172 protein-coding genes and 4 tRNA genes (1 of these 176 running past the window's edge) are annotated in these 203,899 nt (G+C 44.9%); 84 read left to right on the top strand and 92 right to left on the bottom strand.

Annotated features, from left to right (window positions below; translation table 11 throughout):
* Positions 1 to 72 precede the first annotated feature (72 nt).
* From CLV93_RS13305 to CLV93_RS13245, 13 genes are all read right to left on the bottom strand, one after another.
* Positions 73 to 579 (bottom strand): efflux RND transporter permease subunit, encoded by a 507-nt coding sequence (locus CLV93_RS13305; RefSeq protein WP_106542688.1) that lies wholly within the window; start codon positions 577 to 579, stop codon positions 73 to 75.
* A 299-nt stretch (positions 580 to 878) separates the two neighbouring features.
* Positions 879 to 1,271, bottom strand: coding sequence for a four helix bundle protein (locus CLV93_RS13300; protein ID WP_106542687.1), 393 nt, complete (start codon positions 1,269 to 1,271; stop codon positions 879 to 881).
* A 78-nt stretch (positions 1,272 to 1,349) separates the two neighbouring features.
* A complete protein-coding gene (locus tag CLV93_RS13295; RefSeq protein ID WP_106542686.1) occupies positions 1,350 to 2,432 on the bottom strand; it encodes an efflux RND transporter periplasmic adaptor subunit in 1,083 nt (360 codons plus the stop codon).
* Positions 2,433 to 2,532: 100 nt separating this feature from the next.
* Positions 2,533 to 4,047: a 6-bladed beta-propeller gene (locus tag CLV93_RS13290; protein WP_106542685.1), complete on the bottom strand. Its 1,515-nt coding sequence runs from the start codon at positions 4,045 to 4,047 to the stop codon at positions 2,533 to 2,535.
* Positions 3,992 to 5,155, bottom strand: coding sequence for a DUF4221 family protein (locus CLV93_RS13285; protein ID WP_106542684.1), 1,164 nt, complete (start codon positions 5,153 to 5,155; stop codon positions 3,992 to 3,994). The genes CLV93_RS13290 and CLV93_RS13285 overlap by 56 nt, the downstream gene beginning before the upstream one ends.
* A 79-nt stretch (positions 5,156 to 5,234) precedes the next feature.
* Entirely contained in the window at positions 5,235 to 6,353 is a 1,119-nt protein-coding gene (locus CLV93_RS13280) for a 6-bladed beta-propeller (protein WP_106542683.1), read from the bottom strand.
* 29 nt (positions 6,354 to 6,382) lie between these two features.
* Entirely contained in the window at positions 6,383 to 7,630 is a 1,248-nt protein-coding gene (locus CLV93_RS13275; protein WP_106542682.1) for a 6-bladed beta-propeller, read from the bottom strand.
* Between the two features lie 633 nt (positions 7,631 to 8,263).
* Complete coding sequence (locus tag CLV93_RS13270; RefSeq protein WP_106542681.1) at positions 8,264 to 9,454, bottom strand: 6-bladed beta-propeller; 1,191 nt, start codon at positions 9,452 to 9,454, stop codon at positions 8,264 to 8,266.
* Between the two features lie 23 nt (positions 9,455 to 9,477).
* The gene (locus CLV93_RS13265) at positions 9,478 to 10,632 is read right to left on the bottom strand and encodes a 6-bladed beta-propeller (protein ID WP_170108946.1); all 1,155 of its coding nucleotides are present in this window, start codon (positions 10,630 to 10,632) and stop codon (positions 9,478 to 9,480) included.
* Positions 10,633 to 10,725: 93 nt separating this feature from the next.
* The gene (locus tag CLV93_RS13260) at positions 10,726 to 11,880 is read right to left on the bottom strand and encodes a 6-bladed beta-propeller (RefSeq protein WP_170108945.1); all 1,155 of its coding nucleotides are present in this window, start codon (positions 11,878 to 11,880) and stop codon (positions 10,726 to 10,728) included.
* Between the two features lie 93 nt (positions 11,881 to 11,973).
* The gene (locus CLV93_RS13255; protein ID WP_106542678.1) at positions 11,974 to 13,128 is read right to left on the bottom strand and encodes a 6-bladed beta-propeller; all 1,155 of its coding nucleotides are present in this window, start codon (positions 13,126 to 13,128) and stop codon (positions 11,974 to 11,976) included.
* A gap of 80 nt (positions 13,129 to 13,208) precedes the next feature.
* Positions 13,209 to 14,423 (bottom strand): 6-bladed beta-propeller, encoded by a 1,215-nt coding sequence (locus CLV93_RS13250; protein WP_170108944.1) that lies wholly within the window; start codon positions 14,421 to 14,423, stop codon positions 13,209 to 13,211.
* Between the two features lie 301 nt (positions 14,424 to 14,724).
* Positions 14,725 to 15,204 (bottom strand): META domain-containing protein, encoded by a 480-nt coding sequence (locus CLV93_RS13245; RefSeq protein ID WP_106542676.1) that lies wholly within the window; start codon positions 15,202 to 15,204, stop codon positions 14,725 to 14,727.
* A 252-nt stretch (positions 15,205 to 15,456) separates the two neighbouring features.
* On the opposite strand from CLV93_RS13245, the gene CLV93_RS13240 reads away from it, so the two are divergent.
* Positions 15,457 to 16,305 (top strand): mechanosensitive ion channel family protein, encoded by an 849-nt coding sequence (locus CLV93_RS13240; protein WP_106542708.1) that lies wholly within the window; start codon positions 15,457 to 15,459, stop codon positions 16,303 to 16,305.
* Positions 16,306 to 16,771: 466 nt separating this feature from the next.
* On the opposite strand, the gene CLV93_RS13235 is transcribed toward CLV93_RS13240, so the two are convergent.
* Together CLV93_RS13235 and CLV93_RS13230 are read right to left on the bottom strand one after the other, a co-directional pair.
* Positions 16,772 to 18,070 (bottom strand): cysteate synthase, encoded by a 1,299-nt coding sequence (locus CLV93_RS13235; protein WP_106542675.1) that lies wholly within the window; start codon positions 18,068 to 18,070, stop codon positions 16,772 to 16,774.
* A gap of 185 nt (positions 18,071 to 18,255) precedes the next feature.
* Complete coding sequence (locus CLV93_RS13230) at positions 18,256 to 19,470, bottom strand: cation:proton antiporter (RefSeq protein WP_170108943.1); 1,215 nt, start codon at positions 19,468 to 19,470, stop codon at positions 18,256 to 18,258.
* Between the two features lie 449 nt (positions 19,471 to 19,919).
* Between CLV93_RS13230 and CLV93_RS13225 the strand changes: the two genes are divergently transcribed.
* Together CLV93_RS13225 and CLV93_RS13220 are read left to right on the top strand one after the other, a co-directional pair.
* Positions 19,920 to 20,969, top strand: a complete 1,050-nt coding sequence (locus CLV93_RS13225) for a porin family protein (RefSeq protein ID WP_146142024.1) — start codon at positions 19,920 to 19,922, stop codon at positions 20,967 to 20,969.
* Positions 20,970 to 21,070: 101 nt separating this feature from the next.
* Positions 21,071 to 21,616, top strand: coding sequence for a VOC family protein (locus tag CLV93_RS13220; RefSeq protein ID WP_106542672.1), 546 nt, complete (start codon positions 21,071 to 21,073; stop codon positions 21,614 to 21,616).
* 56 nt (positions 21,617 to 21,672) lie between these two features.
* Here CLV93_RS13220 and CLV93_RS20490 read toward each other — a convergent pair whose 3' ends face one another.
* From CLV93_RS20490 to CLV93_RS13195, 5 genes are all read right to left on the bottom strand, one after another.
* Positions 21,673 to 22,275, bottom strand: coding sequence for a 3-keto-disaccharide hydrolase (locus tag CLV93_RS20490; protein ID WP_106542671.1), 603 nt, complete (start codon positions 22,273 to 22,275; stop codon positions 21,673 to 21,675).
* A gap of 24 nt (positions 22,276 to 22,299) precedes the next feature.
* Positions 22,300 to 23,124 carry a 3-keto-disaccharide hydrolase gene (locus CLV93_RS20485; protein ID WP_106542670.1) on the bottom strand — a complete coding sequence of 275 codons (825 nt, stop codon included), beginning with the start codon at positions 23,122 to 23,124 and terminating at the stop codon, positions 22,300 to 22,302.
* Between the two features lie 145 nt (positions 23,125 to 23,269).
* The gene (locus CLV93_RS13205; protein ID WP_106542669.1) at positions 23,270 to 24,520 is read right to left on the bottom strand and encodes a tetratricopeptide repeat protein; all 1,251 of its coding nucleotides are present in this window, start codon (positions 24,518 to 24,520) and stop codon (positions 23,270 to 23,272) included.
* A gap of 141 nt (positions 24,521 to 24,661) precedes the next feature.
* The gene (locus CLV93_RS13200) at positions 24,662 to 26,173 is read right to left on the bottom strand and encodes a M56 family metallopeptidase (RefSeq protein WP_106542668.1); all 1,512 of its coding nucleotides are present in this window, start codon (positions 26,171 to 26,173) and stop codon (positions 24,662 to 24,664) included.
* 33 nt (positions 26,174 to 26,206) lie between these two features.
* On the bottom strand, positions 26,207 to 26,590 hold the full coding sequence (locus tag CLV93_RS13195) for a BlaI/MecI/CopY family transcriptional regulator (RefSeq protein ID WP_106542667.1): 384 nt from the start codon (positions 26,588 to 26,590) through the stop codon (positions 26,207 to 26,209).
* A 554-nt stretch (positions 26,591 to 27,144) separates the two neighbouring features.
* Here CLV93_RS13195 and CLV93_RS13190 point away from each other — a divergent pair.
* Complete coding sequence (locus CLV93_RS13190) at positions 27,145 to 27,570, top strand: hypothetical protein (protein ID WP_106542666.1); 426 nt, start codon at positions 27,145 to 27,147, stop codon at positions 27,568 to 27,570.
* A 1-nt stretch (position 27,571) separates the two neighbouring features.
* Here CLV93_RS13190 and CLV93_RS13185 read toward each other — a convergent pair whose 3' ends face one another.
* From CLV93_RS13185 to CLV93_RS13175, 3 genes are all read right to left on the bottom strand, one after another.
* The gene (locus tag CLV93_RS13185) at positions 27,572 to 28,354 is read right to left on the bottom strand and encodes an amidohydrolase (RefSeq protein WP_106542665.1); all 783 of its coding nucleotides are present in this window, start codon (positions 28,352 to 28,354) and stop codon (positions 27,572 to 27,574) included.
* Positions 28,355 to 28,366: 12 nt separating this feature from the next.
* Positions 28,367 to 28,927 carry a 1-acyl-sn-glycerol-3-phosphate acyltransferase gene (locus CLV93_RS13180; protein WP_106542664.1) on the bottom strand — a complete coding sequence of 187 codons (561 nt, stop codon included), beginning with the start codon at positions 28,925 to 28,927 and terminating at the stop codon, positions 28,367 to 28,369.
* Positions 28,928 to 28,995: 68 nt separating this feature from the next.
* A complete protein-coding gene (locus CLV93_RS13175; RefSeq protein WP_106542663.1) occupies positions 28,996 to 29,658 on the bottom strand; it encodes a B3/B4 domain-containing protein in 663 nt (220 codons plus the stop codon).
* Between the two features lie 66 nt (positions 29,659 to 29,724).
* Here CLV93_RS13175 and CLV93_RS13170 point away from each other — a divergent pair, with 66 nt between their 5' ends.
* From CLV93_RS13170 to CLV93_RS13155, 4 genes are all read left to right on the top strand, one after another.
* Positions 29,725 to 30,396: a TatD family hydrolase gene (locus CLV93_RS13170; RefSeq protein WP_170108942.1), complete on the top strand. Its 672-nt coding sequence runs from the start codon at positions 29,725 to 29,727 to the stop codon at positions 30,394 to 30,396.
* Between the two features lie 12 nt (positions 30,397 to 30,408).
* Positions 30,409 to 31,122 carry a tRNA threonylcarbamoyladenosine dehydratase gene (locus CLV93_RS13165; RefSeq protein WP_106542661.1) on the top strand — a complete coding sequence of 238 codons (714 nt, stop codon included), beginning with the start codon at positions 30,409 to 30,411 and terminating at the stop codon, positions 31,120 to 31,122.
* A 183-nt stretch (positions 31,123 to 31,305) separates the two neighbouring features.
* Positions 31,306 to 32,403 (top strand): aminotransferase class I/II-fold pyridoxal phosphate-dependent enzyme, encoded by a 1,098-nt coding sequence (locus CLV93_RS13160; protein WP_106542660.1) that lies wholly within the window; start codon positions 31,306 to 31,308, stop codon positions 32,401 to 32,403.
* Complete coding sequence (locus CLV93_RS13155; RefSeq protein WP_106542659.1) at positions 32,385 to 33,473, top strand: dipeptide epimerase; 1,089 nt, start codon at positions 32,385 to 32,387, stop codon at positions 33,471 to 33,473. The genes CLV93_RS13160 and CLV93_RS13155 overlap by 19 nt, the downstream gene beginning before the upstream one ends.
* A 78-nt stretch (positions 33,474 to 33,551) precedes the next feature.
* On the opposite strand, the gene tpx is transcribed toward CLV93_RS13155, so the two are convergent.
* Positions 33,552 to 34,064, bottom strand: coding sequence for a thiol peroxidase (gene tpx, locus CLV93_RS13150; protein ID WP_106542658.1), 513 nt, complete (start codon positions 34,062 to 34,064; stop codon positions 33,552 to 33,554).
* Between the two features lie 289 nt (positions 34,065 to 34,353).
* Between tpx and elbB the strand changes: the two genes are divergently transcribed.
* Positions 34,354 to 35,016 (top strand): isoprenoid biosynthesis glyoxalase ElbB, encoded by a 663-nt coding sequence (elbB, locus tag CLV93_RS13145; protein ID WP_106542657.1) that lies wholly within the window; start codon positions 34,354 to 34,356, stop codon positions 35,014 to 35,016.
* 82 nt (positions 35,017 to 35,098) lie between these two features.
* Here the strand turns inward: elbB and CLV93_RS13140 are convergent, their stop codons facing one another.
* Positions 35,099 to 35,587, bottom strand: a complete 489-nt coding sequence (locus tag CLV93_RS13140) for a hypothetical protein (RefSeq protein ID WP_106542656.1) — start codon at positions 35,585 to 35,587, stop codon at positions 35,099 to 35,101.
* Positions 35,588 to 35,753: 166 nt separating this feature from the next.
* Here CLV93_RS13140 and CLV93_RS13135 point away from each other — a divergent pair, with 166 nt between their 5' ends.
* A complete protein-coding gene (locus CLV93_RS13135; protein WP_106542655.1) occupies positions 35,754 to 36,359 on the top strand; it encodes a hypothetical protein in 606 nt (201 codons plus the stop codon).
* Between the two features lie 11 nt (positions 36,360 to 36,370).
* On the opposite strand, the gene CLV93_RS13130 is transcribed toward CLV93_RS13135, so the two are convergent.
* Both CLV93_RS13130 and CLV93_RS13125 read right to left on the bottom strand, forming a co-directional pair.
* Positions 36,371 to 38,767, bottom strand: coding sequence for an alpha-L-rhamnosidase-related protein (locus tag CLV93_RS13130; protein ID WP_106542654.1), 2,397 nt, complete (start codon positions 38,765 to 38,767; stop codon positions 36,371 to 36,373).
* Between the two features lie 44 nt (positions 38,768 to 38,811).
* A complete protein-coding gene (locus CLV93_RS13125) occupies positions 38,812 to 39,312 on the bottom strand; it encodes a leucine-rich repeat domain-containing protein (RefSeq protein ID WP_170108941.1) in 501 nt (166 codons plus the stop codon).
* A gap of 422 nt (positions 39,313 to 39,734) precedes the next feature.
* Between CLV93_RS13125 and CLV93_RS13120 the strand changes: the two genes are divergently transcribed.
* Both CLV93_RS13120 and CLV93_RS13115 read left to right on the top strand, forming a co-directional pair.
* The gene (locus CLV93_RS13120) at positions 39,735 to 40,043 is read left to right on the top strand and encodes a LysO family transporter (protein WP_170108940.1); all 309 of its coding nucleotides are present in this window, start codon (positions 39,735 to 39,737) and stop codon (positions 40,041 to 40,043) included.
* Positions 40,044 to 40,046: 3 nt separating this feature from the next.
* Positions 40,047 to 40,655, top strand: coding sequence for a LysO family transporter (locus CLV93_RS13115; RefSeq protein ID WP_106542651.1), 609 nt, complete (start codon positions 40,047 to 40,049; stop codon positions 40,653 to 40,655).
* 11 nt (positions 40,656 to 40,666) lie between these two features.
* Here CLV93_RS13115 and CLV93_RS13110 read toward each other — a convergent pair whose 3' ends face one another.
* From CLV93_RS13110 to CLV93_RS13090, 5 genes are all read right to left on the bottom strand, one after another.
* Entirely contained in the window at positions 40,667 to 42,745 is a 2,079-nt protein-coding gene (locus CLV93_RS13110) for a tetratricopeptide repeat-containing sensor histidine kinase (protein WP_106542650.1), read from the bottom strand.
* Between the two features lie 191 nt (positions 42,746 to 42,936).
* Positions 42,937 to 43,812: an alpha/beta hydrolase gene (locus CLV93_RS13105; RefSeq protein ID WP_106542649.1), complete on the bottom strand. Its 876-nt coding sequence runs from the start codon at positions 43,810 to 43,812 to the stop codon at positions 42,937 to 42,939.
* A gap of 48 nt (positions 43,813 to 43,860) precedes the next feature.
* On the bottom strand, positions 43,861 to 46,536 hold the full coding sequence (locus CLV93_RS13100; protein ID WP_211297839.1) for an alpha-L-rhamnosidase-related protein: 2,676 nt from the start codon (positions 46,534 to 46,536) through the stop codon (positions 43,861 to 43,863).
* A gap of 288 nt (positions 46,537 to 46,824) precedes the next feature.
* A complete protein-coding gene (locus CLV93_RS13095; RefSeq protein WP_146142022.1) occupies positions 46,825 to 47,319 on the bottom strand; it encodes a PaaI family thioesterase in 495 nt (164 codons plus the stop codon).
* A 46-nt stretch (positions 47,320 to 47,365) separates the two neighbouring features.
* Positions 47,366 to 50,713 carry a UvrD-helicase domain-containing protein gene (locus tag CLV93_RS13090; RefSeq protein WP_106542646.1) on the bottom strand — a complete coding sequence of 1,116 codons (3,348 nt, stop codon included), beginning with the start codon at positions 50,711 to 50,713 and terminating at the stop codon, positions 47,366 to 47,368.
* 404 nt (positions 50,714 to 51,117) lie between these two features.
* Between CLV93_RS13090 and CLV93_RS13085 the strand changes: the two genes are divergently transcribed.
* Positions 51,118 to 53,133, top strand: coding sequence for a hypothetical protein (locus tag CLV93_RS13085; RefSeq protein ID WP_146142021.1), 2,016 nt, complete (start codon positions 51,118 to 51,120; stop codon positions 53,131 to 53,133).
* A complete protein-coding gene (locus CLV93_RS13080) occupies positions 53,133 to 54,305 on the top strand; it encodes a T9SS type A sorting domain-containing protein (RefSeq protein WP_106542644.1) in 1,173 nt (390 codons plus the stop codon). Before CLV93_RS13085 ends, CLV93_RS13080 begins: the two co-directional genes overlap by 1 nt.
* Positions 54,306 to 54,486: 181 nt before the next feature.
* On the opposite strand, the gene CLV93_RS13075 is transcribed toward CLV93_RS13080, so the two are convergent.
* The gene (locus CLV93_RS13075; protein WP_146142020.1) at positions 54,487 to 55,851 is read right to left on the bottom strand and encodes an SPOR domain-containing protein; all 1,365 of its coding nucleotides are present in this window, start codon (positions 55,849 to 55,851) and stop codon (positions 54,487 to 54,489) included.
* A gap of 179 nt (positions 55,852 to 56,030) precedes the next feature.
* Positions 56,031 to 56,468 (bottom strand): alanyl-tRNA editing protein, encoded by a 438-nt coding sequence (locus tag CLV93_RS13070; protein WP_106542642.1) that lies wholly within the window; start codon positions 56,466 to 56,468, stop codon positions 56,031 to 56,033.
* 149 nt (positions 56,469 to 56,617) lie between these two features.
* On the opposite strand from CLV93_RS13070, the gene CLV93_RS13065 reads away from it, so the two are divergent.
* From CLV93_RS13065 to CLV93_RS13055, 3 genes are read left to right on the top strand one after another with little or no spacing between them, the layout of a single operon-like run.
* Positions 56,618 to 57,190, top strand: a complete 573-nt coding sequence (locus CLV93_RS13065) for an RNA polymerase sigma factor (protein ID WP_211297838.1) — start codon at positions 56,618 to 56,620, stop codon at positions 57,188 to 57,190.
* A gap of 2 nt (positions 57,191 to 57,192) precedes the next feature.
* Positions 57,193 to 57,765 carry a hypothetical protein gene (locus tag CLV93_RS13060; RefSeq protein WP_106542641.1) on the top strand — a complete coding sequence of 191 codons (573 nt, stop codon included), beginning with the start codon at positions 57,193 to 57,195 and terminating at the stop codon, positions 57,763 to 57,765.
* Positions 57,746 to 58,780 (top strand): hypothetical protein, encoded by a 1,035-nt coding sequence (locus tag CLV93_RS13055; RefSeq protein ID WP_106542640.1) that lies wholly within the window; start codon positions 57,746 to 57,748, stop codon positions 58,778 to 58,780. The genes CLV93_RS13060 and CLV93_RS13055 overlap by 20 nt, the downstream gene beginning before the upstream one ends.
* A gap of 17 nt (positions 58,781 to 58,797) precedes the next feature.
* Here the strand turns inward: CLV93_RS13055 and CLV93_RS13050 are convergent, their stop codons facing one another.
* Entirely contained in the window at positions 58,798 to 59,697 is a 900-nt protein-coding gene (locus tag CLV93_RS13050; RefSeq protein ID WP_106542639.1) for a glycosyltransferase family 2 protein, read from the bottom strand.
* Positions 59,698 to 59,768: 71 nt separating this feature from the next.
* Between CLV93_RS13050 and CLV93_RS13045 the strand changes: the two genes are divergently transcribed.
* Positions 59,769 to 61,199, top strand: coding sequence for a TlpA family protein disulfide reductase (locus tag CLV93_RS13045; RefSeq protein ID WP_170108939.1), 1,431 nt, complete (start codon positions 59,769 to 59,771; stop codon positions 61,197 to 61,199).
* A gap of 30 nt (positions 61,200 to 61,229) precedes the next feature.
* Here the strand turns inward: CLV93_RS13045 and CLV93_RS13040 are convergent, their stop codons facing one another.
* Entirely contained in the window at positions 61,230 to 62,123 is an 894-nt protein-coding gene (locus CLV93_RS13040; protein ID WP_106542637.1) for a carboxypeptidase-like regulatory domain-containing protein, read from the bottom strand.
* Positions 62,124 to 62,383: 260 nt separating this feature from the next.
* Positions 62,384 to 63,214, bottom strand: a complete 831-nt coding sequence (locus CLV93_RS13035) for an XRE family transcriptional regulator (RefSeq protein ID WP_106542636.1) — start codon at positions 63,212 to 63,214, stop codon at positions 62,384 to 62,386.
* A 63-nt stretch (positions 63,215 to 63,277) separates the two neighbouring features.
* On the opposite strand from CLV93_RS13035, the gene CLV93_RS13030 reads away from it, so the two are divergent.
* From CLV93_RS13030 to CLV93_RS13005, 6 genes are all read left to right on the top strand, one after another.
* Positions 63,278 to 64,030: an ImuA family protein gene (locus tag CLV93_RS13030; RefSeq protein ID WP_106542635.1), complete on the top strand. Its 753-nt coding sequence runs from the start codon at positions 63,278 to 63,280 to the stop codon at positions 64,028 to 64,030.
* Positions 64,023 to 65,519, top strand: a complete 1,497-nt coding sequence (locus CLV93_RS13025) for a Y-family DNA polymerase (RefSeq protein ID WP_106542634.1) — start codon at positions 64,023 to 64,025, stop codon at positions 65,517 to 65,519. The genes CLV93_RS13030 and CLV93_RS13025 overlap by 8 nt, the downstream gene beginning before the upstream one ends.
* Before the next feature lie 12 nt (positions 65,520 to 65,531).
* The gene (locus CLV93_RS13020) at positions 65,532 to 68,723 is read left to right on the top strand and encodes an error-prone DNA polymerase (RefSeq protein WP_211297837.1); all 3,192 of its coding nucleotides are present in this window, start codon (positions 65,532 to 65,534) and stop codon (positions 68,721 to 68,723) included.
* A 183-nt stretch (positions 68,724 to 68,906) separates the two neighbouring features.
* Positions 68,907 to 71,897, top strand: coding sequence for an AsmA family protein (locus CLV93_RS13015; RefSeq protein WP_106542633.1), 2,991 nt, complete (start codon positions 68,907 to 68,909; stop codon positions 71,895 to 71,897).
* A gap of 16 nt (positions 71,898 to 71,913) precedes the next feature.
* Positions 71,914 to 72,525, top strand: coding sequence for a thioredoxin domain-containing protein (locus CLV93_RS13010; RefSeq protein WP_211297836.1), 612 nt, complete (start codon positions 71,914 to 71,916; stop codon positions 72,523 to 72,525).
* Between the two features lie 18 nt (positions 72,526 to 72,543).
* Positions 72,544 to 72,906: a hypothetical protein gene (locus CLV93_RS13005; RefSeq protein ID WP_106542631.1), complete on the top strand. Its 363-nt coding sequence runs from the start codon at positions 72,544 to 72,546 to the stop codon at positions 72,904 to 72,906.
* 113 nt (positions 72,907 to 73,019) lie between these two features.
* Here CLV93_RS13005 and CLV93_RS13000 read toward each other — a convergent pair whose 3' ends face one another.
* The 7 genes from CLV93_RS13000 to CLV93_RS12970 all read right to left on the bottom strand — a co-directional run bounded on the left by CLV93_RS13000 (position 73,020) and on the right by CLV93_RS12970 (position 79,595).
* Positions 73,020 to 73,835, bottom strand: a complete 816-nt coding sequence (locus CLV93_RS13000; RefSeq protein ID WP_246187252.1) for a phosphate ABC transporter ATP-binding protein — start codon at positions 73,833 to 73,835, stop codon at positions 73,020 to 73,022.
* Positions 73,836 to 73,842: 7 nt separating this feature from the next.
* The gene (gene pstA / locus CLV93_RS12995; protein WP_106542630.1) at positions 73,843 to 74,697 is read right to left on the bottom strand and encodes a phosphate ABC transporter permease PstA; all 855 of its coding nucleotides are present in this window, start codon (positions 74,695 to 74,697) and stop codon (positions 73,843 to 73,845) included.
* Positions 74,694 to 75,581 (bottom strand): phosphate ABC transporter permease subunit PstC, encoded by an 888-nt coding sequence (gene pstC / locus CLV93_RS12990; RefSeq protein WP_246187253.1) that lies wholly within the window; start codon positions 75,579 to 75,581, stop codon positions 74,694 to 74,696. The genes pstA and pstC overlap by 4 nt, the downstream gene beginning before the upstream one ends.
* A 57-nt stretch (positions 75,582 to 75,638) precedes the next feature.
* Entirely contained in the window at positions 75,639 to 76,583 is a 945-nt protein-coding gene (locus CLV93_RS12985; RefSeq protein ID WP_106542628.1) for a PstS family phosphate ABC transporter substrate-binding protein, read from the bottom strand.
* 2 nt (positions 76,584 to 76,585) lie between these two features.
* Positions 76,586 to 77,905: an alginate export family protein gene (locus tag CLV93_RS12980; protein WP_106542627.1), complete on the bottom strand. Its 1,320-nt coding sequence runs from the start codon at positions 77,903 to 77,905 to the stop codon at positions 76,586 to 76,588.
* A 98-nt stretch (positions 77,906 to 78,003) separates the two neighbouring features.
* The gene (locus CLV93_RS12975) at positions 78,004 to 78,645 is read right to left on the bottom strand and encodes a response regulator (RefSeq protein ID WP_174821592.1); all 642 of its coding nucleotides are present in this window, start codon (positions 78,643 to 78,645) and stop codon (positions 78,004 to 78,006) included.
* Positions 78,642 to 79,595 (bottom strand): sensor histidine kinase, encoded by a 954-nt coding sequence (locus tag CLV93_RS12970; RefSeq protein WP_106542626.1) that lies wholly within the window; start codon positions 79,593 to 79,595, stop codon positions 78,642 to 78,644. The genes CLV93_RS12975 and CLV93_RS12970 overlap by 4 nt, the downstream gene beginning before the upstream one ends.
* A gap of 83 nt (positions 79,596 to 79,678) precedes the next feature.
* Here CLV93_RS12970 and CLV93_RS20270 point away from each other — a divergent pair, with 83 nt between their 5' ends.
* Positions 79,679 to 79,855 carry a hypothetical protein gene (locus CLV93_RS20270; RefSeq protein WP_153637054.1) on the top strand — a complete coding sequence of 59 codons (177 nt, stop codon included), beginning with the start codon at positions 79,679 to 79,681 and terminating at the stop codon, positions 79,853 to 79,855.
* A gap of 66 nt (positions 79,856 to 79,921) precedes the next feature.
* Here CLV93_RS20270 and CLV93_RS20265 read toward each other — a convergent pair whose 3' ends face one another.
* The 12 genes from CLV93_RS20265 to CLV93_RS12910 all read right to left on the bottom strand — a co-directional run bounded on the left by CLV93_RS20265 (position 79,922) and on the right by CLV93_RS12910 (position 89,835).
* Positions 79,922 to 80,059, bottom strand: a complete 138-nt coding sequence (locus tag CLV93_RS20265) for a hypothetical protein (RefSeq protein ID WP_153637055.1) — start codon at positions 80,057 to 80,059, stop codon at positions 79,922 to 79,924.
* Positions 80,060 to 80,182: 123 nt separating this feature from the next.
* On the bottom strand, positions 80,183 to 80,662 hold the full coding sequence (locus CLV93_RS12965; RefSeq protein WP_106542625.1) for a hypothetical protein: 480 nt from the start codon (positions 80,660 to 80,662) through the stop codon (positions 80,183 to 80,185).
* Positions 80,663 to 81,025: 363 nt separating this feature from the next.
* The gene (locus CLV93_RS12955; protein WP_246187254.1) at positions 81,026 to 82,111 is read right to left on the bottom strand and encodes a 5-aminoimidazole-4-carboxamide ribonucleotide transformylase; all 1,086 of its coding nucleotides are present in this window, start codon (positions 82,109 to 82,111) and stop codon (positions 81,026 to 81,028) included.
* Between the two features lie 237 nt (positions 82,112 to 82,348).
* Positions 82,349 to 82,987, bottom strand: coding sequence for a DUF459 domain-containing protein (locus CLV93_RS12950; protein WP_170108937.1), 639 nt, complete (start codon positions 82,985 to 82,987; stop codon positions 82,349 to 82,351).
* A 78-nt stretch (positions 82,988 to 83,065) separates the two neighbouring features.
* Entirely contained in the window at positions 83,066 to 85,930 is a 2,865-nt protein-coding gene (locus tag CLV93_RS12945) for a TIM-barrel domain-containing protein (protein WP_106542621.1), read from the bottom strand.
* Between the two features lie 336 nt (positions 85,931 to 86,266).
* On the bottom strand, positions 86,267 to 86,680 hold the full coding sequence (locus CLV93_RS12940) for an OsmC family protein (RefSeq protein WP_106542620.1): 414 nt from the start codon (positions 86,678 to 86,680) through the stop codon (positions 86,267 to 86,269).
* Positions 86,681 to 87,089: 409 nt separating this feature from the next.
* A complete protein-coding gene (locus CLV93_RS12935; protein WP_106542619.1) occupies positions 87,090 to 88,646 on the bottom strand; it encodes a S41 family peptidase in 1,557 nt (518 codons plus the stop codon).
* A 225-nt stretch (positions 88,647 to 88,871) separates the two neighbouring features.
* Positions 88,872 to 88,956 (bottom strand) — tRNA-Leu (locus CLV93_RS12930).
* Positions 88,957 to 89,026: 70 nt separating this feature from the next.
* Positions 89,027 to 89,111: transfer RNA gene (locus tag CLV93_RS12925), tRNA-Leu, on the bottom strand.
* An 84-nt stretch (positions 89,112 to 89,195) separates the two neighbouring features.
* Complete coding sequence (locus tag CLV93_RS12920) at positions 89,196 to 89,531, bottom strand: hypothetical protein (protein ID WP_106542618.1); 336 nt, start codon at positions 89,529 to 89,531, stop codon at positions 89,196 to 89,198.
* Positions 89,532 to 89,640: 109 nt separating this feature from the next.
* Positions 89,641 to 89,724, bottom strand: a tRNA-Leu gene (locus CLV93_RS12915).
* A 27-nt stretch (positions 89,725 to 89,751) separates the two neighbouring features.
* A tRNA-Leu gene (locus tag CLV93_RS12910) sits at positions 89,752 to 89,835 on the bottom strand.
* Between the two features lie 305 nt (positions 89,836 to 90,140).
* On the opposite strand from CLV93_RS12910, the gene CLV93_RS12905 reads away from it, so the two are divergent.
* Positions 90,141 to 90,575, top strand: coding sequence for a NifB/NifX family molybdenum-iron cluster-binding protein (locus CLV93_RS12905; protein WP_106542617.1), 435 nt, complete (start codon positions 90,141 to 90,143; stop codon positions 90,573 to 90,575).
* Positions 90,576 to 90,611: 36 nt separating this feature from the next.
* On the opposite strand, the gene CLV93_RS12900 is transcribed toward CLV93_RS12905, so the two are convergent.
* Complete coding sequence (locus CLV93_RS12900) at positions 90,612 to 92,816, bottom strand: S9 family peptidase (protein ID WP_106542616.1); 2,205 nt, start codon at positions 92,814 to 92,816, stop codon at positions 90,612 to 90,614.
* Between the two features lie 237 nt (positions 92,817 to 93,053).
* Here CLV93_RS12900 and thrS point away from each other — a divergent pair, with 237 nt between their 5' ends.
* From thrS to CLV93_RS12845, 10 genes are all read left to right on the top strand, one after another.
* Entirely contained in the window at positions 93,054 to 95,003 is a 1,950-nt protein-coding gene (gene thrS / locus CLV93_RS12895) for a threonine--tRNA ligase (RefSeq protein ID WP_106542615.1), read from the top strand.
* Positions 95,004 to 95,037: 34 nt separating this feature from the next.
* Positions 95,038 to 95,595, top strand: coding sequence for a translation initiation factor IF-3 (gene infC, locus CLV93_RS12890; protein ID WP_170108948.1), 558 nt, complete (start codon positions 95,038 to 95,040; stop codon positions 95,593 to 95,595).
* A gap of 24 nt (positions 95,596 to 95,619) precedes the next feature.
* Positions 95,620 to 95,817, top strand: coding sequence for a 50S ribosomal protein L35 (gene rpmI, locus CLV93_RS12885; RefSeq protein WP_106542613.1), 198 nt, complete (start codon positions 95,620 to 95,622; stop codon positions 95,815 to 95,817).
* Positions 95,818 to 95,929: 112 nt separating this feature from the next.
* Entirely contained in the window at positions 95,930 to 96,274 is a 345-nt protein-coding gene (gene rplT, locus CLV93_RS12880; RefSeq protein ID WP_106542612.1) for a 50S ribosomal protein L20, read from the top strand.
* Positions 96,275 to 96,496: 222 nt separating this feature from the next.
* Positions 96,497 to 97,219 (top strand): 4-hydroxy-tetrahydrodipicolinate reductase, encoded by a 723-nt coding sequence (dapB, locus tag CLV93_RS12875; protein ID WP_106542611.1) that lies wholly within the window; start codon positions 96,497 to 96,499, stop codon positions 97,217 to 97,219.
* A gap of 49 nt (positions 97,220 to 97,268) precedes the next feature.
* Entirely contained in the window at positions 97,269 to 98,609 is a 1,341-nt protein-coding gene (gene lepB / locus CLV93_RS12870) for a signal peptidase I (protein WP_106542610.1), read from the top strand.
* 276 nt (positions 98,610 to 98,885) lie between these two features.
* Positions 98,886 to 100,229: a signal peptidase I gene (gene lepB, locus CLV93_RS12860; RefSeq protein WP_106542608.1), complete on the top strand. Its 1,344-nt coding sequence runs from the start codon at positions 98,886 to 98,888 to the stop codon at positions 100,227 to 100,229.
* Positions 100,230 to 100,306: 77 nt separating this feature from the next.
* The gene (locus tag CLV93_RS12855) at positions 100,307 to 100,804 is read left to right on the top strand and encodes a hypothetical protein (RefSeq protein ID WP_146142019.1); all 498 of its coding nucleotides are present in this window, start codon (positions 100,307 to 100,309) and stop codon (positions 100,802 to 100,804) included.
* 74 nt (positions 100,805 to 100,878) lie between these two features.
* Positions 100,879 to 101,238 (top strand): LapA family protein, encoded by a 360-nt coding sequence (locus CLV93_RS12850; protein ID WP_106542606.1) that lies wholly within the window; start codon positions 100,879 to 100,881, stop codon positions 101,236 to 101,238.
* Positions 101,239 to 101,251: 13 nt separating this feature from the next.
* Positions 101,252 to 101,902, top strand: a complete 651-nt coding sequence (locus tag CLV93_RS12845) for a WbqC family protein (RefSeq protein WP_106542605.1) — start codon at positions 101,252 to 101,254, stop codon at positions 101,900 to 101,902.
* 14 nt (positions 101,903 to 101,916) lie between these two features.
* Here the strand turns inward: CLV93_RS12845 and CLV93_RS12840 are convergent, their stop codons facing one another.
* The gene (locus CLV93_RS12840) at positions 101,917 to 102,345 is read right to left on the bottom strand and encodes an NUDIX domain-containing protein (RefSeq protein WP_106542703.1); all 429 of its coding nucleotides are present in this window, start codon (positions 102,343 to 102,345) and stop codon (positions 101,917 to 101,919) included.
* 228 nt (positions 102,346 to 102,573) lie between these two features.
* Positions 102,574 to 103,365 carry a C40 family peptidase gene (locus tag CLV93_RS12835; RefSeq protein WP_106542604.1) on the bottom strand — a complete coding sequence of 264 codons (792 nt, stop codon included), beginning with the start codon at positions 103,363 to 103,365 and terminating at the stop codon, positions 102,574 to 102,576.
* Positions 103,366 to 103,453: 88 nt separating this feature from the next.
* On the opposite strand from CLV93_RS12835, the gene CLV93_RS12830 reads away from it, so the two are divergent.
* Together CLV93_RS12830 and CLV93_RS12825 are read left to right on the top strand one after the other, a co-directional pair.
* On the top strand, positions 103,454 to 105,598 hold the full coding sequence (locus CLV93_RS12830; RefSeq protein WP_106542603.1) for an HD family phosphohydrolase: 2,145 nt from the start codon (positions 103,454 to 103,456) through the stop codon (positions 105,596 to 105,598).
* A 22-nt stretch (positions 105,599 to 105,620) separates the two neighbouring features.
* Positions 105,621 to 106,940, top strand: a complete 1,320-nt coding sequence (locus CLV93_RS12825) for a S41 family peptidase (protein WP_106542602.1) — start codon at positions 105,621 to 105,623, stop codon at positions 106,938 to 106,940.
* A 124-nt stretch (positions 106,941 to 107,064) separates the two neighbouring features.
* Here the strand turns inward: CLV93_RS12825 and CLV93_RS12820 are convergent, their stop codons facing one another.
* The 9 genes from CLV93_RS12820 to hutI all read right to left on the bottom strand — a co-directional run bounded on the left by CLV93_RS12820 (position 107,065) and on the right by hutI (position 122,369).
* Positions 107,065 to 107,787, bottom strand: coding sequence for a hypothetical protein (locus CLV93_RS12820; protein WP_106542601.1), 723 nt, complete (start codon positions 107,785 to 107,787; stop codon positions 107,065 to 107,067).
* Positions 107,788 to 107,944: 157 nt separating this feature from the next.
* Positions 107,945 to 109,444, bottom strand: a complete 1,500-nt coding sequence (locus CLV93_RS12815; protein ID WP_106542600.1) for a RagB/SusD family nutrient uptake outer membrane protein — start codon at positions 109,442 to 109,444, stop codon at positions 107,945 to 107,947.
* Between the two features lie 26 nt (positions 109,445 to 109,470).
* Positions 109,471 to 112,677, bottom strand: coding sequence for a SusC/RagA family TonB-linked outer membrane protein (locus tag CLV93_RS12810; protein ID WP_106542599.1), 3,207 nt, complete (start codon positions 112,675 to 112,677; stop codon positions 109,471 to 109,473).
* A 308-nt stretch (positions 112,678 to 112,985) separates the two neighbouring features.
* Positions 112,986 to 113,471, bottom strand: a complete 486-nt coding sequence (locus CLV93_RS12800; RefSeq protein ID WP_106542597.1) for a lipid-binding protein — start codon at positions 113,469 to 113,471, stop codon at positions 112,986 to 112,988.
* 5 nt (positions 113,472 to 113,476) lie between these two features.
* The gene (locus tag CLV93_RS12795; protein ID WP_106542596.1) at positions 113,477 to 114,178 is read right to left on the bottom strand and encodes a BT_2262 family domain-containing protein; all 702 of its coding nucleotides are present in this window, start codon (positions 114,176 to 114,178) and stop codon (positions 113,477 to 113,479) included.
* An 18-nt stretch (positions 114,179 to 114,196) separates the two neighbouring features.
* The gene (locus CLV93_RS12790; protein WP_106542595.1) at positions 114,197 to 115,669 is read right to left on the bottom strand and encodes a SusD/RagB family nutrient-binding outer membrane lipoprotein; all 1,473 of its coding nucleotides are present in this window, start codon (positions 115,667 to 115,669) and stop codon (positions 114,197 to 114,199) included.
* A 10-nt stretch (positions 115,670 to 115,679) separates the two neighbouring features.
* On the bottom strand, positions 115,680 to 118,859 hold the full coding sequence (locus tag CLV93_RS12785) for a SusC/RagA family TonB-linked outer membrane protein (protein ID WP_106542594.1): 3,180 nt from the start codon (positions 118,857 to 118,859) through the stop codon (positions 115,680 to 115,682).
* A gap of 490 nt (positions 118,860 to 119,349) precedes the next feature.
* Positions 119,350 to 121,038: a glutamate formimidoyltransferase gene (ftcD, locus tag CLV93_RS12780; RefSeq protein WP_106542593.1), complete on the bottom strand. Its 1,689-nt coding sequence runs from the start codon at positions 121,036 to 121,038 to the stop codon at positions 119,350 to 119,352.
* A gap of 80 nt (positions 121,039 to 121,118) precedes the next feature.
* Positions 121,119 to 122,369 carry an imidazolonepropionase gene (gene hutI, locus CLV93_RS12775; RefSeq protein WP_106542592.1) on the bottom strand — a complete coding sequence of 417 codons (1,251 nt, stop codon included), beginning with the start codon at positions 122,367 to 122,369 and terminating at the stop codon, positions 121,119 to 121,121.
* 511 nt (positions 122,370 to 122,880) lie between these two features.
* Between hutI and CLV93_RS12770 the strand changes: the two genes are divergently transcribed.
* Positions 122,881 to 124,476, top strand: coding sequence for a YfcC family protein (locus tag CLV93_RS12770; RefSeq protein WP_106542591.1), 1,596 nt, complete (start codon positions 122,881 to 122,883; stop codon positions 124,474 to 124,476).
* 72 nt (positions 124,477 to 124,548) lie between these two features.
* Here CLV93_RS12770 and CLV93_RS12765 read toward each other — a convergent pair whose 3' ends face one another.
* Positions 124,549 to 124,719 carry a DUF362 domain-containing protein gene (locus tag CLV93_RS12765; protein ID WP_106542590.1) on the bottom strand — a complete coding sequence of 57 codons (171 nt, stop codon included), beginning with the start codon at positions 124,717 to 124,719 and terminating at the stop codon, positions 124,549 to 124,551.
* 215 nt (positions 124,720 to 124,934) lie between these two features.
* Between CLV93_RS12765 and zupT the strand changes: the two genes are divergently transcribed.
* A complete protein-coding gene (gene zupT / locus CLV93_RS12760) occupies positions 124,935 to 125,762 on the top strand; it encodes a zinc transporter ZupT (RefSeq protein ID WP_211297834.1) in 828 nt (275 codons plus the stop codon).
* 9 nt (positions 125,763 to 125,771) lie between these two features.
* On the opposite strand, the gene nth is transcribed toward zupT, so the two are convergent.
* Positions 125,772 to 126,425 (bottom strand): endonuclease III, encoded by a 654-nt coding sequence (gene nth / locus CLV93_RS12755; protein WP_106542589.1) that lies wholly within the window; start codon positions 126,423 to 126,425, stop codon positions 125,772 to 125,774.
* A gap of 175 nt (positions 126,426 to 126,600) precedes the next feature.
* Here nth and CLV93_RS12750 point away from each other — a divergent pair, with 175 nt between their 5' ends.
* The gene (locus CLV93_RS12750) at positions 126,601 to 128,472 is read left to right on the top strand and encodes an ABC-F family ATP-binding cassette domain-containing protein (RefSeq protein ID WP_106542588.1); all 1,872 of its coding nucleotides are present in this window, start codon (positions 126,601 to 126,603) and stop codon (positions 128,470 to 128,472) included.
* A 50-nt stretch (positions 128,473 to 128,522) separates the two neighbouring features.
* Here the strand turns inward: CLV93_RS12750 and CLV93_RS12745 are convergent, their stop codons facing one another.
* The 9 genes from CLV93_RS12745 to CLV93_RS12705 form a co-directional block, all read right to left on the bottom strand.
* Positions 128,523 to 128,762, bottom strand: coding sequence for an SHOCT domain-containing protein (locus tag CLV93_RS12745; RefSeq protein ID WP_106542701.1), 240 nt, complete (start codon positions 128,760 to 128,762; stop codon positions 128,523 to 128,525).
* Positions 128,763 to 128,848: 86 nt separating this feature from the next.
* Entirely contained in the window at positions 128,849 to 129,211 is a 363-nt protein-coding gene (locus tag CLV93_RS12740; protein WP_106542587.1) for a heavy-metal-associated domain-containing protein, read from the bottom strand.
* Between the two features lie 30 nt (positions 129,212 to 129,241).
* A complete protein-coding gene (locus CLV93_RS12735; RefSeq protein ID WP_106542586.1) occupies positions 129,242 to 129,502 on the bottom strand; it encodes an SHOCT domain-containing protein in 261 nt (86 codons plus the stop codon).
* A 64-nt stretch (positions 129,503 to 129,566) separates the two neighbouring features.
* Positions 129,567 to 129,953, bottom strand: coding sequence for a DUF302 domain-containing protein (locus tag CLV93_RS12730; protein ID WP_106542585.1), 387 nt, complete (start codon positions 129,951 to 129,953; stop codon positions 129,567 to 129,569).
* 146 nt (positions 129,954 to 130,099) lie between these two features.
* Positions 130,100 to 130,441, bottom strand: a complete 342-nt coding sequence (locus CLV93_RS12725) for a P-II family nitrogen regulator (RefSeq protein WP_106542584.1) — start codon at positions 130,439 to 130,441, stop codon at positions 130,100 to 130,102.
* A 38-nt stretch (positions 130,442 to 130,479) separates the two neighbouring features.
* Positions 130,480 to 132,318 (bottom strand): efflux RND transporter periplasmic adaptor subunit, encoded by a 1,839-nt coding sequence (locus CLV93_RS12720; protein ID WP_246187256.1) that lies wholly within the window; start codon positions 132,316 to 132,318, stop codon positions 130,480 to 130,482.
* Between the two features lie 7 nt (positions 132,319 to 132,325).
* Positions 132,326 to 133,570 (bottom strand): TolC family protein, encoded by a 1,245-nt coding sequence (locus tag CLV93_RS12715; RefSeq protein WP_106542583.1) that lies wholly within the window; start codon positions 133,568 to 133,570, stop codon positions 132,326 to 132,328.
* The gene (locus tag CLV93_RS12710; protein WP_106542582.1) at positions 133,567 to 137,400 is read right to left on the bottom strand and encodes an efflux RND transporter permease subunit; all 3,834 of its coding nucleotides are present in this window, start codon (positions 137,398 to 137,400) and stop codon (positions 133,567 to 133,569) included. The genes CLV93_RS12715 and CLV93_RS12710 overlap by 4 nt, the downstream gene beginning before the upstream one ends.
* Positions 137,401 to 137,522: 122 nt before the next feature.
* Positions 137,523 to 137,912 carry an HYC_CC_PP family protein gene (locus tag CLV93_RS12705; protein WP_106542581.1) on the bottom strand — a complete coding sequence of 130 codons (390 nt, stop codon included), beginning with the start codon at positions 137,910 to 137,912 and terminating at the stop codon, positions 137,523 to 137,525.
* A gap of 283 nt (positions 137,913 to 138,195) precedes the next feature.
* Here CLV93_RS12705 and CLV93_RS12700 point away from each other — a divergent pair, with 283 nt between their 5' ends.
* Both CLV93_RS12700 and CLV93_RS12695 read left to right on the top strand, forming a co-directional pair.
* The gene (locus CLV93_RS12700) at positions 138,196 to 138,627 is read left to right on the top strand and encodes a hypothetical protein (protein ID WP_106542580.1); all 432 of its coding nucleotides are present in this window, start codon (positions 138,196 to 138,198) and stop codon (positions 138,625 to 138,627) included.
* 186 nt (positions 138,628 to 138,813) lie between these two features.
* Positions 138,814 to 140,343, top strand: coding sequence for a carbon-nitrogen hydrolase family protein (locus CLV93_RS12695; RefSeq protein WP_106542579.1), 1,530 nt, complete (start codon positions 138,814 to 138,816; stop codon positions 140,341 to 140,343).
* Between the two features lie 73 nt (positions 140,344 to 140,416).
* Here the strand turns inward: CLV93_RS12695 and CLV93_RS12690 are convergent, their stop codons facing one another.
* Both CLV93_RS12690 and CLV93_RS12685 read right to left on the bottom strand, forming a co-directional pair.
* Complete coding sequence (locus CLV93_RS12690; RefSeq protein ID WP_106542578.1) at positions 140,417 to 141,232, bottom strand: DUF4382 domain-containing protein; 816 nt, start codon at positions 141,230 to 141,232, stop codon at positions 140,417 to 140,419.
* Between the two features lie 317 nt (positions 141,233 to 141,549).
* Positions 141,550 to 142,497, bottom strand: coding sequence for a hypothetical protein (locus CLV93_RS12685; RefSeq protein ID WP_106542577.1), 948 nt, complete (start codon positions 142,495 to 142,497; stop codon positions 141,550 to 141,552).
* A gap of 489 nt (positions 142,498 to 142,986) precedes the next feature.
* On the opposite strand from CLV93_RS12685, the gene CLV93_RS12680 reads away from it, so the two are divergent.
* From CLV93_RS12680 to CLV93_RS12665, 5 genes are all read left to right on the top strand, one after another.
* A complete protein-coding gene (locus CLV93_RS12680; RefSeq protein ID WP_106542576.1) occupies positions 142,987 to 143,661 on the top strand; it encodes a YkgJ family cysteine cluster protein in 675 nt (224 codons plus the stop codon).
* A 267-nt stretch (positions 143,662 to 143,928) separates the two neighbouring features.
* Positions 143,929 to 144,132 carry a hypothetical protein gene (locus tag CLV93_RS20125; RefSeq protein WP_146142018.1) on the top strand — a complete coding sequence of 68 codons (204 nt, stop codon included), beginning with the start codon at positions 143,929 to 143,931 and terminating at the stop codon, positions 144,130 to 144,132.
* 117 nt (positions 144,133 to 144,249) lie between these two features.
* On the top strand, positions 144,250 to 145,761 hold the full coding sequence (locus tag CLV93_RS12675; RefSeq protein WP_106542575.1) for an efflux RND transporter periplasmic adaptor subunit: 1,512 nt from the start codon (positions 144,250 to 144,252) through the stop codon (positions 145,759 to 145,761).
* Positions 145,762 to 145,779: 18 nt separating this feature from the next.
* Positions 145,780 to 148,881 (top strand): efflux RND transporter permease subunit, encoded by a 3,102-nt coding sequence (locus CLV93_RS12670; protein WP_106542574.1) that lies wholly within the window; start codon positions 145,780 to 145,782, stop codon positions 148,879 to 148,881.
* A complete protein-coding gene (locus tag CLV93_RS12665) occupies positions 148,878 to 150,083 on the top strand; it encodes a TolC family protein (protein WP_106542573.1) in 1,206 nt (401 codons plus the stop codon). Before CLV93_RS12670 ends, CLV93_RS12665 begins: the two co-directional genes overlap by 4 nt.
* A gap of 96 nt (positions 150,084 to 150,179) precedes the next feature.
* Here CLV93_RS12665 and CLV93_RS12660 read toward each other — a convergent pair whose 3' ends face one another.
* Positions 150,180 to 150,599, bottom strand: a complete 420-nt coding sequence (locus CLV93_RS12660) for a MarR family winged helix-turn-helix transcriptional regulator (protein ID WP_106542572.1) — start codon at positions 150,597 to 150,599, stop codon at positions 150,180 to 150,182.
* A gap of 200 nt (positions 150,600 to 150,799) precedes the next feature.
* Here CLV93_RS12660 and trxA point away from each other — a divergent pair, with 200 nt between their 5' ends.
* From trxA to CLV93_RS12620, 7 genes are all read left to right on the top strand, one after another.
* Complete coding sequence (trxA, locus tag CLV93_RS12655) at positions 150,800 to 151,168, top strand: thioredoxin (RefSeq protein ID WP_106542571.1); 369 nt, start codon at positions 150,800 to 150,802, stop codon at positions 151,166 to 151,168.
* A 17-nt stretch (positions 151,169 to 151,185) separates the two neighbouring features.
* Positions 151,186 to 151,611 (top strand): OsmC family protein, encoded by a 426-nt coding sequence (locus CLV93_RS12650; RefSeq protein ID WP_106542570.1) that lies wholly within the window; start codon positions 151,186 to 151,188, stop codon positions 151,609 to 151,611.
* 63 nt (positions 151,612 to 151,674) lie between these two features.
* Positions 151,675 to 152,856: a MalY/PatB family protein gene (locus tag CLV93_RS12645; RefSeq protein WP_106542569.1), complete on the top strand. Its 1,182-nt coding sequence runs from the start codon at positions 151,675 to 151,677 to the stop codon at positions 152,854 to 152,856.
* A gap of 264 nt (positions 152,857 to 153,120) precedes the next feature.
* Positions 153,121 to 154,482, top strand: coding sequence for a TrpB-like pyridoxal phosphate-dependent enzyme (locus tag CLV93_RS12640; protein WP_106542568.1), 1,362 nt, complete (start codon positions 153,121 to 153,123; stop codon positions 154,480 to 154,482).
* Positions 154,483 to 154,702: 220 nt separating this feature from the next.
* Entirely contained in the window at positions 154,703 to 156,373 is a 1,671-nt protein-coding gene (locus CLV93_RS12635; protein ID WP_106542567.1) for a formate--tetrahydrofolate ligase, read from the top strand.
* Between the two features lie 205 nt (positions 156,374 to 156,578).
* Entirely contained in the window at positions 156,579 to 157,448 is an 870-nt protein-coding gene (locus CLV93_RS12630; protein WP_106542566.1) for an NAD(P)-dependent oxidoreductase, read from the top strand.
* Positions 157,449 to 158,135: 687 nt separating this feature from the next.
* Positions 158,136 to 159,146: a CAP domain-containing protein gene (locus CLV93_RS12620; protein WP_106542564.1), complete on the top strand. Its 1,011-nt coding sequence runs from the start codon at positions 158,136 to 158,138 to the stop codon at positions 159,144 to 159,146.
* Positions 159,147 to 159,234: 88 nt separating this feature from the next.
* Here the strand turns inward: CLV93_RS12620 and CLV93_RS12615 are convergent, their stop codons facing one another.
* From CLV93_RS12615 to CLV93_RS12600, 4 genes are all read right to left on the bottom strand, one after another.
* Positions 159,235 to 159,861: a rubrerythrin family protein gene (locus CLV93_RS12615; protein WP_211297832.1), complete on the bottom strand. Its 627-nt coding sequence runs from the start codon at positions 159,859 to 159,861 to the stop codon at positions 159,235 to 159,237.
* Between the two features lie 102 nt (positions 159,862 to 159,963).
* On the bottom strand, positions 159,964 to 161,370 hold the full coding sequence (locus CLV93_RS12610) for a sensor histidine kinase (protein WP_106542563.1): 1,407 nt from the start codon (positions 161,368 to 161,370) through the stop codon (positions 159,964 to 159,966).
* Between the two features lie 24 nt (positions 161,371 to 161,394).
* Positions 161,395 to 162,069: a response regulator transcription factor gene (locus tag CLV93_RS12605; protein WP_106542562.1), complete on the bottom strand. Its 675-nt coding sequence runs from the start codon at positions 162,067 to 162,069 to the stop codon at positions 161,395 to 161,397.
* A gap of 30 nt (positions 162,070 to 162,099) precedes the next feature.
* Positions 162,100 to 162,549, bottom strand: a complete 450-nt coding sequence (locus CLV93_RS12600) for a DUF2231 domain-containing protein (protein WP_106542561.1) — start codon at positions 162,547 to 162,549, stop codon at positions 162,100 to 162,102.
* Between the two features lie 297 nt (positions 162,550 to 162,846).
* Here CLV93_RS12600 and CLV93_RS12595 point away from each other — a divergent pair, with 297 nt between their 5' ends.
* The 5 genes from CLV93_RS12595 (at position 162,847) to CLV93_RS12575 (ending at position 167,995) form a co-directional block, all read left to right on the top strand.
* Complete coding sequence (locus CLV93_RS12595) at positions 162,847 to 164,589, top strand: GNAT family N-acetyltransferase (RefSeq protein WP_106542560.1); 1,743 nt, start codon at positions 162,847 to 162,849, stop codon at positions 164,587 to 164,589.
* Positions 164,590 to 164,728: 139 nt separating this feature from the next.
* A complete protein-coding gene (locus CLV93_RS12590; protein ID WP_106542559.1) occupies positions 164,729 to 165,676 on the top strand; it encodes a 1-phosphofructokinase family hexose kinase in 948 nt (315 codons plus the stop codon).
* Positions 165,673 to 166,125, top strand: a complete 453-nt coding sequence (locus tag CLV93_RS12585; RefSeq protein WP_106542558.1) for a CBS domain-containing protein — start codon at positions 165,673 to 165,675, stop codon at positions 166,123 to 166,125. The genes CLV93_RS12590 and CLV93_RS12585 overlap by 4 nt, the downstream gene beginning before the upstream one ends.
* Before the next feature lie 11 nt (positions 166,126 to 166,136).
* Positions 166,137 to 167,435 carry an ArsB/NhaD family transporter gene (locus tag CLV93_RS12580; protein WP_106542557.1) on the top strand — a complete coding sequence of 433 codons (1,299 nt, stop codon included), beginning with the start codon at positions 166,137 to 166,139 and terminating at the stop codon, positions 167,433 to 167,435.
* Positions 167,436 to 167,527: 92 nt separating this feature from the next.
* The gene (locus tag CLV93_RS12575; protein WP_106542556.1) at positions 167,528 to 167,995 is read left to right on the top strand and encodes a heme-binding domain-containing protein; all 468 of its coding nucleotides are present in this window, start codon (positions 167,528 to 167,530) and stop codon (positions 167,993 to 167,995) included.
* Positions 167,996 to 168,098: 103 nt separating this feature from the next.
* Here CLV93_RS12575 and CLV93_RS12570 read toward each other — a convergent pair whose 3' ends face one another.
* The gene (locus CLV93_RS12570) at positions 168,099 to 168,737 is read right to left on the bottom strand and encodes a hypothetical protein (protein ID WP_146142017.1); all 639 of its coding nucleotides are present in this window, start codon (positions 168,735 to 168,737) and stop codon (positions 168,099 to 168,101) included.
* A gap of 374 nt (positions 168,738 to 169,111) precedes the next feature.
* Between CLV93_RS12570 and CLV93_RS12565 the strand changes: the two genes are divergently transcribed.
* From CLV93_RS12565 to CLV93_RS12525, 9 genes are all read left to right on the top strand, one after another.
* Positions 169,112 to 169,948: a CvfB family protein gene (locus CLV93_RS12565; RefSeq protein WP_106542698.1), complete on the top strand. Its 837-nt coding sequence runs from the start codon at positions 169,112 to 169,114 to the stop codon at positions 169,946 to 169,948.
* An 88-nt stretch (positions 169,949 to 170,036) separates the two neighbouring features.
* Positions 170,037 to 170,735 carry a potassium channel family protein gene (locus tag CLV93_RS12560; protein WP_106542554.1) on the top strand — a complete coding sequence of 233 codons (699 nt, stop codon included), beginning with the start codon at positions 170,037 to 170,039 and terminating at the stop codon, positions 170,733 to 170,735.
* 41 nt (positions 170,736 to 170,776) lie between these two features.
* Entirely contained in the window at positions 170,777 to 172,594 is a 1,818-nt protein-coding gene (locus tag CLV93_RS12555) for a TrkH family potassium uptake protein (protein ID WP_106542553.1), read from the top strand.
* Positions 172,595 to 173,160: 566 nt separating this feature from the next.
* On the top strand, positions 173,161 to 173,610 hold the full coding sequence (locus CLV93_RS12550; protein WP_106542552.1) for a GNAT family N-acetyltransferase: 450 nt from the start codon (positions 173,161 to 173,163) through the stop codon (positions 173,608 to 173,610).
* Between the two features lie 2 nt (positions 173,611 to 173,612).
* Positions 173,613 to 174,683, top strand: coding sequence for an alanine racemase (locus tag CLV93_RS12545; protein ID WP_106542551.1), 1,071 nt, complete (start codon positions 173,613 to 173,615; stop codon positions 174,681 to 174,683).
* Between the two features lie 173 nt (positions 174,684 to 174,856).
* Positions 174,857 to 176,104 (top strand): MFS transporter, encoded by a 1,248-nt coding sequence (locus tag CLV93_RS12540; protein ID WP_106542550.1) that lies wholly within the window; start codon positions 174,857 to 174,859, stop codon positions 176,102 to 176,104.
* A 25-nt stretch (positions 176,105 to 176,129) separates the two neighbouring features.
* Positions 176,130 to 176,777, top strand: coding sequence for a Crp/Fnr family transcriptional regulator (locus CLV93_RS12535; protein WP_211297831.1), 648 nt, complete (start codon positions 176,130 to 176,132; stop codon positions 176,775 to 176,777).
* A 147-nt stretch (positions 176,778 to 176,924) separates the two neighbouring features.
* Positions 176,925 to 177,737 carry an MBL fold metallo-hydrolase gene (locus tag CLV93_RS12530; protein WP_106542549.1) on the top strand — a complete coding sequence of 271 codons (813 nt, stop codon included), beginning with the start codon at positions 176,925 to 176,927 and terminating at the stop codon, positions 177,735 to 177,737.
* Between the two features lie 109 nt (positions 177,738 to 177,846).
* The gene (locus tag CLV93_RS12525) at positions 177,847 to 178,329 is read left to right on the top strand and encodes an SRPBCC family protein (RefSeq protein ID WP_106542548.1); all 483 of its coding nucleotides are present in this window, start codon (positions 177,847 to 177,849) and stop codon (positions 178,327 to 178,329) included.
* Positions 178,330 to 178,383: 54 nt separating this feature from the next.
* On the opposite strand, the gene CLV93_RS12520 is transcribed toward CLV93_RS12525, so the two are convergent.
* On the bottom strand, positions 178,384 to 179,709 hold the full coding sequence (locus CLV93_RS12520; protein WP_106542547.1) for an ammonium transporter: 1,326 nt from the start codon (positions 179,707 to 179,709) through the stop codon (positions 178,384 to 178,386).
* 483 nt (positions 179,710 to 180,192) lie between these two features.
* Here CLV93_RS12520 and CLV93_RS12515 point away from each other — a divergent pair, with 483 nt between their 5' ends.
* The 6 genes from CLV93_RS12515 to pip all read left to right on the top strand — a co-directional run bounded on the left by CLV93_RS12515 (position 180,193) and on the right by pip (position 187,292).
* The gene (locus CLV93_RS12515) at positions 180,193 to 181,428 is read left to right on the top strand and encodes an ammonium transporter (protein ID WP_106542546.1); all 1,236 of its coding nucleotides are present in this window, start codon (positions 180,193 to 180,195) and stop codon (positions 181,426 to 181,428) included.
* 341 nt (positions 181,429 to 181,769) lie between these two features.
* Entirely contained in the window at positions 181,770 to 182,591 is an 822-nt protein-coding gene (locus CLV93_RS12510; RefSeq protein ID WP_106542545.1) for a helix-turn-helix domain-containing protein, read from the top strand.
* Positions 182,592 to 182,696: 105 nt separating this feature from the next.
* Positions 182,697 to 184,691, top strand: coding sequence for a right-handed parallel beta-helix repeat-containing protein (locus CLV93_RS20560; RefSeq protein ID WP_106542544.1), 1,995 nt, complete (start codon positions 182,697 to 182,699; stop codon positions 184,689 to 184,691).
* Between the two features lie 367 nt (positions 184,692 to 185,058).
* On the top strand, positions 185,059 to 185,691 hold the full coding sequence (locus tag CLV93_RS12500; protein ID WP_106542543.1) for a DUF4386 domain-containing protein: 633 nt from the start codon (positions 185,059 to 185,061) through the stop codon (positions 185,689 to 185,691).
* 106 nt (positions 185,692 to 185,797) lie between these two features.
* On the top strand, positions 185,798 to 186,247 hold the full coding sequence (locus CLV93_RS12495; protein WP_106542542.1) for a hypothetical protein: 450 nt from the start codon (positions 185,798 to 185,800) through the stop codon (positions 186,245 to 186,247).
* 109 nt (positions 186,248 to 186,356) lie between these two features.
* Positions 186,357 to 187,292, top strand: coding sequence for a prolyl aminopeptidase (gene pip, locus CLV93_RS12490; RefSeq protein WP_106542541.1), 936 nt, complete (start codon positions 186,357 to 186,359; stop codon positions 187,290 to 187,292).
* A 27-nt stretch (positions 187,293 to 187,319) separates the two neighbouring features.
* Here pip and CLV93_RS12485 read toward each other — a convergent pair whose 3' ends face one another.
* Complete coding sequence (locus CLV93_RS12485; protein WP_211297830.1) at positions 187,320 to 187,808, bottom strand: threonine/serine exporter family protein; 489 nt, start codon at positions 187,806 to 187,808, stop codon at positions 187,320 to 187,322.
* A 3-nt stretch (positions 187,809 to 187,811) separates the two neighbouring features.
* Positions 187,812 to 188,579: a threonine/serine exporter family protein gene (locus CLV93_RS12480; protein ID WP_106542540.1), complete on the bottom strand. Its 768-nt coding sequence runs from the start codon at positions 188,577 to 188,579 to the stop codon at positions 187,812 to 187,814.
* 597 nt (positions 188,580 to 189,176) lie between these two features.
* On the opposite strand from CLV93_RS12480, the gene CLV93_RS12475 reads away from it, so the two are divergent.
* A complete protein-coding gene (locus CLV93_RS12475; RefSeq protein WP_106542539.1) occupies positions 189,177 to 190,037 on the top strand; it encodes a 3-keto-disaccharide hydrolase in 861 nt (286 codons plus the stop codon).
* A gap of 596 nt (positions 190,038 to 190,633) precedes the next feature.
* Here CLV93_RS12475 and CLV93_RS12470 read toward each other — a convergent pair.
* Positions 190,634 to 194,092 carry a two-component regulator propeller domain-containing protein gene (locus tag CLV93_RS12470; RefSeq protein WP_106542538.1) on the bottom strand — a complete coding sequence of 1,153 codons (3,459 nt, stop codon included), beginning with the start codon at positions 194,090 to 194,092 and terminating at the stop codon, positions 190,634 to 190,636.
* Between the two features lie 185 nt (positions 194,093 to 194,277).
* Between CLV93_RS12470 and CLV93_RS12465 the strand changes: the two genes are divergently transcribed.
* From CLV93_RS12465 to CLV93_RS12430, 8 genes are all read left to right on the top strand, one after another.
* A complete protein-coding gene (locus CLV93_RS12465) occupies positions 194,278 to 195,132 on the top strand; it encodes a damage-control phosphatase ARMT1 family protein (protein WP_106542537.1) in 855 nt (284 codons plus the stop codon).
* 50 nt (positions 195,133 to 195,182) lie between these two features.
* On the top strand, positions 195,183 to 195,827 hold the full coding sequence (locus CLV93_RS12460) for a hypothetical protein (protein WP_106542536.1): 645 nt from the start codon (positions 195,183 to 195,185) through the stop codon (positions 195,825 to 195,827).
* Positions 195,828 to 195,932: 105 nt separating this feature from the next.
* Positions 195,933 to 196,436, top strand: a complete 504-nt coding sequence (locus tag CLV93_RS12455; protein WP_106542535.1) for a hypothetical protein — start codon at positions 195,933 to 195,935, stop codon at positions 196,434 to 196,436.
* Between the two features lie 99 nt (positions 196,437 to 196,535).
* Entirely contained in the window at positions 196,536 to 196,871 is a 336-nt protein-coding gene (locus CLV93_RS12450) for a hypothetical protein (protein WP_106542534.1), read from the top strand.
* Between the two features lie 199 nt (positions 196,872 to 197,070).
* Positions 197,071 to 199,506, top strand: a complete 2,436-nt coding sequence (locus CLV93_RS12445) for a TonB-dependent receptor (protein ID WP_211297829.1) — start codon at positions 197,071 to 197,073, stop codon at positions 199,504 to 199,506.
* 434 nt (positions 199,507 to 199,940) lie between these two features.
* Complete coding sequence (locus tag CLV93_RS20670) at positions 199,941 to 202,217, top strand: NADP-dependent malic enzyme (protein ID WP_106542533.1); 2,277 nt, start codon at positions 199,941 to 199,943, stop codon at positions 202,215 to 202,217.
* A gap of 222 nt (positions 202,218 to 202,439) precedes the next feature.
* The gene (locus CLV93_RS12435; protein WP_106542532.1) at positions 202,440 to 202,916 is read left to right on the top strand and encodes a flavodoxin domain-containing protein; all 477 of its coding nucleotides are present in this window, start codon (positions 202,440 to 202,442) and stop codon (positions 202,914 to 202,916) included.
* Positions 202,917 to 203,039: 123 nt separating this feature from the next.
* Complete coding sequence (locus CLV93_RS12430) at positions 203,040 to 203,543, top strand: DUF4199 domain-containing protein (RefSeq protein WP_106542531.1); 504 nt, start codon at positions 203,040 to 203,042, stop codon at positions 203,541 to 203,543.
* Between the two features lie 64 nt (positions 203,544 to 203,607).
* Here CLV93_RS12430 and CLV93_RS12425 read toward each other — a convergent pair whose 3' ends face one another.
* Positions 203,608 to 203,899, bottom strand: partial view of a hypothetical protein gene (locus tag CLV93_RS12425; protein ID WP_146142016.1) — the 3' portion only. Its footprint extends 116 nt past the window's final position; 292 of the gene's 408 nt are visible here — the last part of the coding sequence; its start codon lies beyond the right edge, outside the window; its stop codon occupies positions 203,608 to 203,610.

Raw genomic sequence — 203,899 nt, 5'->3', positions numbered from 1 at the left:
CAACACACATTTCTGTCCAACAACAAGTATGAAAATATTGAATTAAACTAAGTCAATAATTAACAAAACCGGTCAACCATATTCAGGGAGCCACATTCCGGAACCCGTAACCTGTAACCTGAAACCTGAAACCCTCTTACTGGAGTCGCGTGTTGTGAGGTTGAGATAGAAAACCGGGATATCAGTGGCGTTCGCTTTGATCACCCGCGGGCGGTCAATGTTGCGGGGCAGGTAGTTCATCGCCCGGTCAATCTTTTCGTTCACCTCGATGAAGGCAAAGTCGATATCGGTACCGTAGTCAAACTTCAGGTGAATGATACCACTCTCGTTGCGGGTCTCGCTTTTGATGTCGGCCAAATGCGAAACCTGCATCAACTGCCGGCGGATGGGTTGAACGACGGTGTTCTCCAGTTCCCGCGCCGGTGTGTTGGGCACACTCACCTGTACGGTAATCTCCGGTATATCGACATCCGGCATCAGTGACACCGGGATATAATTCATTGCCAAAACCCCCAGCACCAAAATGGCGATGAAAGTCATGCTAACAGCTATCGGACGTTGGATGAGGAAGCGGACCATGCGAACTAGAGGTTACAGGTTTCAGGTTTCAGGTTACAAGTTGTGCCTTGAATAGAGTTGGCTGGTTTTATCAGTTTTTGATTACTCATTGATTTAAGGGTTTCAGGTTACAAGTTTCAGGTTTCAGGTTGTGCGATGGCAACCTTTGAGCTTCAAGTTTTGATGTTTTTCACTATCTGTGTCATCTGTGAATATTATCTGCGTCCATCTGTGGACATTCTTTGCGGCCTTTGCGTGGAATGAAAAGGTTTCAGGTTTCAGGTTGTGCGACTTTTGACTTTCGACATTTGACTTGTTTTTTAAGTTTGGAACTTGCGGCCTTTGATGGGTGATTTTCTCAGATAATCGGAGAACTTTTGCAGTTGGCGACTTAACCGCAGGCATTTTTCATTCATCGATTCAAATTCTTCTTTTTGTATATATCCAAAGTCTAAAGCGCGGTATAACTGTGAGCGGGTTTCTCCTATCGATGCTTTGGAAATAGTCAGGAACTGAATAAATTCCTTGTTTCCGTCACGTTCGTATCCTTCCGCGATGTTATCCATTGCCGAACCTGATGATCGTTTGATCTGATCAACCAAAGCATAGTCCTTTTTGAATTTATCAGTTTGCGTCAAGGAATAGATAGCCTGACAAATCTCTCTCGAAACCTGCCAAACCTCCAAATCCTCAAACCGATGTATTGTCACCATAACCTGAAATATTTTTTACCTAACCTGAAACCTCAACCTGTAACCTGAAACTTGAAACCTGAAACCTGAAACCTGAAACTACTTTATCTCAACTTCACTCTCATGCGCCAAATTCAGGTTGCCGGAGATGATGATGGTGTCGCCGGCGGCGAGGGTTCCGCCCTTATCGGGATGGGCGATGACGGAGTACGAGTTACTGTTTTCAGCCACGGTTTTCACGTAGGTCCAGAAAGCTTTTCCTTTGGTGTACTTGAACAGCACTTCCTGGTTTTGTCGTAACACAACGGCCGACTTGGGCACGACCAGCTGATTGGGAATTTCCTTTTCGACCAGGACTTTCACATTCATCCCTTCCATCAGGCCGCCGGGATTCTTTACCCGTGCCTTCACCTGGATTAAGCCATCCTCGTCGATCACCGGGTTGATTTCGGAGATACGCCCGTGATAGGTCTGACTACTGTTGGCAAAGGGGACAATCTGTACGTCCTCTCCTATCTCGATATCGTTGATTTCATTCTCGACCACACTAAACTCCACCTCGAATTCCGAGTTATCGATGAGAGTACAGAACGTATCTCCTGCATTCACCTGGTCGTACTGATTCTTGTTGATATTAGCCACAATGCCATTGAACGGAGCCACCAAACGGGTAGATTGCAGGTTGAAATCAGCAATCTTCAAATCCCGCAAAGCACTCTCATAGCCCGATTGAATCGCCTGGGTATGATAAATCACGGAGGGAATCTGCGTCGTGTCCAGGGTCTTGTATCCCCGCCCCATCAACCGGCTCGACAGAGCCATTCTCGCCTTATCCAATTCTATCCGGGCATTTTCTAACTTCTGCTGGTATGAGAAAGGTTTTAAGGAAGCAATCAGCTGCCCGGCTTTGACATGGTCACCGTTTTTAACTGCCAGCTTGATTAACTGCTCACTCACCTGGAACTGGAGATCGCTTTTGCGAACGGCGACTAACTTTCCGTTATTCACCAGCTCTTTCTCGAACGGTTCCTTCTTTAGCACCAATACCTGAACGGGATTTTCCTGTTTCAGATACGCTCGCTTATCTGCTGAATCGGTCTCTTTGGTTTGTGCGCCGGAACAGGCCACCAGGCCCAATAGGAGTGCTCCCGCTAAAAACCGGGCTAGTCGATTTGAGGTCATTTGTTGGATCTGTTTAGTGTGTTCTAAAATTAGCAAAATATCTTATTGTTCATAGAATAAAAACCGGTTTCATACAACACTATTGAATCTATGCATTCTATTAATTGATGGTTTCAGCAGCTATCAACCAGGTAGTATCCTCCTGGTAGTCTATACTGTAAAGTTTGTTCCCGGATGAAAATGCCGGCCAGAAATCCGGGTTACCGTCTACTCCTTTTATTTGGGGCTGACGCTTACCCTTGCTTGCCTCATAGAAGAGCTCTTTCTTTTTATCGTATACCAACCCATAGTTATTCATCTGATAAAAGAAATTGATAAACAGAAACCGGTTACTCTGCCTCGCATACAGCTGGAAAATATATTTATTCATATTCGCCTCCATCAATTTTACATTCTCAGCGATGTATCCGGGCACCTGCAAATTTCCCTCCTCAAACCGGCAGTAACTTAATTTCTGACCATCGGGGGTAATGATATATTCTTCATTGGTTTGCAAAGGCCAATACAGCAGTCGACCGTCCCCGATATTTTTCATGAGTGGCATATTAAAAAAATCAGGACTTGAACGTCGTTCTTTGGGGGCTGATACGGGAAGATACCGGTTGATAATGTTTCCTTTTTCATCAACTTTCATCAATGCAAACTTTTCCCCGTCGGGTTGATTGTAGTCGGGAACAGAGAGCATGAAACTCATATTTTCCATATAAGAAAAAGCTGCCGGAATATAGGGCAAATCAATGGTCTTCAGATATTCGCCATCAAAATGGTGAACGATGATTTTCTTACTGAAAGCATCCAGTAAAAATACCCGCGAGTGAACCGTATCGATGTCAAACTGATACAAGTTGGAATACTCTCGGGGGCCCTTCCCTTTCGTACCTATTTTCCGAAGAAGATTTCCCTCCTTATCAAACCGGAAAATATTCATCTGGTTATCCAGTAGGAAATAGTAGCGGGAACACACTTTCATATCCATTAACGTTCCGATAGCATAACCGCCGGTTGTTTTCAACTGAATACGCTTGATCTGGCTGAACAGGGAATCGGACTGAACCTCAACCTTCTGATACTTTCCATCCAGATATCCCTTCAGGTCCACTTTGATAAAAGGCTCTTCAGCGAGTTCCCGTAAAACTTCATCTATTTTGGACGGGTTCTCGTTTCCCTGTAATCTGACCTGACTAACCTGGTTATCATCCAATGAAAACAATACCGGTCCTGATATGCCGTCAGCCCTGCCGTCAGGACCCAGTTGATTGGCTGAATCGATGTATATATTCGGGGAATGTGTCGCCCACGCTCCCAACTCCGAATCCAAATCAGCAGTCGAGTCAACCGCTGTCAGAATAAAACGGATATTCCTGCGAAAGTAGTTTTGCTGGATGAACGATTTGACTTTGTTCAGCTCCTGACCTTCACCCGACAAGGGGATAATAAAATATTGGCTGTAGGTTCCCTGCGGGTTAGGTAATTCGTGTATGGCCATTTGGGCATACTTTGTCGAACTATCCTCATGGCAGGAAACAACCGCCAGAGATATCAGCCATACAACCAGCAGTCTAAAGCCGGTACTTCGGGTTAAGTTGAAAAACGGTAAATGTGGCAACGTTTTCATCGTTCGTTAGTTTTAGTACGTGTAATCCTTCGGGAGTAACAAATGTCACCGGCACGTAATAGCCAGAATAGACCGGTGTTTCTCCCAGTATGTTAAAATCTTCATCGGCTACCAAAATCGACATCTTCTTATCGAAATAGGCTTTTGCTCTTTTCGTTAAGTCAGGCTTTTCAACTCCATGCAAAATGAAGCGATAGTAAACATGACGGTATTTGTCGTAAAAGATACCTTCGTAGCTGGGATATTTCAGATAGTGATAGTACGATTCCTGTTGTGATTCATAGTCCCGGTCCTTTCCCTTGAATGGCAACGGAATGGTATCGAAATAATGACTTTTTAAGGACACCCATCTTTCTTCCTGATTATCCAGGTTCAAAACATTCACCTGATTGCTGGCCTTAAATGAAGTCACTAATTCTCCGCGGGAAGGATTAAATGTTCCTGACGGACGCCAATACTGATAGGTACCCATGTTATTGTGAATGTAAAACTCAGGAAAACCAGATAAAAAAGACACCTTTTTATTGGCCGGATGGTAGCACATCCAGGTCGGACGCTCTTCCCGTTTGGTGACAATATCAGGATACTCTCCCAAGCCACTGCACATGAAATACCAGTTCTGCTTATAGTATATCACCGGTCGCATAGTAGACAAGTAAGGCATCAACGTAAATGTTTTCAGATAATCTCCCATATCAATCGGAAACTTCCAGACCGTACTTCCATCCTTCCTTTCCAGAAAAATCGTTGTTTGAGCAAATGAGTAGATGAAAATGGAATCCAGGTTATAGGCAAAAACTTCATGCACATTTTTCACCCTATCCCCGACATCGACTTTGTCCGTTAAATGCCCGGTACGGTAATCAAAAACATTAACGGTTTTATTGTAATCGGTATAGAAAGCCAACGCGGAATCCTTCTCCAGGTAATGCAGTGAAAGTGACCAATTGGAGGTCTCATCATCGAGGTAAAAATTCTTTTCTCCTTTCATCAGCAGAATATCCTGATGGAAATCGTCTGGTTGCTTTTGCTTGGCTTTCGACTTCCACTGACAGGAACTCGCAGCGAAAACAAGCAACATCAAGGTTAGCGATAGGAGGTCTTTCATGTTTGTTGTTTTTTTGGTTTGTTTCGTAATAGCCTTCGGTCGGTTCACTCTTTCATGTACAACAATTGCAACTCCGGATTCAGTTTGCCATCTTCCAAACCACTACCAATGGGTTGCTCTCCTCGTTGATGTGGTGCTCTTCGAGGTAATCTGACAGCTGCTTTTCAACGCCATTTTTCTGCCCATCACTGAGAATCTGTACGGGGGAAACGAGGGAAATAAACGCTTCCTTATCCGTAATGTCACGCACCGGGAAAAGCCCCTGGCTCTGCTGTAAGTTCATCACGCTCTTTTTCTTCTTGTCATACATGACAAACTGCGTACTGACATTCCGCAGATCATTCTTATGGAACATCAGGTAAGAAAACAACAGGAAATTGGGTGTGTTATTTAAATCATCCAGTTTGGTGGCTACATCTTTCTGTTGGTACATTTTCATGACAGCTCCCGGATTCGCCTGATAGAGTTTGGGATCAATCCGGTTCGCCCCAAAGTCGACATAGTAACGCGCCTTTACGTTGTAGACCGCTGAAATTTCGTAAATGGAATCATTGGTCCCGTGACAAAACAAGGCCGAACTTTCGCCGACTGCAAAGGCCTTATTCGAGAAACTCATGTCACGACTCTCGATAAAGGGAATAAAATAGTGGCTCTCACCCGTACGTTGATTTCTGACATACAGATTGTCTTTCGGGCCCAATCCGTAACAGGCTGTTAATTCACTCGTTAGTTGTGCTGCGTTCATCACCATCTTAAAACCAGCGCTATCGGTCTGCACACCCACCGGCATTCCTTCAGGAGTATATTTCAGCACTTTGCCACCCACCGAGATGATGTTCAACCAGTGATGAAACGGATCGACGTAGAAGCTCTGAATCGCAATATATTCGCTGGGTCCCTTTCCCTTATCTGCTATCTTGAATTTGAAATGGCCACTCCCGTCGTAGCAAAGGATTTCATCCGAACTTTTATCCAGCAGATAATAATGGCCATCGTAGAACGACAATTTCCTGACTTTACCAATCGGCAACATGCTATCCAGCGGAACAATTTTTTGAATGGTCACCTGCTTATCCAGGTTCGTGTTCTGATTGACATTGACCAGGATGTTCACCAACGGATTGCCTTTTTCACTTTGATTCATACAGGAAGTAAAAACCACTCCCAACACTACCATAAAAAGAATGCTAATTTTCATTTTGAATACTTAGAATGATTTATCTGTTTTCATTTCACCTTCGCCACTACCAAAATCGTGTTATCATCTTCTTTGATGGTCTTGCTGAGTTCCTCCAGTTTTTTCTTCCTTTCAGGGAATTTGACTTCCTGGTTTTTGAATGCATCCGATTCGAGGTACTGCTTCATATCCAGTGCCGAAACCAACATCACTGCTGTCGAATCATTTGTGTAGGTAGGCCGGAAATCAGGGCCGCCGGTGATGTCGTTGATAAAGCCACCTTGTTTGGTCTCCTTTATCGCTACTCCTTTCTGGGTTTGCTTGTCATACAGGACATAGGCCAAGTTTTCATTTTTCGTTTTCGGTTTATTTGGGTCGAAATGATATCCGTAGGGAATAAAAACATAACGGTTCGTTTCGTGCACACCAACCCAACACAGATCTCCTGGCATTGGCCGGGTCCATTTTCGCTCGTATATCAAATCAGCGGGAAGTTTATGTTTTCCTAAATCGATAAAGAATTTTGGGACAATGTGATTGTTCTCATCATATGAATACACCGTATCGTTATAATTACCTTTCATATGAAGTTTGTTTTCAAATCGGTAGGTGAAATTCTGTTCTTTATAGGGGAGCGTACGAAAAGGATCGGCTTGCTCATTCGCACTCCTAAAATTGTGATTGGGAACTCCCTGAAGGGTATCGCCCTTTTCGTTGTGCTCGATAAATACAAAGCGTTCATTTCCAATAACCGGCTCGAAATAACTCACCTGCATGCTATCTCTGCTCCAGGTCCAAAAATTTATGAAAGATTCCATGGCCGGATTGGCGATGGTCCTAACATATTTCCCATCGAAATTAAGAACCATCATCTTTCCCTGGTCAGCAATCTGCAGATATATTCTTTTGTTCTTTTCGTCGACAGACATCTTCATACACGCTGTATACTCATCTGGTCCTTTTCCTATTCTTCCAATGTCTTTGATGAATTTACCAGAACGAGAGAATTGCAGGATAGGCTGTTTCCAGCACATCACGAAAATATAGTTTTTGGTCAGTTCAATGTTTTCAAAATGTCCAAGCAATGCATCCTTCGCGTTTTCGAGCTGAACGAACTGCACATCACTGGCCAATTCCGACAGCTTCACTTCCTGCTGGTGCCCGATAATATCGGCAAACGGTATGGTGTAAAATGAACCGGAATTCTCCTTCTTCGTGTTTTCCTGGCAGGAAAATGTGGTTATCACCAGAAGGGCTAGTAGCAAACTGAATTGGATTGGAAAGTGACGTTTCTTCATCTTTTTTGTTTTATGGGTTGAGATTAGATTGTTAGATGTTTTCTATCCTAATTTGATCTGTCTAAATACATGCCACATGATACAACCGATTCCGTCAATCGAGTTATCATCTCAATTATTTTCCGACTAGACAGCTTCTGTCTTGCAGCAACGATACGATCATTGCTAACTATGTAGGTAAAAACAAGGAGGTAAAATCTGCCACTAAACTTAATAAATAAGTTAAATACAACCAACTATTTGTCATAACAAAAACTCCCCACGGCCAATTAAAGCAATGAGGAGTTTTGAATTCACCTTTCGGGATGTATTAAGGAACGGCCTTTATGTTTTCCATGTTACTCAGGGACTTCCTTCGTTGTTCTTCTGTGCGGTGTGCTAACCTGATGACACAAAAAAAGTCGGGCTGGGAACCCGACTTTTATAAACTAACCTAACCTAACTAAACCAAACTAACCTAACTTAAAGATTCCTATGAAATAAACTTGCTTTTCCTGTCATCAAAGATGGCCGTTTTTTCTGTTAACTGATTTGAACAGCTATTAAAGAAAGTTAAACTTTACCGTTAGCCGGGAAGAAACAGCCAAACGTGTCGGATGAGAAACAGCAGTTTACTTAGCGCTCTATGTGGTATCATTTCAACTTCACCCACAACAAAACCGGGTTATCATTTTCATTAACGGAATCGTAGAAGCCGTTGAAATCTTTTACTCCCAATCGTTTGAGAGTAGCCAAAGAGGTCGAATCACCGGCCATCTGTTTAAAGAAGGTTTTGAACCCGACAGCCGACCAGCTGCGCATCCATTCATTCCCATTGATGACCCGGTTCGGCCAGTAAAAGGACGATGCACTCAACGGTCCGGTAAATGCTTTATCCATCGGCGAATTGTCAACTTCATACAATTTTCCCTCCCGTTTATCGTAGACCAGCTTCCGGTAGGTATCCTTATCTTTCTCATACAGGAAAAGATAACGACCGGTCTCCCTCACCGCCTCCAGCCAGGAATAACTTTTCTCCTGTTTTTCAAAAGCTTCCTGATCGCCCAGGAGATTTAGGGGAAGTGTATTGAAACCATGAAAGATGAACCGGGGCCGTAGCGCTTGCTCAGCCGGGTGATACGCGTACAAAGTATCGGACAAAAACTGACGATACTGCAACGTGTGATCAAAATGGTAAAAGGCATCAAAATACTGAATCAAAAACAGCGACTTGAATGGATAGGATTGAGGATTGGGAAAAGTCTTCAATGTATCCCCTTTTTCATTGAGCAGAAGCAGTTTATTGGGCTCATTTCCCATCAGATTAAACGGATACGCCAAATACCGGGATGAATCGGTTACCTCAGCCGCATATACGTAACCCAACGGAATGCTTTTGATATACGAACCATCTAACCGGTATACCTGCAGCTTATTTTGCAAGTAATCGTACAACGAAAGCCGCCTGTTTTTCCCATCGATGGTAAAATCCATTAGCGACAGATATTCACCCGGGCCCTTCCCTTGTTTGGCGAATCGTTTCAAAAACTTCCCCTGCATCGAAAACAAGTATAAATCATTCAGCGAAGAAACATAGAGCGTATCATCAAAAACCACCAACTTCGAAACCTTTGTAATGGCACACTCCTTTTGGAACTCAAGCGGGATAAATTGGATAGTATCAATCTGGTTGATAAATGAAAATCCATCCGTTGGTGACTGAATATCTGAAAAGTTGATTTGCGCGGCCTTCACCTCTTCAGGCTTCTGATTAGATGTTTTAGTAGCACATCCAAACAAAGTAACAGAAGCTACAAGGACAAAGAATTTGAGATATGGATACATATTCGTTCGGTTAAGTGTTTTATTTACTCCGCCACAATCAAAAACGGGTTCTCATTCATGTCAATTTGAACCTGTTTATCGCCAATCGTGATGGTCTTGGTGGTTTCCGTATCATCTGCATCAAAGAAGTCCGCCGGACTGCAGGCGAAAACCATGTAGTCTTTAGTGACTTCCTTCGGATATCGCAGCGGTTCTATATCCGGCAGGCCAAAATAGGCCGAAACAGGGCCGTCCATATACACCTTCCGGTAATTGTTCTCATCGATGGCATAGCAGCTCTTTTTCTCATCGAAGATAATGGCCCAATAATATCCCTTGAAGTTAAAGCTCTCGAAAAGCCACGGAACATATCCTCTTTTTAAAGCGTCATCCCGGAAGTAAACACGCTTTTCCACGGGTAGATACTTGTCCACAAAGCTTGAAGGTGCCATTCTCTTCCCGATATCAAACGAAAGTATTCTTTTGAACTGATTATTCTTCCACTCGAATAATCCCCAAATGTTGTTGCTCGCAAAAAACAATCGGGAACCGTTAACGCTAAATGAATTGTTCATAATTGCTACTTGACTCGGATAAGAACTTTCGTCCTCCGGAATAAATTCCCGGATAATTTTACTGTCTTTTAGGTCATAAAGTCCGACAATATGTTGTTGTTCTTCTTTCTTTTCCCCGGTAAAGTGATGCAAAAGGACCTGATCACTATCCATGCTTTGAACATTCATTATAGGATAATCTTTCAGTTGGTAATCCTGAATGAATTTGCCATTGTAGTCGAAGACACAAAGACGTCTAAAACCATCAACAGCATAAAACAGCTGTTTAGCCGGGTTTATTGAAAATGAAAAAGTTCTTAATATCTCTCCCGGACCTTTTCCCTTACGTAGCTTATTGATAAATTTCCCTTTCCCGTCAAAGATGAAAACATTCCGATCGCTTAAGATAAAAATCCGGTTGTTTTGCTTATCGATGGCCGTTTTAGAGACATACCTGAGTTGTGACTCTTTCGTTGTTTCCAACTTAATTATCTGCGTGGGTTCACCTATTTTCAAAGGTTGGCTTTGTGTAGGTTCCAACACCACTACGTTAGACGGTTCTTCCTTCTTCTGGCATCCATTCAATAATAAAGCAGCCAAAGGTATCAATAGCAAGGATAAACGGATTTTGAAATTCGTCTTCATGGACATTTTTGTTCGTGTTAGTTATTTGGTTGGTTAAATCTGTATCATAGAAATTTATGGAAGCAAATTAATAACGATTAAAAAATCCCGCGTCTACTCTGCCACAATCAAAAACGGATTCTCATTCATGTCAATTTGCACCTGTTTATCGCCAATCGTGATGGTCTTGGTGGTTTCCGTATCATCTGCATCAAAGAAGTCCGCCGGACTGCAGGCGAAAACCATATAATTTTTGGTCATTTCCCTCGGATACTGCAACGATTTCACTTCCGGCAAACCGAAATAAGCTGAAACAGGGCCGTCCATATACACCTTCCGGTAATTGTTCTCATCGATGGCATAGCAGCTCTTTTTCTCATCGAAGATAATGGCCCAATAATATCCCTTGAAGTTAAAGCTCTCGAGAAGCCACGGAACATATCCTCTTTTCAAAGCGTCATCCCGGAAGTAAACACGCTTTTCCACGGGTAGATACTTGTCCACAAAGCTTGAAGGTGCCATTCTCTTCCCGATATCAAACGAAAGTATTCTTTTGAACTGATTATTCTTCCACTCGAATAATCCCCAAATGTTGTTGCTCGCAAAAAACAATCGGGAACCGTTAACGCTAAATGAATTGTTCATAATTGCTACTTGACTCGGATAAGAACTTTCGTCCTCCGGAATAAATTCCCGGATAATTTTACTGTCTTTTAGGCCATAAAGTCCGACAATATGTTGTTGTTCTTCTTTCTTTTCCCCGGTAAAGTGATGCAAAAGGACCTGATCACTATCCATGCTTTGAACATTCATTATAGGATAATCTTTCAGGTGGTAATCCTGAATGAATTTGCCATTGTAGTCGAAGACACAAAGACGTCTAAAACCATCAACAGCATAAAACAGCTGTTTAGCCGGGTTTATTGAAAATGAAAAAGTTCTTAATATCTCTCCCGGACCTTTTCCCTTACGTAGCTTATTGATAAATCTCCCTTTCCCGTCAAAGATGAAAACATTCCGATCGCTTAAGATAAAAATCCGGTTGTTTTGCTTATCGATGGCCGTTTTTGAGACATACCTGAGTTGTGACTCTTTCGTTGTTTCCAACTTAATTATCTGCTTGGGTTCACCTATTTTTAATGGTTGGCTTTGCGTAGCCTCCAGTACGACTACGTTAGACGGTTCTTCCTTCTTCTGGCATCCATTCAATAACAAAGCAGCCAGAGGTATCAATAGAAAGGATAACCGGATTTTGAAATGCGTCTTCATGGACATTTTTGTTCGTGTTCGTTATTGGTTTGGTCAAATGTGTTTCGTCGGAATTCCTGTAAATAGGTTAATAACAAGTAATAAATCAAACAGTTATTCTGCCACAATCAAAAACGGATTCTCATTCATATCAATTTGAACCTGCTTCTTGCCAATCGTGATTGTCTTGGTCGTTTCCGTATCATCGGCATCAAAGAAGTCCGCCGGGTTACAGGCAAAAACCAGGTAGTCTTTGGTGATTTCCTTCGGATATCGCCAACGTTTCAGGTCCTGCAGGCCGAAATAAGCGGAAACAGGGCCATCCATGTACACCTTCCGGTAATTGTTCTCATCGATGGCATAGCAGCTTTTATTTTCATCATAGAGAATGGCCCAGTAATATCCCTTGAAATAGAAACTCTCCAAAAGCCATGGGACATATCCTCTTTTGAAAGCGTCATCCCTGAAATAGACACGCTTTTCTATAGGTAAATACTTGTCCGAAAAGCTGGTGGGCGCTAACCTCTTCCCGATATCGAACGAAAGAATTCTTTCGAACTGATTGTTCCTCCACTCAAACAAACCCCAAATGTTAGCGCTGGCAAAAAACAATCGGGAACCATTCACTTGGAATGAGTAATTCATAAACATAACTTGCCTGGGATAGGGACTTTCGTCTTCCGGAATAAATTTCCGGATATTTTTTCCGTCCTTCAAATCATAAAGTCCGACAATATGTTGTTCATCTGCAGTCGCTTCTGCTGTAAAATGGTGCAACAAAACCTGAGCATCACCTATGCTTTGGACATTCATGCTACGAAAATCTTTTAGCTGATAATCCTGAATGAATTTCCCGTCATAGTCAAAGACACAAAGCCGATAGAGATTATCAACCGCATAAAAAAGCTGTTTGGCCCGATTCAAGGAAAACGAAAAAATACTTAATATTTCTCCCGGACCTTTTCCCTTACGCAGCTTATTGATAAACTTACCCTTCCCATCAAAGATGTACATAGTACTGCTGCTCAAAACAAAAATCCGGTTGTTTTGCTTATCGATGGCCGTTTTAGAAATATACCTAAGCTGCGACTCCTTCGTTGCTTCCAATTTAATTATCTGCGTGGGTTCACCGATTTTCAACGGCTCGCTTTGTGTGGCTTCCAGCACCACTAGGTTAGACGGTTCTTTCTTCTTCTGACATCCATTCAGTAAAACAACAGCGAAGAGAGCCAGCAGAGAAAACAGAGCGATTCTCCGGTTCCTTTTCATGAGCAATTGGGTTAGTGTTAGTTATTGGTTAGTTAAACGACCTTACGGTATTAATCCATAGAAATACCGAAAAGGATAAATCAGTCTTTCAGCCTTGCCAGCACCAGTACGGGGTTATCATTCTCATTAAGTCGATCGGCCAATGCTTCCAATTGCCGTTTTTTTTCCGGAAGTAGAGCCTTAGCGTGGGAAAAATCATCCGACGACACATACGTTTTCAGTTCCAGCGGTGTAATCCATCCCAGCAGGTATTCCTGTCCGTCAATCGTCAGTTCCCTTTTGGGGATAAAATTCGGACCGCCGTCCAAATCATCCGTCAGGCCGGTTTTCGCATCAAATGAGAACTGCTTATCCGAATCCTTGCCCACGACAAAAAAATGGCCCTCTTGATGCAATCCATACGCAGTCCATAAATAGTTTGACGTTTCGAAAAGCTGTCCAATGAAGATGTAGTCGCCGCTGTTATTCATATAACTTTTACCACTTCCTCTCACCTCCGGAGTAAACTTCTCCTGCCCCTGCTCGAATACAAACCGGGGGGTAAAACCACCATCGTGGAATGTCTGCACCGTATCGGAATGAATGCCTTTGATCTCAAGTTTCCCATCATATGGGTAAAACAGGAACTCATTCATAAACACCAATACGGCAGAATCTTCCTTTTTGAAGGTATAGTCGTTTTTGAACGCCTTGATTACGTTACCTGCGCTGTTGAGCCATAGCAGTTCATAAGGATTGTCACCACTTGAATTATCCAGACTACACAAAAGGTTCCCCTTCCAGCATTGAATTGCCATGATGAAACCGTAACTCTTATCGATTTTGATAGTTTTTACCCACTCCCCTTTTTTACCATATACCTGGATGATATTCTTGCTTCCCAGGACATTAATCAATCCGGTTGATTGATCGACACTAAAATCGTTCGCATAGATGAACTCCCGGGGACCTTTTCCCTTGTGTCCAATTTCTCCCTGGAACTGTCCATCCGGTGAGAACTGAAAAAGATGTTGGAAATCAGAAATGATATAAGAATCCTGAGTCCTTACAACGTTAAAAATAGAATTTAGTAGGTTCGTTTTGGAGGTCGACAATGGAATATAGGATATACCGGATGCAAATTGTGATAAATTCACTTTTTGCGCTTTGCCGGCATGAACCAGATCAATGGTTCGCAATGAATTCTTTTGCTCCTTCTTGCAGGAAGTAAATCCAATAAATACAACGAGACTAAAAAACAGAAGAGCCTTGCTACTTACTGAAAGTAAGTATTGATTTGAGGTACACAATTTCATATTTGTCAATGTTAGTGGTCTAAACATTATCGAAAATCGACAGGAATCCCACCGCTATCTTTTACCCCACGTTATTCCTAAAGTATCCGATATTTATCCGCCGTAGCTTTCCGAAGTTAACTTTTCCTAGCCGTCTTTACAAATTTTTACCCTATCAGGCGGTTTAAAAATGTGTTATCACACTATCCCAATTCTCCGTTTAACGAAAAATTCGATGCGTTCACCACACAAAACTGACCGTTCACCACTAATTTTGGACAAAATGGATTTGTTGATAAAAAAATCTACCCGCCGGTGAAAATCAGTCTGCTTTTTTAAATTTGAGCAATAACTGGCCGTTGCTCCAGAGCGATAACTCCTTTTCTGAAAGTTGATATTGATCTACTTCCTGAAGAATCGCCAGGAATTCCTCCTCTTCGTCCAATAAAGGACAGGCCTTTTTGGTCGCAACAACTCCCACAATCTTGATATATGACTCATCGAGCACCAGTTGTCCGCGGAATTGATTGCAGCCGGCAAATCCAGCCACCTGATTTTCCTTCACTTTGAATTCGATGGTCGGATGATTGTGCGGGAAAATCTCCTCAACCGCTTCTCCATCCATTTCGGTTAATTCCCACTTCTCCTCCAAAGCATTTTCCTTCTGTCCGGCCTGCGTCGTCTCTTTTAACGACTTTCTGTCGTTCTTTTGTTGGGCTTTCGCCTGATTCATTTCTCCCACACCGAAAGTAAGAACACCGAGAAAAATTATCAGCGAAAGCGATTTCATCATTCTTTTCATACGGGATGTTTTTTGTTAGCGTTTGTTGTGTCTATCACGATTCAATTTACGAAATAAAGCGTGCTTTTTTCTCTGTTCTTGAGCAAGAAACATACTAAAAGAGAGGAAAGAGGTCAGACAAGAGACGAGAGACATTTCAGGTTGCGTTACTGAGGATAACTTTACTCCTGGAGCTTTTTTCTCCGTTAGTATATCGCCGTATTGCAGAATCGGGATATTTTCCGGATTTTTAGCGACCATTATAAGAATGATATGAAACCCATTGAGTACTTCCTGATCTCTGCGGCCATCCTGGTGGGGGCTGTATTGTTTTCGAAGATTGTCCGGATGCTGATCACCCGTTCGTTTAAGCGGGCTGCCAAACGCATCCAACTCGATCCGACCAACTATAACTTCCTGAAGAACGGAATTAGCTTCCTCATCTTTCTGCTGGCGGTTATCGGTATCTTCTTCATCATTCCCGGTTTACGCACATTGGGAAGTACCATGCTGGCCGGTGCCGGTATTTTTGCGGCGGCCATGGGTTTTGCATCGCAGCAGGCATTCTCCAATATCGTGAGTGGCGTTTTCATTGTTATTTTCAGACCGTTTGGTGTTGGCGATTTTATCAAACTCAGCGACACTTACTACGGCACTGTCGAAGACATCACGTTGCGGCATACCGTTATCCGGAATCCGGAGAACCGGCGCGTTATTATTCCCAATTCCGTGATTAGCTCGGAAACCATCCTCAACTCGAGCATTGCCGACGCCAAAATCTGCTCACAGGTGGAATTCGACATTGCTTACCATTCGAATATTGATGAAGCCATTGCCCTAATTCAGGAAGAGGCAATGAGACACGATAATCTTTTCGACAACCGGACAGATGAGGAAAAAGAAGCCGGCGAACCGGTCGTACGAGTCAGAGTAATCGAGTTGGGAAACTGGTACGTGCGATTGCGTGCTTATCTGTGGGCCGAAGACAACGGAAAAGCCTTTGTGATGAAATGCGATATGCTGAAAAGTGTCAAAGAGCGTTTCGACCAGGAAGGCATCGAAATTCCGTACCCGTACCAAAACCTGATTCACCACAACTCACAGCAGGAACTGAACGCGTGACACGTGGTTTCAGGTTGGACTTGAGGTTACTGTGGTTACTATCGTTCCTGTTGTTCCTGTTGTTTCTGTTGTTCGGCTTCGATGGACGTATTTTGGTCGTGATGGAGGGATTCCCGCTAGGGATAAATGTTCATCACCTCCGGCGAAACCGGAGGATTTAAGCCCAAAAAATAAAGCAACTCTGAAAGGAGTTGAATATAGGAGAATAACACACTCAGAGGGGGCTAACAGGAAGATTTCGATTCGTGAAATGTGATTTCTAAGCATTAATGAATTCAACCTGCTTCGGGGTTGTTCGAAAGGGGGGAGCTCCCCGCCCCCAAATTGATTGGGGGTGAAGAATATCTATCCGGCGTTGCCGGAAAAACTCTTTGATGCTACCGGTCGTACATGGGTAGGTTTCAATTTCCATAAAAAAAGCCGCTGCGATGGCAACGGCTCTATATCGATATTAAGTATGTTTTCTTCAAACCTGCAAAAACAGTTCCTGAAGTTGTTCCTTCACCATTCTTGGGTCCGGGTCAACCGGGAAAACCAAATCCGGTTTCATAAACTGAATTTTATTCTCCTTTTGGAATTTCTGGATACCACCACCGGTAACATTCAGCATAATAACAGCATCTTTCTCCACCTTTCCGGCTTCGACAGCCTGCTTCAGCGAAGCAGCAGCCACAGCAGCGGCAGGTTCCAGATCGATCCCTTCATTCAGTTCGAATAACGTACTGGCTAAATCAGCTTCTTCATTCGTCACCGCCAATACTTCGCCTCCGGCGTCAGTCATAGCGTCATACAAGCCACCTGAAATTCCGTACGGGGGTTTCCGGTTCGACAACACTTTCGCATCAATCTCTTCTACCTGTTTCCGGGCAACGGCATCGTCCATCGGCAGCATTTTCCGCGAACCTGCTTCCCACGCATCTTTTATCGGGGTAAACGGTGCATTCTGCGAAACCATCAGCTTCATCTTGTTCGAACCAAAACGTCCGTCTTCGATAAAACGCAAGTTGGCTTCCCACGCAGCAATCGCTCCGGTTCCACTACCCACTGCCTGGAAATAGTAATCCGGTATTTGCCCGATAGTGGTAACGGCCGAAAGAACTGTTGTTCCCATTCCATCACGACGGGCCACATTCTTGGCACCTCCTTCCGGGAAGAATATATCCATTTCGCAGGCGATGTTCGACAGATGAATCGCATCGAAATAATCGCCTCCCGATTCGGTAGCAATCAGCTTCACACACGGGTCAATCGGTTCGTTGAACCAAAGCGCCTTCAGGTTGTCTGAAGGAACACACAGTAGCAACGGGATTTTATTTTCCGAACAAACACGGGCAAACGCACGGGCTGTATTTCCAGCGGAAGCGACAACCATGGTCTTCTCTTCGTTGTAATTGGTCCGGGCGCACACTGAGTACGCCTCACACTCCTTGAAGCTGCCGGTATTCATCACTGCACCTTTCTCCGGCCAGTAACCGTTGAAGGTGATATAGAGGTTCTCCAATCCGAGCTCACGTGCAAATCCTTCGCTTTTGTACGTCACAGGTGCCCCGGAGCCATCCAGTACCCGGTTAATGGGCAACCAGTCGGCATATTTATACAAGCCCGGAAGCTCTTCACGTACACGTAATTGTTTTTGCGCATATATTGCCCTAATCAGGGATGGAGTTTCGTTCTCAGGACAGCTCAATTCCCAGTTACCATCATTGAACCGGGTGCCGCAACACAACGATTCAAGATAATACTCTGTTTTGGTAAAGTTGGCCATAGGAATATCTCATTTATGGGGCAAAAATAAGTTTTTTTTCCAAAGGGCGTCCCCTTTTCCGGTCGGCGTTTACAATCCGGAATGCTTCCAACCAAGTTGCCAGCCCATTATATATTCTTTTTCCACTCTTTTTATTACGCAACATACAAAAGATTACCAAACGGTCAGAAAACGCTTTATACTTATTAGACAAGTCTTGTTTCACCTGCCTTTCTTAACGAGAAGCGGGAAATCAACGGTCCGACAATCTCATGGATAATGGTTGCGCCCATAATCGTCCCCAACAGAGCTTTCGCAAAAGGTTCAAATTCTGGGGTAGCGTGAACTGCCAACGCTAATCCGATTACGATTCCTCCTTGCGGAATCAGACCTCCGATGGTGAAACGGCGCACATTTGCCGACCGGTGCGTCAGGCGTGATGCCACGTATACGCCGGTAAATTTCCCAACACCCCGGCTGACAACAAACAACAAAATCAGTGACAAAACCCCGGATACAACCGAAAATTCGAGATACATTCCACTAACGGTGAAGAAGAAAAGAAAGATGAGCTCTTCGGTGTATCGTTGCATTACTTTCTTGATAATATGCCGATGCGGATTGAAATTGGCAACCATCAGTCCCAGTGCCATGGCCGAAAGCAATCCGTCTATTTCCAGCGTACGGGCAGTTCCAAAACAAAATGCCAGGCCACCAATGATGAGAATGATGTAGGCCCCTTCGGAGACAATCTTTAGCCTATACGCCAGGAAATTGAAGATCCAGCCAAATACAACACCTACTCCTACACTAAAAATAATTTCTTTCACCGATGTCAGTAATCCGGTTCCCAAATTGGCCGAAGTGTCTCCCAACATGGAAGAAGTCATATTAATGGCAACCGAATAGATGATGATACAAATGGCATCATCCAGCGCCGCAACGCCCATAATGGTATCGGTCACCTTTCCCCGGGCCTTGTATTCGTGCATTACAGCCAACGTTGCGGTTGGATCGGTAGGTGCCGCCAGTGAAGCAACCAGCATACTAAACGGTAATAAATACGCTGCTCCCATATCGAAACCGGTGAGATAGAGGAAAAGATACAGCACCGTCCCAACCAACAAAAAAGCCATAATCGATTCGGAAAAAGCGATGGTAATAATGGAACGTCCCAATTGCCGCAGTTTGGGCATGGTCAATGAGGTTCCCACTTCCATCGTAATGAAAGCGAGACAGAGGTCGGTTATCGGGCGGACATGCAGCGGGAAAACATCTGGTACGATGAAAAATATTCTTGGATTCAGCACAATGCCGGCAACAATGTATCCGGTTACCCGGGGAAGGCCAATGCGGTGAAACACCTGGCCGAAAACATAACCACTTAATAAAATGATTCCGGTAATCAGAAGGGTATCCATAGGTTCAGATTTCATTCGGCTACCATCAAAATTAAGATGATTATGCCGATTTGAAAATTTATACGCACGAAAACCAACGACTAAAATTTGACATAAATCATTTTTATTTTAGTCAATAAACCAGAATTTAACCGTTACGCATATCACGAATTATTTGCTTTAAGACAGTATACTTATCGACCTAACAGAAACCTGCGTATTTTCCGCATTAAACCAGTCGAGCTCCGTGCGTCATCGAATGACAATTTTTAACTCATTCATCAATAAAAACTAACTCACACCCTGTAAAACTACGACCTATGAAAACTATCATCTTCCTTTTGCTTACCACAATTTCAATAACCAGTTTCAGCCAAACAAAATTCGAAAAGGGATATCTCATTAATAACAATGGACAAAGGATTAACTGCTATATTAAAGACAATGATTGGAAGAATAACCCTACAGAAGTGAAGTTTAGAGTCGGTGAAAGTGGCGAAACAAAAATCGCAGATTTAAAGAATACCAAAGCTTTTGGAATTGAGAATAAGGTAGCCTATACAAGAGCTGTCGTCGATATCGATTACTCCTCCAGCGATGTTTCGACATTATCCAGAAAACGAGAACCTGAATTAAAGACCGATACCGTGTTCTTAAAAATCCTGGTCAAGGGGAAAGCATCACTTTTCTACTATGAGAACAGCAATCTCATTCGTTATTTCTACAGTACATCAGACAGCCCCATAGAGCAATTAATCTATAAGGAATACATCAAAGGCGACAAGGGAATCTTAAAGAACAGAGATTTTACAGCACAGCTTTGGAAAAATGTCAGGTGCCCTTCAACCTCCATCAATATCATCAAAACCATCCGGTATAACGCGAAAGATCTCGTTGAATATTTCCGGAACTACAATGAATGTGTCAACAAGGCATACACCGACTATACCAAATCGAAAAAGAAAAAACTTTTCTCCCTGACGATTACACCTGGCATTGAGATGGCAACCATGTCAATTGACAGCCGCGAGACGAACCTGATTGATGTGGACTTTGGAAGCAAATTCAATTACCGGATTGGACTGGAATTGAATATGCTCCTCCCATTTAATCATAATAAGTGGAGTATTTTCATGGAACCAACCTATCAACATTATTCAGGTCACGAAGTAATTGAAAGAACCTACTACCTGCCTAGAGATGTAGATGCTGAATACAAATCGCTGGAAATACCGATGGGTTTAAAATACAGCTTCCAACTAAACAAAAAGTCGTTTCTTTTCCTCCGGGGAGGCATGGTTGTCGATATTCCGTTCAATTCCACCATTACGTATACCAACAAAGACCGTCTTTACAAGATCCTCTCGGGAAATAGCTTTATCGTCGGCATAGGCTTGCGACACAACCGATTCAGCTCTGAATTTCGGTATTATGGGAACCGCGATATTTTAAGTAGCTCTATGTCCTGGGATACCAAATACAGCAAACTGTCTTTTATTCTTGGGTACCGGATTCTTTGAGAGGTTTTATTTCGGATAAAAAAATCCACTATACCTGACAAATCCCCTGTTATGCGGGTTGGAGATTTTGTATCTTCCTTGCAAACAAAAAGAGCATTATCATGAGAATTGATCACATTGCTTATCGCGTTCGCGACCGCTTTGAGACAGCACGATTCTTTACGGAAGGATTCGGTTACACAATCGATCCGGAATTACCGGACGGTTTCGAAATTAAGTTTGACGATGGCTCGACTGCCAAGTGCCTGGTGCTGCTGCCACCCGAAAAATTGAAAAGTGGCATCCCCTGGGATATTCCCGGAGGTGATGGGTTGGAATACCATATGGCACCCGAAATCTTCATTTCCGACGGCCAAAACCATTCGGTGGTTGAAGAGTGGGTAGCCTCGAAGAATGGTGGAATTGGCGGCGTTCACCACATCGCCTACCAGGTGGAATCGGTGGAAGCTAAGATGAAAGAGTTCAAGGAGAAGGGGCTGATGGAATTTACAACCGATGAGCCCATCCGCTGCGAAGGCCTGACACAGGTTTTCACCAAACCCACGCCCTTTACCGGCATCATTTATGAATTCATCGAACGGGAAAAACACGGCTTCTGCCAGGACAGTGTTAAATTCCTGATGGAAAGTACCCGCGATTTGAAATAAGTTTTCCTTCCGGGAAACCAGAAAATAAGAAAGGGGCCTCAACAGCCCCTTTTCTTTTATGGTAGTTCTTTTAATTCGATATTTTTCCAACGCACTTTGATTCCGCCACCGGCGTGAATCTGCAACGCAATGGAACCGTTGGCTTTCCCGATTTTTTCATCTGTCAGTTTCACCATTTTCTTTCCGTTGAGCCAGGTTTCCACTGTTGGGCCAACCACGCGCAAACGCAACGTGTTCCACTCTCCCATTTTCAGAATATCTTCCTTTTCATCCGGAATTTTCTCCAGCCATCCACGTCCGTAGGATTCGTATATTCCACCTGTATCGTGTCCCGGAGGAGCCACTTCGCACTGCCAGCCGGTTATCTTGGTTCCTTCAATGGTCGACCGGAAAAAAACGCCGCTGTTGCCGTTGCTCTCCTGCAAAAACTGAAGCGTCAAATCGAAATTCTTGTAATGCTTATCCGTGGCCAGGTAACCGTATTCCTTATCGGGACCGCTTTCGCAAACCAGCTCGCCGCTATCGACATACCATTTTTCGGTTCCGTAAACCGTCCATCCGGTCAGGTCTTTCCCGTTGAAAAGAGAAATGCTTTTGGAAGGCAGCATAAATCCGCTGAACAGCGCTACCGCTGCCAATAGTATTCCTATTTTTTTCATCTTACGTTTAGTTTGATTAGCAGATTAAAGTTCGCGGATTTTAATATTCCGGAACCAGATGTAACTACCGTGATCCTGCAAAGAAATATGGCCGACTTTCGCCATTCCGTAATCCGGATAATCTTTCCATTTCCCTTCGTTCTTGCGTTTGTTCCAATCATCGGTCCAACGCTCAAACTCGACCACCTTCTCACCATTCAGCCACTGCTCCACATGATTGCCGTTCACGATAATACGGGCCGTATTGAAAGCAGGACACCCAACCATCTGCAGTTTCTTTTTCGATTTATCAGCCGTGTACATTCCGTAATTAGCGCCGGTCAGCTGCCACTCTTCCACTTTTTCCGGGAAACCGACATCATCGAGCAGTTGGTATTCGGGACCGGTATAATACACGGCGCCATACTTTGGATCGTCAATCACACCATACAAAATACCGCTATTGCCACCGTGAGAAATTCGCCATTCAAGCTTGAGTTCGAAGTTTTCGTATTGCTTATCGGTAATGATGTCACCGCCAATATCGCCGCCTTTTCCAAGCGACATCAGGCTACCATCACGAACCACCCATCCCTGGGAAATATCGTTGCCGGCGAAACCTTTCCATCCATTCAGCGTCTTTCCGTCGAAGAGCAATTGCCAACCGTCTGCCTTTTCCTGTTCGGTTAGTGTATTCAAGGCTTCGGTTTCGTGTTTCGAAAGGCAATCAGACGCACATCCGGCTTGACCGGCACAGGTAGTTTCCTCAACCTCGACGTTTTCGGTCTTTGTTTGCTTCTTTTGAGTTGACTGGCATCCGGCGAAGATCAGGCCGATACCAAAGGCGATCAGAACAAGTGATTTTTTCATAGAAATAAAAGGTTTGATTAGTTTGTGCATTCGCTGTGTACTAAAACGGGGGGAAAGAAAGAGTCTGTCCAATCCTTCACCCCGCCAGCTGTTCGAAAGCTACTAATTTTTTATCAGCTGAAAAATACTTTTCAAAAGCCCTTTCTTACTGATCCATGAAAAGATCTTCTTTGATTCTCCGGATACGCTTCAAAGCATAATCGACATTGGGATTGTCGGAGTCGCCCATGCGTTTGAGGTATGCCTGGTAATATCCTAACGCAATGGTTTTGTTGTTATTGAATTCCTCGTAAGTAGTGGCCATGTCGAACAATACCCGGGTGCGCGTTGAGTCGTATTCGAGTGCCTTCTTATAACCATCAATAGCATCCTGAAAACGCCGGTCGCGGTCGTACACATCGGCCAGATGATGATAAAAATCAGCCAGGTAGTTAGGCGTAGCCAGTTGAATAGCTGTTTCCAGGAAATGGGCGCTCTGCTTGTATTCGGCCTTGCGTTTCATACACAAACCGATGTAAAATGCAACCATGTCGTCGGTCTGAACTTTTTTGTAGCACGACTGAAGAAGCTTTAGCGCCAGCTCCTCTTTTCGTTCAAAAAACAAACTGATCCCGTAATATTTCTTCACGATATAGGAAGAATCAGCAGGCAGAACATCCTGGTAGTAGTCTGCCGCTTTTTCGTAATTCTTTGCCAAAAAATTCACCTCTCCTGCTTTCTTCTTCAAAAGAAGATTATCCGGGAAATGTTCCAGCGCACTCTCAATGTAATCAATGGCAGGCCCATAAAACTTATGCTGTTGCAGAATATTGACTAAATTCAACAAGGAAGCCAGGTCATCGGGATTTTTCTCAATAACCCACTTATAGTTGTCAACGGCATCCGTAATCCGGTCAGTCCGGTAACAGCTTAATGCATACAGCCGGCGAAAAAGAAAGTTTGTCGAATCGCGGGTCGCTAAATCTTTGAATATGTATAATGCATCCAAATCACGATCGAGTTGCAGGTAGAGTTTTCCTAAATCCACCTGAGCTTCGCTGTTGTCAGGATCGGTCGTGAGCATTTTTGTGTAAACGGTAACCGCTGCCGGAAGATTTCCGAGCATACTATAGGCTTCGGCCTGCAACGATAAAGATTGAGCAGTTTCCGGTCCCTTCTTCAAAACGTCTAAAACGTCGCTATATCGCTTTTCTTTCTGGTAGGCTTGCGCCAACAAAAGCAATGACTCCGGAGCCAACTTTCCCGCCTCAAGCTTTGGCTGTAAGCGGTTAATCACCTGTTCTGTTTTTCCCTGATAAAGGAGATAAGCCAGGTCGTCATTTTGTCCTGTAGCCGGTAGGTAAAAAGCAAGGAGAAAAATAAGACACAAAGCTGCTTGTTTCAGTTTCTCATTCATATCGGGGGATTTAAAGAAAAAAGAGATGCCGTTGATCAACTAATCGCTCCGGCATCTCCTCTTATCTTATTCAACTGTTTTTCAACGCAAGTGAAATTGCGATACGACCACCCTAAATTCGGGTATGGGATGTCCGGCTATTCACTGCAACACAAAATTGATTGGCACAGTGAACTGGACGTTCACTGGTTCTCCTCTTTGCGTTCCGGGAGTCCATTTGGGCAAATTGTTTACAACCCGCAATGCTTCAGCATCCAACGAAGGAGAAATGCCACGAGCGATCTTTGCTCCTCCCACAGCTCCTGTTTTGGTAACGATGAAGTTAACGTAAACCTTGCCTTGAACTCCATTCTCCTGGGCATCTTTGGGATAATGAATATTTGCCGCAATATATTTTCTAAGTGCCAAATCACCACCTGGAAACTCAGGCATTTTCTCTACGATGAAGAATACAGGAGAGCCCTCGTATTCCGCGTTATCACCTGTATTCTGCCCGGTCATGCTGGCATTTTTCTCCACCGTATTCTCCTGTAGTTTATCAAGAAACTTCTGGGTAAAAATCTGCATTACTCCGTTCTTCACATTATCTTCTCCGTAATGCACGGCGAATCCCTCTAAACTCTTTTTGTCTTTGAAAACGTTAATTTTGGCAATGGATTTCGGATCTAAAGTATCCATCACTGCCTTGCTGGCCACGACCTCATCAATTAAAATTAATGGTTGCTTATCGACTGATGCCGATTTAACAGCAACCTGATCAGTTGCTGGCTCCGACGTTTTTTCGCAAGCAAAAACAACTACCAGCAACAGCATGGTCATTAATCCAATCAGGTATTTATATCCAGCCCACCGAGGGGATTTTATTTTTGAAATCATTTTCATTCTGCTTTTTAGTAAGGAATAATTGAAGTTGTTGGCGACCTGAAGCTGAATGCCGGTCACCTGTTCAATCAGCATGGCTTTGTAACGTACAGGCGAAATGCCCTTGTTAACCACCAGCGCATCGGCCAGAAATTCGTGATTTTCCCTTACAGCTCGGCGCAAATACCAGATGAATGGATTGAACCATTGTACCAGAACGACCAATTCGAGTAATAAAACATCGACGGAATGCCGTTGCCGGATGTGCACCATCTCGTGTTTCAGGATATGATTGCTTTCCTCCGTCCCGAATTGGAAATCGCGGCCAACAAAAAGCCAGCGAAAAAAGGAAAAAGCGGATGTTTCAAATCCCAGACGGACAATGGTCAGGCCCTTGTATTTGCGTTTTTCACCACTGCGAACCAACAAGACCATCTGGCCCAGTTTCCAGGTAAAACGCAGCGCGAAAAAGAGAATGCCACTAAAATATATCAGACCAATGAGAGGCAATGAAAGAAATAATCCTGATGCATTGGCTCCGGCTCCACCGTACACATCTACCGCTTCTAGAACCCGAGGTCCGCTGGCAATTAGCGCCAGATTGGACGATGCCGAATTCAGAAACACCGGAATATGAAGCAACGGAAGTATACCAGAAAAAACAGCTGATACGATAAGATACACACGGTTTAACCGGAAAAACGTCTCTTTGCGAAGAAAGAAGAAATAGACCAGGGTGAGTAAGCCGAGGCTTATTCCCGATTCTGTTATGAAGTTGATATAAGTGCTCATAATAGTTAAAGTCAGTTGTCAATCATTATTACTTCATGATTTCTTTTCATCATCTGTATCTATCTCGCGCCGGACTTCTTCCAGCAAGTCATTCAGATCATGAATATCCAGTTTGTCCTCCCGGGCAAAAAAGGAAACCATTTCCTTAAATGAACCGTCGAAATAGTTCCGCATAAAACGCTTCCCAAACGAACGGGTGTACTCCTTTTTACTGACGATAGGAAAATACTGATGCGATTTACCGTATGCCTTGTGATCGACAAAACCCTTTTTCTCCAGTATCCTGACGATGGTGGAAACGGTATTGTAGGCTGGTTTCGGCTCCGGCATCTCGTCGATGATATCGCGTACGAACGCCTTGTCCATATCCCACAGTAGTTGCATCACCTGTTCTTCTGCTCTTGTCAGTTCTTTCATTGTAAGTTGACTATTATTCAATAACATTTATTCCTTCGGCTAAAGGTACCGAAGTAGTTATTTATTTCAAACTATTTTTTTAGTTAATCGAGATAAAAAAATCAGGGCGGTATGCCCCATCTCTTTTCCTTTTTCATATTATCCAGTTTTTCGATTTTTTCTATAACCTGTTTCCTGCGCATGGAAATCTATTCACAATAGTAAAACTAATTTTTTAGTTTTCCAACTAAACGATTAGTTTTTGTAAGTAGAAGTAGACTGTGAGGAAAAAGTAGCCATCTCGAAAATATTTTGGGTAACGATTCGTTTTAAGTGCATACTCTCCTACTTCAACCTCAAATCACTCAGAATATTTCGAAAAACAAAAGGAAGTAATTTGTCTGAAAATTCAGCGAAGATCACCGCGTGGTGTTCGTCAGCGATCGTTCGTTGAAATCTCGTTAGAAACTTGTTAACAAACTGTTGATAACGTACGTTTTTTGAGCAAGCGATATTGACTATTACTCTGCGTTTCTGTAAGTTTAGATTAATTCCTCTAAACCAAATTATTTCTCATGGAAATTCAGGATTATCAACAGTCGGATTATGTTTTGCGCGATTTGCATGCGACGGCAAAATGGGGTGTATTTCTGTCAATAATTGGCTTTGCTTTTACAGGTATTTATATGGCAGTAGCCATTTATTCGAGCCGCTTTATTCAATTGCCTGCCGGTTTTCCGGCTTTCGCACATCATTATGCAGCTGAATTTAAAGCTATATTCCTGCTGGTTCCCGGCTTGGTCTATTTCATTCCGAATTTCTTCTTCTACAAACTATCCCGGGCAACGTTAAATGCCTTAACGGGAGAAGAAGTGACTTTACTTCCCAACGAAATCATGCTTCACCGCCGCACCATTGAGCAGCTGGGAACACTGATGATTGTTGCCCTGGCGTTTATTTCAGTCGTCATTATCCGGTTGTTGCTAACCAGCTCCATCTAAATCAGAGCAACCGAAAATCGTCGGCATCATTTCCTACCGGGAATTTTATACGGAAGCTTTCAAGGCTCTCCATCGAAAGTGTGTCTGTAATGACTTCTTCCCGGTTCTCCAGTCGATGCATCACTTCTCCCCGAGGATTTACCAGCAGCGAATCGCCACAGTAATCTATGTCATTTCCGTCAGAGCCAACCCGGTTCACACCCGCTACATAAATCTGGTTTTCGATAGCGCGGGCTTTTAGCAACGTTTGCCACACCTGCGTACGAGAAGCCGGCCAATTGGCTACGTAAAGGGCTAAATCGGTGTCTTTCTGGTTACGTGACCAAACGGGAAACCTTACATCATAACATATGTAAAGAGCGATTCTCCATCCCCTGAAATTGACTATCACCCGCTCTTTCCCCGGTTCGAAAACACCTATTTCACCCTCAATGAGGAACAAATGCCTTTTATCGTAGGTGGCATAACTTCCATCGGGTTGAACAAACAGTAAACGGTTGTAACGACCTCCGGCATCTTCCGTAATAACACTTCCACATACAGCTGCATCCAATTCGGCAGCTTTCTTCTTCATCCATTGCATAGTGTCACCATCCATCGGTTCAGCCAAAGCCAGGGCATTCATTGAAAAACCGGTAGTGAACATCTCCGGAAGGACGATCAGGTCGGTCGGTCCTCCAATGGAATCGATCATTTCCTCTAAATGGTTCCGGTTTTTCTGTGGAGATTCCCAATAAAGATCCGGTTGTATGAGTGTAATGCGAAGATCGTTTCCGTTTTTCATAAGCTGCTTTTTTTAATCCAAATCGTTTCCGGTATTAAACATCTCCGGATGTTTTCCCTGTACGCCTTTGTCCTTGTACCACTGACGCACCCGCTTCAGATCGGCGTTCAGGTCATCGGATAGTTCAAATTTTTCATTGAAGCCTATTTCTTTTTTGCCCCAATCAAAATAGCCCAAATAAACCGGAACACCAGCCAAACGGGCCATCGTATGAAAACCGCCTTTCCAGCGTGCTGTGGGTTTACGGGTTCCCTCCGGTGCAATGGCCAGATGCATGTAATCGCGTTTTTTAAATTCATCAACGACTTGCTTCAAGACATTCGCCCCTTTTTTCCGGTCGACCGGAATACCCCCCATGGCACGAACGATGTATCCCAGGGGCCAGAAGAAAAACTCCTTTTTTATCATCACGTAAGCTTTCCCACCTACGCTGGTATAATAAATCCATGAAATGACAAAATCGAGAGCTGAGGTATGCGGTGCGCCCAGAATAATACATTTCGATTCAGGAGCAACACCGCTCATCGCTTTCCATCCCAGGAGACGTAATATAAATCCGGTAAGTTTCTTCATTAGTGTTTGCTTAAATGTGTCTGCATTATTTCACGCAAAAATAGTCCTTTTATCTTCTTTGCACACGCTTATTCAACAATCCATTGTTCCAATTTTTTGGCCTTGCCATAACGAGTCAATAGCTCAACAGCAAGTTCCATTGCTTTTTCGGTTTCTTCCTGACCAGAGAAGCCAATTATCACCATCAGAAAACGTTTGGTTGCATTGGTAACTGAGGTTCGTTCTGAATCACTTGTCGGACTTCCAAACGCCGATTCCTCATCACGGAAAACCGGTAAAAATTCGATGTTAAGTTCTCCCCGGCCAATCGCCTGGTAAGGCTCGTTGTTTTTACCAATTCCCATTTGGACATCGCCTACGATTTTTTCCACATCATAACCCCCGATGGAAATTCCGGTTTCCAGCGAAATCAGATTAACCAGATCGACAATATTGTTGATGTGATAAAGTCCTAATCCACGAACAACACGTCGCGTCAAGGCTTCCGCCGAAAGGCGGTACCGTGCCGGGTCTTTTCCGCATGCTTTATAAGCTTTACGCGATGCCTGAATCGCACTTTTCTGGCTTATTTTATTCAATGGAAGATGCTCTTTAATTCTATTTTCCGTTTCCTTCATCCGGTTCAATAACTCCTCTCCCGACAGTCCGATTTGTACATCACACTCGATGCACCCCAGAACCATTTCAGGTACATGCGATTTCAAATCAACGGAAATTTCAATTTTAGTCATCCCTAATCTACTTTTCTAGTTAATTCTATCCGAAAATAATCATTACATTTGATAAAAAGCATAGTTGTGCCTGTTCCCTATATCGACATCCATACACACGACGCGGTTGAACAGGAAGACCTATTTCAGCTGCAAAGCTTGTTTTTACAGGATTTTGAGCAGAATCCTTCGCTGAATTATCCTGTAACTGCAGGCATACATCCGTGGCATGCCCATCTGTTCACGCCGGACGAAGCGCGCGAAATGCTGGAGCGCAACATCGGAAATCCATATATTGTCGGTATCGGTGAAACTGGCCTCGACCGTTCCATTCACACTTCGCTTGCTATTCAGGAAGAGATTTTCCAACTTCATATTGAAGCAGCAGAAAAAATCGGAAAACCAATTATCATCCATTGTGTAAGATGTTGGCAGGATGTGAGCCGATTGAAAAAAGACACCTCCATTCCCTGGATATTACATGGCTATACCGGCAATCTGCAAACCACGCAACAACTACTCAAAAAGAATTTTATCTTTTCCATTGGTTCTCACCTACTCGACCGCCGTGCTAAACTTCGCGAATCCATCGAAATCATTCCGATAGAGAATCTATTCATCGAAACCGATGATACCAACGTAGATATCAGAGAGATTTACCACGAAGTTGCTCTTCTCAACAATATGCCTCCCGAAGATCTGAAAATGCATATCTTTGGCAACCTAAAAAAAATCTTCGGACCCATTGTCCGGGCATAATTTTTTCCTAAAATGAAATGGTACAAACGGACGGAGCTTCTGGTTGGGAGCACCGGAATTGAAAAGTTACAGAACGCGCATGTATTAGTTGTTGGATTAGGCGGTGTTGGCGCTTATGCAGCTGAAACCATTTGCCGCGCAGGCGTGGGAAGAATGACCATCGTAGACGGAGATTCTGTAGAAATGACCAACCGGAACCGTCAGTTACCGGCGCTTGTCTCCAACGAAGGAAAGCCCAAAGCCGAAGTCATGGGTGCCCGGTTCCGGGATATCAATCCGGAGATTGAACTGGAAATTATCAACGAGTACCTGAAAGATGAGCGAATGGAAGAGGTACTCGATGCCTATCCGTATGATTATGTCGTTGATTGTATCGATACCTTGTCGCCGAAGGTTTACCTGCTGCAGCAGGCAAAAGAACGACAGCTTCCGGTTGTGAGTTCTATGGGAGCCGGCGGCAAACTCGACCCAACTCAAATTCGGGTCGCCGATATCTCAAAATCGTATAACTGTGCCTTGGCCAAAATGATTCGCAAAAGACTACGAAAACTAAACATCAACAAAGGAATCAAAGTCGTGTTTTCGCCCGAGGACGTCGACAAATCAAAGCTCATCATCGAGGAATCGCAGAACAAGAAATCGACTGTCGGAACCATCTCTTACATGCCACCCGCATTTGGTTGTTTTATTGGTTCGATCGTTATCCGCGATTTACTGGAAAAGTAATCTTACTTCTTTTGTTCCTGCTCAGGAAAAGAGCTGCTTCCTGGTAAGAAAACCTGCATTCCACTAAGATGTTGGCTTCTTTTTACTATATTTGACTCCATCATATTGGTATGATAACTTACATTAATACCAATATAGACAAAGCGGGTTTCTGCTTGTCCTACTACTTCTAAAATTCTTCTTATGAATATTTTAAACGGCGGAGTTGGTCAAACTATCAGGTTAAATGACAGGACGTTGTCATATTTTGCCGGAAACAACTACCTGGGACTTGCCAATGACCCGACGCTGGTAAACAACGCTGTCGATGCTCTCAAAAAATATGGGGTAAACTTCGCCGCTTCCCGGCAAACGACCGGCACTGCCGACATTCACCTGGAACTGGAAAAAACGCTGGCTGAATTCAAAGCTAAACAGGATGCGGTGGTATTTGCTTCCGGGTATATGGGAAATAAAATTCTGCTTCATGTGCTAAGGGAGAAATACGATTCCATCTTCGTCGATTCGATGGCACATTCGAGCATTACAGACGGTATTCCGCGCGACGTTTCGACTGTGGAATATTATAAGCATACCAATCCCAACCACTTGGAACAATTGCTAAAATCTTCTTCGAAAAAGAGGCCCTTAATTATAACCGATGGTGTATTTGCCCTTACGGGAGAAATCACTCCAGTCGACCAGCTCTATTTGTTGGCGCAAAAGTACGGAGCACTGCTGATTGTAGATGATGCTCATGCGACCGGCGTTCTGGGAGAAAATGGCCGGGGTACGCCAGAGCACTTCCACCTGGACCAAGCACCGGGCCTGTTTCAAAGTGAAACCATGAGTAAAGCCATCGGCTCTTATGGCGGCTTTATTTCCGGTAGTCACGAACTGACAGACACTATCCGGAAGAAATCAACGTTCTACGGTGCTTCTACTGCCTTGCCTCCGCCGGTTGTAGCAGCGGGTTTATCTTCCGTGAAACAAATCATGAGTCGCCCGGAACTGCGAACCCGTTTGATGGAAAACACCAGAATTCTCCGGAAGGGAGTTGAAGAACTGGCGTTTTCGACAACAAAAGGAACTACTCCTATTATTCCTCTTTGTTTTAAAGAAAAGCAGACTGCCAACGCTTTATCCCAATACCTCGAAGAAAATGGAATTGTGGCGCCGGCAGTTGACTACCCGGTAAAAACAAGTCAGTTCATTGTGCGAATCACCGTATCGAGCACGCATACCGAAGAACAAATTCATCATCTTTTACACACATTAAAAGAATGGAGAGAAAAAATATGACACCCACGACGATTAAAGAGGTTTTCATCGAAACCATCAACATCCCGCTGGACGCACCTTTTACAATAGCCACTGGAGTGAAATACGAGATGGAGAATGTGCTCATCATCGTCCGGCTCGAAAACGGCTTGGAAGGTTATGGTGAAGCTGCTCCGCTGGAACCGGTAAACGGAGAAAACCAGGCTACAGCGTTAGCCACGCTCAATAGCTGCCGAGATTTCCTCGTCGGGAAAGATGTGGCCGATTTCCGGCAAATATCGAAACACCTGAAAAGTGTGTATGGCGTTCAGGTAACAGCTCGCAGCGCTATCGAAATGGCATTGATCGACGCCTTTACCAAATCGCTGAATACGCCGCTGTATACTTTTCTGGGCAAAGCCGAGAACAAAATCGAAACCGACTATACTATCGACATCGTTTCGCCGGAAACAGCCCGGAAAAATGCGGCTAAACTCGCCGGCAAAGGATACAATACGCTAAAAACAAAAGTTGGCAAGAACCTGGTGGAAGATATTGACCGGTTACTGGCGATTAAAGACGGCGCCCCGAATTGCTACCTCATGCTGGATGCCAACCAGGGATATTCTCCCGCCGATGCAGTTCATTTTCTAGGAGAACTGAAAAAGAACAATATACGGCCCGAACTATTTGAACAACCGGTGAGGAAGGATGATTTGCGTGGGATGAAGTTCGTCAAGGACCACACATCGGTACCCATTGCTGCAGACGAATCGGTCTTTACGGCAACTGATGCTATCAAAGTGGTACAGGCCGGCTGCGCTGACCTGATTAATATAAAACTCATGAAATCAGGAATCGTAGAGGCGTTGGATATTGCAGCCATTGCCCGTAGTGCTAACATGGAACTGATGATTGGCTGTATGATTGAATCAAGGCTGGGACTCGGATGTGCCGTACATCTGGCAGCCGGATTAGGCGGCTTTCGATTTGTTGACCTGGACCCGCATTTGGAACCGGCACAGGACCCATTTACCGGTGGTCCCGAATTTTCCGAACCGGTGTATTCTCTTTCCGATGAAATACCAGGAATAGGTGTAGCAAAGAAGTAACAACAGGTATAAAAAAGCTGGTTGGCTGAAGTTTTTTCTTCATGTCCAACCAGCTTTTATCTCTTATCAATTCGAGAATTAAAGCAGCTCTTTTACCACTTTCAATGCCGAATCGTAATCAGGTTCATTCGTAATTTCAGAAACGAATTCCACGTATTTTATGGTTCCGTCTTTGTCAATGATAACTGTTCCACGAGCCAACAGGCGTAGCTCTTTAATCAGATATCCGTATTTGAGACCAAAGTCTGTATCGCGGTGATCCGACAGGGTTACGATATTGTCCAATCCTTCTGCTCCGCAAAAGCGCTTCTGAGCAAACGGTAAATCGCAGGATACCGACAGAACAACGGCATCGCCCAACTTGTCAGCTTCGGCATTAAAACGACGGTTTTGTGCAGCACAAACACCGGTATCGATGGAAGGATAAACGGCGATTACCACCACTTTCCCTGCATAATCACTTAATTTAACCGGACTTAAATCGGCTCCTACAACGGTAAATTCAGGAGCTTTCTGTCCAACTTTTATTTCATCTCCAACAAGTGTCACCGGATTTCCGGCAAACGTAACTTTTTCAGCGTTTTCTTTCATGTGTATTGATTATTTTGATTTTCACACGATCCCGATTAAACCGGGAACATTCTTTAATTCATTATTTTTTATGATACTTCAAAGTACCACTAGATAAACCGAAATTAATTCAAAATGTTCGACGTGAAAAATGCATCCGGGTTAAATTTGTTTGTTTATACCCGCAAATCCACATAATTATACAAATAAGAAGAAAAGATGAAACGAGAAATCGCCGTTTATCAGCCTTATTCCTTTCATACTTAGCCCTGATAGACTAACTTTACTGAGAAACCAGAATCTATATTCAATGAAGACAAAAAAGTTTGCGGTAGTTCTAGCCGGTTCCGGTGTTTTTGACGGTGCCGAAATCCATGAATCCACGTTAACGATGCTTTCGATTGCCAAAGCCGGCGGAACCTATCAATGTTTTGCTCCGGACAAGGAACAAGCCCAGGTTGTTAATCACCTTACCGGTGAAGAAATGCCCGAAAAACGCAATGTGTTGGTGGAAGCTGCACGAATTGCCCGTGGCGACATCAAACCACTAACGGAGTTCTCTCCAGACGATTTTGACGCGATTGTTTTTCCCGGAGGATTTGGAGTAGCCAAAAACCTTTGCACTTTTGCATTCGATGGTCCGGAGTGTAGTGTGGATCCGGAAGTTGAAAAAGTCATCAAAGCTTCTGTCGACGAAGGCCTCGCGATCGGAGCAATCTGTATCTCTCCGGTTTTGATGGCACGTGTCCTACCCGAGGTTGACGTTACGATTGGCGAAGACCAGGAAACGGCTGAAGCTATCAGTAAAATGGGAGGTGCCCACCACATCACCGATCACGGGGAAATCATTATCGACGAAAAGTACAAACTGGTCACAACTCCCTGCTACATGCTCGATGCGACGATTACACAAATAGCCGAAGGAACCGATAATATTGTGAAGGAGTTGATTTATATGATTGAAAACTCCTGAATAAGAATTGTATGAAATAAAAAAAGAGAGATGCAATTTGAAACGGCATCTCTCTTTTGTAATGCTATTATTTTCTACAACGTCAGAACTGGTAACGGACTCCAAGTCCCAGGTTAAAATCAAAATTATCGCCATGATTTACCAATCCCAGCTCTGGTCTCATATCCAAGCCAAGTTGCAAGCCAAAAGGCCATGCATATTCAATTCCGACATTTCCGGCTGCAGCCAGATAAAATCCACTGCTACCGCTTCCGGTATAACTGTTTTTGTAATCCCACGAGCCAACTTTAACACCCGGACCAACATACCAGTTGAAACCATCGCCCAAAGGCCATACCCACTGATAAATTCCGGTGAGTCCCCAGGCTGTGTAATCGCTGTGCGAAATCAAACCCAAATCAAATTCCAGTCGATTCAAATTAGATAAACCGTGCTGGTAGGACACTTCAGTGCCAAAACCATTTCCGCCTCCAAAACGCAAACCAATTGCATGGTCCTTTACAACCTGCGCATTAGCCGACATGGTTAGTCCTGCAATGAATAATGCAGATAAAAGAAATAACTTTTTCATGTGTTTACAGTTTAATTTCAATTGATTTGTGAAGACACTATCTTACTCTTTTCTCTATCGATCTATAACGGTTTAGGCCTTGTTTTGTTTGCTTAGCAGGTAATTTCAACGATTTCGTTATTTTTAATCCGGATTACCTTTTGATCAATTGGCTTAATTGTAGCTTATGAATCGCTCGAAACTAACCATTTATCTGACAACCATTATCTTAATCATATTTTCGGCAAGGTTGAGTGCTCAAACAACTCCAGAGGGAAGAAATAGGTTCAGGATAGGTGCCGGTGTATTGTTCGAGGGGAGTATCGACCGCCGCGGCCCTTACCTGATGGCCGATTACACGCGGGAGATCAGTACAGTGATCGGAATATCACCCGGTATCTGGTTTTCTTACCGACATTCGGCTTGGAAAAATGTAACGACATACTGGCGTTCAACCTTTGATAGCAAAGACCTTCGGGTGGTGCCACGCGTCAATCTGGTTGTTACTCCCCTACCGGGAAAATTCTCCCGCTTGCATTTGCAGACAGGTATTCTGGCCGAAATACTCTTCTCCAAATTCCATTCGACTAACGAAAATGATTTGATGCAACGAACCAGTGACTATCTCGAAGAATCTACCAAATTGCGCCCCGGCTTCAGTGGCGGATTTCACCTCGACCTCGTTCAGATAAAGCAACGTTGGCTCGGCATCGATGCAGAAATAATCTACGAATACTCCGGCTACAATCCCCGAATTGATGCCGTGAACCTTGCTGTCTACTACTCTTTCTGATCTGCTAATTCTTACAGATTGATCTCCTGACTTCCTGAATGCAACCGAACTTCTTTTCCGTTCCAACGGAAAACACCGGTGAGGTTTGCCGGCAAAACAATCTGCCCGGTAATTCCGACTTTCCCCTTCCGATGCAAATCAAATTCAATCATTCCGTCCGGATGAGGGAATTTACCCTTGACAAACTGCAATGGGCCCAACGCCGGCTCTATTTTCACTGTTTGAAAGCCGGGTGAAGCCGGCTCGATACCAGCGACCGTTGCAAGCAAATCATAGTCAGGACTGGCACTCCAGGCGTGACAGTCGGAGCGCGTCGGATCGGGCTTCTCTGCAAAGGTGGTTAGTCCTTTTGCTAACATGTCACGCCAAAGACCAAGGGTATTCAGGTATTTATCAGCCAAACCGGCTTTCTTCATCGCCTGCGTCAGATAAAACCGGAAATACATGGTCGGTTGAATCAGCGAAGTGTCGTTCGTCATTTTTCGAATAAAACCATTCGCATCGCCTTTTTCAATCGCCCCCGTCAACACAGCAAAGATGTTGGTATGCATACTGAACTCCTTCTTCTCCGGCGTGTCCGCAAAATATCCCCGCGATTCGTCCCAGCAGTTTTGGCGAACTGCTTTCACAAGGTTATCTGCTAATTTCTGATATTTCTGAGAAAGGCAAGTGTCATTGAATTGCTTGAAGATTTCGGCGGCGTGCTGTGCGCTGTAGGCAAACTGCAATGTCAACATGGCACTTTGACCATGAAAACCACCGGCTGGCATTCCTCCCATCTGCGACTCTCTACTCCAGCCCCATTCTTCGGCCCAGTCGACAAAGTTCCAATATTCAACTTTTCCCAATAAACCGGTTTTCGGATCGATGCGTTGCTCAAACCAATGCATAACGTTCTCAATTCCCCAAAGATTGCTCTTTACAAAAGTTGAATCATCACGAAGCATTCGGTAATCATTCACCATATCCACCCAAAACAATGAGTATGGCGGAATAATTTGCGGTAAATAAGAAGGGTAGCGGCTTCTTGTCAGACCTTCGGAAAAACGGGAATCGTTAAACAATTGAATCGCTTTGCGCATTAGCCGATCATCACCCGACACGTACAACGAAATCAGAGCCTGTATTCTCGTGTCGCCCACATACTGCAATTGTTCGTAATACGGACAATCGAAATAGGTTTCGTTGGCGCATAAACGCGCTGTTCGCCAACCAACGTTCCAGATTTGCTTCAGTGTCGAATCGCTGGAGGCAAATGCTGCTTTTTCGACCAACGGGTAGGCAGTAAACATCCCGTAATAATCATCGATGGTCAGCGGTTCATCGCCTGTTTGAATATCCATCCGGATATAGCGGTAGGTCCTAAACCACAACGACCGGAACATGCGATTCGTTCCGCCATCGGGAAGAAAAACATCGGTATATCCCAGCAGCTTTTTTCCTTTAATATCATCGCGGTTACCCTTTTGTCCATTTTCGTCGACGAGTGCTTCCGCATAGCTGACTTTGATAGTCGCTCCTTTTCCCTTTGTTACAAATAACTGAGGATAAGCCGTCGTCAAAACACCGTTGTCAATCAAAATCGAAACTTTGTGATTAGCCGGAATGGTTAAAGGTGCCTTTCCCTGAAGCCAATTATCAGGAACACTAATCCCCTCACTTCTCCTCACCGATTTCATGCGCTCCTGTTTCTTTTCCATGAATGGAATTTCCCGTGGAGTCAAAGTCCAGGAAGTTTCCGTTCCGATTCCTTTGGGTTGACCGTTGTTCATTTGGCTGACCTGCTTCCACGCGGAATCGTCATAATCGATGTTCTCCCAACCCCATGGATATTTGGAGCCGTCAACCACATCGGGCGGACCAACGACAATATACGCGTGGAGCAACCTTCCCGGATCTTCTCCCGGACTATATGCCTTATCCTTCATCACTTTCCACGACGAATTAGTATTCACCATCTCTTCTTTCGAAGAATTTCCCTGTACAATGAATCCTGTCATCAACGAAAACTGCGCTACCGGTCTTCTTAGTGCAAAGTTCCAGACTTCGGCAGCCAAAACGTTTTTTCCTTTTCTGAGATAAGGAGCTATATCGACCGACTCAAAACGCCAGTGCTCGATGTCTCCTCTCGCTGGCCCTTCGCAAACAGGGGTTCCGTTAACAAAAAAGCGATACCGGTTATCGCCGGAAATATTTACAATAAACTTACCGGGAACATCTGCTAAATCGAAACTCTTCCGGAAGTGATAGACGCCATATTCCACTGGCGAAGCTGTCGGATGACTTATCCAACGTGCACTCCATGGCCGATTTAATAAGGAAGGATTAATCTCATTCGAAGGCACTTCCTGTCCAAAGACAGTCAGACATAAACTGCTCCAAACCAGGAACGTCAGAATCCATTTCATAGGTTATGATATTTTGGTGTTTAATAGTTTACGGTATCAAACAGCTACTTCTTTTTGTCCCCACTCACTATTTTGGTGTATTTGAAATAGTAAAGCTGTTTCATTCCCCTCAGCCAGGCTGGCGGTTGATGAATGCCTGTATTGCTGACATCGATTAGTTTCAGTTTTTTACAATTGGAAAGTGTATAGGGTAATTCCGTCAAGTTCGGATTATCATTCAGATAGAGTTCTTCCAGGTTTTCACATAATTCAAGCACTTTATTCACCGATCGCAAATCATTATCCCGCAACGACAACGTCCGGAGATTCTTCATTGCAGTAATGTTATTGGGAATTTCCGTTAGATTATTGTGATCGAGAATCAGTACCCGAATGCTCGGTGAAAGTGCCTGAACAGGAAAACTGTGCAATCCCTCCCAACTCAAATCCAGAATATATTGATTGGTACCATATTGCGCGTCACCATAAAAAACACCGGGACGTTTCTCCTGTCCAAAAGCAACCAAGGTTGCCAGACTTAATATCACCGTAAAAAATAATTTCATCCTCTTCATCATTGATAGATTTTAGCTGAATCATTTAAGATTACTGAGAACTAATCCAATGGCAAAAGGTACAAAAAAGGATTGAAAAAGGCCGTAAATAAAGGGATTTTACTAATTGGGAATAATGACAGAAGCAAATAAAAAAACCATGGTTTCCATTCTGGTTGAAGGCGGAATACCATGGTTAGATCGTACACATCATTTTAATGACTTCTTGTACTTTCAATCATCAAAAAATAAATCAACAACGCTTAATTAATCGTGGATAACAGGATAAACAAAGGCTATTTTAAAAGGTTCACCTTCCGGTAGAAAACAAAACAATATTTTTGTCGCCCGGCTTATTTCATTTGCCTAAACGTTTATCTGTGACGATCCCCCCGAAGATGCTCTTTTCCCGGAAGGCTTTAATTGTGTTATCTTTGCTTCGATTCGAAATTGAAAAAGAGCAAATGATTACTGTTTTACTCTTGATGGTAGCCGGCATTTTAGCCGGGCTGTGGCTGGGAAAATTTCCATCGATAATGAAAGTCAACGACAGGCTGATATCATGGGCGATATACTTGTTATTGTTCTTACTGGGAGTTGGGGTAGGAACCAATAAAGCGGTCATACAAAGCCTGGATTCTATTGGCCTGCAAGCCCTTCTTCTAACCATTGGTGCCCTGATTGGAAGTATCGGCATGGGATGGGTAATCTACCGTGCATTTTTTCACCTGAATAACCATTAAACTATGAAAGGCAGCCTCATTATTCTCTCTTTCTTCGCACTAGGGCTTATTCTGGGTGTCACCAATTCGCTCCCCGAGTTTCTGCTAAAAACCGATTTCAGCATGTATGCATTATACATACTGATGTTCCTGGTGGGAATTGGCATCGGGGCCGACCGAAAATCATGGAAGGTTATCCAGACCATCAATGTGAAAATATTTCTGGTGCCGCTGGGAGTCATGGTAGGAACAGCCATCGGGGTTACGATTGTTTCCCTATTTCTTCCCAACTTAACTATCAGAGAAGCCATGGCCGTAGGTGCCGGCTACGGATATTACAGCCTTTCCAGTATTTTCATTACACAAATGCATGGCGAAACGCTTGGCGTGATGGCCTTGCTTTCGAATATCATCCGCGAAGTAGCTACGTTATTATTGACGCCTCTTTTTGTCAAGTATTTTGGAAAACTGGCCGGCATTATGAGTGGTGGCGCTACTGCGATGGATACAACCTTGCCGATTATTACCCGCTATTCAGGAAAAGATTATGCAATCATATCGCTTTTCAGCGGAATTGTTTTGACGATATTGGTGCCGGTAATCATCACATTTATTCTGCACACGAGCCTGTAAGCTTCGGAGAATTATACGTCGGAGAACTGTTTGTCGGCCAACTGACGTGAACCGGCCAATGGCAAGGTAAAGTAGAATACCGAGCCTTTTCCCTGCTGACTGTCGACAGCAATGTTTCCGCTATTGGCTTCCACAAATTCACGGCAAAGATTCAGGCCCAGACCAGAGCCTTTCTCCTTGTTCGTTCCATAGGTTGTGAAATAGGTTTCTTTATCGAATAACTTGGGAATATTCTCTTTCGGAATACCAACGCCGGTATCTCTTACAGCCACCTTAATATTCTGGTCATTCTGTTCTATTTCCAGAATAATGCGGCCTCCTGACGGCGTAAATTTGATGGCGTTGCTAAGCAGGTTTCGCAGTACCAGATTTATCATATCCGCGTCGCAATACGAGAGCACTGCGCCTTCCATCTTAATTTCCATGTCGATGCCTTTTACTTTTGCATCCGCTTTAATCAGGTCGAGTGAGTCCTCAACCAATTCGCTCAGATCAACCACTCCTTGATTGGGTGTAATTCGTCCTTGCTGCGAACGAGACCAATAGAGGAGATTCTCCAGCAAATTGTGCGTGTCGCAGGTTTTGTCGCGCAACACCTTCATCACATCGAAGAGTTCTTTCCGGTCGGTGAATTCGTCCTCCAGAACCATATCGAAAATCGAGCGCATATTAGCGATCGGTCCCCGAAGGTCGTGACCAATAACAGAGAAAAGCTTGTCTTTAGTTTGGTTCAGTTCCTCTAGTGTATTTTTTTGCATCGCCAGCTTTTCATTTTGCCGGGCAATCTCTGTATTCTGTTGCGTAATTTTCTCGTTATCCAAACGCTTCTGAACGTACGCGTAAATAATCAATCCGGCAACGAGAAGGATAGAAATAGTTAGTCCCAGCAACGTATTTCCCAACAGTTTTTGCCTTTCCAATTTGGCTTGCTGAAGTTCAATCAGCTGCTCTTTCTTCTGAGTCTCGTATTTGGTCTGCAACTCGGCAATTTGCTGCGACTTCGCAAGACTGATAACCGAGTCACTGTACGACTTATACTTTTCATGATAATAAAGCGCTTCTTTATAGTTCTCCAAACCGGCATATGCCTTCGACAGATTCTTGTATATCCGGGCTACTTCATTACTCACGCCCATGTCACCAACAATCTTGAGAGCAGCCGAATAATAATTAATTGCTTTTTCGTAGGAACCTACTTTTTCAAGAATAACTCCAATATTATTGATACACTGAGAAATCCGGCTGTGATCGTTCATCTCTTTGAATAAGGACATTGCCTGAAGAGTATGTTCAAATGCTTTCGGCATTTCGCCCTGCTTTTGAAGAATAACTCCAATATTTAACAAGCAGTTGGCAACACCTCGTTGATTATCCAATTCATCATACACGCTGAGGGCGCGGGTATAATACTGTTTTGCATTTACCAGTTTGTGTCGTTTCGACGAGATAACTCCCATGTTAACCAAACTGGTTGCCAGCTTGTCTTTGAATCCATTTTTTTCAGCTAAATCCAGGGCGCGCTTATTATAGTCTTCAGCTTCGTTTATCAATCCAATGGTGATGTAAGCACTGGCAATGTTGGTTAAAGTCGTTATCAGCGGATGGATAATGTGATGTGTATCGTAGTAATTCAGTGCTGCCTGGTAATTCTGCAGTGCTTTTACATATTGTCCTTTTCGGTGAAAAATAAGTCCGATGTTATTGTGTGCATGTGCCGCACCACGCTCATCACCAATTTTTTCGTAAATCGCTAAAGCCGCTTCATATGAGGACATTGCCTGACTTAATTCGCCGTCCTGCTGATACAGAATACCGTAGTACTGCCTGGCATCGGCAATTCCTTTTTCGTAACCTACACGCGTGGCATAACTCAAAATTCCGGGAAGCTGCAACCTAACTGTCTGCGGATCGGAATAAAGATTTTCATCACACGAATTCAATAACATGTCAATCTTATCCCGGTCGGTCAGTGCTGATTTATCCGTCAGCTCGGGCAAATCTTTTTTTGCATCGCCGTCGGCATAAAGCTTCTCTCCTCCCAATATCAGGAAGAGGAACATCAACATTCCTGTTAATAGGTTCACCTTCATTGCGCTAACATTTAATCCTGCTCTCTATCAAATGGTTACCTGTTGAGCGGTAAGAATTTATGGAAGATGGGCAGTCCGATCTTCTCAAATTTAATAATAATTAACAGAAATTAAACGCCTAAGGGCAAAGCAAAAAAAGCCGCTGAAGTTGTTACGACTAATCAGCGGCTGTATCATGTTAACATTTTTCTCTATCGATGGAAAGACTCACTAATGAATTTCAGTCCGGCAGGTAATCCGGTACGCCAGTATGTCCAACTGTGCGAGCCGTCGCGAACGCGGTATTCGTGCGGAATTTTCAAATCGCGCAATAATACGTGCAGCGCTGAATTTCCTTTATACAGGAAATCGTCGTCGCCGCAATCGATGTAATACCTTACCGAGCGAAGTTTTTCAGCCGGAATATCTTTAGCCAGATGCAGCGGACTATGCTCAATCCAGTTTTTACTGATACGCGCCTGGCCTTCCAGGTTTTTTCCAAAGATATCGCCAAAGAACATGGTGTAATTCTTATCGGGCATATTTACAATCTCCTTATCGGTGAAGGTTCCGGAAGAGAACGCGACACACGAAGAAAACAGATCATTATACTTCATGGAATACATCAGAGCTCCATAGCCGCCCATCGATAGTCCTGCAACCGCTCTGAATTCCTTTTTGGAGCGAATTCGGTACTGCGATTCGATAAACGGGATAAACTCTTTGATGAACATATCCTCATACGGGTCTTTTCCCTGATAGTCGTTGCAATACCACGTCACTTTGGCATCCGGCATAACGATGATCATCGGCGAACACGAACCGCTGTCAATGGCTTCGTCAGCTATCCGATTTACCTCGCCAAACTGAATCCAGCCGGTTTCGTCATCGGAGTATCCATGTAAAAGATAAAGAACCGGATAATCCCGTTGTGAATCATCATAGCCCGGCGGCAGGTAAATGGAATATTTCACATCACGGTTCAGGAGGTCACTTTTCATCGAGAGACTCTCCACCACAGTGCCTTGCTGAGCAAATGCCACAACCTGAAATGCCAGCAACACCAGTAATAGCAACAACTTCTTCATTGATTATGATTTAATTTTAGTTTATGATTCCTGAAATTCTTGTCTCCTCTACAGAGGACGCACCCGCATATAATCGAGCATGGCCTTGTTAACTTCTCCATTCATATTTTCATTGAAATCTTCCAGCGAAAGCGTCAACGTATTTTTGCCGGCTTTCAATTCTACCTGAATCGGATTGCTCCAGCCCCAGTTCGACCATTCGTCTTTTCCTCGTTGCGCGAAAACCGCTACACCTGCAAAATAATTATCGACGTTTACCGAACGAATAGCACATTTATTATCGGTATTATCTGGTCCGGAACCGTTTGAATAGCTGAAATCAATGGTATATTTTCCGGTGTGGTTTACGGTAAAGTGAAAAACCAGTTTCCGGTTTTTACTTTTCGTTAGCTCTACAAAACCATTTCCGCTGTAACCATGATAGTCAAGCGATGATTTTGATGCGACTGCTTCGGCCTCAACTTTAACTACCCTTCGCGGCGAAATTACGTCGACCGGATGGCTCAAAAATGAGTTGTCCGCCTTTCCGCGCGTTTCTACCTGGTATTCTGCCAACCGCGTTGTTAATGGAATTCGCACGGAAGTATCACTAACCATCTGGAAGAATTTACCATTCCGATAAACGGTGTAGCTATCTGCTCCTTTTACCGGTCGCCAGGTGAGATACTCTCCGTTCAGTTTCACCTGCGTTGGTGCAGCCGGTGAAAACCGATTGGTAACGAGATTGATGCGTCCCTCATGTTGAATCTTATTGTTCATCTCGATGACAACCTGATGTTTTCCGCTCAGGTTTCCCGGCAGGAAATGCTCTTTGCTATCTTTTCCATCGATGGAAAAATGGCTGATTTCGTCGCCAAAACCTTTGACTTTAATGGAAAGATCCATGTTCCTGTAGCGGAAATTCGACACGTCGAAACTTCCCCGGTAGGCTTTGGGAACAACGGGAGTAAACTTTATTCCATCTACCTGAAAATTCATTCCCAGAAAAATGCGGTAAACCATTGCCAGATTTCCGGCAATACTCCACAACTGTCGGTTAGAATTGACCTGTGTATCTCTGAAATCGCCATTTCCGGCCACCATGTTTTCCTTGTTGGTCAGAAAGAGGGCCGCCGGTCGGTAAAGTGCAGCAAGCCCCTGTTCGACCCCGGCCATATTCCCGAAACGAGCATTCGCCCAGTTCCAATAAGCCTGCACAAACGGCCAAATACTGTTATTGTGGTACGGAGGAATTCCGGGTATTTGCGGGTAAATGGTTGGGATTCCATATTCGACGACAGGCGTCTTTTCTAAAACAGACCGCACCCGGGCCGTATCAGCTACACCAAACAGAACGGATAAGGCTTCCCCGAGCGCTTCACTTCTGGTCGAAAGTGAGAAATTATTCCGACCATAAAGATACTGGCCGTAATATCCTCTTTCCGGAATCCACAGTTGGCTATTCATATCTGCTTTGATGGAATCAGCTAACTGCTCATAACGATTCGTTGTATCACCCATCATCGTTGCCATGCGGGAAAGAAGCGTCAGCGTATGATAGTGCACTGCATTGGTTCCGAGACATCGTGATTGAGAAATGTCCACACCATTCATCCAAATAGGATAAGTCTGTTTGCGCCAATCGAGAAACGACGATTCCCCCATCATCAGGTGATTCCGGTTATTCAGCAGAGTTTTAATGTCGTCGTCAACGCTGTTTTTTATAATCGGATAAATCGCTTTCAGCCATTCCTGATCGCCGGTAACCTTGTAAATTTCCCAGGCAGCTGTTGCCCAAATGCTCCGATCGGAAGACACAGGCCACGCACCTCCTGTCCCAGTGTCCTGAATAATCCGGCCGTTTTTGACTTTTCGCATCAAACTGGTTTTAGCTACTTCCGGCTCCAGATAGGCATACGCCAAAATAATACTGTAGCTCACATCACGCGTCCAGACGCCCGGCCACGATTCACCGGTCCGGAAAGTTCCGTCAGACTCGATATCTTTTACCGTCTCGTCGAGCGATAAGTTATACATGGCATCAACTAAGGGAATATCGGAATGCAATTGAGGATATCTGGAAATATCATTCTTAAGACTCCATTTCTTTGCTGTAAAATTTTCTGGTTCGTAAGGATTCATTACTACCGTGATGGTGTAGATACCGTCGCCATCCGGGTCGGTTAGTTGAAATTGCTTCCGTGTTGCCAGATTATCAAAATCCCAGCTTAACGGAGACAAATTTCCGGCAATAAAAATCCCTTTAAAATCATCCTTGTAAATGCGACTACCATTCGAAAATTCATGAAATCCTTTCTCGTTGAAATCCTTCATCAGGTTTCGCGCATCGAGCCTGATTTCCATTTTGGTGTTGGCAGACAAATTACCTGTTGGATTCGATTGCGTCTCATCCTTGCCTTTCTGGCCAAATTCAATCATGGGCAGCTTAACCACGCCTTTTTTGTCGGGAGTCAACAAAAAAGTATGGTTCACCCCTACCGGCAACTCGTTATCTTTTCCGTTTACCGCAAACTTGAATTCAATGAAATTAGGGAAATTCTCATTGGCCGGGCTCTGGTAATCGGATGTCATTTTCGTAGGCGAAATAACTTTAGCCTTGTACTTGCCCTGTACGACGCGATTACCGTAAACTTTATAATTCTCTGCTTTATAAAGCAGCCTGTTTCCCCGATGACAGCCCGCCAGCAAAATCATCGTGATAAAAAGCAAAAACCCCTTTTTCACAACGCTATTTTTTCTTCGTTATAATTACACCATTTTTTCGGTAATAACCTAATCACAAAGGTAATGAACACCAACAATCAAAAAGAAGAGCGGGACAAGAATATTTTCGGGAATTCAACCATTAAAACAGACAGCAAAAAATAAGGGAACTGCTGCCTGCAATTCCCTTCCTCTTTTAACCAAGCCTGACCAAAATGTATGAAAAAATTTTTTTCCTCTCTTTACTTACAAAGATGGTCGATAAAGGTGTTAAGCCGATAAAAGTTTTCCTAAAATTCCTTAAAACAGCTACTTCTCCTTATCCTCAAAGAAGGCTTCCTTGCCGGGATAGTTCATCGATTCCTTTGCCTTTTCAACCGGAAAAAGGAAATACCTGATGGTACCTTCACTGCCAACCTTTCCCTCGTGATTGATAATTTGTGCATGAATGGTAGCCAACCTCCGGTTCTGGTCTACCAATTTCGCCTTCAACGTGATTTCCCCCTGATCAATCAGCACCGGTTGCTGATACTTTACTTCCATCGATGCGGTGACACCGGCTGTTCCACATTGCGTGTAAACCACCCAGCTGGCAATTTCGTCCAGCATGGTTGCCTGAATTCCACCATGCAGAACATTGAGGTAGCCCTCATACTTCTTTTCAGGAATCCATTTCGACATCACTTCACCTTCTTCCACTTCGTGAAAATGCATTTTCAAACCAATCGGATTGCCGGGTGAACAGCCGAAACAATGGTATTCGCCGGAAGTATCCTTCGCGTATGGGTTAACAATTTTTTTCATATCTGTATGATGAGTTTTATTTGAACGTTCAATTTTTGTAGGAAATTCAATCAACCTCCACCAGCTTATTTTCCTGAATATACCATACGTATCCCTTCGTTTGGGTGTATCCCATTTTCCGGATATCCGTCAGATAGCCTGCTACTTGTTTCCGGTTTTTTTCATTTTCACTTCCGGTCTTGTAATCAACTACTACCAACTGGTTCTCTTTCATCATTACCCTATCGGGACGATGGGTCCGTTCTTTTCCCCGAAGGATATCGCGCTCGGCCAGAACCTTCCAACTACCATCGAACCACGAATGAACAACATTATCTTCCAGCTTTTCAGTAATCTCACCTTTTAGTTGCTCCAATTCGGCTTGTTCGATCTTTCCTTCGAACAACATCCGATTCAACGCTTTGTCTATATCTTTTGCCGTGATGATATTTTCAAAAATCTCGTGCATCAACTGCCCATAGTTCACTTTCTCTAACTTATTACTCGGCTTTATTTCAAAGTAATCCTGGCTATGTAACCGAATTTTTAAACTATCACCTTTCCCGCCCAACTGAAAATTAGTTAGGGCAAACGAATCAGTAGTTGACTTCTCTTGTGCAGTTGGTTGGAGTGCTCCCAACTCGAAAGACTTGCTTTCCATATTCCAAAAATCAGCAATATCGATGTAGTGTTGCCGGTCTTCCGAATCGAGCAACGGGGGATTTTCGAAAATACGCTGCAGTAGTCCTGACATCGAATTCCCCACTCCTTTCGTGAGTTTTGGATTATACGCTCCATAAACAACCAAAGCATTTCTGGCACGGGTAAACGCTACATATAGCAAATTGAGATTGTCGACCGCACTATACAACATCTCGGTAAAGTACTCCTCTGCAAACAACGAATTGGTCAGATTCTTTTTATACTTCACCGGGACGAGTGCCAGTTCATTCAAGGGCTCGCTTTTAGGCTTACACCACAAATGCGGAGCGTGTTTGGGGTCAGGATAAACCGGCCAGTCGCAGAACGGAATAAAGACAACAGGGAACTCCAGTCCCTTCGATTTATGAATCGTCAAAACCCGAATGGCATTCTGCTCTTCCGCTACACTAATCGTTTTACTATACCCAGTACTCTCCCACCAATCGATAAATGAGTTGATATCGGCCGATTCAGTTCGCGTATAATCCAGCAAAATATCCAGGAACGCCTGTAAATACGGCCATTCTCCTGAAATAGCATTCAATCGGAACTCACGAATCAACCGTTCGGCCAAGTTGTACAGCGGCAATCCCCTCAGTTCATTCTTCAAGGCTACGCTTTCTTCATCTCCCAGCCAGGGCTTAAACAGTGCCGGCATGTTATTCATGTAATCGAAATACCAATCAGCCATATCATCCTGATTCGAATTGGACGCTCCGAATAAATCCAGCTGTGGTTTTCCTTCGTTTTTCAACAATGCCTGCTCTTGTTGAGACATCGAGGGAAGCAGATAATAGAAAAACTCGTGTATCATCTCCGCTTCCCGGATCTTATTTTTCGGCCCGGCCAGAATATGAAAATAATTCAAGACAAACTTCACGGTAGCGGCATTGCCCACAAACAGGGAGTCATTTGAAATCACATCATAACTGTAAGATGTATCAGGATTGGCCAGCTTTTTCTCCAGCAAAGCCCGGGCTATTTCTGCACCTTCCCTTTTATTCCGGACGAGGATAGCCATATCGCCGGGTTCATAGCCAAGTTCCTGCATCTTCTCAATGTCCGAAATGGTTCTGCCGATAGCCATTTGCCGAAAATCTTCCTTGCTTCCTTCATTCTCCATTAAGTCGATGCGCACATATCCCTCATCACCTTCACTTCTGGCACACTTCTGAAAATGATCGGCATAGGCTTTAGCTATCAAATTTTCAAAATCTCTTTTACTCTCAAGAATATTACCAGCAGATTCCAGTTGAGTGTTAACATCCTCCTGCAGAAATTCGGCGGCCTGCCTGAAGACAATGTTATTAAAGTCGATAACATTTTTGGTGCTTCGCCAGTTGGTATCGAGTGTTACCTTATCGAGTCCATAGTGTCTAAAATCGTGCTCCAACTGATTGGCCAGAAGATTCCAGTCACCATTTCGCCAACGGTAAATTGACTGCTTCACATCGCCCACCACCATATTCTGTCCGCCTTCCGCCAGGGAGTTCTCCACCAGCGGATTCAAGTTATTCCATTGCATCCGCGACGTATCCTGAAACTCGTCAAGCATAAAATGCTGGTAAACCGAGCCCATCTTCTCGTACACAAAGGGTGTATCGCTACCGGCAATTACTTTATTCAGTAGCTGGGCTGTATCACTCAAAATAAGGATATTCTTTTCCAGCGATATCTCCTTGACTTTGGAGGCCAAATCAGTTAAAACGCCTAATGTATATAAGTTGGGAAGAACGGCGTTTGCCGATTCCACTTTCGGAAATTCATCCTTGTAGTATTGCAATGCTTCTTTTAGCAAACTGTTTAATCCTTCATCATAAGCAGCATCAATGGCATTCTTCACAGAAGGTCCAGTTGTTTTGGTCGACCAATCATCGAGATTGTCAACAGCTTTTATGACCCGCGCACCAGGTTCGTATTTCCCTTCCGTTAATTTTGGAAAATATGAAGCAAATGAAGTTTTGCCATATTTGAAGGACTCCGGCTTCAAGCCATGACGGGTCATCAAAGCAATTCCCTTCCGGCCCATGTCTGCCATCCGCTCATCAAACTCCTCCGCAATCTTCTTCAGCTTCTTTCCATAATCGGCCAAAAATTCCTTGTCCTCCATTCGGATAATCAGTTCTTCATCGAATGTTCGGAACGCTTCTCCGAAGATTTCGCTTCCCCGCTCGAGAATGTGCTGCTTAAAATTCCAGTTCTGACCGACTTGCAGCGTCTGCTCGGCAAAATCGAGGAACCACTCCCGAAGCAGTTCGTTGTCATCAATACCCAAGAACAAACGTTCTACCGCTTCTTCCAGAATGGCCCGATGATCCAATTCGGTCCGAAACGAAGCATGCAACCTGATTTCCCGGGTGAAAGCACGCACTACACGCTGAAAGAAGCTATCGATAGTGCTCACTGAAAAACGCGAGTAGTCGTGCAGAACCGATTTTAAGATTTGATTGGCATTTCTCCGAATAGTTTCTTCCGTCTTCCCGGAAACGGTCGCCAAAGTGTCCAGATGTTGAGAAGCTTGTCCGCTAGCCAACAGATACAGTTCACTAAGTATCCTCCCCTTCATTTCAGCTGTAGCCTTATTGGTAAAAGTTACCGCCAGAATATGCCGGTAAGCAGTCGGTTCCTGAAAAATAAGCTTCAGATATTCGCGTGTAATCTGAAAGGTCTTTCCTGAACCTGCCGACGCTTTATATATTTTTAAATTAGACATTATCCGAACAAATTTTGAGCTCTTTTCCAATAGTCAATTCTTCATTATATCCATCATTTCTGAAGAAAAACGACTACAAATAGTTCACTTCCCGTAAAAGTAGAAAACATCTCCGGAAATTTTTTTTTACGCGCGCTGTATTTATCCTAATAGTTGTGCAATTTCACCTGTACTCCGCTAAATAACTGACGATCCGACAACTGTAACAACAACATTGCTACCCAAGGCTAATTCGATGCATCTTACTTTTCTCTATTTTCTATCATAATTACATAATTTTTGACATTATGGTACGTTATTAAAGGCAAAGGGTAATTCTGAATTACCAAAAAAATGTTATGTTAGCAAGCTCAAAATTCGAGAAATTGTGCAGTTTGACTAACCCAATTCACAAATACGGAAGCATGAAAATCCTAAATTCTGAGAAAGTAACTTACTTGTTGTTGTTCGGGTTACTTCTATTTTTCACCCCCGGTATCACTGTGGCTCAAAATGTTTCAGTAAGCGATGAACCTCATAATCCGGACTCAACAGCAGTTCTGGATATTTATTCCAATACCAAAGGTCTGCTTATCCCCCGTGTAGACTTGGTTGCTCCCAACGATCCGGTTGTTGGAACGAAACCGACAGGATTGTTGGTCTGGAACAAAACCGCTTCGGCACTTTATCCCAATGTTGGATTATATTATTGGGATGCCACTGCCGCTGACTGGAAAAGTATCTCATCGACAGAATATGTTCCGCAAGCCTCTGCCCATTACATCGGAAGTGCGACATCGTATGACAGCGCTGACTCTATTTTGGATAAGAGCTTATACGATATAGATGTTCTTTTTCAGGCCATAGCCCAACAACCCGGTACCAATGCCAATTATATGGTAAATATTATTGCGACCCGACAGGGAGCCGGATTAAACGAAACCGATGGCGCTTATCTTAATCATCCAACTGCTACGTATATTTCAACAGCAACTTCACTGAATGAAGCAGATTCACTGTTGGATAATCAATTGACTACGGTTACCAATTCTACCGCAACAAACAGCGCTGCCCTTGTCAACTTAAACACACGGGTTACAAACAATACAAATGCGATTGCCACAAATACATCCAATATTTCAACAAATACTTCTGACATTTCAAACCTGCAAACGCAGGTCAACAATCTTGCTTCTAATACATCCACTCAAACTGAAATAGACGCGGTTGAAGCCGGAGCCGGTTTAAATGCCGACGGAACTTATTCGGCTAACAGTGGCGCAACTTATATTGGAACTGCCACAAGTTTGAACAACGCTGATAATCTGTTGGACCAGGCTATCAATTCAGTAATGGCTGATGTCCAAACCAACAATCAGAATGTATCACAACTCTCTCAAGATGTAGCTAATGTACAGCAACAGGCGACAAACATTCAAGCCGAGTTGGATAATACTCAAGCCGGCGCTGGATTAGGAACTGACGGCAGCTATACAGCCAATGCCGGAACTAACGTTATCACCAGTGCTACTGACCTGAATAACGCTGACGTTTTGCTCGATCAGGCTGTAACGGCGGTTACTACAACGGCCCAAACCAATCAGTCTAATATTTCCAGTTTGGACACTCGTGTGCAGACATTGGAAAACAATTCGGTTACCAGTGCTGATTTTGGTGCGGCTGGTACCGTAGAAGCGAATAAAGCAATCGTTGCCGGAAGTGATAAGTCAGTTAGTGGCTTTAACAAAATATCGACAGATGGTAAAGTAACTGTTGGAGCAACGACTCAGCCGGAAGCATCAGCCATTATGGAAGTAAATTCCACTACTCAGGGTTTTCTTCCTCCACGGATGACGCTGGCGCAAATTGATGCCATAGCCTCACCCGCTGAAGGTTTGATGGTATATTGTACTTCGCTACACCAACCTCTTTACTACAATGGTTCTCACTGGATGACCTATACCGGCAGACCAGCCGAAATCAAAGTTGGAAATAAACTGGAAGGTGGTATTATCTTCTATATCAACAACTCGACCAATGAGGTTTATGTTGTCGCAGAACAAGTATTTAATGGCCTTGAATGGGGACCGATCGACCAGATGATTGGTGCAACCAGCATTGACGGATCATCCAATACATCACTGATCAATACAGCGCTGGCAAGTAATACGACCTATGCTGCACCATTCTGTGCAAGTTATACGTACGAACTAAAAACAGACTGGTACCTACCCTCTCAAGAGGAAATGGCTTTATTATATGCGGCACAAGCCCAATTGCCTTCAGGATTTATCCAGTCAGCTTATTACTGGACTTCAACAGAAGTTGATGCATCGAAAGCCGTAGCATTCGATGGTTCAACCGGAACAGCTATCACTGCAGGTCAATTGAAATCAAGCAAATACCAGTTTTACGCCATCCGGAAATTTGTTATTCAATAATGAGTAGACTCATCTACATACCACTTCTTCTTGCCTTTGCACTTCTGTTTACATCACAAGCAAATGCACAGCAAGCTGTTTTTCATAACAGTGGTGCACAGATCGTGATTACCAAAGGCGCTGACGTGAATATTCAGGGTTCCATGCTTAGTGAGCCGTCCAATAATATCGCTCCCAAAATTCAGTTAAACGGAAATCTCAGCATTTCGGGTGACATCATTAATCATTCCGACAATCTATTCCGTATATCCGAAGGATACCTGATTTTAACGGGGACAGGAACACAAGTTATCAGCAGCAATTCATCCAATCCGTTTCTGGTATACAATCTGGAGCTTAATGGAACAGGAACAACGCTTCTGCAAACCAATGTTCGCATTATCAACGATTTGAATTTCCAACAAGGATATCTCGATGTCGGTGACCAGGATTTAGTCCTTTATTCCAATGCGGTTACTTCCGGAACACCGGGAAATCAGTCAATGGTCATTACATCCGGAACCGGTCGGTTGATTAAAAGTATGGCGCAGCAAGAGGATATTACTTTCCCGGTAGGAAGTACATCAAAAGGCGCGCATTATTCTCCGGTAGATGTTGCCTGGGAATCGGGTACTTTTTACAGCAGTAGTATCGTTATGCTTTCGGTTAAACCGGAAAAACTGGACGCTAATACGAGTCCACAAAACTATTTGGAAAAATACTGGGATGTGCAGGTAAGCGGAGTAGATAATCCAAAAGCCGACCTGACTTTTCACTATGCACCAGAAGAAGTTTTTGGTGATTCAACTCAAATTTACGCCATGCGTTTCTTTGAGAATAACGGACAAATGTGGCCGCGCTTCGATGGAGAACTCAATCCAGTGACTCATAGTTTCACCTTCACGACCAGTGATTTTGGGAAATTCACCGCTGGCGATTTGGGTACATCTGACTTCTCCGATGTGATTGTCTTCCCGAACCCAAATAATGGCGCATTCTCCATTAAAGTTATTGCTCCTGCCGAGGGAATGATGGATATGCAATTCACCAATATGGCTGGTCAGTTATTGTACTCCGGCCAAATCGACCAGGGTATTCATGAATATGACTTTACGAATTCGCCTAAAGGTGTGTATTTTGTGAAGATTTTCTTCTCCGACAAGATTGTCACACGTAAAATCGTCATACGATAATAAGAGACTTGTTTTATCGAATAAAAAGGCAAATATTCAAGAAAGAAAAGGGTGACTTCCAATGGAAATCACCCTTTTTCTATGATATATTTTCTGATTTATCTTATCGATTCAGCCTGAGACCAAGCCCTTCTTTTCCTCCCAAGACTATCTTTTGTCTCTATAACTGAATGACTACATCTTAATTATCATCATATACTCCGTAGAACTCACCAGAAATGGAACGCAGACGAACACCATTCTTATACCCAACCACAAAGGCATCTTTTATCTTCGTATCCCTCCGGATGCGTTTCTTGAAAGCCTCAGCCTCCGGGTAAGTATCAAAGGTTCCCAAAGTAAATTTCAGGTAACCGTCCTGCTCTTCACTCTTAATTGGTTCTGTCAGATGAAGTATTCTCGCCAATTCCCCAGCGGTATAATGATACTGAGCAAAAGCTCCAACCTGAACAGCAAAACGATAAACAGCATCTTTATACAAATGACCACTTATTTTTACGTTATCGTCACCGGTACGGTAGAAACCAAAATGTCCGTCAATCTCTTGAGCCCCGCTATAATCTTTCAGCGGAAGAATCTTATAGCTCAACATCATGGTTGAACCTTTGGGCAATTGCGGATAATCGACATGAATATCCGTCTTTGTGTAACTCTTTGTCGAATCATCCCAGGCGTATATACCTTTCGGCAGTGGAATATTCAACATTCCCGGCGTAGTCAAATCACCTTTCTGAATTTTGATATCCAAATGATATTCGTGTCCGGGTAAGAGCTTTTTCTCCGAATTCACAGCGAGTGGAACTTCTTTCAAACCAAATTTCTTATCCAAATCAAGCATATCCTCGGCTGTCTTCTCCCCTCTTCTTTTTCCGAATTTGTAAACGAGACCAACTTCACCGACCAGATAATTCGGATTTCTCAACCACTTGTAGTCTTTATCGTTTCCACCTTCATAATACTGAGAATCCAGTCCGCGCCAGGATGCTCCCAAACGGAATCCCAGGTGATGCGTTAGGTTATAATCGAACAGTAAGCCTACCTGATACGAAATTTTGTATTTGTCCTTGGGCTTAACAATGTTTGGAGAAGGCTCGAATAAATTGACGCCACCTCCTACTTTACCATAAAACGCATAGCGCTTTTGCGAAACATCTTTAGCCTGCAGGTTGGTAAAATTGATTAACCCGTTCAGATTGATATCGTGATAATATGAATAATCATTGCCAATTGCACGGGCAAAGCCAAACTCATATTCCGTTTCGATAGAAAATACATCGTTTATTTTCCGTTGAATCCCCGCTCCCACAAACGGAGTGATTTCATTAAAATAGGCATTGAAGTAAGGATCCAATTCATTATTTATCGCTTTAAAATAATTGGTGGCTCCTCCGTTAATGTAAAAAGACCAGGGTTGACTGATATGATACTTTTCTGGTTTTGCCTGCGTACTGTCCTGCTCCTGAGCAGCCGCACCGACAGAAATAGAAATCAATAAAAGCATCATCGTGGCACGAAGTAATCCCGGCAGAGTAAAGTGTCTTCTCATTTTTATCAAGGTTAGTTGCAATAACAACGTAAAATGGTTTCTTCTCAATATTTATTAAGGGTCTGAACCAAATTTAAAAAATTTGAACCCCATTTCTTAATTTAATGAAAAATATTATCAACAAATAGAAGCGACTTATCACGTTTCAGGATAGTACAAATTGAAAACGAACACATTCGTTAGCTGAGTTTAAACCGAACCCGAAGCACACCATCGTCAAAAGATGTGGAGATTAGATGAAACGTACCAATTTCGTTTGTCTCATTAACGTGGTCACCAATACAGGGACAGGCATCGTATTCGCCAACATGCACAATGCGCAAATGTTCCTCATCAATGGCTTCATCCGGCAATCTATCCAGGTTATAGCGCTCCGCCGCCTCATCGTATGTGACCATTTCGTATGCTACTGCCAAGTTCCAGGCAATAACCTCATTCACCCGAAGTTCAAGATCTTTTTCTTCATCCGTGGTGAGCGGACGATTAAACCGGTAATCACATTTCGATTTCCGGCGCTCTATGTGACTGGCAAAGGCCCGGTTACAACCAAACATGCGCATCATCGTCTGATTCAGAATATGCTCGGCCGTATGCATCCGGTGATCGTAATCTTTCATTAGTTAGTCTATTTAAAACAAAAATAGCCATTTCTACCGTTATATTCGCGGTATTTCTTGCATACCCTGTTTCAAAATATGAATTTTATGTTTCCACCATGCAACACAATGGAAATCGTCTCGTCATTCAAACAGAAGGATAAAGTAAATTGAAAAGAAAAGCGATAAATATTCATCAGCACCTGATTGACCGCTGCCTGCTTAACGATGCCAAAGCTCAGTTCGAAATTTACAAACTGTACTACAAAGCAATGTACAATACCAGTTTGCGAATCGTCGGCAATGTGGAAGATGCGGAAGATGTCATGCAGGAAGCTTTTCTTAAAGTGTTCAGAAAAATAAATTCTTATGAGGGCGAAGTAAGCTTCGGAGCCTGGCTGAAACGAATTGTCATTAATCATTCCATCGACTACCTGAAGAAAAGGAAAATGGTCTTTAATGAACTTTCGGCCAACGAAAACAGGTTACCAGACAATGGTAGCGAGCCCGAAATGGAGGAAAATATTTCGGTTGACGAAATAAAGAAGGCGATGGATGAACTCTCGCACGGATACCGGGTGGTGCTCTCACTCATTTTGTTTGAGGGATACGACCACGAGGAAGTGAGCGAGATTTTGGGAATTAAAAACGCTACCAGCCGTTCGCAATTTCTGAGGGCGCGCAATAAACTAAAAGAGATTTTGATAAACAGAAGAAGTAAAAATAACGTGGCAATCATCTGATTATGGATAATCTGGATAAAATAATAAAGGATAGAAGGGACGATTTTCTGGAAGAACCTGCAGAAGGCCATTTCGAACGCTTCCAGAACCGACTAGCGCAAGCCGAAAGAAAAACCAAACGGAAGAAGTTGTTTGTTTCGCGGTTCAGCCGGGTGGCAGCAGTTGCCATCATCCTGTTGCTATCAGCCAATCTGGTAATGTATTGGTTCCATCCGGCACAGGACCGGAGCCAGGCCATAAGCCAAACAGAAGAAGTTCCCGGAGAATTCAATGAAGCCCAGTTGTACTATACAGCCCGAATTAACGACGGCATTAGTCAATTGCAAAAAATGGCCAAACAAGGGGTTGAGTCACCGAAGGAAGTAAAAGAAATTCAAAAGGAACTGACCGAAATGGACAACCTTTACCGGAATTTGCAAAAAGAGCTGAAAGCCAATCCGGGAGACGAACGGATTTTAAATGCCATGATTGAGCACTATCAGACCAAACTGGCAATTATTAATACGATACTCAACGATTTAAAAAATGCATCAATACAAAAAAAATCATCATCTCATGAAAACGTTCAAATATAACTTACTGTTTCTGGTTGCTATTCTCTTTGCCAGCCAGGCATTTGCTGAGAAAACAACCAAGAAAGTGTACCAGAGTTTTGATATCAACTCGGTAAAAGCGCTGAATATCAACAATAAATTTGGCAATATCTATATCGACGATGTTCGCAGCGATTCAGTTGTAGTCGATGTAGACATTTGGGTCGAAGGTCTGCCCGAAGACAAAGCCAAAGCATTGCTGAATAAAATCGATGTCTCCATTCATCAGGATGGTGGTACGGTGTACGCTGAAACCGATATTACGTCGGATTTTAAAACCCGGCAAACATTCAGCATCGATTACCATATTTCCATTCCGGCCGACCGTGACCTGAAGGTTGAGCAACGTTACGGAAATGTTGCTATGAATAACCTGACCGGTAAAGGTGAATTCGAAATCAAGTACGGTAATCTCACCGCTAAAAAACTGAATTCGCCATCGCTCAGCTTCGATTTGGCTTACAGCAAAGCCCAGGTTGACGAAACCGACGACCTGAATACAGATCTGCGCTATTCCAAATTATTCCTGACCAAAGGAAAGAAACTGACAGTCGACAGTCGCTACTCAGTCGTGAAAGTGGACAATTGTGATTATCTGAAAGCTGATTCACGTTACGACGACTTTGAGTTGGGTGAACTCAATACCTTGGTTGCTGAGTCGATGTACACCAACATAAAAGCCGACAAGCTGAATTCTACTTTACAATTGGACAACGGCTACGGAGCCATTAAAATTGGCGAAATACCCGCCGGATTTGACAGCATCCATGTAACCAACAAATACGCCAGCATCAAGCTGGGAATTGCTCCCGATGCCTCGTATTATCTTCACGGAGAGGTTCAGTATTGCAATCTGAAACACCCGGACAGCAACCGGTTGAACCGGATGAAAGAGAATACCAGTTACGAAGTGGATGGAATCATAGGAAATGAAAGTGCTCCCAAAGCTAAGGTTGATATTTCCAGCCGTTACGGAAGTATTTCCTTAATGCAATAACTTCGAATGCGAACTTTTTAGCCGGCCGGTTTCCGACCGGCTTTTTTTATGAAGAATAAATAGGTGAGCTTGTACAAGTCGAACAACCACAAGGGCCCTCCTCTGCGGGATAATTGCTTTTCCCATTTTACATGAAAATTCTGATACATTTTCGCCATTAACTTCTGCAACCCAAACCTTTTCAGAAAACGAAAGTAGCGCAGAACCTTTACGCCGGATGAATCAAAATCACTTTTGCTCTTCATCAGTTCGTCCAGGTTTTCAACTCCTTCGCGGGTTTTCGCAAGAAATGTAACCGTATCGTCAATACCTGTATGAAAGGCCGGATTATCGATATGAAGAACACTCGCTCCCGACTTTTTCAGTTCCTGACCTAACAGCGTGTCCTCATGTCCGTAACGGGATATTTCTTCTGAAAAACGAATCTTTTCAAACCGCTCTTTTCTTATCAGGAAATTGAAGGCCGAAAACGAATCGAAAGGCCGCTGATTGCGTTCTGCTGAAGATAATTGCTCCCTATGTATCCCATATTTCCACCGTAGCCGCTTGTCCTCCTCAACCGGCGGTTCATATAAATAAGCAGTTCCGCCACACACCACATCCACATCGTCCGCGTAGGCAATATAGTTTTTCAGAAATTCAGGGTTGAATATCTCTGCATCAGCATCAATGAAAAGAAGGTAAGGATATTGCGCCATTTCCGCGAGGCGATTACGGTTGGCAGCCCGGCCTGAATTTGTGGGCGACGTTTCGATTCGGACATAAGCAAATTCATTATCAAGCTCGAAAACCGGAACCGGCCCATCTTCCCCAACAATGATTTCAAAAGGTATTTCGCACAATACAGCCTGCTCATGCAACGTTTTGATCAGCAGAAGACAATTATTCTGAAAGCTTGGAATCAATATTGAAATCATGGGAATTGCAATTGTTTTTACTAAGTTGCAAATCCGAAATCCGATTCGCAATCATGCAAAAATTAACTGAAATGTTTCACATAAAAAAATATCTGCCACTTACGATCGTGGCTTTTTTATTGGCTGCCAAAGTGGTAGTTGCCGAAGGTTACCAAATAAAACTTTCGCTACCGAAGCAGAAAGATACGCGTATTTATTTGGCCAGCTATTATGGAGATCGAATTTTCCGAATCGATTCCACTGAAACCGATGCGCAGGGACACGCCACATTAGCAGGAGATTCAACGTTGGACAAAGGCTTTTACCTGCTGTATCTCGACAAAGACCATTATTTTGATTTTCTGGTAGGAAATGATCAGACCTTCTCCATTTCGGGCGGTTTTCAAAACGGCGAAAGCCAACACTTTTCCGGTGCACCGGAAACAGAAGCATTTCAGGAATATCAACGTTTCCTGGCGCAGCAGCGTAAAATTCAAATGAATCTGCAACAGGAAATGCAGAAATACCATTCCAATGCTGATTCTGCGAAGCAAATTCGCAACAGGATGATGGCCCTGAACAAGCAAATGCAGAATTACTGGGATAAACAGGCCGATAAGTACAAGGGAACATTTTACGCTGATTTCATGCACTTCATGGTTATTCCCCGTCCGGGAGATATAAAAGTGCCGGCCAGTGTTTCCAATCCTGATTCTGTGAAGTGGGTCAAAGAATATGCATTCCGACGGGATCATTTTTGGGACAATTTCAACTTCGCACAGGAAGGTCTGATTCGTACACCGCTGATTAAAAACAGACTGGATACCTATTTCGACAAAGTGCTGATACAAAATCCCGATTCGATTATCGGTCCGGCCAAAAAGTTGATTGACAAATCGAAAGCCAACGAGAACATGTTCCGGTTCATGGCCGATTACGTGCTGACGCACAGTGCTAATTCTCAGGTGATGGGCATGGACAAGGTTTTTGTGAAGATTGCCGATGCATACTTCCTGAATGGCAAGGCAAGTTGGGCCGATTCAACCATGCTGGCTAAAATCAGAGATAAGGTATATGTGACGCGTCCCAACCTGATTGGAAATACGGCGCCCGAATTGAAGCTTCCCAATGCCGATGGTCAGTATTTCAGCCTGCACCAGGTAAACGCCAAATATACCATCCTGTACTTCTGGGAACCCGACTGTAATCATTGCAAGGAACAGACTCCGGTTTTGTACGACAAGGTTTACAAGGAATTGCATCCAAAAGGAGTGGAAGTGTACGCCGTTTTAACTCAACCGGACGAAAAGGCAGATTGGCAGAAATTCATCGATGACCACGGATTGTACGATTGGATTAATGTTTGGGATCCGGATATGATTTCCAACTTTCATGCTCTGTACGATGTACACAGCACACCGACCCTTTACATACTCGACAAGAACAAAAAAATCATCGCCAAACGGTTGGATGTAACCACCGCCGGTGATTTACTGGAAAAACTGCTGAAGTACCAGAAATAAGTTCAGCTAGTAAAGATTTTAAAGGAGGAATCAGATGTGGTGAATCAAAATATCCATGCTGGTTCCTTCTTCTTTTTGCACCTCAACCTCCACCTCGCTGTCCTCATAACCATACTTGTGCACTTTGGCATGATACTGTCCGGGAGGTAAATTATAGAATCGGAAATGTCCAAGTGGAGATATGTGCCGGGTCAGTTTCAGTTCGCGTATGGTGATATCTGCATTCCCTACCGGAAGATGCGTCGCATCATCAATCACAGTTCCCTGCAAAGGAATAGAATAAGCCGTTCGTATTCCCCGGGCTTTTTTGTAGGCTTCGTAAAAGTCTTTATTCACCCAGCGAAACATCATCGACTGGGCATCCAGATGCTCTTTCAACACTTTCCTTGCCTCCAGCATCAAGTCATCGAGCTTGTCGTAAAGTTTTTCCCGGGTTTGAATCGTGATTGATTCTCCTCCGGTGCAATAGCGCAGTTTTTCGATGCTCTCCTCCATTTCGGCCAAATGTGCCAGTGTAATAAAATAAGTACGAAGTTCGCTGTAATGCTGTACACTGATATCCAATATATCCTGGCTTTTTCGCAATAAATCGTCACAGGTAATCTCACTAAAATCGGACGAAAGGTAATCCAGTTTGTCAATCAACTTGTGATCGTCCTGCGTTAATGCATACACCAGTAGATTTTTGGAAATCCGAATGGTCAGTTCCTCCAGTCGTTTCCTGAAAACAACTGAATCTTTTTTCGGCAAAACATACAACGATTCCATTTTGTGGACAATTTGCCGGATGTAAAGTAAACGCCCGGAAAAAAGATGAAAAGCCGAACGAAATCCATAGTGGTTACGCCAAAGGGAATGATACTCACTGCAAACCTTCTCCACAGCCAGAAACATTTCCATGGTGGCTATCTGATCTTTATTCATAGTAGCATCGGTTTGGTTTGTAGAAATTACCTGAAGTATCCCCTGAGAGGGTTGTGATAGAGGATGTATTACCGCTTGTAATCTTTCCCGGAAGAACAAATATCGCTTTCAGAAGTGTGGCTCAGTGGCTCGACTCTATACTAAATTTACGGAAAAATAAGCGATTTACATGAATAGGAGTTCAATTTTATGTTGCGCAATACCGGGAGGCATCGGGCTTGTTCTTTCACATAAATGCTTTGTTGCCTGTTGGGGTTTTCCTATTTCGCGTCTTCTTTGGACTTGCCCGGCAATTGTTCTATTTTCTCCTCCAGGTTTCGGATGGCGGTTAATACCGTTGTCATTTCTGACCGGGCTTCCGGAAACTCCTTGCTGGTATAGGCATAGAACCGCCATATTTCCATCACATCGCTGGCGTCAACGGAGTAAGGTTCGTACATCGAATTGAGTGACTTCAATAGGATCGTACCTTTCTTATTTACCGTCACCATCTTAAACACAAAATCCTGCTGCCCTTTCAGGATAACAATACAAGGCGTATCCGGCTTAATGGCTGTCCAGTCCTCCACATATTGAGCAATAATATCGCTGTTCTCCGGAACCGGTAGCATGGAATCGCCGGTGGATGGAAAAATACGAAACGTACCTTGTGTTGGCAGATTGGGAAGGGAATATTTCGGCAGCGATGCGATGAACTCCGGGTCGTTGTACCCCGCCATGTACCCCGCCTTCGCTTTTACCGGAACGTACTCCACATTTTCGTTGTTAGACGAATCTACCGAGATGGCTAATACCCGCAAGTTACCTCCCCGGATGTACACATCATTTCCGGCCTCCAGTTCCCGAAGCTTTATCTCGCCCAAAGTGGAAAGGTTGATTTTTAATAACGTGTCGATGCTTATTTTGAAAAACTCCGAAAAATTCAGGTAATCTTCCGGTTGCGGTGACTTCGTGTTACCGGCCTCGATGGCTGCCAGTTTAGCTCGGGTTAATCCCAACTCTGCAGCAAGAGCTTCCTGGCTCATTCTCTTCCGTTCCCGGAGAAATTTGATATTTCCGGCGAAAAAAATTTTTTGTGATCTGCTCCTCATTTGTTATATTTAGAAACAGTGATTTGTTATTAATAATAACAAATTTAGTAATTATTTTTAATTATGAAAGAGTTGGCTGGGAAAAAAGAAATTATCAAGCAGCTGAAAGAGAAGATACTTGCCATGGAGGGGTTCAGCTCGGGGCCGGATAGTCACCAGTTTGATTTCAACCTGAGACCGATGAATGCGGCATTTCCGGGAGGTACTTTTCCTGTTGGGGCGGTGCACGAGTTCATCAGTCCTACCCAGACCAGTTTCTCGGCAACCAACGGTTTTATTTCCGGACTTTTGAGTACGCTCATGAAGCAGGATGGCATTTGTCTGTGGGTTAGCTCCGGGCGCAGATTGTTTCCGTCAACATTGAAATTTTTCGGAATCGAACCGCATCGAATCATCTTTATCGATGTCAGACGGGATAAAGATGCTCTTTGGGTCATGGAGCAAGCGTTGAAATGTAACTCACTTGCAGCGGTGGTCGCCGAATTGAGAGACATCAACTTTGCCGAATCAAGACGATTGCAGCTGGCAGTGGAAGATAGTCGGGTCACCGGCTTTTTGCACCACTATTTTCCCCGCAAGGAGAATACACTGGCAACGGTATCCCGCTGGAGAATCAAACCACTACCCAGCCTGGTAATTGACGGACTTCCCGGGGTGGGATTTCCCCGCTGGGAAGTGGAACTGGAAAAGATTCGCAACGGCCAACCCGGCATCTGGCAGTTCGAATGGAGAAATGGCGTATTCAGGCATATCACCGTTCCTAAACGAACTGTTCCGGAACCCGGATTACCACAAAAAGAAAGACACTATGCCTAAACGGTATCTGTCCATATGGTTTCGTCATCTGGCCACGGACCGGATGGTCAGGCTCCATCCGGAACTTCGGGACAAGCCTTTTCTGCTGTATGCTCCCGAACACGGCCGGATGGTGGTCAGAGCTTCCAGCCGGGCTTTAGACCGTGAAGGCATTGCTCCCGGCATGGTCGTAGCTGACGTGCGGGCCATACTCCCTTCGGTGGAAGTATTCCCCGACGATCCGGTAACGACTGATAAACTGCTAAAGGATCTGGCAGAATGGTTTCTCCGCTATACGCCCGTGCCTGCCATCGATCCGCCCGACGGCCTGATGCTGGATATCACCGGTTGCACGCACTTGTGGGGAGGAGAACTTTCCTATCTGAAGTCGATCGTCATTCGTCTCCGCAAAGGTGGATACGATGTAAAGGCAGCCATTGCTGATACCATCGGTGCCGCTTGGGCCATCGCACGATTTGGTAAAAACGGTACCATCGTTGAGCCCGGCAGACAAGCTGAAGCTCTCCGTTCACTTCCACCCTCAGCCTTGCGACTTGAAACTACGATTCTGCAACGCCTGGAAAAGCTTGGCTTCAGACAAATCGGGCAGCTGAGCCGCATCCCCCGAACCAATCTGCGCAGACGTTTTGGTGATGTTCTACTTACCCGGCTGGGACAAGCGTTGGGAACCGAACCGGAGCTTCTGAATCCGGTGCAGCCTCCCCCGCTCTATCAGGAATGGCTACCCGCTTTGGAACCCATCCGAACGGCCAAAGGAATTGAGATTGCCCTTCAACGCTTGCTGGACACCTTATGTGAACGCTTTTTCAACGAAGGAAAAGGGATGCGAACGGGTACTTTCAAAGGTTATCGCGTTGACGGAAAAGTTGAACAGATTAGTATTGGCACGAACAGGGCATCACGCAATGCAGTACACCTCTTCAAGTTATTCGAACTTAAAATACCGGAAATAGAACCGGCACTCGGAATCGAGCTGTTTGTGCTGGAAGCAACGCTGGTGGAAGAGGTCAGCGAAACACAGGAAGCTTTATGGAGCATGGGAAACAGCGACCATGCAGCCATTGCTGAATTGCTGGACAATATTGCCGGCAAAGTGGGAATGAAATCCATTCACCGGTACCTTCCGCTGGAACACCATTGGCCGGAAGCTTCGATTAAGGAAGTTTCTTCCCTGGTGGAAGAACCGGAGACCACATGGCGCACCGACCGTCCCAGACCACTTCATCTTTTGCCCCATCCCGAACCTATCGAGGTGATGGTGGCCCTCCCCGATTATCCGCCGCTGCATTTCCGGTACAAAGGCAACCTCATCAAAGTGGCCAAAGCCGACGGACCGGAAAGGATCGAACAGGAGTGGTGGCTCCAAACGGGACCACCCAGGGACTACTATTACGTTGAAGATGAAAACGGCGCGCGTTACTGGCTGTTCAGGCTTGGAACATATGGCAATGGAGAACCCCGATGGTTTCTTCACGGATTTTTCGCCTAAGGAAAGAACAAGATGATGAATTATACGGAACTACAGGTGACCTCGAACTTTACCTTTCTGCGGGGAGGCTCGCATCCGGAAGAACTAATTGAAAAGGCGGAAGAACTGGGCTATAAAGGGATTGCTATTACCGACCGCAATACCCTGGCGGGAATCGTTCGCGCTCATGCAGAAGCCCGGGGCAGAAATATCCGCGTCATTCCTGCATGCCGTCTCGACCTGTTGGATGGACCGAGCCTTCTGGCTTATCCGACGAATATTTCTGCTTATGCGCATTTGTCGGAGTTGCTTTCGACAGGAAATCTACGGGCAGAAAAAGGGCATTGTCACCTGTACAAAGCCGATATTTACCAGTATGCCGGGGATATGAAATTCATCGTGATACCGCCGGCATCACTTAATGCAGACTTTGATTTCGAACCGGAGTTTGTCAAGGCGTTGGAAGAATATAAGGAAGCGTTGGGAAACGACCTGTATCTTGCGGCCAGTTTCACCTACACGGGAGATGATCAAAAGAGACTGTTCCGCCTCTCCCAGCTGGAAAACAGGTTGGGAATCCCGATGGTAGCCACCAACAATGTACATTACCATTCACCGGAACGCAGGGAACTACAGGATATCCTGACTTGCGTCCGGGAGAAATGCACCATCCACACCGCAGGTTTTAGGCTTCATCAGAATGCGGAACGCTACCTGAAACCTGTAGAAGAGATGCAGCGTCTTTTCCGGCAGTACCCCGAAGCCATTTATCGTACACAGGAAATAGCGAATGCCTGTCGTTTTTCGCTGGATGAACTAAAATATCTCTATCCGGAAGAGATTACCAGTGAAGGGCGAACACCGATGGAAGAGTTGGTTCACCTCACCTGGGAAGGCGCTAAAGAGCGTTTCGAAGGAACAATTCCTGAAAAAATCAAGGAGACCATTGAAATGGAGCTGGAGTTCATCGGTCGGAAGGACTATGCGTCTTATTTCCTGACGGTATATGATTATGTGCGTGAAGCCAGATCCAGGGGAATTTTGTGCCAGGGACGTGGTTCTGCAGCCAACTCAGTGGTTTGCTATTGTCTGGGCATCACATCGGTGAATCCGTCGAAATTCAAGCTGTTGTTCGCCCGGTTTATGAGCGATGCGCGCAACGAGCCACCCGATATTGATGTGGACTTCGAACATGAGCGCCGGGAGGAAATCATGCAGTACATCTACGAAAAATACGGGCGCGATCGGGCCGGCATTGTGGCTACGGTAACGCAGGTGCACTGGAGAGGAGCCGTGCGGGACGTGGGAAAAGCCATGGGACTCTCCACTGATGCTATTAACGTTCTTTCCAAATCGGCACACGAGTTCACCGAAGATTGGTTCACGGGGAAAGCGATTCCCACCAATAGCTTCAACCACAACGATCCGCACCTGCAAAAAGTGCTGGAGATAACCGATCAGTATATTGGCTTTCCGCGACAGCTGGGACAACATACGGGCGGATTTGTCATCACGCGGGGTAAACTGCACGAGTTGTGCCCTATCCTGAATGCCCGCATGCAGGATCGAACCAACATCGAATGGAATAAAGACGACATCGAGGCACTGGGCTTTATGAAAGTCGATGTGCTTTCACTGGGTATGCTGACCTGCATCCGAAAAGCCTTCGACCTGACGAAGCAACATTACAATCTCGACTTGACTCTGGCCAACATTCCACAGGACGATCCGAAAGTGTACGAAATGATTGGCCATGCCGATACACTCGGCGTTTTCCAGATTGAAAGCCGGGCGCAAATGTCGATGCTTCCCCGGTTGAAACCGCGTAATTTCTATGACCTGGTTATCGAAGTGGCCATCGTCAGACCCGGCCCGATACAAGGCGACATGGTGCATCCCTATTTAAAACGACGAAACGGTGAGGAGCCGGTCGAATATCCATCGAAAGAGCTGGAAGGTATTCTGGGAAGAACTTTGGGTGTTCCGTTATTCCAGGAACAAGCCATGGAAATAGCTATTGTTGCAGCCGGTTTTACTCCTGACGAGGCCGATGGTTTGCGTAGAGCCATGGCCACATTTAAAGCCAAAGGCAAAGTGAGCCGCTATCGCGAAAAGCTGATCAATGGTATGATAAAGAACGGCTATACCCTCGAATTTGCCAACCGCGTATTCAAGCAAATTGAAGGCTTTGGTAGTTACGGTTTCCCGGAAAGCCACGCGGCCAGCTTTGCGTTGTTGGTGTATGTCTCCTCCTGGCTCAAGTGCTATTACCCCGACGTATTCGCCACCGCACTGCTCAACAGCCAGCCGATGGGCTTCTACCGTCCGGCACAGATTGTGATGGATGCCCGCAAGCACGGCGTAAAGGTAAGGCCGGTGGACATCAACCATTCCGATTGGGACAACACGCTGGAAGAGCAATCAGGGCACTACCGTACGGTTCGGCTTGGATTCCGGCAGGTAAAAGGCTTACGCGAAGACGACATGCAGGCGCTTGTATCCGGAAGAAGTATCCCCTACCCAAATGTCAACGATTTGGTGAATGCAGGTGTTCCGCCGTCCGCGCTGGAAAGGCTGGCCGATGCAGATGCTTTCCGTTCCATCGGCCTCGACCGGAGACAGGCACTGTGGGAAGTTTCTGCCCTGCACGACCATCCCACCGGGATATTCAAAGGGACACCTTCACAAAGCACCGAAGAGGAAGCTACAGAACTGCCCCGCATGACACTCGGAGAACACGTAATGCAGGATTATGCCAGCACCTCGCTTTCGCTGAAAGCCCATCCGGTCAGTTTCCTTCGGCGAAAGCTAAATGAATTGCAGGTGACGCCTACGGCAGAATTAAGCTCAATGAAGAACGGGCAATTTGTGAAAGTGTGTGGTTTGATCACCGTCCGGCAACGTCCCGGCACAGCCAAAGGCGTGCTATTCATCACCATCGAGGATGAAACCGGTTTTGCCAACCTCGTTGTCTGGTCAAAAACATTCGAGAAATACCGCAAACAGATTCTTCAATCCAGGCTGCTTATGGTCTCAGGGAAACTACAAATCGAAGGCGAAGTCATTCATGTGGTGGTCAACACCTGCTATAACCTGAATGAATTGATGAGTATGGACACCGGGGGACGTAATATCGGATCGGTTCATAAACGAATGCCAACGAAAGAAGCTCCTCCCGGAAAGGTTGTTCAGGGACAACTTTTCCCGTCAAGGGATTTCAAGTAGACGTATCAACACTGCTCAACGGAGATTCTCAATAAAAATACAGAAGTAGCGTGAACACTGCTCTTTAATTAACATATGTTCTACCCGAATTCCTTACATTTGTAATAAGTCATTCAAAAAGCACATTGTTGTTCATCGAATTGATTGATTTACCTATCGTCATCCACCTAACCTCGCCCCGATATGAAAAAGGCTGGTAAGATTTTTCTATATACGCTTATTTCGATTTTTCTGTTCGTCATCCTGCTGGTTGTTATAGCTGGTTTGGCCCAGAATCGAATCGTTAGATTGGCCTTGGATCAGGTAAGTAAAACGACCGATATCCCCATTCAGGTCGGAGATATTCAGTTCTCCCTGATTCAACGATTTCCGTTAGCTACCCTCGAGTGCAAAAACCTGTTGATTAGCTCCCCCGATACACTGGAAAACTCCCGGGATACTTTGCTCAATGCTGGAAACCTGTATGTTTCGTTCGAAGTAAAACCTTTGTTGAAAGGTATTTTCGAAGTGAAGAAGGTGGAAATACAAAACGCTGATGCATTCTACCGGGTGGATAGTATCGGGAAAAGCAATTATGATTTTCTGATAGACACCACTCAAACAGAAACGATCGACACATCTTCTAATTCTATTTACCTGAATGTTGAAACTCTTCAACTTCAAAATGTGAGGTGCCATTACCGGGACAACCATCTGAAAGCCGGGGGTAACCTGCTGGTAGATGAATTGAATTTATCAGGATTGATTGACAACCAGCAATATTCAGGGCAGATTACAGGACAAGCGCACCTGACGCAATGTTATGCTCCGGAAACCCGGCTAGAGCGAATGAAGAGCGCATCCATCCAATTCAACATGAACTACCAGGATGACACGCTGGCTGTTCAGCAGGCCGACATCGATGTGGATGATAACGCGCAAATGGCGTTGAAAGGCTATATCAACATCAGCAAAAGCCTGATGGCCGACCTGTCTGTTCAGGCCCGGAATGTGAACATCGCCGGCTTAACACAATATGTACCGTCCCAATATCTGAAAGATTATGGTATACAGTCCCCGGAAGGGAAACTCAATTTGGATGCCCATGTCACCGGCAACCTAACCGATTCCGTCCAGCTGCCGCATGTCGATGCCACCCTCCAGCTTTACAACGGGCGGGTGCAGTACGGCGAATACCCGGAGATAAACAACATTGCGTTGAATGCGAATGTAACCAACGGATCGTCAAACAATAACCGGACAACCCGGCTGAACATCCATTCTCTCAGCTTCCGGGCGGCCAACAGCGCAGCCAGTCTCACGGGTACGGTTGAAAACCTGGAGTGCCTGTCCTATTCTTTCCACTCGAAGCTGAACCTTGCTATGAGCGACTGGAAACCTTTTATACCGGACTCGATCGTTCAGGGAATTGACGGAAATGTTCGGGCCAGTCTTTCAAGCCACGGCACATTGCCCGATTCGATAACCGCCCCGTTTATCAACTCGGTTGCGGCCAACACCACACTTGATTTAACAGCTTCCAAACTCAATGTAGCGGTTGACAGCCTGCTGTCGGTTCGAAATCTGACCGGCCGGCTTCGCTATCAACCGGGAAATCTGAGGCTGGACAGCTTGTCGGCACAGGTTCCTGCTTACCACCTAAACTTGAAATACCTGGACCTGAATTCAGATATTACAGGTGAGTTCACCCAACCCGACAGTCTACAACTGGCCATTCATCAATTGCATTTGCAAACAGACAGCAGCGATGTTCAACTGCAAGGCACCCTGAAGAATCCGACGACACCTGATTATTCCCTCGACGGAAAACTCAGGCTGAACCTGGCCGAAGTGTATTCGATGTTGCCCGATTCACTGGCCAATGGGCTATCCGGAACGGTTTCTGCAGACATTCAATCGGCAGCCAAAATCAATCTCGATTCCATCACCAGCCAGTTGAATGATGTGCTTTTTAACCGCAGCCACTTTTCACTGGCCCTCGGAAATGTGACCGTCGATATGCCCGATTCATTGATGTGTGTTCAAAACCTGTCGGGAAATTTGAACTATAAAGACGACACCCTGAGGATTGGTCAACTAAACGGGAAATACCTGGGCTTGCATTTCGGTGCACAAGCCACAACGGTTTCGAATATTTATACGGCGGCCATCCTAAATACCCCAAAAGAATTAACTGTTCATGGAGATTTTAGCGTCGATTCGCTCGATTACGCTTTAATCGACAGCTTCCTGAAGAGCGATTCCCTCAGTGCATCTTCAGCGCAGCCGGAACAGCATGCCGACACCATGAAGTTTACCTACAAGGTGAATGGTACCTTTCATGCCAACCAGTTGAAATACGGCACGAACCTGTTTACCAACGTCGACACCAAATTCCTGGTGAAGGAAAACTACTATGTCCTCGACAGCATGGCCATGGATGCCTACAGCGGCAAAGCGTTGACTTCCCTAAAAATTGAATTGAATCCGGAGGGCGAAATGGATATGTACTTCAAGACCAACGTCGACCAGATGAATGTTTCGCAAATGGCCGACGGACTTCACAACTACATCCAGATTGAAGATTTCACCTCCGACCATGTGAAAGGAATCATTTCGACCCAAATGGATGGGGAGATTGTGTTGGATAAAAACTTCGAACCGGTCTACCATTCGCTTATGCTGAAAGGTGACCTGACCATTCAAAAAGGGGCATTGCTGAACGTGAAGCCGGTGATGGAAGTCGAGAAGATTCCCGGCGTTGGTTTGAAGCATATGGACCAACTCTATTTTAGTACCCTGAAGAGCAGCATCTTCCTGTTCAAAAACAAACTATATGTTCCCAAAACGGAAATCCGTAGCTCGTCATTCGATGCCATGTTCTTAGGAATGTATAGTTTTGGCGGAGATTACGCGTATCATATCCGGATGTTCCTGGGCGAAGTGCTTTCCAGTAAATCGAGGGCACATCTACGGAAACAAGCCCATGACAGCGGGTTCGAAGACGATCCGGACGATATAACGAAGGGACGGACTTCGATTTACCTGGTTTCGAAATACGAGAATGGCAAAGAGAAGGCTGGTTTAGACAACAGAAAAGACCGAACCAATATGGTGGCCAAAGTGAACCTGCAGGAACAAATGGTGAACATGCGGTTTCACCCGGCCCTGGTGACATACCATACAGATGAATAGACGGATGAACAAAATAGTGAAAAGATACCTGGTTTTGGGTTTGAGCTTGCTCCTGGTCGCCGCCTGCCATAACAGCAAAGCTCCCAAACCGGTGACGCTGAAAAATACCGTAACGGAAAAGCCGGAGGATGTCGTTTTTGGCAATAAAGATGCCCGGGCAACCGTTTTTATGTATGCCAGTTACCAGTGTACCTATTGCCGGTATTTTTTCGCCCGGACGTACCCGGAATTAAAGAAAAACTACCTGGACACGGGGAAATTAAAACTGGTGGTGAAATGGCTCGATTTTGGCGAACGTCCGAAGATGTTGAATGCGTTGCAAGCCGCCAGTTGCATAAGTCGTTACGGCATATACGATAAGTTTCATGAGTTGATGATCGTTAATCCCGCTGTTGTCTTTACCCCAAAGTTCGACGACCTGTTGGATACCATCATGGAGCACAACCCGGTGATTGCCGAGTGTATTCTGGACAACGACAACTACGCCTATTTGCGGGGCAACGTGAGCGAGTTCCGGGCCAACAAATTAACCGGGACGCCTACGTTTGTGATGAACAACCGGGCCTACAAAGGGTACTATTCGTACGAAAATTTTAAAAAGATACTGGAGAAAGAATTTCAATTGTAATACCAAATCAACAAGCATATGAAAACTAAACTATTCACCATTGCCCTGCTCGGAACACTGGCCTTCACGGCCTGCAGCACCTCGGACTCAAACGAGTATTGCAGCAATCCCGGTGCCACCTGTCCTGACGACACAGCCATTGACGCCAGCGCCTGCTGTACCGACCAAAGCTGTTACTGGACTTACGACAACACGAAATACCAGTGCAACGGTACCGACTGCAGCAGTGTCCTCGACCAAATCATCACCAGCGCCTGCGTCTCTTCAACCAAAAGCGTGAGCATTCAAAACGACGCTGACCTGGCCAAACTGAAAGCACAACTAACCGCCGTCACCGAAAAGCTGTTGGTAGAAGCCCGTGGCGCTTCGGGGTGCGAGTAATCGACTTATTTATCTAAACGATAGATGGAGAAATCCGAAAGACAGAGTGGTCTGCTTTTCGGATTTTTTGTTCGAGCTTGATAATTAGCTTTTTTGAGGAATTTAGTCATCAGCTAGTTCCCATCAACCAGATACTTCTTTAATACTTCGGTTTTGGGATGTTTTAAAATATCGTCGGGATGGCCCTGCTCAATAATATCTCCGTAGTACATAAACACCACATGATCGGCTAAACGAACCGCCTGACGAAGTACATGCGTCACCAAAATAATGGTGTAATGCTCTTTTAGTTCCTTAAACAGGTTCTCGATAATCCTGGTCGAAATCGGGTCCAGTGCCGAGGTCGGTTCATCGGCTAAAATGATGGCAGGTTTGACCGCCAGTCCCCTTGCCAGGCACAGACGCTGCTGCTGCCCGATTGATAAGCTGTTAGCCGGACTGTTGAGCCGGTTCTTCACCTCATCCCACAATCCGACACGTTTCAGGTTGGTTTCGACGCTGTGTGCAATTAAATCCTTATTCCGAATTCCCTTCAGCTTTAACCCGTAAGCTACATTCCGATAGATGGAAACCGGCAATGGGAACGGTCGTTGCGAAAGCAGGCCCATCTTTTGTCGCATAGCCGGCAAGTCGCGGGAAACCTTCAGAATATCGACTCCGTCAATCAATACCTCGCCACTTACTTGCAATTCCTTGTGTAAGTCGGTTAACCGGTTCAGGCTTTTCAGTAAAGTGGTTTTCCCACAACCGGAGGGGCCTAATAGTACCACGATTTTATTCCGGGGAATTTTCAAGTTGATATTCTTTAATATTTCCCCTTCCCGGGTCCTGACATTTAGTCCCTTTATCTCGATGATAGGTGTTTGTTTCTCCTGGTGGTTGACCATTCTTTTCGCTTTTTGATAACTGAAAACAGGATAAGTAATCATGGCCTTTCTATTTGATGATGTTCTTAGCATACCGTTTTGATAAAAACCGGGCAGAAACGCTAATCAGCAGGATAAAGAATGTCAGCACCACCGCTGCAGCATAAGCCCTTTCCCTGACCTCCTCAATCGGGGAACTGAGTTGAAAGAAGATGGAAAGTGGCAATGTCGCCACCGGCTCATCGAGCGTAACCGGAATATTGTCGGTATAACCAGCTGTGAAGAGCACCGAAGCAGCGTCGCCAATTCCCCGGCCGAAAGCCAGCAGCAATGCCGTGATAAACCCGGCCAGTCCCTGTTTGAAGATGACCCGCAGCGCTGTTTCCGTTTTGGTAGAACCCAACGAAAAAGAGGCCTCTTGTAATTCCACCGGAATCGTTTTCAGTACCTCGTCGAAGGCCCGAACCAGGATAGGCGTTATCAGCAGGGCAACGGTGATAATTCCGGCAAGCAACGAAGCATGCAACCCCAACAGCAGCATCAATGTAAAACCAAAAGCACCGTAAACAATGGAAGGGATTCCCCATAAGGCATCGAGCAGGTAACGAATGGTATTTTGCGTCCTTTTTAGCCGGATAAGCTGCACATTGATAAACAGCGCCGCCGGCACGCCAATAATCACAGCCAGAATTGTGGCCCCCACCGAAAGATAAAATGAGCCAACAATCGCATTCAGAATTCCTCCTTCGCCACCGAAATAATATCCCCCTTTCGGCAAACTAAAAATCGTTTCCCACGAAAGTGCTTTGAGCCCTTTGCTAAACACCACAAAGAGAAGAAACAACAGAATGAAGATTACGGAGTAAGCCGCCAGAAATGAAATTCCCCTGGCAAGCTGTTGCTCCCAAACTTTCCACGTTCTCATATCTTTTCCGTTTGATGAATAAAATACCTGAAAAACAGGTTAATGATCAGAATAATCACAAACAGCAGTAGCGCGGCAAACATCAAGGCCGAATCATAATCAGGGATAGACATCATTTCTCCGTAATTATTGGCAATTAATGCAGGTAACGGATACCCCGGACTAAACGGTGAAACCGAAATATCGAGGGTGTTACCTACCACCATCAACACAGCAATGGTTTCACCAAAAGCTTTAGCTATCCCAAGGCCAAATGCAGAGAGGATTCCCGGAAACCCTTTCCTGATGATCACATGCTTCACCATCTCCCAGTGCGTTGCTCCCAGCGACAATGACGCCTCTTTCATTCCTACCGGGATGGTCTGAAATACTTCGATGAGCATATTCAACATATACGGAATGCACATCACCGCCAGCACGATTCCCCCTGAAAGAAGAGAATAACCCGAACTGGCTACTCCGAACAAAGGAGCCACATATTCCGCGACAGCGGGAACAATCACCAGCACGCCCCACACTCCGTACACCACCGAAGGAATGCCCGCCAAAATATCAATTACCGGCAGCATCACCTGTAACAATCGATGTTTCCCGAACTGGGTCAGATAGATGGCGGCAAACAGGCATAACGGGGCTGAGAGAATAAACGCCAGAACCGTGACATAAGCGGAACTGTAGATAAAGGGCATGAATCCGAATTCCCCTTTCATCGGGAACCATTGCCGCGAAAATAACAGATCCCTCAAAGAGTGCCCGCCAATTATCGGTGCTGCCTTCCAATAAAGCCCCACGCCGATTAATACAGGGAGCGCCAGCAGGAAATAGAGCCCGGCACGCATCCATATATTGACCAATAAATCGCTAATTCGTCTGATCCTGTTCATGGCATTCTTTCTCTTGATTCACCCATACTTTCCTTGTCCCTTCCCCAAATCCGGAGTTTACTGTTGAAGTTTTGTCACCTGTTCATCCAGTACTTCTTTCGGCAATGGCACATAACCGGCTTCCGATACGAAAACCTGTCCTTTGGTCACAATCCATTTCAAAAAGTCGAGCGTCGCCTGCTTTTGAGGTTTGCCCTTCGCTACCAGGTACAGGTCTCTCGCCGGCGGCGAAGGATACGCTCCATTTCCAATAGCCTCCAAAACCTGATTGAACGTATCGTAGAAATTTTCATTGGCATCGATTGTCCCATTCCCGTTCACATCGATGGGAATAACCTCAATACCGGGGTTCTTACGCCCCGTTTTCACATTGTACAGGTAGATGGTATTGTTGTACCCTACCCCTTTTTCATCTTTCACCACGGCATCCGCCAGACCCGGATCGCCAAACACACCGATTCCTTTCAGGTCCTCCTGACGGCCGCCCAGGTAAGCCGCCCAGGTACCGGCCGCACCACAGGCATCGGAACGAGTGTAGACATTAATGGCTTCATCGATGGAAATGCCGGGCAATTGATTCCAGCGGATAATTTCGCCGGTTACATAAATCCGGCGAAGTTCATCATGGGTCAGCCCCCGCTTTTGAATAACCGGCCAAACAGGGTTCGCAACATTCACGGTAGGAATTACAGCATCCTTGGTCACCGCGACCCACCAAACACCTTTTGCTTTCTCCTCCGGCGAAATCGCCCGTGAAAACATACCCAAATCGACCGTTTCTGAAAGAGCATCAGCCATCCCTTTGCCGGCACCTCCGGCCGAGATATTAAACCGGATACCGGGATGCTCATTCTGGTATTCTTCGCTCCATTTAACCACCAGCGGGTACAGGGCAAAAGCACCTGACAAGCTAATCGTTTGCTCTTTTTTCCTACCGGAAGAACAAGCCGACAGCAAAACAATTACAACCAGTAGTACACTCAGTTTTTCTGCTTTCATCATGCTTATATATTGGATTGTTGGTTTCGAAAAAGTGTCGGAGTAAGGGTCAGTTGCAGGTAAAAGAATTGTGAAAACCGGCCAGTCGAAATTCCCTGCAGGGTCTTCAGCGATTGAGAAGGACAGTAAAACAGGTATCCTCCTTCCAAAACACCCCATCCAGTCAGTTGATGTTTTATTACCAGATCGTTTTCATACCCCAGGTTCTTGTTCGTTGGAGTGTCCTGATTGGTTTGGGCCAGTTGAAAATAGTGAAAGGTATTGGTCAGGCTTGTTTTGGCTGCAAGTTTGCCATTGATGAAGAAATGATAATCGACCAATCCCGCCTGCTGCGTTTGTGTGGTGAAACTCCTGTAATAGTCCATCCCTCCGAAAAAACGGTGTCGGGCTCCATACAAAACATCAAACAGGTGATCTGTCTTTTGTCCGCTCCCGGTTTGGCTGTTTCCTGACAAATAGCTTAGCCCAACACCTGGCTCCAGTCGTCCTGTTCGGTAAGTAACTTCGGCATCCAACAACAAAGCGCTTACGTTCGTTCCGGTCCGATTCTTTCCGAATTGGTAATAAAGATTGCCCCGGGCCTGCCAATCCTCCTTTTGCCAGATTGAATAAACACCGGTTGTCTGCCGGAAGTAAAGGTGATTATCTGCATCCGACCTAGTCACTCCGGAAGCCACATGAGAAAACGAGATCTGCCAATCTTTTGACACAATACGTTGCAGCCAGAGAAAACTCAATGATTTTATTCGGTCGGAAGGATAATAATTTTCAGAGATATTTTCGCCCGTTGAATTCCAGCTCGTTCCAAGATGAACGCTCCAGTCTTCCGATTGCCATTTCCAAACCAGGGCGTCGTAGGCCAGTCCGTTCTGGTTCCAGTTACGGGCGCCTAGAATGCGCTGGTTGTCGTAAACCAATGGCTGACGACCGATGGAAAGCCAACCGGCGTTTCCGGTTCGAACCTCAACAAAAGCTTCGAACAGATCGAGCGAAGCCGCATCGCCATATACGCCGGTGGAGCTGGCAAGTTGTTCATCACCCCAAACGCGGACATCCTGGGGGGTGAACGTCACTTTTAAACCGTCAGTTTCATAGTGAACCGACAGCCGGGTTCGTTGCGAAATAAAAACCGCCGGGGTCATTCCGTCAGACGTCAGCTGCCGGTAACCATCTCTCACTTCAAAACGGTTCCGGTACTGTGCATCTACCTGCAATTGGCCCCATGCAAAAGATTTGGTAAATAAAATGATAGAAAAGAGAAGGGAACTTTTGACAGATAACCGGCTGATATTTTTCAAACCACCGGCGTTACTATTCCTGTACATGCTTTGCGGGTTTGGTAATCGATGTTAAAATTACCGTGCCCTCTGTACTACTGAAACAGTACAAATACGTATTTGAGATACTACGTCTTTATACGTATTTACACATTGTAATAACCATGCCTGATCGCGTAAATGACCAGGTTGGCTGTATTCCGAGACTGTGTTTTCTGCAGTAAATTTTCCCTGTGTTTATCCACCGTTCGCTTACTGATGGACAGCAATTCGCCAATCTCATTATTCGACAATCCATTGCAAATCTGACAAAGAATCTCTGCTTCCCGCTCGGTCAGTTCATTGTCTTTCGATTCATCCTTCCTGCTTTTCATGCTTTGCAAGATGGACTTTAATATCTCGGCTGAAAAATACGTCTTTCCAGCGGCTACCTCGGTGATGGCCCGCTTCACTTCATCAAAGCTCGAATTCTTCAGCAGGAATCCCTGGGCCCCGGCATCAATCATGCTCAAATAGTAATTCTCATCCGAATACATCGACAATGCAATGATCTTCAAATCCGGTTGAATGGCCAATGCCTTTTGCGCCGCCTCAATTCCTCCCATCTCCGGCATTTCAATATCCAGCAACACCAAACCCGCCGGATGCTCCGGCAACATACGAATAAACTGCTCGCCATTCTCTGCTTCATATATCGTATCGACCGCCCCCATATCCGACAACAAAAAGCGTAGTCCCTCACGAAACAAAGCATGATCATCAACCAGGTATATATTCAGTTTTTTCATTTCACAGGTATTTGAAGTGTCAGGTTAAATCCCTCTCCGGGAAGAGAGTGAATATCCATTTCACCGTTAAGCGATTTTATGCGTGAACCGATATTGTCGAGTCCCATTTTATCCGAATCCGGCTCAGTGGCTAACTCTTTAGGATCATACCCGATTCCATCGTCCTGGTAAGACAAGGACAATTTACCACCTTCTTCCTGAATTTTAAGCGTTATCCTGCCGGGGTCAGCATGTTTCAGACTGTTGTTCAGTAACTCCGATACAATCCGGTAAAGGGTAATTTCAATTTTATAGGAATACCGTTTTTCCCGAATTTCCGAATCCATCACAAACTCAATGGAAGTTCCCTCCATCAGGCCGGCTGCAAAAGTCTCCAGGGCCTTTGTCAAACCATAATTCTTCAGCAGGTGCGGACTCAGATGATTGGATATTTCCTTCAGCGAAACAATGGCATCATCCGAAGTCTGGCAGGTACGTTCCACAATCCGCCGGTTTGCTTCATCCAGCTTCGTTGTATCAATGGCGCTGGCTGTCATTTTAATAGAGGATAACAACGGCCCTAAACCGTCATGCAGGTCGCGCGCAAAATTCTGCCGGGCCCTTTCCTCTCCCTCGATAACCGCCGACAACACCCTCATTTCGCTCACTTTTCGTAGTTCATCAATCCGCTGCTGAAGATTGAATATTTGCCTAATGAATATGACTCCGATAAACATTAGCAACGATATCAGAATTCCCATCCAACTGTTCACATCGGCTCCGGAAAACAGGTGATTTTCCCAGAAAAGGGTCGAGAAATCAAACAATCGCCGAAGGGCCATTAAAACGAATCCCGCTGAAATTAATATCCAGGATACGTTATACCGAGTACGGCGAATCAAACCGATGGCGATAACAGCAGCACCGATTTGAATCATCATCGACAACAAGAGGGCAACCTTGAGCAACATTTTTTTTAGTAAAGCTAATCAATATCTGTCTTACTAATCCTTCCGCTTTACTTCCTCTTTTACCAGTAAAAACATATTTTCCAATGAAGATGCGTGTCGACTCGATATGCCACCATAAAGCAAATGCCAGGGGGATAAGCTCTGTTGGCGTTCATCAAACAAGGCTTTCACCCAACCGGAAGGAAGGAATGGATATCTGCTTCCGTCCCGGTAAGGAAATGAAAGAGGCGCTGGAAAAAGCCACCTTCGCTCCGCGTTAGGATATCACTGTCCTTATTCAGCCCCTGGAACGAGTTTTCAGGGGCTTTTTATGGGGTTAAATTCTTTTATTCGAATACTTCTTCCTGTACTTTTGCCTTGACGAAAAAGTATCCAAATCCACGATAGCTATCGGGACAAGGCTTGTGAATTGCATAGCGAGTGGTGTCCAAACCGGATCTTGGCCCGGACATAACAATCGCCATCGCGTGAATCCTTTCGTGTGGTCATTCAGCTATTTTTTAACCACAGGAAAGAAACCATGCGACAGCGATGAAAAAAATTGAGCCGGAGTTTAATTACGTCCCCGGCTCGAATACATTAGAACTTTATTTTGTTAACTCGAAATGGAATGTCACCGCCGGATTTTTATTGACGGTTACACGGGCTTCGTACTCGCCCTTGGCCAGCCACAGGTTATTACCAAAATGCGCGGTATCCATCCCTTTTCCGGCCACATGCATGCGACATACCGGTAATGAAGTCCAATCACTTTTCTCAGGAGAAAGCTCGCGATAACTAATCATAACCGAAGCGTTTTCAACGGGTTTTCCGCCTTCTTTTAGAAAGGCAACCAAGTGGTGATTGGGTTTTGGCGCACTATTCATCGTTACCGCACTGGCACCACCATCCCATTTCATTTCGGCACCGGCACCTTCGAAAGTTTCAGCCGGTAAAACCTTCATTGTCACAGAGACCTTTCCTGCCATTTTTGTCTTACTGACCACCTGGGCGTTCGCAACATTTATCAAAAAAAAGAAACCCAATGATACAGCCATCAACGAAATCAAAATCTTTCTTCTTGTCATAACTCTGTTTTTAAATGTTCCTATCGTTATGATAGTTTTTGAAAAATACGGGGTCTTTCAGGATACTGAAGAAAAATGGTCTTGGCTATTTATACTTGTTCTTGATAACAGCAGAGGGGACGAAAGAGTTGTGTTAAAACCGGTATTTAACAGGATTAATTCCCGTTGGAGCTTTTTCTTTAGCCAGAAACGTAGCCTTCAAATTCTCCGGAACATCGGACCATTAACGCGATGCATTGTATGGCAGGAAAATTATCCGGGGCAGTTCGGAAAATAAAAAACGGGGTTGACATTATAAAATGCACCCCGTCTCTGTAAGTTTAATTATTGTATTTTATAAGCGGACTTGTCGTTCTTCAGTCATTAATGATGAAACAATCTTACCCCGGTATTGATAATGGTTATGCCGTATTTGTTGGCTGTCTCAATGATTTCCTCATCCCGGATGGAGCCCATGGGCGTGGCAATGTATTTTATTCCATACTGGTGAGCCAGTTCGATATTGTCTTTTTGCGGGAAGAATCCATCGGAAAGCAAACAGGTGTTTGGCAGTTCGTTCAACAGGATTTTATCTCCAAATCGCTCTTGCCTCTCCTGCTCAATCAATTGGTCCAGATCCGTTCGTTTCTTGTTTTCAAATTGCTCTAAAAACGAATAATCAATTTTACTCTTCTGGTACCAGACATTCGCTTTCGTTAATGCCAGTCCTGAACAGAGAATTCTGGACTGCTGTCCGGAACCGATACCAATGACATGACCGTTCGATACTACACAAATCGAATTCGACTGCGTATATTTTAACGTCAGCATTCCGAGTTTTAAATCGGAAAGAATATCCGAGGGAATGTCCTTATTTTCGGTTACTATGTTGGAAAGTTGCTCGTCGTTGATTTTTAGATTATTTCGCTTTTGTTTGATGGTGATTCCAAATATCTCCCGTGACTCTATTTCGTTGGGTTCAAAATCTTTGTCTATCTGGAAGATCACATAATTGCCTTTCTTTTTCGAACGCAGAATTTCCAGCGCTTCATCCGTGAATTCCGGTGCAATAAGTCCATCGGAGACTTCTGATTTGACCAATTGCGCTGTTTCTTTATCGACACAATGACTCAAAGCAATAAAATCGCCAAACGAAGCTAACCGGTCGGTTCCTCTTGCCCGTGCATAAGCCGCAGCCAGGTTCGATAAAGGTTTCTTTATCAGGTACGCTTTTTTCTCGTTGTCACTTAAATCTTTAAAGATAGCCACACCGGAGGGCGTTACATGCTTAAAAGAAGTGCTGCACTCAACATTCAGTGTCTGGCTGACTTCTTTCACCAGTTGCCAGGAATTCAAGGCATCCAACACATTGATGACACTTGGATTTCCATTCAATAAGCTTAGTGCGTTTGACTGATCGATAACTTCCGCATAATCCTGGTAAGGATTCATTCCGTACTTCAACTTCATGGTGCCGTTTTTTAATTCGTTTTGCAGTATATTTCTCAGGCTGCTACAACAGTTTGCCTGCATAGCGTCGGATGGCTCACAAAGTTATTGGTTTATTTGATTTCACCGGATTTTGTCACGAGCTGTTATTCATCTTTAACAATTTCTTCTGTTTCGCAGGACCCCGAGACTTAACAGAGAGGCCCGAAGAAACATGAAATTTCTCCAGGCCTCTGCGCAACAAGTAAATTTGGAATTTTACTTTTCAATCTCTTTTGCAATGAATCCGGCCATCACTTTGGCTGCGTGTTCGTTCGGGTGAATACTATCAGTGAAGTTCGCCCCCTGATTCAACATGTCGTGGTAAAGGTCGATCACCGGCAGACGGTTGGTTTTGGCCAGCTTTTTAACAATAGGAATCACTCCATTCACAAGGGTTGAATCGTTGATTCCCCACTTGGTTTTAAACACGGGAACCGGCAGGCATAAATAAATCTGTGGATGGGTCGGTATCGTTCTGAATGTATCGATCAAAGCCTGGTAATCCTTTTCGTACCGACCGGCATTCCAATTATAGGGTTTCGTGTCATTAGTTCCCAGCATAATAACCATGATGTTGGGTTTAAATGCAAAATCATTTGAGAACTCCTTGCAAATCCAGTACGGGAAGTCTCCCTTCTTCCGCAAAGTAGTAGCACTTCGCCCCGAATTCAATACTGTATATCCGGGACCAAGAATGCTGTCGAGTACCACCGGATATCCTGTTTTACTTTGAACCGCCAGTCCATAACCTTCCGTAATGCTATCGCCTACACAGACTACCCGGGTTACGTTTTTGGTACATGAAGACATCACCACCAGGAATCCGATAACACTCAACCCTATCAATTTCTTCATTCTATCAAGACTTTTAAATTTTCGTTTCGATACCGACTGAGAAAGAAACAGCATTCTTCCTCAGGATCCGGACGCCTGCTACAATTGGATGGTTTGCTCGTGTCCGTCGTAGTTTACTTCTATTCCCTTAACATCCGGGTCAAAAGCTTTTGGCTTTTCTTTACCTACCGGGACAATGACAAATGTTCGCTCCTTCAGCATTCCCTTGAATTGACCTTTTCGTTCGCCAATGATCAATGTCCCTTTGGCCTCGTTGTAACTGAACGGAATGTTCGAGTACGCGCCTTTTTCATAGTCATAATTTACGCCTTCATCTTCGTAAAGTGTAAACTGTCCGTTCTGCCCGCGATAAACATACAAGACAATCTTTTTCGGCAGCTTCTCATTGCTGTATTGAAGTGCTGGTCCGACCGGAATGATGGACCCTTCGTGTACAAACAATGGCATACGGTTGTACGGAGCATTCACGGTCAAAGACTGCCCGCCCTGAATCATTTTTCCTGTATAGAAATTGTACCAGTTGGTGCCTTTGGGAAAATAAACCTTGCGATTGCGTGCCTGGTAAGTATAAACAGGACAAACCATAAAAGCCGGCCCGAACATATACTGGTCACCAATGTCTTCAACGTTTTTGTCACCCGGAAAATCCATCACCAACGGTCGCATGATGGTGTAATCATCGAACCAGGTCATTCCGGCCAGGGTATAGATGTAAGGCATCAACCGGTAGCGCAATTGAGTGTAATATAAAATGGAGTTGTAGGTAGGCGTACCTTTGGGAGCAATGTTCCAGGGTTCCCGATAAGGGTATTGCCCGTGAGCCCGGTATAAAGGAGCAAAAGCACCGAACTGGTACCAACGGGTATTCAGCTCCCGCCATTCTTTGTAATCAGCATCTACTTTGCCTGTTCGGTTGTAAACCATCTGCCCTTTGACATACCGGTCTTCTACGCAGAAACCGCCGATGTCCATTGTCCAGTACGGAATACCACTGATGGAGAAATTCATTCCGGCTGCAATTTGTGCTTTCATATCCTCCCAGCGGGTAGCGATATCACCGCTCCAGGTGGCCGTGGAATAATGTTGCAGTCCGGCAAATCCCGAACGGGTTAACAGGAAAACACGTTTGTTGGGAGCCACCCCGCGTTGCCCGTTATAAATCGCCTCGGCATTCATCAACGCATATGCATTGAAATACTCTGTGGAAGGTCCCAAAGCCGTCGGGCCGCACAACTCTTTCCGGTACTTCATATCGGTGCAGTCAAGGATGTTCGGTTCACTGGCATCCATCCACCAGGCATCAATTCCCAACGGGTACAGATTGTCGTACATCTGTTTCCAGAACAATTTCCGGGCTCCTGCTGAATAAGCATCATAAAATGAACCTACATAACCGGGGCCAACCCAGTCACGAATGCTATCTTTTACAGCCTGCATGTACATCCAACCATGCTTCTCGAATTCCTTGAAATGTTGGGTTGTCGCATAAAACTTGGGCCATACGGAGATCATCATATGGGCATTCATTGCATGAATGGAGTCGACCATCGCCTTCGGATCCGGAAAACGGTTCTTATCAAATTGGTGACTTCCCCATTTTGTCTCCGGCCAGTAAAACCAGTCGAGTACAATGTTGTCGATTGGAAATTTAAGCTTCCTGAATTCTTTCAGGGTACTGACTATTTGATTTTGGGTTTTATATCGTTCGCGACTTTGCCAGAAGCCCATCGCCCACTTTGGCATAATTTGTGACTTTCCGGTTAGTGTGCGGTATCCTTTGATGACTTCGTCCATGGATTTGCCATATACAAAATAGTAATCCATTTTCTTGTTCATTTCGCTCCACCAAACCTGGCTGTTTTGCTCATCTTTTGGCAGTGGGGTTTCCACCTGTAACCCACAATAAGACTTTCCTCCGTCAGGTTTCCAGTCGACACGAATAGGAACCCGTTTTCCTGCATCCAGCTTGACTGTGAATTTGTAACTGTTGGGGTTCCATGCTGTGCGCCAACGCTCCGGCACCACTAACTTGTTATCTACATATACTTTCACATACCCTGCATAATATAATATGAGGCGGTATGTTCCACTGTGTGGTGCTTCAATTTCCCCGGTATAGGTTACATGGGCATTTTTTAAAGGGAAATTCTCCGGCAAATTCTTGACGGTTTTTATGTCCTCGAAGTAAAGTGAATCTTCGGTGCGCACCAGGTTGGGTCTGGCTTTAGTCAACGAAACATAGGTTCCGGTCAATCCGCCCGGCTTTCCATTTTCATCGTATAACTTAAAAGCCCGGTTCAGCTGCTGGTATGCACGACTGTCACCAAACCGGCTCAGTGAATAGCTGTCCCACAACAATCCATAATTCTTGTTGGAAACGATAAAAGGCACCGAAACCTTCGTATTGTACTGAAACAGTTGCTCGCTTTTTCCTTTGTAATTAAACTCGTCCGACTGATGTTGTCCCAGGCCATAAAAAGCTTCGTCAGCCGGTGAATCAAACAGTTGCCGGATGGTGTAGCCTTTTGTTCCATCTACGTCAATCGGGGTAAAGGTTCTGCCTCCGCCCTTCTTTTCAGCCAAAATAAGCTTGCCTTCCTTATCCTTGAATTTGATTCCTCCATCTGCTTTGGAAATCATGACATTCAATTTTGATGTGCTCAGGCGGATGGAATCCCCCTCGTCCTCCACCGTAAAAGGAACGGTCTTTAAGCCGGGAAAAATAATCAGGCTTGAATCCTTTGGAAAGTTTTTATCCGGAGTAGCGGAAACGTGAAACAGCTCATCTCCCAAAACCTGCAAACGAACCTTGTGGGTGGCCGTTTTTCCTTTCTGGTGCAAGTTTAGCAAAATGCCATCATTCAACTTTTGATATTGTGTAGAAGAACACGAAGCAAATAAAAGTCCAAGTAGCAGGCTTAGATATATGTTTTTCCCTTTCATCGTCAATTAGGTTTTTAGAAGAATATTCGGCCAGCTAAATTCTCAAGAAAAAGGCAGAAACAGGGAGTACAAATGTTTTCAATAGGTGGAGAAACTATTTAAACAGGCAATTTTTCTACCATGCGTGAAACATACGACCTACATCCTATTAAATTATCAACCAACACAATAACTCTTACACATATATTATCTCAACGAAAATGCCAGCGATGGCTTTCCTGACATTCGCTTTAAACCGGAGCGCTCTCCCCAGAAAAGAGCAGATAGCAACATTCACGTCTAAAAAAAGCGGTGACCTTCAAACGGCACCGCTTTTTCGTAAGGCTTTAATTCTGCTTACCCGACCAACTGTGCGTCCAGTGTAATTTCAAAACTGAGTGCCTTACTTACCGGACAATTTTCCTCTGCACCTTTGGCAATCTTTTGGAATTCGTCTTCACTAATACCCGGCACTTTGGCCCGTAACACCAGCGCCGACAGAGTGATGACACCATCCTCGATCGTTACCGTCGATTCGGTATCCAGCTGGTCCGGAGTATACCCGGCTTCAGCTAAATCACCACTCAGCTTCATCGTGAAACAACCAGCATGTGCAGCTGCCAACAGTTCTTCGGGATTCGTACCCTTGCCGTCTGCAAACCGGCTGTTAAATGAATAAGGGGTCTTTTCGAGTGTTGCGCTTTTCGTCGTTAACGTTCCTTTTCCTTCTTTAATGGTACCGTTCCAAACGGCAGTTGCTTTACGTTTCATAATGTGTATGTTTTTTGTTTTTAATTTTTTGATGGGACAAACCAAGATGTATCTCAGCACATAAAGTGTAAAAAGGTGATGATTGTGAGAACAGATAGCAAGCCAAAACAACTACCTTTTCCAGAAACATCTTAAAAGGACATGAAAAAGTAATCGTGTGCTAAGTGCAGCCGGACTCATCTCCGGCTTAATTCATCTGCTCGAAACAATGGTGCATCCACTGTGATAAGTCCCGTCTGTTCCATCGTTAGTGTAACGACGTTACGTTCACAGTTTTAAATTTTGGCTTCTGTCCCTTTACTCTACTCAACAAAGAACCATAGCAAATGATGTGCAAAACGGTAATTTTCTTCCAGAAATGCAGAAAGGTGTTATTTCCGGGCTTTCATCTATTGTCTGTGAACGCCCACTAATTCCGACGCTGCTCAATCAATTGAACTGTATATTCCATCACCCGGTCAATACCTCTTCTGTCATCCTCAAACGAATTGCCGACGACATAGTCGGGGATGATTCCCCGCCCATTGTCTATCCCCCCGGCATTGAAGAATTTCTTATACGAAACGCGCATATTGTATTTCGTATTAGGAAGTAAAAACGTATATACATCGCCATAGCAAACGGTTAAGCCTCCTGTCTCGGTTCCGATAATTTTACCGGCATGAAAACACTGAAAGGCAGAGGTAAAAAGGGTAGCACTGGAATAGGTTTTCCCGCCAATCAGCAAGTACGTGTTCCCGCTGAATCGAAGCGGATTTTGACGCAGTTTGATGTTGGACGTGTCGCGATAGTGGTAGACCATCCCCGGCTTATATTGGGCGGTGTCGATCCAGGCAAGTTGGTTTCGCTCCATCACCTCGTTGCTGATTTTTATCTGAATAGAGTCAGTCATTCGAAAACTATTCGGGGAAATATACTGCATCAGTTCGTTTCCCAGCATGGAATTTCCGCCTCCGTTTCTCCGGATATCTATGATTAAATCCGTTACATTTTTGTCCCTGATGGACCGGAAAGTAGAATCCAAAAACACTTTGAATTTTTCCGGATGTCTAAAATGGTTGAAATTGATAAGTCCGATATTGCCTGGTAAGACACGAAAGGTATAATCGGTCCCTATATTTTTTCGTAGGGCCATCAAATTCGATATCAGACCTCCTGAAGTCCGGATGGTTCGGGGAATGTCTGAACCAACTGGCTTGTACGTGATTTCGAAATCGTGAAAATTATTCCAAAGAGCCCATAACCCTGGCGAACTAAGCAAGTCGTTGCGGAAAGGAGTGTTTTCGTAACTGATCAGTTTACTTATTTGCCGAATGCACTGATCAGCAGGATGGCCATTTATTTTAAGTATTTCCGAACCTATTGGAATGTTTTTTCGATAGAAATTATTCTGAACCACAAACAGCCGGTTACCTTCTACGGCCAACCGATAAGGAAGCGTTTTTCGAAACAGGATTGAAAAGGGATTATAGGAAAAATTCCAGCCGGCCCCTGTATGTCCGTCTCTAATTTGTGCAAATACCTTCCGGAGGATTTTATAGGCCTCGACATGCGACACTTTCACTGGTAACGTCCGCTTTAGGGAATCAGTTGCTGCATCAAATTCTTTTTTGCTGATAGTCGCGTATAAATTCGGGTGAACATCTTCCATTACCCGAACTGCATAATCAATGTCAGCCACCACTTTCTCCCGGGCAAAATAGCGGGGCGTTAGCGACCATGAGACAAGGCCGGCCATCAGCAACTGAAAGGCACATGCCACGACTAAAGACCTCTGGATTCGCCTCCCATAACTAACCTGTTTGAATATCCGTTTGACCCCGTAAATAATGGTTGAGATTCCCCCAAACAACACAACAGGAAATATATACAAAGCGACAACATCATCGATAAGAAGATACCGGGGAAGCAGAAATAAGTAGAGAATTAGGGTAGCAATTAATGAAATAGATACAACTTTTTTCATCTTTCTGGTTTGGATCGGCTAAGAAAATGTTTGAATTGATGCGGAAGTTACCAATTGTTATTTTAAACTAAAAGCAGATTTTTATCACTTTTAGCCTATTAATACTCACTAGTGCTAAATCGAAGAGGTACGCGTTGGCCTACGAGAATGGAATTGATATATCATAAAAACAACAAAAGCACCCAAACCCGGAGGTCTGAGTGCTTTTCTCTATCAGGTGTTGTGTGCCCAGAACAAGACTCGAACTTGCACGCCGAAAACCGGCACCAGCCCCTCAAGCTGGCGTGTCTACCAATTTCACCATCTGGGCAGAATGTACACTTTCGTTTTGTTGAAATATTCGAAAGTGATGAAGAACTTTTGCTTCAAAAAATGCGGTGTGCCCGGAACAAGACTCGAACTTGCACGCCGAAAACCGGCACCAGCCCCTCAAGCTGGCGTGTCTACCAATTTCACCATCCGGGCATTTTTCAATAGCGGTTGCAAATGTAAAAATTTTTGGAAAACATGGACATGTTTGCCTCCCCTTTTTTGCAACTTTTTCGCCTGCTAGCGCTCGTAATCCCGTTCGAATTCGACCCGTTTTACGATACCATCCTTTGAAACATAAAATCGAGTCGTCTCGGTTTTGGTTGCCGGCGGACTCGCAAACTCATCATACTGAAAACTTCCGGTGTTGATGCGGGCCTTCCCAAGGTTCTTTTCACGGACGTAAACCATTACCTTTTCGCCGTTGGCACGATTTTCTACGCGGGTAGGCCTTCCTTCAGACAACTGTACCTGTTCCCACTTCTTCCCTTCATAAGCCCTCGTTAGTTTTCCCTGCATGCTACAGCCTGTCAGCATGACCAAACTAAGTACAACCAGTATTAAAATATGCTTCATCAAGAATGTTTTTCTCACTATGCGTTGAACGGTAAATTTACGAAGTACTGCGGATTTCACAAGAAAAGGCCGAAAACAAAAAAAGCCGGTAAAATTACCGGCTTTAAAGTGCCCAGGAAAGGACTCGAACCTTCACGGCCTTGCGGCCACTAGTCCCTGAAACTAGCGTGTCTACCAATTTCACCACCTGGGCATATCCCTAAATAGTTGAATTATTGTGTGCCCAGGAAAGGACTCGAACCTTCACGACCTTGCGGTCACTAGTCCCTGAAACTAGCGTGTCTACCGATTTCACCACCTGGGCATTAATATTTTCAGAACGTGTTGCAATGCGTTAGCTGCAATTGCGGGTGCAAATATAAATGATTTTTTAGTTATTGCTAACCTTTCAACCAAAATTTTCGTGCTGCTTGCAGCCATTTTCCTATGCATTCTGTCTTTCTTGCAGAAGGCCAAAAACTTACTTCTCCAACCAATTTTTCTCCATCTCCTCTGTTTAAAAAACGAACCGTTTATTTGGAAATATCGGAATCTTTTATGAACATTTGTTCATTTCAATCTTTTTGATTGACAACTATGTTTCACAAGAAATTAAAATAACTGAATATTATGAAAATTGCAGTACCAACCATGGATGGCGCCACCATTTCGCGCCATTTTGGTAAAACCAGAAAATTTAAAATCGTCGAGATAGAGAACAACCAGGTAGTAAAAGAAGAAATCCGTGACAACAATTTCACAGGACACGCGAAGGAACATTTCAGCCTGGATACTTCACAAATTCAACATGAACACCATCATGTTGAGGAACATCATCACTCGCACGATCATGAGCATCACCACGGCCACTCGCACGAAGGTATTTTCAGAGCATTAAACGATGTGGAAGCAGTTCTTTCAGGAGGAATGGGACAGCATCTCTATCAAGACTTCACCGCCCGCAATGTGGAGGTTATTATTACTGACGAGAACAATATTGATGCAGCTGTGCAAAAATTCATTCAAAACGATTTGCCGCACATCGACCGTTTTTGCCAGCATTAAAATGAAGAACCCCGGAAGTTATCCGGGGTTCTTCATTTATTTCTTCAGGTTGTTATTCAGGAAATCAGTAAACATCGTGTAGAGATGCATTCGGGTGTTTCCACCGTAAATACTGTGATTTCGGTTATTGTAAATCATCATCTGGAACTGCACGCCGGCCTGAACCATTGCTTCGGCAAATTCCATCGAATTTTGCAAATGCACATTATCATCAGCTGAACCATGGACCAACAACAGTTTACCTTTGATTTCAGCTGTGTGGTTCAACGGTGAGTTGTCATCGTATCCACTCGGATTCTGCTTTGGCGTCCGCATGTAGCGTTCTGTATAAATCGAGTCGTAATAGCGCCAGTTGGTAACCGGTGCTACGGCAATAGCTGCTTTGAAAATGCCGGCTCCTTTTTCCAGCGAAAGCGCAGACATGAAACCACCGTAACTCCATCCCCAGATGGCAATATTGTTTTTATCGGTATAAGGCAAAGAGCCCAAATATTTGGCCGCATCCACCTGGTCATCCGATTCCAGTTTACCTAATTCCATGTAGGTGCATTTCCGGAAATCTTCTCCCCTTGCACCGGTTCCGCGCGGATCGACACATGCCACGACATAACCGTCCTGTGCAAGGAATGAATACCAGTCGACACTGAATTTGTCGAGCACCTCCTGCGAATTTGGACCACTGTATTGTGTCATCACTACCGGGTATTTCTTATTCGGATCGAAGTTCAGCGGCTTAATCATCCAACCATTCAGCTCTACCCCTTCAGAGTTTTTGAAACTGAAGAATTCTTTCTGAGGAATCTGGTAGTCGGCCAACTTCTGCTTCAATGCAGCATTGTCTTCCAGTACCCTGATGAGCTTTCCACGATAATCGTGAAGCGTAACGTACATCGGTGTGCTCACATTGGTGAAATAGTTGATGTAATATTTGAAGCCGTTACTGAAAGCAGCGTCGTTGGTTCCTTCCTTTTTCGAAAGTTTGTACTTTTTCTTTTTGTCGAGACTAACAGCATATACTTCGCGGCGAAGTGGAGACTCTGCTGCAGCCTGGTAATAGAACAACTTCCTGTCGGGGTCATAACCGTAGAATTTGGTCACATCATAATCGCCATCAGTCAGCCGCTTGACTTTGATGCCGCTAAAATCATACAGGTAAAGGTGGTTGTAACCGTCTTGCTCGCTGGTAATCACAAAGTGTTTGTTGTCCGGAAGGAACTTCAGGTTGTCCAGAAAATCGGTTTCGATGTAGCGCTTATTTTCTTCGGTGTAAACCTTACGGGTATCGCCGGTAAACGGGTTCGCGAACAGAATATCCAGTTTGTTTTGCAACCGGTTTTCCCGGAAGACGGCCAATTCATTGCCATTGGGTATCCAGCGAATGCGCGGAATGTATTGGTCGGTTTCTTCTCCCAAATCAACATCGAGCGTTGTCCGCGATTTGATATCATACACGTGCACCGTAACCGTAGAATTCGGTTCTCCGGCCACCGGATATTTGTAGGTATAGTTCGACGGATACAAACGGTTCTTCATCAGCGTCGGATCTTCACCTTTGTACATCGGGAAACTATAGGTCGGAACGGCCTCTTCGTTGAATTTCATAAACGCCAGCTTCTTGCTGTCGGGCGACCAGGCAAATGCCTTGTTAAACTCGAACTCCTCTTCATACACCCAATCCGGTGCACCGTTGATAATATGATTTCGCTCTCCGTCGAAAGTAATCTTCCGTTCAGTTCCAAAACGGAGACTCTTGACAAACAGGTTATTATCGCGCACGAAGGCAACCCGCTCGCCGTTGGGCGAAAATGTTGCCAGCTGCTGGCGACCTTTTGTCGAGAGCGGAGTCACTTCCTTCGTGGTGAAATTGTACACGTAGTATTGGGCAGTGAACGAGCGCCGGTAAATTTTATGCTTATCGGTCATCAGCAAAACGCGCGATTCATCGGAACTGAACTCGTAATCGGTAATTTGTTTCAGGGAATCGATCTTCAAATCGGCCACCGACAAAACAGTCGCGACTTTTTTGCCCGTCTTATAACTATACTTCACGATTTCCGTTCCACCTTTCTCAAGCGTTGTGTAATGAAGGCCATCCTTCATTGAACGCAATCCTTCAACAGTTTTGGGACGGAAAGTTCCTTTTGCCACCACATCGGCCAGCGTAATCTTCTGCGCCTGAACGTGCGGGACAAAGAAAACCATCAATAATACCAGAAAAAATAAACTCTTCCGCTTCTGCATAATGTTTTGGATTAATGAAATTATATCTGTTTACTTATTTCAGCTTCCGAAATTTCCGGACCTTAAAAAGGTGCCCGAAATAAATTAACCACCAAAGATAAAAATTCAGCGCTCATTCGGGTATGTTGTAGGCAAGGGAATAAAATTCATGAAACCATAAAATTAAGCAGGAGTACAATTTTAGGAGTGTCGAGATTATGATTATCTTTGCAGGCTGAGAAGAAAACAGAGAAACAAATGATAAAAATTACACTTCCGGATAATTCTGTTAAGGAATTCGAACCTGGAGTAACCGGCTTCGAAATTGCCCGCTCCATTAGTAACCGGCTGGCAAAGGATGTTCTGTCCATTTCGGTAAACGGGCAGGTTTGGGATTTGACGCGTCCGATTAAGGAGGACGCCAGTATTAAGCTGCATACCTGGGACGACCGCGAAGGAAAGGAAACATTCTGGCACTCATCGGCTCACCTGATGGCTGAGGCAATTGAATTCTTCTATCCGGGAACCAAGTTCGGAATTGGTCCGACTGTCGACAACGGTTTTTACTACGATGTTGACCTCCCCGACGGGAAAGTTCTTTCGGATAAGGATCTGCCGCAGATTGAGAAGAAAATGATTGAGTTGGCCCGCGAAAAGAATGACATTGTCCGTCAGGAAATTTCCAAGGCTGATGCGCTGAAAACATATACCGAAAAAGGCGACCCGTACAAACAGGAGCTGATTTCGGAGCTGGAGGATGGAACCATCACCCTTTACAACCAAGGTAATTTTACCGACCTCTGTCGTGGTCCGCACTTGCCAAATACGAGCTACATCAAAGCGGTTAAGCTGACCAGCATTGCCGGTGCTTACTGGCGTGGTGATGAGCACAACCAAATGCTGACACGTATTTATGGTATTACTTTCCCGAAGCAAAAAATGCTGGAGGAATACCTGGTTATGCTGGAGGAAGCCAAGAAACGTGACCACCGTAAGATTGGTAAAGAGATGGAACTGTTTACCTTCTCGCAACGTGTTGGACTGGGGCTGCCGCTGTGGTTACCGAAAGGTGCCATGCTGCGCGACCAGCTGGAGCAGTTCCTGAAAAAGGTTCAGAAGAAATTCGGCTACGAGCAGGTAATTACTCCCCACATTGGTGATGTGAACCTGTACAAAACTTCCGGTCACTTCCAGAAGTACGGTGCCGATTCGTTTCAGCCAATTCATACCCCAGCTGATGGAGAAGAGTATTTGCTGAAACCTATGAACTGTCCTCACCACTGTGAGATTTACAGCAGCAAACCGCATTCATACAAAGATCTTCCCGTTAGAATGGCTGAGTTTGGAACGGTTTACCGTTATGAGCAGAGTGGCGAACTGCATGGATTAACCCGTGTACGTGGCTTTACCCAGGATGATGCGCATATTTTCTGCCGCCCCGATCAGCTGAAGGAAGAGTTCCTTAAGGTTATCGATATTATTTTTATTATATTTAAAGCTCTTGACTTTAAAGATTACACCGCTCAAATTTCACTCCGCGATCCGAAAAACAAAGAAAAGTACATCGGCTCGGATGAAAACTGGGAGAAAGCGGAAAGAGCAATTATCGAAGCTTGCGACGAAAAAGGTTTGAATACGGTTACCGAATTGGGAGAAGCCGCATTCTACGGCCCGAAGCTCGACTTTATGATCAAGGATGCGCTGGGACGGAGCTGGCAGTTGGGAACCATCCAGGTTGACTACAACCTGCCGGAACGCTTCGAACTGGAGTACATCGGTGCCGACGACAAACGTCACCGTCCGGTCATGATTCACCGGGCACCGTTCGGTTCGATGGAACGCTTTGTAGCTGTTCTTATCGAGCACACCGCAGGTAAATTCCCGTTGTGGTTAACACCTGAGCAAGTGGTGATTTTGCCCATCAGCGAAAAGTATAATGATTATGCGCAAAAAGTTTCAGAATCCTTAAATAATTCCGATATTCGCGCCATAATTGACGAACGTAACGAGAAGATTGGCAGGAAAATCCGTGACAACGAGTTGAAACGTATTCCCTATCTTCTTATCGTTGGTGAAAAAGAGATGGAAGAAAATACGGTTTCCGTTCGCCGACAAGGTGAAGGCGACAAGGGAACTATGCAACTTGACGAGTTCGCAGATTTTGTTAATAAAGAAGTTCGCGAACAATTGTCAGCCTTTTATAGTTAACCGTAATACTAATTAATCAAAGGAGGATTTAGCCATAGCAGTAAAAAGAGGCAGAGGCCCAAGGCCAAAAAGAGAAGACAAACTGAGTTTTCGGACGAATGAGCAAATTCGTGTTCCGGAAGTTCGCGTGGTAGGTGAAAATGTAGAAAATCCGGGAGTTTATCCCACCAGAGAGGCATTACGCATGGCTGATGCCATGGAACTTGACCTGGTGGAAATTTCCCCGAAAGCTGCACCGCCGGTTTGTCGTATCACCGATTATCAAAAGTTTCTTTATCAGCAGAAAAAGAAACAGAAGGAATTGAAAGCCAAAGCAACCAAGATTGTTGTCAAAGAGATTCGTTTCGGTCCAAACACCGACGATCACGATTACAACTTCAAGCTAAAGCATGCAGAGAAATTCCTTCAGGATGGTGCAAAGGTCAAAGCATTTGTGTTTTTCAAAGGTCGCTCGATTCTTTTTAAAGAAAAGGGAGAAATCCTGTTATTGCGGTTTGCACAAGATCTGGAAGAGTTGGGCGCTGTAGAGCAGATGCCAAAACTCGAAGGAAAACGAATGACCATGTTTATTTCGCCTAAGAAGAAGAAGTAATTCGAATTTAAAGATTAGACTGTAATGCCTAAGATGAAAACAAATCCCGGTGCTAAGAAGCGTTTCAAACTCACCGGGAGTGGAAAAATCAAAAGGAAGCACGCGTACAAAAGTCACATTCTGACAAAGAAAACGACTAAGCAGAAGCGTAACCTCACTTACTGGGGTACTGTAGCCGACGTTGACAAGGCTGCCGTGAAGAAGCTTCTCGCAATGAAATAATGTATTTCATTCCTTTTGAACAGAGATTAGAAAATATTAGTTACTAACCGGATGATGAGCAACTAAGTGGTTTTGAAACAATAAACCCGCCATTATTCAAATTGTAGAAATTATGCCAAGATCAGTAAATCATGCGGCGTCGAGAGCACGTCGCAAGAAACTCCTGAGCGAAACCAGAGGTTACTTTGGTTCCAGGAAAAATGTCTGGACGGTTGCTAAAAACACATACGAGAAAGGTCTTCAGTATGCGTACCGTGACAGAAAGAAAAAGAAAAGCCACTTCCGCGCATTGTGGATTCAGCGTATCAACGCTGCTGCACGTGCCGAAGGACTCTCCTACTCACAGTTTATGGGTAAACTGAAAGCAGCTAACGTCGAAATCAATCGTAAGGCTCTGGCCGATTTGGCTATGAACCACCCGGCTGCATTCACTGCCATTGTTGAGAAGGTAAAATAAATTTTTTCGGATTAGGTGAAATAAACATTCAGATATAAGGGAAGCTCTAAATGAGCTTCCTTTTTTTATGTCATTCGCCGAAAAAAGTCTTCGTCGTCTATCCGCATTCTTTACGGTGCAAAACCATTCCTACCTTAACAATAATTCGCACCGGCTTTTCCTCAATAATCTTATATTTGTAATTCTTGAAAAGGAATATACACCAATTCGATAAAATTTTATATGAAGATTGCGCTAATCGGTTACGGCAAAATGGGAAGAACAATTGAGGAGATTGCCATTAGCCGCGGCCACGAGATTGTCCTGAAAATTGATGTCAGCAACGCCGCCGATTTAACGGAGGAGAACCTGAAGAAAGCGGATGTTGCCATCGAGTTTACCACCCCCGATTCAGCCGTCGATAACTACCAATTGTGTTTTGCTGCCGGTGTTCCGGTGGTAAGCGGCACTACCGGTTGGCTTTCCCGCAGAAATGAAGTAGAAGAAGCTTGCCGGGAAAAAGAAGGCTGTTTCTTCTATGCATCCAATTTCAGCATAGGCGTCAATCTGTTTTTCGAATTGAATTGCAAACTGGCGCGAATGATGAATGCATTCGACCAGTACAATGTTAGCATGACCGAAGTTCATCATACCCACAAGCTCGATGCACCGAGTGGTACAGCTATTTCTCTGGCTGAAGACATCATCGATGAAGTCAAACGGGTCGATTCCTGGACCATCGATGAACCGAAATCGACTTCCGAACTATCCATCGAAGCCATTCGCGAAGGCGAAGTACCAGGCATCCATACGGTGAAATACGATTCTGAAGTTGACTACATCGAAATTACCCACAGCGCCAAAAGTCGTAAGGGATTTGCCCTGGGTGCTGTGCTGGCCGCTGAGTTTTGCCAGGGCCGGAAAGGCATTTTGTCCATGAAAAACCTGCTCAACGAAATGGCCTGACAATCGCTATTGAAACACATCATATTCTGTAAGATAAACACACTTTCGAATGAGAAGTATTCTGACAAACAAATGGTTTAAATTCGCCGTCGTAGCCGTATTATACACCCTTTGGGTTATTTGGCTCGGTATTTACTGGTGGTTCTTCGGCCTCATCGTTATTTTCGATATCTATATCACCAAAAAAGTACACTGGGCTTTCTGGAAAAAGAAAGATCCACCCGGAGGCAAACAAACCAAGACTGTTGAATGGATTGATGCCATTATTTTTGCAGTCATCGCAGCATCCTTTATCCGGATGTTCTTCATCGAGGCCTACACAATTCCAACCTCTTCCATGGAGAAAACCATGCTGGTCGGCGATTACCTCTTTGTCAGCAAAACGGCTTACGGACCGAAACTTCCCAATACCCCGATTTCGTTTCCGTTCGTACATCACACCATGCCTTTGACAAAAACAGTGAAATCGTATTCTGATGCCATCCAGTGGAAATATCACCGTTTAAAGGGATTTGGCCATGTGAAACGCAACGACGTGGTGGTTTTCAACTTCCCGGAAGGTGATACTGTAGCCGTTAACATGCAGGCGCAAAGCTATTACCAGTTAGTTAGAATGTACGGCCGCGACCGGGTTTGGCACGACAAACGCACTTTTGGCGATATCATCTATCGCCCCATTGATAAACGTGAGAACTACATCAAGCGTTGCGTGGCAATCTCCGGTGATTCGCTGAAGATTGTCAATGGCCAGGTTTTCGTGAACGGAAAACCACAAATTGTCATTCCAGGACTTCAGTACGATTACATTGTAACCACCGATGGAACGGCGATTAATCCGGAGGCTCTTGACCGGTTGCATATTTCGAAGGCCGATCGGCATCGAAACGGCGCTCAGTATATGTTCCCACTGACTGAAGAGAATGTAGCAAAGCTGAAGAAATTCAGTAACGTGATTTCCGTTGAACGAATGAATATGCCGGCAGGGCGTCCCGATCCGAATATTTTCCCGTTCGATCCGAAAGACTATCCCTGGAACGTCGATAATTTCGGCCCGATTTGGATTCCCAAAAAAGGAGCAACCGTTCATCTAACACTGAAAGATCTTCCGTTCTATCGCCGGATTATCCGTGTTTACGAGAAGAATAAACTGGCCGTGAAGGACAGCACAATTTACATCAACGATAAACCAGCTGATTCGTACACGTTCCACATGGATTACTACTGGATGATGGGTGATAACCGCCACAATTCGGCAGATTCGCGTTACTGGGGATTTGTGCCGGAAGATCACGTTGTGGGTAAAGCATCGTTCATCTGGCTGTCGCTTGATAAAGACAAGTCGTTCCCAGCCAACATCCGCTGGAACCGATTCTTCAAGAAAGTAAAATAATTGTTTATCAATATTCAGACCAAGCCGGTACCTTAAGTACCGGCTTTTTTTTGCCTAAACCTCTCGTATTTTTTCGCTATAAATAACTGATTATCAAATCCAACGATTAGAAAACTCACACTAAAAAATGCGCTCTTTTGTAATTCCGGAGGCTGAGTAAATACCAATTTGATAAAACAGTCATTTGGCATTTCACACATGGAGCGATTCCCTGAGACGAAATAATGCACAAATAACATCAACCACTCTTGACTCAAGAGATAAACAGATTTTCGAATGAGAAATATTCTGACAAACAAATGGTTCAAATTTAGTTTTGTAGCTGCCGTTTATATCTTGTGGGTAATCTGGCTTGGCATATACTGGTGGTTCCTTGGCCTCATTGTCATTTTCGATATCTACGTCACGCAAAAAGTGCACTGGGCTTTTTGGAAAAAGAAAGATCCACCGGGAGGAAAACAGACCAAAGTAATTGAATGGGTCGATGCTATCATTTTTGCAGTTATTGCGGCTACTTTTATTCGCACCTTCTTCATTCAGGCCTATACCATCCCCTCTTCTTCGATGGAAAAAAGTATGCTGGTTGGCGATTACCTTTTCGTCAGCAAAATGGCTTACGGCCCGAGAATGCCGATTACACCGGTTTCCTTTCCTTTTGTACAACATACCTTGCCACTGACCAAAGCAGTGAAATCGTACTCCGATGCCATTCAGCTAAAATATCATCGCTTAAAGGGCTTTGGACATGTGAAACGAAATGATGTGGTGGTGTTCAATTTCCCGGAAGGCGACACCGTTGCCGTGAAAATGCAACTGGAAACAAGTTATTACCAATTGGTCAGAAGCTATGGCCGCGAACGGGTATGGAATGACAAACGCGCTTTCGGCGACATTATTTACCGCCCGGTGGACAAGCGCGAGAATTACATCAAACGTTGCGTGGCTATTCCGGGTGATTCGCTGAAGATTGTGAATGGCCAGGTTTTCGTTAACGGGCAACCGCAAAAATCAATCTCCGGGCTGCAATACAACTATGTTGTAACAACCAACGGAACGGCCATTAATCCGGAGGCACTCGATCGACTACACATTTCGAAAGCCGACCGACATCGAAATGGTGCTCAGTACATGTTTCCATTAACCGGCGAAGACGTAAAGAAGCTAAAGAAATTCAGCAACGTGATTTCCGTTAAACGGATGAATACACCTGCCGGCCGTTCCGATCCGAATATTTTTCCGTTCGCTCCCAAAGATTATCCCTGGAACGTCGACAATTTCGGCCCGATATGGATTCCCAAAAAAGGAGCGACCATCAATCTCTCATTGAAAAACCTTCCGCTCTATCGTCGAATTATTCGTGTTTACGAGAAAAATAAACTGGCCGTGAAAGACAGCACGATTTACATCAATGACAGACCAGCTGATTCTTACACGTTCAAAATGAACTACTACTGGATGATGGGAGATAACCGGGACGACTCAGCTGATTCGCGTTACTGGGGATTCGTGCCGGAGAATCATATTGTCGGAGAAGCTTCTTTCGTTTGGTTGTCGCTCGACAAGGACAAGCCGTTCCCCGCCAACATTCGATGGAACCGTTTCTTTAAAAAGGTGAGATAACACCTCTATTCATATTCATTCCTGGAAAAGCCGGTATATTATTTGCTGGCTTTTTTATATCCTAATTTATCTGACAAATGAAAAAACCACAACCAATCCTAAGTTTTCTTTGCTGCCTCCTGATATTGTACAGCTGCTCTACCGGGCAATACATTCACGATACTGGAAGCATTGAGCGACAAAAAGAAATGCACCGGAAAAGAACCGGCATCAACGTAGGCGATGTGGCTTTGCAAATGCTCAACATCGTTACGCTGGCTTCGTTGAATTTGGATATGGAACCGGAAACGACTCCCCGCTCCTTCAAACGAATCAAACTCTATAATCACTCCAACGATACCATGAAGGTGAACCTGGTAACCAACGTCTTCTGGTCGGACGACGAGTACAACGACATCCTCGACATCCGGATTCCTCCGAAACAACACACGCGCTTAATGGTACCGCTGGGTGCCGATTACAACGTCTATTTTCATGACTCGGCTGAGGGAAAGGACGAAATGATAACCATCAATACAGCAGATTTTAAACGAATAGGCCTGACCCCGGGAATGACGCTTACCGGAGAAAAATAATTGACAGAGAGCCATTCTTCTTTTAACAGCTAAGCGGAAATCTGTATCTTAGAGTAACGAAAAACTCTTGAATTATGCAGCGTGGTTTAGTCACCGGACTCATACTCGGAATTATACTGGTTGTTTTTGCCTTGCAAAATGCCATCAGCGTTTCCGTAAAATTTTTGATTTGGCGAATACCGGAAATTCCTCTGGTTTTACTTCTTTTGTCGGCGATTTTAATTGGCGTGGTGTTAAGTGCCTTGTCCAGTTATCCGGGCAAACAACGTTTGAAAAAGGATAACCGCCAACTGAAAGAACGCATTGACGAACTGGAAGAACAGTTGCTGGAATACCGCCAGGATTTGGAAGACCTGGAACAGGAAGAACAGAAAAAGAGAGATGAGGGCGACCTGATTCGCGGCGATTCCAACAGCACATTCTTCGACGATTAACGAATATTTTCCGATGACCGAAACGCATACTGCTTTACTTTCCACAGCTTACCTGGGACCTGTACAGTATTATTCGAAACTGCTTCGATACCCCGAAATAATTATTGAACAACACGAGAATTACCCGAAACAAAGCTACCGTAATCGCTGCCGGATTTTGGGTGGAAATGGACCGCTGACGCTAAGTATTCCGGTTGATAAAGGCCCGGATCTAAAAGTAAAAACCAAAGATGTCCGAATTGCTACCGCAGAAGATTGGCAACGGCTTCACTGGCGGACCATCGTTTCCGCTTATAACAACTCTCCTTTTTTTCCTTATTACCAGGATGAATTGGCGCCGTTTTTTCATGAAAAGAAATGGAAATACCTGTTAGATTTCAATTTGGAGATACAGGAAAAGGTGATGGAATTGCTGGAAATCGATGTTCAGATAAAACGGTCGACGGAATTCATCAAAGAGGAAACGGAAGATATGCTCGATTTGCGCGAGGTAATCCATCCTAAGAAGCAAAGAAGCAAACCGGATCCACACTTTCATTCAGAGCCTTACACGCAAGTTTTCGAAGAAAAATTCGACTTTCAGCCCAACCTGTCCGTTATCGATTTGCTATTCAATGAGGGCCCCGAATCAATGAGTATTCTGGAGGAGTGTTTTAAGGAATAAATGTAAGGGAAGGCCTAGATTACCTCCATTACAAATTTCTGAATAATTTCGCGATGATCGAAGGCCATTTCCGGTAACGAAATGATAGGAAACCATTCTGCTTCCAGGGCATCGTCGCCACCTTTCACCGGAACAGGTTCGGGAATCTGCCCGGTAAATACTACCGAAATCGTGCGGGCCCGCGGGTCCCGATCGACAGCATCGAATGTATAAAACTGCTTTAGCTCCACACCAGTTAAAGCGGTTTCCTCTTCAAGCTCCCTTTGACAAGATTCAGCCAGCGTTTCGTCCATATTCACAAACCCTCCGGGCAACGCCCACTTTCCCTCAAAAGGATATGCTTTTCGGCGAATAAGCAGGACCCACTGCTCGCCGTTACGTTCTGCTGTTACTATGGCATCAACTGTTATTGCCGGCCGGGGATATTGATAAGTGTAGGACATATAATTACAAAACATTACTTTGAGAGCAATTCATCATATTTTACTTATGCGAATTACTCCCTGCTACAAATAATCCAAACGCAACAAAGATTCAAAAAAATTCCGCCATCTCATCATTGCTCACTCCTCTTTTTTCTTTTGGGAATAAAGCCAGATTAAATAAGCCACAATAACAATGGCTAAGATGTATCCGATGAAATGCAAATGGCTCATAAAATTTGAATTTAATTAACCATCAATGATTCTTTTCATTAGGCGCATCTTGTGCGTATATTTTCGGGTCTCTGTATTGTAAATTCCAAACTGGTCGACATTGTCGATTCTCACTTTTCCGGAAGAGTGAATAATCTTGTTTCGCTCCCAGATGATGCCCACATGCGTAATTAAACCTTCGTCGTTGTCAAAAAACGCCAAATCGCCTGGTTGTGCTTCGTCAACAAAACTGAGATGCTGACCAATCTGAACCTGCTGCGATGCATCGCGTGGAATGGGTATTCCCACCATTTTATACAGAACCTGCGTCAATCCCGAACAATCAACTCCCAAAGGAGAACGACCACCCCACAAATACGGTGCATTGAAATATTTCAATGCGTTTTCGATAATGGTGGCTCTTACATCGGGCGGCGATTCAATCGTCACATTTCCCTTTATTGTATATAACGAATCGTCGATCCGAAAGGTTTTATCCGACTGATTATAAAAAGGTAAGGAACTACCCGCAACAATCAAAAAATTATTGTAGCTATCCGAGCTTTGAACAATATTGAATACATCTGTTGTTACTACTGCAGGAAGTTGCTGCAGTTGTGTTATGAGTGCATTATCCACTTCGTTGACCATTTTCCGGTCAATCCATCCCTCGTATCCATCAAGCTCAATCCGGATGCGGGTCCACTTCTCAGTTTCTTCCAAAATGGCGTAATGTTCACCAAACAGAACTTGTGTGCACATTTCACTCTTCTCGGTCGGCTCTGTCCGAACCGGTATTATACTGAGATTGGAGATTCCGTATCTCATCAAAATAATTATTATTTTTGGTATTAAACCCAAAGATAGAAATTTTATCGAATCGTGATTTTGAGGAACGGAAAAGAGGCTTGTAAGCATGAACATAGAAAATAAACTAAAGTCCAGAGAATCATTCTGGCACACAACTTTCGTGGTAGCATTATTTGTCATCACCACGATTCTGATCTATCTGGCACTTCCGGGCGAAGCCCGCTTTAAATATGAATTTCAAAAGGGACGCCCCTGGATGCACGAGACGCTGATCGCCCCTTTCGACTTTGCGATTCTGAAAAGTGATGACGAACTTAAAGCAGAGCGCGACTCCGTTCTGAATGCGCAACTCCCATATTTTACTTACCAGGATTCAATTGGTAAAGAGCAAATAGCAAAACTGAAAAGCCGGATTGACAACCTGGAGCAATCCAGCGATTCGAAAACAACCGCAAATACAGAAGTAAAAGATCAACTGGTTAACCTTTACCAGGAAGTTTTCAAACGGGGTATTCTCGAGCAAAGCATTTCCGACTACGCTGCATTAAAAGGGAAAAGTGATTTGATGCTTGTGGAAGATCATGTCGGACGCAAAGTGCCTCTGGGCTCTGTTTTTTCCTTGAAAACAGCATATAACTACCTGTCATCGGGACAGCAGCAGTTGGCTGATAAATATCCCTCGTGGCAGCCGCTACTGGTCAAGTTGCATCCGGAGGTTTACATACACGCCAACCTGGTATACGACGAAAAAACGACCGACTTTGAAAAACAAAAACTACTCGACAATATTTCCACCTCGCGGGGAATGGTTCAGGAGGGCGAACGCATCGTCTCGCAAGGTGATTTGGTGACTCCCGATGTCTACCGAATTCTGGAATCGTTGCAAAAAGCCTACGAAAACCGTCTGGGCAGTAACTCGACAGAATATTATGGCATACTGGCCGGAAAAGCCATGTTTATCATTCTCCTTGTGCTGGTGCTTTTCCTGTTTGTTTTCAACATACGTCGCGAATTATTGAATTCAAAACGGGACATTGCTTTTACCCTTTTGATGACCGTAGTGATGATCTACTTCTGTCGACTGGTCGTTTCCACTAATCCGCAGCTCGTTTACCTCGTCCCGTTTACGGTTCTGGCTCTTACAATCCGGACATTCCTGGATGCCCGGTTGGCTATTTTTGTGAACACCATCGCCGCACTGATTGTGGGATTTATGGTACCCAACGGGTACGAGTTTGTGCTGCTACAAATTCTGGCCGGTACAGTTGCCGTGATTAGTCAGGATAAATTACTGAGAAGAGGCCAGTTGGTGATCACATCAGTGTTTATTCTGTTAACATACGTTTTTGCATTCATTGGAATCTCCCTCATTCAGGAAGGAAACTGGGATGCCATTAACTGGATGCAGATGCGATGGTTTGTTGGTAACGCCGTCTTAACACTGATTACCTATCTGCTGGTTTATATATTCGAGAAATCGTTTGGCTTTGTATCAGATGTAACACTGATTGAACTCTCTTACTCGAACCAAAACCTGTTGCGTAAACTGGCTGAAGAAGCACCAGGAACATTCCAACACTCGTTGCAGGTTGCCAACCTCGCTGAAGATGCCATTACGAAACTTGGAGGTAATCCTTTACTCGTCAGGACAGGCGCGATGTATCACGATATTGGAAAAACCAAGGCACCACACTTCTTCGCCGAGAATCAGGCGAAAGGAATCAATCCTCACGAAGAAATGTCGCTCGAAGAGAGCGCTCAGGTCATCATGAACCATGTGATCGATGGTGTGGCATTGGCAAAAAAATACAAAATTCCGGAAATGATCATCGATTTTATCCGGACCCATCATGGAACAACCAAGACAGGCTACTTTTACCTGATGTCGAAGAATGAAAACCCGGAACAGCAGATTGATGCCTCCAAGTTTACCTATCCCGGCCCGGTTCCTTCGACCAGAGAAACAGCCGTGGTAATGCTGGCTGACAGTATTGAAGCAGCCTCCAGAAGCCTCAAGGATATTAATGGAGATTCTCTTTCCGATTTGATTGATAAAATATTCAATTCAAAAATTAAAGACGGACAGCTCGATTACGCTCCCCTTACCTTCCAGGATATCACACTTCTCAAGCAAATATTCCTCGAGAAGCTGTTAACCATCTACCATGTTCGGATGGAGTACCCGGACGAGAAAAAGGTAAAAAAAGTTAAACGCAAAACAATTCGTCTGGAACGACGTAAGAACGATTAAGATTTTCAAATCCACCCCACAGATGAAAAAGATACAATTTCTTTTGCCAATCGTCCTGTTGACGATTTTGGCTTTGTCGGGATGTCAGAAGAATGACACACCGGCGCCGACACCTTCTGGATCCATTGATTCAACTGGGACAGTCGTTTCCGGAGTAAAAAATACAGCCGAACTTTTTAATAGTTGGTACCTCTGGTATAAGGATATGCCGGACGTAGATCTTTCGTCATATACCGATCCTTCGAAATATGTTGATGCCATACGGTACAACAAAGACCATTGGAGTTTTGTAGCGCCTCTCCAGGAAATTCTCGACTTAATTCAGAGTGGACAGTCAGGTGGCTGGGGTGCCGGCTTTAAGTTCGACCTCTCCGATAGCCTGCGCATTGCCGATGTTTACACCGACAGTCCGATGGGGCGGGACAGTGTGGCCCGTGGCTGGATGATTCGCTCACTCGACGGGCAGCTCGTTAGAAATATGAGTGTCGATGCCATTAACCAGGAGCTCGCCAAAAACCAGGTCACTTTTGGGTTTGTTCTTCCCGATAGCACTTATAAAGAAATAAGCATTGCAAAAGGCAACGTGGTGATGAATACGGTCCAATACAGCCACGTTTATGACACAAACGGTGAGAAAACCGGCTACCTCGTTTTCTCTGATTTTCTGGAGCCCTCTGTTGCCGATCTCGATACAACCTTCGCAACCTTTAAAGCTGATGGTGTTTCGAATCTCATTCTCGATTTGCGTTACAACACCGGAGGTTTACTCTCAACGGCCGATTCGTTGATGAGTTTAATCGCCGGAAATAAGTACAATAATCAAACGTACAATGTGCAGGAGTTCAATGACAAGCACACTGATGCAAACGAGAACAACGTGGTCCACCAGGCAGCCAATAGTCTGAATTTAAACAAGATTGTTGTCATCACTTCATCTTCAACTGCTTCGGCCAGTGAGCTGACCATTTCCGGACTAATGCCTTTGTATCCGGTTACTCTTATCGGGACACAAACTCTTGGGAAACCGGTTGGCATGAGTATTTTTTCTGACACACAGGACAGCCTTGCGATTGCTCCCATCAGCTTCCGCAATGTCAACAGTGCCGGCTACAGCGATTATTTCGATGGTATTCCTGTCGATTACACCGTCTACGAAGACGTCAGGTATCCGTTCGGTGATCCCAACGAGTTGTGCCTGAAAGCAGCATTGAATTACCTGTCAACCGGAAGCCCCGGAACCGCTGCCGCTATGCTAAAATCGGGTACGATGCCATCAAAGCTGCTTAGCAAGGGTACCGATGTAACGGTGACGAATTTGTATGACATGAAGAAAATGAAATAGCAGGTAAAAGTATCAATTCATATGTCGGACTGGCACATTGAGACTTAAAAACCTGTCGATAAAAAAACAAAGGCTGTCCGGGATAAACCAGACAGCCTTTCAAAATGAAAATTAGTGCTATATACTACGGTACAGTAAAGGTGGTTGCGTCTTCTGTACCAAATTCATCGCCGGAAGCAATAACAGTTCCGTTAAAACTCAAAGAATATCCTCCTGGAGGTGCAATCCCGTCACCATAGGCATCGCGCATGGTAAAGGTGTACGTTCCATCTGTCAGACAGAATTTCTTCCTGGCTTGTTCCATATCGGCATATGTGCCTGCCGGAACTGAGGCAACAACATTTCCGTCTGCATCTGTTAAGTCCCAATACGATTCTTCCGGGTAACTATCGAAGTTCATATTCAAGATTACTTCGTTATACGGACAGATTTGAGTGATAGTAATGGTTGTCGGATCACCCTTGAAGACGCCTTCCTGAGATTGAATATCCAGAACGAGCGTTGAACCATTCTCACCGATATTAACATCGGATATTCCAACAGTAAATGTTCCAACATTTGAGTTGGCGGGTACCGTTACGGAAGCAGGAACCTCATACGCTCCGGGATCTGCCGTTGATGCATCCGTAAGTACATTAATAGTGAAGGTCCGGTCAGAACCGGTTTTCTGTGTGGTGTATACCTTTACATCACTGGTGGTGCTTCCATTTAGGTCAACACCAACTTCAATTGATGGGGCTTCAAAAGTCACATAATTGAGGTCATTTGTCCCTTTTATATTATTCTCACAACGGTTGAATGAGAACAGGGCTGCAAAAAGCAGTATGAAGGAAAATATTTTTTTCATAATTCCTATTGTCTTTGTTTTATCTAATCGAAACAGTAAAACCTGAATTCTACTAACTATGTGAGAACGCCTTTCCAATCAAACTTCATCAAAAAACGCTCTATAATTGTCCTCAGGAAACCAATTCCACTGGAATGGCTTCCTGAGAGCACACATATTAGTTGATATTCGTGTTATTTTGAATCTCTGCTTGCGGAATCAAGAAGGTCAATCGTGGGTCATCGAAACTAATCGGTTCACCAACATGTGACAAATGGTTTGCTCCACGGATAGTGGTAGCATGATTTCGCTTCATTGCCAGGTAACTTTTCCCCTCGGCAAACAATTCAATACGTGTTTGCAGGTAAATTTCATCTACCAAAGCTTTTCCAGTGAGCGCATCGATATAGCTGGCATCAGCCATGCGATGGCTAACCAATGCTTTCAGACTGGTTCTTGCGGTAGCTTCATCTCCTGTTTTGGCAGCCGCTTCAGCATTCAGCAGATACATTTCGGCCACACGCATATAAACGTAGTCTGTTGTAATATTCCGCTGGCCTCCGATTTCCATATCAGCCGTATAGAATTTATATATTGGCAGCAGATAATAACCAGAGCTGCTATTTGCATAGAACTGACCTTTGCGAACGTCATTAGCAGGAATTTTATCATAAAGACCTTCGTCAATAGCTTTTCTATCACCTGCCCACTGGTAACTGTAAGTCCAGAGGTCCATCTGTCCCCACCAGGAAACCAGGTCAAGACCGTTATCAAGTGTCAGGTCAACGCCCCACATCCATCCGGGTGTGTTTACGTCTTTGAATCCACCAATGGTCGGATCGCCTGTGAACACAACCTCAGTTGAATCCATCAATGTGAAACCACCGTTGTTGATAATGTCAGCAGTCAGAGTCTTCACCTGGGCATAATTATCATTGCCTCCCATTGCACCGTAAGCATAAGCCAACAGACCTTCAGCGACATACTTGTTCACCTCGTTTTTGGCTGATCTCTGGAAACCATCTAACAACGAAATGGCATCGGTCAGGTCACTAATAATCTGATTATACACATCCGCTGCGGTGCTCTTTGGCTGATTAAACTGATCAAGATCTGTGTAGATTGGCAAAATCGCCTCTTCAGGGTCATACGTTTTCTCATAGAACTGAGCCAGGTAAAAATAGGCATAAGCCCGCATGGCTTTGGCTTGCCCCATGATGTATTTATTCTCATCCAACTCAGGAACCACATCATTACCACCCAACGCACCAATTACGGAATTAGTGGACCGTATGATGCGATAATAATACCGCCATGGTTGATAACATCCTCGAGTGGTATAGTCAACTGTAACAGTTAATTCTGTCAACGCCCGATACCAGTTGTATGTATTGATTGATAAAGCCAAATCACTGGAAAGAAAATCGCTGTAAATGTCATACCCTTTCTGACCGAAGTCATCGTGGTTTAAGTTAGATCCTCCGGTTCCGGTCTGGAACATCAGGGTATAAATACCACTCATACTACCTGCGATTACATCAGGATTGTTTTTCGCGGCTTCAGCTACTTGCTCAGCCGTCAGGAATTGAGTAGGCTGAACATCCAGGAAACTTTTCTTACACCCTGAAACGCTAAATATCAGCAGTGCAATAAAAGATATGATATATATTCTTTTCATAATAATACTTTTTTACGATGTTATTCTTAGAATTTAACCCTCAATCCTACTGTATAGGTAGTCAATGGTGCGTATGTGTACCAGTCTGAAGTACCTGCTTCATCTGTTGAAGGGTTAAATCCGTCCCTCGCAGTTAATAAGAATAGGTTATCACCCGTTGCGAAAATGTTGAACGATGAGATACCAAAGCGGTTGGTAAAATTAGTCGGTAAGGTATAACCAACCCGCACGTTGTTTAACGAGAGCATATCAGAGCTCGTAATAAACCTTGTCGAGGCACTGGCCACGTTGGTATCAAAACCACTGGAAAGCCTGGGCACATTAGTGATATCACCCGGTTTTTGCCATCTGTCCAGAATATCAGTCGACCAGTTGTTGGCTCCAACATTGTCATTATCCATCAAACGGGAATACGTGAAATCGTAAGAATAGCCACCTAGGCTGTATATGAACTGTGCAGCAATATCAAAATTGTAGATTTTTCCTTCCAAACGGAATGCTCCGCGTACCTTTGGAATAGCTGATTTGCCCACATACTTTTGCGTTGCATCAGGATAAAACTTCGTTGTCGTTTTCTTGATAACTGCATCCGGATTATCATGGGTATAGTCAAACAAGGAGGCGATCCCTTCGCCAGCATCCAATGCACCGTTACCGTTAGCGTCATCGTAATACTGGAACCACATGGCTGTACCGTCAGCCGGATCGACGCCTGCCCATTCTCTCATATAAAAATCGTAAATTGAATGTCCCTTGGCCCGTCCCATATAGGTCTCGGAAACATCTATGACTTTGGGTAAACCGGTCTGGGGATCGAGCGGCATTTTGGTCAATTCATTGGTTAAGAATGAACCATTTACGGTCAGATTCAACGCAAAATCCCGTGTTTTGATAAAATGCGCAGTGAGGTCGAACTCAACACCGCTGTTTCTTAACTGTCCGTCATTAACCGTCATTAAAGCATAACCATTAGAGGGGCCTACCCGACGATCAAACAACAGGTTATCCGTATTTTTCAGGAAGTAATCAACGGTACCTTCCAGGAAGCTACCAACGGCAAATTCGAGACCGGTCTGGAACATCTTAGACTTCTCCCATGTCAAATCAGGATTACCGACTTCACGTTCCGAGATAGAAATCCGATCGTTTAAGTTGCTAATATCATAAGTTATGTATGCAGGGTACATACCAACACCTTGCTGCTCACCCATGATACCATAACTGGCTTTGAATTTCAGGAAGCTGATGATGGGCAGGAAGTCCATGAAAGGCTCTTTAGATACCACCCACGACAAACCAGCCGATCCGAACGTATCCCACTTGTTATCTCCAATAAAACGGGAACTACCATCACGACGCACCGATGTTGACAGGTAATATTTCTCGTTGAAGTTGTAATTGATTTGACCAAAGTAACTTTCCAACATAACGCGGTCAACCCATCCTGTCGGAGGAGAAGAAACAATGACAAAGTTGTTCAGGTCAGCCAGGCCGGGAAGAACCGCTTTGGATTTACTGGCCGTACTGCGTTGCTGCTCCCACGAGTTACTCTCGTGAGCTGCCAGCGCTTCCAGGTTATGAACACCAAAGCTTCTTTTGAAACGGAGCAGGTTCAACAGGTTATATGTTTTCAACTGAGTATCCGAATGATAAACAGAACCACCCTGGCCGGCAGCCGAGCCAAAAAATGGATTGTTCAGCGAAAAATATCTATTCATATAATATTGTCCACCGAAGGTATTCTCGAGGGTCAAGCCGCGCATGAAATGAATATTGGCGCTAAAGTTTCCGCTCACCTGGTTATTCTTAGCACGGCTTCTGTCATAAGTCGCATCAGCAATCGAGTTGGTCAACGCACCGAACCCACGTCCAACACCGTAGTCGTATTCATATCCACCGTAAATAGGCTCTTTGATTTTTTTACCGTCTGAATCTCTCAAATACAGAGGATAAATCGGCGGCAGGTTATCCACGAACCAAAAAATACTACCCGAGTCCTCCGTCTGACCATTGTTATTGGTTTCGGTACCGGAATAAGTCAACCGGGCTGTTGTCGTCAACCACGGCCTTACATTAGAGGTCACGTTAATGGTTGCATTGTAACGGGTAAAGTCCGAATTAATGATATAACCGACAGAATTCAAAAATCCGAAAGAGGTAAAGAATTTGGTTTTCTCATCACCTCCACGGAGTGTGACGTTCCCCTCTGTTCTGGATGAATTCTGAAAAGCGTAATCTTCCCAATTTTCCGGAGTATATTTCCGGGTCACGCCACTATTTACCATCCGGGTTTCCGGGTTAATCAGATCGGCTCCGTCCACATTCCACATATTGTACTTGGGATCGATACCGGCACCAGAGAAAAGACTGTTATTGGCATAAGCAGTCGGATCGGCTTCGCCTCTGGCCACACCTTTATTGTATAAAGCTTCCCAGGACAGTTCGATATACTGCTCCGGTGATTTAATGGTACTGTAACGGGGGATACCGCTAACGTTCACACCTCGCTTCACATCCGCTTCAATCACCGTTTTTCCGGCTTTACCGGATTTAGTCGTTAAAAGAATAACACCGTTGGCACCACGAGAACCATAGATGGCAGTTGCAGTAGCATCTTTTAGAATAGTAGTAGATGCAATGTCGTTCGGGTTAATCGCGTTCAGCTCACCGGTATAAGGTACGCCGTCCAATACATATAATGGACTACGGTTACCGTTTACAGAACCATATCCACGGATACGGATGGTGGCGGTAGATCCCGGTTGTCCTGAAGTATTGATGACCTGCACACCAGCAGCTTCACCAGCTAATGATTCAGAGATATTCGAAACGGCTTTGTCCTGAATATTCTCCGCTTTCACTTCGGACACAGAACCAACAAACGATTGTTTGGTGGCCGTACCATATCCTACAACAACCACCTCGTCGATACCCAATACATCCGGGCTCAACGCAACGTTAATCACACTTTGATCATTGATGTCCTGCTCTGTTGTTTTCATCCCAACAAAAGAGAAAACCAACGTCTGAGCATTTTCAGGAACGTTCAAGGTGTATACACCGTCGATATTAGTAATGGTACCTACAGTTGTACCCTTTACTGTAACGGAAACACCCGGTAAGGTCGTACCGTCATCGGCACTGGTAACCGTACCTGTAATCACCTTGGTCTGCGCCATTAGAGATAGCAAACCAAAGGCAGAAAATGCAAGTAATAGCACAAGTTTTTTCATAAATAATTGTATTAAAAGATTAAGTAGTCGTGAAGCCAGTTATTTTACATAGACGGTTAAAAATATGAAAAAAATATTTTTTAATGAAAATTAACATTTTTTTTTCTTTAGTTAAGAGTAAAACTGTGCGTAAATCCCTCCCTCTAATTACAAATCAATGCCCTTTTCAGCATCAGCTTATCATTATTCATCACACTGATATACTGATACATATACAAAAAGGGCTCTCTGAATCCAGAGAGCCCTTAAGCTTTAATCTTAAAGATATGCTTATTAACATATCTTCAATAATTATGTGTTAAAATCTGTTAGTGATTGTCCGCTTCCCAACCTGTATGACGGTAACCAGCCAGCACATAGGTTGTGGTATCACTATAATCTGTAATCTTGAAATAGATGCTATCATCCTGTAAACCGCCAGGAGTGACAGTCCCTTTCAGAATAATCTTTCCTTCATCGATAGAATACAATGAACCATCAATGGCTGACGCCTCCACATCGGGTGAACCAAATGTCAGTGCAGTGGTATTTCCCGGCACTTTCAAACGGAGGTTACCAAAGATGTTTTCGTAATCATCCACCCAGATTGAATCAGGCGAATTAGAAGCTGTATTATAGGTAGCAATACGTTGGTATCCTACATAGGTGGCAGATAAGTCGGCAGAATAAGTCTTCACGTACCACTCTCCCGCCAAAGCTTCGGTTGCTGTTTTTCCCGGCACATAGTCTTCCTGGCAGGAAGCAACTGTTACCAACAGAACAGCAATATATAATAATCTAACAATATTCTTCATATCTCTTATTCATTAGAAGTGAGTTGCACATCAAATCCAAATCCTGAACCATCATCGAATGTGCTGGTAAAGTTGATCGTTTTGGTGGCAGGATCATACGTTGCATCAGAACCAATTATCGGTGAGGCCCAACCAGAAACATATCCGTAAAGGAAGGTAATGGAATTATCACTGTTCAACTGGAAATAACCAGGAGCGGCGTACGGTTTCCCATAACCGGCATACTGGTCATAATATCCGCCAAACATATCACTGATATAATAGATTCCAGTTACAATCTGCCGAATAGTAACAGATCCACCTTTGCCTCTATTTACACGGATACCGTCGTACGTACCGGAAATATCGGTCGATGACAATGAACTAGGATCATACACAATTACTTTACGTACAGCAGAAGAGCTAAAGCCGTCTTTGTTTACTGCAGAATATGAAACCGGGTAATATCCAGGAGTATTAGCATCTACAGTACCTGTAACTGTAACCGAAGAAGTCACGTCATTATCACCTTCCATGGCCTTAAAGCCGGGATCGGTGTACTGAGTACCAACAGCTACTGCAGTTTCATCATACGCATTTGTTCCTTCAATTTGAAAAGTCACAAAGTGCGTGATGGTTGATTGATCTTGTGTTGTTATATCCTTCTCACATCCTGACAAGAAAGCTGAAAAGACTACAACAAACAGATATAATGCATATTTTCTCATAATTTCTTTCGCTTTAGATTACTTTTTATCCCACCATACTTTTGTGGTCACGCCAACTTGTTCAGGTGCATTCGTATTTCGGATAATGGCTCTTTCCGAGAAGGGTAATCTCTTAATGAGCTGTCCTTTTCCAAGCACATTTACAACCGGATCGATCATATCACCAGGAGTGTAAAGAGTTGGGTCATCAGCTATGTCCTTACCTTCAGCAGGTGAAAGCTCCGGATAATGAGTTCTGCGAATCTCACTCCACGCTTCTATATGATTAACCATACACAGACAAACCCATTTCTGCATCATGATGGTTTTCAACTTCTGCTCTGAAGTAGCACTTGAATTCCAGGCATAAGGTTGACCTGTCCCGTACAAATCTGAACCAGGAGTACTCAAACCGTGGAGAGCCAGGTTGGCATCGATTGCTTTCTCATAAGCTGCTTTTGCTGCTGCATCATCGTTGTTGTAGCGCAACTCTGCTTCAGCAATAAAAAGTTGAAGCTCACTTTGAGTATACATATAAACTGGTTGAGTCGGATCAACAATCGGTCTACTGAAATCGTTATTCTTGGCTCCGGAACGAGACTTATAGCCAGGCATGTTACCTGCATAATCATCCGGATTCGGAGCTTTCTGATATAATACCGGCAAACGGGGATCGTTATTCGCTTTCAGATACGTAACAATATTATAGGTAGCAATATTGTTAACAGTACCTAAACCATCAGAACTGATGTTAGTCGCATACCAGGGATTCTGCTTGTTCGGTGCATCCGAAAAATTGTCGAATGTTACGTCACCTGTGAAGAAATTGTTATCGGAAATCAATTTCTGAACGTCAGCCTTATGAGCATCCGTTGCATACGACTCGCGCATGTACAACTTCAACTTCATTGCATTCGCAAAACCAATCCACTGTTGCAAAGAACCACCAAAAATCATGTCATTATCGGTGACAGTTGAATTAGCGGTCAAACTGTCCATGGCATTATTGAGTTCGCTGATGACACCTTCGTAGATGGCCTGACCATCATCATATTTCGGATTAGCCAACTCTGAACCACCTAAAGCTTCAGAATACGGTGTCTTATCCGTCAGGTCAGCAATCACCTGGAAGGTATAAGCTCTCAAAACTGTTGCGGCAAAATAATCGCCCCAGTCGCCATTTTCTTTAGCTTTATCACGAACGCTCTTCAGATCGACTAGTGCACCAGCATAAAGCTCCTGGTAGTCATCATCGAAAAATACATTTTTGATATCGTACTCATCGATGGCATTGTACTGGTTTGCCTCCGGTGCCTGTCCCCAATACTGGGCAAAAAAGCCACCATAGTTGAACATATTACCTCCAACGGTGACAGCAACTGATGCTTCAGCAGAAGGTAAAACTAAATTCACGGGTACATCTGAAGGCGTGTTTGGATTGGTATTTACATCCAACCAATTGCTACACCCCGACAGTAGTACCACTGCTAACAGATATATTATTTTTTTCATGTCGACTCAATTATAAATTAAGTTGCAAATTAAATCCTACCCTTCTGGAAGTCGGGTTTGCAGAATATTCTCCGAACTTACCGATCAGGTCATTACCGAAAGAGGTAACCTCCGGATCGATAAAGGTATTTCCTTTCGGAGTCCAAACGAACAGGTTAGAACCAAAAACAGACAGTTTAACCGACTGGAACGGTAACCTATTCATCCATTTCCTGGGAAGGCTATAACCTAAAACAACACTCCGAAGCTTAACGTATGAACGCGGAATCAGAAATTCAGCATTCAGTTTATCAGCACCATTTTGGAAATAGTTCCAGATATCCTGCTTCGGAATTGGTGTGGTATTCTCAACATACTTGTATGTTCCATCAGCCAGTTCTACCTTATTAACTGAATTAGGCACAATAAAAGGACGACGATCGTTGTACAACGTCTGAACGGCATTACCGGTGAAGTAGTTGATGTCTGCTGTACGTGAATACATCTCACCACCCTGACGAATATCCAAATCGGCTCCAAGGCTCCATCCTTTGTAGTGGAAATTGTTGGAAACCCCCATGGTGTAGTCGTAGTCTACGTTTCCTGCATATTGCAGGTTGCTATCCGGTACAGGTTGTCCGCTGGATGGGTTCACCACAATTTTTCCATCGGGAGAACGCTCCGGCATGGTTACTTTGAACGTACCTACCGGTTTTCCAACGGTGGCAACCATCGAGGTAGTAGCATTTGAAGTACCGAATGAGTAAAGGGTAATTTCACCACCTAACTCGGCCGGCAAACTTTCTACGTTACTTTTGTTTTTAGAATAGTTAACGCTGACATCCCATGAGAAATCACGGTATTTAATGGGCGTAACTGTCAACAGCAACTCGACTCCTTTATTGGAAACTTTACCCAGGTTGGTATTCTGTGCGGTATAACCTGTTGCCGGATCGATTCCCAACTGGAAAATCTGTTTGTCCGATGTCCGGTTATAGTAATCACCATCAAAAACAATACGTCCATTGAAAAAGCGCAGGTTCATACCAAATTCATACTCCGTTGAAATTTCAGGACTCAAATTCACATTACCCAAAACATTACCCAAAGAGAAAGCATTAACATTGTTCAACGGGAATGTAATATTGCTAAAGCGATTGTACACGGTCTTCTGTGTATAGTAAGGCAACACTTTGTATGGGTCAGCGTCATTACCAGTCTTACCATAAGACAACCGAAGTTTTCCAAATGTCAGCACTCTCTTAGCCGATTCATTCATAAATTTTGTAAATACAAAACTCAGAGCTGTACCCGGATAAAAGAATGAGTTATTGGCTTTTGGCAGGGTCGAAGACCAGTCGTTACGAGCAGACAGCGTCAGGAAAAGGAAGTCGTTATAACTTACCGTAGCGTTAGAGAATACACCGATCAGACGACGATGAGTAAAGTTTTCATTAACAGTCGGCTGTTTGGCCGAGTTACTCAAATCGTAGAAAGTCGGAATATCCAAACCTTTCACTTCTGCATAAACGCTCGAATACGTTCTTTCGTTGGCATTCAAACCAGCCAAAACACTTATGTCGAACTTGTTGAAGGTATTGGTATAGTTTACAAATGCATCATGGTTCAGCTCATAGCGGCGAGACATTTGTTTGCTTACGGTACCGGGATCATCTACCTGACCTTCATTCGGACTTCCTTTGGTTGCTTGAATTTTGGGGAAGCCATATTTGGTTTCGTTGTCAGTTGCATCCAAACCGAAACGATAAGTAGCAGTAAAGTGTTTCAGGAAGTTATAATCGAACTGAACTTTACCAAAAATTTTCTTTTGACGGAATTCATTTTTCACATTATCAATCAGATAATATGGGTTGGTAATTCCGTAAGGAGTAAAGAAGTAATCAATACTGTTGAAAGGATCCGTTTTATAGTCCTTCAGACCTACAATACTAATATCCCTTGGAATCTGATACAGTGAGTTGATCATGGTCAACCCCTGACCGGTTGGAGAGAAATGGTTTTTCTGATCTCCGTAGTTAAGAGATGTCGAAACTTTCAGATTACCAAAATTATGACTTCCACGGAATGAACCTGTATACTTGTTATAGGTATCAGAGTTTCCTGGAATCATACCATTGTCGTTCACCTGTGAAAATGATGCAAAGTAATCGGTGTTCTTTTCAGCTCCGGAGAACGAAATACTGTTAGAGTACTGGAAACCGTAATCGAAGAAGTCCTTTACATTGTTCTTCATCGGAACAAATGGCTTCAATTTCTGAGAGTTGTTGTAAACACGTCCCCACAGGTGCATGCGACCATCGAAGGCAGGTCCCCAACTACCGTTCTCAATCATGGTATGTTCACCACTCCATCCCATTCCGTATTGGTTCTGGAAGTCGGGCAAACGAAGAATATCAGATACTTTAATACCTGAATTCACCTGGATACCCATGCCTTTACCTTTAGAACCGGATTTAGTTGTAATCAAAACAACTCCGTTGGCAGCGCGGCTACCGTAAAGTGCTGTTGCAGCTGCACCTTTCAAAATGGTCATCGAAGCAACATCATCAGGGTTCACCATGTTTGCTCCGTTACCAAAGTCATAACCATTGTTCAGGGCATCTCCGGTTGATACAGAGCTGTTGTTCATCGGAACACCATCAACAACAAACAAAGGCTGGTTACTACCGCTCAAAGAGCTCACACCACGAATAATAATTGAGTTAGATGCTCCCGGGTCAGTTGAAGTATTGGATACCTCAACACCAGCTACCTTACCAGAAAGTGAGGTAACCACATCAGAGTTACGGGTCTCAGTCAATTGGTCGCTATTTACAGTTGTAGATGCGTAACCAATCGCTTTCTCTGACTTTTTAATACCTAATGCTGTAACCACAACCTCATCTACGCTTACAACATCCGAGGTCATTTTAACATTCACTACATCTCCTGTAATGGGTTGCTCGGTAGTCTTCATTCCCACAAAAGAGAAGACTAACGATTTGGCATCCTGGGGAACATTTAACTGATAATGTCCATCCATGTCGGTAATGGTACCAACAGTTGTTCCCTTTACAGCCACGGAAACACCCGGCAAGGTTGTGCCGTCATCAGCACTGGTGACAGTACCGCTGATGCTCCGTGTCTGCGCTAATAGTACTTGCATCCCCGAGAACAGGAATACTGTAAGTAACAGCGCAAAGTTTCTCATAGATTAAATTTTTAGATTAATAAAACAAATACCCATAGCAGCCTCACACCAAGCCACTATAAGATTCACTTTAAATTACATACAAACCCTAATAAATTTGGAAGTAGGGCAACAATCACACACAATAAACTTAATACAATAAGTATTATAATCCTTTGGCATTTTTTCACCAGAGGAACAAAAATAAAAAGAATTTAAAACAAACCACGGCCTTTCCTATCCACACCTGTAATCATAAATTTGATTTCATTGATATTCGCAAGTATGTTCATATGATAAAACCTTGGTTTAAGTATTTTTAACGCTTTTATTTCAAATCGTTTACAAAAAGAGTTTTTTCGCACAATTTGCTTTCACTATAAATAGCTCAACCCAATGTGCTTCAATATAGGCCGTCGAAAGTTTACAGTTTGGTAACATAAATTAACACTTATGCGGTAAGGCATAGATGACAGCTCAAACCGTAATTTCCATTAAACCTTCAGTGGCTCTATTCCATTTTAGTTTCGACCATGCTGACAATTTCCTTCTCCATGGCAACAGCCTGGTTGGCTATCTTCTCACCCTTCGCCAGCAACTCCTTCTTCTTCATTTCGTCGGTTAAACCGGAAGCATTGATTCGCACGTTCATCCAGGCACCCAGGACAGCCGAACGGGCACAAAGTGCGCCAACACCTGCATCGGTAACCGAGTTAGGATTTCCTTTCTCCACCATGGCACGAATAACATCAAACGATGCCAGCGAGGTTTCCATTACCGAAAGCGGAACTTCCATCGCATTCAGCGTGGCAGTCTGAATCGCTTCAGCCCGCGCTGCTTTCTCTTCATCCGAGCCTTTCGGCATCCCGAATGCAGTCATAATATTATTGAAAGCCTGCGTATCTTCATCGACCAGTTTGAGGAGTCGCTCCTGAATCTCCATGCCTTTCTCTGCCCATTCGGAGAATTCTTCCCAGCGCTCATCCCAGCCACGTTTGTGTGCCGAGAGGTTAGCCACCATGGTAGCCAATGACGCTCCCAAAGCACCAACATACGCCGATACCGAACCGCCACCCGGAGCAATACTTTCTGAAGCTGTCTCTTCCGCAAAGCCATGGGCCGTTAAATCAACCAGTTTCTTCGCTTCCTTATCATCAAGCATGTACTCAATAATCTTCTTATCCGGATCAAACGGTTGAAGTTCGTCAAGACCTAGTGATTTGACAGCTATTTTGATGATTTCCCTTTCCGGGATACCGGTCGAACGATTTTGCTTTCGCAGAAAATATTTACCAGCGTCGAGGATGTACTTCAGCGGCATTATTCCCACCAACTCCGATCCGGTTACTCTGATGCCGCGTGACTCTGCACTTCGGCACACTTCATCAAATGCCACATGAACCGGTGTAACAGTTAAATCAGTCAGGTTCATCGAAATCTGGGCAATTCCGTATTCTTCAATATACCATCCAATTGCCCGAACTTTTTTCAACGTACCCGGAATACGAACCGGCTCGCCGTTTTTGTCTTTTACCATTTTTCCGGTTACAGGATTACCTTCCCGCTTTACTCTTCCGGCTTCGCGAACATCGAAAGCAATGGCATTGGCACGCCGCGTAGATGTCGTATTCAGGTTAATATTATAGGCAACGAGAAAATTACGGGCACCAATGGCAACGGCTCCGGTTTTGGGAACAAACGCTGCAGGACCAAAGTCGGGTTTCCATTCAGGACGTTTCAACTTGTCACGCAAAGCCTCGTATTCTCCCGAACGGCAAAATGCCAAACTTCTTCGTTCTTCAGTGAACGCAGCAAATTCATAGGTATAAACCGGGATTCCCAGCTCATCTCCGACTCGTTTACCCAGTTGACGGGCATATTCAATTGTCTCCTCCATTGATATTCCCGATACGGGTACCAACGGACAAACATCGGTAGCACCAAAACGTGGATGCTCACCGGAATGTTTCGACATATCGATTAGTTCGGCAGCTTTTTTAATCGCTTGAAACGCTGCTTCGATGACCAGTTCAGGCTCTCCTACAAATGTGACAACGGTACGATTGGTAGCATGTCCCGGATCAACATCCAGCAACTTCACTCCTTTTACCAACTCAATTGTATCCGTAATTTTTTTGATAACAGACAAATTACGTCCCTCTGAAAAATTGGGAACGCATTCGATAATCCGCTTTGTCATAGAACTCTCATTTTTTTAGGCACTACAAAATAGAGGTGTTTAATTGGGAATACTATGATAATTCACATCTTTCTCGTGCATCATTGTATCTCTCCTCTTAGGATTACCGTCTCGATGAGTTCAGAATTATAAGCGTACGGAAAGTATTGATATGAAGGAATTTCCCTGGTGATAAAAACATTGGCTGCCTTACCGCGGGCTATACTTCCATAGCCGTCGCTAATGCCCATTGCATAGGCGGAATTAATTGTGGTAGCGTTAATTACCTCTTCCGGAAGCATCTTGTAACGAATGCATCCCAGCGACTGCATGAATTTCATGTCGCCGGAAGGGGAAGAACCTGGATTAAAATCAGTGGCCAATGCTACCGGAAGTCCTGAGTCTATGAGCTTTCGGGCCGGCGAAAGCGGCAAGTCGAGGAAAAAGGCAGCCCCGGGCAAAATGGTAGGCATGGTATGTGAATGTTTAAGAACATTTATTTCATCGTCCCCCAAATATTCGAGGTGATCGACCGAAAGCGCCTTGTTTTTTACGCCAACCTGTACTCCACCAGTAAGGCCTAATTCGTTAGCATGTATTTTAGGTAGAAGACCATATTCAGCGCCAGCTTCCAGTATTCGTTCGGTATCAGCTACCGTGAAAAAGCCAGTGTCGCAGAATACGTCGATATAGTCGGCCAGTTCTTCTTCCGCTATGCGTGGCAACATGTCATTGATGATCTGATCGACATAAACTGACGGATTATCCCGGTATTCAATTGGAATGGAATGGGCCCCCAGAAACGTTGATTTGATAGCCAAAGGAGTAGATTCTTTCAACCGGCGAATGACACGCAACATCTTGATTTCATCTTCCGGATTTAATCCATAACCACTTTTAATTTCAACCGCTCCGGTTCCTTTATATATGATCTCCGATATCCGCTCAAGAGCTGAAGCGCAGAGCTCTTCTTCACTCATTTCGTGCAAACGGCGGGCTGAATTCAATATGCCACCACCTCTTCGCGCGATTTCTTCATATGAAAGCCCGTTTATCTTATCAACAAATTCCTGCTCCCGACTCGCGGGATAAACCAAATGCGTGTGAGAATCACAGAACGACGGGAACACCATGCGTCCCGAGCAATCAATCTCCATCAGCACATCGTAATTGTCCAGATCCCGTTTGTTCAATTCATCCATCGGACCAAAGTCAACAATCATCTCGTCGCGCATTAAAAGAAAAGCATCCTTTACGGTATGGATCTTTGCCATATCTTTTCCGGCAACCCAGAGTTTGGGCTCTTCTTCTACCTGCACCAGCTCTTTGATATTTACCAACAATATTTTCATCTGCTAAATTTTTAAGCTCCCCGAAAATCCATCTACAAAATCGACATCGATTTGGGAGTTCTCCTTTTTATCAACTTTTCGTACCCGGAAAATCAACGGATCATAATTTGCCTTCAACAAAATCCAGAATCAATCCGCGCATCGCATCTTTCATTCATTAATCAGCACCAACTCTATCACCTTATTTCTGAAACAAACAGGAAATTCATTCCGGGTAGTAACAGAATAAGCTTTATCAGGTCAGCCAGGTTTCATAACCTCCATACTGTTTAGAAGTACGAAAGTTTAATAGTAATAAATAAATTTAAGGAAACGCGGATAAAAAATGAGACTTATCAGGCATAAAACTTTAATTTTTTTATCCCTTTAAAAATTCAATTTCACATGGAGTTTACCATAACCAAAACACTAACTATCAGCACGATTAAAATTCAAAACAGTTGAGCAAATCTGAATCTATATTCTTTTTGAACCATTTGTTTATTTTTGAAAACCGCTAAACTAATTACTTATGATAAAGAAAGTACCGCATACGTATGTCATTATTTTCCTCATCATCCTCTTCTCTGCTGCCCTCACCTGGATTCTTCCCGGAGGTGAATTCGCCAGAGAGACAATTACCGTCAACCAGGTAGAAAGGGAGGTTATCGATAGTAACTCCTTCCACTACGTCGACAAAGCGCCACAAACCTGGCAAGTGTTTTCGGCTTTCTTTAAAGGTTTCGAGAATACCTCCAACATCATTGTCTTTATATTAATTATCGGCGGTGCATTTTGGATTGTCAATGAAAGCAAGGCCGTCGATATGGGCATTTATTCCTTTCTTCGTTTCGCCCGAGACCTGGAACACCACCGCTGGCTGAAAAAAGTCGGTGTAGATAATCTCATCTTCGTTTTAATCATGCTGATGTTTTCGGTATTTGGTGCTGTTTTCGGCATGAGCGAAGAAACCATCGCGTTTGTCATCATCTTCGTACCACTTTCCATTTCCATGGGATATGACTCCATTGTCGGGATATCGCTTTGCTTCGTGGCAGCGGGTCTTGGATTTGCCGGTGCCATTCTCAACCCGTTTACCATTGGAATTGCTCAGGGACTTTCAAATCTTCCGCTGTTTTCCGGTATCGAATTCAGGTTATTTAGCTGGGTCGTGATTAACCTGGTGGGATTTATTTTTATCATCCGATACGCCAGAAAAATTAAAAAAGATCCGACTAAATCACCCGTATACGAGGATGATGCTTACTGGCGGGAAAGAGGAAACGCACACGTTGAAAACCTAAAATTCCATACTCCGAAAATTGCCTGGTGGGTATTTGGTTTACTTTCAGTCATCATGATATACACAGCTTTCCGTTATCCCATGACCGAACTGAATATTGGAAACAGTAAGTATCCGATGCCGGCAATTCCAGTTGCGGCCTTTATCTTCGTGGTAACGGGAATTCTCAGCCTGAGAAAGACCGTGCATTATTTCATTCTCACACTCCTGCTGTTCACCATAGTCTTCCTGATTATCGGTGTTATGGGATACGACTGGTATGTTATGGAAATTGCCACCATTTTTCTGGGATTGGGAATTGCATCGGGACTGGCAACCGGGAAAAACGGCAACGAAATTACCAAACTCTTTATCGAAGGTGCGAAAGATATTTTGTCAGCGGCCATGGTCGTTGGACTCGCGGGAGGCATTATCGTTATACTGAACGATGGTCATATCATTGACACGTTGCTCCATTACATTGCTGAATCGATGAGCAATCTGGGCAAGGTTGCTTCCGTTGGCATGATGTACATCTTTCAAACCATGCTAAATATTATCATTCCTTCAGGATCGGGCAAAGCAGCTTTAACTATGCCGATGATGTCGCAGTTTTCCGACCTAATTGGTGTTTCCCGGCAGGCAACGGTTATGGCTTTCCAGTTTGGTGACGGATTTACCAACATGATTACTCCTACTTCCGGAATTCTGATTGCAGTCTTGGGTGTAGCCAAAATTCCCTACGAGAAATGGGTGAGATGGATTGCACCTTTGATGGCCATTCTGATCCTAATCGGATTCCTGTTGCTTATCCCGACAGTCACCATGAAACTGAACGGGTTCTAAAAGCCACCTCCCATAAAAAGAAAAAGCCCGTCCCAAATTGGGACAGGCTCAATCTTTTATTCTTGTCCGAGATTACTCTGCTGGAGAAATAGCTTCAGTAGGACAAACCTCTGCGCAAGAACCACAATCTGTGCAAAGTTCCGGGTCAATTGTATAGATTTCACCTTCACTAATCGCTTCTACCGGACATTCGTCAATACAAGTTCCGCAAGCAATACATTCGTCATTGATAACGTAAGCCATAACTTAAATGGGTTTTTATTGATAACATTTTAATAGGAGCAAATGTACAAAGTTTGACTAAAAAACAAATTCTCTAGATGTGTTAATAACATTTTTTGAGGAATTTTATAATCATTCCAAAAACGGCAGAAAGCCGTTACTTTCAGCTGGTTTTATTATTTTCGTTTTAGATTTCGGAAATACGACCTATACTCAACTTAAGCTAAACCCAACAAATGGAAATATCCGGGAATATTCTAACCGCTTTTCTGCTTACGCTTTTTGCCGGTTTGTCAACCGGAATTGGAAGTGCAATCGCCTTCTTCACCAAGCGCACCAACACCAAACTATTAAGCGTGGCTCTCGGTTTCTCGGCAGGTGTGATGATTTACATCTCGTTCATGGAGATTTTTCCTCACGCCCAGGAAATCCTGATTGGTAAGCTTGGTAAGTTGCGGGGCCACTGGTATTCGCTCCTCGCCTTCTTTGGCGGCATGCTGCTGATTACCTTCATCGATAAATTCATTCCCAGCTTCGAAAACCCTCACGAATTGAAGGCTGTAGAGGATATGGACGACAAAAGTAAGGCTATTGCCTTCCGGAAACTTTACCGGATGGGTATTATGACGGCTTTGGCTGTTGGTATTCACAATTTCCCGGAGGGATTGGCCACGTTTGCCTCCGCACTCGAAGATCCATCTATTGGAATAGCGATTGCCATTGCTATTGCGATTCATAACATCCCGGAAGGTATTGCCGTTTCGGTTCCGGTATATTATGCGACCGGAAATCGGAGAAAAGCGTTCTGGCTCTCTTTCCTGTCGGGAGTTTCGGAACCGGTAGGTGCTCTATTAGGATATCTCTTGATTATGCCCTTCGTTACACCGGAAAATATGGATCTGATTTTCGCCTATATTTTGGCAGGTGTCGCGGGGATTATGATTTTCATCTCTTTCGACGAATTATTACCATCGGCCGAAGAATACGGCGAACACCACCTTTCGGTTTACGGTCTCATTGGCGGAATGGCCGTGATGGCACTCAGTCTGATGGTACTTTCCTGAAAAGAGACTTTAAGCTTCCTCCTTTTTTAGCTTTTGCTGATAATATTTGCAGTAAGGAGTTAGTCCACACTTCTCACATTTGGGTTTACGCGCCAGACAAACATACCGGCCATGCAGAATGAGCCAATGATGTGCTGTGGCAATCAAATCTTCCGGAATATATTTTATCAGCTGCTTTTCTGTTTCCAACGGCGTTTTGGCATTCGTACTCAATCCCAAACGGGCTGCCACACGAAAAACATGTGTATCAACGGCCATTGCTGGCTTGTTGAATACCACCGAAGCAATCACATTGGCCGTCTTCCTCCCTACGCCAGGCAGTTTGACCAGCTCTTCTACCGTATCCGGAATTTCGCTGTTGAACTTCTCCACCAGCATTTTCGCCATGCCCACCAAATGTTTGGCTTTGTTATTCGGATAAGAACACGAACGGATGTATTCGAACACTTCGCCCGGCTCTACTTCGGCCAGTTTTTCGGGCGTAGGAAATCGCTGAAGCAGTTCGGGTGTGAGTTGGTTTACCCGCTTATCGGTGCATTGAGCCGAAAGAATGACGGCTACCAGCAATTCGTACGGATTGGTGTATTCCAGCTCTGTTTCAGCAATGGGCATTTCCTTTTGGAACCACTCGATAACGTGGGCAAAGCGTTCTTTTTTCTGCATGGGTTAATTCGTTTGCGGTAAAATTAATGGTTTCGCTTATGTAAATCATCATTCCAACTGAAAACAACCGGATTTTGTTCAGCGACACTTGATTTTCACGCCAAGGTGATAAGACCAAACATTTGTGGTTTTTCATGTAATTCCTGCTATTTTTGAGGGCTAAAACAGGGATTGCATGAAGCCATATCTTCAGGTTGAAAATCTGACAAAATACTGGGGCGAACTCGCCCTCTTCGAGAATATCAACTTCACTATTTCAGAAGGGCAAAAGGTAGCCCTGATTGCCAAAAACGGTACGGGTAAATCAACCTTGATGGATTTGATTTACAACATCAACTCGCCCAGCAAAGGCAGCATTTCCATTGCCAACGACATTCGCGTGGGCTACCTCCGGCAAACACCCGATTTGGACCCGAACGATACCGTAATGCAGGCCGCATTTAAATCGTCGGACGAACTGGTGGAAACCATCCGTCAGTATGAAATCGCTGTGGAAAGTCAGAACCATGATTTACTGGCCGAAGCCATGGAGAAGATGAACCGGCTGAATGCCTGGGATTTTGAAGTACGCATCAAACAAATCCTGACGCGACTGAAAATTACCAATTTCAATCAGCGCATCAGTCAACTTTCCGGTGGTCAGCAGAAACGGGTGGCACTGGCCAACGTTTTGATTACCGAACCCGACTTTCTCATCCTCGACGAGCCCACCAACCACCTGGATCTGGACATGATTGAATGGCTGGAAAAATACCTGGGGAAAGCCAAGTCCACGCTTTTCATGGTGACGCACGACCGCTACTTCCTCGACAGAGTGTGCGACGAAATTCTGGAACTGGATGACCAAACCATTTATCGTTACAAAGGAAATTACTCGTATTATCTCACTAAACGCGAAGAACGAATTCAGCAACAAACGGCTGAAGTAGAGAAAGCCAAAAATCTATACCGCACCGAACTGGAATGGCTTCGGCGAATGCCACAAGCCCGTGGACACAAGGCCAAATACCGAATTGAAAATGCGTACAAGCTTCAGGAAAAGGCCTCGCAGGGACGTTCGGACGAAACCGTGGAGCTGAATGTGCAAGGCGCCCGGTTAGGAAAGAAAATACTGGAAGTGGAACATCTCTCCAAAAGCTTTGGCGACATCCGGATTCTCGAGGATTTCTCGTATAAATTCAGCCGCTACGAAAAGGTGGGCATCGTCGGGGAAAACGGAACCGGCAAAAGTACCTTCCTAAACCTGCTGACGGGTGCTATTCCCGCCGACAGCGGAACCATCGATGTAGGCGAAACTATTAAATTCGGTTACTACCGGCAGGATGGCATCAACTTCAAACCGGAAGACCGGGTTCTGGATATTGTGAAAGAAATTGCGGAAGTGATTGACCTGGGCAATGGCCAGGTCATGACGGCTGCTCAATTTCTGAACATGTTCCTCTTTCCGCCGGAAGTGCAATATTCATTTGTGGAAAAACTGTCGGGAGGAGAAAAGCGGCGGTTGTATCTCTGTACGGTCCTGATTCAAAATCCGAATTTCCTGATTCTGGATGAGCCGACCAACGACCTCGACATCATGACGCTGAACGTGTTGGAGGATTACCTGAAAAGCTTCAGCGGGTGCGTGATTATCGTTTCGCACGACCGGTTCTTCATGGACAAAATTGTCGACCACCTGTTCGTGTTCCGGGGCGAAGGCCAAATCAAAGATTTCCCGGGGAATTACAGCGACTACCGCGACTGGAAAGAAGAACAGGATAAGCTGGAACGCAAACAGGAAAAACAGGAGAAAGCAGAAAAAGCGAAGCCGGCAAAACCCGACAAGCCGAAACCACGCAAACTAACCTACAAGGAAAAGATAGAATTCGAACAGCTGGAAACGGAAATTGCCGAGCTGGAAAAAGAAAAAGCATCCATCGAAGAGGCGATGAATGCAGGCAACTTATCGCCGGAAGAACTGGTCGAACAATCCAACCGGCACGGTGAACTGCAAGACTTGCTGGACGAAAAAGAGATGCGCTGGCTCGAACTCAGCGAGCTGGCGTAAACGTCTATTTTCATCTGTTCTTCCGCTTAGCGGGAAAAGAAATTCACCAGTTAGTTTCCCTCCAGCGTTTTCTTACGCTCCAGGTACTCTTCCCGTGAAATTTCGCCGCGGGCATAACGCTCTTTGAGGATCGTCATAGCCGAGTCATGACCAACATCTCTTGGCGGTTGCGAAACCGGACCGCGTGTTAAACGCACGATAAATAAAACGACCAGAATAATAAAGGCAAACCAAATGAGCCATCCAAAGGGCCATCCCCAGCCCCATCCAAACTGAAAACAATCGTTCATAACCATATCGTTTAAGTTTCTCTAGTAAACTTACAAAAATACCCGGGAGCAACCCCGGGTATGACCAATATTAAAATTGAAAAAAGTTAATTTTTCTTATCGGGATACTTAGCCCTGTCGTATTTGCAACAGCCTGGAAGATTGTCGTAAGTTGCATCGTTAGCCTTATCGAACTGGGTATCGTGTCCCACTTTGGCAATGGCTTTGCTGATGCTCTTCTCATTGGTTTTCGAAGGATTGTAAGTCACTGCCAGCATCTCCGTTTTCATGTTCCAATCGGCTTTCGCTACCCCGTCAATGCTCTTTGCAGCGCCTTCGATGCGGGCTTTACAGGAACCACATTTCCCGTATACCTTAAATGTTTCAGTCTTCTGTGCGTTGTCAGCCAACAAAGACTGCGCACCCATCATTAAAATTCCAAAAATCAACGTTACTACTGCTTTTTTCATGTGTCTGCTTTTAAATAAATAACTAGTTAATTATTGTAAGTCTTTCTTCTTTTGTTCAAACTCTTCTTTGTCAATCTCGCCGCGTGCATAGCGCTCCTTCAGAATATCAACCGGTGATTTTACATCCTGCGAAGCAGCGGGAGAATGATGATGAGGATAATGATAAGGCTGATGTGTTCCGGTTGCCCTGATTAACAGCCAAACAAGGCCAATGATGAACAACAGGCCGATGATCCAGCCCCAGCCCATTCCAAAGCCCATTCCGTACATATTTCCAAATCCGTGCATCATGATAAACCTCCATTTCTTATTCGTTAATAATTTCTATGATCTCATTATCTTGAAGAAAACGGTACTAAAGTGAAGCAATCACCCGTTCCAGTTTTCTTAAAATCTCCGTCGAAATACAGACCAAATCGTCGTTCTCAACCGCCTGCATCGAAGCCACCGGGTTAACGGCTGCTACCTCAATTTCCCCGCTTTCCAGTTCCTGAACAACCACGTTGCAGGGAAGCATCGTCCCGATTTTGTCTTCCGATTCCAACGCCTGGTAGGCATAAGGCGGATTACAGGCGCCCAGAATTTTGTACTTCCTGAAATCGATATCCACTTTTTCTTTCAGCTTTTGCTGAATATCAATCTCTGTCAACACACCAAAACCTTCTTTCTGCAAAGCTTCGGTAACCTGACTGATTACTTCGTCGAAGCTGCCGTTGATTTTTTTGTCGATGTAGTACTTCATTTGGTGCCTGTTTTTATTTCAACTTTACATCATAAAGATATTAACCGCTTGTTGTTAGCGTGTTACATAATTCATCGAATGTTTTATATCATTTTAGGAATTAACACACTTTAGCATTTAGATTTCAGACCATATGACCTGGTTATCTATATCGCCGAGATTCCGTTCTCATCGGTTCTCACTTTGTATACCTCTTCTACCGGCGAAACAATCACCATTCCATCCCCCCGATAGCCGGTCCGGGCGTTCTTTCGAATCAACTCCACCAGTTCCGGTACGCGTTCTTTTTCGACCAGAATTTCGAGTTTTACCACGCGATAAGCTTCCGCAAAAGGATATCTGCTGCTGATATGCTCATGCTCCTGATCGGCATACTGGCCGGTTCCTTCGCACTCCATCATTGTCATGCTATGGAAACCATTCTTCTCCAGTGCCTGGTAAACTTCCTCCATCTTCCGGTAGCGGATATATGCTTTGATAAGTCTCATAATTTCATGCTTTTACTTTGACAATAAATACCAAAACATTATTTGATAGTGTCGCGGGTTTCGCCGCAGGTTAACATGTCCGAACCAAAATACGGGTTGCGGATATCTGACGACTCGCTCAACCAAAAAGCTCCCTTGTTATTGAGCGCCATCGGGCAGAACTGGTAATAAGTAGTTACGCCTGTCAGGCCGAACCGTTTCACACTTTCGTAGAAAGCTTTGTTAAAGTTTGCAAAGGCCGCTTTCTGCTCATCCGGTTTTGCCGTAGACGTAATCGTGGCAATGTTGGGCTTCATCACGTTCAGCTGCTTCATCCACGCCAGGTGGTTGTCTCCTTTCAGCTCTTCCATATCGACTTTTCCCAACGCAGCCTGAACAGCTTTGGCATCGGTCTGTACTTTGTCGAACTGCTTGCCGACAAACGCATTTTTCATTTTCAGATAAGCCTTATACACATTGGTCAGCTGTTGCTGAAATGCTTCAGGAACCTTCGCATCGGATGTTTTTTCAGCCGTCTTCGCTTTCGCGGAAGAAGTTGACTTACTTCCGCCCATATCCATTCCGGGCATACTTCCCGCGCCCGAGTCGCCGCCTTTGGGATTCATCATGCTGGGTTTACCGGCCAGCTGCGCCGACGCATCGATTTGAAATACGCCATTCACGGCAATCTCCTCGCCTTCCTTCAATCCGTCAGCCACCACGTAATTGTCGCCTGATTCAGGACCTAACGTGATTTCCCGCATTTTGAAAGTGGGCTCTTCGCGATTGGGCACTTTCACATAAACAATGGAGCGTTTGCCTGTCCATAAAACCGCTGTTTGCGGAATCAACAATACTTTTCCGTTTTCAGCCCGTTGTGACGTGACAATGCCGTTGGCAAACATTTCAGGCTTCAACTCCAGGTGAGGATTGTGCACCTCAACCCGAACATGTGCGACCCGCGTTTTAGCATCGATAAACGGATCGATGTAAGTCACCTTTCCGTGAAAGATTTCACCCGGAAGGGACGACACCGTGAACTGCACTTTGTCGTTGTTGCGCAACCACGGCAAATCGGTTTCATACGCATCAAACATTACCCACACGTCCGTGAGGTTGATGACTTCGAACAGGCTGGCCCCGGTTTTCACATAATCGCCAAGCGACACCTGCCGTTTGGTTACCGTTCCCGAAATCGGTGACAGCACCTCGAAATCCTCCTGAATCGTTCCCTTCTGCTCGATGCTATTGATTTGTGCATCCGTCAAATCCCACAACTTCAGTTTATTTCGGGCCGCCCGGTACAAATCGGGATTGGTGTTTTTGTACTGAATTGCTTCCAGTAACTCTTTCTGCGCCGTAATCAAATCGGGCGAATAGATCAGCGCCAGCTTCTCTCCTTTTCGCACATGCTGCCCGGTGAAGTTCACAAACAGCTTATCGATTCGGCCACCATAACGGGCTGTCAACTCGGCAATGTTTCGTTCGTCGGGTTTTACACGTCCCAACAAGCGAACTTCTTTGGCCGGATAACCTTTCTGAACGGTCAGGGTTTGAACATCGGCCAGTTTCATGGCCGCTTCCGTCATCGGAATTTCATCCGCTGAGGCCGATTCCGTTGTTTTCAGATCCGTTAGCGGAATCAAATCCATGCCACAAATAGGGCATTTCCCGGGATGATCCTGACGGATCTGTGGGTGCATGGAGCAGGTCCAGATGGTGGCTTTTTTTGCTCCAGCCTCTGCCTGCTCATGATGATGGTTGGCCGGTTCGGTCGCGTTATTTCCACTTCCGTGGAAGAACAACCACCCCACCAGCAATCCGGCTACTACTGCAATGCCGATGCGGTACCACTCTTTTTTCGACAGGTCGATATATTTTTTCATTTCGAATTTCATTGTCTGATTATTTACCCATTAAGTAATCGATAAAAGCGACGGAAGCATTCCGGTCGGCCCGCGCCTTGTCCAGTTCCAGCGCATATTTCAACACCTTGCGTTCCATCCGCAACACTTCCTCGAAGTTTTTGCCATCGGTTGAATACGACGATTCGAGAATGTTCAGCGAGCGATGCGCCAAACTAAGCTGGCTGCGGAAAAGTGCGACCCGGCGAACGGCATCCTGGTAATCGCGGTTGGCCCGCTCCAAAACTGTATTCAGGGTATTCACCTTGTCCAGTTTCTGGTTGGTAGCCGCTTCTTCCTTGAACTGCGCTTCCTGAACCATTGCCTGATACTTTCTCCGGTACAGCGGAATGGTAATTCCCACCGAAGGGAAAAATGCATCTTTCCCGGCATCAGCGCTGCTCATCGAACCTTTGCCAACAAAAATATAGTTGAACCCGATGGAAAACTTCGGATTTCCGGCTTTGCGAGCGGCCTCCTGCTCGGCCTGGTAAGCTGCCATCAGGTTGTCCAGTCGTTTAACCTGATGGTTTTGCAGGCTCACACTATCGGCAATTTGCTGCATATCCAGTGGCAAATCTTTCACCCATAGGGTATCCGGAATCTCCACCGTTGCATGACGATCACGATTCAACCGGTTATTAAAGGCCACTTGCTGCGTCTGGTAATTGTCCTGCAAATAAGCCAGCTGATTTTCCAGCTCACCAATTTCCATTTGCAGGCGATATTCATCTACCGTGGAAGCCATACCGGCCTCGATTTTCACCAACGCCAGTTTCCTGAAGGATTGCAACAACTTCAGGTTTCCCTTCGTAATCGCAATCGACCTTCCGGTGAAATAGAGATTGAAGTAATTGGATCGCAAGTCGTAGAACAACTTCGACTTAGCATCTTCAAAGGCTTCGTATTTCGTTTGCGCCATGTTGGTGGCTACATTCTCGCGGGCCTTCAGCGTTCCAAACCAGGGAAACATCTGCGTGGCTGAAATCTTCGCTTTTTGCGGTCCCAGCCGGGTTTCCACCGGTTGAATAAAGTAACCAAACATGACCTGCGGATCGGGCAATGTTCCTACCTGCGGCACTTTCTGCAGTGATGCGCGGTAGTCATTGAATTTGGCTTTTAATCCCGGGTTATTTTCTGCTGCCTGCACCAGGTAGTTGCTCAGCGCTTCCTGCGCTGAAGCTTTTTCCTGCGAAAGCAGAACCACAACGAACAACAACGGGATGATATATATTAATCGCTTCATGATTCAATCGATTTTTGTTTGAGCGCTTTCTTCACCTTTTTCTCCTGCCACATGCTGTACAGAACCGGAACCACGAACATGGTCATCAGCTGGATGAGCATTCCACCAAATGTGGGAATAGCCATTGGAACCATGATATCGGAACCCTTTCCTGTCGAAGTAAGCACCGGAATCAGTGCGATAATCGCGGTAGCTGCGGTCATCATCGCGGGACGAACCCTTTTCCGCCCGGCGTGAAGAACAGACTCGCGCACCTGCATGATGGTTTCCGGCTTTTCCTTGGCAAACACCTGTGTCAGGTACGTTCCCATGATCACCCCATCGTCGGTGGCAATGCCGAACAGGGCGATAAATCCGACCCAGACCGCCACACTCAGGTTGATGGTGTGCATTTGGAAGAGGCCTCGCATGTTGATGCCCGCCACGCTGAAGTTCATGAACCACGGCTGGCCGTACAACCACAACATCAGGAAACCGCCGGCAAAGGCAACGAAAATACCGCTGAAGACCATTGACGAGGTCGTCACCGAACGGAACTGGAAAAAGAGAATCAGGAAAATCAGCAACAGCGAAATGGGTACCACCAGCATCAGGCGCTTGGTTGCCCTCACCTGGTTTTCGTAATTACCGGTGAACTTGTAACTCACACCCGCCGGTACTTTGAATTCGCCATCGGCAATTTTCTTTTGCAGGAACTTCTGCGCATTCTCTACTACATCCACTTCGGCATGTCCCGGCTTTTTATCGAAAATCACGTAACCGACCAGGAAGGTGTTTTCGCTCTTAATCATCTGCGGACCGCGCGTATATTCAATTTTCGCCAGTTCGCTCAGCGGAACCTGAACACCGGTCGGTGTCGGGATGAGTACATTTTTCAAATCATTCGGGTTGTCGCGGTACTCGCGGGCATAACGTACCCTGACGGGGAAACGCTCACGGCCTTCCACCGTCGTCGTCAGCTTCATTCCGCCAATCGCACCGGAAATATACGTTTGCATATCCTGTATGGTCAACCCATAACGGGCGATGGCGTCGCGGTCAATCTTGATTTCCAAATACGGTTTACCAACTACCCGGTCGGCAAAAACGGACTGCGGCTTAATACCGGGAACCTCTTTCAGGAATTTCTCCAGTTCGAAACCAACGTTTTGAATCGTTTTCAAATCGGGGCCAAACACCTTGATTCCCATCGGCGCTCGCATACCGGTCTGTAACATCACCAGTCGCGTCTGAATGGGCTGCAACTTCGGAGCTGAAGTCAGTCCGGGTACGGAAGAAGCTTTTACAATGGCTTTCCAGATGTCGTCGGGCGATTTGATGCTGTTGCGCCACTGACGGAAGTATTCGCCATTGTCGTCTTCTATCAGTTGACTCTTATCAATCTGACGATAGCCGTCTTTCTTTGGATTGTATGTCGAACCGTCTTTGAGCACAAACGCGTCATCATCATTCACTTTAAAACGCATGCGATGACCGTTTTCATCAAGGATATACTCCGGACGGTAATTGATCACATTCTCAAACATCGAAATCGGGGCCGGGTCGAGCGCCGAATTCACGCGTCCCCATTTACCGACCACATTTTCTACTTCCGGAATAGCATTCACACTTTTATCCACCTGCCGAATCACATCGATGTTCTCCTGAACACCGGAGTGCGGCATCGTGGTCGGCATCAGCAGGAACGAACCTTCGTCCAGCGACGGCATGAACTCTTTCCCGATTCCGGGAAACGACTTATCCAGCGAAGTCCAGAGACTCGTCGTCCGGATATTCCATCCGACTTTATTCATCGTAGCCGGAATAAACGAGAACGTTTTATCGAATCCCTGCCAGATAACAATTCCCAACAATACCAGTGCGATTGGCACGCTCAGGAACTTCCATTTATTGGCCAGGCACCATTTCAGGATGTAGGAATAGTAGTGAACAATCGTCATGAGCGTTCCCAACACGGCACCGATGATGATGGACACGAAAAGGAAATTCATGAACAGACTGTTCTCTGCGCCTAGTGGCATCCATTCGGATGAAAGGTAGTAAACGACGATCACGACCGCTATCGCGATGTTTATCCACGTAACATACTTGCGCTTGTTTTCCGGCCAACGGTACTCCAATAAACCATTTACACCGAAAGCAAGTAATGCTAATGCGACCCAGGAATGATAGATAATCGGGAATAAAATACCGGCAGCTATCAACGCTGAATACCATACCCGGCTGGTCCTCTTTTTATCGAAGCGAATGCCGAACAGGATATGTGCCATGGCAGGAATCAGGATAATACCAATTCCCAGTGAGGCCAGCAGTGCGAACGTTTTGGTAAATGCCAGCGGCTTGAAGAGTTTGCCTTCAGCAGCCTGCATAGCGAAGACCGGCAAGAAACTCACCACAGTGGTTGCCAGTGCGGTAATAATTGCGGAAGCCACTTCGATGGTCGCATTGTAGATGACATTCAGTAGGTCGTGTCCACGGGCGCCACGGTTCTCGGGCATTTCGAGGTGCCTGACGATATTCTCCGTGAACACAATCCCCACATCAACCATCACGCCGATTGCAATGGCAATACCTGAGAGAGCAACAATATTAGCGTCGACACCAAACTGCCGCATCACAATGAATGTGATGAGCACTCCAATCGGCAACAAACTTGATATCAGGAACGACGCCCGGAGGTTCAGCACCAGCACAATCACCACGATAATACTAATGAGAATTTCGTGCGACAATGCCGACTCCAGCGTTCCCAACGTTTCTTTAATCAGCCCGGTCCGGTCGTAAAACGGCACGATAGTCACTTTCGAAACCGTTCCGTCTTTCAGTGTTTTCGACGGTAGTCCGGGGGATATTTCTTTTATCTTTTCTTTTACATTGTTGATGGTTTGCAGCGGATTGGAGCCATAACGGGCAACCACTACACCTCCAACGGCTTCGGCGCCGTCTTTGTCCAAACCGCCTCGACGGGTAGCTGGTCCAAAAGTAACGTGCGCCACATCTTTTATCCGGATAGGAACGTTGTTGTGAACAGCCACAACGCTCTGCTCCAAATCGTGAATATTCTTGATGTACCCAAGCGCACGAATCATATATTCCGCTTTGTTGTACTCCAGGGTTCGGGCGCCTATATCCAGGTTGCTCTTCTTGACGGCAGACATAATCTGCGCTACATTCACATGATTGGCCTTCATGGCATCCGGATCGATATCCACCTGGTACTCTTTCACAAAGCCGCCGATGGAGGACACCTCTGAAACTCCTTTCGCCGACATTAATCCGTATCGAACGAAATAGTCCTGAATCGTCCTCAATTCCTGCGGGTCCCAGCCACCAGCCGGATTACCATGTTTATCCCGGCCTTCCAGCGTATACCAGTACACCTGTCCCAACGCTGTGGCGTCAGGCCCCAAAGAGGGTGTCACATTATCCGGCAAAGTTCCCGCCGCAAGCGAGTTCAACTTTTCCAGTATCCGGGTACGGCTCCAGTAAAAATCTACATCATCATCGAAAATGATATAGATGCTCGAAAGGCCGAAGATGGAGTTACTCCGGATCGTTTTTACGCCGGGAATTCCTAGCAAGGATGTCGTTAGCGGATAGGTTATCTGGTCCTCCACATCCTGAGGCGAACGTCCCGGCCACTCTGTGTAAACAATCTGCTGGTTCTCACCCAAATCGGGTATCGCATCGACCGGCACCGGATCGCGGGGCAGAAAGCCGGTATCCCACTGGAAGGGTGCCGAAACAATTCCCCACGCAACAAATACCAGAAGCGCCAGAAATGTGACCAGTTTGTTCTCTAAGAAAAAACGAATGATCTTATTTAGCATGCTCTTTTAATTAAGCAGTCAATAATCGATTTATAATATTGAAGAAGTACGTTCGATCTGTTTTGCCAAGCTATAGACAAAACTAAAAATCAACATACATTATTGTTTTTCAACACAATAAATCAACAGAGGAATACTTGCATAAGGGCACACCTATCCCCTGCATCATAAGCGGGGAGCCTGTATCGGTGAGTATGAAAGGGAGTGTTAACTTCGGCGATAACAGGAAGTTCGAATGCGGGAACCACCATTACCGGAGCGATAAAATTCATTACCGGAGCCTGAAAATCATTATCGAAATTCGATGCCAGAAAATCATTAACTACCTGGTAATGTTCATGCGTATCGTGACAACCATCCATATGGTGTCCCGGAGAACAACATGATTGCGCAGCAGTATAAACGGACACATCAAACAACTGACCATTCGAATAGTGTTTGTTGATCGTTACCCCGATGGTAGAAGCTAAAAGTATCAGGGCTGTAAGGATATGTCCGGTTTTTCGAATCATACTAGATGGAACAAATCTATGGATTCCACTCAGAAAATAAAAACAGGTAAATGTTATAAAATGTTTAAAGTGCCGTTTTTACCTTATCCACTTCTCGTTAAAACATTAACTATATGCCACTTAAATAAAAAGCTAAAAAATATTAAAAGTGTTAACGGCCTATCCGGCTTTCTCAGAATAGATCAACCGAAAAATAATCAACCATAATATATCGCCAGAAATTTCGTAACTTATTTCTCCGGAGTTGCCATTTTATAATCAATCAAAACCTAAACCTTTCACCATGCGTATGCGTGCTTTCTTAATCGTTGATGCTGTAATCGACGGATTGCTTGGAATTGCTCTGTTGTTATTTAGCCCCGAAGTCTGGGAGTTCACAGGAATACCGGGCGCTTATTCACGTTTTTACCCCAATTTACTGGGCGCTGTTCTCCTCGGCATCTCCATATCGTTAATAATAGAAGCAAGAAGGAAGCAAAAAGACGCTTCTCCGGGACTTGGTTTTCGAGGTTCGCTTGCCATCAATTTCAGCGCTGGAGTCATACTGTGTTTATGGCTGATTTTCGGGCACCTTCCCATTCCTTTAAAAGGAGTTATTATTTTGGGAGTGCTCTCATTTTTTCTGCTTTTCTTCAGTTTTATTAAATGGTACATCTATTACAAAAGGCGTCACCAAAACCAATTTCCCAACTACAACCATTCCGCGCAAAATTAATTTTCGACGCTAATTTCCTGCATGACAGCAGACTGACAATGAACTTCATTTCAATATTATTGTTACATAATATTGAGAATTCATTTCTCTTCAGGATGAAAACAGACGGCTGATAACACCTTTCCCAACGTTGCCGTGAATCATCCCACTTTCGTAAATAACTTGAAAACTCAACAATTACAACTTATGAGCACAATCAATACAATTGAATTGAGGACGCTGAATAGCGATGATTACGAAGAACTGAAAAAATCGATGATTGATGCTTATCCCAACTGGCCCGGTGCTTACTGGAAAGAGAATCATTTTCAAAAACTGCTTCAAATTTTCCCGGAAGGGCAACTCGCTATTGTCGTCGACGATGTGGTTGTCGGATGTGCGCTCTCCATCATAGTCCAATATTCTCACTTTGGCGATAACCATACGTACGAGGAAATCACCGGAAAGTACAGCTTTAATACGCATACGCGGAAAGGAAATGTTCTGTACGGCATCGATGTGTTTATCCGTCCTGAGTTCAGAGGAATGCGCCTGGGAAGAAGACTTTATGACGCTCGAAAAGAACTTTGCGAAAACCTGAACCTGGAGGCCATTGTTTTTGGCGGGCGTATTCCCAACTATCATAAGCACGCAACGGAAATGACGCCCAAAGAATTCATTCAGAAGGTAAAATTCAAGGAACTATACGATCCAACACTTACGTTCCAGTTGGCGAATGATTTTCACGTCAAGAAAGTATTAAAGGGGTATCTTCCGGGCGACCTGGAGTCTAAAGAATATGCGGTCTTACTGCAATGGGACAATATTTACTACGAAAAAAAATCACCCAAGCTTTCTGCTACCAAATCGGTTGTCAGACTGGGCTTGGTGCAGTGGCAAATGCGCTCGTACCGAACACTGGATGAACTGTTTGAACAGGTGGAATTTTTTGTCGATGCTGTTTCAGGTTACAAAAGCGATTTCGCTCTCTTTCCTGAATTCTTCAATGCTCCTTTAATGGCCAAATACAACGATTTAGTCGAGTCGAAAGCCATCCGGGAACTGGCACAGTATACGGAAGAAATACGGGACCGCTTTCTTCAACTGGCGATGACATATAATGTGAACATCGTTACCGGAAGTATGCCATTCATCAACGATGACGACCGGTTACTCAATATCGGGCACCTTTGCCGTCGGGACGGAACATACGAGTCGTACGAGAAAATACATGTAACTCCCGATGAAATAAAATTTTGGGGCCTAACCGGTGGTAACCAGGTAAAAGTTTTCGATACCGATGCCGGCCGTATCGGTATTTTAATTTGCTACGATGTTGAGTTTCCTGAACTTCCCCGCCTGCTGGCACAACAAGGAATGGACATCCTGTTTGTGCCGTTTCTGACGGACACACAAAACGGCTATTCCCGGGTTCGCTACTGTGCCAGGGCACGTGCCATCGAAAATGAGTGTTACGTGGCTATTGCCGGAAGCGTAGGCAACCTGCCAAAGGTTTCCAATATGGACATTCAGTTTGCCCAGTCGGTGGTATTCACGCCCTGTGACTTCCCCTTCCCGACTACGGGAATAAAAGCCGAAGCAACACCCAATACGGAAATGATACTGGTTGCCGACGTGGATCTAGACTTGCTGAAAGAGTTGCACTATTTTGGAGCCGTTCGCAACCTGAAAGACCGTCGCACCGACTTGTACGGATTAAATCTTACCGACGAGTAAATATTGAACATGAAAAAAGGAGCAGCTCATTGACTGCTCCCCTCTCTTTATATTAGACAAAAATGTGTAAGCCTTATTGTGCGGTACCTGATGACTGTGTGGTCAAATCAATTGTACCAACGTCAGTCTGTGTTCCCTCAACAACTTTTACATTGTCTACTGATTGCTTACTGAAACCAGAATCGGTAGCAGGATCAACCTCAACGGTGTACACATCTGCCGGAACACCGCGCAACATGAAGCTACCGGATACAGTATCAACATATGTAGACAGCGTATCCATGCTCGGAGAAATGGCATAAACCACACCTTCGGTATTGGCAGGGTTCACCATTCCTTTAATGCTGCCTGAAGTAGCTTCAGTACTTACCCGGATGACTGGTTTCAGATTAAAACCTCCATTCCCGAGCGCTACAATCGACCGTGCAGCATCAAAATCCATTAAAATATCATAGGTCACTCCTCCGACGAAATCAGCATTCAGCTGTAACTTCAAACCACTGGACGAGCCACTGGGAACTTTCATTGAATAGGTATTCCCATTCATCACCAGCGAGTTGTCTGTTCCGAGTTTTACACGAATCTGACTGTATTTTCCGGCCGGAATATTTTTATTGGCAAGCAATGTATCCAGACCATTTGTCAATTCCAGCAAATTGTATACACCGGCATGAGCCCCCAGGTCGATCTCGGATGTTCCTTCCGTTGAATCGGCCGGCATCAGCGTGATGGCCTGAACATCCACATTCACCTCTGAGAAATCGGCAGGTGCATCGGTCATGTGAACTTTCACCGTTGCCTCTCCGGGCGTTGAATTGTTACTATCGTTATTACATGCAGCTACTCCAACCATCAGAGCGATGGCCATTACGAATTGAATTTTTCTCATCTTTCCTTAGTTTTTGATCTTTATTTGCACCGGAAACCAACTTTCAAGTATTTCCGATGGGGTTATTAAATCTAAAACAATGCAGAACGGTGGGTGAACTGCATCTCACCAGCTTAAAATCTAGGTAAATTCACTTAAGAAGATCTTCAATAAAAAATGCTATTGTCTTTAGGTCCCTTTGTTCTTTCACAACAGCATAAAAATATAAAAGTTTAAAACGTTCAAACTCTAATTAATGTTAAAAAGGGCTGACCTCATAAAGGTCAGCCCGAATTGGATTTGAGCGTATTTCAGGGATTTAAATCTATGAATGTTAGTTATTCCCCGTTGTCGTTTGCTGTATCGTCGTCTTCTTTGTTTCCCAGATGACCGTCATGATCTTCATCTTTTCCGTACCGTGTCGACATTTCCAGATTGTGTTCAATCACTTCCTGAACTGCCGCATTGACGTCACTCTGCTGCTCAGTCTTCTCAATCAAAATGTACGGATTTCCGTTTGCGTCTGTCTGTACGGTTAAATCACTGAAATCAACATGATCCGGATTGGTTTCCCGATTAGCGAAGTTAAACCAATCATCCAGATTAAAGGCCACAATAATGTTATTCACCGAATCTAAAGCCACTTTGAAACCTTTGGTTCCGTTGGTATTAAAGTTGATCTCCTTATCCATATCATACTTTACAGTGAAAGGAATATTGTCGTATTTCTGTTGTTGAATTACGCCTGTATATGTTCCCTCCAGGTAAATGGAATGCTGATAAATGGAATCTGTTTCGGTCGCCAAAGCCGAACCATCATCTTCATTGGTCTCATCACCTTCAATCTTGTCAAGCTTTAACTTGATACCGGTGTAAGTTCCCGGAAGAAGAGCAACCGGCTTTAGTTCCGGAGTAATAGAATCGGTGATTAAATCGACAATGTATGGTCCGTTAAATTCAACTTCTTTCTCCTGCTCAATCTCTGCTTCGTTGTCAATCTCGCTGTCAGGCATGTTAAACTGAATTTCCTTAACGGCTATTTTCGCCTGGGTCAACGTAGCCGTACCAATCAAACTGCTGTCTTTTCCTGTAATTGAGATCGAAATCGTTGGTGTGCTGGCTATCGAAGCACTTTTTACCTGTGTTGTAGAGGTTACTCCCTGAATGGAAAGAACCGTGTTTTCCCCTTGTGGAAGTGTGTCGGTCGCGCTACTGTTTGTTTTATTACAACTGGCTACTCCCAGCAGGAACGTAGCACCCAACAATAAATTAAGCAATTTTTTCATGATGTAGTTTTTTAAGTTTCCCTCCGGGTCAATATTGGCCCGGCATTAATTAACCCTTGAAATACCCCACTTCAACAAACAATTCAATTCAATTCCATGCTATTATGCTTATTCAACCATCAAAACAACGGGGTTAGTCTGAGTGGTTGAATTTCTTTTCTACTGTGAATGGTTATTTACGAGGTCATCGAAACGAAAAAAACGCTTAATTCACTTTTCAATCACCTTCGTCTGTATTTGGGTCCTTGATCTATAAACGTGCATATTCTTATATTATTTTATGTATTCCTAAAATTTTTGTTTTTCCTCAGATTTATGATAAAAACAATCTGATATCAAACCACTTAAACACAAAGAAAATTTTTCACAGGCCGAAAGATCAAACAGACTGTTTATTTCGTAACATTGCAATCGCCTGGAGCCATCCGGCTCACCCGGGAAAGTCAAAAATAAACATCGTTGTTTTTATAAGGTAGCAATGGTTGCCTGATGAAACTTAAAGAAAAAATTGAAGCTGTAGAGATGGTCTTCAAAAGACTTGATGAACATCTCGCCAAAATATCGGACCAAACGGGTCTGAAGTGTGTGGAGCATTGTAGCCTCTGCTGCCGCAACAGAAGCATCGAGGCTACTCCGCTCGAATTCTATCCATTAGCAGCTTATCTTCACCGCACCGGCCAGATGGATGCATTCCTGGAAAAGCTGAACAGTTTGAAAGGTGATGAACTCTGTGTCTTACTGGATACGGAAGCACAGCAAAACGGAACCTGGGGATGCTCAGCTTATCCCTACAGAGGTCTGATCTGCCGGATGTTTGGATTTGGATTCCGGTTAAACCGGATCGGAATTCCCGAATTGGTTACTTGCAAAACCATGAAAAGCAATTTCCCGGATAGTGTACAGCATGCAGTTCAACTATCACCCAATGAGACGGATAACCTCCCAATCTTCCGTAATTACAGCATGCAACTCTGGGCGATCGACCCGGAATTGGCAGGAAAACCCATGCCCATCAATCAGGCCATTCGAATAGCTGTGGAGAAACTAAACTCTTATTTTGCTTACCAGGACGAGGAAAATGTTGCGAAAGTGATTCAGCTCACGCCACCGGAAGACCATGAGCCTCCGGTGCTAAGCCCCGACGGGTTCCGGCCGGCAGTCTGACTAAAGTTGCTTCGCAGCACATTTTCTGCTATTTGCGGAATTGACATAATCTGCTATTTTTGCTTTCGCGATGAAAGTTTCATTACATAGCAGATTATGGCTCGTCATTTTAGCCGCCGTCTTTATTTACCACGACGGTATCTGGCACGCTGAACCTGTTGGCTCCGGCGAACCGGAACAGATCTGCTATATGGAGCACGAGGATACACCTCAGATTTTCCGGATTCCCGCTCCTCATCATCACCAAGCCAGCAACGAGCACGGTGAATGTACGCAACACAATCACCACAACTGGCTTTTACCTCAGTTTTACTGCATTTCAATCCACAATTCATTACGCTCTTTCCAGAATATAAAATCATCTCTGACGAACCGAAAGAAACGGACTATCCAATTGCGATTCTTCCGGTTTACCACGATCCCCCGGTTAAAGTCTCAACCGTCAGGGGACCTCCCGAATATCGCGCTTAAATACACATTCCCCGACCGAACCTGAGTTTTCCGGTTAACGGTATAGCTACGCCTTTTTCTGCGAGCTCTCCGGGGAATATTCATTAATGCGATATTCATTTCACTTACATTTTTATCATGAAGAAATTCAGATTGCTCCTTCTGGCTCTATCGATTGCCGGGGGAATGACAACGGCTTGTCATAGCACTCATAATCATGGAGCTCAAGAAGAACACGAAGAGCACGCAGCCGTTGAAAAACAGACGTACACGATTTACGACCGTAACAACCGTTACGAACTCTTCTTCGAATCGACTCCTTTTATAGAAAACGAGAAAGCCGAGTTGCTGGTGCATGTTACCCGTTTACCGGAATACAAACCGCTGCAACAGGGAAGCCTGAAGCTTCTGTACAATAATCAATTGGTTGCCTCAGCGAATCAGCCGGAAGTTCCGGGCATTTTCCATTTGGCCTTTTCACCGAAAAAGATCGGTTCAATCGATCTCAAAATGGAACTGACCGACAAAGGAGTTCCTGTTTTATTCCCGCTGAATAACATCAACGTCTACGAGAACCATGATGCTTTTCACGAAAGTCAGCAGGAACACCACGAGAATGCCAAAGCCATTGCATTCCTGAAGGAGGAAGCCTGGAAAATTGATTTTGCCGTTGCACCGGTGAAAGAAGAACCGTTCTTCGAAATCATCAAAACATCCGGTGAAATCATGCCGGCGCAGGGCGACGAAATTGTGGTAACCGCCAAACACCGTGGAACCGTTCTTTTAGGCGGTACACAGCTTCTTTCCGGAGAACCGGTAAAAAAGAACGAGGAGTTGATGACCTTGTCAGCATCACTGCTGGACGGTAACCTGAATCAGGATTACCTGAAGGCTAAAGCTGCTTACGACAAGGCCAAAGAAAATTACGAACGCTCCAAACAGTTGATTGAAGATCGGTTGATTACCCAAACTGAGTTTCGCTCAGCGGAAGCAGAATTCAGAAGTGCTAAAGCTGTTTTCGAAAATATCAGCCGCTTTCATACAACCCAGGGCGAGCGAATTGTTGCGCCTCAGAATGGTTACATTAAAGAGTGTTTGGTGTCAGAAGGCCAGTTTGTCGAAGCCGGACAGGCATTGATGGTTATCACGCAAAACCGGAAATTAACACTTCGGGCCGATGTCCCCCAGAAAGATTATGCACGCTTGCCCAGCGTCTTTTCTGCCAACTTTATCACGCCTTACGACCAGCAGGTGCACTCCATCGACAATTTGGGTGGGAAAAAGATCACTTTCGGAAAATCGACTCTCGACAAAACCTTCTTCACGCCAGTGTATTTCGAAGTCATCAACACCGAAAACCTGATTCCTGGATCGTATGTGGAAGTTTACCTGAAAGCGGGTTCCTTCCAAGATGCGCTGACGATTCCTCTCTCTTCGTTGATGGAAGAACAAGGGAACTTCTATGTTTTTGTCCAGAAAGATGGCGAGGAGTACCTGAAACGGTATATCACTCCCGGACGAAACGACGGGAAGCGCCTCGAAGTTCTATCCGGTCTGGAAGCCGGTGAACGAGTTGTAGCAAAAGGTGCTTACCGTGTTAAACTGGCTTCCATGAGTGGAACTGCGCCGGCACATAATCACAATCACTAACCTCCTGAATTCATTTACATGCTAAATAAAATCATACAATTCTCATTACACAACCGGCTGCTTATCATCGTGGGGGCGCTGCTTCTAATGCTCGTCGGATATTATTCGGTCCGGCAGATGGAGGTAGATGTGTTCCCAGACCTAAATGCGCCAACTGTTGTTGTAATGACTGAAACACACGGGATGGCACCCGAAGAAGTGGAGCAGCTGGTCTCCTTTCCCATCGAAACAGCCATTAACGGAGCCACCGGATTGCGACGGGTACGTTCGTCATCGGCCATGGGCTTTTCCATTGTTTGGGCCGAATTCGACTGGGGCATGGACGTTTACAACGCCCGGCAGGTAGTTGCCGAAAAGCTGATGACCATTAGCGACCGACTCCCGAAAGGCGTTGGAAGCCCTACTCTCGCACCACAGTCTTCGTTGATGGGCGAAATCATGGTTTTTACTATGACTGCCGATTCAACATCGCCCATGGAGCTGCGCACACTTGCTGACTGGCAGGTACGACCCCGAATTCTCTCCGTTGGTGGAGTCGCCCAGGTAACCACGATTGGCGGTGAATACAAAGAATACCAAATTCTGGTTAACCCGGAAAAGCTACGCTATTATGGCATCCGTTTCAATGAGCTGATCGAACTGCTGAACGGTTACAACGATAATGTGCCCGGCGGCTTCATCGAGGAATACGGAAACAACTACATTGTACGAGGAATTGGCCGTTCCAACGAAGTGAATGAGTTGGGTAACACGGTTATTCGGGTAGCGAATGGGTTCCCTGTTAAGCTTTCAGATGTAGCAGAATTACGCATCGGTGCGGCACCAAAAATCGGAGATGGTTCTTACAAGGGGAGAAAAGCAGTTGTGTTAACGGTTTCAAAACAGCCCAATGTTAACACCCGCGAGTTGAGTGACAACATCGATGCTGAACTGGCGGCTATCGCAAAAACATTGCCGCCGGATGTCAAAATTCACACCGACGTCTTCTCGCAACGAACCTTTATCGACACATCGGTCAGCAACGTGGAGCGCGCGTTAATGGAAGGTGCCATTTTCGTAGCCATCATTCTGGCGCTCTTCCTGATGAACTACCGAACGACGCTTATTTCGTTGGCAGCCATTCCACTTTCACTTTTAATGTCCGTTATCGTGATGAAACTGATGGGCTACACCATCAACACCATGGTACTTGGTGGGATGACTATCGCTATCGGATCGCTGGTAGACGATGCCATCATCGATGTGGAAAACGTGTATAAGCGTTTGCGGGAAAATACCCGGTTACCAAAGAAAAAACGGCGCAAATCGCTCAAGGTAATCTATGAAGCTTCGGTCGAAATCCGGGCTTCTATCATGAATGCCACTCTCATCATTATGGTCGCGTTTATTCCGCTCTTCTTCCTTAGCGGGATGGAAGGTCGCATGCTGCGGCCGTTGGGTGTTGCTTATATTATATCCCTGTTTTCATCGCTGGTTGTGGCCATTACGGTTACGCCTGTTCTTTCCAGCTTGTTGCTCGTAAACCGCAAACGTCTCAAAAAACACAGCAAAGGAAGCTGGCTCGAAACCAAAACCGTTGAATGGTATAGGAAAGCTCTGGTCCAGGTGATGCGGGCCAAAAATCTCACCATCGGTCTTTCGGTCGCTCTTTTCATTGTCGCGTTGATTTTCCTTTCGCAGTTTGGCGGAAGTTTCCTCCCTCCTTTTAACGAAGGGACACTGACCATCAACGTAGCTTCGATGCCGGGAATATCGTTGGCCGAGTCAGATAAAATTGGAAGAGAAGCAGAAGAGTTGCTGCTTTCCGTTCCCGAGATTCAGGTGACGGAACGACGCACCGGACGGGCTGAATTAGCTGAGCATGCTTTTGGTGCTAACGTTTCAGAAATCGATGCACCTTTTCACCTGGGAAAACGCTCACGAAATGCTTTTCTGGCGGAAGTCCGGCAAAAACTGAATACACTTCCCGGCGTCTCCATCGAAGTCGGGCAGCCCATTAGTCACCGCATCAATCATATGCTTTCCGGTTCCCGGGCCGATATCGCCATCAGCATCTACGGCACCAGTCTTCCGGAAATGCACGATTTGGGCGAACGCATCAAGTCGCTGATGACAGGAATTGACGGTGTAGCTGATCCATTTGTGGAGCAGCAAATTGAAATTCCGCAAATCCGGATTCGCCCGAAAAGGGAAATGCTGGCCCGTTACGGCATCCCGATGAAACAGTTCAACCAGTTTGTCGATGTGGCTTTCGCCGGAGAAAAGATGGGCGATGTGTTTGAAAAAGAACGTTCATTTGATTTGGTCATCCGTTTCGACGATGAACACCGGGGAAACATCGAAGCCATTAAGAATGCACTTATCGATACCGGCGATGGACGCAAAGTTCCGTTGTATTACGTGGCCGATGTCCGTTCCGAGTCAGGCCCGAATACCATTAACCGGATGAATGTACAGCGCAAGCTGGTCGTTTCATGCAATGTAGCCGGGCGCGACCTGAACTCGGTGGTAAAGGACATTCGCGATAAAGTGGAACAGGACGTTGTTCTTCCGGAAGGCTACCGCGTAGAATATGGCGGTCAGTTTGAAAGTGCAGCCGACGCGCAACGTAAGCTGCTGCTAGCGTCGCTGTTTGCGCTGCTGGTTATCTACCTGCTGCTTTACCAGGAATTCAAAGATATGAAGGTGACCAGCGTTATTCTGCTCAATCTGCCGCTGGCGCTCATCGGCGGCGTCATGGCTGTTGCGTTCACGTCAGGCGTAATGAGCATTCCGGCTATCATCGGATTCATTACGTTGTTTGGTATCGCTACCCGAAACGGTATTCTGCTGGTTTCCCGTTACCAGGCACTAAAGAAAGAAGGCGTCGGGCTTTATCGACGTATCATTCGCGGATCGGCTGACCGTTTGAATCCGATTCTGATGACAGCTCTGACAGCCGCTTTGGCACTAATTCCTTTAGCAGTGAACGGCGATCTTCCCGGTAACGAAATCCAAAGCCCAATGGCCATTGTCATTCTGGGCGGTCTGCTCACGTCTACCTTGTTGAACGTATTTGTGATACCGGTGGTCTATTTCCGGTTAAACCGGAAAGAAATAAAAGAGGAGGAAAAACGATGAGAATAGAAAGAACGAACAAGATAAGTGCTATGAAAATCCTGCTCCTTTTTACGATGATTTTGGTTTCATGTCCGGCAATGGCTCAAAACGAGCTCCAACAACTTCTCCAGGCGGCCGAAAAGGCGAATCCAGGTATGAAGGCTGGCCGGAAGCTGAAAGAGGCAAAACAATGGGAGTACCGCACGGGACTGACTCCTTCCGATCCGGAAGTGGAATTTGGCTTTATGCCTGGAAATACCGATGCGCTGGGCAATAAGAAAGTTTTCTCCGCAACCCAGAGCCTCGATTTCCCTTCGGTGTACCATTACCGAAATAAGCTGGCAGATAATCAATCGGAAAAGGCGGAGTTGGATTACCGCGACTTCCGGCAACAACTATTGCTCGAAACCCAGCTCACGTACTACGAACTGGTGTATCAACGAAAGCGCGACCGTTATTTAACCGACCGGGTGCAAAACACGGTGAAGCTCCACGAATCGCTCAACCGAAAAATGGAACGAGGCGAAGCAACGATTCTGGAAGTGAACAAAGCCCGAATCCAGCGAATTGAGTTGGAAAATCAACTAACGCTCATTAAGGCAAACGAGCGACAATTGGTGGCGAAACTCACTTGGTTATGTGGCGATTCGTTACCGGCGTTAAATCAATTCTCCTACCGGGAAGAAATCCTGCCGGGAAAAGACTCATTATTCTGTGACATTATCCGTCTGCGACCCGATCTTCTTTCGGCGAAAGCCGGTAAAAGTATTGCTGAGGAAGCCCGCAAACTAGCCGGAGCAAAGGGCTTACCCAAACTCATGGTAGGTTATGAATCAGAAACGGTTCCGGGGGAAAAATATGGTGGTCCGAAAGTGGGGATTTCCATTCCTTTATGGTCGAACAGGAACAATGTGAAGCGAGCCAAAGCTCAACAGGAATGGGCTGCAGCACAATACACCGGCCAGTTGAAACAGGCCTGGTTCGAACTGGAACGGGCATACAGTCAGGTAAAATCTTTACGGAAATCGGTAGAAAACTATCGGACGGGGCTCGAAGAAATGTCGAGCGTACAATTGCTAAACAAATCGCTTCAGTTGGGGCAAATCTCAATCATCAATTACGTCACCGAGATGAACTATTATATCGGTGCTTACGAGAATTTTCTGAGCGCCGAGCATGATTATTATCGTGCGCTGGCGGTTTTAATGCGGTACCAGCTATGACCGAAAAAGAATTGCGTGGAGAGAAATAGAGAATCGATGCGATATCAATGATAAATAGTTGAATTCCCCCAGGTCATCATGCCTGCGGGGAATTTTCTATTTTAAAGTAGTTACGATCTTCGTGACCAGTTCGCTGAATTTCTTCATATCGGTGTCCGGCATAATTTCCATCAACTGCGCTTCGCACTCCTGCCGTCCCGTATCAATCTGTTCCTTCACGCTCTTTCCTTTTTCGGTCAGGTTTAACGTGATGGCTCTTCGATCATTCGGGTCGATTTCCCGGATCAGAAAACCATTGTTCACCAGTTTGTCCACCACCCGGCTGACGCGCGATGGAGAAAGATCCATGTTCTTCGCCAACTCCGGACTACTGATTTTCTCGCAGTTATCCAGTGCCGAAAAGAATAATAATTCCGATTGCGAAAGTCCCAAATCGTCCATTAAACGCTGATCGACCGAAGCACATTTGCGCCTCAGTTCATAGATCATAAACATGATTCCGTTCCCGTTCTCCATTGTATATCAATTTTTCCGATTCTTTTCCGGATACAAAAATACAAATAAAGCAAATATTTACAAGCACATTTTTTGCTATTAGCAACTTTTTTCCCGGAAAAGTTTGTTTTTTCAAAATCACTAATTATTTTTGCACCGAAACTTTTGCTATTGGCAATATTTAATAAACGATATTTAAGAACCACAAAAAAAGAAACAACATGGCATTAGAATTTTTGACAAAAGACACTTTTAAATCAAAAGTATTCGATTTCGAAAATAACAAGGATTGGAAATTTGAAGGCAACGTGCCTGCAATTATCGACTTCTACGCTGACTGGTGTAATCCTTGTAAAATGGTAGCTCCAATTCTGGAAGAACTCCAGGAAGAGTACGGCGAAGAAAAACTGAAAATTTATAAAATAGACACGGAAGACCAGCGCGAACTGGCTGCGATGTTCGGTATTCAGAGCATTCCGTCATTGCTGTTCATCCCGGTTGAAGGTCAACCTCAGATGGCTATGGGTGCACTTCCTAAAGACACCTTCGTTCAGGCTATCAGCGATGTACTTAAAGTTCAGGCAAACTAAAAAAGCAGCACTATTTTATGAAGCATGAAGTAGGAATTTCCTGGAAAGAAGACATGGCTTTCGAAGCCGAAGTCAACGGGCACAAAATCATGCTGGACGCGGACGAAAAAGTGGGCGGCAAAGACCGTGGCCCTCGTCCGAAACCGTTCATGCTGACTGCCCTGGCTGGCTGTACCGCCATGGATGTTATTTCCATTTTGAAGAAAATGCGGGTTACCCCCGATAATTTTGATGTAAAAGTATCAGGCGAACTGGGTGAAGAGCATCCGAAGGTTTATACCAGTATGCACATCACTTATCAGTTCTGGGGCGAGGATTTACCCATGGAAAAGCTTGAAAAAGCGGTAAATCTTTCGCAGGATCGGTATTGCGGTGTTTCCGCTATTTACCGGAAAGCGCTTCCTATTACATCATCTATCGAGGTGAATCCGGAAAGTAAATAACTGTTGCAGAAAAATCACGCCCCGGTCCGTATGGTTCGGGGTTTTTTTATTTAAACCCTTACCATGACAACTAACTTCGACCAAATTGTAGATCGCTCCGGAACAGGCGCCATCAAGTACATCCGGCGCAAAGCGCTTTTCGGACGCGAAGATGTCATCCCTCTTTGGGTGGCCGATATGGAATTTCGCAGTCCGGAACCGGTTATTGAAGCACTGCACCAACGTTCCAATCACGGTGTTTTCGGCTATACCCTACCGGGAGATGATTATTTTGAAACCATCCGGGAATGGCAGGCCTCGCATCACAACTGGGAAGTCGACCGTGAGTGGATGAGCTTTGTTCCCGGCGTTGTCCCAACAATTGGACTCGCGCTCGAGATTTTCTCCGAGCCGGGCAAAGATATTCTGGTTCACGCTCCGGTTTATACGCCTTTTTTCGATGTTCCTCAGAAACTCGATCGACAAGTCGTTTTCAGTAACCTGAAACTGGAGAAAGGAAAGTACCACATGGATTTGGATGACCTGAGGACAAAGTTGAAAGAGAACATCGATGTTTTCATTCTATCAAATCCCCATAATCCGGGTGGTCGTGTATGGTCGAAAGACGAATTGAAGGAGCTGGCTTCCATCGCTGCAGAAAACAATGTGTTAGTCATTTCAGACGAAATTCACGCCGACCTAGTGCTGAATGATTATCGACATATACCATTTGCCACGGTTTCAGAAGAAGCAGCAATGAATAGCATCACACTTATCTCGCCTACCAAAACCTTCAACATTGCCGGATTATCCGCTGCTACCGCTATCGTTCCCAATTCCGAAATCCGCGAAAAGCTGAACCACCGGATGCATGCGTTGCATCTCTTCCGGGGAAATATTATGGCTTACGAAGCGGCACGGGCTGCTTACCAACACGGTGAAGCATGGCGAAAAGAGCTAATTTCCTACCTCGAAGAAAACCATCGCATCGTTCATGCTTTCTTTAAAGAAAACCTTCCTGAAATTATTCCCATGGAGGCAGAAGCTTCATTCCTGGTCTGGATCGAATTTTCACAAACGGGGCTTCCGCCGGAAGATGTTCGCGAGCGCCTCATCTGTGAAGCCGGGCTGGGACTTTCTCCCGGCAAGGCTTTCGGACCGGGTGGAGAATATTATCAGCGAATGAATATTGGAATTCCACGACAGTTGCTTCTCCACGCGTTGGAAAAAATAAAACATGCATTCAATTCCCTCGAAGTAAAATAAAATCAGGTCGCATCACAGTTCATCGTTGATGCGACTTTCTTTTTACCGGCCTCCTACCCCGATCAGGAATTTTTGCAGCATAGCTCTTCTCCTCTCATTCCCTGATTTTTACTTTTCACAATTTTTCTTACTTTTGAACAAATACATTTTCGACATATTACAAATGTTTTATGATGCGAAAATTCTTACCGAGTTGTATCTTTAAAATTGTTGATGAAAAGTCCTCTTGCTTCTCTCAACGCAATTACCTCTAAACCATTTATTATGCTGCAAAAAAAAATCTTTCTCGATGAATCGGAAATGCCACGACAATGGTATAACCTGGCCGCGGATCTGAAGATGCGTCCTCCCCTTGGTCCTGATGGGAAACCGGTCTCTCCCGAAATGTTGGCGCCTGTATTCCCGATGAACATTATTGAGCAGGAGGTGAGCACCCAGCGCTGGATTGATATTCCTGAAAAGGTGCTTGAATTACTTTCCATCTGGCGTCCCAGCCCGTTGGTGAGAGCTTACGCTTTGGAAAAAGCACTCGGCACTCCGGCCAAAATCTATTACAAAAACGAGAGTGTGTCTCCTGCCGGAAGTCATAAACCCAACACAGCCATTGCCCAAGCATATTACAATAAAGAATTTGGCATCAAACGCATTACCACGGAAACTGGTGCCGGCCAATGGGGAAGCGCCTTATCGTTTGCCTGTGCACAACTCGGACTCGAATGCAAAGTGTTTATGGTCCGGGTGAGCTTCGAGCAAAAACCTTTCCGGCAGATGATGATGAATACCTGGGGCGGCAAATGTATTCCCAGTCCGAGTATGGAAACAGCGGCCGGTCGAGCTGTCCTCGAGTCCGATCCGGATACGCCCGGAAGTCTGGGAATTGCTATTTCGGAAGCCATCGAAGCGGCAGTGACCGATCCAACCGGTGAAACCCGCTATTCGCTGGGCTCAGTGCTGAACCACGTGATGCTTCACCAGACAATCATCGGTTTGGAAACCAAAAAGCAATTGGCCAAAGTCGGCATCAAAAAGCCGGATGTGGTAATTGGTTGCTGTGGCGGTGGAAGTAACTTTGCCGGCCTTTCTTTTCCGTTTGTGAATGACAAGATTAATGGTGCTGATATCGAAATTATTGGAGCTGAACCCGCTTCGTGCCCGACTCTGACGAAAGCTCCATTCCTCTATGATCACGGCGATATTGCCAAGATGACTCCGCTCCTTCCGATGCACAGTCTCGGACATACTTTCATTCCCGCTCCTATTCATGCTGGTGGACTCCGTTATCACGGGATGGCACCGCTGGTTAGCGCAGCAGTAGAGGCTGGTTTAGTGAAACCCGTTTCGCTCCACCAAAACGAGTGTTACAACGCCGGCGTTCTGTTCGCAAAAACGGAAGGAATCATTCCCGCCCCGGAAACAAACCACGCCATAGCAGCAACCATTCGTGAAGCGTTGAAAGCAAAAGAAGAAGGTAAAGAGAAAACCATCGTATTCAACTTCTCCGGACACGGTTTGATGGATTTGATTGGTTACGATAAATACCTACATGGGCAGTTGACCGATTATGAATTGCCTGATGAAGAAATTGCCAAGACGGTCAATCTCTTGAAAGACTATCCCAAACCATAAATATGAAAAAAGAGAGGTAAATAACTACCTCTCTTTTTTTGCTCTCTATCCTATTTTAGATTCCCTCCGACTTCTCTTCACAGGAAAATTGCTGACAGATGACATTGTCTCCGTCTGTTTCTTTCGCTAAGTTCGTACTATGCCTAAATCTTACCATAACCAATGAAGTAAACTTGAAGAACCGGCGTATCCGGAAAAACCATAAACGAACGAAATTCAGATGAAGACCGACATTGAAATTGCACATTCCGTGAACATGAAGCCCATCACAACAATTGCTGAAAAGCTGGGCATCGGATTTGACGACCTGGAATTGTACGGGAAGTACAAGGCAAAAATTCCACTTCGGTTTATTGACAAAGAAAAGGTAAAGCAGCACAAGCTGATTTTGGTTTCAGCTATCTCTCCAACGCCCGCCGGAGAAGGAAAGACCACTGTTTCCATCGGGCTTTCACAAGCCATGAATCGCCGCAATTACCAAACGACGGTGGTTTTGCGTGAACCATCTCTTGGACCGGTTTTCGGTATCAAAGGTGGAGCCACGGGAGGAGGCTGGTCGCAGGTATTGCCTATGGAAGACATTAACCTGCACTTCACCGGTGATTTTTCGGCGATTGAAAAAGCACACAATCTGCTGGCTGCGTTAATCGATAACAATCTGCAAAACAAGCAATATTCGTTGGGCATCGATCCACGTACTGTCGAATGGAAGCGTGTGATGGACATGAACGATCGGGCATTGCGACAATTGGTTCTGGGTTTGGGTGGCACCACTTCCGGAGTTCCCAGGGAAACCGGCTTCGATATCACAGCGGCCTCCGAGATCATGGCCATTTTGTGTCTGGCTGACAATTTTGAAGATTTGAAAAGGCGCCTTGGCAATATCTTCATTGGATTCACCTACAGCGGCGAGCCCATTTATGCCCGCGATCTGAAAGCGCAAGGTGCTATGGCTGCATTACTGAAAGACGCGATCAAGCCCAATCTGGTACAAACCATCGAAGGCACACCGGCCATTATTCACGGCGGACCATTTGCCAACATTGCGCAGGGAACCAACTCCATCATTGCCACTCGTATGGGACTTTCCCTTTCGGATTATGTGGTAACGGAAGCAGGTTTCGGATTCGATTTAGGTGCCGAAAAATTCATCGATATCAAATGTCGTTATGGTGACTTGCAACCTTCGGCAGTTGTTTTGGTTGCTACCGTACGTGCATTGAAATATCACGGCGGCGCTCCTTTAGATTCGCTGAAAGAGGAAAACCTGGAAGCATTGCAAAAAGGCTTTGCCAACCTCGAAAAGCACATCGAAAATATGCTGCAATTCAAAGCTTGTCCGGTGGTAGCGATTAACCGTTTTACTTCCGATACAGATGCCGAAATCAATTTGATTGTGGAGAAATGCAAGTCAATGGGCGTAGAAGTATCACCCATCGATGTATGGGCCAAAGGCGGAGAAGGTGCACTGGAACTGGCTGATATTGTCGCAGGAACATGCGAACGATGTGCCAATCAAATAACACCGCTGTACGATTGGAAATGGGACGTTCCGAAAAAGATAGAAACCGTTGCCAAGCGCATTTACGGAGCCGAAGCCATCGATTTTTCCAGCCAGGCCAAAAAAGATTTGAAGAAGATTGAAAAGCTCGGACTGGATAAATTGCCGGTTTGCATCGCCAAAACACAAAAATCGCTCTCTGATAACCCGGCATTGCTGGGCCGCCCAAAGGATTTCGTGGTAACCGTACGCAATATTGAAATTGCCTCGGGCGCCGGTTTTATTATTCCGATTACGGGTAACATTATGCGGATGCCCGGTTTACCGGCAAAACCTGCCGCTGAAAATATCGATATCGACAACGAAGGAAATATTACCGGCTTATTCTAAATAGCCGAAATCGAATCAAGTTCCCCTGTAACAGACAGTTACGGGGGAATTTTGTTTTATTAATGCCGAATAATGATTTAAGTCGATGTTTTTCAATAATTTAAATTATAAATTTTTAAACCGAACCAACAAACCTTTGCTTTCCTGTTCAGTTATTAGATAATGAAGGACAAATTGAATTAGTTAAACTCAAAAATATTCTGTTATGAAAATCGCATTTATCGGATTGGGAATCATGGGAAGCCGGATGGCAAAAAATCTGGTAAAAGAGAATTTGAACGTAACCGTATACAACCGGACGCGCTCTGCTGCGGAAGAACTGGGTAAATTAGGTGCCACGGTAGCACAATCGTCAGCTGACGCTGTGAAAGATGCCGATGTAGTTATTTCGATGCTCTCAACGCCCGGCGTGGTTAACGATGCTGCCTTCGGTGATTCAGGCTTCGTAAAACAGATGAAGAAAAATGCACTGTGGGTAGACTGTACAACGGTCGACCCGGGTTTCTCGCGCAATGCAGCGGCGAAAGCCAGGAGTCACAATGTGCGTTTTATGGATGCACCCGTAGCCGGAAGCAAAATACCAGCGGAAAAAGGTGAGCTCCTATTCCTGGTTGGTGGAGCTGCCCGTGACATGCAGGAGGTTCAGTCGTTGTTCGATATTATGGGCAAAAAGACAATTCACGCTGGAGACACAGGCATGGGAACGTCACTGAAAATGCTCGTTAATTCACAGTTAGCACAGGCCATGGCTGTTTTTGCTGAGTCGGTGGTTTTGGGCGAGAAGATGGGATTTTCCCGCGACTTTTTGCTCGAATTCTTACCAGGACTTCCAGTGACGGCACCTTTTATTAAAGCGAAAGCGGACAAGATTAAATCGAACGACTATTCGGTCGAATTCCCGTTGGAGTGGATGCAAAAAGACCTGCACTTGCTGGGATTAACCGCTTATGACAACGGCGTACCGCAGTTTATGGCATCGGTTGCCGCCGAAATTTATGCGTTGGCGAAAGCCGAAGGACTGGCACGGGATGACTTTTCAGCGCTGATAAAATCACTTGAAAAACGGGCAAAATAGGTGAATTTACCATAAATTAGATCGAAGAGACAAGACAAACACGAGGAGCCGGTAAATTGTATTGTACTACTTAATACAACTTATATGAATGCCGGGATTGTCATATCGATCGTATTTGGTGTAGTCTACATTATTCTCACCCATTTTATTGCAGAATACATCGGAAAAAACCGGACCATTGGTTATGGGCGTTCGGTTTTCTGGTGTATTTTGCTTACACCTGTTATTGGTATTTTTATCGTTCTATTAAGTCCAAAAACAAAAGAATAAATACGAGGTAATCCTCACCCACCTCCACTAATGTTAACATATTGATTTTCTGCATAAAAAACTTTCATTTTTTTTACCCTCTCACATACCAATTTCACAACATCGTCGTTTTTTATAAAACAAACCTTAAAACGCGCAACTAATAGATTATCTGCCATTTATCAATAAAAATATTGACCTTTCAGAACAGTCAGGTTTAGAATGATAGATTTAGTTAGTTGAGCAAGGCTTGGTTGACTTTTCAAAACCATTTTTTTTTCGACCCAACCAATCCCTTCCTCCCCGAGGAACCCGAGAGCGAAAAAGGGGCGATGTTTACAGCATCCGTCCCTTTTTTTTGTTGGCTGGAAATAAATATTTCTTCATCCAAAAGGCCTGATATTTGTTGTAGCGTTACGGGCTATTTAGTTAACAGGCATGAAAATCATTCCACTCACTGTGCTACTCTTTATTTCGCTCACTCTTTTTCAAAAGAAAGCGCTATCGCAAAATGTGACCAGCCGCCAAACCGGCATCGACCAGAAATTGGCAACATATCACATTTCCCGCGAGGAATTTGCCTACTACCAAATCCTGAATAATAAAGAGCACCGTTTAAGCGCCTACCGGGATGATGATTTGATGCTTTTATCCAAAATCATCCTGTTACACCGCATCAACGATAGCCGGGAGAAATACCATGTTCCGCCGGTGAAGCTCGATATCCTGGCCAGCCGGGTTGCCAATCAGATGAGCCGTGAATCATGCGACAAAGGCTTTTTCGGGCACTGGAACCTTGAAGGCGAAAAACCCTTCCACCGATACGCTTTTGCTGGCGGAACCGACCATGTATCAGAGAATGCATCCGCCCTTATTACGACTGGGAGGATTTCACCCGAATTTGATGACATCGTCGGATTGATGGAAAACGCTCATTCCGGTTTTATGAAAGAAGAAGCACCCAACGATGGCCACAAACAAACCGTCATCGGGCCATTTCATAACTTTGTTGGTATAGGGACAGCCTGGTGCGAGCATGGCTTCCGTTACTACGAAGAATTTATCGACCGCTATTTGCAGTTTCGTCCTTTCCAGCAAACCATTAAAAAAGGAGAAACAGCTACGATACAATTCCGCCCACTGGATAAAAAGCTCTACCCGTATGTCATCATCGGTTACTACGAGCCACCACTGAAACCGATGACACGCGACGAAATCAACCGTCTGAATAGCTACAATGATTTCTCCGAGGATATTGCCTTTCAGCTGTGGCCCTGGCAGATTCCATCCGCCAACCGCGACGGCTATATCACTTTGCGGAAACGCTTCAACAAAAAAGGGCTGTACTACATTCAAATTTACCTGAGCAAGGAGCCTTACGAAAATGGAAGAAGAGCCAGTAACCGTGGTAAGATTCAAGCCTCGGGAATTGTCATCAAAGTTCAATAAAAAAAGACCTTCCTTACCAGGAAAGCCTTTCTCTCAATTAATCAACCTATTGTTTCAGTAACACTGGTTAAAAAAGGTCTTTCTATATTTAGAGTTTCAGCGTAACAAAACGTTCGTTTGGTGTCATACAAATACCGCAACGAGCCGGGCCTTCACCGGCATAAGTATTGCCGCACACCAGACAAACCTGGTACAACGACGGCATATCTTTCACCTGGTTGTTATCCAATGAGGCAAGCGCATTTTCGTACATCTCTTTGTGCTTCTTTTCTGTCTGGAAAGCGTAATTGAAAGACATCAGCGCAATGTTTACCTTTTCGTTCGAAGCATCTTTCAAGAAGTTGGGATACATCGTCGCCACTTCGTACGATTCTCCTTCGATGGCATTCTTCAGATTTTCACGCGTACCTTTCACATCAAACTCAGGATTTACATTCGGAACTTCGGCACCCAACTGCTTTAGTGCTGCCTGATGATTTCCGGCATGAACTTTTTCTGCTCTCGAAGCAGCTTCGAATAACAAAGCAATTTTAGGATAGCCTTCTTCTTTTGCTTTTTTTGCGAAAGCAGCATATTTGGCATGTGCCGTGCTCTCTCCTGTAAAAGCGTCTTGTAAGTCTTTGACGGTTTGTGTACTTCCTGCAGCAAAAACAGGTGAAATTCCCAGCATTAAAACAAATGCCAGTAACAAGGAAGAAAATTCTTTTTTCATCATGGTTAATGTTTGTTTTTGTTCTTTATTCATTATGAGAACAAATCTAATACACCAACCTTAAGAGACGTCTAAAGAGAAACTTAAGAACAACTTAAATCAGACTCAAATATCCGTTTCTATCATATTTTCTTCCGGAAAAAACAAAATAAACTCGGTCCCTTTTCCAGGTTCACTTTTTACTTCAGGCTTAATACGTAACAACCCACAAAAACGTCTTACCAGTGCCAGGCCCAAGCCATTGCCTTCGATAAAGGAATTCCGGGATTCATCGACGCGATAAAAGCGGTCGAAAATCCCATCCAATGCGTGTTTCGGAATACCTGGCCCCTCATCGGCTAACGCCAGAATAGCAGCGTTTCCCTGTTTCTTCAGGGAGATGGATATTTTAGAATTGGCCGGGCTATATTTAATTGCGTTTGTAATCAGATTCTCCACAACCTGCTCGAGCATAAACCGATCGGTTCGTAAAACAATTTCCGGGGTAAAATCCAGTGCCAGCTTTAAGTTCTTTTCAGCAAACCGGGTTTCGAACCGGGCCAGAACGCCTTCCAGTAAGTCCTGAACATCGACACTCGACAGATGAACCGGTGCTTCGTCGCCTTCGTAGCGAGCAAGCATCAGGAGTTTATCAACCAAATCCGACATGCGGTTCACTTCGGATAAACTGCTGCTGATTTTTTCGATATAATATTCAGGTTCACGGCTTTTCCGCAACATTACCTCCAGGGTTCCCTTGAGAATGGAAAGTGGAGTTCGCAATTCATGGGAAGCATCTGATGTAAACTGTTTTTCACGAATCACGGCATCTTCCAGGCGCTCCAGCAACTGATTGATGGTCTGCGTAAGTGTATACAGTTCGTCTTCGTGCAAAGGCAATGGAATTCGTTCGCCCAGATTTTCCCTGCTGATTTTTTCGGCCGTCTCGGTTAGCCGGAATACCGGATGAATACTCCGACGGGCAATCAAACTGGTAATGAAAAACAGCAAAATAAGGACGATCGGAAAAGCCAGCATCAATACGCTGCGTAGATTCCGTAAAACAACTATCGTACTTTCCAGCGGAACGGCCATGTCCATATACCCCTTTAATTCATGCAATGAATTGAAAATCGGTGTCTGTAACTGCCTGACAGGCTGTTTGGAAAGGGTAGTATTGATGAAAAAGCTCGCGGTACGATTCAGGTAAACATTCAGTGAATCACCGTATAAATTAGGAGTACGTTTGATAATCTGACCGTGAACGTCACTTATTTGCATGAAGATCGGATTCACCTCAACCTGCTCATGCTCATTTTCATTCCATTCATAAGGATTTGTCATGACAATCTCACCATCCAGAATAACAAAACCTTCGTTTAACTGCTCCGATTCTGCCGACAACTCGCTATCCAAATGCCGGTAAACACTCTGATGCACCACCATGTAAATGAAAAAAAACACCACCAGCGTCAAAATTGCAGTGGTGCCCATGTAATACAGAGCAATTCGGTTGCTGAAGCTAAGTCTCATTCGCAGGTTTTGTGTTTGTCGTTTTTAATCCTCTTGTATGATGTACCCCACACCGCGAATGGTGCGGATAAATCCCGGTTCATCCTTCTTATCGATTTTCTTTCGGAGGGAATTAATGTACACGTCAATAACCGATGTGTCATAATCGAAATGAATATCCCATACATGCTCGATTATCCGGGTACGGGAACAGGCTTTTCCTTTATTCCGAAGCAAAAATTCCAACAGCGCAAACTCTTTTTGCGTTAACTGAATCTCTTCTTCTCCCCGAAAAACCTGATGAGTGTTCAAATCCATCTGCAGTTTTCCCACGCCAAGGTGAGATGTTTCGCCGGAAGGCTCACGTAGCTGAACCCGAATCCGGGCCAACAATTCCTCAAACGAAAATGGCTTTCGAATGTAATCGTTGGCTCCCATCTCCAAAGCAAATACAGCATCCTGTACTGTATCGCGCGCTGTTAGAAAAATGACCGGCATCTCCAGTCCTTCTTCACGAATCTGCCGGACAATCTCTACACCGCTCATCCCTGGCAACATCCAGTCGACCAGCAACAAATCATACTCTTCACCATTGTCCATAGCCATCTCCTGCCCCTTGATTCCATCCTCTGCTACATCAACGGCGAAAGATTCCTCTTCGAGACCCTCTTTCAAAAACCTGGCAATCCCTGGTTCATCTTCAATGACTAAAATACGCATAGTGAATCGAACTAGTAGTTAGATAAGTATTTAGTTGTTTCCTAAACTGAATTCAACACCGGCTGCATGTTTGTAAACCAGCTCTCCGCCATAATATCCGGTGCGGGCAACTGATAAAACCGTAGCTAAAAACAACACCAGTGCAGCCGCTTTCAAAATTCCCCGATATTTCTCCAACCAGACCAGAACAATCCGGAAAGCCGAAGTAATTAAGGCAAGCCACAAAGTCAATGTTCCGGCATCTTCATGCACCTCGACAGCCTGTTTTAGCGAACCCGATTCGATGCCATCGCCCGCCATATGTCCGGTAATCACCGCAGCAATGGCTCCAAGCGTTCCCAAAATTAATAAATAAAATCCGGCACGGGTAAAGAATTCCTTCTTCACGAATAAACCAAGTACATCAGAAAAGAAACCGGCAATTAACAAGGCAATAGGAAAGTGAACGAGCATAGGGTGGATGTGCGAAATATCAATCATGTCGTCAAATTTTAAATGAATTTATACTTTATGAGCTGCAGAAACAATCATCGCCCCGCCGTTACGATCTTCTGTATTTCTTTTCCAACAGGTCAGGCATATTGTAACTTGCTAGACTCTTGACAAATTAACAATGGCTGAACTTAAGCAGTTCTCTGAAAAAACTTAAAATATGCTTAATTCTGTTTCGGCTGAAATAAAAGTATCTCTAGCAACCAGGCTGGACGGTTGAAAAAACAACGTGCAGGAATACAAATGAACCTGATTATTACGTACATTTAATCAAATGCATTTGCCGTGTTCCGAATCAGGAAAATCCTGAACCCTTACCTGCCAGTTAATGAGCATGAAATTAAGCAGGTACAAGCAATCATCCAGAGTCAGTTTCCGGACATTGCAAAAGAAAAAGTTGCAACTATTCCGGACCAACTGATCAATCCCCTGAAATATCAGTACAAAACCATGCTATTCATAGCTGATGACCTCGATGGACGGGTAAAAGGCTGTGCCTTGATGCTTTATATGCCTGACCTTTCGTTCTGTTATCTCGATTTTCTGGCCGTTTCCCCGGGTAGAACATCATCGGGTGTAGGCGGAGCGCTATATGAACGCGTCCGTGAAGAGGCTGACTCGCTGGATATAAACGGATTGTTTATGGAATGCCTGCCTGATGATTCGGACAATTGCCCCGATGAGGAAATCCGAAAACAAAATGCCAAACGTCTTGCTTTTTATGAACGCTACGGTGCCCGTCCCATTACCGGAACCAGGTATGAAACGCCGGTGAAACCCGAAGATACCTGTGCTCCGTTCCTGGTTTTCGATGGTCTCGGTTCACACGATGAAATTGGTGCCCAAAAACTTAAATTAATTGTACGAGCCATACTCGAACGGAAGTATGGCGATTATTGTCCGGAAGATTATATCCGGATGGTTGTCGGAAGCATCATTGACGACCCGGTTCAGTTGCGCCCGTTTCAGTACAAAAAAAAGTTGCAAAACGGAGTTTTCAGAACCACGCTGAGCGAACGAAAGAAAATATTCTGGGTCATCAACGACCGGCACAGCATTCATCATGTTCGCGAACGAGGCTATGTTGAATCCCCGGTAAGAGTTGAAACTATCCGAAAGTCTCTGGAACCAACCGGATGGTTCAGTAAAGGAACACCGTCATCATATCCGGAGAAAATCATTCGCGACGTTCATGATGCCGGTTACATGAATTACTTCAGAAAAGTATGTAAGAATCTGCCCGCAGGAAAATCAGTCTACCCCTATGTTTTTCCCATCCGAAACGGAGCGCATCCTCCGAAAGATCTGACTGTCAGAGCCGGTTATTACTGCATCGATACCTTCACGCCGTTGAATCAGAATGCATATCTTGCTGCCCGACATGGTGTGAACTGTACGTTGACTGCTGCTGATGAGTTGCTGAGTGGCCGCTCTCTGGCTTACGTGCTCACCCGTCCACCAGGTCATCATGCTGAACACAATGTTTTCGGCGGATTCTGTTATTTCAACAACAGTGCTATAGCAGCTCATTATCTCAGTGAACTGGGAAGAGTAGCCATCCTGGATATCGACTACCATCACGGTAACGGACAACAACAAATCTTTTACGAAAGCAGCAACGTATTAACGATTTCTATCCATGGGCATCCGTCATTTGCCTATCCGTATTTTAGTGGTTTTGTCAATGAAAAAGGGAAGCATCAGGGAGAAGGTTTCAACTACAATTTTCCGCTCGACGAAGAGATTTCAGCGGAAAAATACCGCCAGACGCTGATGAAAACGCTGGAAATTATCCGGAAATTTTCTCCGGTATATCTCATTGTCGCCCTCGGTTTCGATACGGCCAAGGATGACCCAACCGGAACCTGGAAACTGACAGCATCTGATTTTGAGCAAAACGGCATTCTGATTGGCCAATTAAAAGTTCCCACACTATTCATGCAGGAAGGAGGTTATAACAATCGAAGGCTGGGAACCAATGCCCGTCAATTCTTCAAAGGAGTACAAAAAGGCTTTTTCGGGCAGTAACATACTGTTTCATCGTTTTCTTTTCTATGTTATATAACTCCTTAAAATCCTCCACGTTACCGGAAACAAACGATTATTTTCCTTAAATTTATATAAAGCACGATTGCTGACTCATCCAACCAAAACCGGGAGGTGCACCATGATACTCACTGTCACGTTAAATCCGGCCATTGACAAAATCCTGATCCTAAACGGATTTGAAATCCACAAGCTGCACCGGCTCGACAGCCGCGAAATGAGCATGACAGTTCCCGGCGGAAAAGGGGTCAATATCGCTTTGAATCTGAGCGCACTTGGAGACGAAACGATTGCAACGGGCTTTGCCGGCGGTCATGAAGGACATTTGCTTTGCGACTCGCTGCGACAAAGCGGCGTTACCACCAGCTTCATTTTCACCGAAGGTTCCACACGGACCAATACTTCTATTCTGGATTTACAACACGAAACGCTGACGGAAATTAACGACTTTGGACAGGAAATTCCGGAAGATGATCTCGTGTTTTTGCTGGAGAGCTACGAGCGACTGCTTAACCGCGTGGATATGGTAGTTTTAGCCGGTTCGCTCCCCAAAGGCGTAATTGAAGATGTGTACCGTCAGATGATTATCATGGCACAGGGGCACGGAATCAATGTGGTTTTGCACACAGCTCCCAAATACATCGATCCGTTGATTGATTCCGGACCGTTTCTCATTAATCCCGACATGCGCAGTTATCACCGGTTCATGGGGCGTCCACTCGATGGTATCGACGCATTTCTGCAGGCAGGTAGAGAGATTATTTCTTACCAAAAAAATACCGAGTTTGTCATTTTCACACACCGAATTGAAAATGTAGTAGCGGTTACCCGGAAACAATCCTATATCATGCGCCCAAGAGATTTGAAGATTGTCAATATGCTTGGCTATGCCGATGCTTACCTGGCGGGATTTATTCACGCTTACCGGCAGAACCTTCCAACAGCCGATGTACTCAGATACGCCTCTGCAGCCGGACTAACCAACATTGAAGTGCTCTATAAAGAGATACGCGACACCGACCAAATTGAGGCCAATCTTCAACGAATCGATGTGGAGGAAGTGTCATGAAAAGGGTAAAGGATTTCATATACAAAGACATTCTTTCGGTCAACGAAAATTCGGACCTGCGGCGGGTCATTATTACCATGAAGAGGCATCGGGTTTGTGCCATTCCTGTTGTCAACCAACTCGGCGAATACATTGGTTGCATTAGCGAACAGGATATCCTCAATGCATCGGTACCGCAGTACATGAAATCCATGTACAATACTTCTTTCATGGCTGATTTGGACCACATTATCGGACATCTGCATGATATTCTGGATAAAAAGGCATTCGAATTTACCGACTCGAGCTATCCGACGGTAACACCCAACGATTCCATGTCGTATGCAGCCGACCTGCTGTTCCGCTCGAAGAAAACAGCTTTGCCGGTTCTCGAAGGAAAAATGCTGATTGGTCTGATTACCCGAATCGAAATACTAACCGTATCCCTCAACGGAAATAAACTAAGCTAAGGAGGTTACCTATGACGGAATTCCTGAGTTGGCATCTTGACACCATCCACATTATCACCACCCTGGTTATCTTTATTTTCACGTTTGTATTCATTACAACCGAAACGCTTCCCAACGCCATTGCGGCTATGGTTGGTGCCTTTCTGCTGGTCGCATTTCACATTGTAAACCAGGAAGAAGCCATCGAGGCAATTGATTTCGAAACGGTCGGATTACTTAGCGGAATGATGATGACCGTGGCTGTAATGCGGAAATCGGGACTATTCGAGTACATTGCCATCAAGAGCATCAAGTTGACAGGTGGAAGTCCCTGGCGAATACTGGTCGTACTGTCGATTGTTACTGCTGTTCTGTCCGCTTTTCTCGACAACGTCACCACCGTGCTGATTATCGTTCCGCTCACCTTCGCGGTAGCCGATACCATGAAAATTAATCCCATGCCGATGCTGATTTCGGAAATTCTTTTTTCCAATATTGGCGGGGCGGCGACCTTAATCGGCGATCCACCCAACATTATGATCGGCGGTGCCACGAGCCTCGATTTCATGGATTTTATCGAGAATAATGCGCCGGTTGTTGTCGTTGTGTCTGTCGTTACTTTCTTTCTGCTTCGTTTGATCTACCATAAAAAGCTGGCCGGATTGGTAGCCGATAAAGAAAAAATCCAGGCCTTCGACGAAAAGAGGGCCATTCAGAATAAACGATTTTTCTATACCACCCTGGTTATCTTTCTAATCATTATCGCCCTTTTCATTACCCACCATCTGCACAAAATTGACCTGGCATCATTGGCGATTGGCGGCGGCTTTACCATGATGATGGTAACCAAACAGGACCCGGAGGAGATTTTGAAGGAAGTAGAGTGGCCAACTCTCTTCTTCTTTATCGGCTTGTTTGTGATTATAGGCGGCCTGGAGAAAACCGGTATCATCAGTTTCCTGGCCGACAAGATGGTCGAGGTCACTCATGGCGAAGTGGAACCGGCCGCACAGTTGGTGCTGTGGATGTCGGCCCTGTCAACTACATTTATCAATAGTATCCCGTACACAGCCACGATGATATCGGTTATCAAAGAGATGACCATCAACTCGGGACAGAACATAGAACCCCTTTGGTGGGCGCTGTCGTTGGGTGCGTGTTTGGGCGGAAACGGAACCTTAATCGGTGCGGCAGCCAACATCATTGTAGCCGGTTTTACCCAGAAGACTCCCTACCCGATAAAATTCAAAGAGTACTTCAAAATTGGTTTTCCGCTAATGCTGGTTTCTATTGTGATTACTTCGCTGTATTTATACTTAAGATATTTCTGATAAACTGACAGAGAATACCTTGAATTGGCACAAACAGCAGAATTGTTGTAATTTTACTAATTGAGTAACGCTAATCAACCAAACGTTCATTTATGAAAAAAATCAAATTTAACCTGACAGGAAAAATTGTTCTTCTCGTCTTGATTGCTTTTGTGCTAATCCAGTTTATTCCGGTTCATATGAGCAATCCTTCTACATCTCCTTCGAAAGACTTTCTTCACACCTATCAGCCTCCGTCCAAAATCACGAATATGATGCGAAACGCTTGTTACGATTGTCATTCCAACGCAACTCAGTTTCCGTGGTACGCGAACGTCGCGCCGGTTTCGTGGCTACTGGAATCGCACATAGACGAGGCTCGTTCCCACATCAATTTTTCGGAATGGGGCGACTATCCGGAAAAATTAACGAACCTGAAACTGGAGGGCATGGCTGCAGAAGTTAAATCCGGTGGCATGCCACTCACCTCGTATACATGGATGCACTCGAAGGCGAGGCTTACAGACGTTCAGAGAACGCAGTTAGTCGAGTATTTTCGATCGATACAATCAGGAAATTGAAACATTTAATCCTCGACGAAATAAAAGGGCTGTCCGTTAAAACAGACAGCCTTTCACATTTTCACAACTTAGCTGATATCCCTAATAGTTTCTTCATTCACTGTTAATAGTGATTATTGGAAATCACTTTCCCTGCCGAATCAATTTTCACAATCGCATAACCATTATGCCGAACATAAACCTTCACCCGGTAAACAGCATCCGACGGAAGATATTTCGGTGTTATCATTAGTTCTTTCACATGCGCCAGACGGATGACTTTGCCTTTGAATGTGTTTTTAATGGTATTAACAACGACTTCAGGTAAAACCGAAACGCGCCCTTTCGCAATAACAAATGAACCATTGGGTTTAAAGATACCCGTTATTTTTAGCCCTTTATACCGAAAGTTTAACTGATATTGAGTGGGAGGCGTGTGAACAATCACCTGGTAATCATCGGGCACGTAATAGTTGTAATCCAGATCATCATTATAATAGTATGGAGCATCGCCTATGCCGTCGTATAACTCGCCGTCGCCATAGTACTCATCGGGGAAACCATCGAAATTGAAGTCTCCGAAATACGCGTCGCTTGTCCAGTCGGACAAATAATTATACTTATCATTTCCGGTCCAGGATGTAATTGTTCCACCCGGAAAAATCTTGTTAAATGAACTGACGACTGATGCCGGAAGCTGTTGTGTTTGTCCAAATCCCAAAGCCGGGATCAACAATAATGAGATGATTAATAACTTTTTCATGATAATCATTTTTACTGAGTTCTATAAAATAACCTTCTGTGAATTCCGTGTTGATTACCATGAAACCTGATTTCCATAGGCATAGTTCTGTAACTAACTGTCAATTAATAAAAAACAACTTTTCTTATATAAAAGATGTAAATTCCAGAAAAAGAAAACAACTTAATCATCTGACCTGTTGCGCATTGAACAATAACAAAACGATAACTTAAAAACACATTACTTTTATAATTTTAACCTAAGCGACACACCTCATTTGCTGTGTATTATCTCCTGCCGAATGACGATCCGTTGACCGAAACGGTCGATTCCGGGTGTTCATGTGCTCTTCAAGCAAATTAAACCCTACCTTTGCCGCAACATATACGATGACCATGAACAAACTCGGAACATTTCAGGCGCTGGAGGTACTTCGCCTGGTTGATTTTGGCGCTTACCTCGACGGACAGGAACTGGGCGACATTCTACTTCCCAAACGGTACATGCCGGAAGGTTGCAAAATAGGTGACTTCCTCGAAGTATTTATCTACCTCGACTCGGAAGATCGCATCATTGCCACTACGGATGAACCGTTGGCTGAAGCCGGTGACTTTGCCTTGCTGAAAGTTGTTTCGGTGAACAAGGTCGGCGCTTTCCTCGACTGGGGATTGCCGAAAGATTTGCTGGTGCCCTTCAGCGAACAAAAAAATAAGATGCAGGAAGGACAATGGTACCTCGTTTATGTATATGCCGACGACGAGAGCCGCCGGATGGTTGCTACCGCGAAGCTGGACAAATACCTCGATAATGTTCCGCCTGAATATCACCCGGGACAGGAAGTAGCCCTCATCATTCACAGCAAAACCGACATGGGCTACAAGGCCATTGTGAACAACATGCACTGGGGAATGCTTTACCAGAATGAAGTGTTCCGTACCCTGATACAGGGCGAAAGGCTTACCGGTTACATCAAGCAGGTACGCGACGACGAAAAGATTGACGTCAGTCTGCAAAAACCAGGCATCGAAAGCGCCATGGACCTTTCGGATAAAATATTGGAGATGCTTAAAGAGCAAGGCGGCTTTCTCGCTGTCACCGATAAAAGCTCACCGGAAAAGATCTATTCTTTCTTCGGCGAAAGCAAGAAAAACTATAAGAAGGCGGTTGGGATGCTGTATAAAAAGCGAATTATCACCATTGAGCCTGACGGAATCCGCCTGAATCGACAATAAAATAAGAGAGAAAAGTATATTTTAACGGCGTCCCTTTGGCTGTTCCGGCGATTATCGCTAATATTCATTATCTAAATAATGAACAGCCATGGCAAATTCTACCAGTAAATTTGCAGTTATTGGAATGGGACAGTTCGGACAGGCGATCGTAAGAAAGCTGACTCAGCGCGGAGCCGAAGTGCTAGCCATCGATACCGATGAACAAATCATCGACGATATAGCTGAGGAAGTAGCTTATGCCGTTGCCCTCGACGCCACCGATCCCAAAGCACTCGCTTCTCAGAACATCAGCGATTATGATGCCGTTGTGATAGCGATTGGTAACAACTTCGAGCAGTTAACGCTTTGTGCGGTTACCCTGTTGGAGCTGGAAACCAAGCGCATCATCGCAAGAGCAACTGGTACGGTGCAAAAAACCATCCTCGAGAAAATCGGCATCCGCGAAGTGCTCATTCCCGAAAGCGAAGTCGCCACTATTGTCACCGAGAAGCTGTTGAACCCGAGCATTGTCTCCTACCTAGAATTACCCGACGATTACCGTATCGCCGAATTAAAGCCGCCGGAAGTAGCCATTGGCCGGACCGTTGGCGACCTGGCCCTTCGCGACCGGTATAACCTGAGTTTAATAACCATTACCAAAGAGCTGGAGGTGATTAAAAACGGCCGGGTGATTCTCGAAGAACACATCGATATTCCCAACTCTTCTACCGAGATAGGAGAAGACGATTTTATGCTCATCTTCGGCAAGCAGGTCGATATTGAACGCTTTTTGGAAATCAACGAATAACAAGGCTATCCGACGCAAGCCGTCATCAGAACCAATCGTGCATGAAGCCCATTTTTTCGAAACAACAACTTGAAAACATCAACACGTTCCGGTACAACATCCGGGGTGTGATCAATCATATTATGCCAGTGGCCCGAATATTGGTTTCGCTGGCAGCGGTAGGCAGCATCGTTTACTACTACGGCTTTCCGCAAAGTAGCGACACGGCATTGGTGGCACTTAGAATCATTCGGTTCAGCTTTTACTTTTACATTTTCAAATACCTGCTGTATTTGCTGCTGGCACAACACACCAAAGAATATATCCGGGAAAACCGGATGGAAAGCATCATCATCTTCGGTCTCATCTTTTTCGGCTTCCTCTATCTCATCTTTGGCCACCAGATTCTGAAGAATTTCAGCGAAACATATTACCTCTCATACATCCTGCCCTACCTGTTACTGTTCGTCCAGCTGTACTTTCTCATTATCGTTTCCATTGAGATTGGGCAGGCCAGCCCGATAATTGCGAAGCTGGATTTGGGACCGGCAGTACTGCTGATTCTCTCCTTCTTCATCCTGATACTCGTAGGCACCGGTTTACTCATGATGCCGGAGATGACCGTACATCACCATATCCATTTTGTCGATGCGCTTTTTACTTCGGCCAGTGCAAGTTGCGTTACCGGATTGATTGTCGTCGATACAGCCACCTATTTCACCTTCAAGGGACAGATGATCATTATGTTCCTCATCCAGCTGGGCGGAATCAACATCATTTCGTTCGCAACATTTTTCACGACCTTTTACCTGCGTTCCACCGGTGTGCGCTACCAATCGCTCATTAAGGATTTTCTGAGCACCGACAAGTTTTCGGATACGCGATCCATTCTCCGACAGGTTGTCTTCCTGAGTGCTTTCATGGAAATTACCGGAAGTGTGCTCATTTATTTCCTTTGGGGAAATCATTACGAATTTGATTCCGGTCGCGACCGGGTTTTTTCGTCGGTTTTTCACGCTATCTCCTCCTTTAACAATGCGGGTTTCTCTCTCTTCACCGATAACCTCTATGAGCAAGGTGTTCGAAATGCCTACGGCCTACAAATCGTGGTCGCCATACTGGTAATTACCGGAGGTTTGGGATTTATTGCTTTGCAGGATATTCAAAAGAAATTTTCCTTTCGGAAGAAAAAGAATGCGCCGCATCCAGCTTTGCAGGTTAACACCCGCCTGGTTTTATGGGTGAGCGGAATTTTACTGCTGGCCGGAACCGCTATCTTTTACTTTTTCGAAGACGACACTTTATTGAAAGGACAGTCGTTAGGACACGCCCTCATCACGTCCTTTTTTCAATCGGTAACAGCACGTACCGCCGGTTTTAACACGGTAGACTTCGGGCAAATTAGTTTGCCCATGCTAACCATTTTCATGTTCCTGATGTATGTGGGCGCCTCTCCCGGCTCGACCGGAGGCGGTATTAAAACCACCACTTTTGCTGTGCTTATCAAGTCGGCCATCGACACGCTGCGGGGGAAAAAGAACGTGGAATTTTTCAAACGGACCATCTCGTTCGACAACATTAACAAAGCATACTCGCTGGTGCTTTTTTCCATCGCGCTGATTTTCCTCTCAACTTTTTTACTTAGCATCTTCGAACCAAAAACCGATTTTGTCCGGCTACTGTTTGAAGAGATATCGGCCTTTGCCACCGTGGGACTTTCCACGGGAATTACCGCCGGATTGTCGGTTGGCGGGAAAATCATCATCATTGTTTCCATGCTGGTTGGTCGTGTCGGACCGTTGACACTGGCACTCGCTCTCAGTAAAAAAGCTATTTACACCCGCTACCGGTATGGCCGTACAAACGTGATGATTGGCTAACACAGTTATAAAAAAAAACGGCTCAGAATCCTCCACCACTTCAGAAAATTGAGTACTTACTTTAAAGCAACCAGACTAACAATAATTTCACTGTTAATAAGTGGATTGACAGCTTCAGCGTATGTTTTGTACCTATCTTTCAAAACTGTCAAATATCATAAATTCGGCATTTAGCCAGCATTTGATTATCTTTGTGAAATAAATGTCCAGCCGGATTTTCTGTGGTAGATTGATTTTACCGGGAACGACCGGAATGATGACAGAAATACCGTTTTTATTCGAGACCGCAACACTACATATCATAAAAGAAGCCTACGAATGCTTTTCATAGCTCTGTTCCATCACCTCACACCAAACAGAGTGCGTTCGGAAGTACTCCTTTTATGCGTTTTGAATACCGACAAACTCAATCCCCGCTTTCAATCATTCTGTTCACATTTCCCGCGTTACTCATCGTCTGCAGCATATCAGCCCGGACACAGTTGAAAACATAAACAACTTGCTGTCAACATCCCGACAACGATCCGTTGTGTTTCAACGAACTATGTTTAACAAAAACAAATTGTATGATTGACACTGAAATTTTTAATTCAGATCACAAACCTAGTCCAAAACAGAAAGAAGCAATCATTGACTTCCTCTTCACCCATCTCGAAAAGTACGGTGACCCGAAGCCTGATATCCAGAAAGCATTGGATTACTCAATGAACGAGGGAGAATCATTTGGTGGTTTTACCATCGTGTCCAGCAATAAGGATCAAATCACCGGGGTCGTACTCGTTAACCGGACCGGCATGAAAGATTACATCCCCGAAAATATCCTCGTTTACATCGCTACTCACAACGAAATGAGAGGTCAGGGAATTGGTAAAGCCCTCATGCAAAAAGCTATCGATGAAGCCGAAGGGGATATCGCATTACACGTTGAGCCAGACAACCCGGCCAAATTCCTGTATGAGAAATTTGGTTTTACCAATAAATACCTTGAAATGCGTTATAAACGAAACGGTAAATAACAATGGCTTTCCTGGCTCTGAACACTGATAAATTAAAAGAAAACTACCAATATCTCGACGCACTCTTCAAGGAGCATAACATTGAGTGGGCTGTGGTTTCCAAGGTCCTTTGTGGCCATAAATCATACCTGGAAGAGGTCATCAACCTCGGCGTAAAGCAAGTTTGCGACTCCCGGGTATCAAACCTCAAGACCATCAAATCCATTGCTCCCGAAATGGAGACCGTATACATCAAACCGCCGGCCAAACGGGCAATCAAAAGCATTGTCCAGTATGCCGACATCAGCATGAATACGGAATTCGAAACCATTAAACTGCTCTCGAAGGAGGCGCAAAAGCAAAAGAAAACCCACAAAGTCATCATCATGATCGAGCTGGGTGAATTGCGTGAAGGTGTTCTTCGTGAAGAGTTTATCGATTTCTATGCCAAGATCTTCGAATTGCCTAACATCGAAGTAGTGGGGATCGGCACCAACCTAACCTGCCTGTACGGAGTATTGCCCAACCATGACAAACTCATTCAGCTCAGCCTGTATGAGCAGCTCATCGAGGCAAAATTCAACAAAATGATTCCGTATGTTTCGGGAGGTTCATCGGTGACCATTCCGCTCATCGACCAGGGATTACTGCCCGAGGCCATCAACCATTTCCGCGTAGGCGAGACCCTGTTCTTGGGAACTGAACCCTATACCAATCAGCAGTACAAAGACATGCACACCGATGTTTTCCAGCTTTACGCTGAAATTATCGAGCTGATTGAGAAGCCGGTGGTTCCTATGGGTGAATTCGGCGTTAACGTGGAAGGTAAAGCCTACGAAATTGATGAAGAAAAACTGGGCGAAACGTCGTACCGGGCCATCATCGATTTGGGCTTGCTGGATGTGGAAGAAACACATATCGAACCGGTGAATCCGAAATTGAACTTCGTGGGTGCCAGCTCCGATATGATTGTTATCGACCTCGGCAACAACGAAGACAACTACAAAGTAGGCGATCTGCTTGAATTCAAACTCGATTACATGGGTGCCCTCAGGGTACTGAACTCGAGGTACATTGATAAAGTGAAGCGGTAGGCATCTGCTTGCTCAGCCGCGTGAACGGAGGCTTTGTTTTTCAACTACAGGAAACATCGCCTCCGTTTTCATTTCCTACCGGGAAGTTTTCCCTTACAGTTAATAATTGCTTACCAAACAGGTAGTAGTTTTTCGCCCGATTTTTCCGAAATTTCGCAAAACACACTACCAACATGGCCTTCGAAAAAGATGGGCAGTTTAAAAAGTTTTGCGCCTACGGATTCCTGAAGAACCTCCGCTTCTTCGAACCTTTTATGGTGCTCTTCCTGCTGGGTGCCGGCCTCTCCTACCTGCAGGTTGGTTTGCTGTACAGTCTTCGGATGATTTTACAGAACGTGCTGGAGATACCCGCCGGTATCGTTTCCGATGCGTTGGGCCGTCGCCGAACGATGATTACCTCTTTCGTTTTCTACATGCTATCCTTTCTGGCATTTTACCTTTCCGGGAAGATGCCGGGCTTTGTTGTCGCCATGGCCATTTTCGCTTTAGGAGAAGCCTTCCGGACCGGCACACACAAGGCCATGATTTTTGAATACCTGAAGATGAAAGGCTGGGAATCGGAAAAAGTGACTTATTACGGCTACACACGGAGCTGGTCGCAGCGTGGTTCAGCTCTTTCAGCGCTTCTGGCTGCAGGACTGGTTATTCTTACTCAAAACTACCGGATGATTTTCCTCTTTTCCGTCATTCCTTACCTGCTCGACCTCATCCTCATTGCCAGCTATCCGAAGGCACTCGATGGAAAAACCATGAATATTCGTTTTTCGGATATCGGGAAGAACTTTAAAGAGGTACTTTCTGATTTTCGGTACTCTTTCGAAAATCCGTTGATGCTGAAAACGATTGCCAACAGTTCCATCTATTCAGGCTATTACAAGGCTTTAAAGGATTTCCTGCAGCCGGTGATCAAAAGCCTGGCATTGGCGCTCCCCATTCTCACCTTACAACCGAACGAGACCAGAAGCGCGGTTTTGGTGGGCATCATCTACTACATTATCTATCGATTATCAAGCCTGGCAGCCCGTAACTCCGGCAAATTCTCGCTTCGCTTCCGTTCGCTGCAAATGGCTCTGACTCTTTCCATCTTCATTGGTGCTGGTGCGGGGTTGCTTTCCGGACTGTTTTACCGTTTTCATATTCCGGCAATCGCTGTTCTGTTTTTCGTTGCTGTTTACCTGGTCGAAAATCTGCGTAAGCCTATTGGGATGGGTTGTACCGCTGACCTATTAGAGAAAGATATCCTGGCAACAGCCCTCTCTGCTGCTTCTCAACTGGAAACCTTGTTTGGCGCTATCTTCACTGCTTTGCTCGGATTTCTGGCCGACCGCTTCGGCCTGGCCAACGGCCTGATGGCTGTTTCGCTGCTGCTGATAGTACTCACCCCAATATTTATCATTCGGAAATCCCGTACGAAAGCTTAAATTTGTGGCGTAACTGACACCTTGAATGATGAATATCGATTTGAATTTACTGGAAAAGCGGTTTCCGTTTTTTGAGCTTTCATTACGCTATGCCATTGCCGAAAAAGGCATTTTGCAAGAGCTGGAAGATGGTGAAGAAATTATTCGCGAAGGCCAGTATATTAAGTCAGTTCCGTTGGTTCTGGAAGGACTGGTCCGCATTTCCCGTCTCGACGATCAGGGGCGTGAACTGCTGCTTTATTACCTGCATCCGGGCGAAGCGTGTGCCATGTCGCTTACATGCTGCATGGGACATACACAAAGTAATATCCGCGCTGTTGCCGAAGCCCCCACCCTTTTAATTCGTATTCCAACTCCCCTGCTCGACCAGTGGATGAACACCTACCAAAGCTGGAAAGAGTACGTGATGTACGCTTACCGCAAACGTTTTGACGAACTGTTGGAAACCATCGACAGCATTGCTTTCATGAAAATGGACGAACGTCTGGAGAAATTCTTTGCCGATCGTTTCCGGTCGACCGGAAGCACCTTATACACCGGAACGCACCAGGATATCGCCTTTTCGCTGAATACTTCCCGTGAAGTCGTTTCCCGTCTCCTGAAGAAGCTGGAAAAAGATGGTACAATCACGCTTTCGCGGAATAAAATCGACTACGCCGGAATGGTGAAATAAAACCCGGTTTTCATGCGGTTTTCCCGAAGTTAATCTTTCCCACTTTCTCAACCTTTTCCCGTTTGGAGATATTATATCCGTTCAATCTTACTGTCATTCCCGTCAAGTTCTGTAATTTTGATTTAGTTTAAATAAAAACCTGATCGAATGACAAATTATATGTGCCAGGCCTGTGGCGTTCAATTTGAAGCTACAAAACAACCTCCCGAAATTTGTCCTATCTGTTCTGACGACCGTCAGTTTGTTCCGTGGGACGGACAGAAGTGGACCACACTCGAAAACGTGCAAAAATACCACGCCAACCAACTACAGAAAGTTGAAAAAGGAATCTACACCCTGCAAACAACACCCGGTTTTGGGATTGGACAACGGGCCATTTTCATTCAAACTGAGCAAGGCAACATTCTCTGGGACTGCATTTCACTCATCGATGAAACCACCGTCGAACTGCTCAATCATTTGGGCGGCGTCGACGCGATCGCCATCAGCCATCCGCACTACTATTCAACCATGGCGGAATGGAGCGGCGCATTCAACAATGCTCCCATTTACCTGCACAAGAAGGATGCAGACTTCGTGATGCGAAAATCGGAGAACATCGTTTTTTGGGAAGGTGATTCGCTGGAATTGTGGAATAACGTGAAATTGATCAATCCCGGAGGCCACTTTCCGGGAGCTACTGTCCTGCATCAATACGATCCGGAAAAGGACGTTTACTCGCTCTTTACCGGTGATATTATCAATGTGGAGCCGGATATGAAAACGGTCTCCTTCATGTACAGCTTTCCAAACCACATTCCACTATCGGCTAAGGATATTGAAATCATCAGGGACCGGATGGAAGGCATCCCGTTCGAACGGATTTTCGGCGCCTGGTATAGACGAAATATCATGAAAAACGGTCGGAATATATTCGACTCATCCATTGCCAGATACTTAAAAATCGTTGGTCAGAAGTAAAGGGAAATTATTTCTGTTTAATTTTTTTAACTATTTATTAAACACTTTTAAGTTCTATCCGTTTAAGAAACTGTAAGAAAAACGAATAAAGCACTTAGTACTGCAAAACATGATAACATTCCACTCGCACTCCGGAATATATACGTTGATAGCACGCCAGATTATTGAAGTTGGTATTGATGAGGCCTGGGAATTCTTCTCGTCACCTGCTAACCTTCGGCTGATTACGCCACCGGAAATGGGATTTGTCATCACATCGCCGGCTCCATCGGCTACAGCCTACCATGGACAAATCATCTCATACAAGCTTCATCCGGTTGGTAAAATCAAAACCAACTGGGTCACCGAAATTACGCATGTTTCTGGAAAAAAGTTTTTTGTCGATGAGCAGCGAAAGGGCCCTTACCGCATGTGGCATCACGAACATCATTTTAAAGACCTGAACGGGCGGGTTGAAATGACCGACCGCGTAACTTACCGGCTGCCTTTTGGCGTGCTGGGTAAATTGGTGCACGACATCTTTATCAAGCAAAAGCTGCGGGAGATATTTGTATACCGGAAAATGAAAATCGAAGAAATCTTCAAATCATAAAAAAGGCCATCCCTCTCGGGATGACCCATACGTGTAAAGGGTTGGGGTAACTCGTTAATCCATATATAAGAATCCGTACGATTCATTATGTTGACTAATATCCAGTCCGACTTTCTCCGCCTCTTTCGATACCCGAAGCGGCACAATTTTGTCGGTAATCCAGTACAGAAGGTAAGAGCCTCCAAAAGTGAAAACACTCACCACGACCAAGGCCAGCAAGTGATACAGGAATGTTTTTGTTTCACCGTTAATCAAACCGACACCTCGGGCAAAAACTCCGGTTAAAATCATCCCAACAATACCGCCCATTCCGTGAGCCGGAAATACATCCAGCGTATCGTCGAGGGCCGTACGGCTGCGCAGGGTAATAGCATAGTTACTGACCACCGCCGCGGCGACACCAATAAAAATGGAGGCACCGATACCGACATAACCGGCAGCCGGCGTAATAGCCACCAAACCAACCACGAGGCCAATCGCCGCTCCCAAACCGGAGGGCTTGTGTCCGCGAGCTCCGTCAAGCATAATCCACGCCAGCATGGCTGCTGCCGACGCCGTATTGGTATTCACTAACGCCAGCACCGCTGTGGATGAAGCGGCCAAAGCAGAACCGGAGTTGAATCCGAACCAGCCAAACCAAAGCATTCCCGCACCGAGCATCACAAAAGGGATATTTGCCCGACGTTCAGGGCCCTCAATGTCGTGACGTTTTCCTAGAAACATCGCTCCAGCCAGTGCGGCAAACCCCGCCGACATATGAACGACCGTACCACCGGCGAAATCGAGAACGCCCCAGTTGTGCAGTAGACCATTCGGGTCCCATGTCCAGTGAGCCAGTGGCGCATATATAAATATCGTGAACAAGCTAATGAAAAGCATATATGCCCGGAACCGAACCCGCCCAGCAAACGAACCGGTAATCAACGCCGGCGTGATGATGGCAAATTTCAATTGAAAGATGGCAAACAGGGCGAACGGAATAGTCGGACCCAGATTAGGATTGGGCGCTGCTCCCACATGATTGAACATGAAATAGGTCGTCGGATTGCCAATCAAGCCGGTTCCCTGTCCGCCAATACTGTCACCAAAAGCCAGACTAAAACCAACCACAATCCAGATGATACTCATCAGGCCCATGGCCATAAAACTCTGGAGAATGGTTGAAATGATGTTGCGCGGATCGACCATTCCACCATAAAAGAACGCCAATCCAGGAGTCATGAGTAGTACCAGGGCCGTTGAAGTTAACATCCACGCTACATCACCGGTCACGATGGCATCTCCCCCATCGCCGAAACTGGTGGTTGGGAAGAATATACCCAGGATGGAGATAATGATTAAAACGATAAAGGTACGAAGCCATTTGTTCTTGTGTCTCATGACAATTTTTTCTTTTTTAGAGCTTAAATCTTACAATTAATCGATTTTCAGCCACAAAAATACATTTCATTATATAAACAACCCAATTTTATATCAATTTGAAACTACAAAAGCAATATTTTTTACATTCTGATCACATTCACAGCAAACTTTATTTTTACATTTAAACACACCCACCCCCTAAAAAAGAAACACCAAATTCACTTTATATATATTTTTTACAAATAACACCTATGAAACGATGTAACCCAACAACAAATTTAACTTTTCACATCAACACCTTTAGTTCCTGATTACAGAACAATTACAGAAAACGAAACAACCAAACTATTATCACACTCACCCCCTCCAAAATGACTACCACTTTCAAATTGAAAGTTATTTTTTCATTAACACCCCTTATTTTATATGGCTAAAATCCATTTTACTTATATTTTTGTAATCGACACACTGATTTAGGTAACACTTTATAGATTTTGAACAATGTTTGATAAGGGTTTAACGGCATTTATGATCATTGCCACCAGTCTGGTAATGCTCATGACTCCGGGCCTTGCCTTTTTTTATGGAGGCCTGAGTTGTAAAAAGAACATTTTGAATATCATGATGCAGAGCTTTGTCTCGCTGGGTATCACTTCGCTTCTGTGGATTTCCATCGGTTATACCATGTGCTTTAGCGGAGACCTGGCACACGGAACCGATTTCTCCGGAATCATCGGTAATTTCGACAAAGCATTTTTGCATGGCATTACGGCTTATACTCCGCACTCGGCCGACCGCAATTTCCCGGAATTCATTTTCATTGCCTACCAAATGATGTTTGCCATTATCACGCCGGCTCTGATTACCGGCGCATTCATCAACCGGGTGACCTTTAAATCATACATTATCTTTTTAATCTTCTGGCAGATTTTTGTCTACTACCCTTTCGTACACATGATTTGGGGTGGCGGTATCCTCGCTCAATGGGGCGTGCTCGACTTTGCCGGAGGAATTACGGTACACGCTACCGCCGGTTTCGCAGCACTGGCTTCTGTGCTGTTCGTGGGCAAACGAGCAGAACAGGGCGACGGGCCGAATAATATTCCGCTGGTGGCCATCGGGACAGCGTTGCTTTGGTTTGGTTGGTACGGCTTTAATGCCGGAAGCGAACTGAACGTGGATGCCATTACCGCGCAGGCATTCCTGAATACCGACATTGCTGCTTCAGCCTCTGCCGTTACCTGGCTGATTATTGAGTGGACTACCGGAAAGAAGAAGCCGACGTTTATTGGCCTGATGACCGGGGCGGTAGCCGGACTGGCTACCATCACGCCGGCTGCTGGTTACGTCTCGCTCGATTCCGCGCTGTTTTTCGGATTGCTGGCCGGAGTTGTGTGTTACCTTGCGGTGAAATTTGTGGAATACAAAGGCTGGGACGATGCCCTGGATGTTTGGGGCGTTCATGGTGTTGGCGGTGTATTGGGAACACTTCTGCTCGGATTCTTCGGCAGCCTGGCGGTCAACCCGCACGGAGCCCAGGGCATCCTGAACGGCGGAAGCCCGGTGTTCTTTCTGAAACAACTAACGGCTATTATCCTGGCATCTGCCTGGGGTTTTGTCTTTACACTGGCTATGCTGAAAACCATTAATGTACTGGTACCGGTGAAAGTAAAACTGGCCGATGAGCTGCAAGGCCTCGACCTTGTTTTTCACGGCGAAGTGGCCCGCCGGCAATAATATTATTGAACAAAAAATATTTCGAAAACCCTTGATGGGAGCTGTTCTGAGGCTTCCGTCAGGGTTTTTTTATTTTAAAGAAAGTGACCTTGCTCGTAGTAAGGGAGGTGGTCATTTCGGGCGATGACAAAAAATGCACGGATATCATCCCAAATTGAGAGGACCGGTTTTCGGGAATTTCCCATTAAGAATATTGGCCAGTTATTATCCCTGAAGCGGGAATTAACAACCAAACAACAGCCGCGCCCGCCAAGCAGTGCTTCATAATTACATCATTATGAGGGGCATCTGATTGGCTAAAATCATATTTCTTATTATTTTTAATATTCATATTCAAATTTATGTCTATGTTATTCAAAGTATTTAGCCCCCCTGCCGAACTGAAAACCTATGTCCATTCAATACAAATAATGGAAGTAGACAAAAGTGAGAATTCCGGCCGGAATAAGATTGTACCGTATGGCTATGCAGGCCTTTTATTGCATTATAAAGACCCCTGTGTACAAACCGACCGGATAAATGGTAAGCGGTTATTGCCACAGGCTTTTGTTACCGGGCTGACAGACCAGCCAATAATAATAGAGGCGTTAGGCAACATTGGCACGATAGCAGTGAATTTCTATCCGTTGGGGTTATATCATTTTTTGAGAAGTGCGGTATATGAATTTACCAATTCGACAGTGGACGGCACCGAATTATTGGGACCTGAAATCATTCAGCTGCGAGCCAGCATCATGCTCACTTCGTCTATCTACGAGAAAATCGATCTGGTTAACCGGTTTCTAGTCAGAAAACTTGGAAATATCGATTTCAGAAACAGTCGGAAGATTGAGTACGCGCAGAATGCCTTAATCGCTTCAAAAGGTATTATCAATATCGCACAATTATCAAAAGAATCGGGACTAAGTTTATCATCGCTTGAACGCCAATTCCGGAAACAAATCGGATTTTCTCCGAAATATTATGCAAGAATTTTGCGGTTTGACTATGTGTTTAAATTAAAACAAATGCCAGGAGATGTCAACTGGCAGGATATCGTTTTTCAGGCTGGATACCATGACCAGGCCCATTTTATTAAAGAGTTTTCAAAATTTGCCGGCGAACCCCCGAAAGGCTTTTTCCTTCACCACCTTTTTTCTTCGAGGTTTTACTCTGGAAAGTAGGGTTACTGACTCATAATCAATGGGCCAGACTGCCGATTTTTTACAATTTTAAAGAGCTACGCCTAATTATCTTCCGTCCATAATTCATAACATAATAGATAGATTATGCGTACTTTCAAACTAACTTTCCTGATACTGTCGGTTCTGACAGTGTTATTTGGTTGTGAGGAGCAATCAAGCAACGATTCCAATGTACTGGAAGCCTGTTTTTCAGTATCCCCGGATGTTATCTATGCAGGAACAAACGCTGCATTTAACCCGTCGTGTACCAAGCAAGCAGTCTCCGTATCCTACTATTGGGATTTTGGAGATGGTGGTTCATCGACCCAAACAAGTCCGGTCCACGTTTATGCCTCTCCCGGCAGTTACAATGTCGTATTAACGATAACCGATCCGGATGGCAATACGGCCAGCCACTCAACTTCTCTGAAAGTAGAGGCCTTCGCTGTCCTTGAACACGCCGGGGATATCAATACCGACGAGGTCTGGGAAGAGGGTACCCATCTGGTTACCAGCAATGTTTATCTGAATAACGCAACGCTCACCATTATGCCGGGAGCAACGGTTAAATTTAAAAAGGGTACATCGCTGATCATTGGCCAAAGCAGTGAAAACTCGGCTCTCATAGCAAACGGCACGTCAGATAAACCGATTGCGTTCACATCCAATGCCAGTTTACCATCACCGGGAGATTGGGACCTGATCAACTTCAAAGACGGAACAATGACCTCATCGAGCATGAAGTATTGTGAGGTCAGTTATGGCGGTGGCTATAGCAGTTCCAGTGCGATGATCAACATTGAAAACACCTCACTTGTCATCGAAAATTGCAGATTTTCTCATAGCTCTTCATCAGGGTTTAACATTGATGGCGACGGTTTCTTTCAATCCTTTGTCAATAACGAAATCAATGATTGCGATGGCTTTGCCATCCACCTTTTTCCGAACGCGGTAAATTCCATCGGAACCGGGAACAGTATATCTTCGGATCTGAGTATCGGAATAAAAGAGGGTTACTATACGATGGACAACTCCGCCTGGTTAAATCAATCGGTTCCATATATCATTGAAGGAGACGTTTATGTTGGCAGCACAACCGGGGCCGCCTTAAATATCTCACCCGGGGTTATTCTCAAACTAAAAGAAAATGCGAGTATCCTGGTGGCATACGGAAGTTCAAAAACAGGGACATTAACTGCTGAAGGAACGACATCTGAACCTATTTTGTTTACCTCTGCAGCGGTAGCAAATGAAACACCCGGCAGCTGGGATCGGATTGGTTTTTACGACGGTACAAGTCCCAATACATCGTTAAAATATTGTACCATTGAATATGGCGGAGGATACAGTTCATCCGAAGGGATGATAGTGGTGGATAACTGTTCCGTGACTATGGAAAATTGCGAAATCAGATATTCGGATAATTATGGCATCAGGGCCGGCATCAAGGGGAGTTTCAATTCTTTTACCCAAAATTACCTACATGATAATAACTCTTTTGCGGTAAAGATATTTGCCAACAACACGCATACCATCGGCACCGATAACACCATTGAAAGCCCGTTGGGCATTGAGGTCAACGCCGATACCTATACCCGGGCAGATGAAACCTGGAGGAAACAGACTTGTCCTTATGTCGTGAATGGTGTCGTGAATATTATCAGCCCCACCACAGCAAAACTCACAATAGAGCCCGGAACAATGATTAAATTGATGGAATCCGGAATGTTTAGGATTGGATATGGAACCAATCAATTTGGTGTCCTGGTAGCCAATGGCACTGCGTCTGAAAAAATCACCTTCACTACCAGTGCTGCTGCAGGAAGTGAGGCACCCGGACAATGGAAAGGCATTTTCTTTGATGATGGCACGGCAAATGGTTCCATTTTAAACAACTGTACCTTCTCATATGGCGGAGGCTATTCATCATTATCGGGAATGGTCAATTGTAGTTTAACACCATCAGGTGTACCTGTCATAACAAACTGCGACTTCTTCTATTCCGAATCCTGGGGAATCTATCTAGGGGCAAACACAAGCCCCAACATGAATGGTAACACATTTTCTAATAACACTCTAGGTGATATAAAAAGAAATTAAACAATCAAAAACATCCGGCGGCCGCCTGGGGATTTGTCTTCACGCTCGCCATGTTGAAAACCATTAATGTGCCGGTACCGGTGAAAGTGAAACTGGCCGACAAACTGCAAGGCCTCGACCTGGTGTTCCACGGCGAAGTGGCCCGCCGGCAATAAGATACTAAACGAAAAATAGTTATAAAACCCTTGGTTGGACTCTGTGGACTCTGGCCAAGGGTTTTTCTTTGGATACATCACCGCACGACACACTACCATCCCATTGGATAAGCGCAGAAGCATCGTTTTTACTAAAAAAATTACCTACCTTCATTGATGATAATGAGATAAATGAGAACCATTAAGCTGTAATTCTGCTAAAAGGAATTATTATGAAAAATTATGTCTCTAATTTATCACCAAGAAAGGCTGCAATTATTGTAGGGATTTCGTTTATAACCTCGGTTGCCATCGTAACATTAGTTGATGATTTTCTCTTAGCAAATTTTGTTGTACCTGGGGATACATCAGCTTTAGCGAAGGACATTGAGGCTAACAGAAAGTCATTTGGATTTGCTGTTACAGGCTATCTACTTGTACTTGTGCTGGATTCTATTATTGGTCTTGCACTTTATGTGGTGCTTAAACCAGCGAATAAAAAGCTTGCATTCTATACAGGGGCTCTCAGGGTACTATATGCTTCTACTTTGATAATAGGGTTGTTCGCTTTGGTATTTCAAATGATCGATGTGTACGGCTATGCGTCTTTAAAACTTTTCGGATACATTTTTTTCGCCTTACACATCCTTGTCCTGGGTTATTCGGTTCTCAAGTCAGGTTATATGCCGAAAAGTCTTGGCATATTGTTGATGTTTACATCGCTCACATATATCGTTTTTTTTGTTGATAGCACCAATCTACCTGAAACATTCACGATCAGCATTATGTTTATTATGCTCATTGCCGAACTTTCACTGAGTGTTTGGCTAATGTGGAAAAGAAATAGACTACCTCAAAAAATATAGATTTTGCTGATAGCAAGAAATGTGCTTTATAATTAATATGGCCTTCGCTTTACCATTGCGTTGAATAGAAAAACAAAACATTAACAAGAGAGATTATTATTTAAGAATGAAAAAAACAAGAGAAGAAACGGAGGCTGAATTTGCAGACAAAATCAACTGTAATTTTCCGTATGATGATATGGAAGAATGTTACCGTTTGATTGAGGAAGCTAAAAGCATTTCTCTTAATTCCGTTTTTATTGTAATTGAGGAATTAGCGCGTACACCTTTTTCAGATATAGAGAAAATTGGTGAATTAAGACTTAAACACCTTCTCCAAAAAACTTTAGAAAATTTTACCCATCCTATTTTAGACTCAATAGTACGAACAGCGAATTTGATGATCGAGCATAAAGAGCAATCGGTAGACGAAGCCGTGCAATTAATGAAAGACATTGAAAAATATCCGGGTTTATGGGCAGCACTAAATATAGCATACTTTTCATGCGACGATATAGATGGTCAAGCTGATCGTAAGTTTGACGAAATTAGAAACAAATGGAATTACGATGTTTAAGCAGCGACCGTTTGCCTAGTCTCTAGCGGCAATAAGCCACGACAGGCACCCAATACTTTTTGGCGAATCGAAATCATTTAAGCAAATTCGAAAGATATAATCATACATTATGACAGCAGAAATTAACAACCAACCTTACCAGAAAGGGTACATCGATGTTTCGGAGCAGCACTCGCTCTATTTCGAATTATATGGAAATCCGGAGGGAATTCCGGTGTTGTTCCTGCACGGCGGGCCCGGAGCAGGATTTTCAGACAAAGACAAACAGTTCTTCGACGAAAAAAGGTACAATGTGATTTTCTTCGACCAACGGGGCTCGTCCCAAAGCAAACCATTTGGCTCCATCGAGAACAACACGACGCAGGACCTCATTGACGACATCAATAAAATACTGGACCACTTAGGTTTTGAAAGCGTCTATGTTTTTGGCGGTTCATGGGGAAGCACCCTCGCACTGGTGTATGCCATCCATTCGCCTGCACGCGTTAAGGGCTTAATCCTGCGGGGAATCTGGCTGGCCAATCGATACGGACTTGATCACTATATGAACGGTGGAATTAAGCACTTCTTTCCCGATGTGTGGGAACGGTTTGCCAAACTGGTGCCCGAGGGAGAAAATCCGGTCAGTTACTATTTGACACAGATGCTGTCGGATGATGAAGAACTCAGTGAAAAATATGCGTATGAATGGGCCTATTATGAAATGTCGTTTTATACCATCAATAAAATTGCCGATCCGGCTGAATCATTGAAATCGTTCTCGTTCAAATCGATGGCGATATTGGAAGCCCATTACATTAAAAACGATTGCTTTTTGCCGGAAGATTTCATCATGAACAACATCGATAAAATCGCCCATATCAAGACCTCCATCGTGCAGGGACGGTATGATTTTATTTGTCCTCCGGCACAGGCATTCAGGTTGCATTCCAAATTGAAGAATTCAGAGCTGCATATAACGATTGCCGGCCACTCTTCAACCGATGAGGAGACTAAAAAAGCGTTGATTAGTGAACTGGAAAGAATAACAACCGAGAACAAATAAACGGTTCAATCTGGCTTAAGATGAAGACTATTTAATAATCTTCATCTTCTTGGCTGACTCTTTCCGGGTAACCAGCATGGGAATGGCAACACCTGCCGCCAGCGACAGCAAAATGAACAAGGTCTTCAATCCATTACTGACGGCTGAATTCAGAATGTCGCTGTAGCTGTCGGCGTGCGTGTCGCCGGCCAGCCTGATCAGGCCCAACATCATCCGGTAGGCAAAAGCACCGGGAACCATGGGAATGACCGCAGGAATGGAAAAAACCAACGGCGGTGCATGTTTGCTATGGGCAGCGGGAATACTCAGAAAACCGACCAGCGTGGCTCCGGCCAGAGAAGCCAGAATGATGTTGCCGCCGAAGTGCAGTATGACCAGCTTGGTGATTCCACCCAGCGCTCCAACCAGCCAGATAACCGGCAAAGCACGCTGCGGCACGTTGAACAGCACGGCAAACCCGATGGCTGCAAATCCCAGCCACACGCCCATCTCCATAAAGTGATACAGTTCCGTCATCGCCTAAATATTATAAATTATCATGGCTCCCAACATGCCCAACGCAATGGCAAAAGAGATAATCATACCGTTCGCCCCACGAACCAAGCCGTTCATGATGTTGCCATCGATTAAATCGGTGAATGAATTGATTAACGGTACACCGGGAATCAAAAACAGTACCGAGGTAGCAAAAGCCAATTCCGGGTTACCGCCCAGTCCCCACTTCACGGAGGCACCGGAAATCAAGGATGCAGTGAGGGAGGCAAAGAAAACACACATGTAACCGTTGAAGGAACGTTTCGCACTCTCCTGCCTGACAAATAACCCGGCAAAGGTGGCCACAAACGCCACGCCCATTTCGGTCGCTTCACCTCCGAATAACCGGCAAAACGAAGCACCGGCCAGACTGACCAGCAACAAAATGACCAACCGGGGATAATGTGGTAAACTACGCAGCCGTTCTATCTCTTCGTTGATTTTCGGAATATCCCAGCCTTCTTCCACGACCCGCCAGCTCATCCGGCTGATACCGGAAACCACTTTGAAATTAACACCGTGTGGTGAAGTTCGTTTCAGGCTACTAAAAAAGTACTGCGATTCCTCTTCCACCAGCGTAAGCATCAGGGCGCGGTGCGTGACCAGCAATTCGGAGTTGTAGCCCAATGCTTCGGCAATCCGGGAAATGGTCACCCGAATACGCCCGGTGCTGGCGCCGGAGCTCATCAATAAAGCACCTATTTCCAACAGTGTAGAAGCTAGTTCTTTGGTTCGCGTACTTACTTTCTCCATAGTTTCAGGAATCGATATCCGGTTACAAAATTAGCCCATTCCTACCGGAACTCGGGAGTTAATCACCATTTTTAACGATATGTTGATTTTTCCTCCTGCTCCGGAAAAGGACACAATTGGATAAGTAAGATTTGTGCGAAGCCTTTTTTTCTTTAACCATAACCCTAAGAGTTACACAAAAGAACACAATGAGATCTCTAAGCGATGCGGAACAAAGAACAGGGCAAAAGGCAAAAGTAAAATTGCCTGTAACCTGAAACCTATTTTTTGCACAGCCACGATGTATCGTGGCCCTACCTGGCCGCTACAGATTGAACCGAAGGAGAACAATAGTAACCACAGAAACGATAGTAACAACAGGAACCGCCTAGCGTAACAATAGGAACAAGTCGAAAGTCAAAAGTCTCGTGTCTAATGTCTCCTGTCTGGAGTCTTACTTAAAACTTAACACCTAACACTTAAAACTCTCTTTCAACCTGTAACCTGAAACCGCGAAGCCCAACAACAGGAACAGATTGCCACGGCCTCCTTTATCGGCCTCGCCATGCCGCATCGGTTATTTTTATATTTTTGTTTATCTGACTAAACTCGAAACTCATGAAAAAGCTAAGCTTCCTTTTCGGATTCCTGATTCTACTTGTTTCCTGCCAACAGGAAAAACAGCCGCAATTTACCAGTATGTTTAACGGAAAAGACCTTTCGGGATGGGATACCTACCTGACGGCTCCTTATGATACGTTGCAAAAGCTCGGGCTCAATTACGGCGACCCGTTTCCGGATTCGATTGTTTTCGGAGTGAATAACGATCCGTTGGCCGTTTTCACGGTAGTGGAAAAAGATGGTGAGCCGGCCATCCGCATTTCGGGACAGGTTTTTGGCTGCATTGCTTCGCAGAAAGAGTACGGGAACTACCATTTTCACCTCCAGTTTAAATGGGGTGAGAAAAAATGGGCCCCCAGAACAGAAGCGCCGCGCGACTGTGGTTTGCTCTATCATTCCGGCGGTCCGTTTGGCGTGGGCTCCAGCACCTGGATGCGCTCACTGGAATGCCAGATCCAGGAACGGGATTGCGGCGACTTTTATCCGGTTGGCGCAGCTTATACGGATATTCCGGCTTTGCCGAATAACGAGAACCGTTTCTACACTTACAAAGTGGGAGCTCCGCTGGTGACTTTTGGCGGAGACCTCTGGCGCTGTCAGCGCGACAAAGACTGGGAAAGCCTTCCGGGAAAATGGACTTCCATCGACCTGTACACCGTTGGCGATACGAGTATTCATGTGGTGAACGGACACAAAAACATGGTGCTTTTCCATAACCGGCAGGTGGTTGACGGGAAAGAAATACCCGCGACCAAAGGCAAAATTCAAATTCAATCGGAAGGTGCCGAAGTATTTGTGCGCGATATGAAAATCACGCCCATAACGCATCTACCCAAAGCATTACTGAACCAGAAGTAAACTGATATCGTTCTTTCGGCTTACCGGATACAACAAAATCCGTTGTTTGTCTGAAATCGCTGGCAACGGATTTTTTACGTATCAGAAGGTTCGGGAGTGGAAAAAGGATGTCATCCCTCCGATACAGTCTAAGAATTTAGGGTCAGGACATGTCCTGACCGCGCGGATGATATAAGTTTGGCAAGCTGGTTAACACCATAGGGATGACATCCTTAGCCTACATAGAAACCATTGCAACCTGGAAACAGCACAACCGGAAACCTGAAATAGGCCTCCCCGTGCGGCGCAACAACGTTTCCATTTCAATGATGGCCGGAATGTGCGCCTCTTACCGTTCACACAATCTAAACCCGGGGTGGCGAAAACTACGTTTCCTTACCCCGGGCTATGCTATTTCAGCCCTACAGGCTGATGACAATAGAAACCACAGAAACATTTGGAACAACAGAAAACACAGCAACCTCATAGCACAACTTGTAACCTGTAACCCTTCTTAAAACTTAACACTTAAATCTTTGCACTTTTTAAACCTGAAACCTCACTCGTCTAGTGTCTACTGTCTGCTATCTGCTATCTGCTATCTGCTATCTGCTGTCTTACGATATAATTTCCGGCGTAACCGGAATGGTAAAATAGAACGTACTTCCTTTATCGACTTTGCTCTTCACTCCAATCTTCCCGCCATGCCGCTCGATAAACTCCTTGCACAAAATCAGTCCTAAACCAGTTCCTCGTTCACCATGCGTCCCCTTCGACTTGAATTTCATATCGATGCGGAAGAGCATATTCAGATTCTCCTTCGCGATTCCCAGTCCCTCATCTTTCACCCGGACTTCCACGTCATGACTGTTTTTCTTCACTTTCACAGCAATCTTTTTCCCTTCGCTGGTGAATTTGACAGCATTGCTCAACAAGTTCCGAACGACGGTATTGATCATGTCACGGTCGCCAAACGCCATGATGTTTTCTTCCAGTTCGGTTTGCAGGTGAATGCCTTTCCGTTCAGCCGGGACCCGGTGTAAATTGATGTTCTCGTACACCACATTCGAGAGATTAAACGGACGAGGCTCAAAGTTAATGCGGCCGGTCTGCGCTCTCGACCAGGTCAGCAGATTTTCCAACAGGGAATAGATTTCCTTGATGGCATCATTCACTCTCTTCATGCCCAAATGCTTGTCTTCCTCGTCGGCGTGCTCAAAATCCTCCAGCAATAGATCGGTAATGGAAAGCAGACTGGTAAAGGGATTCTTTAAATCGTGCGCAATGATGGAGAAGAATTTATCTTTGGTAGCGTTCAGTTCCAACAGGTTGTGTTCCGATTCGGTCAGCTGACGGTTAGCCTCGGCGATTTGCCGGTTCTGCCGTTTCAGTAGCCGGTTGGTTTTCGCTTTTACCAGGTAGTGATAAATCAACAAACTAATTCCCAAAGCAAACAAAAACTCAAACATCATAAACCACCAGGTACGGTAAAACGGCGGCGTAATAATGATGCTCAGTCGCGCCTGGTGCGGGCTCCACTGGCCGTCGGAGTTCTGCGCCTTTACATTCAGCACATAGGTTCCGGCATCCATATTGGCGAACGATATGTAGTTTCGGGTGCCGGCATGAGTCCAACCCATGTCGAGGTTTTCCATCCGATAGGCAAAGCGGTTCGTCGCGCCAACGGGACATTTCAGCGCGGCAAATTCCAGTGCTAAAAACCGATGCCGATAGTTCAGCTTGATTGCTTTTGCATAGGAAATACTCACCGGCAGGGTAAATTTCCCTTCCTCTTCAGTCACCTGGTAAATGCCTTTTTCTTCCTCTTTTATGTCCCGGTCCGGTTTTACTTGTACTTCACTGCCAAGCACATCCATACTGGTAATAACAACCTCCGCATCGTTGGCAACCGGTTTCAGTTTATCCGGTTCGATAATGTTCAATCCGTAAACTCCGCCAAAATAAAGTTTTCCATTGCGTCCCCGGTGATAAGCGCCTGCATTGAACTCATTACTTTGCAAACCGTCGTTTACGTCGTAGTTCTTCGTTGAATAATCTTTCAGGTTGAACCGACAGATTCCACCATTCGTGCTCAGCCAGAGATTCCCCTCTTCATCCGGCAAGATACCGTAGACCACATTACTGGGAAGTCCGTCTTGAGTGGTGAACCGCTGAAATTTCCCCGTATGCGTATCGAAGCGATTAAAGCCATCGTTGGTGGCAACCCACATCACGCCTTCTTTCTCCTCGAAAATGGAGAAAACATTGTCATCCGACAGGCTTTCCGGGTCGTTTGGATTGGAACGGTAATGAGTGAACTCTCCTTTTTGAATATCGAGACGATTCAGTCCGCCGCCATAGGTACCAATCCACAGATACCCCTTTTCGTCCTGCAGAATGGACGCAAAGATGATGTCATGCGAAAGGCTACGCGGATCGCCGGATTCATGTCGGTAGCGAATGCATTTCCCGGTTGTCGGGTCCATCCGGTTGAGACCTTCCCGCGTACCAATCCATAGGTAGCCATCTTTGTCCTCATAAATCACCCTGGCCGTATTTCCGGTCAACGTGGTGCTATCATCCGGAATCGAACGGAAATGCTGAAATGTGCCGGTCGCCGGCCGGAATTTGTTCAATCCGCCACCGTCCGTACCCACCCAGATATTTCCTTTCCTGTCCTGAAAAACGGCCCTGACAGCTGATTCGGACAACGAAGAAGCAATGCCCGGCTGATGTTCGTAGAAGGTGAAATTTCCGGTTTGCGGCCAGTACCGTGCCAGTCCCCGGTCGTTCGTGCCTATCCATAAAGTACCGTCGCGGGCTTCAAGTATCGACCAGACGAAATTACTGGGCAAGCTGTTTTCTTCCAGTGGATCGTGCCGCCACAATTCCACCTGGTGCGCATTGGGATCGTAGATACTGATTCCGGCACCGAAAGTTCCGACCCAGATAACGCCCGCCTCATCTTCGTAAATGCAGTTGATGAAGTTCTCCGACAAGCTTTCAACATCGGCCGGACTATTCACATAATGATTTCGCTCTCCGGTTAATGGATCGATTCGATAAAGACCATCCCCGTGCGAACCGTACCAGATATGCCCCGTCCGATCCTTCAGAATGGCTTTATTTGTATTGATCGACAAACTATTGGTCGAAGCGAAAGAACGAATTTTCGATTGAAGTCTATCCGTGGCAAAATCGAGTTTCGAAAGCCCGAAGCTACTGACAATCCAAAGCGCCCGGTCACCATCTACCAGCAGGTTTTCCACTATCTGTCCGTCACTGTGTTCCTCATTGGAGTTGGGGATACGGTAGTGGCGGGTTCGTTTGGTTACCGATGAATAGTGCACCAATCCATCGGTGGTTCCAATCCATAAGTCACTGTCTTTTATAGCCAATGCGGTCACCGAAACCGGGATTCCCTGGGGAAACAGGCCCGGAGGCTGTGTAACAACTCCCTTTGCCGGATCGCACTTAAAAAGTCCTGCATCCGTACCTATCCACAGCGTGTTATTGTTCTCAGGCAACAAGGTATTGATCCGCACCCGACGGTTGGCAACCGGCATTCTGATTCGTTCCACCGAAAGACTATCCTGCCGGATGCGATTCAGACCACCCAGCGTGCCGACATACAGATACTTTCCTCCATCGTGAAAAAGCGTGGTAATAGTATCACTGGTGAGGGAAAACTCATTCCCGGGCTGATGTTTGAACCGGGTAAAAGTTTCGGTGCGCGGATCGAACCGGGTAAGTCCACCTCGGGAGCCAAACCATAAAATGCCGTCGGGAGCAACAAAAATCTGCTCAATCCATTTATACGTCAGACTATTTGGATTTCGTTGTTCCGGCCGGTAAATCGTGAAATTTTTGCCGTCGTACTTGTTCAGGCCATCTTCTGTGGCAAACCACATAAATCCCATGCTGTCCTGCCGAATACAATAAACCGAACTGAGCGACAACCCATCGTTGATTGTTATTCGCCTAAACCGCACATGGTTGCTGTTTCCGTAGGTCGGAGCAGTAACAGACAGGAAAAAACAGAAAAAAAAGATATAGCTGGCAGCTTTCAATTTCATCCCCTTTAGTTTAGTTGGTCAACATACTCCATCCGCCCCCTTGCGCACCCGATATAGTAAGTTAAGGATAAAACCCTTTGAAATCAACGACGTCAAAATGTTTTCGCCACCTCTCCCGCCATCATTTCCTTTGGTTTAAACCAATTCGTTTTTACTTTTACAATTCCCTAACTAAAAGACGCATCATGGATCACCGTTGTTACACTTGTCTGGTAAAATCGTTCGATAAATTGCTCGAATCGCATCCCTTTCCGGAAGAAACCAAAGAAGCGCACATGAAAGATTTTCTTCGCTTTCTGGGTGCTGAAAATGGGAAAATGCTGCCGGCTGATGTCAGTCGCCGGAATCATCAGAAAATCCGTGAGATGTTGCAAGACGACGATCCCTACCGGGAATTAAAGATCCAGTCGAACAACGGTTTATTGACTCAATACCATCACTGGAGGGAAAAAGTACAGCAGAGTGAAAATCCTTTCGAAACGGCCCTTCGTCTGGCCATTGGCGGCAACATTATCGATTATGCGGCCAACCCTGAATTTGATGTGGATGAGACTTTCGAAAAAGTCCTGAACAGCGACTTTGCCATCAACCATTCACAACTTCTTCGTGAAAAACTGGAACAGGCTGATACGATTCTCTACCTGGGCGACAATGCCGGCGAAATCGTCATGGACAAGCTATTTCTCGAAACCTTGAATCACCCGGGAGTAGTTTACGCTGTGCGCGGAAGACCGGTTATCAACGACGTGACCATGGAAGATGCCCAGAGCGTCGGCATCGACCAATATGCACGAGTGATTAGCAACGGAGCTGATGCACCTTCTACTCTGCTACACCTCGTTTCCGACGAGTTTCTGGATGTTTACCGGCAAGCTGATGTCATTATCTCCAAAGGACAAGGCAACCTCGAAGGGCTTCTGGGAAACCGGGAAAAGTCAATCTTCTATCTCCTCATGGTAAAGTGCCCGTTGATTGGCGATAAGCTGGGCGTACAAAAAGGAGATTTTGTCGTCGCACACAACCATCTGATGAAAAATTGATTACCTCTTTGAATAGCCAATTAGGCTACATGCAAAACGAAACGTAGATTATGAAAAAAACAGTCTTAATAATTTGGGTGCTTTTAATTTTCACCAGCTGTTTCAATAAAACAGGACAAAAACAAAAAGACAAACAGAGTAATCAAGCAGATTCCCCAATAGACAATACCAATCGACCAACTAAACACTTAGAAGACCATAAACTAATATTTAAACCAGATACCACAATTGGTAAGATATGTCTGGAAAACTCGAAGAATATCAACGAATATCTTGGTAAGAATGTTATGAAAAGACTTGTAGATAATGGCTTCCCACATTCAGATGTACTCTCCAGTGACGAGAAACAAAAACTAACCTTTTATTTTCACCCTGGCAATGTAACAAAACGATTTTCAGAATTTAAAGTAGAATACGTAACTCAAATGAACAAAAATACCAGAGTTACACCAGATAAAGAATTTAAGACAGAAAGTGGAATAAGGTTAGGGATACCATTGACTAGACTGAAAGCCATTAAAGGTAAACCTGATAGTATTGTAAAAAGCAACGCAATAACCATTTTACGCTATCAAATCAATAACTATAAAAATTCAAAATTTCTTCAGAGATACAATATGCCTGAGTACTATAGTGACTATAAATTTGAGAATGACAGGCTAATTGAATTCAAATTTGGTTTCGTTTATCCTTAAAAACGACCATAACAGTGACTTAAAATGAAAGTCTATAGAGTCCCGTGGCACTCATAGACAAAACCAGAATCATTTTTTTAATCCTCGATACCAAACCAACTAACCATGAGAAAACTGACGGCAAATGGACAAAAGTGGCTGAAGATATTCCATCTCTTTTTCGTCGCCCTTTGGATTGGCGGCGCGTTCAGCATTAATCTGAAACAGTTTTTCCTTCACCCGGAAACCGGAGACGAATTGTACGGCATTCTTTCCACCATGGACTTCATCGACTGGTATGTGATTGTGGTCGGTGCTAACGGAACCTTGCTGACAGCTCTTCTCTATTCCATTTTCACCAAATGGGGCTGGTTCAAACATCGCTGGATTACCGTGAAATGGATCATTTTACTGGCAGGTATTTCTTTCGGAACCTATCCGCTCGGCCCATGGCTGTCGGGAATGGCTGAAATCTCCCGGACACAGGGATTGGGGGCTTTTCATAACCACACTTTTCTGCACAACCAAAAAATGTTGATGATTTTTGGAATCATTCAACTTTGCACAATTCTCTTTGCGGCAGTTATTTCGGTGCTAAAACCGTGGAAAAAGAAGCTTAAGTCCTCCTAGGTTCACTTTTATTTTAACGTTCGTTAAAACATTTCCAGCGGACGTCGTGTTATTTTTGCGACAGTTTCTTAAAAGAACCGGACAATTTTTATAACTCCGATGAGACGGAACCGATTTAATCTGCTTTTACTGGTCGCTTTTCATCTGGCAGCGTTTACACAACCGCTGTTGGTACCGTCTATTCACTGGTATGTTCACCATCATAAAGCTATCCACACTTCCGGTGATTCGTCGGTTCTCAGTCATGAAGACACCTGTCCGATCAACCAGTTCCATTTTGTTCATTACATTGGAACGGATAATGAGCAAGCGCATGTTGTTCTAGACGGTAAACCGATCGTCAATACCCTTTTACCCGAACAGCGTTTTGCCGAATTTACACATTTCTTTTTCCTGCGCGCCCCGCCCACACTTTCACTCCCACACACTGCATAAATATAGCCTTTAGCTCATTTCCCGGAAGGAAACCCTAAACGGCTCATCCGAAGCCACCTGAATCCTGCGTATTATTTCGCATAGGATAACCGTGTATGTTATTCATAGTGACTTCGATCAGAAAGGAATATGTTCCGATGGGAACGTATGTCCGAAAAGAACATCAGGTAAAATGAACACATCTAATCAATTGAAGAAAATGATCAAAAAGATATTCCTCATTTCCATTATTGTTTTATTGTTACCATTTATCGTAACAGCAGCGCCTGCTGACGCGGCCAAAACTTCATTTACAGGAAAAGTGACTGATGCCAAAACAGGTGAATCGTTGCCGGGTGTCAGCATCTACTTCCCCGATTTGATGACCGGAACCGTAACCGACATGAACGGTAACTTCAAAGTCGATAATCTTCCTGCGTCCAAAGTGATGGTTCAGGTGCGGTTCATCGGCTACAAGCTCATTGCCGAAAACATCGATTTGTCGGAGGTTCATGAGAAGAATTTTGCCATGAATCCTTCGGTAACCGAAATCAACGAGGTGGTGGTAACCGGACTTTCCAAAGCCGCTACTCAAAACCGGACGCCAACTCCCATCGAGATTGTTCCCAAGACCAAATTGTTGCAAAATGCATCGTCTAACATCATTGATGCACTAGCAAAAGAACCGGGCATTTCGCAGGTGACAACCGGTGCCGGAATTTCCAAGCCGGTCATTCGCGGGCTGGGTTTCAACCGCGTTGTTGTAGTGAATGACGGTATTCGCCAGGAAGGCCAGCAGTGGGGCGGCGAGCACGGAATCGAAATCGACCAGTATGATGTCAAACGGGCCGAAATCCTGAAAGGTCCGGCTAGCTTGGCCTATGGTTCCGATGCCATGGCCGGCGTTATCAACCTTATATCAGAGCCTCAAATACCGGAAGATCATCTGCAGGGCGGCGTGCTGACCAACTACCAAACCAACAACGGTTTGCTGGGGTATTCGCTGCATCTTGGTGCCAACCAAAACGGGCTTCTTTGGAATCTGCGTTACAGTAACAAACGAGCCCACGATTACAAAAACAAGTACGACGGTTATGTGTACGATTCCCGGTTCAAAGAAGATGCCCTGAATGGCGTGATTGGTCTCAATAAATCGTGGGGGTATTCACACCTGATTCTGAGTTACTATCATATGGTTCCCGGCATTGTAGAAGGCGAACGTGACAGCCTGACCGGGAAATTCTTAAAACCAGTGATGGTGAACGGTCAGCCGGATGAAACACTGGCAACACACTCCGATTTCATGTCCTACAAACAAGGAATGCCGTACCAGCAAATCCACCACTACAAAGCTATTTTGAAAAACAATTTCGTTACCGGAAAAGGAAACCTGAAAACCATTTTCGGATTTCAGCAAAACAACCGCCAGGAGTACAGCGATATTGCCAATCCGGAACAATACGGTTTGTATCTCAAACTAAATACTCTGAACTACGACGTGCGTTACCTGCTACCCGAATCCAACTCGATGAATATTTCATTCGGTGTCAACGGTATGTTTCAGCATTCGATGAATAAGGGAACGGAATACCTGGTTCCTGATTACCACCTGTTCGACGCCGGTGTTTTTGTGATGGCCAGAAAGAATATCGACCACCTCGATTTGAGCGGCGGTCTGCGTTTCGACCGTCGTTCGGAGCATGGAGAATCGCTCTACCTCAACAATGCTGAGGAAGCGGTTTCGTCTACTGCGCCGGGAGCCACCGAACGCTTTCCTTCGTTCCATTCCGATTTTAGCGGCGTTTCAGGAAGTCTGGGAGCCACTTATCAGTTTTCGGAAAGCTTTTACGGAAAGTTGAATATCTCCCGCGGATTCCGCGCACCGAATATTGCCGAGCTCGGATCAAACGGCGTTCATGAAGGAACGCAGAAATATGAAATCGGGAACCCCGACCTGAAACCGGAAAACAGCTGGCAATTCGATCTCGCAACCGGATTGAATACCGAACACGTTTCTGCTGAGCTCGACCTTTTCAGTAACCGGATTCACAACTTCATCTTTTCACGGAAGTTGAACGGCTTTGCATCGCAGGATTCCATCATGGATGGAGTTCCGGCGTTCAAGTATGTTTCGGGTGACGCGCATCTGTACGGTGGTGAAGTGCATGTTGATATTCACCCGCACCCGCTCGACTGGCTGCATTTTGAAAACAGCTTTTCGTATGTGCGCGGTGTGCAGCTCAACCAACCCGATTCGATGAAGAATCTGCCTTTGATTCCGGCGCCTCGTTTTCAATCGACGCTCCGGGCCGATATCTTCCCGAAAGGGAAAACACTGCGCAACGGTTACATCGAGTTTGGGCTTGAACATGATTTCACTCAAAATAAATTCTACTCAGCATTTGGAACCGAGACCAGGACTCCGGCTTATACGTTGTTGCACGCCGGCATCGGAACAGACATTTACTGGAACAACAAAAAACGGTTCTCTCTTTGGCTGCAGGCCGACAACCTGGCGGACGTAGCTTACCAAAGTCACTTAAGCAGGTTGAAGTATACCGGGATAAACTATGCTACCGGACGTGAAGGCGTTTACAACATGGGACGAAACTTCAGTTTTAAACTCCAGATTCCCATCGATTCAAAACTTAGATAATCGTCTTTAATGAAAAGCCTGCTGAAAAAAGTGGGCTTTTCTTATACAAATGCTAAAAAGCGTTTAAACCTTTTTCGTTGTTCTTCATCAAACCTCTATTCAATCGCCGAACGTTGTATAATAGATATATCATGTTGTGATGTAAAATGCAATGCGGCTTAGTTAGTAGTTAGCAGGCAGCTGTCCCTCCCGGGATGGCTGCTTTGCTTTTGGTACATCGGTTCTTTTTCTCCGATTCCTTTCTTCCTATTTATTTCGAGTCTTAATCAGAAGCATACACAGGTCTCTTTTTACTACCTATCAACTCAATAGATACTACTCGAATAACGACAGGAGTCAACTCTTCCGAAAATAAAATCAACATATCGAAAGAAATAGATATATGGACATGGAAAGTATTAATTTTGCTGTAGAAAACTTTAACGATCGATACCATGGCAAAAAAATTTCAGGATGATGCCCTACTGTACCACTCACAGGGCCGGCCAGGAAAAATTGAGGTAATTCCAACCAAACCGTATAGTACTCAGAAAGACCTTTCATTAGCCTACAGCCCGGGAGTTGCTGTTCCTTGTCTGGAAATAGAGAAAAATCCGGAAGATGCATACAATTATACCGCCAAAGGCAATCTTGTGGCAGTCATTTCCAACGGAACAGCTGTTTTAGGTCTGGGAAACATCGGCGCTTTGGCAGGCAAACCCGTCATGGAAGGAAAAGGATTGCTTTTCAAAACCTTCGCCGACATCGACGTATTCGATATTGAGCTGGACACCCAGGACGTGGAGAAATTTATTCAAACCGTCTCCCTGATTGCTCCTACGTTCGGCGGTATCAACCTCGAAGACATCAAAGCGCCGGAATGCTTCGAAATTGAGCAGCGATTAAAAGAAACGCTTAACATCCCGGTGATGCACGATGATCAGCACGGTACAGCCATCATTTCATCGGCTGCCTTCTTGAATGCATTAGAGATAACCGGCAAAAAGATTGAAGAGGTAAAAGTAGTGGTCAACGGTGCCGGCGCTTCGGCGGTAGCCTGTTCTAAGCTTTACTTTTCACTTGGCGTGAAGCGCGAAAACCTCGTCATGTGCGACTCGAAAGGAGTCATCCACCGTTCGCGAACGAATTTAACGCCTACCAAGGCGGAATTTGCCACCGACCGCGATGTCCATACACTGGAGGAAGCGCTTCGTGGCGCTGATATGTTCCTCGGATTATCGGTCGCCGATTTGTTGACGGAAGAGATGGTTCGTTCAATGAGCGACAATCCGATTGTCTTCGCGTTGGCCAATCCAAATCCCGAAATCTCGTATGAAAAGGCAAAAGCTTCCCGCCCGGATGTCATCTTTGCTACCGGCCGAAGTGATTATCCCAACCAGGTGAACAACGTGCTTGGATTCCCGTACATTTTTAGAGGTGCGTTGGACGTTCGGGCGAAAGCCATTAACGAGGAGATGAAAATTGCTGCAGTAAAAGCACTTGCCGAGTTGGCCAAAGAGCCGGTTCCCGAAATTGTTTCTTCAGCTTACAATCAGAATACCATGAGCTTCGGGAGAGAATATCTGATTCCCAAACCACTCGATCCCCGTTTGATATCGACCATTTCGGTTGCTGTTGCTCAGGCTGCTATTGAATCGGGAGTTGCCCGGCATGAAATAGCGGACTGGAATGCCTACCGGGATGAACTCGATCGCCGACTGGGACACGACAACGCACTTATCCGGACCATTCGCGACCGGACGAAGAAATCGGGAAAACGGATTGTCTTTGCTGAAGGCGGTAAACTCAAGATTCTTCAGGCTGCCCAGAATGTGCTTCACGAAGAACTGGCCACCCCAATTCTCCTCGGGAATAAAGAAAAAATTATCAGACTGGCGGATGAAAATAACATCGACATTGAAGGTGCAACCATTGTTGAATTTTTTGGCAAAGAAGAAGCTTGTCGTCGGGAAGAATACGCCAAAGTACTTTTTGAGAAAAGACAGCGAAAAGGACTTACCCTGCAGGAAGCCAATGACCGGATGTATAACCGCGACCATTTCGGTATTATGATGGTCGAAATGGGCGATGCAGACGCATTCATTTCAGGATACTCTACTAAATATTCCGAAATTATCCGGCCGGCATTGCGCATTATCGGCACCAACAATCCGGGCAGACATATTGCCGGCATGTACATGGTGATGACCAAGCGAGGTCCGATCTTCCTGGCGGATACCACGGTCAACTCCGAGCCGAATGCTGAGACACTGATGGCAACCACTTTACTGGCAGACAGGGCCATTCGCCGCTTCAACATCGAACCGGTTATTGCCATGCTCTCTTATTCCAATTTTGGCTCGGTCAGGAAAGGCAACCCGGAAACACCCCGCAAAGCGGTAGAAATGTTGCATGAGCAGCATCCCGATGTGATTGTCGATGGCGAGATACAAGCCAACTTTGCCCTGAACAAAAAGATACGGATGGAGAAATTTCCGTTTGCCAAATGGGGAGACAAGCATATCAATACGCTGATTTTCCCAAGCCTTAGTTCCGGAAACATCGCGTATAAACTGCTCCAGGAACTTGGCGGTTACGAGATTATCGGCCCGATATTGCTGGGAATCGATAAACCGGTTCACATTATCCCCATCGAAAGTTCAGTTCGTGAAATTGTGAACATGTCAACCATCGCCGCTCTCGATGCCATTTGCACGGAGAATTGTGATTAATTCAGCGAGCTAAGCACCATTACCAACATATTAAAACGGCCGGAACAGAACGAATATCTGTTTCGGCTTTTTTAATTGTTTTTACCCAATACAAATTTCCAAAAACCGGGAATTTCTGTTCTTGATATGGCCGCATTGAATTTCAACAATTCCTAACTTTATACATTGAAAATCTGCACATGAGCAGACCTTTTGTTGATTTATTCTGATACAAACTAACGTATGAAAACTGCCATTATCTATCGAACCAAACACGGTACCACAGATACCGTTTCCCGCACCATGGCTCAAAAGCTGAGCGCCGACGAAGTAACACTCATCAACCTGAAGAAATACCCGAAACCGGATCTGCGGGATTTTGGACGCATTATTGTGGGCGGGTCCATTCATGCAGGGGCGATTCAAAAGCAGGTTAAAAACTTCTGTAAAGAACGCCTCGATGACCTTCAGCAAAAAGAGGTGGGATTATTCATCTGCTGCATGGACCGCGAGTTACAGGAAAAAGAATTCGAAGATGCCTTTCCGGAAGAATTAAAAACCCACGCTAAAGCCACAGGAATTATGGGCGGCGAGTTTGTCTTCGAACGGATGAATTTTCTGGAACGATTCATTGTAAAGAAAATCTCGAAAACTGACCATTCCGTTTCGGAAATCGACGAGGAAGCCATCGATGCTTTCGTGAGTCGTTTGCAGGGCTGAAAAGCAATATTACGTTCATCACAGCCCATTACCAGAACCGGGCTCCTGTTTTCTTTGCCAAAAAAAGGATAACTTTAGGTGAAATGAATCGCATTTGCCTAACCACCTAAACTAACAGAACTTATGAAAAACATTGGCATCGAAATCAAATGGGCACTTATATTCGTCATTATCCAACTGTTGTGGATGTTGCTGGAGCGCGTAGCCGGCTTACACAGTGAAAACATCGACAAACATGCCATGTTCACCAACTTTTTTGCTATTCCGGCCATCGCTGTGTATGTCGTTGCGCTGCTCGACAAGCGCAAAAATCATTACGGCGGATTTATGACCTACGGGCAGGGATTCATCAGCGGAGTTATCATCACCGTGATTGTGACCATCCTGAGTCCGCTGACCCAGTACATCATATGTACGGTGATTTCTCCGGACTACTTCCGGAATGCCACCGAATATGCAGTGAGTAGTGGCAAACTAACGCAGGAAGCAGCCGAAACCTACTACAGTCTGAAAAGCTACATCATCCAGGGATTGATTGGCGCCCCCATCATGGGACTCATCACCACGGCCATTGTGGCACTCTTTACCCGGAAGAATAACAAGCCGGAGGCGGCTGAGGTGGCGTAAAAAGATACGGACAAACGAACATGGAAAAGCCCGGTGTTTGCCGGGCTTTCTTAAATATCTTTATCTACCTCTTGAGTAATTTAAATGTCCAACCACCAACCATTTTATCTTCGTATTTTACTTGTATGCTGTCATTTAATGGAACAATAGAGTCTCTATCGACCATATGTACATCTGGCTCATTCGCTAAATATTTGATATATACAGGTAATCCTTCAGGTATACGCAAGCCAACTTTGAATCTCACATAATCTGATATAAACGTACTGTCTCCCACTCTATATCGGAAATTAACATTGTATCGGGAGTTAATATATTTCCCTTGATACGCATGGCCAATTGTATAAACGCCTTCT

Origin of the sequence: Prolixibacter denitrificans (genome assembly GCF_003014495.1) — a bacterium.
Classification (GTDB): Bacteria; Bacteroidota; Bacteroidia; order Bacteroidales; family Prolixibacteraceae; genus Prolixibacter; species Prolixibacter denitrificans.
The sequence above is the reverse complement of the archived record's forward strand: the minus strand, read 5'-3'. Positions and strand labels throughout refer to the sequence as shown.

What these genes read in the sequence shown, in the direction of transcription:
- CLV93_RS13305 (WP_106542688.1), bottom strand. Translation starts at nt 579, where the DNA reads ATGGTCCGCTTCCTCATCCAACGTCCGATAGCTGTTAGCATGACTTTC.
- CLV93_RS13300 (WP_106542687.1), bottom strand. Translation starts at nt 1,271, where the DNA reads ATGGTGACAATACATCGGTTTGAGGATTTGGAGGTTTGGCAGGTTTCG.
- CLV93_RS13295 (WP_106542686.1), bottom strand. Translation starts at nt 2,432, where the DNA reads ATGACCTCAAATCGACTAGCCCGGTTTTTAGCGGGAGCACTCCTATTG.
- CLV93_RS13290 (WP_106542685.1), bottom strand. Translation starts at nt 4,047, where the DNA reads ATGAAAACGTTGCCACATTTACCGTTTTTCAACTTAACCCGAAGTACC.
- CLV93_RS13285 (WP_106542684.1), bottom strand. Translation starts at nt 5,155, where the DNA reads ATGAAAGACCTCCTATCGCTAACCTTGATGTTGCTTGTTTTCGCTGCG.
- CLV93_RS13280 (WP_106542683.1), bottom strand. Translation starts at nt 6,353, where the DNA reads ATGAAAATTAGCATTCTTTTTATGGTAGTGTTGGGAGTGGTTTTTACT.
- CLV93_RS13275 (WP_106542682.1), bottom strand. Translation starts at nt 7,630, where the DNA reads ATGAAGAAACGTCACTTTCCAATCCAATTCAGTTTGCTACTAGCCCTT.
- CLV93_RS13270 (WP_106542681.1), bottom strand. Translation starts at nt 9,454, where the DNA reads ATGTATCCATATCTCAAATTCTTTGTCCTTGTAGCTTCTGTTACTTTG.
- CLV93_RS13265 (WP_170108946.1), bottom strand. Translation starts at nt 10,632, where the DNA reads ATGAAGACGAATTTCAAAATCCGTTTATCCTTGCTATTGATACCTTTG.
- CLV93_RS13260 (WP_170108945.1), bottom strand. Translation starts at nt 11,880, where the DNA reads ATGAAGACGCATTTCAAAATCCGGTTATCCTTTCTATTGATACCTCTG.
- CLV93_RS13255 (WP_106542678.1), bottom strand. Translation starts at nt 13,128, where the DNA reads ATGAAAAGGAACCGGAGAATCGCTCTGTTTTCTCTGCTGGCTCTCTTC.
- CLV93_RS13250 (WP_170108944.1), bottom strand. Translation starts at nt 14,423, where the DNA reads ATGAAATTGTGTACCTCAAATCAATACTTACTTTCAGTAAGTAGCAAG.
- CLV93_RS13245 (WP_106542676.1), bottom strand. Translation starts at nt 15,204, where the DNA reads ATGAAAAGAATGATGAAATCGCTTTCGCTGATAATTTTTCTCGGTGTT.
- CLV93_RS13240 (WP_106542708.1), top strand. Translation starts at nt 15,457, where the DNA reads ATGAAACCCATTGAGTACTTCCTGATCTCTGCGGCCATCCTGGTGGGG.
- CLV93_RS13235 (WP_106542675.1), bottom strand. Translation starts at nt 18,070, where the DNA reads ATGGCCAACTTTACCAAAACAGAGTATTATCTTGAATCGTTGTGTTGC.
- CLV93_RS13230 (WP_170108943.1), bottom strand. Translation starts at nt 19,470, where the DNA reads ATGGATACCCTTCTGATTACCGGAATCATTTTATTAAGTGGTTATGTT.
- CLV93_RS13220 (WP_106542672.1), top strand. Translation starts at nt 21,071, where the DNA reads ATGAGAATTGATCACATTGCTTATCGCGTTCGCGACCGCTTTGAGACA.
- CLV93_RS20490 (WP_106542671.1), bottom strand. Translation starts at nt 22,275, where the DNA reads ATGAAAAAAATAGGAATACTATTGGCAGCGGTAGCGCTGTTCAGCGGA.
- CLV93_RS20485 (WP_106542670.1), bottom strand. Translation starts at nt 23,124, where the DNA reads ATGAAAAAATCACTTGTTCTGATCGCCTTTGGTATCGGCCTGATCTTC.
- CLV93_RS13205 (WP_106542669.1), bottom strand. Translation starts at nt 24,520, where the DNA reads ATGAATGAGAAACTGAAACAAGCAGCTTTGTGTCTTATTTTTCTCCTT.
- CLV93_RS13200 (WP_106542668.1), bottom strand. Translation starts at nt 26,173, where the DNA reads ATGAGCACTTATATCAACTTCATAACAGAATCGGGAATAAGCCTCGGC.
- CLV93_RS13195 (WP_106542667.1), bottom strand. Translation starts at nt 26,590, where the DNA reads ATGAAAGAACTGACAAGAGCAGAAGAACAGGTGATGCAACTACTGTGG.
- CLV93_RS13190 (WP_106542666.1), top strand. Translation starts at nt 27,145, where the DNA reads ATGGAAATTCAGGATTATCAACAGTCGGATTATGTTTTGCGCGATTTG.
- CLV93_RS13185 (WP_106542665.1), bottom strand. Translation starts at nt 28,354, where the DNA reads ATGAAAAACGGAAACGATCTTCGCATTACACTCATACAACCGGATCTT.
- CLV93_RS13180 (WP_106542664.1), bottom strand. Translation starts at nt 28,927, where the DNA reads ATGAAGAAACTTACCGGATTTATATTACGTCTCCTGGGATGGAAAGCG.
- CLV93_RS13175 (WP_106542663.1), bottom strand. Translation starts at nt 29,658, where the DNA reads ATGACTAAAATTGAAATTTCCGTTGATTTGAAATCGCATGTACCTGAA.
- CLV93_RS13165 (WP_106542661.1), top strand. Translation starts at nt 30,409, where the DNA reads ATGAAATGGTACAAACGGACGGAGCTTCTGGTTGGGAGCACCGGAATT.
- CLV93_RS13160 (WP_106542660.1), top strand. Translation starts at nt 31,306, where the DNA reads ATGAATATTTTAAACGGCGGAGTTGGTCAAACTATCAGGTTAAATGAC.
- CLV93_RS13155 (WP_106542659.1), top strand. Translation starts at nt 32,385, where the DNA reads ATGGAGAGAAAAAATATGACACCCACGACGATTAAAGAGGTTTTCATC.
- tpx (WP_106542658.1), bottom strand. Translation starts at nt 34,064, where the DNA reads ATGAAAGAAAACGCTGAAAAAGTTACGTTTGCCGGAAATCCGGTGACA.
- elbB (WP_106542657.1), top strand. Translation starts at nt 34,354, where the DNA reads ATGAAGACAAAAAAGTTTGCGGTAGTTCTAGCCGGTTCCGGTGTTTTT.
- CLV93_RS13140 (WP_106542656.1), bottom strand. Translation starts at nt 35,587, where the DNA reads ATGAAAAAGTTATTTCTTTTATCTGCATTATTCATTGCAGGACTAACC.
- CLV93_RS13135 (WP_106542655.1), top strand. Translation starts at nt 35,754, where the DNA reads ATGAATCGCTCGAAACTAACCATTTATCTGACAACCATTATCTTAATC.
- CLV93_RS13130 (WP_106542654.1), bottom strand. Translation starts at nt 38,767, where the DNA reads ATGAAATGGATTCTGACGTTCCTGGTTTGGAGCAGTTTATGTCTGACT.
- CLV93_RS13125 (WP_170108941.1), bottom strand. Translation starts at nt 39,312, where the DNA reads ATGAAATTATTTTTTACGGTGATATTAAGTCTGGCAACCTTGGTTGCT.
- CLV93_RS13115 (WP_106542651.1), top strand. Translation starts at nt 40,047, where the DNA reads ATGAAAGGCAGCCTCATTATTCTCTCTTTCTTCGCACTAGGGCTTATT.
- CLV93_RS13110 (WP_106542650.1), bottom strand. Translation starts at nt 42,745, where the DNA reads ATGAAGGTGAACCTATTAACAGGAATGTTGATGTTCCTCTTCCTGATA.
- CLV93_RS13105 (WP_106542649.1), bottom strand. Translation starts at nt 43,812, where the DNA reads ATGAAGAAGTTGTTGCTATTACTGGTGTTGCTGGCATTTCAGGTTGTG.
- CLV93_RS13095 (WP_146142022.1), bottom strand. Translation starts at nt 47,319, where the DNA reads ATGAAAAAAATTGTTAACCCATACGCGAAGGATACTTCCGGCGAATAC.
- CLV93_RS13090 (WP_106542646.1), bottom strand. Translation starts at nt 50,713, where the DNA reads ATGTCTAATTTAAAAATATATAAAGCGTCGGCAGGTTCAGGAAAGACC.
- CLV93_RS13085 (WP_146142021.1), top strand. Translation starts at nt 51,118, where the DNA reads ATGAAAATCCTAAATTCTGAGAAAGTAACTTACTTGTTGTTGTTCGGG.
- CLV93_RS13080 (WP_106542644.1), top strand. Translation starts at nt 53,133, where the DNA reads ATGAGTAGACTCATCTACATACCACTTCTTCTTGCCTTTGCACTTCTG.
- CLV93_RS13075 (WP_146142020.1), bottom strand. Translation starts at nt 55,851, where the DNA reads ATGAGAAGACACTTTACTCTGCCGGGATTACTTCGTGCCACGATGATG.
- CLV93_RS13070 (WP_106542642.1), bottom strand. Translation starts at nt 56,468, where the DNA reads ATGAAAGATTACGATCACCGGATGCATACGGCCGAGCATATTCTGAAT.
- CLV93_RS13060 (WP_106542641.1), top strand. Translation starts at nt 57,193, where the DNA reads ATGGATAATCTGGATAAAATAATAAAGGATAGAAGGGACGATTTTCTG.
- CLV93_RS13055 (WP_106542640.1), top strand. Translation starts at nt 57,746, where the DNA reads ATGAAAACGTTCAAATATAACTTACTGTTTCTGGTTGCTATTCTCTTT.
- CLV93_RS13050 (WP_106542639.1), bottom strand. Translation starts at nt 59,697, where the DNA reads ATGATTTCAATATTGATTCCAAGCTTTCAGAATAATTGTCTTCTGCTG.
- CLV93_RS13045 (WP_170108939.1), top strand. Translation starts at nt 59,769, where the DNA reads ATGTTTCACATAAAAAAATATCTGCCACTTACGATCGTGGCTTTTTTA.
- CLV93_RS13040 (WP_106542637.1), bottom strand. Translation starts at nt 62,123, where the DNA reads ATGAATAAAGATCAGATAGCCACCATGGAAATGTTTCTGGCTGTGGAG.
- CLV93_RS13035 (WP_106542636.1), bottom strand. Translation starts at nt 63,214, where the DNA reads ATGAGGAGCAGATCACAAAAAATTTTTTTCGCCGGAAATATCAAATTT.
- CLV93_RS13030 (WP_106542635.1), top strand. Translation starts at nt 63,278, where the DNA reads ATGAAAGAGTTGGCTGGGAAAAAAGAAATTATCAAGCAGCTGAAAGAG.
- CLV93_RS13025 (WP_106542634.1), top strand. Translation starts at nt 64,023, where the DNA reads ATGCCTAAACGGTATCTGTCCATATGGTTTCGTCATCTGGCCACGGAC.
- CLV93_RS13020 (WP_211297837.1), top strand. Translation starts at nt 65,532, where the DNA reads ATGATGAATTATACGGAACTACAGGTGACCTCGAACTTTACCTTTCTG.
- CLV93_RS13015 (WP_106542633.1), top strand. Translation starts at nt 68,907, where the DNA reads ATGAAAAAGGCTGGTAAGATTTTTCTATATACGCTTATTTCGATTTTT.
- CLV93_RS13005 (WP_106542631.1), top strand. Translation starts at nt 72,544, where the DNA reads ATGAAAACTAAACTATTCACCATTGCCCTGCTCGGAACACTGGCCTTC.
- CLV93_RS13000 (WP_246187252.1), bottom strand. Translation starts at nt 73,835, where the DNA reads ATGATTACTTATCCTGTTTTCAGTTATCAAAAAGCGAAAAGAATGGTC.
- pstA (WP_106542630.1), bottom strand. Translation starts at nt 74,697, where the DNA reads ATGAGAACGTGGAAAGTTTGGGAGCAACAGCTTGCCAGGGGAATTTCA.
- pstC (WP_246187253.1), bottom strand. Translation starts at nt 75,581, where the DNA reads ATGAACAGGATCAGACGAATTAGCGATTTATTGGTCAATATATGGATG.
- CLV93_RS12985 (WP_106542628.1), bottom strand. Translation starts at nt 76,583, where the DNA reads ATGATGAAAGCAGAAAAACTGAGTGTACTACTGGTTGTAATTGTTTTG.
- CLV93_RS12980 (WP_106542627.1), bottom strand. Translation starts at nt 77,905, where the DNA reads ATGTACAGGAATAGTAACGCCGGTGGTTTGAAAAATATCAGCCGGTTA.
- CLV93_RS12975 (WP_174821592.1), bottom strand. Translation starts at nt 78,645, where the DNA reads ATGAAAAAACTGAATATATACCTGGTTGATGATCATGCTTTGTTTCGT.
- CLV93_RS12970 (WP_106542626.1), bottom strand. Translation starts at nt 79,595, where the DNA reads ATGTTGCTCAAGGTTGCCCTCTTGTTGTCGATGATGATTCAAATCGGT.
- CLV93_RS20270 (WP_153637054.1), top strand. Translation starts at nt 79,679, where the DNA reads ATGAAGATGCGTGTCGACTCGATATGCCACCATAAAGCAAATGCCAGG.
- CLV93_RS20265 (WP_153637055.1), bottom strand. Translation starts at nt 80,059, where the DNA reads ATGGCGATTGTTATGTCCGGGCCAAGATCCGGTTTGGACACCACTCGC.
- CLV93_RS12965 (WP_106542625.1), bottom strand. Translation starts at nt 80,662, where the DNA reads ATGACAAGAAGAAAGATTTTGATTTCGTTGATGGCTGTATCATTGGGT.
- CLV93_RS12955 (WP_246187254.1), bottom strand. Translation starts at nt 82,111, where the DNA reads ATGAAGTTGAAGTACGGAATGAATCCTTACCAGGATTATGCGGAAGTT.
- CLV93_RS12950 (WP_170108937.1), bottom strand. Translation starts at nt 82,987, where the DNA reads ATGAAGAAATTGATAGGGTTGAGTGTTATCGGATTCCTGGTGGTGATG.
- CLV93_RS12945 (WP_106542621.1), bottom strand. Translation starts at nt 85,930, where the DNA reads ATGAAAGGGAAAAACATATATCTAAGCCTGCTACTTGGACTTTTATTT.
- CLV93_RS12940 (WP_106542620.1), bottom strand. Translation starts at nt 86,680, where the DNA reads ATGAAACGTAAAGCAACTGCCGTTTGGAACGGTACCATTAAAGAAGGA.
- CLV93_RS12935 (WP_106542619.1), bottom strand. Translation starts at nt 88,646, where the DNA reads ATGAAAAAAGTTGTATCTATTTCATTAATTGCTACCCTAATTCTCTAC.
- CLV93_RS12920 (WP_106542618.1), bottom strand. Translation starts at nt 89,531, where the DNA reads ATGAAGCATATTTTAATACTGGTTGTACTTAGTTTGGTCATGCTGACA.
- CLV93_RS12905 (WP_106542617.1), top strand. Translation starts at nt 90,141, where the DNA reads ATGAAAATTGCAGTACCAACCATGGATGGCGCCACCATTTCGCGCCAT.
- CLV93_RS12900 (WP_106542616.1), bottom strand. Translation starts at nt 92,816, where the DNA reads ATGCAGAAGCGGAAGAGTTTATTTTTTCTGGTATTATTGATGGTTTTC.
- thrS (WP_106542615.1), top strand. Translation starts at nt 93,054, where the DNA reads ATGATAAAAATTACACTTCCGGATAATTCTGTTAAGGAATTCGAACCT.
- rpmI (WP_106542613.1), top strand. Translation starts at nt 95,620, where the DNA reads ATGCCTAAGATGAAAACAAATCCCGGTGCTAAGAAGCGTTTCAAACTC.
- rplT (WP_106542612.1), top strand. Translation starts at nt 95,930, where the DNA reads ATGCCAAGATCAGTAAATCATGCGGCGTCGAGAGCACGTCGCAAGAAA.
- dapB (WP_106542611.1), top strand. Translation starts at nt 96,497, where the DNA reads ATGAAGATTGCGCTAATCGGTTACGGCAAAATGGGAAGAACAATTGAG.
- lepB (WP_106542610.1), top strand. Translation starts at nt 97,269, where the DNA reads ATGAGAAGTATTCTGACAAACAAATGGTTTAAATTCGCCGTCGTAGCC.
- lepB (WP_106542608.1), top strand. Translation starts at nt 98,886, where the DNA reads ATGAGAAATATTCTGACAAACAAATGGTTCAAATTTAGTTTTGTAGCT.
- CLV93_RS12855 (WP_146142019.1), top strand. Translation starts at nt 100,307, where the DNA reads ATGAAAAAACCACAACCAATCCTAAGTTTTCTTTGCTGCCTCCTGATA.
- CLV93_RS12850 (WP_106542606.1), top strand. Translation starts at nt 100,879, where the DNA reads ATGCAGCGTGGTTTAGTCACCGGACTCATACTCGGAATTATACTGGTT.
- CLV93_RS12845 (WP_106542605.1), top strand. Translation starts at nt 101,252, where the DNA reads ATGACCGAAACGCATACTGCTTTACTTTCCACAGCTTACCTGGGACCT.
- CLV93_RS12840 (WP_106542703.1), bottom strand. Translation starts at nt 102,345, where the DNA reads ATGTCCTACACTTATCAATATCCCCGGCCGGCAATAACAGTTGATGCC.
- CLV93_RS12835 (WP_106542604.1), bottom strand. Translation starts at nt 103,365, where the DNA reads ATGAGATACGGAATCTCCAATCTCAGTATAATACCGGTTCGGACAGAG.
- CLV93_RS12830 (WP_106542603.1), top strand. Translation starts at nt 103,454, where the DNA reads ATGAACATAGAAAATAAACTAAAGTCCAGAGAATCATTCTGGCACACA.
- CLV93_RS12825 (WP_106542602.1), top strand. Translation starts at nt 105,621, where the DNA reads ATGAAAAAGATACAATTTCTTTTGCCAATCGTCCTGTTGACGATTTTG.
- CLV93_RS12820 (WP_106542601.1), bottom strand. Translation starts at nt 107,787, where the DNA reads ATGAAAAAAATATTTTCCTTCATACTGCTTTTTGCAGCCCTGTTCTCA.
- CLV93_RS12815 (WP_106542600.1), bottom strand. Translation starts at nt 109,444, where the DNA reads ATGAAAAGAATATATATCATATCTTTTATTGCACTGCTGATATTTAGC.
- CLV93_RS12810 (WP_106542599.1), bottom strand. Translation starts at nt 112,677, where the DNA reads ATGAAAAAACTTGTGCTATTACTTGCATTTTCTGCCTTTGGTTTGCTA.
- CLV93_RS12800 (WP_106542597.1), bottom strand. Translation starts at nt 113,471, where the DNA reads ATGAAGAATATTGTTAGATTATTATATATTGCTGTTCTGTTGGTAACA.
- CLV93_RS12795 (WP_106542596.1), bottom strand. Translation starts at nt 114,178, where the DNA reads ATGAGAAAATATGCATTATATCTGTTTGTTGTAGTCTTTTCAGCTTTC.
- CLV93_RS12790 (WP_106542595.1), bottom strand. Translation starts at nt 115,669, where the DNA reads ATGAAAAAAATAATATATCTGTTAGCAGTGGTACTACTGTCGGGGTGT.
- CLV93_RS12785 (WP_106542594.1), bottom strand. Translation starts at nt 118,859, where the DNA reads ATGAGAAACTTTGCGCTGTTACTTACAGTATTCCTGTTCTCGGGGATG.
- ftcD (WP_106542593.1), bottom strand. Translation starts at nt 121,038, where the DNA reads ATGACAAAGCGGATTATCGAATGCGTTCCCAATTTTTCAGAGGGACGT.
- hutI (WP_106542592.1), bottom strand. Translation starts at nt 122,369, where the DNA reads ATGAAAATATTGTTGGTAAATATCAAAGAGCTGGTGCAGGTAGAAGAA.
- CLV93_RS12770 (WP_106542591.1), top strand. Translation starts at nt 122,881, where the DNA reads ATGATAAAGAAAGTACCGCATACGTATGTCATTATTTTCCTCATCATC.
- CLV93_RS12765 (WP_106542590.1), bottom strand. Translation starts at nt 124,719, where the DNA reads ATGGCTTACGTTATCAATGACGAATGTATTGCTTGCGGAACTTGTATT.
- zupT (WP_211297834.1), top strand. Translation starts at nt 124,935, where the DNA reads ATGGAAATATCCGGGAATATTCTAACCGCTTTTCTGCTTACGCTTTTT.
- nth (WP_106542589.1), bottom strand. Translation starts at nt 126,425, where the DNA reads ATGCAGAAAAAAGAACGCTTTGCCCACGTTATCGAGTGGTTCCAAAAG.
- CLV93_RS12750 (WP_106542588.1), top strand. Translation starts at nt 126,601, where the DNA reads ATGAAGCCATATCTTCAGGTTGAAAATCTGACAAAATACTGGGGCGAA.
- CLV93_RS12745 (WP_106542701.1), bottom strand. Translation starts at nt 128,762, where the DNA reads ATGAACGATTGTTTTCAGTTTGGATGGGGCTGGGGATGGCCCTTTGGA.
- CLV93_RS12740 (WP_106542587.1), bottom strand. Translation starts at nt 129,211, where the DNA reads ATGAAAAAAGCAGTAGTAACGTTGATTTTTGGAATTTTAATGATGGGT.
- CLV93_RS12735 (WP_106542586.1), bottom strand. Translation starts at nt 129,502, where the DNA reads ATGATGCACGGATTTGGAAATATGTACGGAATGGGCTTTGGAATGGGC.
- CLV93_RS12730 (WP_106542585.1), bottom strand. Translation starts at nt 129,953, where the DNA reads ATGAAGTACTACATCGACAAAAAAATCAACGGCAGCTTCGACGAAGTA.
- CLV93_RS12725 (WP_106542584.1), bottom strand. Translation starts at nt 130,441, where the DNA reads ATGAGACTTATCAAAGCATATATCCGCTACCGGAAGATGGAGGAAGTT.
- CLV93_RS12720 (WP_246187256.1), bottom strand. Translation starts at nt 132,318, where the DNA reads ATGAAATTCGAAATGAAAAAATATATCGACCTGTCGAAAAAAGAGTGG.
- CLV93_RS12715 (WP_106542583.1), bottom strand. Translation starts at nt 133,570, where the DNA reads ATGAAGCGATTAATATATATCATCCCGTTGTTGTTCGTTGTGGTTCTG.
- CLV93_RS12710 (WP_106542582.1), bottom strand. Translation starts at nt 137,400, where the DNA reads ATGCTAAATAAGATCATTCGTTTTTTCTTAGAGAACAAACTGGTCACA.
- CLV93_RS12705 (WP_106542581.1), bottom strand. Translation starts at nt 137,912, where the DNA reads ATGATTCGAAAAACCGGACATATCCTTACAGCCCTGATACTTTTAGCT.
- CLV93_RS12700 (WP_106542580.1), top strand. Translation starts at nt 138,196, where the DNA reads ATGCGTATGCGTGCTTTCTTAATCGTTGATGCTGTAATCGACGGATTG.
- CLV93_RS12695 (WP_106542579.1), top strand. Translation starts at nt 138,814, where the DNA reads ATGAGCACAATCAATACAATTGAATTGAGGACGCTGAATAGCGATGAT.
- CLV93_RS12690 (WP_106542578.1), bottom strand. Translation starts at nt 141,232, where the DNA reads ATGAGAAAAATTCAATTCGTAATGGCCATCGCTCTGATGGTTGGAGTA.
- CLV93_RS12685 (WP_106542577.1), bottom strand. Translation starts at nt 142,497, where the DNA reads ATGAAAAAATTGCTTAATTTATTGTTGGGTGCTACGTTCCTGCTGGGA.
- CLV93_RS12680 (WP_106542576.1), top strand. Translation starts at nt 142,987, where the DNA reads ATGAAACTTAAAGAAAAAATTGAAGCTGTAGAGATGGTCTTCAAAAGA.
- CLV93_RS20125 (WP_146142018.1), top strand. Translation starts at nt 143,929, where the DNA reads ATGTACGCAACACAATCACCACAACTGGCTTTTACCTCAGTTTTACTG.
- CLV93_RS12675 (WP_106542575.1), top strand. Translation starts at nt 144,250, where the DNA reads ATGAAGAAATTCAGATTGCTCCTTCTGGCTCTATCGATTGCCGGGGGA.
- CLV93_RS12670 (WP_106542574.1), top strand. Translation starts at nt 145,780, where the DNA reads ATGCTAAATAAAATCATACAATTCTCATTACACAACCGGCTGCTTATC.
- CLV93_RS12665 (WP_106542573.1), top strand. Translation starts at nt 148,878, where the DNA reads ATGAGAATAGAAAGAACGAACAAGATAAGTGCTATGAAAATCCTGCTC.
- CLV93_RS12660 (WP_106542572.1), bottom strand. Translation starts at nt 150,599, where the DNA reads ATGGAGAACGGGAACGGAATCATGTTTATGATCTATGAACTGAGGCGC.
- trxA (WP_106542571.1), top strand. Translation starts at nt 150,800, where the DNA reads ATGGCATTAGAATTTTTGACAAAAGACACTTTTAAATCAAAAGTATTC.
- CLV93_RS12650 (WP_106542570.1), top strand. Translation starts at nt 151,186, where the DNA reads ATGAAGCATGAAGTAGGAATTTCCTGGAAAGAAGACATGGCTTTCGAA.
- CLV93_RS12645 (WP_106542569.1), top strand. Translation starts at nt 151,675, where the DNA reads ATGACAACTAACTTCGACCAAATTGTAGATCGCTCCGGAACAGGCGCC.
- CLV93_RS12640 (WP_106542568.1), top strand. Translation starts at nt 153,121, where the DNA reads ATGCTGCAAAAAAAAATCTTTCTCGATGAATCGGAAATGCCACGACAA.
- CLV93_RS12635 (WP_106542567.1), top strand. Translation starts at nt 154,703, where the DNA reads ATGAAGACCGACATTGAAATTGCACATTCCGTGAACATGAAGCCCATC.
- CLV93_RS12630 (WP_106542566.1), top strand. Translation starts at nt 156,579, where the DNA reads ATGAAAATCGCATTTATCGGATTGGGAATCATGGGAAGCCGGATGGCA.
- CLV93_RS12620 (WP_106542564.1), top strand. Translation starts at nt 158,136, where the DNA reads ATGAAAATCATTCCACTCACTGTGCTACTCTTTATTTCGCTCACTCTT.
- CLV93_RS12615 (WP_211297832.1), bottom strand. Translation starts at nt 159,861, where the DNA reads ATGATGAAAAAAGAATTTTCTTCCTTGTTACTGGCATTTGTTTTAATG.
- CLV93_RS12610 (WP_106542563.1), bottom strand. Translation starts at nt 161,370, where the DNA reads ATGAGACTTAGCTTCAGCAACCGAATTGCTCTGTATTACATGGGCACC.
- CLV93_RS12605 (WP_106542562.1), bottom strand. Translation starts at nt 162,069, where the DNA reads ATGCGTATTTTAGTCATTGAAGATGAACCAGGGATTGCCAGGTTTTTG.
- CLV93_RS12600 (WP_106542561.1), bottom strand. Translation starts at nt 162,549, where the DNA reads ATGATTGATATTTCGCACATCCACCCTATGCTCGTTCACTTTCCTATT.
- CLV93_RS12590 (WP_106542559.1), top strand. Translation starts at nt 164,729, where the DNA reads ATGATACTCACTGTCACGTTAAATCCGGCCATTGACAAAATCCTGATC.
- CLV93_RS12585 (WP_106542558.1), top strand. Translation starts at nt 165,673, where the DNA reads ATGAAAAGGGTAAAGGATTTCATATACAAAGACATTCTTTCGGTCAAC.
- CLV93_RS12580 (WP_106542557.1), top strand. Translation starts at nt 166,137, where the DNA reads ATGACGGAATTCCTGAGTTGGCATCTTGACACCATCCACATTATCACC.
- CLV93_RS12575 (WP_106542556.1), top strand. Translation starts at nt 167,528, where the DNA reads ATGAAAAAAATCAAATTTAACCTGACAGGAAAAATTGTTCTTCTCGTC.
- CLV93_RS12570 (WP_146142017.1), bottom strand. Translation starts at nt 168,737, where the DNA reads ATGAAAAAGTTATTAATCATCTCATTATTGTTGATCCCGGCTTTGGGA.
- CLV93_RS12565 (WP_106542698.1), top strand. Translation starts at nt 169,112, where the DNA reads ATGAACAAACTCGGAACATTTCAGGCGCTGGAGGTACTTCGCCTGGTT.
- CLV93_RS12560 (WP_106542554.1), top strand. Translation starts at nt 170,037, where the DNA reads ATGGCAAATTCTACCAGTAAATTTGCAGTTATTGGAATGGGACAGTTC.
- CLV93_RS12555 (WP_106542553.1), top strand. Translation starts at nt 170,777, where the DNA reads ATGAAGCCCATTTTTTCGAAACAACAACTTGAAAACATCAACACGTTC.
- CLV93_RS12550 (WP_106542552.1), top strand. Translation starts at nt 173,161, where the DNA reads ATGATTGACACTGAAATTTTTAATTCAGATCACAAACCTAGTCCAAAA.
- CLV93_RS12545 (WP_106542551.1), top strand. Translation starts at nt 173,613, where the DNA reads ATGGCTTTCCTGGCTCTGAACACTGATAAATTAAAAGAAAACTACCAA.
- CLV93_RS12540 (WP_106542550.1), top strand. Translation starts at nt 174,857, where the DNA reads ATGGCCTTCGAAAAAGATGGGCAGTTTAAAAAGTTTTGCGCCTACGGA.
- CLV93_RS12535 (WP_211297831.1), top strand. Translation starts at nt 176,130, where the DNA reads ATGATGAATATCGATTTGAATTTACTGGAAAAGCGGTTTCCGTTTTTT.
- CLV93_RS12530 (WP_106542549.1), top strand. Translation starts at nt 176,925, where the DNA reads ATGACAAATTATATGTGCCAGGCCTGTGGCGTTCAATTTGAAGCTACA.
- CLV93_RS12525 (WP_106542548.1), top strand. Translation starts at nt 177,847, where the DNA reads ATGATAACATTCCACTCGCACTCCGGAATATATACGTTGATAGCACGC.
- CLV93_RS12520 (WP_106542547.1), bottom strand. Translation starts at nt 179,709, where the DNA reads ATGAGACACAAGAACAAATGGCTTCGTACCTTTATCGTTTTAATCATT.
- CLV93_RS12515 (WP_106542546.1), top strand. Translation starts at nt 180,193, where the DNA reads ATGTTTGATAAGGGTTTAACGGCATTTATGATCATTGCCACCAGTCTG.
- CLV93_RS12510 (WP_106542545.1), top strand. Translation starts at nt 181,770, where the DNA reads ATGTCTATGTTATTCAAAGTATTTAGCCCCCCTGCCGAACTGAAAACC.
- CLV93_RS20560 (WP_106542544.1), top strand. Translation starts at nt 182,697, where the DNA reads ATGCGTACTTTCAAACTAACTTTCCTGATACTGTCGGTTCTGACAGTG.
- CLV93_RS12500 (WP_106542543.1), top strand. Translation starts at nt 185,059, where the DNA reads ATGAAAAATTATGTCTCTAATTTATCACCAAGAAAGGCTGCAATTATT.
- CLV93_RS12495 (WP_106542542.1), top strand. Translation starts at nt 185,798, where the DNA reads ATGAAAAAAACAAGAGAAGAAACGGAGGCTGAATTTGCAGACAAAATC.
- pip (WP_106542541.1), top strand. Translation starts at nt 186,357, where the DNA reads ATGACAGCAGAAATTAACAACCAACCTTACCAGAAAGGGTACATCGAT.
- CLV93_RS12485 (WP_211297830.1), bottom strand. Translation starts at nt 187,808, where the DNA reads ATGACGGAACTGTATCACTTTATGGAGATGGGCGTGTGGCTGGGATTT.
- CLV93_RS12480 (WP_106542540.1), bottom strand. Translation starts at nt 188,579, where the DNA reads ATGGAGAAAGTAAGTACGCGAACCAAAGAACTAGCTTCTACACTGTTG.
- CLV93_RS12475 (WP_106542539.1), top strand. Translation starts at nt 189,177, where the DNA reads ATGAAAAAGCTAAGCTTCCTTTTCGGATTCCTGATTCTACTTGTTTCC.
- CLV93_RS12470 (WP_106542538.1), bottom strand. Translation starts at nt 194,092, where the DNA reads ATGAAATTGAAAGCTGCCAGCTATATCTTTTTTTTCTGTTTTTTCCTG.
- CLV93_RS12465 (WP_106542537.1), top strand. Translation starts at nt 194,278, where the DNA reads ATGGATCACCGTTGTTACACTTGTCTGGTAAAATCGTTCGATAAATTG.
- CLV93_RS12460 (WP_106542536.1), top strand. Translation starts at nt 195,183, where the DNA reads ATGAAAAAAACAGTCTTAATAATTTGGGTGCTTTTAATTTTCACCAGC.
- CLV93_RS12455 (WP_106542535.1), top strand. Translation starts at nt 195,933, where the DNA reads ATGAGAAAACTGACGGCAAATGGACAAAAGTGGCTGAAGATATTCCAT.
- CLV93_RS12450 (WP_106542534.1), top strand. Translation starts at nt 196,536, where the DNA reads ATGAGACGGAACCGATTTAATCTGCTTTTACTGGTCGCTTTTCATCTG.
- CLV93_RS12445 (WP_211297829.1), top strand. Translation starts at nt 197,071, where the DNA reads ATGATCAAAAAGATATTCCTCATTTCCATTATTGTTTTATTGTTACCA.
- CLV93_RS20670 (WP_106542533.1), top strand. Translation starts at nt 199,941, where the DNA reads ATGGCAAAAAAATTTCAGGATGATGCCCTACTGTACCACTCACAGGGC.
- CLV93_RS12435 (WP_106542532.1), top strand. Translation starts at nt 202,440, where the DNA reads ATGAAAACTGCCATTATCTATCGAACCAAACACGGTACCACAGATACC.
- CLV93_RS12430 (WP_106542531.1), top strand. Translation starts at nt 203,040, where the DNA reads ATGAAAAACATTGGCATCGAAATCAAATGGGCACTTATATTCGTCATT.